The 224,512-nt window shown below is 73.6% G+C and carries 218 protein-coding genes, 3 tRNA genes and 1 pseudogene (2 of these 222 cut by a window edge); 117 read left to right on the top strand and 105 right to left on the bottom strand.

Translation table 11 applies throughout. From position 1 onward, the window contains the following. Positions 1-29: the 5' portion of a GNAT family N-acetyltransferase gene (locus HL663_RS03290; RefSeq protein ID WP_173027052.1), read on the bottom strand. The gene continues 502 nt to the left of window position 1, outside the view; 29 of the gene's 531 nt are visible here — the first part of the coding sequence; it begins with the start codon at positions 27-29; the stop codon falls past the left edge of the window. A gap of 178 nt (positions 30-207) precedes the next feature. Between HL663_RS03290 and HL663_RS03285 the strand changes: the two genes are divergently transcribed. Further along, a complete protein-coding gene (locus HL663_RS03285) occupies positions 208-837 on the top strand; it encodes a peroxiredoxin (protein WP_173027051.1) in 630 nt (209 codons plus the stop codon). A gap of 107 nt (positions 838-944) precedes the next feature. On the opposite strand, the gene HL663_RS03280 is transcribed toward HL663_RS03285, so the two are convergent. The 8 genes from HL663_RS03280 to HL663_RS03245 all read right to left on the bottom strand — a co-directional run bounded on the left by HL663_RS03280 (position 945) and on the right by HL663_RS03245 (position 10,637). Further along, positions 945-1,427 (bottom strand): metallophosphoesterase family protein, encoded by a 483-nt coding sequence (locus HL663_RS03280; protein WP_173029964.1) that lies wholly within the window; start codon positions 1,425-1,427, stop codon positions 945-947. 29 nt (positions 1,428-1,456) lie between these two features. Continuing rightward, positions 1,457-1,603 (bottom strand): DUF2256 domain-containing protein, encoded by a 147-nt coding sequence (locus HL663_RS03275; RefSeq protein ID WP_286175893.1) that lies wholly within the window; start codon positions 1,601-1,603, stop codon positions 1,457-1,459. 42 nt (positions 1,604-1,645) lie between these two features. Then, entirely contained in the window at positions 1,646-3,271 is a 1,626-nt protein-coding gene (locus tag HL663_RS03270; protein WP_173027049.1) for an ABC-F family ATP-binding cassette domain-containing protein, read from the bottom strand. A gap of 249 nt (positions 3,272-3,520) precedes the next feature. Further along, complete coding sequence (locus HL663_RS03265) at positions 3,521-6,274, bottom strand: sugar-binding protein (protein WP_286175892.1); 2,754 nt, start codon at positions 6,272-6,274, stop codon at positions 3,521-3,523. Positions 6,275-6,356: 82 nt separating this feature from the next. After that, a complete protein-coding gene (locus HL663_RS03260) occupies positions 6,357-7,184 on the bottom strand; it encodes a carbohydrate ABC transporter permease (RefSeq protein ID WP_173027047.1) in 828 nt (275 codons plus the stop codon). Then, positions 7,184-8,125 carry a carbohydrate ABC transporter permease gene (locus HL663_RS03255; protein ID WP_173027046.1) on the bottom strand — a complete coding sequence of 314 codons (942 nt, stop codon included), beginning with the start codon at positions 8,123-8,125 and terminating at the stop codon, positions 7,184-7,186. Before HL663_RS03255 ends, HL663_RS03260 begins: the two co-directional genes overlap by 1 nt. Beyond that, positions 8,122-9,486, bottom strand: coding sequence for an extracellular solute-binding protein (locus HL663_RS03250; RefSeq protein WP_173027045.1), 1,365 nt, complete (start codon positions 9,484-9,486; stop codon positions 8,122-8,124). Before HL663_RS03250 ends, HL663_RS03255 begins: the two co-directional genes overlap by 4 nt. After that, positions 9,483-10,637: a PfkB family carbohydrate kinase gene (locus HL663_RS03245; protein WP_173027044.1), complete on the bottom strand. Its 1,155-nt coding sequence runs from the start codon at positions 10,635-10,637 to the stop codon at positions 9,483-9,485. Before HL663_RS03245 ends, HL663_RS03250 begins: the two co-directional genes overlap by 4 nt. 135 nt (positions 10,638-10,772) lie before the next feature. Here HL663_RS03245 and HL663_RS03240 point away from each other — a divergent pair, with 135 nt between their 5' ends. The 3 genes from HL663_RS03240 to HL663_RS03230 are packed head-to-tail and all read left to right on the top strand — an operon-like array spanning position 10,773 to position 13,712. Next, the gene (locus HL663_RS03240; RefSeq protein ID WP_173027043.1) at positions 10,773-11,534 is read left to right on the top strand and encodes a DeoR/GlpR family DNA-binding transcription regulator; all 762 of its coding nucleotides are present in this window, start codon (positions 10,773-10,775) and stop codon (positions 11,532-11,534) included. Continuing rightward, positions 11,531-12,877: a 6-phospho-beta-glucosidase gene (locus HL663_RS03235; RefSeq protein WP_173027042.1), complete on the top strand. Its 1,347-nt coding sequence runs from the start codon at positions 11,531-11,533 to the stop codon at positions 12,875-12,877. Before HL663_RS03240 ends, HL663_RS03235 begins: the two co-directional genes overlap by 4 nt. A gap of 52 nt (positions 12,878-12,929) precedes the next feature. Then, complete coding sequence (locus tag HL663_RS03230) at positions 12,930-13,712, top strand: lipase family alpha/beta hydrolase (RefSeq protein WP_216842662.1); 783 nt, start codon at positions 12,930-12,932, stop codon at positions 13,710-13,712. Positions 13,713-13,718: 6 nt separating this feature from the next. On the opposite strand, the gene HL663_RS03225 is transcribed toward HL663_RS03230, so the two are convergent. From HL663_RS03225 to HL663_RS03210, 4 genes are all read right to left on the bottom strand, one after another. After that, positions 13,719-14,531, bottom strand: a complete 813-nt coding sequence (locus HL663_RS03225; RefSeq protein ID WP_173027041.1) for an ABC transporter permease — start codon at positions 14,529-14,531, stop codon at positions 13,719-13,721. Then, the gene (locus tag HL663_RS03220; protein WP_173027040.1) at positions 14,528-15,481 is read right to left on the bottom strand and encodes an ABC transporter ATP-binding protein; all 954 of its coding nucleotides are present in this window, start codon (positions 15,479-15,481) and stop codon (positions 14,528-14,530) included. The genes HL663_RS03225 and HL663_RS03220 overlap by 4 nt, the downstream gene beginning before the upstream one ends. After that, entirely contained in the window at positions 15,478-16,620 is a 1,143-nt protein-coding gene (locus HL663_RS03215; protein ID WP_173027039.1) for a LolA-like protein, read from the bottom strand. Before HL663_RS03215 ends, HL663_RS03220 begins: the two co-directional genes overlap by 4 nt. A 222-nt stretch (positions 16,621-16,842) precedes the next feature. After that, positions 16,843-17,133, bottom strand: coding sequence for a GNAT family N-acetyltransferase (locus HL663_RS03210; protein ID WP_173027038.1), 291 nt, complete (start codon positions 17,131-17,133; stop codon positions 16,843-16,845). Positions 17,134-17,248: 115 nt separating this feature from the next. Between HL663_RS03210 and HL663_RS03205 the strand changes: the two genes are divergently transcribed. The 5 genes from HL663_RS03205 to HL663_RS03185 all read left to right on the top strand — a co-directional run bounded on the left by HL663_RS03205 (position 17,249) and on the right by HL663_RS03185 (position 21,962). Continuing rightward, positions 17,249-18,478 (top strand): GAF domain-containing protein, encoded by a 1,230-nt coding sequence (locus tag HL663_RS03205; RefSeq protein ID WP_173027037.1) that lies wholly within the window; start codon positions 17,249-17,251, stop codon positions 18,476-18,478. A 234-nt stretch (positions 18,479-18,712) separates the two neighbouring features. After that, the gene (gene adh, locus HL663_RS03200; protein WP_173027036.1) at positions 18,713-20,236 is read left to right on the top strand and encodes an aldehyde dehydrogenase; all 1,524 of its coding nucleotides are present in this window, start codon (positions 18,713-18,715) and stop codon (positions 20,234-20,236) included. A gap of 4 nt (positions 20,237-20,240) precedes the next feature. Further along, positions 20,241-20,630 (top strand): DUF779 domain-containing protein, encoded by a 390-nt coding sequence (locus HL663_RS03195; RefSeq protein WP_173027035.1) that lies wholly within the window; start codon positions 20,241-20,243, stop codon positions 20,628-20,630. A gap of 68 nt (positions 20,631-20,698) precedes the next feature. Beyond that, entirely contained in the window at positions 20,699-21,202 is a 504-nt protein-coding gene (locus HL663_RS03190) for an OsmC family protein (protein WP_173027034.1), read from the top strand. Between the two features lie 46 nt (positions 21,203-21,248). Then, positions 21,249-21,962 carry a DUF2510 domain-containing protein gene (locus tag HL663_RS03185; RefSeq protein ID WP_173027033.1) on the top strand — a complete coding sequence of 238 codons (714 nt, stop codon included), beginning with the start codon at positions 21,249-21,251 and terminating at the stop codon, positions 21,960-21,962. Between the two features lie 24 nt (positions 21,963-21,986). Here the strand turns inward: HL663_RS03185 and HL663_RS03180 are convergent, their stop codons facing one another. The 3 genes from HL663_RS03180 to HL663_RS03170 form a co-directional block, all read right to left on the bottom strand. Beyond that, entirely contained in the window at positions 21,987-23,336 is a 1,350-nt protein-coding gene (locus HL663_RS03180) for a serine hydrolase domain-containing protein (RefSeq protein WP_173027032.1), read from the bottom strand. A 67-nt stretch (positions 23,337-23,403) separates the two neighbouring features. Continuing rightward, positions 23,404-24,207: a sigma-70 family RNA polymerase sigma factor gene (locus HL663_RS03175; RefSeq protein WP_173027031.1), complete on the bottom strand. Its 804-nt coding sequence runs from the start codon at positions 24,205-24,207 to the stop codon at positions 23,404-23,406. Between the two features lie 250 nt (positions 24,208-24,457). Beyond that, entirely contained in the window at positions 24,458-25,387 is a 930-nt protein-coding gene (locus tag HL663_RS03170) for an NADP-dependent oxidoreductase (protein ID WP_173027030.1), read from the bottom strand. 170 nt (positions 25,388-25,557) lie between these two features. Between HL663_RS03170 and HL663_RS03165 the strand changes: the two genes are divergently transcribed. Together HL663_RS03165 and HL663_RS03160 are read left to right on the top strand one after the other, a co-directional pair. Continuing rightward, positions 25,558-25,827, top strand: coding sequence for a hypothetical protein (locus HL663_RS03165; protein WP_173027029.1), 270 nt, complete (start codon positions 25,558-25,560; stop codon positions 25,825-25,827). A gap of 116 nt (positions 25,828-25,943) precedes the next feature. Continuing rightward, on the top strand, positions 25,944-26,909 hold the full coding sequence (locus HL663_RS03160) for a DUF808 domain-containing protein (protein ID WP_173027028.1): 966 nt from the start codon (positions 25,944-25,946) through the stop codon (positions 26,907-26,909). A 14-nt stretch (positions 26,910-26,923) separates the two neighbouring features. Here HL663_RS03160 and HL663_RS03155 read toward each other — a convergent pair whose 3' ends face one another. Beyond that, a complete protein-coding gene (locus HL663_RS03155) occupies positions 26,924-27,751 on the bottom strand; it encodes a methyltransferase domain-containing protein (RefSeq protein WP_173027027.1) in 828 nt (275 codons plus the stop codon). A gap of 177 nt (positions 27,752-27,928) precedes the next feature. On the opposite strand from HL663_RS03155, the gene HL663_RS03150 reads away from it, so the two are divergent. Beyond that, positions 27,929-28,606 (top strand): winged helix-turn-helix transcriptional regulator, encoded by a 678-nt coding sequence (locus tag HL663_RS03150; RefSeq protein WP_173027026.1) that lies wholly within the window; start codon positions 27,929-27,931, stop codon positions 28,604-28,606. A gap of 42 nt (positions 28,607-28,648) precedes the next feature. On the opposite strand, the gene HL663_RS03145 is transcribed toward HL663_RS03150, so the two are convergent. Next, positions 28,649-29,638, bottom strand: a complete 990-nt coding sequence (locus HL663_RS03145; RefSeq protein WP_216842661.1) for an LLM class F420-dependent oxidoreductase — start codon at positions 29,636-29,638, stop codon at positions 28,649-28,651. A gap of 189 nt (positions 29,639-29,827) precedes the next feature. Here HL663_RS03145 and HL663_RS03140 point away from each other — a divergent pair, with 189 nt between their 5' ends. Then, positions 29,828-30,316, top strand: a complete 489-nt coding sequence (locus tag HL663_RS03140) for a cupin domain-containing protein (protein ID WP_173027025.1) — start codon at positions 29,828-29,830, stop codon at positions 30,314-30,316. Positions 30,317-30,413: 97 nt separating this feature from the next. Here the strand turns inward: HL663_RS03140 and HL663_RS03135 are convergent, their stop codons facing one another. Beyond that, entirely contained in the window at positions 30,414-31,058 is a 645-nt protein-coding gene (locus tag HL663_RS03135; protein WP_173027024.1) for a TVP38/TMEM64 family protein, read from the bottom strand. Between the two features lie 30 nt (positions 31,059-31,088). After that, positions 31,089-32,522, bottom strand: coding sequence for an MFS transporter (locus HL663_RS03130; protein WP_286175891.1), 1,434 nt, complete (start codon positions 32,520-32,522; stop codon positions 31,089-31,091). A 149-nt stretch (positions 32,523-32,671) separates the two neighbouring features. On the opposite strand from HL663_RS03130, the gene HL663_RS03125 reads away from it, so the two are divergent. Together HL663_RS03125 and HL663_RS03120 are read left to right on the top strand one after the other, a co-directional pair. Next, positions 32,672-33,148 (top strand): tetratricopeptide repeat protein, encoded by a 477-nt coding sequence (locus tag HL663_RS03125; protein ID WP_173027023.1) that lies wholly within the window; start codon positions 32,672-32,674, stop codon positions 33,146-33,148. Beyond that, positions 33,145-34,743 (top strand): LLM class flavin-dependent oxidoreductase, encoded by a 1,599-nt coding sequence (locus HL663_RS03120; RefSeq protein WP_173027022.1) that lies wholly within the window; start codon positions 33,145-33,147, stop codon positions 34,741-34,743. The genes HL663_RS03125 and HL663_RS03120 overlap by 4 nt, the downstream gene beginning before the upstream one ends. A 105-nt stretch (positions 34,744-34,848) precedes the next feature. Here HL663_RS03120 and HL663_RS03115 read toward each other — a convergent pair whose 3' ends face one another. Beyond that, positions 34,849-35,424 (bottom strand): methylated-DNA--[protein]-cysteine S-methyltransferase, encoded by a 576-nt coding sequence (locus HL663_RS03115; protein ID WP_173027021.1) that lies wholly within the window; start codon positions 35,422-35,424, stop codon positions 34,849-34,851. Next, the gene (locus tag HL663_RS03110) at positions 35,421-35,909 is read right to left on the bottom strand and encodes an RNA polymerase sigma factor (protein WP_173027020.1); all 489 of its coding nucleotides are present in this window, start codon (positions 35,907-35,909) and stop codon (positions 35,421-35,423) included. Before HL663_RS03110 ends, HL663_RS03115 begins: the two co-directional genes overlap by 4 nt. A gap of 137 nt (positions 35,910-36,046) precedes the next feature. Between HL663_RS03110 and HL663_RS03105 the strand changes: the two genes are divergently transcribed. From HL663_RS03105 to HL663_RS03085, 5 genes are read left to right on the top strand one after another with little or no spacing between them, the layout of a single operon-like run. Further along, the gene (locus HL663_RS03105) at positions 36,047-36,865 is read left to right on the top strand and encodes a glycerophosphodiester phosphodiesterase (RefSeq protein ID WP_173027019.1); all 819 of its coding nucleotides are present in this window, start codon (positions 36,047-36,049) and stop codon (positions 36,863-36,865) included. A 9-nt stretch (positions 36,866-36,874) separates the two neighbouring features. Further along, on the top strand, positions 36,875-37,366 hold the full coding sequence (locus tag HL663_RS03100; protein ID WP_502709039.1) for an ATP-binding protein: 492 nt from the start codon (positions 36,875-36,877) through the stop codon (positions 37,364-37,366). A gap of 23 nt (positions 37,367-37,389) precedes the next feature. Then, positions 37,390-38,280, top strand: a complete 891-nt coding sequence (locus tag HL663_RS03095; RefSeq protein WP_173027018.1) for a DUF5926 family protein — start codon at positions 37,390-37,392, stop codon at positions 38,278-38,280. After that, the gene (locus tag HL663_RS03090; RefSeq protein WP_173027017.1) at positions 38,280-38,993 is read left to right on the top strand and encodes a glycosyltransferase; all 714 of its coding nucleotides are present in this window, start codon (positions 38,280-38,282) and stop codon (positions 38,991-38,993) included. Before HL663_RS03095 ends, HL663_RS03090 begins: the two co-directional genes overlap by 1 nt. Continuing rightward, positions 38,978-40,552 (top strand): MptA/MptB family glycosyltransferase, encoded by a 1,575-nt coding sequence (locus HL663_RS03085; RefSeq protein WP_173027016.1) that lies wholly within the window; start codon positions 38,978-38,980, stop codon positions 40,550-40,552. The genes HL663_RS03090 and HL663_RS03085 overlap by 16 nt, the downstream gene beginning before the upstream one ends. Here HL663_RS03085 and HL663_RS03080 read toward each other — a convergent pair. Further along, the gene (locus tag HL663_RS03080) at positions 40,470-42,638 is read right to left on the bottom strand and encodes an alkaline phosphatase family protein (RefSeq protein WP_173027015.1); all 2,169 of its coding nucleotides are present in this window, start codon (positions 42,636-42,638) and stop codon (positions 40,470-40,472) included. The genes HL663_RS03085 and HL663_RS03080 overlap by 83 nt on opposite strands. Before the next feature lie 38 nt (positions 42,639-42,676). Between HL663_RS03080 and HL663_RS03075 the strand changes: the two genes are divergently transcribed. From HL663_RS03075 to HL663_RS03065, 3 genes are read left to right on the top strand one after another with little or no spacing between them, the layout of a single operon-like run. Next, on the top strand, positions 42,677-43,939 hold the full coding sequence (locus HL663_RS03075) for a glycosyltransferase 87 family protein (protein WP_173027014.1): 1,263 nt from the start codon (positions 42,677-42,679) through the stop codon (positions 43,937-43,939). A gap of 4 nt (positions 43,940-43,943) precedes the next feature. Then, on the top strand, positions 43,944-44,372 hold the full coding sequence (locus HL663_RS03070; RefSeq protein ID WP_173027013.1) for a DUF4446 family protein: 429 nt from the start codon (positions 43,944-43,946) through the stop codon (positions 44,370-44,372). Beyond that, a complete protein-coding gene (locus tag HL663_RS03065; protein ID WP_173027012.1) occupies positions 44,369-45,361 on the top strand; it encodes a prephenate dehydratase in 993 nt (330 codons plus the stop codon). The genes HL663_RS03070 and HL663_RS03065 overlap by 4 nt, the downstream gene beginning before the upstream one ends. A gap of 283 nt (positions 45,362-45,644) precedes the next feature. Here the strand turns inward: HL663_RS03065 and HL663_RS03060 are convergent, their stop codons facing one another. The 3 genes from HL663_RS03060 to HL663_RS03050 are packed head-to-tail and all read right to left on the bottom strand — an operon-like array spanning position 45,645 to position 48,080. Then, positions 45,645-46,130: an META domain-containing protein gene (locus HL663_RS03060; RefSeq protein WP_173027011.1), complete on the bottom strand. Its 486-nt coding sequence runs from the start codon at positions 46,128-46,130 to the stop codon at positions 45,645-45,647. A gap of 16 nt (positions 46,131-46,146) precedes the next feature. Continuing rightward, on the bottom strand, positions 46,147-47,199 hold the full coding sequence (locus tag HL663_RS03055; RefSeq protein ID WP_173027010.1) for a 1-acyl-sn-glycerol-3-phosphate acyltransferase: 1,053 nt from the start codon (positions 47,197-47,199) through the stop codon (positions 46,147-46,149). 53 nt (positions 47,200-47,252) lie between these two features. Further along, positions 47,253-48,080, bottom strand: coding sequence for a patatin-like phospholipase family protein (locus HL663_RS03050; RefSeq protein WP_173027009.1), 828 nt, complete (start codon positions 48,078-48,080; stop codon positions 47,253-47,255). Between the two features lie 33 nt (positions 48,081-48,113). On the opposite strand from HL663_RS03050, the gene HL663_RS03045 reads away from it, so the two are divergent. The 3 genes from HL663_RS03045 to zwf all read left to right on the top strand — a co-directional run bounded on the left by HL663_RS03045 (position 48,114) and on the right by zwf (position 52,130). After that, on the top strand, positions 48,114-49,493 hold the full coding sequence (locus HL663_RS03045; RefSeq protein ID WP_173027008.1) for an HAD-IB family hydrolase: 1,380 nt from the start codon (positions 48,114-48,116) through the stop codon (positions 49,491-49,493). 156 nt (positions 49,494-49,649) lie between these two features. Continuing rightward, positions 49,650-50,504: an iron uptake transporter permease EfeU gene (gene efeU / locus HL663_RS03040; RefSeq protein WP_173027007.1), complete on the top strand. Its 855-nt coding sequence runs from the start codon at positions 49,650-49,652 to the stop codon at positions 50,502-50,504. A gap of 192 nt (positions 50,505-50,696) precedes the next feature. Continuing rightward, on the top strand, positions 50,697-52,130 hold the full coding sequence (zwf, locus tag HL663_RS03035) for a glucose-6-phosphate dehydrogenase (protein ID WP_173027006.1): 1,434 nt from the start codon (positions 50,697-50,699) through the stop codon (positions 52,128-52,130). Positions 52,131-52,166: 36 nt separating this feature from the next. Here the strand turns inward: zwf and HL663_RS03030 are convergent, their stop codons facing one another. Beyond that, entirely contained in the window at positions 52,167-53,258 is a 1,092-nt protein-coding gene (locus tag HL663_RS03030) for a diacylglycerol/lipid kinase family protein (RefSeq protein WP_286175890.1), read from the bottom strand. Positions 53,259-53,340: 82 nt separating this feature from the next. On the opposite strand from HL663_RS03030, the gene HL663_RS03025 reads away from it, so the two are divergent. Genes HL663_RS03025 through HL663_RS03010 form a run of 4 tightly spaced genes read left to right on the top strand, consistent with a single transcriptional unit; the run spans position 53,341 to position 56,643 of the window. Beyond that, positions 53,341-53,886, top strand: a complete 546-nt coding sequence (locus tag HL663_RS03025) for a DinB family protein (RefSeq protein WP_173027005.1) — start codon at positions 53,341-53,343, stop codon at positions 53,884-53,886. Then, positions 53,883-55,235, top strand: a complete 1,353-nt coding sequence (locus tag HL663_RS03020) for a cation:proton antiporter (RefSeq protein WP_173027004.1) — start codon at positions 53,883-53,885, stop codon at positions 55,233-55,235. Before HL663_RS03025 ends, HL663_RS03020 begins: the two co-directional genes overlap by 4 nt. Next, the gene (locus tag HL663_RS03015; RefSeq protein ID WP_173027003.1) at positions 55,225-55,953 is read left to right on the top strand and encodes a type 1 glutamine amidotransferase; all 729 of its coding nucleotides are present in this window, start codon (positions 55,225-55,227) and stop codon (positions 55,951-55,953) included. The genes HL663_RS03020 and HL663_RS03015 overlap by 11 nt, the downstream gene beginning before the upstream one ends. A 54-nt stretch (positions 55,954-56,007) precedes the next feature. After that, the gene (locus HL663_RS03010) at positions 56,008-56,643 is read left to right on the top strand and encodes a LysE family translocator (protein WP_173027002.1); all 636 of its coding nucleotides are present in this window, start codon (positions 56,008-56,010) and stop codon (positions 56,641-56,643) included. A 16-nt stretch (positions 56,644-56,659) separates the two neighbouring features. Here the strand turns inward: HL663_RS03010 and HL663_RS03005 are convergent, their stop codons facing one another. Continuing rightward, positions 56,660-57,619, bottom strand: coding sequence for a DUF4328 domain-containing protein (locus tag HL663_RS03005; protein ID WP_173027001.1), 960 nt, complete (start codon positions 57,617-57,619; stop codon positions 56,660-56,662). 147 nt (positions 57,620-57,766) lie between these two features. Here HL663_RS03005 and serS point away from each other — a divergent pair, with 147 nt between their 5' ends. Next, positions 57,767-59,035 (top strand): serine--tRNA ligase, encoded by a 1,269-nt coding sequence (gene serS / locus HL663_RS03000; protein ID WP_173027000.1) that lies wholly within the window; start codon positions 57,767-57,769, stop codon positions 59,033-59,035. A gap of 28 nt (positions 59,036-59,063) precedes the next feature. Here serS and HL663_RS02995 read toward each other — a convergent pair whose 3' ends face one another. Further along, entirely contained in the window at positions 59,064-59,426 is a 363-nt protein-coding gene (locus HL663_RS02995; protein WP_173026999.1) for a YciI family protein, read from the bottom strand. A 210-nt stretch (positions 59,427-59,636) separates the two neighbouring features. Here HL663_RS02995 and HL663_RS02990 point away from each other — a divergent pair, with 210 nt between their 5' ends. From HL663_RS02990 to HL663_RS02940, 11 genes are all read left to right on the top strand, one after another. Then, positions 59,637-61,058 (top strand): sensor histidine kinase, encoded by a 1,422-nt coding sequence (locus HL663_RS02990; protein WP_173026998.1) that lies wholly within the window; start codon positions 59,637-59,639, stop codon positions 61,056-61,058. Between the two features lie 56 nt (positions 61,059-61,114). After that, a complete protein-coding gene (locus tag HL663_RS02985; RefSeq protein WP_216842729.1) occupies positions 61,115-61,741 on the top strand; it encodes a response regulator in 627 nt (208 codons plus the stop codon). A 52-nt stretch (positions 61,742-61,793) separates the two neighbouring features. Beyond that, on the top strand, positions 61,794-62,675 hold the full coding sequence (locus HL663_RS02980) for an ABC transporter ATP-binding protein (RefSeq protein ID WP_173026996.1): 882 nt from the start codon (positions 61,794-61,796) through the stop codon (positions 62,673-62,675). Next, positions 62,675-63,901 (top strand): ABC transporter permease, encoded by a 1,227-nt coding sequence (locus HL663_RS02975; protein ID WP_173026995.1) that lies wholly within the window; start codon positions 62,675-62,677, stop codon positions 63,899-63,901. The genes HL663_RS02980 and HL663_RS02975 overlap by 1 nt, the downstream gene beginning before the upstream one ends. Positions 63,902-64,100: 199 nt before the next feature. Further along, positions 64,101-65,156 (top strand): iron-siderophore ABC transporter substrate-binding protein, encoded by a 1,056-nt coding sequence (locus tag HL663_RS02970; protein WP_173026994.1) that lies wholly within the window; start codon positions 64,101-64,103, stop codon positions 65,154-65,156. Then, on the top strand, positions 65,153-66,205 hold the full coding sequence (locus tag HL663_RS02965) for a FecCD family ABC transporter permease (RefSeq protein ID WP_173026993.1): 1,053 nt from the start codon (positions 65,153-65,155) through the stop codon (positions 66,203-66,205). The genes HL663_RS02970 and HL663_RS02965 overlap by 4 nt, the downstream gene beginning before the upstream one ends. Further along, complete coding sequence (locus HL663_RS02960; protein ID WP_173026992.1) at positions 66,205-67,281, top strand: FecCD family ABC transporter permease; 1,077 nt, start codon at positions 66,205-66,207, stop codon at positions 67,279-67,281. Before HL663_RS02965 ends, HL663_RS02960 begins: the two co-directional genes overlap by 1 nt. After that, positions 67,278-68,120 (top strand): ABC transporter ATP-binding protein, encoded by an 843-nt coding sequence (locus HL663_RS02955; protein ID WP_173026991.1) that lies wholly within the window; start codon positions 67,278-67,280, stop codon positions 68,118-68,120. Before HL663_RS02960 ends, HL663_RS02955 begins: the two co-directional genes overlap by 4 nt. Further along, positions 68,117-68,944 carry a siderophore-interacting protein gene (locus HL663_RS02950; protein WP_173026990.1) on the top strand — a complete coding sequence of 276 codons (828 nt, stop codon included), beginning with the start codon at positions 68,117-68,119 and terminating at the stop codon, positions 68,942-68,944. Before HL663_RS02955 ends, HL663_RS02950 begins: the two co-directional genes overlap by 4 nt. Positions 68,945-69,231: 287 nt before the next feature. Beyond that, a complete protein-coding gene (locus tag HL663_RS02945; protein ID WP_173026989.1) occupies positions 69,232-70,026 on the top strand; it encodes an HAD family hydrolase in 795 nt (264 codons plus the stop codon). Positions 70,027-70,094: 68 nt separating this feature from the next. Next, positions 70,095-70,892 (top strand): DUF1206 domain-containing protein, encoded by a 798-nt coding sequence (locus HL663_RS02940; protein WP_173026988.1) that lies wholly within the window; start codon positions 70,095-70,097, stop codon positions 70,890-70,892. Here the strand turns inward: HL663_RS02940 and HL663_RS02935 are convergent. Both HL663_RS02935 and HL663_RS02930 read right to left on the bottom strand, forming a co-directional pair. Further along, the gene (locus tag HL663_RS02935; RefSeq protein WP_173026987.1) at positions 70,877-71,602 is read right to left on the bottom strand and encodes a phosphatase PAP2 family protein; all 726 of its coding nucleotides are present in this window, start codon (positions 71,600-71,602) and stop codon (positions 70,877-70,879) included. The two genes, HL663_RS02940 and HL663_RS02935, sit on opposite strands and share 16 nt — an antisense overlap. After that, the gene (locus tag HL663_RS02930) at positions 71,602-72,369 is read right to left on the bottom strand and encodes a phosphatase PAP2 family protein (RefSeq protein ID WP_173026986.1); all 768 of its coding nucleotides are present in this window, start codon (positions 72,367-72,369) and stop codon (positions 71,602-71,604) included. Before HL663_RS02930 ends, HL663_RS02935 begins: the two co-directional genes overlap by 1 nt. A gap of 75 nt (positions 72,370-72,444) precedes the next feature. Between HL663_RS02930 and HL663_RS02925 the strand changes: the two genes are divergently transcribed. The 3 genes from HL663_RS02925 to HL663_RS02915 all read left to right on the top strand — a co-directional run bounded on the left by HL663_RS02925 (position 72,445) and on the right by HL663_RS02915 (position 74,696). Further along, positions 72,445-73,251: a TrmH family RNA methyltransferase gene (locus HL663_RS02925; protein WP_173026985.1), complete on the top strand. Its 807-nt coding sequence runs from the start codon at positions 72,445-72,447 to the stop codon at positions 73,249-73,251. A 122-nt stretch (positions 73,252-73,373) separates the two neighbouring features. Continuing rightward, on the top strand, positions 73,374-73,931 hold the full coding sequence (locus tag HL663_RS02920; RefSeq protein WP_173026984.1) for a DUF4240 domain-containing protein: 558 nt from the start codon (positions 73,374-73,376) through the stop codon (positions 73,929-73,931). 129 nt (positions 73,932-74,060) lie between these two features. After that, on the top strand, positions 74,061-74,696 hold the full coding sequence (locus tag HL663_RS02915; protein WP_173026983.1) for a VOC family protein: 636 nt from the start codon (positions 74,061-74,063) through the stop codon (positions 74,694-74,696). 213 nt (positions 74,697-74,909) lie between these two features. Here HL663_RS02915 and HL663_RS02910 read toward each other — a convergent pair whose 3' ends face one another. The 8 genes from HL663_RS02910 to HL663_RS02875 all read right to left on the bottom strand — a co-directional run bounded on the left by HL663_RS02910 (position 74,910) and on the right by HL663_RS02875 (position 82,556). Continuing rightward, the gene (locus HL663_RS02910) at positions 74,910-77,252 is read right to left on the bottom strand and encodes a heavy metal translocating P-type ATPase (RefSeq protein ID WP_173026982.1); all 2,343 of its coding nucleotides are present in this window, start codon (positions 77,250-77,252) and stop codon (positions 74,910-74,912) included. 1 nt (position 77,253) lies between these two features. Next, positions 77,254-77,565, bottom strand: coding sequence for a metal-sensitive transcriptional regulator (locus tag HL663_RS02905; RefSeq protein ID WP_173026981.1), 312 nt, complete (start codon positions 77,563-77,565; stop codon positions 77,254-77,256). Positions 77,566-77,621: 56 nt separating this feature from the next. Continuing rightward, positions 77,622-78,026, bottom strand: coding sequence for an MmcQ/YjbR family DNA-binding protein (locus tag HL663_RS02900; RefSeq protein WP_286175886.1), 405 nt, complete (start codon positions 78,024-78,026; stop codon positions 77,622-77,624). 126 nt (positions 78,027-78,152) lie between these two features. After that, positions 78,153-78,608, bottom strand: a complete 456-nt coding sequence (locus HL663_RS02895) for a GNAT family N-acetyltransferase (RefSeq protein ID WP_216842660.1) — start codon at positions 78,606-78,608, stop codon at positions 78,153-78,155. A gap of 11 nt (positions 78,609-78,619) precedes the next feature. Next, a complete protein-coding gene (gene purB / locus HL663_RS02890; protein WP_216842659.1) occupies positions 78,620-80,068 on the bottom strand; it encodes an adenylosuccinate lyase in 1,449 nt (482 codons plus the stop codon). 82 nt (positions 80,069-80,150) lie between these two features. Then, on the bottom strand, positions 80,151-80,666 hold the full coding sequence (locus tag HL663_RS02885; RefSeq protein ID WP_173026979.1) for a low molecular weight protein-tyrosine-phosphatase: 516 nt from the start codon (positions 80,664-80,666) through the stop codon (positions 80,151-80,153). Between the two features lie 55 nt (positions 80,667-80,721). Beyond that, the gene (gene bioD / locus HL663_RS02880) at positions 80,722-81,429 is read right to left on the bottom strand and encodes a dethiobiotin synthase (RefSeq protein ID WP_173026978.1); all 708 of its coding nucleotides are present in this window, start codon (positions 81,427-81,429) and stop codon (positions 80,722-80,724) included. After that, positions 81,426-82,556 (bottom strand): 8-amino-7-oxononanoate synthase, encoded by a 1,131-nt coding sequence (locus HL663_RS02875; RefSeq protein WP_173026977.1) that lies wholly within the window; start codon positions 82,554-82,556, stop codon positions 81,426-81,428. The genes bioD and HL663_RS02875 overlap by 4 nt, the downstream gene beginning before the upstream one ends. Positions 82,557-82,670: 114 nt before the next feature. Here HL663_RS02875 and HL663_RS02870 point away from each other — a divergent pair, with 114 nt between their 5' ends. Next, entirely contained in the window at positions 82,671-83,618 is a 948-nt protein-coding gene (locus HL663_RS02870; RefSeq protein ID WP_173026976.1) for a hypothetical protein, read from the top strand. Next, the gene (locus HL663_RS02865) at positions 83,615-83,989 is read left to right on the top strand and encodes a GntR family transcriptional regulator (protein WP_173026975.1); all 375 of its coding nucleotides are present in this window, start codon (positions 83,615-83,617) and stop codon (positions 83,987-83,989) included. Before HL663_RS02870 ends, HL663_RS02865 begins: the two co-directional genes overlap by 4 nt. A gap of 149 nt (positions 83,990-84,138) precedes the next feature. On the opposite strand, the gene HL663_RS02860 is transcribed toward HL663_RS02865, so the two are convergent. From HL663_RS02860 to HL663_RS02830, 7 genes are all read right to left on the bottom strand, one after another. Further along, on the bottom strand, positions 84,139-85,458 hold the full coding sequence (locus HL663_RS02860) for a S53 family peptidase (RefSeq protein ID WP_173026974.1): 1,320 nt from the start codon (positions 85,456-85,458) through the stop codon (positions 84,139-84,141). Positions 85,459-85,474: 16 nt separating this feature from the next. Beyond that, a complete protein-coding gene (locus tag HL663_RS02855) occupies positions 85,475-87,622 on the bottom strand; it encodes a hypothetical protein (RefSeq protein WP_173026973.1) in 2,148 nt (715 codons plus the stop codon). A 123-nt stretch (positions 87,623-87,745) separates the two neighbouring features. After that, on the bottom strand, positions 87,746-89,062 hold the full coding sequence (locus tag HL663_RS02850; RefSeq protein WP_173026972.1) for an adenosylmethionine--8-amino-7-oxononanoate transaminase: 1,317 nt from the start codon (positions 89,060-89,062) through the stop codon (positions 87,746-87,748). Positions 89,063-89,168: 106 nt separating this feature from the next. Continuing rightward, entirely contained in the window at positions 89,169-89,723 is a 555-nt protein-coding gene (locus tag HL663_RS02845) for an NADPH-dependent FMN reductase (protein ID WP_173026971.1), read from the bottom strand. A 192-nt stretch (positions 89,724-89,915) separates the two neighbouring features. Further along, the gene (gene bsaP, locus HL663_RS02840; RefSeq protein ID WP_173026970.1) at positions 89,916-90,161 is read right to left on the bottom strand and encodes a biotin synthase auxiliary protein BsaP; all 246 of its coding nucleotides are present in this window, start codon (positions 90,159-90,161) and stop codon (positions 89,916-89,918) included. A 7-nt stretch (positions 90,162-90,168) separates the two neighbouring features. Beyond that, positions 90,169-91,182, bottom strand: a complete 1,014-nt coding sequence (gene bioB, locus HL663_RS02835) for a biotin synthase BioB (protein WP_173026969.1) — start codon at positions 91,180-91,182, stop codon at positions 90,169-90,171. A gap of 123 nt (positions 91,183-91,305) precedes the next feature. Next, positions 91,306-92,031: an AIM24 family protein gene (locus tag HL663_RS02830; protein WP_173026968.1), complete on the bottom strand. Its 726-nt coding sequence runs from the start codon at positions 92,029-92,031 to the stop codon at positions 91,306-91,308. Positions 92,032-92,149: 118 nt separating this feature from the next. Between HL663_RS02830 and HL663_RS02825 the strand changes: the two genes are divergently transcribed. Next, positions 92,150-92,677: a hypothetical protein gene (locus HL663_RS02825; protein WP_173026967.1), complete on the top strand. Its 528-nt coding sequence runs from the start codon at positions 92,150-92,152 to the stop codon at positions 92,675-92,677. Between the two features lie 375 nt (positions 92,678-93,052). Here HL663_RS02825 and HL663_RS02820 read toward each other — a convergent pair whose 3' ends face one another. The 10 genes from HL663_RS02820 to HL663_RS02775 form a co-directional block, all read right to left on the bottom strand. Beyond that, positions 93,053-93,373, bottom strand: a complete 321-nt coding sequence (locus HL663_RS02820) for a GatB/YqeY domain-containing protein (RefSeq protein ID WP_173026966.1) — start codon at positions 93,371-93,373, stop codon at positions 93,053-93,055. Between the two features lie 68 nt (positions 93,374-93,441). Continuing rightward, a complete protein-coding gene (locus HL663_RS02815; protein ID WP_173026965.1) occupies positions 93,442-94,284 on the bottom strand; it encodes a M56 family metallopeptidase in 843 nt (280 codons plus the stop codon). Between the two features lie 188 nt (positions 94,285-94,472). Then, positions 94,473-94,913, bottom strand: coding sequence for a BlaI/MecI/CopY family transcriptional regulator (locus HL663_RS02810; protein ID WP_173026964.1), 441 nt, complete (start codon positions 94,911-94,913; stop codon positions 94,473-94,475). Positions 94,914-94,915: 2 nt separating this feature from the next. Beyond that, positions 94,916-96,556 (bottom strand): thiol reductant ABC exporter subunit CydC, encoded by a 1,641-nt coding sequence (gene cydC / locus HL663_RS02805; RefSeq protein ID WP_286175882.1) that lies wholly within the window; start codon positions 96,554-96,556, stop codon positions 94,916-94,918. Further along, complete coding sequence (cydD, locus tag HL663_RS02800; protein WP_173026963.1) at positions 96,553-98,151, bottom strand: thiol reductant ABC exporter subunit CydD; 1,599 nt, start codon at positions 98,149-98,151, stop codon at positions 96,553-96,555. The genes cydC and cydD overlap by 4 nt, the downstream gene beginning before the upstream one ends. A gap of 16 nt (positions 98,152-98,167) precedes the next feature. Further along, on the bottom strand, positions 98,168-99,199 hold the full coding sequence (cydB, locus tag HL663_RS02795) for a cytochrome d ubiquinol oxidase subunit II (RefSeq protein ID WP_173026962.1): 1,032 nt from the start codon (positions 99,197-99,199) through the stop codon (positions 98,168-98,170). A 17-nt stretch (positions 99,200-99,216) separates the two neighbouring features. Further along, complete coding sequence (locus tag HL663_RS02790; protein ID WP_173026961.1) at positions 99,217-100,674, bottom strand: cytochrome ubiquinol oxidase subunit I; 1,458 nt, start codon at positions 100,672-100,674, stop codon at positions 99,217-99,219. 231 nt (positions 100,675-100,905) lie between these two features. Then, the gene (gene galE, locus HL663_RS02785; protein ID WP_173026960.1) at positions 100,906-101,925 is read right to left on the bottom strand and encodes a UDP-glucose 4-epimerase GalE; all 1,020 of its coding nucleotides are present in this window, start codon (positions 101,923-101,925) and stop codon (positions 100,906-100,908) included. Between the two features lie 40 nt (positions 101,926-101,965). Next, the gene (locus HL663_RS02780; RefSeq protein WP_173026959.1) at positions 101,966-102,352 is read right to left on the bottom strand and encodes a phage holin family protein; all 387 of its coding nucleotides are present in this window, start codon (positions 102,350-102,352) and stop codon (positions 101,966-101,968) included. A 58-nt stretch (positions 102,353-102,410) separates the two neighbouring features. Beyond that, a complete protein-coding gene (locus HL663_RS02775; protein WP_173026958.1) occupies positions 102,411-103,253 on the bottom strand; it encodes an aldo/keto reductase in 843 nt (280 codons plus the stop codon). A 162-nt stretch (positions 103,254-103,415) separates the two neighbouring features. Here HL663_RS02775 and hisC point away from each other — a divergent pair, with 162 nt between their 5' ends. Both hisC and HL663_RS02765 read left to right on the top strand, forming a co-directional pair. Beyond that, a complete protein-coding gene (gene hisC, locus HL663_RS02770; RefSeq protein WP_173026957.1) occupies positions 103,416-104,534 on the top strand; it encodes a histidinol-phosphate transaminase in 1,119 nt (372 codons plus the stop codon). Between the two features lie 191 nt (positions 104,535-104,725). Continuing rightward, positions 104,726-105,787, top strand: coding sequence for an NAD-dependent epimerase/dehydratase family protein (locus HL663_RS02765; RefSeq protein WP_216842658.1), 1,062 nt, complete (start codon positions 104,726-104,728; stop codon positions 105,785-105,787). Between the two features lie 179 nt (positions 105,788-105,966). Here the strand turns inward: HL663_RS02765 and HL663_RS02760 are convergent, their stop codons facing one another. Beyond that, positions 105,967-107,373, bottom strand: a complete 1,407-nt coding sequence (locus HL663_RS02760) for a hypothetical protein (RefSeq protein ID WP_216842657.1) — start codon at positions 107,371-107,373, stop codon at positions 105,967-105,969. A gap of 127 nt (positions 107,374-107,500) precedes the next feature. Here HL663_RS02760 and HL663_RS02755 point away from each other — a divergent pair, with 127 nt between their 5' ends. Genes HL663_RS02755 through HL663_RS02740 form a run of 4 tightly spaced genes read left to right on the top strand, consistent with a single transcriptional unit; the run spans position 107,501 to position 110,464 of the window. Then, positions 107,501-108,172, top strand: a complete 672-nt coding sequence (locus tag HL663_RS02755) for a glycosyltransferase family 2 protein (RefSeq protein WP_286175881.1) — start codon at positions 107,501-107,503, stop codon at positions 108,170-108,172. After that, positions 108,169-108,870: a TIGR04282 family arsenosugar biosynthesis glycosyltransferase gene (locus HL663_RS02750; protein ID WP_173026954.1), complete on the top strand. Its 702-nt coding sequence runs from the start codon at positions 108,169-108,171 to the stop codon at positions 108,868-108,870. Before HL663_RS02755 ends, HL663_RS02750 begins: the two co-directional genes overlap by 4 nt. Next, positions 108,867-110,042, top strand: coding sequence for a molybdopterin-dependent oxidoreductase (locus tag HL663_RS02745; protein ID WP_173026953.1), 1,176 nt, complete (start codon positions 108,867-108,869; stop codon positions 110,040-110,042). Before HL663_RS02750 ends, HL663_RS02745 begins: the two co-directional genes overlap by 4 nt. After that, positions 110,039-110,464 (top strand): hypothetical protein, encoded by a 426-nt coding sequence (locus HL663_RS02740; protein WP_173026952.1) that lies wholly within the window; start codon positions 110,039-110,041, stop codon positions 110,462-110,464. The genes HL663_RS02745 and HL663_RS02740 overlap by 4 nt, the downstream gene beginning before the upstream one ends. Here the strand turns inward: HL663_RS02740 and HL663_RS02735 are convergent. Further along, on the bottom strand, positions 110,431-112,224 hold the full coding sequence (locus HL663_RS02735; protein WP_173026951.1) for an alpha/beta hydrolase: 1,794 nt from the start codon (positions 112,222-112,224) through the stop codon (positions 110,431-110,433). The genes HL663_RS02740 and HL663_RS02735 overlap by 34 nt on opposite strands. Positions 112,225-112,287: 63 nt before the next feature. Further along, positions 112,288-112,686 (bottom strand): hypothetical protein, encoded by a 399-nt coding sequence (locus HL663_RS02730; RefSeq protein ID WP_173026950.1) that lies wholly within the window; start codon positions 112,684-112,686, stop codon positions 112,288-112,290. A gap of 145 nt (positions 112,687-112,831) precedes the next feature. On the opposite strand from HL663_RS02730, the gene pdhA reads away from it, so the two are divergent. The 4 genes from pdhA to HL663_RS02710 are packed head-to-tail and all read left to right on the top strand — an operon-like array spanning position 112,832 to position 117,978. After that, positions 112,832-114,031: a pyruvate dehydrogenase (acetyl-transferring) E1 component subunit alpha gene (gene pdhA, locus HL663_RS02725; protein ID WP_286175880.1), complete on the top strand. Its 1,200-nt coding sequence runs from the start codon at positions 112,832-112,834 to the stop codon at positions 114,029-114,031. Then, complete coding sequence (locus HL663_RS02720; RefSeq protein ID WP_173026949.1) at positions 114,028-114,999, top strand: alpha-ketoacid dehydrogenase subunit beta; 972 nt, start codon at positions 114,028-114,030, stop codon at positions 114,997-114,999. Before pdhA ends, HL663_RS02720 begins: the two co-directional genes overlap by 4 nt. Before the next feature lie 15 nt (positions 115,000-115,014). Next, the gene (locus HL663_RS02715) at positions 115,015-116,526 is read left to right on the top strand and encodes a dihydrolipoamide acetyltransferase family protein (RefSeq protein ID WP_173026948.1); all 1,512 of its coding nucleotides are present in this window, start codon (positions 115,015-115,017) and stop codon (positions 116,524-116,526) included. A gap of 3 nt (positions 116,527-116,529) precedes the next feature. Then, positions 116,530-117,978: a hypothetical protein gene (locus HL663_RS02710; protein WP_173026947.1), complete on the top strand. Its 1,449-nt coding sequence runs from the start codon at positions 116,530-116,532 to the stop codon at positions 117,976-117,978. Positions 117,979-118,058: 80 nt separating this feature from the next. Here HL663_RS02710 and HL663_RS02705 read toward each other — a convergent pair whose 3' ends face one another. The 3 genes from HL663_RS02705 to HL663_RS02695 all read right to left on the bottom strand — a co-directional run bounded on the left by HL663_RS02705 (position 118,059) and on the right by HL663_RS02695 (position 120,701). Continuing rightward, complete coding sequence (locus tag HL663_RS02705) at positions 118,059-119,216, bottom strand: RNA polymerase sigma factor (RefSeq protein WP_173026946.1); 1,158 nt, start codon at positions 119,214-119,216, stop codon at positions 118,059-118,061. After that, a complete protein-coding gene (locus HL663_RS02700; RefSeq protein WP_173026945.1) occupies positions 119,213-119,620 on the bottom strand; it encodes a YciI family protein in 408 nt (135 codons plus the stop codon). The genes HL663_RS02705 and HL663_RS02700 overlap by 4 nt, the downstream gene beginning before the upstream one ends. Before the next feature lie 136 nt (positions 119,621-119,756). Next, positions 119,757-120,701: an EamA family transporter gene (locus tag HL663_RS02695; protein WP_173026944.1), complete on the bottom strand. Its 945-nt coding sequence runs from the start codon at positions 120,699-120,701 to the stop codon at positions 119,757-119,759. Positions 120,702-120,787: 86 nt separating this feature from the next. Here HL663_RS02695 and HL663_RS02690 point away from each other — a divergent pair, with 86 nt between their 5' ends. Together HL663_RS02690 and HL663_RS02685 are read left to right on the top strand one after the other, a co-directional pair. Further along, positions 120,788-121,990 carry an acyl-CoA dehydrogenase family protein gene (locus tag HL663_RS02690; protein WP_173026943.1) on the top strand — a complete coding sequence of 401 codons (1,203 nt, stop codon included), beginning with the start codon at positions 120,788-120,790 and terminating at the stop codon, positions 121,988-121,990. Between the two features lie 295 nt (positions 121,991-122,285). Beyond that, positions 122,286-123,497 carry an MFS transporter gene (locus HL663_RS02685; protein WP_173026942.1) on the top strand — a complete coding sequence of 404 codons (1,212 nt, stop codon included), beginning with the start codon at positions 122,286-122,288 and terminating at the stop codon, positions 123,495-123,497. Here the strand turns inward: HL663_RS02685 and HL663_RS02680 are convergent. From HL663_RS02680 to HL663_RS02665, 4 genes are all read right to left on the bottom strand, one after another. Next, positions 123,478-125,307, bottom strand: coding sequence for an MDR family MFS transporter (locus HL663_RS02680; RefSeq protein ID WP_173026941.1), 1,830 nt, complete (start codon positions 125,305-125,307; stop codon positions 123,478-123,480). The two genes, HL663_RS02685 and HL663_RS02680, sit on opposite strands and share 20 nt — an antisense overlap. Then, a complete protein-coding gene (locus HL663_RS02675; protein ID WP_286175878.1) occupies positions 125,304-125,780 on the bottom strand; it encodes a MarR family winged helix-turn-helix transcriptional regulator in 477 nt (158 codons plus the stop codon). Before HL663_RS02675 ends, HL663_RS02680 begins: the two co-directional genes overlap by 4 nt. 141 nt (positions 125,781-125,921) lie before the next feature. After that, complete coding sequence (locus HL663_RS02670) at positions 125,922-126,398, bottom strand: SRPBCC family protein (protein ID WP_173026939.1); 477 nt, start codon at positions 126,396-126,398, stop codon at positions 125,922-125,924. Next, positions 126,398-127,246, bottom strand: coding sequence for a maleylpyruvate isomerase family mycothiol-dependent enzyme (locus tag HL663_RS02665; protein WP_173026938.1), 849 nt, complete (start codon positions 127,244-127,246; stop codon positions 126,398-126,400). Before HL663_RS02665 ends, HL663_RS02670 begins: the two co-directional genes overlap by 1 nt. Before the next feature lie 28 nt (positions 127,247-127,274). On the opposite strand from HL663_RS02665, the gene HL663_RS02660 reads away from it, so the two are divergent. The 5 genes from HL663_RS02660 to HL663_RS02640 all read left to right on the top strand — a co-directional run bounded on the left by HL663_RS02660 (position 127,275) and on the right by HL663_RS02640 (position 132,555). Then, positions 127,275-129,296: a bifunctional copper resistance protein CopD/cytochrome c oxidase assembly protein gene (locus HL663_RS02660; RefSeq protein WP_286175877.1), complete on the top strand. Its 2,022-nt coding sequence runs from the start codon at positions 127,275-127,277 to the stop codon at positions 129,294-129,296. 302 nt (positions 129,297-129,598) lie between these two features. Further along, positions 129,599-130,405: a nitrilase-related carbon-nitrogen hydrolase gene (locus HL663_RS02655; RefSeq protein ID WP_173026936.1), complete on the top strand. Its 807-nt coding sequence runs from the start codon at positions 129,599-129,601 to the stop codon at positions 130,403-130,405. A gap of 145 nt (positions 130,406-130,550) precedes the next feature. Then, a complete protein-coding gene (locus tag HL663_RS02650; RefSeq protein WP_173026935.1) occupies positions 130,551-131,930 on the top strand; it encodes an FAD-binding oxidoreductase in 1,380 nt (459 codons plus the stop codon). An 85-nt stretch (positions 131,931-132,015) separates the two neighbouring features. Further along, entirely contained in the window at positions 132,016-132,195 is a 180-nt protein-coding gene (locus HL663_RS02645) for a hypothetical protein (protein ID WP_173026934.1), read from the top strand. A gap of 105 nt (positions 132,196-132,300) precedes the next feature. After that, positions 132,301-132,555: a DUF6458 family protein gene (locus HL663_RS02640; protein ID WP_173026933.1), complete on the top strand. Its 255-nt coding sequence runs from the start codon at positions 132,301-132,303 to the stop codon at positions 132,553-132,555. Between the two features lie 141 nt (positions 132,556-132,696). On the opposite strand, the gene HL663_RS02635 is transcribed toward HL663_RS02640, so the two are convergent. Next, a complete protein-coding gene (locus HL663_RS02635; RefSeq protein WP_173026932.1) occupies positions 132,697-134,568 on the bottom strand; it encodes an acyl-CoA dehydrogenase in 1,872 nt (623 codons plus the stop codon). Between the two features lie 208 nt (positions 134,569-134,776). Between HL663_RS02635 and HL663_RS02630 the strand changes: the two genes are divergently transcribed. Continuing rightward, on the top strand, positions 134,777-135,310 hold the full coding sequence (locus HL663_RS02630) for a hypothetical protein (RefSeq protein WP_173026931.1): 534 nt from the start codon (positions 134,777-134,779) through the stop codon (positions 135,308-135,310). Positions 135,311-135,329: 19 nt separating this feature from the next. Here the strand turns inward: HL663_RS02630 and HL663_RS02625 are convergent, their stop codons facing one another. Both HL663_RS02625 and HL663_RS02620 read right to left on the bottom strand, forming a co-directional pair. Continuing rightward, on the bottom strand, positions 135,330-136,640 hold the full coding sequence (locus tag HL663_RS02625) for a D-alanyl-D-alanine carboxypeptidase/D-alanyl-D-alanine-endopeptidase (protein WP_173026930.1): 1,311 nt from the start codon (positions 136,638-136,640) through the stop codon (positions 135,330-135,332). Positions 136,641-137,263: 623 nt separating this feature from the next. Further along, positions 137,264-137,692, bottom strand: coding sequence for a hypothetical protein (locus HL663_RS02620; RefSeq protein WP_173026929.1), 429 nt, complete (start codon positions 137,690-137,692; stop codon positions 137,264-137,266). A 380-nt stretch (positions 137,693-138,072) separates the two neighbouring features. Here HL663_RS02620 and HL663_RS02615 point away from each other — a divergent pair, with 380 nt between their 5' ends. Then, entirely contained in the window at positions 138,073-139,482 is a 1,410-nt protein-coding gene (locus HL663_RS02615) for an ATP-binding protein (RefSeq protein WP_173026928.1), read from the top strand. 170 nt (positions 139,483-139,652) lie between these two features. Here the strand turns inward: HL663_RS02615 and HL663_RS02610 are convergent, their stop codons facing one another. The 3 genes from HL663_RS02610 to HL663_RS02600 all read right to left on the bottom strand — a co-directional run bounded on the left by HL663_RS02610 (position 139,653) and on the right by HL663_RS02600 (position 142,622). Continuing rightward, entirely contained in the window at positions 139,653-141,431 is a 1,779-nt protein-coding gene (locus HL663_RS02610) for a hypothetical protein (RefSeq protein ID WP_173026927.1), read from the bottom strand. A 259-nt stretch (positions 141,432-141,690) separates the two neighbouring features. After that, positions 141,691-142,020 carry a divalent-cation tolerance protein CutA gene (cutA, locus tag HL663_RS02605; RefSeq protein WP_216842656.1) on the bottom strand — a complete coding sequence of 110 codons (330 nt, stop codon included), beginning with the start codon at positions 142,018-142,020 and terminating at the stop codon, positions 141,691-141,693. Beyond that, the gene (locus HL663_RS02600) at positions 142,017-142,622 is read right to left on the bottom strand and encodes a helix-turn-helix transcriptional regulator (RefSeq protein ID WP_173026926.1); all 606 of its coding nucleotides are present in this window, start codon (positions 142,620-142,622) and stop codon (positions 142,017-142,019) included. Before HL663_RS02600 ends, cutA begins: the two co-directional genes overlap by 4 nt. A 167-nt stretch (positions 142,623-142,789) precedes the next feature. Between HL663_RS02600 and HL663_RS02595 the strand changes: the two genes are divergently transcribed. The 8 genes and pseudogenes from HL663_RS02595 (at position 142,790) to HL663_RS02565 (ending at position 148,263) form a co-directional block, all read left to right on the top strand. Next, entirely contained in the window at positions 142,790-143,200 is a 411-nt protein-coding gene (locus HL663_RS02595) for a plasmid replication, integration and excision activator (RefSeq protein ID WP_173026925.1), read from the top strand. Continuing rightward, positions 143,197-143,457 carry a hypothetical protein gene (locus HL663_RS02590; protein ID WP_173026924.1) on the top strand — a complete coding sequence of 87 codons (261 nt, stop codon included), beginning with the start codon at positions 143,197-143,199 and terminating at the stop codon, positions 143,455-143,457. Before HL663_RS02595 ends, HL663_RS02590 begins: the two co-directional genes overlap by 4 nt. A gap of 386 nt (positions 143,458-143,843) precedes the next feature. After that, positions 143,844-144,992 carry an FtsK/SpoIIIE domain-containing protein gene (locus HL663_RS02585; protein ID WP_216842655.1) on the top strand — a complete coding sequence of 383 codons (1,149 nt, stop codon included), beginning with the start codon at positions 143,844-143,846 and terminating at the stop codon, positions 144,990-144,992. A gap of 62 nt (positions 144,993-145,054) precedes the next feature. Further along, positions 145,055-145,369 carry a WhiB family transcriptional regulator gene (locus HL663_RS02580; RefSeq protein WP_216842654.1) on the top strand — a complete coding sequence of 105 codons (315 nt, stop codon included), beginning with the start codon at positions 145,055-145,057 and terminating at the stop codon, positions 145,367-145,369. Further along, positions 145,311-146,939: a replication initiator gene (locus HL663_RS02575; RefSeq protein WP_173026921.1), complete on the top strand. Its 1,629-nt coding sequence runs from the start codon at positions 145,311-145,313 to the stop codon at positions 146,937-146,939. Before HL663_RS02580 ends, HL663_RS02575 begins: the two co-directional genes overlap by 59 nt. Positions 146,940-146,944: 5 nt before the next feature. Next, on the top strand, positions 146,945-147,160 hold the full coding sequence (locus tag HL663_RS02570) for an excisionase family DNA-binding protein (RefSeq protein WP_173029952.1): 216 nt from the start codon (positions 146,945-146,947) through the stop codon (positions 147,158-147,160). Then, positions 147,160-147,255, top strand: a pseudogene (locus HL663_RS19505) (hypothetical protein); the annotation flags it as partial. The gene HL663_RS02570 and the pseudogene HL663_RS19505, both read left to right, overlap by 1 nt. A 96-nt stretch (positions 147,256-147,351) precedes the next feature. Continuing rightward, complete coding sequence (locus HL663_RS02565) at positions 147,352-148,263, top strand: tyrosine-type recombinase/integrase (protein WP_216842653.1); 912 nt, start codon at positions 147,352-147,354, stop codon at positions 148,261-148,263. Positions 148,264-148,354: 91 nt separating this feature from the next. Here HL663_RS02565 and HL663_RS02560 read toward each other — a convergent pair. After that, positions 148,355-148,428, bottom strand: a tRNA-Gly gene (locus tag HL663_RS02560). Between the two features lie 96 nt (positions 148,429-148,524). Here HL663_RS02560 and dcd point away from each other — a divergent pair. Then, a complete protein-coding gene (gene dcd, locus HL663_RS02555; protein ID WP_173026919.1) occupies positions 148,525-149,100 on the top strand; it encodes a dCTP deaminase in 576 nt (191 codons plus the stop codon). A gap of 179 nt (positions 149,101-149,279) precedes the next feature. Beyond that, positions 149,280-150,020 (top strand): alpha/beta hydrolase, encoded by a 741-nt coding sequence (locus HL663_RS02550; protein ID WP_173026918.1) that lies wholly within the window; start codon positions 149,280-149,282, stop codon positions 150,018-150,020. Here the strand turns inward: HL663_RS02550 and HL663_RS02545 are convergent. After that, positions 149,983-151,389 carry an MFS transporter gene (locus HL663_RS02545; RefSeq protein WP_173026917.1) on the bottom strand — a complete coding sequence of 469 codons (1,407 nt, stop codon included), beginning with the start codon at positions 151,387-151,389 and terminating at the stop codon, positions 149,983-149,985. The genes HL663_RS02550 and HL663_RS02545 overlap by 38 nt on opposite strands. Positions 151,390-151,494: 105 nt before the next feature. On the opposite strand from HL663_RS02545, the gene HL663_RS02540 reads away from it, so the two are divergent. The 4 genes from HL663_RS02540 (at position 151,495) to HL663_RS02525 (ending at position 155,104) form a co-directional block, all read left to right on the top strand. Further along, a complete protein-coding gene (locus HL663_RS02540) occupies positions 151,495-152,637 on the top strand; it encodes an ABC transporter ATP-binding protein (RefSeq protein ID WP_173026916.1) in 1,143 nt (380 codons plus the stop codon). A gap of 1 nt (position 152,638) precedes the next feature. Continuing rightward, the gene (locus tag HL663_RS02535; protein WP_173026915.1) at positions 152,639-153,286 is read left to right on the top strand and encodes an ABC transporter permease; all 648 of its coding nucleotides are present in this window, start codon (positions 152,639-152,641) and stop codon (positions 153,284-153,286) included. Further along, positions 153,283-154,053 carry an ABC transporter permease gene (locus HL663_RS02530; protein ID WP_173026914.1) on the top strand — a complete coding sequence of 257 codons (771 nt, stop codon included), beginning with the start codon at positions 153,283-153,285 and terminating at the stop codon, positions 154,051-154,053. Before HL663_RS02535 ends, HL663_RS02530 begins: the two co-directional genes overlap by 4 nt. A gap of 130 nt (positions 154,054-154,183) precedes the next feature. Next, the gene (locus HL663_RS02525; RefSeq protein ID WP_173026913.1) at positions 154,184-155,104 is read left to right on the top strand and encodes an ABC transporter substrate-binding protein; all 921 of its coding nucleotides are present in this window, start codon (positions 154,184-154,186) and stop codon (positions 155,102-155,104) included. Positions 155,105-155,439: 335 nt separating this feature from the next. Here HL663_RS02525 and HL663_RS19440 read toward each other — a convergent pair whose 3' ends face one another. Then, on the bottom strand, positions 155,440-159,747 hold the full coding sequence (locus tag HL663_RS19440) for a heterodisulfide reductase-related iron-sulfur binding cluster (RefSeq protein WP_173026912.1): 4,308 nt from the start codon (positions 159,745-159,747) through the stop codon (positions 155,440-155,442). Positions 159,748-159,955: 208 nt separating this feature from the next. Here HL663_RS19440 and cysK point away from each other — a divergent pair, with 208 nt between their 5' ends. Both cysK and cysE read left to right on the top strand, forming a co-directional pair. Next, positions 159,956-160,885, top strand: coding sequence for a cysteine synthase A (gene cysK, locus HL663_RS02515; protein ID WP_173026911.1), 930 nt, complete (start codon positions 159,956-159,958; stop codon positions 160,883-160,885). A 1-nt stretch (position 160,886) separates the two neighbouring features. Further along, the gene (gene cysE / locus HL663_RS02510) at positions 160,887-161,483 is read left to right on the top strand and encodes a serine O-acetyltransferase (RefSeq protein WP_173026910.1); all 597 of its coding nucleotides are present in this window, start codon (positions 160,887-160,889) and stop codon (positions 161,481-161,483) included. Positions 161,484-161,517: 34 nt separating this feature from the next. Here the strand turns inward: cysE and HL663_RS02505 are convergent, their stop codons facing one another. The 5 genes from HL663_RS02505 to HL663_RS02485 form a co-directional block, all read right to left on the bottom strand. Next, complete coding sequence (locus tag HL663_RS02505; RefSeq protein ID WP_173026909.1) at positions 161,518-164,115, bottom strand: CHAT domain-containing protein; 2,598 nt, start codon at positions 164,113-164,115, stop codon at positions 161,518-161,520. Then, entirely contained in the window at positions 164,066-164,569 is a 504-nt protein-coding gene (locus tag HL663_RS02500) for a carboxypeptidase regulatory-like domain-containing protein (RefSeq protein ID WP_173026908.1), read from the bottom strand. Before HL663_RS02500 ends, HL663_RS02505 begins: the two co-directional genes overlap by 50 nt. Continuing rightward, positions 164,566-165,156, bottom strand: a complete 591-nt coding sequence (locus HL663_RS02495) for an RNA polymerase sigma factor (RefSeq protein WP_173026907.1) — start codon at positions 165,154-165,156, stop codon at positions 164,566-164,568. The genes HL663_RS02500 and HL663_RS02495 overlap by 4 nt, the downstream gene beginning before the upstream one ends. Continuing rightward, positions 165,156-166,757: a S8 family serine peptidase gene (locus HL663_RS02490; protein ID WP_173026906.1), complete on the bottom strand. Its 1,602-nt coding sequence runs from the start codon at positions 166,755-166,757 to the stop codon at positions 165,156-165,158. The genes HL663_RS02495 and HL663_RS02490 overlap by 1 nt, the downstream gene beginning before the upstream one ends. 502 nt (positions 166,758-167,259) lie before the next feature. Then, on the bottom strand, positions 167,260-167,625 hold the full coding sequence (locus tag HL663_RS02485; protein ID WP_286175876.1) for a protoporphyrinogen oxidase: 366 nt from the start codon (positions 167,623-167,625) through the stop codon (positions 167,260-167,262). Positions 167,626-167,782: 157 nt separating this feature from the next. Here HL663_RS02485 and HL663_RS02480 point away from each other — a divergent pair. The 4 genes from HL663_RS02480 (at position 167,783) to HL663_RS02465 (ending at position 170,129) form a co-directional block, all read left to right on the top strand. Further along, positions 167,783-167,869 (top strand) — tRNA-Ser (locus HL663_RS02480). Positions 167,870-168,326: 457 nt separating this feature from the next. Further along, the gene (locus HL663_RS02475; RefSeq protein ID WP_286175875.1) at positions 168,327-168,719 is read left to right on the top strand and encodes a cupin domain-containing protein; all 393 of its coding nucleotides are present in this window, start codon (positions 168,327-168,329) and stop codon (positions 168,717-168,719) included. After that, on the top strand, positions 168,716-169,681 hold the full coding sequence (locus tag HL663_RS02470; protein ID WP_173026905.1) for a DUF1206 domain-containing protein: 966 nt from the start codon (positions 168,716-168,718) through the stop codon (positions 169,679-169,681). Before HL663_RS02475 ends, HL663_RS02470 begins: the two co-directional genes overlap by 4 nt. A 31-nt stretch (positions 169,682-169,712) precedes the next feature. Next, a complete protein-coding gene (locus tag HL663_RS02465) occupies positions 169,713-170,129 on the top strand; it encodes a GNAT family N-acetyltransferase (protein WP_173026904.1) in 417 nt (138 codons plus the stop codon). A 30-nt stretch (positions 170,130-170,159) separates the two neighbouring features. Here HL663_RS02465 and HL663_RS02460 read toward each other — a convergent pair whose 3' ends face one another. Continuing rightward, positions 170,160-171,158 carry a LacI family DNA-binding transcriptional regulator gene (locus HL663_RS02460; RefSeq protein WP_286175874.1) on the bottom strand — a complete coding sequence of 333 codons (999 nt, stop codon included), beginning with the start codon at positions 171,156-171,158 and terminating at the stop codon, positions 170,160-170,162. Between the two features lie 167 nt (positions 171,159-171,325). Here HL663_RS02460 and HL663_RS02455 point away from each other — a divergent pair, with 167 nt between their 5' ends. The 5 genes from HL663_RS02455 (at position 171,326) to HL663_RS02435 (ending at position 175,301) form a co-directional block, all read left to right on the top strand. After that, positions 171,326-172,432 (top strand): substrate-binding domain-containing protein, encoded by a 1,107-nt coding sequence (locus tag HL663_RS02455; protein ID WP_173026902.1) that lies wholly within the window; start codon positions 171,326-171,328, stop codon positions 172,430-172,432. A 2-nt stretch (positions 172,433-172,434) separates the two neighbouring features. Further along, positions 172,435-173,457, top strand: coding sequence for an ABC transporter permease (locus tag HL663_RS02450; protein ID WP_173026901.1), 1,023 nt, complete (start codon positions 172,435-172,437; stop codon positions 173,455-173,457). Continuing rightward, entirely contained in the window at positions 173,454-174,287 is an 834-nt protein-coding gene (locus HL663_RS02445; protein ID WP_173026900.1) for an ATP-binding cassette domain-containing protein, read from the top strand. The genes HL663_RS02450 and HL663_RS02445 overlap by 4 nt, the downstream gene beginning before the upstream one ends. A 213-nt stretch (positions 174,288-174,500) precedes the next feature. Beyond that, a complete protein-coding gene (locus tag HL663_RS02440; protein WP_173026899.1) occupies positions 174,501-174,893 on the top strand; it encodes a universal stress protein in 393 nt (130 codons plus the stop codon). Between the two features lie 204 nt (positions 174,894-175,097). Further along, entirely contained in the window at positions 175,098-175,301 is a 204-nt protein-coding gene (locus HL663_RS02435) for a cold-shock protein (protein WP_173026898.1), read from the top strand. 95 nt (positions 175,302-175,396) lie between these two features. Here HL663_RS02435 and HL663_RS02430 read toward each other — a convergent pair whose 3' ends face one another. Further along, the gene (locus tag HL663_RS02430) at positions 175,397-177,274 is read right to left on the bottom strand and encodes a penicillin-binding transpeptidase domain-containing protein (RefSeq protein WP_173026897.1); all 1,878 of its coding nucleotides are present in this window, start codon (positions 177,272-177,274) and stop codon (positions 175,397-175,399) included. Positions 177,275-177,435: 161 nt separating this feature from the next. On the opposite strand from HL663_RS02430, the gene HL663_RS02425 reads away from it, so the two are divergent. After that, the gene (locus tag HL663_RS02425) at positions 177,436-178,887 is read left to right on the top strand and encodes an LCP family protein (protein ID WP_173026896.1); all 1,452 of its coding nucleotides are present in this window, start codon (positions 177,436-177,438) and stop codon (positions 178,885-178,887) included. 186 nt (positions 178,888-179,073) lie between these two features. Beyond that, positions 179,074-180,540 carry a mannitol dehydrogenase family protein gene (locus HL663_RS02420; protein ID WP_286175873.1) on the top strand — a complete coding sequence of 489 codons (1,467 nt, stop codon included), beginning with the start codon at positions 179,074-179,076 and terminating at the stop codon, positions 180,538-180,540. A gap of 16 nt (positions 180,541-180,556) precedes the next feature. On the opposite strand, the gene HL663_RS02415 is transcribed toward HL663_RS02420, so the two are convergent. After that, complete coding sequence (locus HL663_RS02415; RefSeq protein ID WP_286175872.1) at positions 180,557-181,588, bottom strand: AraC family transcriptional regulator; 1,032 nt, start codon at positions 181,586-181,588, stop codon at positions 180,557-180,559. A 262-nt stretch (positions 181,589-181,850) separates the two neighbouring features. Here HL663_RS02415 and HL663_RS02410 point away from each other — a divergent pair, with 262 nt between their 5' ends. The 4 genes from HL663_RS02410 (at position 181,851) to HL663_RS02395 (ending at position 185,881) form a co-directional block, all read left to right on the top strand. Next, positions 181,851-183,218, top strand: coding sequence for an ABC transporter substrate-binding protein (locus tag HL663_RS02410; protein ID WP_173026894.1), 1,368 nt, complete (start codon positions 181,851-181,853; stop codon positions 183,216-183,218). A 134-nt stretch (positions 183,219-183,352) separates the two neighbouring features. Next, complete coding sequence (locus HL663_RS02405) at positions 183,353-184,285, top strand: carbohydrate ABC transporter permease (RefSeq protein ID WP_173026893.1); 933 nt, start codon at positions 183,353-183,355, stop codon at positions 184,283-184,285. Beyond that, positions 184,282-185,097, top strand: a complete 816-nt coding sequence (locus tag HL663_RS02400; RefSeq protein WP_173026892.1) for a carbohydrate ABC transporter permease — start codon at positions 184,282-184,284, stop codon at positions 185,095-185,097. The genes HL663_RS02405 and HL663_RS02400 overlap by 4 nt, the downstream gene beginning before the upstream one ends. Before the next feature lie 40 nt (positions 185,098-185,137). Beyond that, the gene (locus HL663_RS02395; RefSeq protein WP_173026891.1) at positions 185,138-185,881 is read left to right on the top strand and encodes an SDR family oxidoreductase; all 744 of its coding nucleotides are present in this window, start codon (positions 185,138-185,140) and stop codon (positions 185,879-185,881) included. Positions 185,882-186,168: 287 nt separating this feature from the next. Here the strand turns inward: HL663_RS02395 and HL663_RS02390 are convergent. Next, a tRNA-Ser gene (locus HL663_RS02390) sits at positions 186,169-186,258 on the bottom strand. Positions 186,259-186,407: 149 nt separating this feature from the next. On the opposite strand from HL663_RS02390, the gene HL663_RS02385 reads away from it, so the two are divergent. Beyond that, complete coding sequence (locus HL663_RS02385; RefSeq protein ID WP_173026890.1) at positions 186,408-186,872, top strand: hypothetical protein; 465 nt, start codon at positions 186,408-186,410, stop codon at positions 186,870-186,872. On the opposite strand, the gene HL663_RS02380 is transcribed toward HL663_RS02385, so the two are convergent. Then, a complete protein-coding gene (locus tag HL663_RS02380) occupies positions 186,830-187,318 on the bottom strand; it encodes a GtrA family protein (RefSeq protein ID WP_286175871.1) in 489 nt (162 codons plus the stop codon). The genes HL663_RS02385 and HL663_RS02380 overlap by 43 nt on opposite strands. Continuing rightward, entirely contained in the window at positions 187,315-189,414 is a 2,100-nt protein-coding gene (locus tag HL663_RS02375; protein ID WP_173026888.1) for an ArnT family glycosyltransferase, read from the bottom strand. Before HL663_RS02375 ends, HL663_RS02380 begins: the two co-directional genes overlap by 4 nt. 82 nt (positions 189,415-189,496) lie before the next feature. On the opposite strand from HL663_RS02375, the gene HL663_RS02370 reads away from it, so the two are divergent. Further along, a complete protein-coding gene (locus tag HL663_RS02370; RefSeq protein ID WP_173026887.1) occupies positions 189,497-189,985 on the top strand; it encodes a GNAT family N-acetyltransferase in 489 nt (162 codons plus the stop codon). 9 nt (positions 189,986-189,994) lie between these two features. Here HL663_RS02370 and HL663_RS02365 read toward each other — a convergent pair whose 3' ends face one another. Further along, entirely contained in the window at positions 189,995-191,479 is a 1,485-nt protein-coding gene (locus HL663_RS02365) for a sensor histidine kinase (RefSeq protein WP_173026886.1), read from the bottom strand. A gap of 22 nt (positions 191,480-191,501) precedes the next feature. Continuing rightward, entirely contained in the window at positions 191,502-192,242 is a 741-nt protein-coding gene (locus tag HL663_RS02360; RefSeq protein ID WP_286175870.1) for a response regulator transcription factor, read from the bottom strand. A 165-nt stretch (positions 192,243-192,407) separates the two neighbouring features. Here HL663_RS02360 and HL663_RS02355 point away from each other — a divergent pair, with 165 nt between their 5' ends. Further along, the gene (locus HL663_RS02355; RefSeq protein ID WP_173026885.1) at positions 192,408-193,073 is read left to right on the top strand and encodes a hypothetical protein; all 666 of its coding nucleotides are present in this window, start codon (positions 192,408-192,410) and stop codon (positions 193,071-193,073) included. Between the two features lie 76 nt (positions 193,074-193,149). Here HL663_RS02355 and HL663_RS02350 read toward each other — a convergent pair whose 3' ends face one another. The 5 genes from HL663_RS02350 to HL663_RS02330 form a co-directional block, all read right to left on the bottom strand. After that, positions 193,150-194,976: a phosphoenolpyruvate carboxykinase (GTP) gene (locus tag HL663_RS02350; protein WP_173026884.1), complete on the bottom strand. Its 1,827-nt coding sequence runs from the start codon at positions 194,974-194,976 to the stop codon at positions 193,150-193,152. 209 nt (positions 194,977-195,185) lie between these two features. After that, entirely contained in the window at positions 195,186-195,959 is a 774-nt protein-coding gene (locus HL663_RS02345) for an SDR family NAD(P)-dependent oxidoreductase (protein ID WP_173026883.1), read from the bottom strand. 19 nt (positions 195,960-195,978) lie between these two features. Further along, positions 195,979-196,968: a transketolase family protein gene (locus tag HL663_RS02340; RefSeq protein WP_173026882.1), complete on the bottom strand. Its 990-nt coding sequence runs from the start codon at positions 196,966-196,968 to the stop codon at positions 195,979-195,981. Beyond that, on the bottom strand, positions 196,965-197,852 hold the full coding sequence (locus HL663_RS02335; RefSeq protein WP_173026881.1) for a transketolase: 888 nt from the start codon (positions 197,850-197,852) through the stop codon (positions 196,965-196,967). Before HL663_RS02335 ends, HL663_RS02340 begins: the two co-directional genes overlap by 4 nt. Then, a complete protein-coding gene (locus HL663_RS02330) occupies positions 197,849-199,237 on the bottom strand; it encodes an MFS transporter (RefSeq protein WP_173026880.1) in 1,389 nt (462 codons plus the stop codon). The genes HL663_RS02335 and HL663_RS02330 overlap by 4 nt, the downstream gene beginning before the upstream one ends. A 139-nt stretch (positions 199,238-199,376) precedes the next feature. Here HL663_RS02330 and HL663_RS02325 point away from each other — a divergent pair, with 139 nt between their 5' ends. Next, positions 199,377-200,042, top strand: coding sequence for a GntR family transcriptional regulator (locus tag HL663_RS02325; protein WP_173026879.1), 666 nt, complete (start codon positions 199,377-199,379; stop codon positions 200,040-200,042). Between the two features lie 4 nt (positions 200,043-200,046). On the opposite strand, the gene HL663_RS02320 is transcribed toward HL663_RS02325, so the two are convergent. Beyond that, on the bottom strand, positions 200,047-200,625 hold the full coding sequence (locus HL663_RS02320; protein WP_173026878.1) for an NADPH-dependent FMN reductase: 579 nt from the start codon (positions 200,623-200,625) through the stop codon (positions 200,047-200,049). 41 nt (positions 200,626-200,666) lie between these two features. Continuing rightward, a complete protein-coding gene (locus HL663_RS02315; protein WP_173026877.1) occupies positions 200,667-201,413 on the bottom strand; it encodes a pirin family protein in 747 nt (248 codons plus the stop codon). A gap of 55 nt (positions 201,414-201,468) precedes the next feature. On the opposite strand from HL663_RS02315, the gene HL663_RS02310 reads away from it, so the two are divergent. Beyond that, complete coding sequence (locus HL663_RS02310; RefSeq protein ID WP_173026876.1) at positions 201,469-201,957, top strand: MarR family winged helix-turn-helix transcriptional regulator; 489 nt, start codon at positions 201,469-201,471, stop codon at positions 201,955-201,957. A gap of 33 nt (positions 201,958-201,990) precedes the next feature. Here the strand turns inward: HL663_RS02310 and HL663_RS02305 are convergent, their stop codons facing one another. Beyond that, positions 201,991-202,542 carry a TetR/AcrR family transcriptional regulator gene (locus HL663_RS02305; RefSeq protein ID WP_173026875.1) on the bottom strand — a complete coding sequence of 184 codons (552 nt, stop codon included), beginning with the start codon at positions 202,540-202,542 and terminating at the stop codon, positions 201,991-201,993. Between the two features lie 183 nt (positions 202,543-202,725). On the opposite strand from HL663_RS02305, the gene HL663_RS02300 reads away from it, so the two are divergent. From HL663_RS02300 to HL663_RS02290, 3 genes are all read left to right on the top strand, one after another. After that, positions 202,726-203,412, top strand: a complete 687-nt coding sequence (locus HL663_RS02300) for an NAD(P)-dependent oxidoreductase (protein WP_173026874.1) — start codon at positions 202,726-202,728, stop codon at positions 203,410-203,412. Between the two features lie 779 nt (positions 203,413-204,191). After that, the gene (locus tag HL663_RS02295) at positions 204,192-204,338 is read left to right on the top strand and encodes a hypothetical protein (protein WP_173026873.1); all 147 of its coding nucleotides are present in this window, start codon (positions 204,192-204,194) and stop codon (positions 204,336-204,338) included. Continuing rightward, positions 204,335-206,044 (top strand): site-specific integrase, encoded by a 1,710-nt coding sequence (locus tag HL663_RS02290; protein ID WP_173026872.1) that lies wholly within the window; start codon positions 204,335-204,337, stop codon positions 206,042-206,044. The genes HL663_RS02295 and HL663_RS02290 overlap by 4 nt, the downstream gene beginning before the upstream one ends. A gap of 109 nt (positions 206,045-206,153) precedes the next feature. Here HL663_RS02290 and HL663_RS02285 read toward each other — a convergent pair whose 3' ends face one another. Then, positions 206,154-206,660 (bottom strand): hypothetical protein, encoded by a 507-nt coding sequence (locus HL663_RS02285; protein ID WP_173026871.1) that lies wholly within the window; start codon positions 206,658-206,660, stop codon positions 206,154-206,156. After that, positions 206,657-206,971 carry a hypothetical protein gene (locus HL663_RS02280; RefSeq protein ID WP_173026870.1) on the bottom strand — a complete coding sequence of 105 codons (315 nt, stop codon included), beginning with the start codon at positions 206,969-206,971 and terminating at the stop codon, positions 206,657-206,659. The genes HL663_RS02285 and HL663_RS02280 overlap by 4 nt, the downstream gene beginning before the upstream one ends. A gap of 271 nt (positions 206,972-207,242) precedes the next feature. Here HL663_RS02280 and HL663_RS02275 point away from each other — a divergent pair, with 271 nt between their 5' ends. The 3 genes from HL663_RS02275 to HL663_RS02265 all read left to right on the top strand — a co-directional run bounded on the left by HL663_RS02275 (position 207,243) and on the right by HL663_RS02265 (position 210,190). Further along, positions 207,243-208,325, top strand: coding sequence for a hypothetical protein (locus tag HL663_RS02275; RefSeq protein ID WP_173026869.1), 1,083 nt, complete (start codon positions 207,243-207,245; stop codon positions 208,323-208,325). Between the two features lie 327 nt (positions 208,326-208,652). Then, complete coding sequence (locus tag HL663_RS02270; protein ID WP_173026868.1) at positions 208,653-208,892, top strand: hypothetical protein; 240 nt, start codon at positions 208,653-208,655, stop codon at positions 208,890-208,892. Next, positions 208,889-210,190, top strand: a complete 1,302-nt coding sequence (locus tag HL663_RS02265) for a hypothetical protein (RefSeq protein ID WP_173026867.1) — start codon at positions 208,889-208,891, stop codon at positions 210,188-210,190. Before HL663_RS02270 ends, HL663_RS02265 begins: the two co-directional genes overlap by 4 nt. A 124-nt stretch (positions 210,191-210,314) precedes the next feature. Here the strand turns inward: HL663_RS02265 and HL663_RS02260 are convergent, their stop codons facing one another. Further along, a complete protein-coding gene (locus HL663_RS02260) occupies positions 210,315-210,935 on the bottom strand; it encodes a hypothetical protein (protein ID WP_173026866.1) in 621 nt (206 codons plus the stop codon). Positions 210,936-211,261: 326 nt separating this feature from the next. Here HL663_RS02260 and HL663_RS02255 point away from each other — a divergent pair, with 326 nt between their 5' ends. Next, positions 211,262-211,723 carry an immunity protein RhsI2 family protein gene (locus tag HL663_RS02255; protein WP_173026865.1) on the top strand — a complete coding sequence of 154 codons (462 nt, stop codon included), beginning with the start codon at positions 211,262-211,264 and terminating at the stop codon, positions 211,721-211,723. Between the two features lie 52 nt (positions 211,724-211,775). Here the strand turns inward: HL663_RS02255 and HL663_RS02250 are convergent, their stop codons facing one another. Beyond that, complete coding sequence (locus HL663_RS02250; RefSeq protein WP_173026864.1) at positions 211,776-212,057, bottom strand: hypothetical protein; 282 nt, start codon at positions 212,055-212,057, stop codon at positions 211,776-211,778. Positions 212,058-212,311: 254 nt separating this feature from the next. Here HL663_RS02250 and HL663_RS02245 point away from each other — a divergent pair, with 254 nt between their 5' ends. The 4 genes from HL663_RS02245 (at position 212,312) to HL663_RS02230 (ending at position 216,207) form a co-directional block, all read left to right on the top strand. Next, complete coding sequence (locus tag HL663_RS02245; protein WP_173026863.1) at positions 212,312-212,974, top strand: DUF4304 domain-containing protein; 663 nt, start codon at positions 212,312-212,314, stop codon at positions 212,972-212,974. A gap of 142 nt (positions 212,975-213,116) precedes the next feature. Beyond that, positions 213,117-213,374: a hypothetical protein gene (locus HL663_RS02240; RefSeq protein WP_173026862.1), complete on the top strand. Its 258-nt coding sequence runs from the start codon at positions 213,117-213,119 to the stop codon at positions 213,372-213,374. Continuing rightward, on the top strand, positions 213,371-214,903 hold the full coding sequence (locus HL663_RS02235) for a hypothetical protein (RefSeq protein WP_173026861.1): 1,533 nt from the start codon (positions 213,371-213,373) through the stop codon (positions 214,901-214,903). The genes HL663_RS02240 and HL663_RS02235 overlap by 4 nt, the downstream gene beginning before the upstream one ends. Before the next feature lie 29 nt (positions 214,904-214,932). Continuing rightward, a complete protein-coding gene (locus tag HL663_RS02230; RefSeq protein WP_173026860.1) occupies positions 214,933-216,207 on the top strand; it encodes a site-specific integrase in 1,275 nt (424 codons plus the stop codon). 68 nt (positions 216,208-216,275) lie between these two features. Here the strand turns inward: HL663_RS02230 and HL663_RS02225 are convergent, their stop codons facing one another. After that, positions 216,276-217,961 (bottom strand): tyrosine-type recombinase/integrase, encoded by a 1,686-nt coding sequence (locus HL663_RS02225; protein WP_173026859.1) that lies wholly within the window; start codon positions 217,959-217,961, stop codon positions 216,276-216,278. A gap of 658 nt (positions 217,962-218,619) precedes the next feature. On the opposite strand from HL663_RS02225, the gene HL663_RS02220 reads away from it, so the two are divergent. Then, the gene (locus HL663_RS02220) at positions 218,620-219,036 is read left to right on the top strand and encodes a hypothetical protein (protein WP_173026858.1); all 417 of its coding nucleotides are present in this window, start codon (positions 218,620-218,622) and stop codon (positions 219,034-219,036) included. 180 nt (positions 219,037-219,216) lie between these two features. Here the strand turns inward: HL663_RS02220 and HL663_RS02215 are convergent, their stop codons facing one another. Continuing rightward, a complete protein-coding gene (locus tag HL663_RS02215; protein ID WP_173026857.1) occupies positions 219,217-220,749 on the bottom strand; it encodes a P-loop ATPase, Sll1717 family in 1,533 nt (510 codons plus the stop codon). Between the two features lie 337 nt (positions 220,750-221,086). Here HL663_RS02215 and HL663_RS02210 point away from each other — a divergent pair, with 337 nt between their 5' ends. Further along, positions 221,087-221,335, top strand: coding sequence for a hypothetical protein (locus tag HL663_RS02210; protein WP_173026856.1), 249 nt, complete (start codon positions 221,087-221,089; stop codon positions 221,333-221,335). 60 nt (positions 221,336-221,395) lie between these two features. Then, complete coding sequence (locus HL663_RS02205) at positions 221,396-222,184, top strand: hypothetical protein (RefSeq protein ID WP_173026452.1); 789 nt, start codon at positions 221,396-221,398, stop codon at positions 222,182-222,184. A gap of 207 nt (positions 222,185-222,391) precedes the next feature. On the opposite strand, the gene HL663_RS02200 is transcribed toward HL663_RS02205, so the two are convergent. The 3 genes in view from HL663_RS02200 to HL663_RS02190 are tightly spaced (each overlapping or abutting the next) and all read right to left on the bottom strand, a layout consistent with a single transcriptional unit that may run on beyond the window. Continuing rightward, positions 222,392-222,859, bottom strand: a complete 468-nt coding sequence (locus tag HL663_RS02200) for a hypothetical protein (RefSeq protein WP_173026855.1) — start codon at positions 222,857-222,859, stop codon at positions 222,392-222,394. After that, the gene (locus HL663_RS02195) at positions 222,856-224,232 is read right to left on the bottom strand and encodes an endonuclease toxin domain-containing protein (protein WP_173026854.1); all 1,377 of its coding nucleotides are present in this window, start codon (positions 224,230-224,232) and stop codon (positions 222,856-222,858) included. The genes HL663_RS02200 and HL663_RS02195 overlap by 4 nt, the downstream gene beginning before the upstream one ends. Beyond that, positions 224,229-224,512, bottom strand: partial view of a hypothetical protein gene (locus HL663_RS02190; RefSeq protein WP_173026853.1) — the 3' portion only. The gene runs 10 nt beyond the window's last position; the window shows 284 of its 294 coding nt (coding positions 11-294); its start codon lies beyond the right edge, outside the window; the stop codon is at positions 224,229-224,231. Before HL663_RS02190 ends, HL663_RS02195 begins: the two co-directional genes overlap by 4 nt.

The raw sequence follows: 224,512 nt of genomic DNA, 5'->3' as shown, positions 1-224,512 counted from the left end.
ACGAGCCGCTCCGAGGTGAGGGTGCGCACGGCGCGACCCTACCGACGCCGCGGTTGCTGCCGGGCGGCCGCGCAGCTGCGTGCGCATCCGGCAAGGACCCCGGCGACCCGGCGCGCGACCGGACACGTCCGCACTGCGGTCACCGTGAGACACCGGCCGGCGTGACGGATAACGTGGAGCCAGACCAACCCCAACGAGGAGTTATCGATGTCCCTCCGCCTCGGCGACACCGCCCCCGACTTCACCGCCGACTCCACGGCCGGCCCGATCAGCTTCCACGAGTGGAAGGACGGCGCCTGGGCCGTGCTCTTCAGCCACCCGGCCGACTTCACGCCCGTCTGCACGACCGAGCTCGGCCGCACCGCGGCGCTCTCGTCGGAGTTCGCGGCGCGCAACGCCAAGCCGATCGCCGTGTCCGTCGACTCGGTCGAGGACCACCAGCGCTGGGTGCCGGACATCGCCGAGGTCGGCGGGGTCGAGGTCGACTTCCCGATCATCGCCGACCAGGACCGCGCCGTCGCGCAGGCCTACGACATGATCCACCCCGGCGAGGGCGACACCTCGACCGTGCGCTCGGTCTTCCTCGTCGACCCCCAGGACAAGGTGCGGCTGACCATCACGTACCCGAAGTCGGTGGGCCGCAACTTCACCGAGATCCTCCGGGCCCTCGACGCGCTCCAGCAGACGGATGCCGCCCCGGTCTCGACGCCGGCCGAGTGGACGCCGGGCGACCGTGTCATCGTCGCCCCGACGGTCTCGACCGACGACGCGCGCGAGCGCTTCGAGAACGTCGACGAGGTCAAGCCCTACCTGCGCTTCGCCGACGCCCCGGCCTGAGCCGGCGGCCGTCCGGCCGAGACACCGCTCCGTCCACGAGACCCCGGCTCCGAGCCGGGGTCTCGTGGACTTCTCGGGGTCACCCCGGCCAGGGGAGGTGCGTGGGGTCAGGCAGGCCGGAGGCGGTGGAGCTCCACGTCGTGGACGCCGCCGTCGGCCAGGCGCAGCGTCATCCACGTGAAGTCCGGCTGACGCCGGCGGTCGGTCGGGGAGCCGGGGTTGAGCAGCCGCAGCCCCTCGTGCTCGGTGTCCCAGGGGATGTGGCTGTGCCCGAAGACGAGCAGGTCGACGTCGGGGTAGGTGGCGCGCATCCGCTCCTCGCGGCGATCCTTCTGACCGGTCTCGTGGACGACGGCGACGCGCACCCCCTCGATGCTCGCGCGCGCGACCTCGGGCAGGCGCGCACGTAGGTCGGGTCCGTCGTTGTTGCCCCAGCACGCGAGCAGGCGGGCGCTGCGGGCCTCGAGCGCGTCGAGCGTCGCCTCGTCGACCCAGTCGCCGGCGTGCACGACGAGGTCGGCCTCCTCGACCGCGGCCCACAGCGGCGCCGGCAGGTCCTTGGCCCGCTTCGGCAGGTGGGTGTCGGTCATGAGCAGGACGCGGGTCCCGCGCGCCGGGCTCACGCGTCGTCCTTGGGGCGGCTGCGGCGGCAGGCCTCCGAGCAGTAGCGGACCTCGTCCCAGTCGCGCGCCCACTTCTTGCGCCAGGCGAACGGTCGGCCGCAGGTGGCGCAGACCTTCGTCGGGAGGTCGGCCTTGCGCGTCATCCGCGCCATCGGGCGCCCCGGTCGTCCTGGCGGCTCATCGCCTCACCGTACGTCGTCCCGCGGGGGCAGCGGCAGCTCGCGTCCGGTCCACCGCCGCCGGGCCCAGCGGTCGTGCGAGGCGATGACGACGGTCGCGGGCGAGGCGTCGACCGCCTCCTCGAGCTCGTCGACGAGGCTGAGCGAGAGGTGGTTCGTCGGCTCGTCGAGGAGGAGGACGTCGGGGCGGGCCAGCACGACGAGGGCGAGGGCGAGCCGCCGCTGCTGCCCGAGGCTGAGGTCCCCGACCGGGCGGGCGGCGTCACGCGGGTGGACGAGCCCGAGTGGCAGCAGGAGGGCCCGCGCCTCGTCCTCCGGGATGCCCTCCTGCGCCGCGACGAGCTGCTGCGGGCTGCGTCGCGGATCGTCGACGAGGGTGTCCTGCGCGAGGAGCGCCACCCGGCCGCCGACGTCGACGCCGCGGTGCCGGGGGGCGTCGGCGAGGGCGTGCAGGAGGGTCGACTTGCCGCAGCCGTTGGGCCCGGTGACCAGCAGGTGCTCCCCGGCCGCGACGTCGAGCCGCGCGAGCCGCAGGCGACCGGGCACGTCGAGGCCCCTGACCCGGATGCCCGAGGACGGGGCGCCCTCGCGGCCGAGGTCGACGTCGAGCCGCAGCCGCGCAGGGGGTCGGGGCACGGCGTCGGCGACGATGCGCTCGAGCCGGCGCTCGGCATCCTTGGCCCGGCGGCGGGCGGCGGTCTGCACGCGCGAGCCCTTGAAGGCGTGGACGAACTTGTCGTTGTCGGTCGGCCCGCGGCCGTGGGCCACGCCGCCCTCGCGGGTCACGGCGCGCTCGCGCAGGTCGGCGACGAGCTCGCGCTCCTCCAGCCACTGCTCCTCCCAGCGCCGGCGGGCGGCCGCCTTCGCCGCGCGGTGGTCGGCGAAGGAACCGGTCCACGACGCGCCGCCGACCCCGTCTGTCCCGCGGTGGCGGGGGTCGAGGTCGACGACCCCGGTGCACGCTCGTTCCAGGAGCACCCGGTCGTGGCTCGCCACGAGAACGGCGCCCGGCATCGCCAGGAGCTCGGACTCGAGGAACTCCAGCGCGGCGTCGTCCAGGTGGTTGGTCGGCTCGTCGAGGAGCAGGGCGTCCGGCCGGCGCACGAGGAGGGCCGCGAGGGCGAGGCGGGTGCGCTCGCCACCGCTCGTGGCGCCGACCGGTCGGTCGTGCGGGATGCGCTCCAGCCCGAGTGCGCGGGCCGCGACCTCGGCCCGGCGGTCGGCGTCCCAGGCGTCGCGGGCCACGGCCCGGGCGAGGGCGTCGTCGTACGCGGCCGACGTCGCGGTGTCGTCCGGCCGGTCGGCGAGCGCGGCGGCGAGGCGCTCGACGTTCGCGGCCAGCCGGTGCAGCGGGGCCAGCGCGTCGCGCAGGACGGCGCCGACCGTGGCGGCCGGGTCGAGCCCGGAGTCCTGGGGCAGGTAGCCGAGGTCGTCCGGGACGCTCGCGGAGCCGGAGGCCGGGGCGAGCCGGCCGGCGAGGCAGGCGAGCAGCGTCGACTTGCCGGAGCCGTTCTCGCCGACGAGGCCGATGCGGTGGCCGGGGGGCACGGTGAGCGAGACGCCGTCGAGGACGGGGCGCCCGTCGAAGGAGAGGGAGAGGTCGCGGACGACGAGGGGGGAGGCTGACGGCATGGGGGACTCCACGCGGTGGTGCTGGACGTGCTCGCCGGGCGGGGCCTCGGGCGCGAGCAGGGCGTGGGTCAGTGCTTCATGGTCCGGCCACGCTACCCCGGCGCACCGGGGCGGGCGCAACCGCTTTCGGCGCCACCCCCCCCACAGCAGGTGCGGGCTACACCGCAGTACGTGCTGCTGTGGCGGCACTTACTGCGGTGTAGCCCGCGATGGGTGGTGCGGTGGTGCGGCGGTGCGGTGGTCAGGACCTCAGCGGGCGCGTCCCACCGACGCCAGGGTGCCGCCGGCCTTGTCGAGCCAGCCGACGTAGACCCGGGTGTTGCTGCCGCCGCGCCGGTCGAGGTCGACCGTGATGCTGCGGTGCCCGGCGCCGCCGATCGCGACGGTGCGGGACCCGATGGTGCCCTTGCCGTCGACGACGTACACGTGCGCGGTGCCGGCGGCGTTCGCGTGCAGCCGGACCCACGCGGTGTCCGACGACGTCGTCACGCGCTCGACCCATCCGGCACGGGCCGGGGTGCTCGCCGGGCCGCCCGCGAGGGGCACGTCGTTGCGCACCGCCTGCTCGAGCGACGGCGGGCTGTCGAGCGAGGACAGGCCCGTGCGCGGGACGACGGGCTCCGGCGCCTCGGTGGGCCGGTCGGCCGGCGGGGTGTAGCCCGGCAGCGTCGCGACGCCCCAGCGGTACGGGTCGCCCTGCACGCCGCCCCAGGTCGACCAGCCGATGCGGGTCTGGCCGGTCTTGTCCTGGGTGTCGGAGTCGTAGACGAACAGGTTGAGCCCCAGGTGCTCGGGGTCGACCGCGCCGGGGAGCTCGGACATCGGGATGGACACCTCGACGGTGTACCCGTCGTAGGGCTCATCGACCGTCGAGGCCACCTTCATGCCCGGAGCGGTCTCGGCCGCCGGGCCCTGGTGGTTGTCGGCGTCGCGCAGCCCGCACGCCGGGCCCTCCGCGGTCACCGGCAGGACGGCCGCCTTGAACGTCGTCGAGGTGTTCTCGCTGTCACCACGCGGGTCGACGGCGATCTCGACGGAGTCCGTGCGCCAGTGCCGCTTGCAGTCCGCGGCGTCGAGCCGGGTGCCGAGCACGTCGTCGGTCACGTGGACGAGGACGTTGAGCGTGTCCTCGTGCCAGGCGACCTTCGCGGTGGCCGAGCAGTCGGCGGCCGACGAGCAGGCCGTCCCCTCCCACAGGCGGGAGATGTCGACGGACTCGCCGGGGTACTCGCCCGGCGACTCCTTGCCGTCGACCACCGGTGCGGCGGAGGCCTCCTCGATCGTCGTCGTGGGGACGATCTCGAGGGCGCCGTTGCTCGTGGCCGACCCGGCCCGGGTCGTGGTGACGATGCGGTAGGCGTAGTCACCGGCCGCCGCGCCGGGGGTGCCGCCCTGGTTGGACGTCGGGAGCGAGGCGTCGGTGTTGGTCACCGTGAACGTCACACTGCCGTCGGCGCCCGCGGCGAGCGGCCCGTAGTCGGCGCTCGCCGGCTCGGCCGTGAAGCCGTCGGGGAGCTCGAGGGCCACGGTTCCGGCGTCCGCGCGGTTCCCGTTGTTGTGCAGGTCGACCCGGACCTCACGGCTCTTGCCGGAGGCGATCGGGAGGACCGGCGTGACGGTGCCGCTCAGCTGGGGCTCGGCCGCCGTGGCCGGGGCCCACCGCTCGAAGTCCGCGACCTGCGGGAGCAGCTGCTGGCGGGCCGAGACCGACGGGGCGACCTCGACGACGCGGTCGGAGTAGCCGGACCCGGTCCTCGTCGTGAGGCGGGCGGCGACCCGCTGCCGCTCACCCGCGTTCGCGTCCGCGGCCGGCGTGACCGCGAAGGTGCGGGTCACCGTGCGGCCGGGCTGGACCGTGCCGACCCAGCGGTTCCCGGTCACGGCCCATCCCTCGGGCAGGTCGAGGGCGACCGAGGCGCCGGTCAGGGCGCGACCCGGCGCGGTGACGGACACCGTGGCCTTGAACGACCGGCCGGGCAGCACCCCGAAGCGGTCGGTGTCGACGCGCAGGCCGGTGCCGAGCGGGACCGTGCCGGGGACGTGCACGGTCGACCCCGCCAGGGCGGACCAGGAGCGCTGCGCGGCAGCGGTGCCCGGCTCGGCGAACGGCACCCGCGAGTCGACCTGGCGGAAGACGTCGCAGCCGATCTTCGTCGGGTCGGTCGGCACGTCGGGGAAGCCGGCCCAGCCCTGGGAGGCGTACTGGCGCTGCGCGTCGCGCTCGACGGCGGCCCACGTGCGGCCGTCCGGCGAGGCGGCCCCGGCCCAGACGCCGTAGACGGTCTGGGTCGGGTCCTTCGGGGCGAGCTGCGCCATGCACTGCTCGCCGGTCGGGGCGGTGGCCGAGCCGCGCATCATCAGCTTGTCGGGCGAGAAGGGCCGCAGCCCCTCCGTCCGGATCTGCTCGGGGTAGCGCGTCGGGTCACCGGCCGCGGCGAAGGCCTCGGTCGCGAGGCGCGCGGCCTCCTGGTGGTTGCCGTGGTTGCCCGGAGACGGCGCGGGGTCCATCGTGAAGAGGATCTCGGGGCGGGTCTCGCGGATGACCCGCACGACCTTGCCGAGCACCTCGTCGTGGTCCCAGACCTCCTGGGTCAGCGGGTCGCTGACCGTGTAGTAGAAGTCGACCTCGTCGAGGTTGAAGATGTCGGTGATGCCCGCCCGGCCGACGGCCGAGCGCTCCTCCTTCTCGCGGAGCAGGCCGAGCGGCGGGCCCTCCTCGGGGCCGACGGCGTTGCCGCCACCCTCGCCGCGCGTCACGGTGACGACGCCGGTGCGCAGGTGGTTGTCGTGCCCCCACTGCCCGTAGGCCGACAGCGAGCCGGCCTCGTCGTCGGGGTGGGCGCCGATGAACAGCGCCCCGAGGTCGACCGGGTGGCCGGCCGAGGTCGTCGCGCTCGGCGGGCGCGAGGCGTCCCCGCTCCCGTGCTGGTCACCGGACGTGGTCGCCGCGGCGGCCCCCGCCCCGGTGAGCGCGAGCGCGACGGTGGTGGCGAGCGTCGCCACCCTCCGCGCGGACGCGCGTGGTCTGCTGACGTGCGTGGTCATCGTTGACCCCAATCCCTGTCGGTGTGCGAAATCCCCTGCTCTACTCCCGGACTGCTCCTTCGAGCATCCCGGCGATGAAGTGGCGCTGCAGGAACAGGTAGAGCACGACCACCGGGGTCGCGACGATGCAGGCACCGGCCGCGAGGAGGGTGAAGCCCTGCGTGTACTGCCCCTGGAAGAACGCCAGCCCGAGCGGCGCGGTGCGCAGCGACTCGGAGACGACCATGACGAGGGGGACGAGGAACTCGTTCCAGGTCCACATGAAGGTGAGCACGGTGAGCGTGACGACCGCCGGGCGGGCGAGCGGCACGAGCACCTGCCAGAGGATGCGCCAGGTCGACGCGCCGTCGAGCCGCGCGGCCTCGATGACCGAGCGGTTCGCCGAGCGGAACCAGGCGCGCATCCAGAAGGTGCCGAACGCGACGGACTGCGCGACCTGCGGCAGGAGGAGCGCCCAGATCGTGTCCGTCAGCCCGAGCGCGCGCAGGTCGTAGTACAGCGGCACGAGCACGGCCTCGCTCGGCATCATGATGCCGACGAGGAAGACGTAGAAGAGCACCGTCGCCCCGCGGAAGCGCATGGTCCCGAGCGCGTAGCCGGCGAGCAGCGAGAAGAGCACGCTGACGACGACGACCGTGCTCGAGACGAACAGGCTGGTGCGCAGGTAGCTGCCGAACCGGCCCTCGTTCCAAGCGGTCACGAAGTTCTCGGGGTGCAGGCCGAGGACGCCCGCGCCGACGGTCCCGCCGGCGGCGTCGTCCGGGCCCAGCGCCGCGACGACGACGCCGAGGATGGGCCACAGGGCGAAGACCGCGAAGGCGACGAGGATGACGTAGTTGGTGGCGCGCTCACCACGGGAGACCCGCATCAGCGCTCCCGCTCCGCGATCCGGGTGATGCCGAACGAGATCGCGAAGATGATGACCGTCAGCACGACGGCGATCGCCGCGGCCGAGCCGACCCGTCCCTGCTGGAAGGCGCGGTTGTAGACCTCGTACGACGGCACCGAGGTGCTCGTGCCGGGGCCGCCGCGGGTCGTCACGTAGACGAGGTCGAAGGTGCGCAGGGCGGCGATGACGGTGAGCGTCAGGGCGACCGCGATCTCGCCGCGCAGCGCCGGCAGCGTGACGGCGAAGAACTCGCGCACCGCGCCGGCGCCGTCGAGCCGGGCGGCCTCGTAGAGCTCGGTGGGGATCTTGCCCATCCCGGCGAGGAGCAGCACGGTGACGAGGCCGATCTCGAACCAGGTGCCGATGAGACCGACCGCCGGCAGCGCGGCGGTGTAGTCGCCGAGCCAGCCGCGGGTCAGGGCGTCGAGCCCGATGGCCGACAGGAGGTCGTTGATGCTGCCGTCGGGCGCGTACATCCGGCGCCACGCCACGGCGATGACGACCATCGCGACGACCTGGGGCAGGAAGACGACGGTGCGGAAGAAGCCGAGGCCCCGCACCTTGGCGCGCCCGAGGATCGCCGCGAGGACGAGGCCGACGACGAGCGGCAGGAGGGCGTAGAAGGCGATGAGGACGAGCGCGTGCCCGAACGAGGCGCGCAGGGCGGGGTCGCCGACGACCTCGACGTAGTTGTCGAGGCCGGCCCACGTCGCGAGGGTGTTGCCGTTCCAGTCGTAGAGCGAGATCTGGACCGCCCGCAGGAGCGGGTAGAGGAGGAAGGCCGCGTAGACGAGGAGCGCCGGCAGCACGTAGAGCCAGCCGACGGCCCGCGGCTCCCCGGGGGGGCCGCCGCGGCGTCGGCGGCGGGTCCCCTCGGGGGTGCGGGGGCGGCTGGGCGCCGCGGTCGCGGTGTCGCTCATCCGTTCTGCGCGACGAAGTCGCCGTAGTCCTTCTGCACGGTCTCGAGGAACTGCTCGGGCGTGGCCTTCTTCGCGAGGAGGTCCTGCAGGGCCGCGCCGAGGGTGTCGGACATCGTCGGGGTGGCGTAGTCGAGGTACGGGACGAGCGAGTCGTCCTCGACGGCGGTGCCGAACGCGGTGAAGACGTCCTGGCCGATGGTGCTCGGCGCCTTCTGCTCGGCGGTGTCGGCGACCGGCAGGTTCTCGGTCTTGGCGAGGACGCCCATCGCGTCCTTGCTCGTGATGAAGTCGACGTACGCGGCGGCGGCGTCGGGGCTCTCGGTCTTGCTCGAGACCGCCCACGGGATGCCGGTGCCGCCGGTCGCGACCGGCGCCTGCTGGGCCTTGGGCGGCAGGACGAAGGTGACGTCGTCGCCCATCGCCTTGCCGAGGTCCGCCTGCAGCCAGGTGCCGGCGATGAGGTACGCGCCGGTGCCCTTGCTGAACTGCTGCCACGCGGGGTCGTAGCCGAGGCCGTTGACGTCCTGGGAGAAGTAGCCCTTGTCGACCCAGTCGACGAGCGTCTGCGCGGCCTTCGTGTTCTCGGGGGTGGTCCAGCTGCCGCCGGACTGCCCGAAGCCGAGGGTGCGGATCTGGTCGGCCGGCGTCGTCTGCGCCTGGACGGTGCCGAAGACGTGGATGGCCGGCCACTTGTCGAGGTTGCCGAGGACGAGCGGCTGCTGGCCGGCGTCCTTGACCTTCTGGAGGCTGGACTCGAAACCGGCCCAGTCCGTCGGGACCTCGGGGACACCGGCCTTCGCGAGCACGGCCTTGTTCGCGTAGACGCCGACGACCTCGCCGACCTGCGGCAGCCCGTAGAGGTTGCCGGTGCCGAAGGTCTTGCCGTCCGGCGAGTAGCTCGAGTACTTGCGGACCGACTCGGGGTAGCGGTCCTTCCAGCCGTACGCGTCGGCGTAGCGGTCGAGCGGCAGGAGCTGGCCGGCCTGGACGAACTTGCCCATGTCGGGGCGGCCGTTGTTGGCCTGGAAGACGTCCGGGGCGTCGTTGCCCGAGAGGGCGAGGCCGAGGGTCGTCTTGAGGTCGTCGAACGAGCGCGAGACCCGCTTGAGCGTGATGTTCGGGTACTTCGCCTGGAACTCCTTGTTGAGCTCCTCGATCTGCGCGGCCTGGCCGCCGCGGACCTCCTGGTCCCAGACGGTCAGCGTCACCTGGCCCAGCGAGGCGGGGTCGGTGTTGACGGTGCCGGTCGGTGCGGCGCTGGACCCCGTACCGTCACTGCCGGACCCGGGGGTGCAGGCGGTGAGGGCCAGGGCGCCCAGGGCACCGACGGCGATCAGGCGGGTGGTGGGTCGGCTCCTCATGCGGGTGCTCCTCGGTGGATGACGGTGCCGCGGGGGTATCCCTCGACGTCGACGTGGCGGGCGATGGTGGCGGTGGCGCGGCGTCCGGCGCCGACGGGGACGTCCGGGACGAGGTCGTCGAGGAACGCGTACCGGCGGCGGACCGAGCGGTGGTAGCTGTCGGTGGCGGCGCCGTCGCGCAGATGGTGCCACCAGTCGGCGATGTCGCCCCAGCCGGGAGCGGCCAGGGACCCGCCGAAGTGCTGCACGGCGAGCGCGGAGCAGAGCGCGGCGAACGAGATGCGCTGCTGCAGCGGCCACTCCGCGAGGGTGCCGAGCACGACGGCGGCGCCGAACACGTCGCCGGCCCCCGTGGGGTCGAGGGCGTCGACGCGCAGCGCGGGGACGACGGCCTCCTCGCCGGTGCGCGAGTCGATGGCCAGCGCGCCCTCCTCGCCGTTGGTCACGACGGCGAGCGGCACGAGGTCGGCGAGGGCGTAGAGGGCCTCGCTCGGCGTGCGGGTGCGGGTGTAGGCCATGGCCTCGACCGCGTTGGGCAGGAAGGCGTCGCAGGTGCCGAGCTGGTCGAGCACGGCGCGGGGCCACGTGCCGCTGGGGTCCCAGCCCACGTCGGCGAAGACGAGCGCGCCCTGGGCCCGGGCCTTCTCGACCCACGTCGGCTCCTCGCCCCCGACGAGCAGCCGGTCGGGCGCGAGCTCGGCCATGACGGCGCGGCTGCGGGGCGGCTCGCCGATGAGCGCGGTCGCGTCGAGGGGCGGCGGGTGGCCGTGGCTGACCATCCCGCGGTCGCGGGCGACGGCCATCGAGACGGTGACGGGCGAGTGCCAGCCCTCGAAGCGGCGCGAGCGCGAGAGGTCGACGCCCTCCTCGTCGGCGAGGGTCTCCCAGCAGAAGTCGCCGTACGCGTCGTCGCCGAACGCGGCGGCGAGCGAGGTGTTGAGGCCGAGCCGGCGGGCGGCGACGGCGAGGTTGGCGATGCCGCCGGGGCACGAGCCCATCCCCGTCGCCCAGACCTCCTGGCCGCCGTCGGGCAGCGCCTCGAGGCCGGTCATGATGATGTCGAGGAACACCGTGCCCCAGACGAGGACGTCGATCTGCGGCGCGGCGTCGGCACGCTGCGCGGCGAGCGGGTCGAAGGCCGGGGACGGCACGGCGGGCTCCTCGAGTCATCGGGGCGGGCGAAGGGCCCAGCATGCACCCGTCGGCGGGGTCGGACAAGCAGTTGATGCACACAAATCTTCATCCGTGATCATGACGTGACGAAATCTGATCGCTACAGTGGCGGGATGCGAGCGGCCCGGCAGCGATCCATCGTCGGTCGCCTCCGCGCGCGCGGGGTCGCCTCGACCGAGGAGCTCGCCGAGCTGTGCGGGGTGTCGGTCGCCACCGTCCGCCGCGACCTCATCGAGCTCGAGCGCCTCGGCTCGCTGCGCCGGGTCCACGGCGGCGCCGTGCCGACGAACGTCGCCGACGCCGACGCCCTGCGCGGCTTCGCCGAGGTCGCGGCCACCGACGCCGCCGACAAGTCCGCGCTCGCCCGCCGCGCCGCCGCGATGGTCGCCGACGGCGACTCGGTCGTCCTCGACATCGGGACGACGACGATGCTGCTGGCCCGCGAGCTGCGCGGCCGGCACGTCACCGTCGTCACCGCGAGCCTGGCCGTCCTGGACGTCCTGCGCGACGACGACGCCGTCGAGCTCATCCTCCTCGGCGGCATCGTCCGCCGGACCTACCACTCGCTCGTCGGGTCGCTGACCGAGGACGCGCTGCGCCAGGTCCAGGGCTCGCACGTGTTCCTCGGCGCCAGCGGCGTCCGGGCCGACGGCACCGTGCTCGACACGACCGCCGTCGAGGTCCCGGTCAAGCGGGCGCTGCTGCAGGCCGGCGACACCTCGGTGCTGCTCGTCGACCGGCACAAGATGCCCGGCACCGGCTCGCTGCGCGTCTGCGACGCCGGCGCGGTCGACGTCGTCCTGACCAACGAGGGGGCCGACCCCGCGACCCTGGCGGCCTGTCGGGCCGCCGGCACGGAGGTGGTGCTCGCATGAAGCTCGCGATGCTCGGCGGTGGGGGCTTCCGCACCCCGCTCGTCTACGGCGCCCTGCTGCGCGACCGGCACGAGCGCCGGGTCGACGAGGTGTGGCTGCACGACGTCGACGAGGCGCGCCTGGCCGCCATCGGGCAGGTGCTCGCCGAGATGTCCGCGGGCGACCCCGACGCGCCGCGCGTGCACACGAGCACCGACCTGGACACCGCGCTCGAGGGCAGCGACTTCGTCTTCTCGGCCATCCGCGTCGGCGGGCTCGAGGGGCGCACGGCCGACGAGCGGGTGGCCCTCGACCTCGGGCTGCTCGGCCAGGAGACCACCGGCCCCGGCGGCCTCGCCTACGGGCTGCGCACCGTCCCCGTCGCGCTGCACGTCGCCGAGCGGGTGGCCGCGGTGGCGCCCGACGCGTGGGTCATCAACTTCACCAACCCCGCCGGGATGATCACCGAGGCGATGCAGTCGGTGCTGCACGACCGCGTCGTCGGCATCTGCGACAGCCCGATCGGGTTGGCGCGCCGGGCCGCCGTGACGTTGGGCATCGACCCGGCCCGCACGACGATCGACTACGTCGGGCTCAACCACCTCGGCTGGCTGCGCGGCCTGCACCACGAGGGCCGCGACGTCCTGCCCGACCTCCTCGCCGACGACGCCGCGCTGGGCTCGATGGAGGAGGGGCAGCTCTTCGGGCTGGACTGGGTGCGCACGCTCGGGGTCGTCCCCAACGAGTACCTCTACTACTATTACTTCACCCGCGACGCGGTGCGCTCCATCACCGCGGCGCCGCAGACCCGCGGCGAGTACCTGCTCGAGCAGCAGCAGGGCTTCTACGCGTCCCTGGGCTCCGGCCGCACCGGCGCGCTCGCCGAGTGGGACCGCGTCCGGATGGAGCGCAACGCCACGTACATGCAGGAGGCGCGCGGCGAGGACGAGGAGCGCGACGAGGCCGACGTCCAGGGCGGCGGCTACGAGGGGGTCGCGCTCGCGATCATGGCGGCCATCTCGCGGGGCGAGCCGGCCGAGCTCATCCTCAACGTGCGCGGCCGGGGCACCGTCCCGGGGCTGCCCGACGACGCCGTCGTCGAGGTCCCGTGCACCGTCGACGCCTCCGGGCCGCGACCGCACCCGCTGCCGCCCCTGACCGGGCACCCGCTCGGGCTCGTCGAGCAGGTCAAGGCGGTCGAGCGCCTCGTCATCGCCGCGGCGCGCACCGGGTCGCCGGAGCAGGCGGTCGAGGCGTTCGCGCTGCACCCGCTCGTCGACTCCGTCACCGTCGCCCGCGAGCTGCTCGCCGGGTACCGCGCGCGGATCCCCGCCGTCGACGCGGTGTTCACGCGCGGTCGCTGAGCCCGGCGCACGGGCCGGCGCCTCGTAGCATCGGCCGGGTGGGAGACCGACGATGAGCCCGCGCCGCCGGGCGTTCCTGGTGGGGATGCTCGCCGTCGTCGTCCTCGGCGTCCTCGCGGCGGTGCTCGTGCCCCGGCTGCGGCCCGACCCCGCCTCGGCGGCGGCCGGGCCCGTGCTCCTCGTCCCGGGGTACGGCGGCAGCACCGAGTCGCTCGCCCCGCTCGTCACCGCGCTGCGCACGGCCGGGCGCGACCCCCGCGTCGTCCCCGTCGGCGACGGCACCGGCGACCTCGCGGCGCAGGCCGCGGCGGTCGGTCGGGCCGCCGACCAGGCGCTCGCCGAGGGGGCCGGCTCCGTCGACCTCGTCGGCTACTCGGCCGGGGGCGTCGTCGCGCGGGTGTGGGTGGCGGGCGACGGCGCCGGGGTGGCGCGGCGGGTCGTGACGCTCGGCTCGCCCCACCACGGCACGACGGTCGCCGACCTCGGGGTGCTGCTCGGCGGGGCGTGCCCCACCGCCTGCCGCCAGCTCGCCGAGGGCAGCGACCTCCTCGCGGGGCTGCCCGAGACCCCCGGCGACGCGCGCTGGACGAGCATCTGGACGCGGGACGACGAGACCGTCACCCCGCCCGAGTCGGCGGTGCTCGCCGGGGCCGACGACGTCGAGCTGCAGGCCGTCTGCGCGGACGCGCGGGTGACCCACGGCGGTCTGCCCCGCGACCCGCTGGCCGTCGGGGTGGTCCTGCGCTCGCTCGGCCGGACCGCCCCCGACGCCCCGCCGACGAGCGCCGACTGCGCGGCCCTGCGGGCGGCCGGGACCGGTGCGCTCGGGGGCTGACGCCGCTCAGCTCGTGACGTCGCGGGTCGTGAAGTTGGCCCACGCCGCCCCGAGGAACACGAGCACGTAGCCCGCCTGGACGAGCGCTCCGGCCTGGAGGTCGTGCCACGGGATGGGGTCGCGGAAGAGGTCGACCCACGCCAGCCAGTAGCGCGTCGGCAGGTAGTCGCGCACCGACCCCGCGGCGTCGAGCGTCACGAGGACGGTGCTGCTCACGAGCGCGGCGAGGCCGCCGAGCGCCGCACCGAGCGAGGAGTCGGTGAGCGTCGAGAGGAAGAGGGAGATGGCGGCGAGGCCGACCATCGACCAGCCGATCGAGAGCACCATGACCCCCGTCCGCCACGCGAGGTCGGTCGGGGTGAGCGCGGTGCCCGAGAGCGTCGTCGTCGTCAGCTGCCCCGAGCTGCCGAGGAGCGTGATGCCCGTGACGTAGCCGACGACCGCCACCGCGACGACCGCCAGCAGCGTGTACGCGACGACCGACACGAGCTTGGCCGCGAGCAGCCGGGTGCGTCCGACCGGCCGGACGAGCAGGTAGCGCAGCGTCCCGGTCGACGCCTCGCCGGCGACGGCCTCGCCCGCCTGCACCGCCACGGCGATCGGCAGGAAGAACGGCAGGACGATGCCGAGCGCCGCCGCCGGGTAGAGCGCGCCGTTGCCGAGGACGGCCGCGAGCAGGGTCGGGCCCTGGCCGGGTCGTGGCGCGATCCCGGTGACCGACAGGAAGACCGCGACGACGACCGGCAGCAGGCAGAGCAGGGCGATGCTCACCCAGGTCCGGGGTCGCGACACGAGCTTGCGCAGCTCGACCCGGATCACGAGGTCAGCTCCAGCACCGACTCCTCGAGCGTCCGTCGCTCGGGGGCCGCCTCGAGGACGCCGACGTCGGCCCTCACGAGCCGCGCCGTGGCCTCGCTGACGCTCGAGCCCTCGAGGACGAGCCGGCCGCCGGGCTCCCCGGTGCGCCGGCGGTCCGGTGGGGGGACGCCGAGCGCGCGGGCGGCGGCCTCCACGTCGTCGACGTCGACGACGGTGCGGCCGGTGGGGCCGCGCAGGGCGTCGAGGGAGTCCTGGGCGACCAGCCGGCCCCGGTGCAGCACACCGACCCTCGTGCAGAACAGCTCGACCTCGGCGAGCAGGTGGCTGGAGAGGAACACGGTCGTCCCGTTGTCGTTGAGGCGCAGCAGCAGGTCGCGCACCTCGGCGATGCCCCGCGGGTCGAGGCCGTTCGTCGGCTCGTCGAGCACGAGCAGCCGCGGGCCGCGCAGGAGGGCGGACGCGAGCCCGAGCCGCTGACGCATCCCGAGGGAGTAGGCCCGCACCGGCTTGCGGCCGACGTCGGCGAGGCCGACCTCCTCGAGGACCGACTCGATGCGCGTGCGCCGGCTGCGGCGCGAGCCGACCTCCGCGGCCAGGGGGTCACCGACGCCCCGGGGGCCGGCGGCGTCGAGCAGCCGGAGGTTGGCCCGGGCCGAGAGGTGCGGGTAGGCCGCGGGCCCCTCGACGAGCGCTCCCACCCTGGCCAGGGCGGCGGCGGCCTGCCGCGGCACGGGGTGGCCGAGCACCTCGGCCTCGCCGCTCGTCGCGTGCACGAGGCCGAGGAGCATCCGGACCGTCGTCGTCTTGCCCGAGCCGTTGGGCCCGAGGAACCCGTAGCGGTCGCCCGGGCGGACGAGCAGGTCCAGGTGGTCGACGGCGGTGACCCGCCCGAACCGCTTGGTCAGCCCCCGCGTGACGACGGCGGGGGTGTCGGGGGTGGGGTCGGTCACTGGTCCTCCCGGAACGGGGGTGGAGAGGCGAGCAGGGCGGTGGCGACCTCGTCGAGCAGCGCGGGCTCGACGAGCCCGGTGACGACGTAGGCGTGGAAGCGGTCCTCGCCGCGCACGAGCGCGACGTTGAGCAGGCTCGAGCCGATGCGCACGACCGACCCGCCGGGCAGCTCCTCCTCGACCGAGCCGGCGCGGGTCGCGTTGCCGACGACCTCGCGCGCGACCCGTCCGGGCAGGGGCAGGACGACGACCCGGGTCAGTCCGGTGCCGTACGTGCTCGCGCCGTCGAGGACCTCGGTGGAGGCCCGCAGGCCGGCGAGCTCGTCCGGCAGGTCCCAGGGCGAGCGCTGCGCGACGCGGGCGACGAGGTCGGGGGCGGTGTCGAGCGAGCGCCGGGCGGTGGGCGGCGCGGGCGGGGTGAGGACGTCGGCCGCGGGGCGCCCGGTGCGTAGGCCGCTCACCTCGCTGACGAGCGCGTCGGCCCCGCCGCGGCCGGTCACGACGACGCGCAGCGGCAGCCCGGTCTCGCGGTCGACCCACACGTCGGCGCGGGCCAGGGTGCTGCGGGGCGAGCCGGGCACGACGCGCAGGCCGTCGGCCGTGCGGCCGTCGACGCGCTGCGCGGGAAGGGCGGAGAGGCGGTCGTCGGGCCCGACGGCGGCGAGCAGGCGGCGCCCGGCGTTCGGCGCGACGAGGTCGTCGGCCCGGGGGAGACGGATCGGGGGGTCGCCGGTGACGGTGGCGAGCCGCCGGTTGCCGTAGTCCCACGTGGTCGTCGAGGTGGCCAGGCCGTAGGTGTCGCGCTCACCGGTCGCGTCGACCGTGTCGACCCGCCAGCTGCGCGGCCCGTCCCACCAGATGCGGGTGCGCGTCGTGCCGCCGAGCAGCGTCGCGAGGTCGCCGAAGCCGCCGACGTCGGGCAGGGCCAACCCGCCGCGGCTCTCGCCCACGGCGGTGTACGCGACCGAGGCCGAGGCGAGGGCGCGCGCCCGGACCTCGGCGGGGGCGGTCGTCGTCGCCCCGACGGCCACGCTCGAGCGCAGCACGGGCACGGCGGCGAGCATCCCGACGAGCAGGCCGGTCGCCGCGACGACGGCTGCCCACCGCCGCCGCGCGTCGGTGCTGACGACGGTGCCCATACGGCATCCTCACCCGGGAGCCGGCCGGGGACAACGTGTCCGATCGTCCGTCCACCGGTGCCGTCCAACCGTGCGCGCCGCGGAGAGGGCCCTTCCGTGGGCCCGCGGCGGCGCCCATCCGGCTCGCGACCCCTCGCAGCGTCTTCTACACGCGACCTGCGCTGCTCCGGGTGCGGTCGCACGCGCACCCGCGCAGGTCGCCCGGAGAAGGGCGCCGCCGGGTCAGGGGCGGGTGACGACCTCGACCGGGTGGTCCGGGTGGCGGCGCAGCCACTCCGCGGCGAACGGGCAGTCCGGACGGACGGCGCGCCCGGCCTCCGCGAGCTCGTCGACCGCCGTGCGCACGAGCGCGCCCCCGACGCCCCGGCCCTCGAAGGCCGGCTCGACCCCCGTGTGCACGAGCACGACCGCCGAGCCGTCGCGGCTCTCGCGCCACACGAGCTCGCCGGCGACCTGCCCGTCGACGCGCGCCACCCATGCGTGCGCTTCCCTGCTCACCTCGACGTCGGCCACGACGCACCACCTCCGGTGCCCATGCTGCACCCCGCGGGCCGGGTGGTGCGTCCGTGACGGCCCACTGTCCGAACGGCCCGTTGCCCGCACGGCGGCGCGGGGGTGTACTGCGAGGGTGTCGAGCAGCACGGTCCGACGCGACGCGGGCGGCCCCGACGGGGTCCGGTCCGTCGTCGCGGAGTCGTGGCTGCGTTCGTCCGCCGCGGGGGTCGACCCGGAGGGGCACCTCGCGCCGGTCGTCCTCGACGGCGGCGACCTCGCCGACTACCGCACCGCCCACGCCCTCTCGCACGTCTTCCCGCTGCTCTACGACGTGCTCGGGCGCGCGGCGGTCGACTGCGACGCGCTGATGGCCGTCGGCGACGCGAGCGGCCACCTGCTGTGGGTCGCCGGCGCCCGGCACGTGCTGCGGCGCGCCGAGGACATCAACTTCGTCGAGGGCTCGGCCTGGAACGAGCACTCGGCCGGGACCAACGCACCGGGGATGGCGCTGCACCTCGACGGGCCGGCGGTCGTGCGTGCCGGCGAGCACTTCAACCGGCTCGTCCACCCGTGGTCGTGCGCGGCGGCCCCCATCCACGACCCGACGACGAGCGCGGTGCTCGGCGTCGTCGACATCACCGGCGGCCCCGACGTCGCGTCCCCGCAGAGCCTGGCGATGATCCGGGCCGCGGCGCGGATGGCGGAGTCCGAGCTCGGCCGGCTGGCGCTGACCGGGACGCTCCTCGGCGGCGAGGACCGGCCGGGCGCCGGGCTCGGGCCGGGCGAGGTGCGGGTGCGCGGGCTCGGGCTGCCCGAGGCCGTCGTCGAGGTCGGCGGGCGCGCGCACCGGCTGAGCCGCCGGCACAGCGAGATCGTCGTGGCGCTGACCGAGAACCCGCGCGGGCTGTCGGCCGACCAGCTCGAGAACGAGGTGTACCCGGGGCGGATGACCTCCTCCACGCTGCGGGCCGAGATGACCCGGCTGCGGACGCTCCTCGGGCCCGAGGTGCTGCTCTCGCGGCCCTACCGGTTCGGGGCCGAGACGGGGACCGACTGGTCCGGGGTGCTCGCGCACCTCGCGGCCGGGCGGGTCCGCGACGCGCTGCGGGCGTACAAGGGGCCGCTGCTGCCGGGGTCCGAGGCGCCGGCCGTCGTCGAGCTGCGCGACGTGCTCGAGACCCGGGTGCGCGCGGCCGTGCTGGCGTCCGGCGAGGCCGACCTCATGGTGGGCTGGACGCGCTCGCGCTGGGGCGCCGGCGACCTCGAGATGTGGGAGCGCCAGCTCGAGTCGCTGCCCGCCGGCTCGCCCCTGCGTCCCGTCGCCGAGGCCGAGGTCGCGCGCCTCCTCCACGCCGACGCCTGACCCGCCCCCTCCCCACCCCGCCGCCGGGACCTCCACTTCTCGGGGTCACCCCGAGACGTCCACGGGACGAGGCGTCGGAGCCGGGGTCTCGCGGACGAACCGGGGTCTCGGGGCGGGGTCGGGTCGGCACGGCGGGGTGCGGGCGACGGGCGCTGCAGCGTGGTTGCAACGTCACCGGCCCTACGGTCCGTCCATCCCGCACCGGGCACCCCACGATCGAAGGAGATCGAGTCAATGACGACGTACACCCCGCCGGGCCGCGACGGCAGCAGCATCGAGGTCAAAGACCGCTACGACAACTACATCGGGGGCCAGTGGGTGCCGCCGGTGCGGGGGAACTACTTCGAGAACATCACCCCGGTCACGGGCCAGGCGTTCACCGAGATCGCCCGCGGCACCGCCGAGGACGTCGAGCTCGCCCTCGACGCCGCGCACGGGGCGGCCGGCGCCTGGGGCCGCACGAGCGCCGCCGAGCGCTCCAACATCCTGCTCAAGATCGCCGACCGGATGGAGGCCCACCTCGAGGACCTCGCCGTCGTCGAGACCTGGGACAACGGCAAGCCGGTCCGCGAGACCCTGGCCGCCGACATCCCCCTCGCGATCGACCACTTCCGCTACTTCGCGGGTGCCGTTCGCGCACAGGAGGGTTCGATCGGCGAGATCGACGAGTACACCGTGGCGTACCACATCCACGAGCCGCTCGGCGTGGTCGCGCAGATCATCCCCTGGAACTTCCCGATCCTCATGGCGGTGTGGAAGCTCGCCCCCGCGCTCGCGGCCGGCAACTGCGTCGTCCTCAAGCCGGCCGAGCAGACCCCGTGGTCGATCCTCAAGCTGATGGAGCTCGTCGGCGACCTCCTGCCCGACGGCGTCCTCAACGTCGTCAACGGCTTCGGCGTCGAGGCCGGCAAGCCGCTCGCATCGAGCCCGCGCATCGCCAAGGTGGCCTTCACCGGCGAGACGACGACCGGCCGGCTGATCATGCAGTACGCCAGCCAGAACCTCATCCCGGTCACGCTCGAGCTCGGCGGCAAGAGCCCGAACATCTTCTTCGAGAACGTCTCCGCGCAGCGGGACTCGTTCTACGACAAGGCCCTCGAGGGTTTCGCGCTCTTCGCGCTCAACCAGGGCGAGGTCTGTACCTGCCCGAGCCGCGCGCTCATCCAGTCCTCGATCTACGACGAGTTCCTCCAGGACGCCGTCGACCGCGTCGGGAAGATCGTCCAGGGCAACCCGCTCGACACCGACACGATGATCGGCGCGCAGGCGAGCAACGACCAGCTCGAGAAGATCCTGTCCTACATCGACATCGGCAAGCAGGAGGGCGCGAAGGTCCTCATCGGGGGCGCCCGCGCCGACCTCGGTGGCGAGCTCTCCGGTGGCTACTACGTGCAGCCGACGGTCTTCGAGGGCGAGAACTCGATGCGCATCTTCCAGGAGGAGATCTTCGGGCCGGTCGTGTCCGTCACCCGCTTCGAGGACGAGGCCGACGCGCTGAAGCTCGCCAACGACACCCTCTACGGCCTCGGAGCCGGTGTGTGGAGCCGCGACGGCTCGCAGGCCTACCGGGCCGGCCGCGAGATCCAGGCCGGTCGCGTGTGGACGAACAACTACCACGCCTACCCGGCGCACGCGGCGTTCGGCGGGTACAAGCAGTCCGGCATCGGGCGCGAGACGCACAAGATGATGCTCGACCACTACCAGCAGACGAAGAACCTCCTCGTCAGCTACAGCCCCGACGCCCTCGGCTTCTTCTGAGCCGATGAGCCTCCCGGCGACCGCGAGCCGGGTCGACGTCACGGGTGGGGCGGCGGACCTCCTCCGCCGCCTCACCGCGACCCACGGCCCGCTGATGTTCCACCAGTCCGGCGGGTGCTGCGACGGGTCCGCGCCCATGTGCTACCCCGACGGGGAGCTGATCGTCGGGGACGCCGACGTCCACCTCGGCACGCTCGACGTCGGCCTGGACCGCCCTGTGCCGGTGTGGATCTCGCGGGCGCAGTTCGAGTACTGGCGCTACACCCACCTGACGATCGACGTCGTCCCGGGCCGGGGCGCCGGCTTCTCGCTCGAGGCGCCGGAGGGCGTCCGCTTCGTCATCCGCTCCAGGATGCTCACCGCCGACGAGCTGCACGACCTCGACGACGACTGACCGGCAGGGCCGCGGGACCGTCCGGCCGGGCGGTCCCGTGGCCGGTCGTCACGTGCTTGGCTGGGGCGATGGACCGCGCCACCCTCCGCCAGCTGCAGACCCCCCTCCGCGAGCGCTACGCCGCCGACCCCGCCGCGGCGCACACCCCGCTCCACGCGACCGCCGACTTCCGGGACGAGGGGGTCACCTGCACCGTCGACGGGTTCGCCGGGCCGGTGCGCGCCGGCCTGCACCGGGCCACGGGGGGCGACGGCTCCGACGCGTGCAGCGGCGACATGCTCCTCGAGGCGCTCCTGGCCTGCGCCGGGGTGACGCTGCGCAGCGTCGCGACCGCGATGGGCCTGGCGCTCGGCGAGGTGCAGGGCGTCGCGGAGAGCTCCTTCGACGCCCGCGGCACGCTCGGCATCGACCGCGAGGTGCCCGTCGGCATCGGGCCGGTCACGCTGACCTTCACCGTCGCGACGGACGCCGACGACGCCGCGCTCGAGCGCCTGGCCTCCTCGACGGAGCGCTACTGCGTCGTCGGCGCGAGCCTGCGGGACGCGCCGACGGTGCGCGTGCGCCGGGCATAGCCTGTCCCCAGCACGGCGACCCCCGCCGCACGAGGAGGACAGCAGGATGAGCGCACCCCCCGGATGGCACCCGCAGCCCGACGGCCGCGACCGCTGGTGGGACGGCCAGCAGTGGTCCGACCACTTCCGGGACCCGGTGGCGCCCACCGCTCCTGCCCCGACCCCCGCCTACGGGACGGTGCCGCCGTACACCGGCGACCCCGGGGCCACCGGCTCGTACACGACCCCCGCCCCCTACGGCACCCCCGGCGCGCCCGAGGGCCAGTGGCCGCCGCCGAAGAAGGGCATGAGCGGCGGGGCGAAGGGCTGCCTCATCGCGGCCGTCGTCGTGGTCCTCCTCGTCGTCGCCGCGCTCGTCGCCGGCGGGATCTTCTTCGCCCGCACCGCCGACCGCGTCGTCGAGGACCTCCGCACCTCGATCCCCAGCTCGAGCGCCTTCCCCTCCGGCCTCCCCGGCAGCGGGGAGCCGTCCGAGGTGTCCGTCGGCGAGGGCTTCGAGCTCGGGACGGCCACGGTCGAGCCCGGCTGGACCCTCGGCAGCCTCGGGGGCATCGGGGCGAACGTCGAGGGCATGACCGTCACCTTCGCCGGCGACAACGCCATCCCGGTGGTCTTCTCGATGGACTTCGACAGCGGCGCGTCCACGACGTGCACGGCGAGCCCCGCCGACGGCTCCGACACCGGTGAGGTCGCCTGCGTCCCGATGGTCGACAACGCGCCCAGCGAGGGCGCCCGGGTCACGGTCACGCCGCGGTTCTGACGACGACGGGTCACCGCCGCCGGGTCACGACCCGGCGGCGGTGACGACGTCGCGGACGAGCTCGTCGACCCGCAGGTCGGCGGGGTCGACCTCCGGCGAGAACCCCATCCGCACGACGACGAGGCGCTGCGACGGCACGACGTAGACGCGCTGCCCGTCGTGGCCGCTCATCCAGTAGGCGTCGGCCGGCAGCAGCGGCGTGACGAGCGAGCCGTCGGCCTGCCGGTTGACCCACCAGCCGGCGGCGTAGCCCTTCTCCTCGCTCCGGTCGACGGGCTCGGCGGTCGTCGAGCGCTTCATCCACCCCTCGGGCAGCAGGCGCTCGTCCTCCCAGACGCCGTCCTGGAGCGCGAGCTGGCCGAGCACGGCCCAGTCCCGCGGCGTCGCCCAGAGGTAGGAGCTGCAGACCGGGGTCCCGGCGGCGTCGGTCTCCCACACCGCCGACGACAGCCCGAGCGGCGCGAAGAGCTCGGTCCGCGGGAAGTCGCGGTCCGGCACGTCGGCGAGCGAGGACAGCCACGAGCAGACGAGGTTGGTCGAGCCGCTCGAGTACTGCTGGTAGGTGCCGGGCGCGTGCGCGAGGGGCTGGCTCGCGACGTACCGCGCCATGTCCGGTGCGTCGTAGAGCATCTCGGTGATGGGGGTGCCGAGCGAGTAGGTCTCGTCCCACCGCAGGCCGCTCGTCATCCGCATCAGCTGGTCGACCGTGATGGAGGCCCGGCCGTCGGTCCACTCGGGCCGCAGGTGGTCCTCGTCGAGGTCCAGCTTGCGTTCCAGGACGTAGCGGCCGACGAGGAGGTTGGTCGCGCTCTTGGCCATCGACCAGCCGAGCTGCGGTGTCTGGGGGGTGAACCCGTCGGCGTAGCGCTCGGCGACGATGTCGCCGTCCTTGACGACGACGATGGCCCGGGTGCCGAGGCGCCGCTTGGTGCCCTGCGTCAGGTCGTCACCGAACGCGCGCGCCATCGCCCGGCTCAGCGCCTTGTCGGCCCGCGGCACCTCGGCCCCCTCGAAGGGGTTGCCCTCGGGCTCGACCTTCGTCGCGCGACGCTCGTCCCCCGGTCGCTCGGCCGCCACCGTGCAGCCGAACCCCGGCGTGTACCAGGCCTTCTGCTTGGCGAGCAGCCAGCCGACCGCGGACGTCGCGGAGCCGCCGGCCTCGTCGACGTACCCCGTGAGGTAGGGCACGAGCGGGTTGGGCGGCAGGTCGGTCGCCGGGTCGGTGCGCCCGGCGACGAGCTCGACGGCGCAGGCGTTGTGCGCGGCGTAGCCGGTCCCGGTGCGCAGCAGCGGGCGGTACTCGCGGTAGCCGAGCACGGCGCCGACGACGACGAGCACCAGCAGGACGGCGAGGATCCGGCGCAGCACACGCATGCGGGGACGGTACCTCCCGGCGGCTCGGGCCGCAGGGACCTCGGCGCGACCGGCCCGGGGCGCGCGGTCAGGCCGCGGGCTGCGCCTCGAGGCTGACCCGGAAGCGGTCGAGCAGCTGGCCGAGCAGGCGCGAGACCTGCATCTGGCTGACGCCGATCGTGTCGCCGATCTCGCGCTGCGTGCGCTCCTCGACGAACCGCATCCGGATGATGGTCTGCTCGCGCGGCGTGCACCGGCCGACCTCCGCGCGCAGGGTCGCCGACAGGGCGAGGTCGTCGGCCCAGTCGCCGGTCCCGGTCAGCAGGTCGCCCACCCGGCCGCCGCCGGGCAGCGGGGCGTCGAGGGAGTCGGGCGTGAACGCCGAGCCGGTGGCGCGCGCGTCGCGCACGTCGACCTCGGAGCGACCGATGGCCCGGGCGACCTCGCCGGCGGTCGACTCGCGGCCGAGCCGGTGGCGCAGCGCCTCCTCGGCGGCGACGAGCTCGGAGCGCAGCTCCTGCAGCGCGCGCGGGGGGCGCACGGCCCAGCCGGCGTCGCGGAAGTGCCGCTTGAGCTCGCCGCGCACCGAGGGGACGGCGTAGGCGACGAAGCCGCGCCCGGCGCCGGGGCGGTAGCGGCGGACGGCCGCGACGAGGGCGGCGCGGGCGACCTGGACCAGGTCGTCGGTCTCGATGCCGCGGCCGGTGTAGCGCAGCGCGAGGGAGTCCGCGAGGGGCAGCGTCTCGGTGACGACGTCGGCGAGGGCCCGGTCGTGCTCCGGGCCGTTGCCGGTTCGGTGCAGCACGGCGAGGAGCGACTCGAGCCGCTCGTCGTGCTCCCGGCGCTGTGCGTCTCGGGGCGACTCCTGCTGGACAGCGACGATCTGGGACATGGGTGTACCTCCGGTCCACGACGAGACCGGTGGCACTTGGCTCGACCACCGCAGACCCCGATGGGGCCTGGTGATGACCCTAGACGAACCTTCGACGCGTGGGGTGCCCGCGTGCAGGGCTCTTCACCGGACGCGTGTCGCACCATCGGCGGAAGCGGGCGGCATCGACCGGGTCCGGCTGCGGCACACCGCGAACGCCCCCTCCCGCACGCGGCGGCGGGAGGGGGCGAAGGTTCGACAGGGGGTGGGGTCAGTCGTCGGAGACGTGGATGACGAGCTTGCCGCGGACGTGGCCCTCCTGGCTGCGGGCGAAGGCGTCGCGCACCTCGTCGAGGCCGTAGCGGCCCGCGACGTCGACGGTCAGACCGCCGCGCGCGGCGAGGTCGGCCAGCCACTGCAGCTCCTCGCCGTCCGGGCGCACCCAGACCCAGGTGCCGCCGTGCTCGAGGACCGACGGGTCGGCGACCGAGGCGTGCCGGCCGCCCTCGCGCAGCACCCCGAGGGTGTCGTCGAGGACGCCGCCGACGAAGTCCGCCACGGCGTCGACGCCCTCGGGCGCCAGGGCGCGGACCCGCTCGACGAGGCCGTCGCCGTAGGCCACGGGCTCGACGCCGAGCTCGCGCAGGCGGTCGTGGTTGCCCTCGGAGGCGGTGCCGATGACGCGGGCGCCGAGCTCGCGGGCGACCTGGACGGCGAGGAGGCCCACGCCGCCGGCGGCCGCGTGGACGAGGACGGTGTCACCCTCGCCCACCTCGAGGCGCTTGAGCGTGCGGTAGGCGGTCTGCCCGGCGAGCGGGAGCGCACCGGCGCTGTCCCAGTCGAGGCCGGCCGGCTTCTTCGCGACGGCCCGCACGGGCACGGAGGCCAGCTCGGCGAACGTGCCGGCCTGCACCCAGTCCTTGCGCGCGTAGGCCAGCACCTCGTCGCCGACGGCCAGCTCGGGGGTGTCGGGGCCGACGGCGCGGACGACGCCCGCGACGTCCCAGCCCGGGACGATCGGGAAGACGCCGTTCATCATCCCGTCGAGGCCGCCGGACACGATCTTCCAGTCGACGGGGTTCACCGAGGCGCGGCGCACCTCGACGAGGGCCTCGCCGGGTCCGACCTTGGGGTCGGGGACGTCGTCACGGACCTCGAGGACGTCGAGGTCGCCGTAGTGGTCGTAGGTCACAGCTCGCATGGGGGAGTCAGCGCCGGGCACCCCGGGCGGCATTCCCGGGGGCCGCCGAACCCTCGACCGGGGCGCGCCGCGGCGGACATCCACGATCGGTGTTTGCGCCGGTCACGTCGGGGGTACGGTCGGGTGGCCCCGCCACCGCGGGGACGTCGACGGACGAGGAGGTCCGGGGGATGACGACCGTTCACGTCGCCGAGGAGCACGCCGGGAGCCCGGGTGAGGACCCGCAGCTCGCCGCCCAGCTCGAGGTGCTGCGCGCTGCGCTCGCGGACCACCCGTTCCCGACCCACCAGGACGACCTCATCGCGTCCTGCCTGGCGCTCGGGGTCCCGTCGCGGGCCTGCTGCCGCCTCGCACTGCTCGACCGCACCCTCGAGTACGCCTCCCTCGACGAGGTGACGGGGGCCATCGTCCGGGCGCTCGTGCCGATGCCCGGCGCCTGAGCGACCGCACCCCGCCCGCACGGCGCCGAGCGGGCCGACCGGCACCCGCGACCCACTAGCGTGGCCCTCCACGGGACCCCGGACGGCCGGGGCCACGACCGAGAGGAACCACCCCGATGGCCGGTGGGCTCGTCGCACTGCTCGACGACATCGCCGCGATCGCGAAGGTCGCGGCCGCGTCGATCGACGACGTGGGGGCCGCGGCCGGACGGGCCAGCGCCAAGGCCGCCGGCGTCGTCGTCGACGACACCGCGGTCACGCCGCGCTACGTCACGGGGGTGACGCCCGAGCGCGAGCTGCCGATCATCAAGAAGATCGCCATCGGCTCGATCCGCAACAAGCTGCTCATCATCCTCCCGGTGGCCCTGCTGCTCAGCCAGTTCCTCCCGTGGCTGCTCACGCCGATCCTCATGCTCGGCGGCACCTACCTCGCGTACGAGGGCGCCGAGAAGATCTGGGAGAAGCTCGCCCACCACGAGGCGCACGCCGAGCCGGTCACCGAGGTCGGGCCCGAGCAGGAGCAGCAGATGGTCTCCGGCGCCATCCGCACCGACCTCATCCTCTCGGCCGAGATCATGGTCATCGCCCTCGACGACGTCGCGTCCGAGTCGTTCCTCACCCGGGCCGCGGTGCTCGTCGTCGTCGCGGTCCTCATCACGGTGCTCGTCTACGGCGTCGTCGGGCTCATCGTCAAGATGGACGACATCGGGCTGCACCTGGCGAAGCGCGAGTCCAGCGGGGCGCGCCGCATCGGCGAGGGGCTGGTCCGGGGGATGCCGAAGGTCCTCTCGTTCCTCTCGACGCTCGGCATCGTCGCGATGCTCTGGGTCGGCGGGCACATCCTCCTCGTCGGCGCCGACGAGCTCGGCTGGCACGGCCCGTACGCGCTGGTCCACCACGCCGAGGAGGCCGTCCACGACGCCACCGGCGCGCTCGGCGGGCTCCTCGGCTGGCTGACCAACACGCTGGGCTCGGCCGTCGCCGGCGCCCTGGTCGGGGCGCTGGTCGTCGCGGTCGTGCTCGCCGTCAAGCGGGCGCGCGGCGGCGACCACGACACGCAGGACGCCGCCGCGGCCCACTGACGCGGGCCTGCTGCTCAGGCGCGGGTCGCGGTGAGCAGCAGGTACTCCCAGCGCATCCGGCCGTCGGCGTCGATGGCCTCCCGGGCCACGTCGTCGATGGCGGCCTCGAGCGCGGCCCGCTGGCCGGGGTCGTCCGCGACGGACCGGTGAACGGCCACCGTCGGCCCGTAGCGCTCGACGAAGAACGCCCGGAACTCCTCGGGGGAGGCGAAGGCGTCGACGACGAGCTCGCGCCGCTGAGCCCGCAGGTCGCGCACGCCGTCGCCGAGGAGGGCGGCGACGTGCTCCTCGCGGCCCCACAGCGGCGGGGGCTGCGCGCCGGGCGGCGGGGATGGTGCCCACGGCCGGATGGCGGCGAGCAGCCGGCCGATGAACCCCTCGGGCGTCCAGGACAGCAGGGCGAGGCGCCCGCCGGGCCGGCAGACCCGCAGCAGCTCGCCGGCCGAGGCCTCGTGCACCGGCGCGAACATCACGCCGACGCAGGACAGGACGACGTCGTAGGTGGCGTCCGGGTAGGGCAGCTCCTCGGCGTCGGCGACGTCCCAGAGCACCTCGAGGCCGGCCTCCCGGGACCGGGCCCGCCCGACCTCGACGAGCTCGGGCGTCAGGTCCGACGCGGTGACGTCGGCGCCGGCGCGGGCGGCCGGCAGCGAGGCGTTGCCGGCGCCGGCCGCGACGTCGAGGACGCGCTCGCCCGGGGTCACGGCGGCGGCCTCGACGAGGACCTCGCCGAGGTGCGGGATGACCCGGTCGGCGACGCTCGGGTAGTCGCCGAGGGCCCAGAGGGCGGCGTGGCGGGCCTTGACCTCGGGCGGGGCCGGCGGGGCGTGGTGGACGGTCATGGTGGTCTCCTCTCGTCGGACGACCAGCCTCCCGCCGGGCCGCGGCGGCCATCCAGTGCCGGATGTGGACCGCGGCCGGTCCACGATCTGTACTGGCGCACCGGGCCCGGGCAGCGGTTCACTGGACGCACCGGCACCGGCGGCGACCACCCGTCCGCCGCCCGGGGGAGGTGTGCGATGGCCTCGACCTACGGCCAGTTCTGCCCGGTCGCCAAGGCGATGGAGGTGCTCGACGAGCGGTGGACGCTGCTCATCGTGCGTGAGCTGCTCTGCGGCAGCACGCACTTCAACGACCTGCGGCGTGGGGTGCCGAGGATGTCGCCGACCCTGCTCTCGAAGCGGCTGCGGCGGCTCGAGCGGGCCGGGGTGGTGGAGCGGCGGGTCGTCGGCGGCCGGACGTCGTACCACCTGACACCGAGCGGGGAGGAGCTGCGCGGTGTCGTCGAGGCCCTGGGTGCGTGGGGCGTGCGCTGGGTCGGCGGCCTCGGCGAGGAGGACCTCGACCCGCACCTGCTCATGTGGGACCTCAAGCGGACCCTGCCGCTCGACCGGTGGCCGCGCGAGCGCACCGTCGTCGCCTTCACCTACACCGACGTCGAGCCCCGGGCCCGGCGCTGGTGGGTCGTCGTCGACGGCGCGACGGTCGACGTGTGCGACGCCGACCCGGGGTTCGACGTGGCGGCCGCGCTGACGACCACGCTGCGGACGATGACCGAGATCTGGCGCGGCGACCGGGCCTGGGAGGACGCGGTCCGGGGTCGGCTCGTCGCCATCGAGGCGCCGGCCGACGTCGTCCGGTCGGTGCCCGGCTGGGTCGGGGTCTCGACCCTCGGGGCCGTCCCGCGCCCGGCCTGACGGGGCCGGGCGGCGGGTGGCGCTCGTCGTGGGTGCTGCGGCTCAGGAGGAGGGGGCGGCGGCGCGCAGCTTCTCGAGCAGCTCGGGGGCGACCTCGTCGAGGAACGGCGTCTGGTGCTCGCCGCCGACCTGGACCAGCGCGATGTCGGTGAAGCCGGCCTCCCAGTAGGGCGCGACGGCCTCGACGACCTTGTCGAGGTCGGGGCCGCACGGGATGGACGCGGCGACGTCATCCTCGCGGACGAACTGGGTGGCGCCGCTGAAGCCCATGGGGGTCGGCAGGTCGGCGTTGACCTTCCAGCCGCCGGCGAACCACCGGAACTGCTCGTGGGCGCGGGTGACGGCGGCGGCCTCGTCGGGGTCCCAGCAGATGGGGATCTGGCCGATGGCGCGAGCGCCCGAGCCGATGGTCGAGCCGGCGAGCTCGTCCCACTGCTGCACGAGCTCGGCCTCGGGCTGCACGGCGATGAGGTGCTCGGCGAGCGGCCCGAACCGCTCGATGCCGGCGCGGCCGCTCACGGCGACGCCGATCGGGACGCCCTGCTCGGGCAGGTCCCACAGGCGCGCGGAGTCGACGTCGAAGTACTCGCCGCGGTAGGTCGTCAGCTCGCCGGTGAACAGCTCGCGGATGATCTCCATCGCCTCGGCGAGCATGTCCTGGCGCTGCGCGACCGGCGGCCAGCCCTGCCCGATGACGTGCTCGTTGAGGTTCTCGCCCGAGCCCAGGCCGAGCGTGAAGCGGCCGTCGGCGAGGATCTGCAGGGTCGCGGCCTGCTGCGCGACGACCGTCGGGTGGTAGCGCATCGTCGGGCAGGTCACGTAGGTGGCGAGGTCGATCGTGCTCGTCGCGTGGGCGACGGCGCCGAGCATCGTCCAGGCGTGCGGGGCGTGGCCCTGCTCGGTGAGCCACGGCGAGTAGTGGTCGCTCGAGACGAGGAGGTCGAAGCCGGCCGCCTCGGCGCGCACGGCGGCGTCGACGAGCTCCTTCGGGCCGCTCTGCTCGGTCATGAGGGTGAAGCCGAATCGGGTCACGCGGGGCGCTCCTCGGGGATGGCGCCGGCCGGTCCGGCGCGTCGGCGGTGCTCCTACCCCGTCGCCGCCCCCACCGAACCCCGCCCTCCTTCTTCCGCGAACGTGTGTGAACCCGCCGGTGATCCCCGGCGAGTTCACACACGTTCGCGGGGGGTCGACCGGGCGGGCGGGCGTCACTACGGTCGGGGGATGGGGTACCCACCGCGGCTGTACGACGGGGACGACGGCGAGGTCTCGGCCTGGTCGGACACCGCCGACCGGCCGCCGGACCTGACCTACCCGAACGGCAACCGGGTGCACTACCTCGCCTCGGCGGCCTCGACCGGGGGCCTCTTCGGCCTCTACTGCTGGACCTTCGCCGGCCCGCCGAGCGGCCCGGGCCCGCACTTCCACCGGACGCTCAGCGAGTCGTTCCACGTCCTCGAGGGCGTCGTGCGCATCTTCGACGGCCGCGACTGGCTGCGCGCCGGCGCCGGGGACTTCGTCCACGTGCCGCCGGGCGGCGTCCACGGGTTCCGCAACGAGGACGGGCCCGCCCGGATGCTGCTGCACTTCGCCCCGGGCGCCCCGCGTGAGGGCTACTTCGAGGGGCTCGCGGCCGGCACCGACGGCTGGAACCGCGAGCGGTACGACGCGTTCATGGCCGAGCACGACAACATCTGGGTCGACGGCTCCTGACATCGCCCGCTCCACCGCGAACGTGTGTGAACTCGCCGGTGATCCCCGGCGAGTTCACACACGTTCGCGGGAGGGAGGGGTGCGGTGGGGGCGCGGGTCAGGGGTGGCGCGGGCCGAGGCGGCGGGCGAGGAGGCCGGCCGCGAGGAGCAGGACCACGCCGGCGCCCCCGGCGAGGACGATGGTGCTCGCGTCCTGGCCGGCCGACGCCCCGACGGCGACGTAGGCGACCGTCCCCGGGACGACGCCCAGCGCCGTGCCGAGGACGAAGTCGCGGCGCGCGACCCGGCTGACGCCCGCGCCCCAGTTGACGAGCGTGAAGGGCACGAGCGGCGTGAGCCGGGCGATGACGACCGCCAGCAGCCCGCGGTCGCGCAGCGCGGCGCGGACCCGCTCGACCCGCGCACCGGTGATCCCGTCGACCGCCCCGGCCCCGAGGCGGCCGGCGAGCTCGAAGGTCACCCAGGCGCTCGCGACCGCGCCGAGCCACGACAGCGCGCTGCCGGCGCCGAGGCCGAACAGCGCCCCGGCGATGCCCGCGAGGAGGTTCTTCGGCACCGGGACGAGGGTCAGCACGACGTGGAGGACGACGTAGACGACCGGCCCCCACGCCCCGCTGTCGGCGACCACGCGGCGCACCGTCCCGAGGTCGTCGCCGAGCAGGAGCACGGCCAGACCCCCGGCGAGCAGCACGCCGACGACAAGCCCGGCGAGGCGGACGCGGGCGGCGGTCGAGGAGGACATCCCGGCCAGCCTAGGCGTGACCGGGCGGGGTCAGGCGAGCCCGGAGGCGCGGTCGCCGGTGGAGCGCGAGCGCACGGCGACGACCCCGGCGGCGAGCACGACCGCGGTGATGACGCCGAACCCGAGGCGCGGCTCGAGGGGCACGAGGATGCCGATCGTCCCGCCGACCACCCAGAACGCCTGGAGGATCGTCTCGGACCACGAGAACACCCGGGCCCGGACGACCTCGGCGACGTCACGCTGGATGAGGGCGTCGAGGCAGAGCTTCGCGAGCTGCCCGAAGACGCCGCCCGCGAGCCCGACGAGCGCCAGCACCCACACCGAGTAGAAGAGCGCCGTCGCGAGGGCCGCGGCGAGTGCGACGACGGCGATGGCGCTGGCCATCACCTCGGGCGCGGGGGTCTCCTTGCGGTTGCCGATGAGCGACCCGAGGCCGTTGCCGACCCCGGCCGCCCCGGCGACGACGGCGAGCACGAGCGGTCCGCTCCACCCGGGGATCGGGTGCTCGCGCATGAGGAAGGTGAGGAAGAGGGTGAGGAAGCCGGTGAGCAGGCGCGCCCCCGTCGTCAGCCACAGCACGTAGCGGACGGGCACCGGCAGTGCCCGCAGCCGCCGCGCGCCGCGCTCGGGCGAGCCGATCGGCTCCTCGCCGACGGGCGTGCCGTCGACGTCGAGCTCGCCGAGGCTCGAGTCGATGCGCGCCGGCAGCCGGATGGCCATGACCGTCGCGACGACGAAGACGACGAACGCGACCCGCAGCGACCAGTCCGGCCCGATGCGGGAGGCCGCGCCGGCCAGCCCGCCGCCGATGACCATCCCGACGATCCCGGCGATGTTGAGGCGCGAGTTGGCGCTCACGAGACCGATGCCGGCGGGCAGCAGCCTCGGGACGGCCGCCGCCCGCGCCACGGCGTAGGACCGGGACGCGACGAGGCACCCGAGCGCGGCGGGGAAGAGCCACGGGCTGTCCTCGAGCACGGCCGAGGCCAGCACCCACGCGAGGAAGCCGCGCATCGCGAGGGTCGCGCCGAGCGCCCAGCGCCGGCCGTGCCGGAAGCGGTCGAGCAGCGGCCCGATGAGCGGCGCCAGCAGGAGGAAGGGCGCCATCGTCAGGAGGAGGAAGAGGGCGACGCGGCCGCGGGCCTCGTCGGTGGGCATCGCGAAGACGGTGCCGGCGAGGCTGACCGTGACCGCGGCGTCGCCCGCGACGTTGACGGCGTGCAGCTCGGTGAGCCGGGCGAGGCCGGTGTCGGCGGCGCCGTCGGCCCCCGCGAAGCGACGGAAGCGCTCGCCGGCGGCCCGGCCCCCGCGGCCGACGACCCGGGCCGAGGCAGCGCCCCCGCGGCCGACCGCGCGCAGGCTCCGACCGCCCCCGCGGCCGACGGCGCGGGCGCCGTCGGTGAACCGGCGCGGGCGCGCGGTGCGCGGCTCCTGCTCCGGTGGGGTGGAGGGCGGGACGGTCACGCCCCGATCCTGCCTCGTGCGGCCCGGGTCGTGGGGAACCGGTCCGGGGTCGTGTCCTCCTCGGGTGTGCTCGCGGCGGGCCGGCCGCACCCGGTCGCGGCGCCGCCGACCCACGGAACAGCCGCCGACGACGCGGCGTTGAGCGACGCATGACCACCTCCGAGACCGGCATGGCCGAGCGCTACCAGAGGGCCCGGGGGCTCTTCGAGCACGGCGAGTTCCAGGCCGCCGCGGAGGAGCTCTCGCAGCTCGTCGACACCAGCGCCTTCGAGCCGCCGCTGCACGGCACGACCGAGCTGCGGCTGCTCCTCGCGCGCTCGTACTTCCACTCGGCGCAGCTGCGGCGCGCCGAGACCGTGACCCGCGCGATCCTCGTCGACGACCCCGACGAGGCCTACGCCAACCTGCTCCTCGGGCGCACCCTCGAGCGCCAGGGGCGCGCGGCCGAGGCGAAGCCGCACCTCGTGATGGCCGAGCTGCTCGGTGGCTACGGCGACGAGGGCCGGCTGCCCCCGGCCGTCCGGGACGAGGGCGTCGGCGGGGTCGTCGACGTCGAGCCGCCGGACGGTGGCGGCGCCGACGGCGAGCGACCCGGCGACGACGAGCCGCACGCGGACCGCCCGTGACCGACCACGGGCACGCGCTCGAGTTCGGGATCTTCCCGACGCCCGAGGCCTCCTCGGCCGACCGTGTGCTCGAGCTCGCCCAGCTCGCGGACGTCCTCGGGCTCGACCTCGTCACCGTCCAGGACCACCCCTACCAGGCGCGCCACCTCGACGCGTGGACGCTCCTCTCGGTCATCGGCGCCCGGACGACCGCCGTCCGGGTCGCGCCGAACGTCGTCAACCTGCCGCTGCGTCCGCCGGCGGTGCTGGCGCAGTCCGTCGCGACCCTCGACGTCCTCACCGGCGGTCGGGTCGAGCTCGGCCTGGGCGCCGGCGCCTTCTGGGACGCGATCGAGGCGGCCGGCGGCACGCGCCTCTCGCCCGGCGAGGCCGTCGACGCGCTCGAGGAGGCCGTCGCGGTGCTGCGCGCGATGTGGTCGGGCGAGGGCACGGTCCGGGTCGACGGCCGCCACCACCGCGTCCACGGCCTCCACGCGGGCCCGGCGCCGGCGCACCCGGTCGGCATCTGGCTCGGGGCCTACAAGCCGCGGATGCTCCGCCTCACCGGGCGCCTGGCCGACGGCTGGCTGCCGAGCATGGGCTACGCCGACCCCGACGCCCTCGGCGCGATGAACGCCGTCGTCGACGAGGCCGCGCTCGAGGCCGGCCGCGCCCCCGAGGACGTCCGCCGGCTCTACAACGTCTTCCCGTCCCGCGGTGGCGGCAGCGGGCTGCGCGGCCGGGTGGGCGACTGGCCCGAGCAGCTGGCCGCGCTGACGCTCGAGCACGGGATGGCCACCTTCGTCCTCGGCGCCGACGACCCCGACCTCGTGCGGGCGTGGGCGCTGGAGGTCGCGCCGGCGACGCGCGAGCTCGTCGAGGCCGAGCGGGCCCGGGTCGCGGCCGAGCCCCTCGATGCCCCTGGGGCACCGGCCGAGGATGCCGTCGCGGACGACGCCGCGGTCGAGCGGACACCGGCTCCGGGCATCCCGGCTGCTGCTCGACCGGCCGCTGCCGCACCGCCGTTCGCGCCGACCCCCGACGACGGCCGGCGGCTGACCGGTGCGCTGCCGTGGGACGAGGCCTCGCGTCCCCGCTACCCCGACATCGCCGACTCCTCGGGCTACACGGAGGCGCAGCTGGCCGTGCCGCGCCACCTCGTCGACGTCCACGACCACCTGCGCTCCGAGCTCGCGCAGGTCCGCGACGTCGTCGACCAGGTGGCCCGCGGGATGCTCTCGGTCGGCTCGGCGCGCTCGGCCGTCAACGCGATGACGATGCGCCAGAACCAGTGGACGCTCGGCGCCTACTGCGAGTCGTACTGCCGGATCGTCACGGGGCACCACTCCCTCGAGGACGCCTCGATCTTCCCGCACCTGCGCTGGACCGACCCCGCCGCGGCCCCGGTCATCGCCCGGCTCGAGGAGGAGCACGAGGTCATCCACGACGTGCTCGACGACGTGGACCGGGCGCTCGTGGCCCTCGTCGCCGACGAGCCCGGGGCGATGGACCGGCTGCGGCACGTCGTCGACGTGCTGACCGACACCCTCCTGTCGCACCTGGCGTACGAGGAGCGCGAGCTGATGCACCCCCTCGCCCGCCACGGCTTCCACTGACCCCGTTTCCCGACTGATTGCGAGTTCCGCCGCTCGACACGCCTGCGGACGGCGCGTCGGGCGGCGGAACTCGCAATCAGTGCCGGAAGAAGGGGGAGTGGGGGGTCAGGGGTGGGCGGCCTCGAGGGCGAGGAGGTGCTCCTTGGCCTGCGGGCCGCCGGCGTACCCGCCGACCCCGCCGGCCGCCGGGAGCACCCGGTGGCAGGGCAGCGTGACGCACAGCGGGTTGCCGCCGAGCGCGGTGCCGACGGCCCGGGCGGCCCCGGGGTGGTCGACCGCGGCGGCCAGCGCGGCGTAGGTCGTCCGCTCGCCGTACCCGACCCGCGCCGCGAGCCCGGTCAGCACCTCGCGCTGGAACGCCGTCGCGAGCGCGAGGTCGGCCTCGACCTCGACCCGCCGGGTGCGGCCCGCGAGGTAGTCGGCCAGCGCCCGCCGGGCGAGGTCGGTGGGGGCCGGATGGCGCAGCACCCGCGGGCTGACGGACGCCGCGAGGCGCGCCAGCCAGCGCTCCTCGGCGGCGTCGTCCGGCGCGAACGCGGTCGCCAGGACCCGCCCGTCGTCCCGGACGGCGACGAGCATCCGGCCGACGTCGGTGTCGTCGAGGACGTACGAGACGTCGGTCGGGGCCAGGCGGGGCGGGCCGGCGAGCGGCGGGGCGAAGGCGGTGAAGGGGTCGGTCATCGGAGGTCCTCCGGGTCGGTGAGGGTCAGGCGCAGGGCCACCAGGGCGTCGCTGACGAGCCGCCGGCTCATCCCCGGCGTCGTGCCGAGGGCGGCGGCGACGGCGCGGTGGTCGAGGTCGCCGACGAAGCGCAGGACGACGGCGTCCCGCTGCCGGGGCGGCAGGGCGGCCACGCGGGCCCAGAGCGCCCCGTCCGGGTCGGCCGGAGCCGGGACGAGCGGTGCCTCGGCGAGCGCCGCCGGGTCCTCGTGGGGGGTGGTGCGCCGGGCCGCGCGGTGGTGGTCCATCGCGCAGCGGTGGGTGACGGTGAGGAGCCACGAGCGCAGGTTGCGGGCGTGGGTGAGCCGCGGGTAGGCGGCCAGGGCCTGGGTCCACGCCTGCTGCGCGACGTCGTCGGCGTGCACGGGGCCGACGAGCCCGTGGGCGAGACGGGCGACGTCGCGCCAGTGCTCGTCGACGAGGTGCTGGAAGGGCGGGAGGCTCACGATGGTCCAACGGTAGGGCGGCGCGGAGTGTGAGCGCCCGCTCCCGGTGCCGGCGCACCCGCACGGCACCGGCCGAACGGCGTGTCCCGACCCCCCGGGATGACGCGGAGCCCCCTGACCGGGAATGATGGTCTCCCGTGACCGTCGAGCAGCAGACGACCACCCGCCCCCTCGTCGTGGCGCACCGCGGCGCCAGCGCGGAGGAGGCCGAGCACACGCTCCGGGCCTACCGCAAGGCGTTCGACCACGGCGCCGACGGCGTCGAGTGCGACGTGCGCCTGACCGCCGACCACCACCTGGTCTGCGTCCACGACCGGCGGGTCGAGCGGACCTCCAACGGCAGCGGCGCCGTCTCGACCCTCGAGCTCGCCCGGCTCGAGCAGCTGGACTGGGCGTCGTGGAAGAGCGGCCCGGGCGAGTCCGAGCAGCCGGAGTCCGACCCCGAGCGCGGCCACCTGCTGACCCTGCGGCGCCTCCTCGACACCCTCGTCGACACCGGGGACGAGGTGCTCACCCTCATCGAGACCAAGCATCCGACCCGGCACGGCGACGACGTCGAGAAGACGCTCGTCCAGGTGCTGCGCTTCTTCGACCTCGACCGGGGCGACCGGCCGGGCCGCCCGCACGTGCGGGTGATGTCCTTCTCGGCGCGGGCCCTCCTGCGGGTCCACCGCCTCTCGCCCGAGATCCCGCTGGTCCACCTCATCTCGGCCCGCGGCCGCACCCTGCCGCTCGACGGCGAGCTGCCGAAGGGCATCGGCACGGTCGGTCTCGACGTCGCGTTCCTGCGCCGCAAGCCCTCGGTCGTCGAGAAGTACCGCCGCCACGGGCACCAGGTCTTCGTCTGGACGGTCGACGACGAGGCCGACATGGACCTGTGCCGCGACCTCGGCGTCGACGTCGTCATCACCAACCGCCCCAAGACGGCCATCGACCGGCTCGGGGGCACGTTGTAGCGTGACGCCGTGACCTCGGAGAACACACCCCTGACCCCCGTCGTCGAGGACGAGGCGCCCGGCGTCGTCGAGTCGTCCGGGCCCGGTGTCGACAGCATCATCTGCACCGTCCGCGTGCCCTCGGACGCCTCGTCGGTCGGGCGCGTCCGCCGCGCCATCGTCGTCGACCTCACGGCCCGTGACGTCGACGAGGAGCTCGTCGGCGAGGCCGAGATCGTCACCTCGGAGCTGCTGACCAACGCCGTGCGCCACGCGCGCCCGCTCTCGGACGGCACGATCCGGGTGCGCTGGAAGATCCGCGGCGACGTCGTCGAGGTCGAGGTGACTGACGGCGGTGGCGCGACCGTCCCGAAGCCGGCGCCGCGCACGGTGTGGCTCTCCTCCGGCCGCGGCCTGCGCATCGTGCGCGCGCTGGCCCACGAGTGGGGCGTGACCGAGGACCGCACGGGCAACGTCGTGTGGGCCACCCTCGGCGGGCCCAGCCGCCGCCGCGCCACCTGAGCGACGTCCCTTAGGGTGCTCGCATGGGCAAGGCATCGCGACGTCAGCGCGGCTCCGACCGCACCCCGAAGGCCGCGCGCCCCGCGCCGGCCCCGTTCGAGGCGCGGCCGTTCGCCGGCCTGCCCGGTGAGACCGACTGGGTCGCGATGCGCGAGATCCTCCCGGCCGCGACCGCGGTCGTCCGGGTCCGCCCCGAGCACCTGCCGGACGGCGCGCCGTCCGAGGTGACCGTCGCGACGGTCCTGCCGATGGCGTGGCCCGCGCTGCACCGCACCGACGGGACCGTGCTCATCGGCACGCAGTCGGGCAACGCGAGCGGTGACGCCTCGCGCGACCTCGCCGCCCAGCTGCTCGCCGGCCTCGCCGCCGCGCAGGGCACGCCGGTCACGGCCACCCCGCAGGTCACCGCCGACAGCCCCCGCCTCCAGGACCTCCTCGCCGACGACACGACCTTCGAGGTCACCGTCCACGAGGGCTTCGACTTCTGGGTCGAGGGCCAGGAGCTCGAGGGCGAGGCGCAGGAGTCGCTCGAGCGCGCCAACTCCTCGGTCGTCCCGACCGTCGCGATGACGTCCCTGCCGTCGGCCTACTGGGTCCGCATCGGCGAGCGCGCGCACGTGCGGCTCGTCCTGCCCGAGGACGAGGACGTCGCGACCGACGCCCTCGCCCGCCTGCACGCCGCCGGTGACGACGGCCTCGGTGAGGGCACCCGCCTCCTCGGCGCCTTCCGGGCCGGCGGCCTGCTCGTCCCCGTCTGGGACCTCGACCCCGAGCTCGAGGCCGGTGACCACGAGTCCGAGCTCGCCGCGTTCGGTGAGCGCTACCGCGCCGCGCTGGCGGTCGACGCGCCCCTGACCCCCGACGAGCGCCGCGCCCGCTCGGGGCTGCTCAGCCGCCAGGTCACGCTCCGCTGATGGTCGGGGTCGCGGCGGTCGTCCCCTGCAAGGACGAGGCCGACCGCATCGGGGCCACCGTCGCGGCGGTCGCCGCGCTCGACGTCGTGACCCGGGTCGTCGTCGTCGACGACGGCAGCTCCGACGGCACGACCGCGGCCGCCGAGGCAGCGGGCGCGGACGTCGTGCGCCACACCGTCAACCGCGGCAAGGCGGCGGCCCTGCAGACCGGGGTGGCCCGCGTCCGCGAGCTCGAGGCCGCGGCCGGCGAGGCCCCGGCCGCCCTGCTCTTCGTCGACGGCGACCTCCAGGAGACCGCGTCCGCGCTCGGGGTCCTCACGGATGCCGTGCTCGACGGCACCGCGGACATGACGATCGCGACGCTGCCCGCGCAGATCACCTCGGGGGGCGGGCGCGGGCTCGTCGTCGGGCTCGCGCGGCAGGGCATCGAGCACCTCACGGGTTTCCGTGCGGTGCAGCCGCTCTCGGGGATGCGCTGCATCTCGCCGGCGGCCTACGAGGCCGCGTCGCCGCTCGCGCGTGGCTGGGGGGTCGAGACGGCGCTGACGGTGGACGTGCTGCGGGCGGGGCTGCGCGTCCTCGAGGTGCCGTGCGAGCTCCAGCACCGGGTGAGCGGCAGCGACTGGCGCGGCCAGCTGCACCGGGCCGGCCAGTACCGCGACGTGTGGCTGGCCCTGGTCCGGCGCGGTTGGCGACCGTGGCAGCGGGGCTGAGCGCCGCCCGGCCCCACCCACCGACCGTCGCGTCGGACGGTCCGTCACGCACCGACACGGTGCGCCGGGTGCTCCTCGGCGCCTCCGTGGCGCTCCTGCTCGTGGTCGGGCTCGCCCGGCCGAACGCCGCCCAGCCCGACCTCGCCCCGCGCGGCTGGGCGCCCGGCACGCTCGTCCCGCTCGACCTCTCGCCGGCCGTCGTCACCGGGGTGCTGTGGGCCGCCTACCTCGTCGGTGCCGCAGCGGTCGTCCTCGGGCTGCGGTCGGGCACACCGGCCCTGCGGGGATGGCGGGTGCCGGGTGCGCTGGCCGTCGCGGCCCTGCTGACCGCCCCCTTCGGCTCCGCCGACCACGTCAGCTACGTCGCCTACGGGCGCATCCTCGCCACCGGCGGCAACCCGTGGGTCGAGTCGCCGGCCGCCTGGATGGGGGGCGCCGACCCCGTCACGAGCCGGGTCGAGGCGCCGTGGACCGAGGAGCCGAGCGTCTACGGGCCCTTCGCCACGCTGCTGCACGGATTGTCGGCGATCGTCGGCGGCCCGCAGCTGCGCCAGGAGGTCTGGGTCTGGCAGGTGGTCGTCGTCCTCTCCTGGCTCGCGGCGCGGTGGGCCCTGCGGACCTCGCTGCCCGCGCGCCTGCACGGCCGGGTCGACGCCGCGTGGACGCTCAACCCGCTCGTGCTCGGGGCCGGGGTGCTCGGGGCGCACGTCGACGTCGTCGCCGCGGCGCTCCTCGTCGTGGCGGTCGCCCTCCTCGTCCGCGTGCCCGGCCCGGTCGGGCTCGTCGGCGCCGGTGGGGTGCTGGCGCTCGCGGCCTCGACCAAGGTGACGTACGGGGTCGGCCTGCTGGCCGTCGCGGCGGCCCTCTGGCTGGTCCGCGAGCGGTCGGCGCCGGCGGTTGCCACGGTGCGTCGTGTGGCGCTGCTCGTCGGGGGGTTCGTGCTCGTCGCCGGCCTGCTCCAGCTCTGGGGCGGGTCGCACGTCTACGACCAGCTGCTGCGCTCGCGGCAGGCGGTCTCGCTCGCGACGCCGTGGCGCCCGCTGCTCGAGGCGCTGCGCCCGTCCCTCGGCAACGCCGACGCCCGGACGCTGGTCAGCCCCGGGGCCGCCCTCCTCGCGGTCGTGCTGGCGGTGCTGCTGGGGCGGGCCTCCCGGGGCGTCGTCCGGGCCGACGACCCCGCCCCGCACCGCCTCGCCGCCACCGCCCTGCGCTGGACGGCCGTCCTCTCGCTGGCGTACTCGCTCGCCGCCCCCTACTCGCTGCCCTGGTACGACGTCCTCGTCTGGGCCGCGCTGCCGGCGCTCGCCGCCGGCTGGGTCGACCGGCTCGCCCTCGCCCGGCTGCTCGTCATGTGCCTCGCGTACGTCCCCGGTCGCGTGCTCGGGATGACGCCGGGCGTGGAGTCGGTGACCCTGGGCTTACGGCGCGAGGTCGCGCCGTGGCTCTCGCTCGGGGTCTGGCTGGCGGCCGTCGGGGTCAGCGTCGCCGTCGGCCGGCGCGGGTCGGCGCGCTCGTCCGCGTCTCCTCCAGCAGGTACCCCACCGACACGGACACGATGAGCGGTACGGCGAGCGTCGCCCCCACGGCGGGGATGGCCACGCCGGAGTCGTTGACCGCGAACCCGATCGCCAGCACGAGGAACAGGGCGACGAGGCCCGGGCGGAAGGTCGGCGCGGCGTCGAACGAGCGCTGCAGCGAGCGCGAGCCCCACGAGGTCGGCCGCGCGAGGACGTAGGCGACGAAGAGCAGGGCCGCCGGCACGAGGAGCGTCAGCGGTGCGTTCTCGCGGAGGATCTGGAGGTTCTGCTCGGCCTTGCGCACGACGATGTCGTCGGCCGTCCCGTCGATGATCGCCTGGACGAAGCGGCCGAGGTGCGTGCGGCTGCCGGGCGCCCGCAGCCAGTCGGCGCCCGCGGCGGCGAAGAACACGACGACGACGGAGACGACGATGAGCCCCCAGCGCTGCCACGTCAGCCGGATGCCGAGGATGGCCATCACGAGGTAGACGACCGCCGGCAGGAGCGCGGGCGGGCCGCCGAGGTCCGCGCCCCAGAACGGCGCGGCGTCGACGAGGAGCGCGACGAACCCGATGACGCCGACGGCGACGGCCGCCGCGACCCGCGCCCCGCGCAGGACGAGCACCGACGAGACCGCCGTCACGAGGAGGATCGCCGCCGTCCCGAAGAGCGCGAACGTCGGGTTGCCCATCCCGTAGAAGCGCCCGGCGACGACCGGCTGCAGGCCCATGAGCGACGACAGCTGCAGGCGCGACCCGGTCATGACGTCGACGGCGAGGACGACCGCGGTGACCGCCGAGACGAAGGCCATCGGGCCGAGCGGCCGCCGGCCCCACGGGCCCCGGAGGGCGACACCGGCGATCACGGCGACGAAGGCGAGGACGATGGCGACGACGGCGAGCATCTCGACCGGGAAGCGCCACCACGGCACGAGGTTGGCGAGGAAGGTCGAGACCGGCACCGCGGCGGCGGCGACCGAGAGCACCCGCACGCGGGTCAGGACGGTGGCCCGGGTCGCCTCGGAGCCCAGGCGCCCCTTCCAGACGAGCAGGACGAGGAGGTAGACGACGAGCTGGCCGTAGGCGAAGACCTGGAAGAACGGCTCGACGAGGCCGTGGACGTCGTGGCTCGCCTCGTCGAGGTCGCGCAGGTGGGTCAGCCGCTCGAGCGCCCGGCGCTCGGAGCCGTCCGGCGCGGGGTCGGTCGTCAGCGGCGAGCCGGCGACCGAGTCGGGGACGGGGAGGCCGACCGCGGCGAGGACGGTCGCGGTGAGGTCGGGCGCCTGCGCGAGGCCGTCCTGGCGGGTCGAGCCCGAGACGAGGGTGCCGGGGCCGAAGTGCGGGCCGCGGGCGAGGACCATCCGCAGCCGTTCGGACAGGCCCGCGTCCGAGAGGCTCGCGACGACGAAGTCGGCGCCGTTGGGGCCGGCCTCGACGACCTCGCCGATGCGCTGGTCGACGGCGCGCACCTGCTCGACGCGCGAGCCGGTGGCCTGCTCGCCGGGCGCGAGGTCGTCGGGGTCGCGGACCGACCCGACGTCGACGAGCGTCACGGGGCAGGTGTTGAGGTCGACGAGCAGGTCGGCCGGGACGAGGTCCGCGTGCTGCGCGACGCGCCCGTCCGGCAGGGCCCCGCCGAGCGCGGCGTACGGGCCGACCGTCGCGACGCACATCTTCGCCGCGTCGACCTGCTGCGCGAGGAGCCCCAGCCGGGTGTCGAACTTCTCGGCGGCGGCGGCCGCCTCGTACTGCGGCCACTCGGTGACCCGGCCGTCCTGCACGGTCGGCGGGCCGGGGCACGGGCGGTCGGCGGGGTTCGCCGCCGCCCCGGTGCGCGGGACCGCGGCGCGCGAGCCGGCCGACAGGCCGAGCCAGCCGTCGCCGGGGCAGGTGTTCGACGACACCGAGCGCACCGACAGGGTGGCGCCGGAGCCGCCCCGGAGCATCGTCCAGAGGTTCGGGGTGTCCCGCGCGTTGACGTCGGACCAGGAGAGGCCGCCGGTGCCGACGAGGACGACGGCGCCCGTGGGCTCGCGTGCGGGGGTGGCCGCGGAACCCGGGACGGCGAGGAGGAGCCCGCCGACGACGGCCACCAGGGCCACGGCGACGGCGAGGGCTCTGCGGGTCACGCGGCCCAAGGGTAACGACCCGTGGTGAGAATGGTGTCGTGACCTCCCCACCCGCCCGACGCCCCGCCGTGCCCCGGCACCGCTGGATCCTCGCGGTGGTCCTGGTCGCGCTCGCCGCCTCGCCGGTGGCCCTGCGCTACCTCGTCTTCTGGCCGCTGGACCAGTGGCAGGTCGACGTCGACGTCTACCGGCAGGCGGGTGTCTCCATCCTGACCGGGCGGCCCGTCTACTCGGCGATGACCGAGGCGCCGCAGCTGCTGCCGTTCACGTACCCGCCGTTCGCGGCGTTCCTCGGGATCCCGTTGGCGCTCATCCCGTTCGGTGTCGTCGGCTGGCTGTGGACGGCGTTGCAGGTCATCGCGACCACCGCGATCGTCTGGTACGCCGGGCGGGCGCTGCTGGCCCGGTCGGGCTCGTGGCTGCCGCTGGCGCTCGCCGCCCTCACCGCCCCGATGCTGTGGCTGCACCCGGTCGGCGACGGCATCCGGTTCGGGCAGGTCAACGCCTTCATCGTGCTGGCCTGCGTCATGGACCTCGTCGAGCCCCGGCCGCGCCTGGCCCGCTGGCTGCCCAAGGGCGCGCTCATCGGGCTCGCGATGGCCGTCAAGCTGACGCCGGGGGTCTTCGTCGTGCACTTCCTCCTGACCCGGCGCTGGAAGGAGGCCGCGACCGCCGTGGCGTCCGCCGCGGTCGCGACGCTGCTCGCGGCCGCCGTCCTGCCCGGGACGTCGTGGACGTACTGGACCTCCGCCCTGCGCGACCCCACGCGGCTCGGGCCGAACGCCGGCACCGCGAACCAGTCGGTGCGCGGCTTCCTGCTGCGCCTCGGGCCGGAGGGGCTGCCGGGCACGGTCCTCTGGCTCGTCGTCGTCGCCGCGATCGCGTGGGTCGGCTTCCGCCTCGCGGCCCGGATGTACCGGGCGGGCGACCCCGTCGGCGAGCTCGCGGTCGTCGGCATCGTCGCGTGCCTCGTCTCGCCGGTGTCGTGGGTGCACCACTACCACTGGGTCGTCGTCGTGGTCCTGGCGCTGCTCGGGGCGCGGCCGTGGGAGGAGCGGCGCCGGCTGTGGGCCGCCGCCGCCGTCACGGTGTTCTTCACGCTGCGCCTGCCGTGGTGGGGCATCGACTGGCTCGCGCAGCGCGACTGGCCGCAGTGGCCGGGGCGGGTGCTGCAGAACGCCGACGTCGCCGGCGGCCTCGCGTGCCTGGCCCTGCTGTGGTGGGTCGCCCGCGAGCGGGAGCGCGCCGCCGGGGCGGACCCGGACGTCGGGGCGCCGTCCTCGTCCCCGGCCCTAGCCTGAGGCCATGCTCGACATCACCCCGGCGGAGGCGCTGCTGCTCGCGGTCCCCGCGCTGCTGCTGCTCGGGGCGGTCGGGCTCGTCGTCGTGCTGCTCGCCCGGACCGCCGGGCTGCGCCGCCGGGTCGAGGCCCTCGAGGCGCACCGCCCGGCCGGCGACACCGACGTCAGCGCGCTGCGGGCCGAGGTGGCGCAGGCCCTGCGGCACGTCGCGGTCGTCCGGTACGACGCGTTCGGCGACATGGGCGGCCGGCTGAGCTTCAGCGCGGCCGTCGTCGACGACCGGGGCGACGGCCTCGTCATCAGCTCGATCCACGCGCGCGGCGAGTCGCGCACCTACGCGAAGGGGGTCGTCGGCGGAGCGTCCGAGGCGACGCTCTCGCCCGAGGAGCAGCAGGCCCTCGCCGCCGCCCGCACCGGCAAGGAGCACCCATGACCACCCGCTTCGGCTACCTCGGGCCCGAGGGCACCTTCACCTCGATGGCCCTCGACGCCTGGCCGGCCGCGGGGCCGGGGTCCGAGCGCGTCGCGTTCGGGTCGGTGGGCGCGGCGCTCGCGGCCCTGCGCGCCGGGGACGTCGACGGCGCGATGGTGCCGATCGAGAACTCCGTCGAGGGCGGGGTGTCGGCGACGCTCGACGCGCTGGCCAGCGGCGACCCGCTCGTCGTGACCGGCGAGGTGCTCGTGCCGGTGCGCTTCGTCCTCGCGGCACGCGGCGGGGTGTCGCTCGCCGACGTCCGCGCGGTCGGGACCCACTCGCACGCCTGGGCCCAGGTCCGCGGCTGGATGGCCACCCACCTGCCCGAGGCGGTCTACGTGCCGACGCTGTCGACCGCGTCCGCGGCGGAGACGCTGGGGGCGGTGCACGAGGGCCGGGTGGACGCCGCCGGGGGTGGTGCGGCAGGTTCGCCGGGTTCGTCGGGCTCGCCGGGGTTCGAGGCGGCGGTGTGCGCGCCGGCGGCGGCCTCGCTGCACGGGCTGTCGGTGCTCGCCGAGGGCATCGGCGACATGCAGTCGGCCGTCACCCGCTTCGTGCTCGTCGCACGGCCCGGGGCGATGCCGGCGCCGACCGGGGCGGACAAGACGACGGTCGTGCTCTACCAGCGCGAGGACCACGCCGGTGGGCTGCTGGAGCTGCTCGAGCAGTTCGCGGCGCGCGGCATCAACATGACGCGGCTGGAGTCGCGGCCGACCAAGGAGTCGATGGGCGCCTACTGCTTCTCGGTCGACATCGAGGGGCACGTCCTCGACGAGCGGCTCGGCGAGGCGCTCATGGGCCTGAAGCGGATCTGCGCCGAGGTGCGCTTCCTCGGCTCCTACCCCCGGGCCGACCGGCAGCCGGCGACCATCGGGGCGCGCGCGAGCGACGCCGACTTCGCGTCGGCCCGCGCCTGGATCGAGGGACTGCGCGCGGGAGGGGCCTGACCCGCCGCCCGGCCGGCGACAGTGTCACCTCCCAGCCTCCACGCCCCGTGGGAGGTTTACCTGCCACCCGGCAACCATCTGCCTGCGCCGCGGGAGGTTTCGCTCCCACCCGGCCACCACTGCCTGCGAACCGCCAAGTTTCCCTCCCGGGGTGCGGGCACATGGTTGCGGAGCGGGAGGTTTACCTCCCGGCGCGGGAGGTAAACCTCCCGGAGGGCGTGGAGGCTGGGAGAGCACACCGTGGCCGGGGGGTGCGGGCGGGCGCGGGGACGGGTGTCCCGGGTCAGGTGCTCGCGGGCTGCTGCTCGAGGCCGATCCACCAGCGGTCGTCGGGGCCCCAGTGGAGGAAGAGGTAGGGGCCCGAGCGCTCCAGCCGCGGCCGCGCGGCGAGCATCTCGAGCGCCCACTGCTCCTGGGCCATCCGGTCTGCGTCGAGGCAGGCCATCTCGGTCACGGCCAGCCCGTCCGGGACGACGAGCCGCGAGCCGTCCACCGCCACGCGCCCGCCGCCGGAGTTGCACCCCGGCTGCACGGCGAGCCGGTCGCCGTCGACCGAGAACGACAGGGTCCCGGGCACGACGGGCGCCGGCGCGCCGACGGTGTTGACCGCCACCCAGCGCCCCGCGAGGTCCTCGACCGAGCCCACGGCCCGCGACCCGTTGGCCGAGCCGTCGCCGTCCGCCACCTGCAGGCGCAGCGCCGCCGCCCCGGCGACGACGAGGAGCACGACGGCGAGGGCGGCGAACACACGACCGGACAGGTGCTGCATCCCGGTGCGACGCCGGTCAGGCCGCCCCGGTTCCGCCGTCGGTGCCGGCCCACCGCTCCGGGATGCCACCGGCGTCCGTGTGCGCTGTCACCCACGCGTCGACCTCGCCCCAGCGGGCGTCGAGCCACGCCCCGAACGCGACCGGGTCGGACGGCACGTCCTCGCTGCGCCAGGTCCACGTCCGCACGAGGAAGGGCCGGTCCCGGAAGGGCATCGCGTCCCAGATGAGGCGCGGGCCCGACAGCTGCCCGTACCCCGCGTGGGCCACGACCATGACGTCGGCCTCGGGCCGGGCCTCGCGCGCGGCCCACGCCCCGCGGGTCTTCGGCGGCAGCACGTGGACGAGCTGCTCCGCCCGGTCGGCCCGCCGGTGCTCACCGCGCCGGCGCAGCTTCTCGATGAGGTGTGCCCGGCGCGAGGGCGTCCAGTTCTGGCCCTCGGGGAAGATGAGGAGGACGTCGTCGTCGCCGAGGCCGCGGGCCATCCCACGCACCCCCGCGAGCCGGTCCTCGCCGGCCGCCGGCACGAAGAACGAGTCGAGCCGGGTGAGGATCGTGTCGACGCCCGGGTCCCACCGCAGCGCCTCGGCGAGGACGATCCGCGGCAGCCGGCCGGCCGTGCGGGCCAGCAGCCACGCGACGGCGAGTGAGTCGAACGGGCCGGCGTGCCGGGCGAGCGCGATGAGCGGCCGCCCGCGCGTCCCGAAGTGCATCCGGTCGGTCAGCCGGACCTCGAGCCCCAGCCAGCGCCGCGTGTAGAACATCAGCGAGTCGAGCGCGTCCGACAGCAGCCGCTCGTTCGACTCGCGCCACGCCGGCGCCCCCTCGTCGTGCGGCTCGGCACCGATCACCCAGCAGCGCACCAGCATCCGGATGTCGACCCACATGAGGAGCACCGCGAGGCACGCCGAGCGGAACAGGCGCGCCCGCCGGTCGACGAGCGAGTGCAGCGCCCCCACGACGACGACGGGCACCATGAGGCCGGTCACGACGAGGCCGACGAGCGGCCACACCGGCGCCAGCACCCGACGGACCGCGCGCGGCGGTGGGGGGATGCCTCGTGCGCCCATGCCCCGGAGCCTAGGGCCGCGGTCCCCGTCGGGGACAGGGGCGCCGCCGCCCGTCAGAGGCCCGCGAGGTACTCCGCCGACGCCTCGTACGCCTGCCGCTCGCGCTCGCGCATCCGGGACGAGCGGGCCTCGCGCAGCGACACGTTCGGGGTCGACGCGGCGCCGCTCGGCAGCACGTGCGTCTCGACCTCCGGGGGGACCGACGCCATCTCGTGGACGTAGCGGTGCCGGCGGGCGATCTCGAACGCCACCGTGCCGACCTCCCACGGCCGTCGCGGCGGGGCCAGCGGCTGCTCGACCCGCCCGACCTGGAGGACGAACACCCGCGTCGCCCCGAGCGCCAGCGCCCGACCGACGGGGATGGAGTGGACGAGCCCGCCGTCGAGGTGCGACCACCCGTCGATGACGACCGGCGGGAAGAGCCCGGGCACCGAGCACGACGCGACGACCGGCCACGTCAGCCCGCCGGTGTCGAACCACGCCGCGCTGGAGTCCTCGATGCGCGCCGCGACGCACTGGAAGGGCACCGCCAGCTCCTCGAACGTCGACACCGGCAGGTAGGCGTCGATGACGTGCCGCAGCGGCGCGTTCGACAGCAGGTGGGTGCGCGAGCGGGCCGCGCGCGCCGCCTGGCGCACCGGGTTCTCGACGAACACCCCCTCGCGGACGACCGCCTCCCAGACCTCGGCCAGCCGGGCCGCTCCGGCCGGGGTGGGGTCGGCCGCGACGAACGCGCCGTTGAGCGCGCCGATGCTCGTCCCGAGGACGAGGTCGGGGACGACACCGGCCTCGGCCAGCGCGCGGACCATCCCGACCTGGGTGGCGCCGAGCACCCCGCCGCCCCCGAGGACGAACGCCGTGAGCCCTCCGTCGTCCGCCATCCCCCCATGATGCCGCCCGGGTAGCCTGCGACCATGGCTGGCGCGGCGATCTTCGACCTCGACCGCACCCTCCTGCAGGGAGGGACCGGCCCCCTGCTCTCGCGGGCGATGTACGACCTCGGCGTCGTGACCCGCCGGCTGCCCGGCGAGGGGCTGCTCTTCAAGGCCTTCGACCTCATCGGCGAGACGCTGCCGAGCATCGCGCTGGCCCGGCAGGCGACCCTCGTGGCCCGCGGCCGCGCCGGCGACGCCTTCGACGAGGCCGCCACCGCGGCCGCGGAGACCATCTCGGCCGTCGTCCACCCCTTCGCGCTGGCGCTCATCGAGCAGCACCGGGCGGCCGGGCGGCCGGTGGTCCTCGCGACGACGACCCCCGAGCACCTGGTCCGCCCGCTCGCCGAGCGCCTCGGCGTCGACCACGTCGTCGCCACCCGGTACGCCCTGACCGAGGACGGGCGCTTCAGCGGCGACCTCGAGGGCCCGTTCGTCTGGTCGCGCGGCAAGCTCGACGCCGTGCGGGCGTGGGCGGCGCGCGAGGACATCGACCTCGCCGAGTCCTTCGCCTACTCCGACTCCATCTACGACCTGCCGCTGCTGTCGGCGGTCGGCACCCCGGCCGCGGTCAACCCCGACCCGCGGCTCACCGTCTACGCGCTCGCCCGGGGGTGGCCCATCGTGCACTTCGACGTCTCGCCCGGAGTGGTCAAGATCCCGGTCGTCGGGGTCGAGCTCCAGCGGCTGCTGTTCCTCGCCAGCCCCCCGCTGCTCACGCCCTACGCGCGCTTCGACGTGGCCGGCACCGAGAACGTCCCCCGGACCGGGCCGGCCATCCTCGTCGGCAACCACCGCAGCTACTTCGACGTCCCGGCGATGATCCAGATGATGCGCCGCACCGGGCGCACCGGACGGGTCCTCGCGAAGAAGGAGCTCTTCGACGTCCCGGTCGTCGGGGCGCTCGCGACCGCGCTCGGGGGCATCGCCGTCGACCGCGGCGGCGCCGGCCAGGAGTCCTTCGAGACCGCGGCCGTCGCCCTCGAGGCCGGCGAGCTCGTCTGCCTGCTGCCGCAGGGCACCATCCCGCGCGGCGAGCGCTTCTACGACCCGGTCCTCAAGGGCCGCACCGGCGCCGCGCGCCTCGCGGCCGCGACCGGCGCCCCGGTCATCCCCTTCGGCATCTGGGGCAGCGAGAAGGTGTGGCCGCGCAGCTCGCCGGCCCCGCGGATGCTCGCCCTCACCGACCCGCCGACCGTGCGGGTGCGGGTGGGGGAGCCGGTCGAGGGGCTCGGGGGCACGCCCGCGGCCGACACGGAGCGGATCATGGCGGCGATCGTCGACTGCCTGCCACCCGAGGCCCGCGAGCGCCGGACCCCGACCGCCGAGGAGGTCGCCCTCGCGACGCCCCGGGGCCGCTGAGCCCCAGGGCGCGTCGAGGTCGCCGAGGCCGCCGACGCCCCCTCCGGTACCGCTCCACCCCCGGTCGGTGGCCCGCCGCGGAACGCCCTTTGACCGCCCGCCCGCCGGCGCGGTTGTCTGCGCGGGTCGGTGTCGGCACGTCGCACGGGAGCAGCCATGGTCGTCAGCACCGCCCTCATCGGGCTCCGCGAGGGACTCGAGGCCGCGCTGGTCGTCGTCGTCCTCCTCGCCTTCCTCGTCCGCACCGACCGCCGGTGGGCCCTGCCGTGGGTGTGGGCCGGGGTCGCGGCGGCGGTCGTCGTGTCCGCCGCGCTCGGGGCGCTGCTCACCCTCGGGACCCGCGAGCTGCCCGAGGCGACCGGCGAGGCGGTGGGCGGCGCGGCGAGCATCGCCGCCGTCGGGCTCGTCACGGCCATGGTCTTCTGGATGCGCTCCGCGGCGCGCGGGATGGCCGGCGAGCTCCGCGGGCGCCTGGACCGGGCCCTGTCCCTCGGGCCGCTCGCGGTCGCGCTCGTCGGCTTCCTCGGCGTGGGGCGCGAGGGCCTCGAGACCGCGGTCTTCGCCTACGCCACCGTGCAGGGCGCGGGCGACGGCGACACGGCGCCCCTGCTCGGCTGGGCGCTCGGCCTGCTCGGCGCCGCGCTCCTCGGGGTGCTCGTCTACCGCGGCGCGCTGCGCATCGACCTCGCACGGTTCTTCCGCTGGACCGGGGTCGCGCTCGTGCTCGTCGCGGCGGGCATCCTCGCCTACGGCCTGCACGAGCTGCAGGAGGCCGGCGTCCTGCCGGGCGAGGACCTGCCGGCCTTCGACGTCTCCGGCGCGGTCGACCCCGGCGCCTGGTACGCCGTGCTCCTGCGCGGCGTCCTCAACGTGACGCCGGCGATGACCGTGCTCCAGGTCGCCGCCTGGGTCGGGTACGTCGGGGTCGTGCTGCCCCTGTTCCTGCGGCCGGCGCGCCCGGCAGCCGGCGGGTCGAGGCTCGGCGCGGAGCGCACGGCGGTGCGGGCCTGACCCAGGGGGGCGAGGCCACGCGGGCCCCTGCGCCGACGCGGACCCGCCCCCGGGTCAGGACGCCCCCGACGGCCTCCGTCGGCGGCTGGAGGGGACAACTCCCCTGGTGACGAAATATATTCCGCACCAATGGAAATCCGCAAACGGGCTGGGGGACTGGCGTCCACGCCCCGTGGGGGACAGGGTGGGGCCATGACCGCGCCCACCACCGTCATCCTGTTCGGCGCCACCGGCGACCTCGCGCAGCGCAAGCTGATCCCCGGCCTGCTCCACCTCTTCCAGTCGCGCCTCCTCGACGACCTGCGCGTCGTCGGGACCTCGCTCGACGAGAAGAGCCCCGACGAGTTCCGCGACTTCGCGCACACCGCCATCCGCGAGCACAGCACGCGTGAGGTCGACGAGGCCGACTGGAAGGCCTTCGTCGACCGCATCGACTACGTGCCGCTGTCCGCCGGCCCGCAGGCGCTCGCCGACGCGGTCGCCCGCGCCGAGAAGCAGCTGCCCGGCGAGGTCGAGCTGCGCCTGCACTACCTCGCGGTGCCGCCGAAGGCCGCGCTCGCGGCCGTGCAGACGATCGCCGACGCGCGCCTCGTCGAGCGCAGCCGCGTCGTCATGGAGAAGCCCTTCGGCCACGACCACGCCAGCGCCGTCGCGCTCAACGCGCAGCTGCACGAGGTCTTCGACGAGGAGCAGATCTTCCGGATCGACCACTTCCTCGGCAAGGAGCCGGCGCAGAACATCCTCGCGTTCCGCTTCGCCAACGGGCTGTTCGAGCCGATCTGGCACCGCAACAACATCTCGCACGTCCAGATCGACGTCCCCGAGACCCTCGGCCTCAGCCAGCGCGCCGACTTCTACGAGGCGACCGGCGCCTACCGCGACATGGTCGTCACGCACCTGTTCCAGATCCTCGCCTTCACGGCGATGGAGCCCCCGACCGCGCTCGAGCCGGCCGCCATCAGCCGCGAGAAGAACAAGGTCTTCCGCTCGATGCAGCCGATCATGCCGACCGACGTCGTGCGCGGGCAGTACACCGGCTACCACCAGGAGCCCGGGGTGGCCCCGGAGTCCGACACCGAGACCTTCGTCGCCCTCAAGTGCTTCGTCGACAACTGGCGCTGGGCCGGGGTGCCGTTCTACCTGCGGACCGGCAAGCGGATGGCCGAGGGCGCCCGGATCATCTCCATCGCCTTCAAGGAGCCCCCGCAGTCGATGTTCCCCAAGGGCTCGGGCGTCGGGGACCAGGGTCCGGACCACCTGACCTTCGACCTCGCCGACAAGTCGCGGATGTCGCTCTCGTTCTACGGCAAGCGCCCCGGCCCCGGCTTCCGCCTCGACAAGCTCTCGATGCAGTTCGCGATGCAGGAGACGAGCTGGGCGGGCGCGGTGCTCGAGGCCTACGAGCGGCTCATCTACGACGCGGCCCGCGGCGACCGGACCCTCTTCACGTCGGCCACGGGCATCGAGCGGCTCTGGGAGATCAGCCAGCCGATCCTCGACAACCCGCCGCCGGTGCACCCCTACGCGCAGGGCACGTGGGGCCCGAACCAGATCCACCAGCTCATCGCGCCGTTCACGTGGCGGCTGCCGTTCGAGCGCACCTGGCGGGAGCACACGAAGGGCTGAGCGACGTCCGGCCGGGCCGGCGTCGGTGACCTCGGGTCAGGCGCCGGTCGGTCGCCCGTTCTCGGTGCGGACGACGAGCGCGCGGGGCTGCACCTCGACCGAGAGGCGGCTGGCCTCACCGATGATGTCGCCGTCGACCTGGACCCGCTGCGGCTCGTCGACGTTGACGGTGGCGGTCTGGCACTTGTGCCGCTCGAGCGTGGAGTTGGTCCGGTCGCTGCGGGTGATGAGCCGCGCGGCCACCGACGCCCACGCCGCGACGCCCCGCGGGGCGAGGACGATGACGTCGAGCATCCCGTCGTCGGGCTCCGCGTCCGGGAGGAGGTCGATGCCGCCGGTGATCTTGCCGCAGTTGCCGATGACGACCATCCTGGCCCGCTGGGTCTCGGGCGGGCCGCCGTCGACGGTGAGCGTGACCTTGAAGCGCTCGGTCAGCATGTGCCGCAGGCCGGCCGGGACGTAGGCGCCCCAGCCGATGCGCGACTTCAGCTCCTCGGACGTCGAGTCCATGATCGCGGCGTCCAGGCCCATCCCGGCCATGACGAAGAACGCGTGCCGCTGCGCGCCGGCGCTCGAGCCCTCGCCGGCGCCCTCCTCGAGCTCGAGGTCCTCGGGGTCGAGGGTCAGCCAGCCGGCGTCGACGTGCCGGTTGCGGCCGGTGAGGGCCACGACCATCGCGCGCTCGATGTCGTCGACGGGCATCTCGAGGTTGCGGGCCAGGAGGTTGCCGGTGCCGCCCGGCAGCAGGCCGAGCGGGACGCCGGAGCCGACCATCTCCTGGGCGACGGCGCGGACGGTCCCGTCGCCGCCGAGGGCGCAGACGAGGTCGACGCCGTCCTCGAGGGCCTGGCGGGTCTGGCCGAAGCCGACGTCGTGGACCGTCGTCTCGTGCAGCTCCGGCGGGGCCCAGTCGTTGGCCTCGCACACCCGGGCGAGCGTGGCGCGCACGGCGTCGAGGTCGTCGAACTTCGTCGGGTTGACGACGACGGCCACCCGCTTGCGCGGCGGCGGGGCGTCGTCACCCGCGCGGAAGCTGTCGCGCGAGGGGCGCTGGGCCGCGACGTGGCGGCCCGGCTCGCGGGCGGACACGACGAGGTAGACCCCGACGACGGCGAAGAGCACCGCCACCGCGACGCCAACCCAGGTCCACGCTTCGCCCGACACAACACCGGAAGGTACAGCAGGCCCGGAGCCCCCGTAGTCTGCGGGGATGACCGAGAACGCCGACGCCGCCCTGGTGCCCGACACCAAGGACTGGACGTGGGTGCTCGAGCGGGCCTGCCCCGACTGCGGCTTCGACCCGCAGGCCGTCGGCTCCGACGACGTCGCGCGCCTCGTGGCCGCGACGACCGACCCGTGGCCCGCCGTGCTGGCGCGGCCCGACGCGGCCGTGCGGCCGGACGCGGCGACGCGGTCGCCGCTGGAGTACGCCTGCCACGTGCGCGACGTCTGCCGCCTCTTCGAGCAGCGGCTGGCCCTCCTCCTCACCGCGGACGACCCGACCTTCGACAACTGGGACCAGGACGCCACGGCCGTCGCGGACCGGTACGGCGAGCAGGACCCCGCCACGGTCGCCGCCGAGCTGCGGGAGGCCGCCGCCGGCCTCGCCGACCGCTTCTCCGGGGTCGAGGACGTCGCCTGGTCGCGCACCGCGACCCGCTCCGACGGCGCCCGGTTCACGACGCTGTCCTTCGGCCGCTACGGCCTGCACGACCTCGCGCACCACCTCACGGACGTCGGGGTCGCCCTCCCGTGAGCCCCCAGCTCGTCTACGTCCTGCTCGGCGGGGCGCTCCTCCTCGCGGCGGTCCTGCCGCAGGCCCTGCACCGCTGGGCGCTGTCGGCGCCGATCGTCCTCGTCTGCGTCGGCCTGCTCGTCGGGACGACCGCCATCTCCGGTGACGTCGTCATCGACCCGGTCGCGCTGCGGCCGTGGATCGAGCACCTCGCGGAGTTCACCGTGCTCGTGGCGCTCATGGGGGTCGGGCTCGCGCTCGACCGCCCGCTGCGCCCGCGGCTGCGCGCGTCGTGGGCCGCGTGGGCCCCGACCTGGCGGCTGCTCGGCATCGCGATGCCGCTGACCATCGCGGCGGTCGCGCTGCTCGCCGTCGGCCCGCTCGGGGTCGCCTTTCCCGCGGCGCTGCTGCTCGGCGCCGCGCTCGCGCCGACCGACCCCGTCCTCGCCTCGGACGTCCAGGTCGAGGGGCCGACGCTCGAGGGCGACGGGGACGACGACCTCGACGAGGACGACGAGGTGCGCTTCGCGCTGACGAGCGAGGCCGGGCTCAACGACGGACTGGCCTTCCCCTTCGTCTGGGCGGCCGTCTTCCTCGCCGGGACCGCACCCGCCGGCGGCGTGCTGCGGTGGGTCGGCTGGGAGCTCGTGGGCAAGGTGCTCGTCGGGCTCGCGGTCGGGTGCCTCGTCGGGTGGGTCCTCGCCCGGCTGGCCTTCCGGGCCTCCCGTCGCTCGCTGCGCCTGGCCGAGGTCGGCGAGCCGCTGCTCGCCCTCTCCGCGCTCCTGCTCGCCTACGGCCTGTCGGAGTTCGCGCACGGGTACGGCTTCCTCGCCGTCTTCGCCTGCGCGATGACCATCCGCTCCTTCGAGCGCCACGACGAGTACCACCGGCACATGCACGACGTCGTCGAGCGCCTCGAGACGCTGCTGACCCTCGTCATGCTCCTCGGGCTCGGCTTCGCCATCACGACCGGGCTGCTGTCCAACCTCGACTGGCGTGGCGTGCTCGTCGGCCTGCTCCTGGTCTTCGTCATCCGGCCGGCCGCTGGCTACCTCGCCTTCCTCGGGCACCGGCAGGGCACGCGCACGGCGTGCCTCAGCCGGCCCGAGCGGCTCGTCATCGGCTTCTTCGGGGTCCGCGGCATCGGGTCGCTGTACTACCTGGCCTTCGCGCTCGGCCACGCCCGCTTCGCCGAGGAGCGCTGGCTCTGGTCGACGGTCGGGTTCACCGTCGCGCTGTCCGTCGTCGTCCACGGCGTCCTCGCGACCCCGGTCATGCGCTGGCTGGAGCGCCGCCGCGACGAGGCCGCGGCCGCCGCCGATCGCCCCGCCGGGCCGGGGGGTCCGGACGGGATGGCCCGTGCCGCCTGAGCCCGGCCACGGCCCGGTCGTCCTCGTCGTCCGCAACGACCCCGACAGCGGCCCCGGGCGCTTCGCCGGCTGGCTGACCGCGGCGGGGGTGCGGGTGCGCCTCGTCGACGGGGCGTCGGCGCCGACCTCGACCGAGGGCCTGGACGGCGTGCTGCTCCTCGGCGGGGGCTTCATGCCGGACGCCGACGAGCGCGCGCCCTGGCTGCCGGCCGAGCGACGGCTGGCCGCGGCCTGCCTCGAGGACGGCACGCCGCTGCTCGGCATCTGCCTCGGCGCGCAGCTGCTCGCCCTCGTCGCCGGCGGCGCCGTCACCGCCGACTCGGGGCGCACCGAGCGGGGGTCGGTGACCGTCCGGCGGACCCCCGAGGCGGTGCACGACCCGCTGCTCGGCGGGCTGCCGGACGCCTTCCCGGCCATCCAGAACCACCGCGACGAGGTGACGACGCTGCCCGCCGGGGCCGTGCACCTCGCGACCTCCGCCACGTGCCCGCACCAGGCCTTCCGGGTCGGTGCGGCCGCGTGGGGGGTCCAGTTCCACCCCGAGGCCTCGGCCGACCGGCTCGAGCGCTGGGACCCCGAGCGCGTCGCCGCCGACGGCTTCGACCTCGCCGCCCTGCGGTCCGCGGCCGGGAAGGCCGAGCCCGCGTCGGAGGCCGCCGCCCGGGCCCTCCTCGAGGCCTTCGTCGCGGTGGTCGCCTCCCACCGCTCCCGGGCCTGACGCCCGCGCGGAACACGGGTGCGCCCGGGGCCCCGGCGGCGCCAGACTGGGCGCGTGCCGTCCGCCGCCACCGTCCTCGCCTTCGCCCTCGCCTCGGTCGTCATCGTCGCGATCCCGGGGCCGTCGGTGCTCTTCACGATCGGCCGCGCGCTGTCGGCCGGCCGCCGGGCCGCGCTGCTCACCGTGCTCGGCAACGCGGGCGGCATCCTCACCCAGATCGTCGCGATCGCCGTCGGCCTCGGCCCGCTCGTGGCCTCGAGCGCGGCGGTCTACACGGGGCTCAAGCTCGTGGGGGCCGGCTACCTCGTCCACCTCGGCGTGCAGTCGGTCCGCCACCGCCGTGACCTCGCGGCCGCGTGGTCGGCGGGGATGCCCGCGGCGCCCGCCTCGCACGCGGTGCGCGCCGGGTACGTCGTCGGCGTGACCAACCCCAAGTCGCTCGTGTTCTTCATGGCGCTGCTGCCGCAGTTCGTCGACCGGTCCGGCCCGGTCGCGCTCCAGCTCCTCGTCCTCGGGGCGGTGTTCGCCGTCGTCGCCCTCGCCGGTGACGGCGCCGTCGCGCTCGCCGCGTCGCGCTTCCGCGAGTGGTTCGCGTCCTCGCCGCGGCGGATGGAGCGGGTGGGCGGCGTCGGCGGGCTGATGATGGTCGGTCTCGGCACCGGCCTGCTCGTCACCGGCCGCCCCGACTGACGTCCCGGCCGCCGGCTCAGGCCGCCGTCGGGGCCTCGGGCAGCGGCACGTCGTGCTCCCCGGCCCCGAGGGCCGCGGTCACCCTGAGGACGAGCACCGTCGCGAGCACCGCACCCACGACCGTGACCACCCCGTTGACGGCATCCACCCACACCCAGTCACGCACCAGCTCGAGGGCCTCGATCGGCTCCCGCGTGTCCGCAGCGTTCCCGACGGCCCGGGACGCCGAGTCGGCGACGAGCATGACGAGGAAGGACGCCCACCACGCCGGCACCAGCCAGCGCGGCAGCCCCCGGAGCCGCTCGCCGAGGCCGCGGCAGAGGTCGGCGACGATCCCGTAGGGCCGCACGAGGTTGAGGAAGGGCACGAACCAGGCGCCCACCGTCCACCCCTGCGCGAACCGGAGGCGGGCGGGGTCCACGCGGTCCGAGGAGCAGGCCTTCCACAGCCACGCGAGGAAGAGCACCCCCGTCCCGAGGTAGACGAGCGCGCTGACGCCGCCGAGGACGAGGTAGATCCGGTCGTAGCGCTCCGCCTCCGCGGGATCGACGGAGCCGAGGTCGGTCAACCAGCGGTCGACGACCGCCCGGCTCCACAGGGCCACTACGACCGCGGCGACGGCGATGAGCGCGTTGAGCGCGAGAAGGCCCGCCAGGAACCGGCCCAGGGCGCCGAACCCGGACCCGAGCCGCGACCGCTCGAGGAAGAGCGGACCGTCGACGACGCGGGTCGTCCAGGCGTGGCCGTCCCACCAGCGGTGGCGCGTCGGGTCGGCGGGGTCGCGGTGCCAGCCCGGCAGCGGGGCACGGTGGCCCACCGCCGGCCGCAGCGTCGGCAGGCCGGCCGTGCCCGACCCGCGGGCCATCCACGCGTCGGTCCACGCGACGCCGTCCCACCTGCGCAGCCGCGTCGCGTCCTGCGGGTCGTCGTACCAGCCCGCCGGTGCCCCCGCCATCGTCCGTTCCCCCGTGGTCATGGGCCGAGTGTGGCCTCACCGGGCCCGTCGCGCACCCCCTTCCGGCGAGGATGTGGACAACTCCGGCGGTGCGGCCGCGGCCGGGATCGGCCGCCCTGTGGAAAACCGTGGGGAGACACCCCCGGAGGCGTCGTTAGACTCGCCGACGTGATCGACATCAGGCTGCTCCGGGAGGACCCCGACACGGTGCGCGCGAGCCAGCGCGCCCGCGGTGAGGACGACGGCGTCGTCGACGCCGTGCTCGCCGCCGACGAGCGCCGACGCTCCTCGCTCACCGCGTTCGAGCGGCTGCGGGCCGAGCAGAAGTCGATGGGCAAGGACGTCGCGAAGGCCCAGGGCGACGAGAAGCAGGCGCTCCTCGCCCGCACCAAGGAGCTCGCGGCCGAGGTCAAGGCGCTCTCGGCCACGGCCGACGAGGCGCAGGTCGAGCTCGACCGGCTCGTGCGGACGATGGGCAACGTCGTCGAGCCCGAGGTCCCCGCGGGCGGCGAGGACGACTACGTCGTGCTCGAGGAGGTCGGGACCCCGCGCGACTTCGCGGCCGAGGGCTTCGAGCCGAAGGACCACCTCGCCCTCGCCGAGGGCCTCGACGCGCTCGACATGGAGCGCGGCGCGAAGGTCGCCGGCTCGCGCTTCTACTTCCTCAAGGGCGTCGGCGCGCGGCTCGAGATGGCGCTGCTCCACGTCGCGATGCAGAAGGCGATCGGTCTCGGCTTCGTCCCCCTCATCACCCCGACCCTCGTCAAGCCGGAGGTCATGGCCGGCGCCGGGTTCCTCGACCACCACGCCGACGAGGTCTACCGCCTCGAGGCCGACGACCTCTACCTCACCGGCACCTCGGAGGTCGCGCTCGCCGGCTTCCACGCCGACGAGGTCGTCGACCTCTCGGCCGGCCCGGTCCGCTACGCCGGCCAGTCGACCTGCTACCGCCGCGAGGCCGGCTCGTACGGCAAGGACACCCGCGGCATCATCCGGGTGCACCAGTTCAACAAGATCGAGATGTTCGTCTACTGCCGCCCCGAGGACGCCGCCGCCGAGCACGAGCGCCTGCTCGCCCTCGAGCAGGAGATGCTCGCGCTCGTCGAGGTGCCCTACCGGGTCATCGACACCGCCGCGGGCGACCTCGGCGGGCCGGCCGCGCGCAAGTTCGACTGCGAGGGCTGGGTGCCGACGCAGGGCCGCTACCGCGAGCTGACCTCGACCTCGAACTGCACGACCTTCCAGGCGCGCCGCCTCAACACCCGCTTCAAGGGCGAGGCGGGCAACGAGGTCGCGGCCACGCTCAACGGCACGCTCGCCACGACGCGCTGGCTCGTCGCCATCCTCGAGAACCACCAGCAGGCCGACGGGTCGGTCGTGGTCCCGCAGGCGCTGCGCCCGGTGCTCGGCCTCGACGTCCTGACGCCCGTCCGCTGAGGTCGGGCGCCCGACGCCGCCGACCGGGTCAGGCCGGGAGGTCGGGGTGCCGGCCGAAGCGGCGGACCTCGTGCGGCCACCCGCAGGCCGCCGAGATGCGCGCGCCCCACTCCTTCGCGGCCGCGTCGTCGGGCACGTCGACGACCGCGAACCCGCCGAGGACCTCCTGGGTCTCGACGAAGGGGCCGTCGGTCACGAGCACCTCGTCGCCGACCGTCGGGTCGAGCGAGTAGACCGGCGCGGTCTCCTCCAGGCCGCCCGCGAAGACGTACACGCCGGCGGCGCGCATCTCCTCGACGACGGCCAGCGCGAGCGGGGCCCGCGACGCGAACCACTCCGGCGGGTGCTCGCCGACCCACTGCTGGTTGAAGTACAGGAGGTACTCGGCCATCACACGTCCCTCTCGTCCCGGGCCGCCTCCCACGGGCCGCCCCACACCCCGGTGACGACCGGGGGCCGCCCGGATCGACAGCCCCGACCCGGGGATCTCGGACCGAGTCTGGCACCGGTGCCGCCCCCGGGGGCGTCCTCCCTGCGGTGGGGGCGACCTCCTCCCGGCGGGGGAGGGCGGGCGCCGACGCCCCGACCTAGGCTGGGCGCCATGTCCACCACCGCGCGCCCGGCGCCGCCCGCGCGCCCCGCCCTCGCCCGCGTGGCCGGGTGGTTCGGCGCCGACGAGACCTGGCAGCGCCCGCGCCCACCGGTCGGCCGCGCCGACGTCGGGTGGGCCGTGGGGCTGGCCGTGTTCGGCCTCGTCGCGCTCGAGCTCGTGCGCAGCGTCGGCGTGCTGCGCCAGACGGATGCCCCGTGGTGGGTCCAGTGGGTCGCGGTGCTCACCGGCTCGGCGCTCCTCGTCGGGCGGCGCCGGTGGCCGGTCACCGTGGCCGTGCTCGCCGCGCTGCACATGATCGTCGTCGGCGTGACGATGCCGATGATCATGGGCCAGTTCACGATGCAGGTCCTCTACTTCGTGGCGCTGATGTCCGGGGTGGCCTGGGCGCGCGACCGCCGCTGGATGCTCGTCGTCGTCGGGGTCATCGTCGTCGTGATGTTCACCTGGATCGCGCTGCAGTTCGCCATCGGCAACGCCGCCCAGGACTACGTCGACGGGACGACCGCGGGCGAGCGGTACGGGGTCATGGGGCAGATCCCCGCCGCGGTCCTGCTCACCCTCGTCATCAACGTCGTGTACTTCGGCGGCGCCGTCGTCATCGGCCAGCTGCAGTGGCGCTCCGCCCGCGACCGGGCCGTGCTCGAGCGCCAGGCGGCGACCATCACGAGCCAGACCGAGGCGCTGCGCCAGCGCGCGGTCACCGAGGAGCGGCTGCGCATCGCCCGCGAGCTGCACGACGTCGTCGCGCACCACGTGTCGGTCATCGGCATCCAGGCCGCGGCCGCCCGGCGCGTCATGGACCGCGACCCCGACGCCACCCGGTCGGCGCTCGCCGGCATCGAGGGCTCCTCGCGCGAGGCGGTCACCTCGATGCGGGGGCTGCTCGGGACGCTGCGGGAGGTCGAGCGGCCGAGCGCGACACCGGAGGACGCCGGCGCCGAGCGGGCCCCCCAGCCGGGGCTCGCCCAGCTGCCCGACCTCGTCGCCGCCTGCACGACCCCGGGCCGCCGGGTCGCGCTCGACGTCGTCGAGGCCCGGCCCGGCGCGGCCACCCGGCTCGGCGCGGCGCTGGCCCACTCCATCCACCGCACCGTGCAGGAGGCGCTGACCAACGTCGAGAAGCACTCGACCGCCACGCGCGTCTCGGTCGTGGTCCGGCTCGACGACGTCGCGGGGTTCGCCGAGGTCGAGGTCGTCGACGACGGCCGCCCACGCGCCGGCAGCTCCGGCAGCGGCCTCGGGCAGCTCGGCATCCGCGAGCGGACGGCGTCACACCGCGGCACCGTCGAGATCGGGCCGCGGCCCACCGGTGGCTACCGCGTCCGGGCCCGCTACCCGTGGCGCGACGCGGCGCCCGGCGTCCCGGACAGCCCGGACGGGCTGTCCGACACCGCGGCGGTGGAGCGGTGAGCGCGGCCTCCGACCCGGCCGCACCCCTGCGCGTCCTGCTCGTCGACGACCACGCGATGGTCCGCTCCGGCTTCACGATGATGCTCTCCGTCGAGGACGACCTCGAGGTCGTCGGCCAGGCCGCGAACGGTGCCGAGGCCGTCGTCGTCGCGCGCGAGACCCGGCCCGACGTCGTCCTCATGGACGTGCAGATGCCCGTGCTCGACGGCATCGAGGCGACCCGGCGCATCGTCGCCGAGGACCTCGGCCGGGTCGTCGTGCTCACGACGTTCGACCGCGACGACTACCTCTTCGACGCCCTCGACGCCGGGGCCAGCGGCTTCCTCCTCAAGAACGCCGAGCCCGAGCAGCTCGTCGAGGCCGTCCGGGTCGTCGGTTCCGGCTCCGGCATCCTCGCGCCGGAGGTGACCCGGCGGGTCATCGAGCGGATGACGAGCGAGCGCCCGGCCCCGCGGCGCCCCGACCCGCCCGGCCTCGCGCGGCTGACCGACCGCGAGCGGGAGGTGCTCGTCCTCGTCGGGCGCGGCCTCTCGAACGGCGAGATCGCCCGCACCCTCTTCCTCGGCGAGGCGACGGTCAAGACGCACGTGTCGAACTGCCTCGCCAAGCTGCAGCTGCGCGACCGGGTGCAGGCCGTCGTCCTCGCGCACGAGGCCGGCCTCATCACCGCGGCGGAGGACTGAACCCACCCGCGGGGGGATCCGCCGACGGCCGCGGGCGCCTAGCGTCGGAGGCATGTTGGAGATCAAGGACCTCACCCGGCGCTTCGGTGACACGACCGCCGTCGACGGCGTCAGCTTCGACGTCCGCGACGGCATCCTCACCGGGTTCGTCGGCGGCAACGGCGCGGGCAAGACGACGACCATGCGGATGGTCATGGGCGTCCTCGGGATCGACGGCGGCGAGGTGCTGTGGCGCGGCCGGCCGGTCACCGCGCAGGACCAGCGGCGCTTCGGCTACATGCCGGAGGAGCGCGGCCTCTACCCGAAGCAGCGCGTCCTCGACCAGCTCGTCTACCTCGCGCAGCTCAAGGGGATGGAGGCCGGCGCGGCGCGGCGCGCGGCGCAGGAGCACCTCGAGCGCTTCGGCCTCGCCGGGCGGGCGGGCGACCGGCTGCAGGAGCTGAGCCTGGGCAACCAGCAGCGGGTGCAGGTCGTCGCCGCGCTGCTGCACCGTCCGACGGCGCTCGTCCTCGACGAGCCGTTCTCCGGCCTCGACCCGACGGCCGTCGACTCGATGGCCGACATGCTGCGCGAGCACGCGAGCACCGGTGTGCCCGTGCTCTTCTCCAGCCACCAGCTCGACCTCGTCGAGCGGCTCTGCGACCGCCTCGTCATCCTCTCGCGCGGGCGCGTCGTCGCCGCCGGGGGAGCCGACGAGCTGCGCTCGCGCGGGCCCGTCCGCTACCACCTCGGCCTCGAGGGCGACGCCGGGTGGGTGCGCGAGCAGCGCGGCATCCACGTCGTCGACGTCGACGGCCGCACCGCGCTCATCGAGGTCGTCGAGGAGGGCGCCGAGCAGGCGGTCCTGCGCGAGGCCACGAGCCGCGGTGCCGTCCGCGAGTTCGCCCCCGTCCGACCGGCCCTGGCCGACATCTACCGAGAGGTGGCCGCCTGATGACCACGCTGCTGACGCCCCCGCAGACCCCCGAGGCCCCCGGCGCCGACGAGCCGGTGGCCGGCCGTGCGGCCTGGACGCTCGTCGCCCGCCGCGAGGTCGTCGTCAAGCTGACCGACCGCGCCTTCGTCATCGGCACGGTCGTGACCCTCGTCCTCATCGCCGCGTTCATGGGCTGGCAGGCCTGGAGCGCCGAACGCACGAGCACCTACACGGTCGCGGCGACGAGCGCCGACCGGGCGATGGCCGACCGGCTCGCGTCCTCGGCGACCGGCATCGACGACGGGGTGGAGGTGAGCGTCGACCCCGCGGCCGACGACGCCGCCGCCCGCGAGCTCGTGAGGTCCGGCGACGCCGACGCGTGGCTGCACCGCGTCGACGGCGGCTGGGTGCTGACCTCGGACACCGAGGAGCAGGACTCCCTGACCCGCGTCACGCAGGAGGTCGTCCGGCAGGCGACCCTCGCGCAGCAGGCCGACGAGCTCGGTACCACCGTCGAGCGGCTCGAGGCCGGCAGCCGGGTCACGACGACGCTGCTGACCGGCGACGCGGAGCGGTCGGGGCTCGCGCAGGGGGTCGCGTTCGCCTTCGCGTTCCTCTTCTACATCGCGACGCTGACCTTCGGCATCACCCTGGCCAACAGCGTCGTCGAGGAGAAGCAGTCGCGCATCGTCGAGATCATCGCGACGTCGATCCCGGTGCGGCAGCTGCTCATCGGCAAGATCATCGGCAACAGCGTGCTCGCCATCGCCCAGATGCTGCTCTACGCCGGGGTCGGACTCGTGGGGCTGTCGCTGACGCCGTACTCGTCCCTCGTTACCGCGGTCAGCGGCCCGGTCGTGTGGTTCCTCGTGTTCTTCGTCGCCGGGTTCGTGGCGCTCGCCGCGCTCTGGGCGGTCGCCGGCGCGCTCGCCTCGCGCACCGAGGAGGTCCAGAGCACCGCGACGCCGATGACCATGCTCGTCATGGCGGTCTTCTTCGGGTCGCTGTTCCTCGACGGGACGGCCAAGGTCGTCGCCTCGTACGTCCCGCCGTTCTCGGCCGTCCTCATGCCGACGCGGGTCCTCGAGGGCACCGCGCACTGGTGGGAGGCGGTCATCGCGCTCGGCCTCCTCGTCGCGACGGCCCTGCTCGTCATCCGGGTGGCCGAGCGGCTCTACCGCCGGGCGCTGCTCCAGACGAGCGGCAAGCTGTCGATGAAGCAGGCCTGGGTCGCCCCCGAGTAGACCCTTCACCCGTCGAGCGAACAGAACACGCCGTCTGCGGTCCGCCGCACACGGCGTGTTCTGCTCACTCGACGGGGTCATCGGCGGGGAGAGAGGGGGTGCCGGGTCGAGGGTTGAGGGAGGTTGACGAGAGGCCAGCGGGTGAGGATAAGGTGAGGCTCACCTAAGTAAGTCAAGCCTTACCCGACTGGAGTCCATCGTGCCCTCGCGTCGCCGGCTGCTCGCCGCCGCCCCCCTCGCCGCAGCCGCCCTCGTCCTCGCCGCCTGCTCGACCGGCCCGACCGGCGGCGCCGCCTCGACCGCGGCCGCCGGCGCCACCGCGGACGCGGCGGCCTTCCCCGTGACGATCGAGCACGCCTACGGCTCGACGACCGTCACCAAGGCCCCGACCCGCATCGCGACCGTCGGCTGGGCCGACGCCGACACCCTCGCCGCCCTCGGCATCGTGCCGGTCGGCGCCCCCAAGATCACCTGGGGCGGCAACGACGCCGGCTCGACCGACTGGTTCGACGAGCAGGTGCAGGAGATCGGCGCCGACGCCTCCGGGATGACCCGCTACGACGACTCGGCCGGCATCCCCTTCGACGACATCGCCGCGACGACCCCGGACCTCATCCTCGGTCTCAGCTCCGGTGTGACGCAGGAGGACTACGACAAGCTCTCCAAGATCGCCCCGACCGTGCCGTGGACCGACAAGGCCTGGGGCACCCCGTGGCAGGACCAGGTGGCCGCCATCGGGAAGGCCGTCGGCAAGCCGACCGAGGCCGCCGCCCTCACCGCGAGCACCGAGAAGACCATCGCCGACGCCGTCGCCGCCCACCCCGAGATCAAGGGCAAGACCGCCGCCTGGGCCTGGTTCACACCGACCGACCTCAGCACGATCGGCCTCTACACGACCTCCGACCTGCGCCCGCAGATGCTGCGCGAGTTCGGGTTCGCCGACTCCCCGACGGTCGCCGAGCTGAGCGCCAAGGACCCGTCGGCCTTCACCGCCAACCTCTCCGCCGAGAAGGCGTCCAGCCTGCAGGCCGACGTCGTCGTGTTCTACGCCGAGCAGGGCGCCGGCGCCGACGAGCTGCGGGAGAACGCGCTCATCGGGCGCATCCCCGCGCTCGAGGACGGCCACTACGTCGCGAGCGCCGACAACGAGGTGGCCCTGTCGATGTCGCTGCCGAGCCCGCTGTCGGTGCGCACGGCCGTCGAGGACTTCCTGCCCAAGCTCGCCTCCGCCGTCAAGGGCGAGCCCGCGGCGTGAGCACCACGGTCGCCCCGCCGACCCGGCCCGCCCCCACCACGGGGTCGCGGGCCGGGGCGGCGCGCGTCGCCCTCCCGTGGGTGCTCGGGGGGTCGGCCCTCGTCGTCCTCGCGGCCGTCACGGCCTCCCTCCTCCTCGGGGTGCAGCACCTGGCCCCCGGCGCCGTCCTCGACGCACTGACCGGCGGCGGGGCCGACCCCGAGACGGCCGCGATCGTCGCCTCGCGCGTCGACCGCACCGTCATCGGCCTCGTCGTCGGGGCGGCGGTCGCGCTCTCCGGGGTCGTCCTCCAGGGCCTGAGCCGCAACCCGGTCGCGGAGCCCGGCATCCTCGGGCTCAACTCCGGCGCCGCGCTGGCGGTCGTGCTCGGCATCCGCTTCCTCGGCCTGGACTCGGTCGGCGGCTACGTGGTCGCCGCGATCGTCGGCACCCTCCTCGTCGCGGTCCTCGTGCAGTCGCTCACCCTCATGGCCCCGCGCGCCAGCGCGCCGGTCTCGATGGCCCTCGCCGGCGCCGCCGTGATGGCCCTCGCGCAGAGCCTCATCGGCGCCGTGCTCGTCACCGACCGCGGCTCGCTCGACAGCTTCCGCTTCTGGCAGGTGGGCTCGGTCGCCGGCCGGGACGCCGGCCAGGTCCTCGACGTCCTGCCCTTCCTCCTCGTCGGTGCCGCCCTCGCCCTCACCTCCGGCCCGACGCTCGACGCGGTCGCGCTCGGCGACGACCTCGCGCGCGGGCTCGGCCAGAACGTCGTGCTGCACCGCGGGCTCGCCGCGGCCGGCGCCGTCCTGCTCGCCGCCACCGCCACCGCGCTCGCCGGCCCCATCGCCTTCGTCGGGCTGGTCGTCCCCCACCTCGTGCGGGTCCTCGTCGGCGTGGGGCACCGCCGCGTGCTCCTCGTGTCGGCGCTGCTCGGGCCCGCCTTCGTCGTCCTCGCCGACGTCGTCGGCCGCCTCGTGGCGCCGCCGTCCGAGGTGCAGGTCGGCATCGTCTGCGCGGTGCTCGGCGCCCCGGTGCTCGTCCTCGTCGTCCGCCGGGTCAAGGGGATCTGATGTCGACGACCCTGCGCGAGAACGACGTCCGCGACCCCGCAGCGACCTCGAGCACCGCCGACGCCCTGGCCCGGGCCCGTCGCGGCCCGCGTCTGCGCCGCCGCGTCGTCGTCGGTGTCCTCCTGCTGCTCGTCGTCGCCCTCGTGGTCGTCCGCGCGCTCCTCGGCGACTACCGCGTCTCGTTCGTCGACGCCGTGCGCATCATCGGCGGCGAGCCCGTGCCCGGCGCCTCGTTCGTCCTCCTCGAGTCCACGCTGCCGCGCGCCCTCATGGCGGTCCTCGCGGGCGCTGCCTTCGGGGCCGCCGGCGCCGCGTTCCAGACGATGCTGCGCAACCCGCTGGCCAGCCCGGACGTCCTCGGCATCACGCTCGGCGCCAGCGCCGGCGCGGTGCTCGTCGTCGTCGCGTTCGGGGTCCGCGGCACCCCCGTCACCCTCGCCGCGCTGGCCGGGTCGGTCCTCGCGGCGCTGCTCATCCTCAGCCAGGCCGGAGGTCGCGGCGGGGCGACCGGCCGGATGGTCCTCGTCGGGGTGGCGCTGGCGGCCGGCCTCTCGGCGCTCGTCCACTGGCTGCTCGTCCGGGCGAGCATCTACCAGGCCCAGGACGCCCTCGTCTGGCTCAGCGGCAGCCTCAACACCGTGACGTGGGCCGACATCCTGCGGCTGCTCGCCGTCGACGCCGTCCTCCTGCCCCTCCTCCTCGTCGCCACCGGGCGGCTGCCGGTGCTCGGCCTCGGCGACGACCTCGCGGCCGCGCTCGGCGTGCGCGTCGCCCGGGTGCGGGTCGGGGTCACCGTCCTCGTCGTCGGCCTCGTCGCGGCGGCCACCGCCGTCGTCGGGCCGGTCGCCTTCGTCGGGTTCCTCAGCGGCCCGATCGCCCGCCGCCTGGTCCCCGGCCGCCCGTCCGTCGGCGTCGCCGCGCTCGTCGGCGCGGTCGTCGTCGTCGCGGCCGACTACGCCGCCGCGTACGCCGTCCCCGGCACCGCGCTGCCGGTCGGTCTCGTGACCGGCCTGCTCGGCGCCCCCGTCCTGCTCTGGATGCTCCGCTCCCGTCCCACGTCCCAGGAGGGCCGATGACCGTGACCGAGACCGCACCCCGTGTGCCCCAGCACCCGGCGGACACCCCGGCCGGGTCCCGCCTCGCGGCGCGCGACCTGCGGCTGGCCTACGACGACCGGGTCGTCGTCGACGGCGTGTCGCTCGCCGTGCCGACCGGCCGGACGACGGCGGTCGTCGGCCCCAACGGCTGTGGCAAGTCGACGCTGCTGCGCGGCCTCGGGCGCCTGCTGAAGCCCCGCGGCGGCCAGGTGCTGCTCGACGGTGACGAGATCGGGGCGCTCCCGACGCGGGAGGTCGCGCGCCGGCTCGGGCTCCTGCCGCAGCAGCCGATCGTCCCCGAGGGCGTCAGCGTCCTCGAGCTCGTCGAGCGCGGTCGGCATCCGCACCACGGGCTGTTCCGCACGTGGGGCCGAGACGACGAGGTCGCCGTCGCCGACGCGCTCGAGCGCACCGACCTCGTGCACCTCGCCGGGGTGGCCGTCGACAGCTTGTCCGGCGGTCAGCGGCAACGGGTCTGGCTCGCCATGGTCCTCGCGCAGCGCACGCCCGTCCTCCTCCTCGACGAGCCGACGTCCTTCCTCGACATCGCCCACCAGCTCGACGTCCTCGACCTCGTGCGCCGGCTCTGCGACGACGACGGCACGACCGTCGTCATGGTGCTGCACGACCTTGCGATGGCCGCCCGCTACGCCGACCACCTCGTCGCGATGCGCGACGGCCGGGTGGTCGCCGAGGGGACGCCGCACGAGGTCGTGACCCCCGAGGTCGTCGAGGCCGTGTTCGGCGTCGCCGCCCGGGTCATCGAGGACCCCGAGACCGGGACCCCCGTCGTCCTGCCGCGCCGGAGGGTGTCGTGAGCGCCGTGGCCCGCGAGCGCCGCACCGACGCCTCGACCGGCATCGTGCGCGCGGACTTCCCCCAGCTCGCCGCCACCGTCGCCGAGGTGCACGACCTCGGGGCCGGGATGCGCCGGCTCGTCTGCGAGGCACCGGGGCTGCGCGACTTCGTGCCGTGCGGCCCCGACGAGTACGTCGGCCTGCTCATGCCGCCGCCGGGTGCCCCGCTCGTCCTGCCCGACCCCGAGCCGGTCAACGTCCGCGCGACCGTCGCCGCCCTGCCGCCGGCCTGGCGGCCCGCCCTGCGCTGGTACACGATCCGCGAGCACGACCCCGTCCGCGGCCGGGTCGACATCGACGTCGTGACGCACGGCGACAGCGGCCCGGGCTCGTCGTGGGTCTCGCGCGCGCGGCCCGGCGACGCGGTCGGCATCCGGGCGAGCGGCGCGCTCTACCGCGGGTTCGAGGCCGGGGGGCGGCAGGTGCTCGTCGCCGACGAGACCGCGGTGCCGTCGGTCGCGGCGATCCTCGACGCGTGGGGCGGCGCCGACGACGCCCGCGACCACGGCGTCGAGGTGCACGTCGAGGTCGCGGACCCGCGGATGCTCGCCGCCTACGACCTCGGCGACGCCCGCGTCCACGTGCGCCGCGGCCGGCCCGGGAGCGCGGTGCTGCCCGCCCTCGACGCCGAGCTCGCCCGCCGTCCCGGCCCGGTCGCCTACGGCTGGGCGTGCGGAGAGGCCTCGCTCGCGGCCGGGGCCCGGCGCGTCCTCGTCGCCCACGGCGCCGACCGGCGCGACGTGTTCTTCTGCGCCTACTGGAAGCTCGGCCGCCCCCGCCCCTGACGGAAGACCCCGCACGTGCGGGGTCGTCGCGGTCCGGAGGGGCGAGCCATCGCGGAAACCCCGCACGTGCGGGGTCGTCGCGGTCCGGAGGGGCGAGCCATCGCGGAAAGCCCGCACGTGCGGGGTTGTCGCGGTCGGGCCGGGTCGGCGGGCTCGGAAAGCCCGCACGTGCGGGGTTGTCGCTGTCCTGATGGGCGGGTGGGCTCGGAAAGCCCGCACGTGCGGGGTCGTCGCGGTCCGGGGCGCGTCCACCCGGCGTTCACCCGGCCTCGGTAGCGTGGGTGGCGATGAGAACTCCACACCTCGTGTGCCTCGACATCGACGGCACGACGGTCGACCACGACGGCCACCTCCACGACCCCGTGCGCGCCGCCGTCCGCGCGGTCCTCGACGCCGGGCACCACGTGACGATGGCCACCGGCCGCGGCGTCATCGGCACCCTGCCGGTCCTCGAGCAGCTCGGCCTCGTCGAGGGCTACGCGGTCTGCGCCAACGGCGCCATCACGCTGCGCCTCGACCCCGCCCTGCCGGACGGCTACGAGGTCCTCGAGGCCGTCACCTTCGACCCCGCCCCGGCGCTGCGCGTCCTGCGCGAGGAGTTCCCGAGCGCCCTCGTCGCGGTCGAGGAGCTCGGCGTCGGCTTCAAGGTCTCGGCGCCCTTCCCGGACGGCGAGCTCGACGGCACCCCGCAGGTCGTGCCCTTCGAGGAGCTGATGGCCCACCCGGTGACGCGGCTGACCATCCGCGACCCCGAGAGCTCGAGCGAGGAGTTCCTCGCGGGAACCGAGCGCATCGGCCTGCACGGCGTCGAGTACGCCGTCGGCTGGAGCGCGTGGCTCGACATCACCCCCGAGGGCGTCTCGAAGGCCGCCGCCCTCGAGGTCGTCCGGCGCCGGCTCGGGGTCGAGCCCGGTGCCACCGTGGCCGTCGGCGACCAGCGCAACGACCTCGAGATGCTGCGCTGGGCCGCCCGGGGCGTCGCGATGGACAACGCCCCCGACGAGGTCAAGCACGCGGCCGACGAGGTGACCGGTCACGTCGACGAGCACGGCCTCGTCGCGGTGCTCGACTCGCTGCGCTGACCGCTGACCGACAACTGCTCCGCAGCAGTCTCGACGCCGCCTCGCCGGGGGTGGCAGGGTGGCTCCCCATGAGCAGCGCCGACGTCTCCCGCGTCACCCGTGAGGCCAACGAGAGTCCTGTCGTCGAGTGGGGCGCACGGGTCGGGTTCGCCGTCCTCGGCGTGCTCCACCTCGTCATCGCCTACCTGGCGCTCAAGATCGCCTGGGGCATCGGCAGCTCCGGCTCGCAGAGCGCCGACCAGTCCGGGGCGCTCTCGACCGTCCAGGGCTCGAGTACCGGGCCGTTGCTGCTGTGGATCGCCGTCGGCGGCTTCGCCCTCCTCGGCGTCTGGAACCTCACCGAGGGCGCCATCAGCCACGGCGAGGTGACCGACCGGCTCAAGCTGGCGGCCAAGGGCGTCATGTACCTCTTCTTCGCCTGGACGGCCTTCAAGGTCGTCGCGCTCGGCTCCGAGGGCTCGAGCGAGCAGGACACCGAGGACGTGACCCAGGCGCTCATGGGCAGCCCCGCGGGCCAGGTCATCGTCGGTGCCCTCGGCGTCGTCGTCCTCGGCATCGCCGGCTACCACGTCTACAAGGGCTGGAAGAAGAAGTTCCTCGGCGACCTCACCGAGCACCCGGGGGACTGGGCGGTCCACGCCGGCCGCGCGGGCTACATCGCCAAGGGCGTCGCGCTCGTCGTCGTCGGCGTGTTCTTCCTCGTCGCCGCCGTGCAGCACGACGCCGACGAGGCCCAGGGCCTCGACGGCGCGCTCAAGGCGCTCAAGGACATGAGCGGCGGCTCGGTGGTCCTCACCGTCGTCGCGCTGGGCATCGCGGCGTACGGCGTCTACTCCTTCGCCCGGGCGCGCTACGCCCGGCTCTGAGCCGACCCGTCGGTGACCCGGGCGGACGACGAGCCGTCGCGCCGCAGGTAGCCCCACGCCAGCGCGGCGCACACGAGGCCGTTGGCCAGGCCGACGACGATGTCGGTGACGTGGTGCGCGCCCCGGTAGAGCCGCGCGAACGACACGGCGAGCGGCACGAGCACGCACACCGCGATGACCGCCCGGCGCACCGCGGGGTTCGGGATGCGGGTCGCCATGAGGACGAACGAGACGTACAGCGCGGTCGAGGCGCCGACGTGCCCGCTCGGGTAGCTCGACGTCGGCGGCGTCGGGTCGAGGCGCTCGACCGTGGGGCGCGGGCGGCCGACGACGGCCGTGGCGATGACGAAGATCGTGGCCTGCAGCGAGATCGCGAGCAGCGGCACGACGGCGAACCACCACTGCCGGGTGCGCCAGAGCACGACGAGCGCGACGAGCACGGCGACGGCGATGACGTACTCGGTGTTGCCGATCATCGACATCACCTTCGTGATGCTCTCGCCGAGCGGCGTGCGCCGGTCCTGGAACCAGCGGCTCACCCCGTTCTCGACCTCGAAGCCGCGCAGCGGACCCATGATGACCAGGCCGATGGCGACGATGACGGCGAAGACGCCGACGCCGGGCAGCACGGCGCGGACGGCCGCGTCGCGCAGGGCCGAGGTGAACGAGGGGCGCGACGGGTCGTCGTCCCAGCGGGTGAGGAAGGACATCAGGGCTCCTGGCGGGACGGGGTGCGGTCGGAGGCGACGTCGGTGTCGGCCGGGTGCTGCGTGGTGTCGGGGTCGCGCGCCTCGTCGGGGTCGCCGGGGTTCCAGCCGGTGTACCCGGCGTAGGAGGCGAGGACGAGGCCGGCGCCGGTGAGGATGCCGACCGTCACGTCGCTCGGGTAGTGCACGCCGAGGAACATCCGGTCCAGCGCCGTGACGACGACGACGACCGCGCCGAGCGCGACGGCGACCGTGCGGGAGGCCCGGGTCTTGAGGAGCGGCCACAGCAGGATGAGCAGCACCACCACCCACGCCGCCGAGTTGACCGCGTGCCCCGACGGGAAGGAGTAGCCCGGCGCCTCGGACACGGGGTCCTCGACGACGGGGCGGGCGCGCTGGAAGACGTACTTCGCGACGAGGCCGACGAACCACGACAGCATGAGCGTCGCGAACGCCCACCAGGCCCGCGTGCGCATCCCCTTGCGCAGCCAGACCCAGAGGCAGACGAGCGTGCCGACGACGTGCAGGTTGATCGGCTGGGTGACCGCCTGCCAGACGACGAACGCCTCGCGCAGGCCGGGGTGGTCGCGGGTGACGTCGGTGAGGCGGGTGATGACGTCGTCGTCGAGGCTGATCAGCGGGTCCCATTTGCTGCGCACGAGGAACCCGACCCCGAAGAGGACCAGCCCGGTGACGAGCGCGTAGAGGGCGGCCCGCCCGAGGCGGCGGCTGCGCGTGCGGGACGGGCTCGCCTCGTCGGTGCTGGTCATCCGGCATGTCTACCGCACCCGGGGTGGGCGGCGGTGGGCGCGCACCCCCTCGCCCCGTGGGATGCTGGGCGCGCCATGGCCGAGCTCCACGTCACCTCCGCGACCAACCCGCGCCTCAAGGCCGTCGCCGCGCTCCGGCGCCGCCGGGCCCGCGAGGCCGAGGGGCTGACCGTCGTCGACGGGTACGAGGAGCTCCTGCTCGCCGTCGAGGCGGGCGTGCGGCCCCGCACCCTCCTGTACTGCCCCGAGCTGATGCTCGACGCCGACGCGCAGCTGGACCTCGTCGAGCGGGTCCGCGGGCTCGGGGCGAGCACGATCCGCTGCGGGCGGGCGGCCTTCGAGAAGGTCGCCTACCGCGAGGGGCCGGACGGCTTCATCGCCGTGGTCCCCGTCGCCGGCACGCCGCTGCGGGCGCTCGACCTGCCGCCGGACCCGCTCGTCGTCGTCCTCGAGGGGCTCGAGAAGCCGGGCAACCTCGGCTCGGTGCTGCGCAGCGCGGACGCCGCCGGGGTCGCGGCGGTCGTCGCGGCCGACCCGGTGACCGACTGGGGCAACCCCAATGTCGTGCGGGCCAGCAAGGGCACGGTGTTCTCGGTGCCGGTGGCCTCCGCGCCGCTGCCCGAGGTCCTCGCCTGGCTCGCCGAGCGCGGCATCCGGCTCGTCGCGACCACCCCCGACACCGAGATGCTGCACACCGACTGCGACCTGACCGGCGGCGTCGCCGTGGCGGTCGGCACCGAGAAGAGCGGCCTGACCGACGCGGCGCTCGCGGCCGCCGACGCCCGGGTGCGCATCCCGATGGCGGGCACCGTCAACTCGCTCAACGCCGGCGTCTCGGCCGCGGTCGTGCTCTACGAGGCAGTGCGTCAGCGCCAGGCCTGACCCACCGTTCGGCCGACCGCACCGGGGGGCGGAACGGCCCTTCGTCGGCCTCGGGTCGTGACCGGCGCCCGGGCCCGCTCCTAGGGTCGGGAGCGCGGGGAGCCCAGGGAAGGCGGAGCGGCATGGACCGGGACCGGATGTTCGAGATCGTCGACGGCGTGCGGGCGCGGGCGGGTGGTGACGTCGACCGGATGGCGGTCGAGCTCTTCGACACCCTCTGCGCGCTGGACCCCTCCGAGGTCGTCGGGTTCCACCGCGAGTGCGGTCGCCAGCACCGCCGGATGTTCGTCCACCCGCTGTGGTGCGCCGGCGACTTCGCGATGGGCCCGCTGAGCGACGACGCGTTCGCCGACCTGCGCACCCACCTGCTCTTCCAGGGGCTGGAGGCCGTCGACGAGGTGCTCGCGCAGCCCGACGCCCTCGCGGCCCACCTGCCGGCCGACCTCGACCAGGTGCGCGTCGCCCACGAGCTCGCGGCCGCGGCGCCCGACGCCTACCAGTACCTCACCGGCGTCGACCTCTACGAGGCCCACCCCCGGCTCGCGACGACCGACCTTCCCGACGGTCACCCCCTCGGCGCGGTCCTCGCGCCGGAGCGCCGCGAGGACGCGCTGCCGCGCCTGGCCCGCTGGCGCCGCGAGCGGACGCCGTCGCGCTCCCGGCTGCACCGTGGCCGCTGACGTGCCGCCCCCCGTGGGGAGGTGGCGCGGGTGCGACGTGCTGAGGCACCCGGGACCGGTGGGGCGCCTGAGCCGTCGCCCTCCGACCCCGGTCAAGAGCACCCCCGAGCGTGTGCGACCATGAACGGCATGCGAGTTGACCACGTCGTCTACGCGGCCGAGCACGATGGCGTGCACGCGACGGCCGAGCGTCTCGCGAAGCTGATCGGCGTCGAGCCGGTCGACGGGGGAGTCCACCCGCGCTTCGGGACGCGCAACGTCATCCTGCCGCTCGCCCACGAGCGGTACGTCGAGGTCGTCGAGGTCCTCGACCACCCCGCCAGCGACAAGGCGCCCTTCGGGCAGGTCGTGCGGGCCCGCTCCCAGGCCGGCGGTGGCTGGCTCGGCTGGGTCGTCCGTGTCGACGACATCGCCGAGCAGGAGCAGCGCCTCGGCCGCGAGGCCGTCAACGGCAACCGGCACCGCCCCGACGGGGTCGAGCTGCGCTGGCGCCAGCTCGGGGTCAAGGGCCTGCAGGCCGACCCCCAGCTGCCCTTCTTCATCGCCTGGGACCAGGGCACGCCGCACCCCTCCGAGGACGCCGACACCCAGGTGACCATCGAGTCGCTGACGATCGCCGGTGACCCCGAGCGCGTCCGTGACTGGCTGGGCCTGCCCGCCGACTACACCTCGTCGGTCATCGACTTCGCCTGGGTCGCGCCGCACGGCACCCCCGGCCTCATGGCCGTCACGTTCGACACCCCGCAGGGCGAGGTCACCGTCTGACGACGCGCCGCCCGCACGACGAGGCCCCCGCCGGAGCATCCGGCGGGGGCCTCGTCGTCTCCCCCGTGCGTGGTCCCGCCCGTCCGCGGACCGTCGCGCGCCCGCCCCGTCCGCGTCCTTCCCCACTGATTGCGAGTTTCGCCGCTCGACCCGCCGTCCGGCGGCGCGTCGAGCGGCGAAACTCGCAACCAGTCGGGTGGGAGGGGTGCTCGGTCAGCCGCGGGGGGACCAGCGGCGCAGGCGCAGGCTGTTGGTCACGACGAGGACGCTCGAGGCGGCCATCGCCGCGCCGGCGACCATCGGGCTGAGCACCCCGGCGACGGCGAGCGGGATGGCGGCGACGTTGTAGCCGAACGCCCACCCGAGGTTCTGCCGGATGGTGCGCAGCGTCGCGCGCGAGAGGTCCATCGCGTCGACGACGGCCGGCAGCTCCGAGCGCAGGAGGACGATGTCGGCGGCGTCGGCGGCGACGTCGGTGCCGCTGCCCATCGCGATGCCGAGGTCGGCCTGCGCGAGCGCGGCCGCGTCGTTGACGCCGTCCCCGACCATCGCGACGACCCGCCCACGGCGCTGGAGGTCGGCGACCATCGCGTGCTTGTCCTCGGGCCGCACGTCGGCGACCACCCGGCCGACGGGGATGCCCACGTCGCGCGCGACGGTGAGCGCCGCGCGGTCGTGGTCGCCGGTCAGGAGGTAGCAGACCAGCCCCGACTCGTCGAGGGCGCGGATGGCCCGCCCGGAGCTGCGGCGCACGGTGTCGGCGACGGTCAGCGACGCGCGGGCGCGCCCGTCCCAGCCGACCCAGACCGTGGTGCCCTCCGCGCTCGGGGAGGCGATCTCGCGGGGGACGACGTCGAAGAGGTCGGCGCGGCCGACGACGACCTCGCTCCCGCGGATGCGCGCCCGCGCCCCGGAGCCCGGCAGGGCCTCGAAGTCGGTGACGTCGGGGACGTCGAGGGCCCGCGAGCGGGCCGCGGCGACGACGGCCCGGGCCACGGGGTGCTCGCTGCCCGCCTCGACGGCCGCGGCCGCCCGTAGGGCCTGGTCCTTCGGGAGCCGGCCGGCGGTCGCGACGTCGACGAGGGTCATCTCGCCGGAGGTGACGGTGCCGGTCTTGTCGAGGACGACGGTGTCGATGCGGCGGGTGTCCTCGAGGACATCGGCGCCCTTGATGAGGATGCCCATCCGCGCCCCTCGGCCGGTGCCGACGAGCAGCGCGGTCGGGGTCGCGAGGCCGAGCGCGCACGGGCAGGCGATGACGAGCACGGAGATCGCGACCTCGAGGGCGCGGCCGGCGTCGCCGCTGCCGACCCACCAGCCGACGAAGGTGAGCGCGGCGACGGCGAGGACGACCGGCACGAAGACCGCGGAGACGCGGTCGGCCAGCCGCTGCACCGGCGCCTTGCTCGTCTGCGCGCGCTCGACCATCCGGGTGATGCCGGCCAGCGTCGTCTCGGCGCCGACGCGGGTGGCCTCGACGACGAGCCGACCGGTCGTGTTGACCGTGCCGCCGGTGACCTCGCTGCCGGGGGTGACGTCGACCGGCTGGGACTCGCCCGTCACGAGCGAGGCGTCGACGGCGCTGCGGCCGTCGCGGACGAGGCCGTCGGTGGCGACCTTCTCGCCGGGGCGGACGACGAAGCGGTCGCCGACGCCGAGGCGGTCGACGGGGATGCGCTCCTCGACCGTGGCGCCCGAGGCGGTGTCGGTGCGCAGGACCGCGACGTCCTTGGCGCCGAGGTCGAGCAGGCCGCGCAGCGCGTCGCGGGTGCGGTCGGTGGCGCGGGCCTCCATCCAGCGCCCGACGAGGAGGAAGGTCGTGACGACCGTGGCGGTCTCGAACCACAGGTGCGAGCCCCCGCCGTCCATCCCGCCCATGCCGCTCCCGGCCCGGCCGGTGACGGTGACGACGAGCGAGGACAGGTAGGCGGCGAGCACGCCGAGCGAGACGAGGGTGTCCATCGTCGAGGCGCCGTGGCGGGCGTTGGTCGCGGCCGCCCGGTGGAAGGGCCAGCCGGCCCACGCGACGACGGGGGTCGCGAGGACGAGCTGCACCCACGGCGAGGCGGCGAAGTCCAGCCCGGGCACCATCGCGAGGACGACGACCGGCACCGTGAGCACCGCGGCGACCCGCGCGCGGCGGCGCAGGTCGTCCTGGCGCGAGACCTGGTGGCGGGTCGAGGGGGCGACGGCGCGCTCGAGGGCCGCACCCGCGTCGGTGGGGGCGAGGGCCCCGGAGGAGGACGCGCCGGTCGTCGACGCCGGTGCGGTCGGTGCCGTGGGGGCGGGGGTGTCGACGGTCGCGGACGGGGCGCCGCCGACGACCTCCGCGCCGTAGCCGGTCCGCTCGACGGTGGCGACGAGGTCGGCCACGGTCAGCGGCCCCGTCCAGCGCACGGTCGCCTTCTCGGTGGCGAGGTTGACGACGGCGTCGACGCCCTCGAGGCGGCCGAGCTTCTTCTCGATGCGGGCCGAGCAGGAGGCGCAGGTCATCCCCGAGATCGCGAGGTCGACCTCGTGGACCTCGTCGGCGGGACGGTCGGTGGTCTGGGTCATCTCAGCTCCTCACCAGGCGCGTCACGGCGGCGATGACCTCGTCGACCTTCTCGGTCGCGGCCGCGTCGGACTCGCGCGCGGCGTCGACGACGCAGTGGGCGACGTGCTCCTCGAGCAGGCCGAGGCTCACCGCCTGCAGCGCCCGGGTCACGGCGCTCACCTGGGTGAGGACGTCGATGCAGTAGGTGTCGTTCTCGACCATCCGCGCGATGCCCCGGACCTGGCCCTCGATGCGCTTGAGCCGGCGCAGGTGGGCGTCCTTGGTGTCGGAGTAGCCCGGCACGGCCGGGGTGTCCGCAGCAGAGGTGGTCATGCCCCAATGATACCCCCATGGGGTATGAGTCGGCCCGCCGGGGGTCGGCGGCGCGGTCAGCCCAGGTGCTGCTTGACGAGCTTCTTCGGCGCCTTCGTGGCCCAGGCGTCGGTGATGATCTCGGCGAGCTCGAGGTAGTCCAGCCGCCCGAGGTCGCGCTCGCGCACGAGGACGGCCGGGTAGCCGTCGAAGTGCGGTGTGGTGAACCAGGGTTCGCCGAGCTGGAGGATGGACTGCTTGTCGTCCTCGCCGGGGACGGTGACGCAGATGACGTCGTCCATCCGCTCGCCGGTGTCGGGGTCGACCGCGTCCTTGCGGGGCTCGCGCCAGTGGACGAAGCTCTTGCCGTTGACGTCGTAGGAGGGGCGCTCGGCGGTGCCGCCGCGCGTCACCTCGGGCAGGGCCATCGCGATGCCGTCGACGTCGTCGCGGTCGACGGGGCGCGGGTCGCTCGTGCTCACGCCTCCACCCTCCCACGCCCGCCGCCCGACCGCGCCCGCCACCATCCGCGAACGTGTGTGAACACGCCGGAGAACACCGGCGTGTTCACACACGTTCGCGGGAAGGGGCGCGGGGGAGGGGCGGGGTCAGAGGGGGAGGGTGAGGAAGGTGCTGTGCCGGTCGGGGCGGTAGTCGCCGAAGGGGTCGCAGTCGACGAAGCCGTGGGCGCGGTAGAGGCCGCGGGCCGGGGCGAACACCTCGCCCGACCCGGTCTCGAGGCTGACCCGCGTCGCGCCGGACGCCCGGGCCTGCGCCAGCGCGTGCTCGAGCAGCCGGCGCCCGAGGCCGGACCCGCGCAGCGACGGCGAGACCCGCATCGTCTTGAGCTCGACGTGACCGCCACCGAGGTCCTTGAGCGCGACCGACCCCACGAGACCGCCGGCCGCCTCCGCGACCCAGAGCCGCACCGCGGGGTCGCGGAACTGCTCGAGCGAGAGCGCGTGGCGGCTGCACGCCGGCGTGGTCGGCTCCATCTCGGCCAGGTGCTCGGCGACGAGCGCCGCCAGCCGCGGGTCGTCGAGCCGCGCCGGGACGAGCGTCACCGCCGGCGTGCTCACGGCAGGTGGCGCACCAGGCGCGGGGCGAGGCCGACGTACGTCGCCGGGGTCATCGCCGCGAGGCGCTCCTCGACGTCGGCCGGCAGCCCGAGGCCGCGGACGAACGCGACGAGGTCGTCCTGGCCGATCCGCCGGCCGCGGGTCAGCTCCTTGAGCCGCTCGTACGGCTCCTCCATCCCCGGGACGCCGCGGGCGCCGAGGGCGCGCATCGCGGACTGCACCGGCTCGCCGAGGACCTCCCAGTTGGCGTCGAGGTCGGCGGCCATCGCGGACGGCACGGCGTCGAGGCCGTCCAGGCCCCGGTGGGCGTTGTCGATGGCGAGGAGGCTGTGCCCGAACGCGGTCCCGATGTTGCGCTGCATCGAGGAGTCGGTGAGGTCGCGCTGGAGGCGGCTCTGGACGAGGGTCGAGGCGAGGACGTCGAAGAGGGCGTTCGAGACCTCGAGGTTGGCCTCGGCGTTCTCGAAGCGGATCGGGTTGACCTTGTGCGGCATCGTGCTCGACCCGACCGTGCCCTGGCCGCGCACCTGGGCGAAGTAGCCCATCGAGATGTAGGTCCACACGTCGGTGCACATGTTGTGCAGCACGCGGTTGAAGCGGGCGACGTCGGCGTAGAGCTCGGCCTGCCAGTCGTGGCTCTCGATCTGCGTGGTCAGCGGGTTCCACGTGAGGCCGAGGTGCTCGACGAAGGTGCGGCTGACCTCCTCCCAGTCGGCCTCCGGCACGGCCGCGAGGTGGGCGCCGTAGGTGCCGGTGGCGCCGTTGAGCTTGCCGAGGAACTCCGCACCCTCGATCCGGCGCAGCTGGCGGCGCAGGCGCCACGCGAGGACGGCGAGCTCCTTGCCCATCGTCGTCGGGGTGGCCGGCTGGCCGTGGGTGTGCGCGAGCAGCGGCACGTCGGCGAGCTCGGTGGCCATCGTCGTCAGCTGCTCGACGAGCGCGGTCGCGCGGGGCAGCCAGACCGACCGCACGGCGCCCTGGACCATGACGCTGTACGAGAGGTTGTTGATGTCCTCGCTCGTGCAGCAGAAGTGGATGAGCTCGGCGAGGCCGGCGTCCTCCGGGGCGGGGGCGATGTCGCGCAGCCGCGCCTTGAGGAAGTACTCGACCGCCTTGACGTCGTGCTGCGTCACCCGCTCGGTGGCCGACATCTCCCCGATCTCGTCCGCGCCGAAGGTCGTGACGACCTCCCGCAGGCGGGCCTTCTCGTCGTCGGTCAGGCGGCGCACGCCCGGCACGACCTCGCGGTCGGTGAGGTGCAGCAGCCACTCGACCTCGACGTGGACGCGGGCGCGGTTGAGCGCGGGCTCCGAGAGGTGGTCGACGAGCCCGGCCACGACGCCGCGGTAGCGCCCGTCGAGCGCCCCGAGGGCGATCGGCGGGGCGACGTCGACGAGGGACTGGGCGGCGTGGAGGCCGGCCGCGGCCGGGGGCGTGCTCGACATGCCGCCCATCCTCCCAGAGCGCGCGCGGCCCTCGTCCCCGGCGTCCGGGCGTCGCCGGTGGCCGGAGCCTGGCGCGGGCCGGTCAGGCGTCGAGGGCGCGGCGGACGTGCTCGACGACGCCCGGCACGGCGGCGCGGATCTCGTCGTAGGTCTGCTCGTACTCGGCGTCCCCGCCGTACCAGGGGTCGTCCATCCCGAGCTCGCCGGCGGCGACGGCCGCGGGGTCGAAGGAGCGCACGAGGTGCACCTTCGCGGCGTCGTCCTCGTCGCGCGCCAGCCGCCCGAGGCGCTCTGCGTGCGGGTGGTCGGCGGCGAGGACGAGGTCGGTGTCGTCGAACCAGTCGGCGCGGAACTGCCGGGCGCGGTGCGCGGCCCAACCGACGTCGGGGTGGCCGTGCCGGCGCAGCACGGCGATGGTGCGCGGGTGGGCCGGGTTGCCGAGCTCCTCGGCGGAGGTGCCGGCGGAGTCGACCTCGACGCGGTCGCCGAGGCCGGCGTCGTCGAAGGCCTCGCGCAGGAGCATCTCGGCCATCGGCGAGCGGCAGATGTTGCCGTGGCAGACGACGGTGACGCGGTAGGGACGGTCGCTCGCGCTCATGCCCCCATCATCGCCGGGGCCGCCCGGGGCGCCTCGACCGCCCCGGCGCCCGGGGTCAGGAGATGTCGAACCAGCCCGGCGCGGCCGCGGAGAAGGCGGCGGCGTCCATCGACCCCACGCCGTCGGGGATGCACCCCCACAGCGGTGCCCCGGTGACGCGCGGGAGGTCGACGAGGTTCTCGGTCTCGGCGAGCCCGGGGTCGGTGGGCCACGCGCCGACGACGACGCCGATGAGGGGGAGCGAGCGGGCGGCCAGCGCCTCGGCGGTCAGCGCGGCGGTGCTCAGCACCCCGAGGCCCGGCGACGCGACGAGCACGACCCCGCACGAGACGCCCTTGTAGCGCAGGGCGGCCCCGAGGTCGGCCAGCGTGCCGCCGCGCGAGTCGAGCCGCACGAGCAGGCCCCCGGCTCCCTCGACGAGGGTGACGTGCGACTGGGTCGCGAGCTCACCGATCCGCCTGGCGTGCACGGCGACCGGCGGCAGAGTCACACCCTCGCGCCGCGCCGCGGCCTCGGGCGACAGGGGGTCGCGCAGCCGGAGCAGCTCGTGCGTCACGAGGTCGTCACCGACGAGACGCCGGACCTCGTCGACGTCGCCGGGGTCGCCCGGCCCGACGCCGGTCTGCGTCGGCTTGACGACCTGTACCTCGGAGCCACGGCCCCGCACGAGCGCGGCGAGGGCTGCGGTGGCGACGGTCTTGCCCACCCCGGTGCCGGTGCCCGTGACCACGACGACGGAGGGCAGCGCACGCGGGTCGCTCATGCCGCGCGCCCCGGGACGAGCTCGGTGAGGACGTCGGCTGCCCGGTCGAGGTCGTGGGCCGTGTGGTGCGCGTGGGCCGTGATGCGCAGCCGCGAGGAGCCGTCGGGGGTCGACGGCGGACGGAACGCGCCGACGCGCACGCCGAGGGCCAGGGCGGCCTCGACGGCCTCGACCGTCTCGTGGGGGCCGGGCATCGGGACGGACATGACGGCCCCGGTCGGCGCCTCGATGCCGAGCGCCGCGGCGAGGCGGGCGGCGTTGGCGTGCAGCCGGGCCGGGAGCTCGGGGTGGTCGCGCAGGACCTCGAGGGCGGCCAGCGCGGCGCCGGCGGCCGCGGGGGCGAGGCCCGTGTCGTAGACGAAGGGCCGGGCGGTGTTGACGAGGTGCTCGCGGACCTCGGGCGCGGCGAGGACGGCGCCGCCCTGCGAGGCCAGCGACTTCGAGAGCGTGGTCGTCACGACGACGTGCTCGGCGCCCATCGACCCGGAGGCCGCGACGAGGCCGGCCCCGCCCGGGCCGACGACCCCGAGCGCGTGCGCCTCGTCGATGACGAGCAGGGCCCCGGCCTCGGCGGTCAGCGCGACGAGGTCCTCGACGGGTGCGGCGTCGCCGAGGACCGAGTAGACCGACTCGGCGACGACGACGGCGCGCGGGGTGTCGCGGCGGGCGAGGAGCTCGGCGACGTGCTCGAGGTCGTTGTGCCGCGAGACGGTGACGGCCGCGCGGGCGAGCCGGCACCCGTCGATGAGCGAGGCGTGCGCGTGCTCGTCGCTGACGACGAGGGTGCCGGCGTCGGCGAGGGTCGTGAGGACCGACAGGTTGGCGGTGTAGCCGCTGGAGAGCACGAGCGCCGAGGGGGCGCCGGTCGTCGCGGTGAGGGCGGCCTCGAGCTCCTCGTGGACGTCGAGGGTGCCGGTGACGAGGCGGGACGCGCCGGCCCCCGTGCCGTAGGTCTCGACGGCGGCGACGGCGCCGGCGACGACGGCCGGGTGGTGCCGCAGGCCGAGGTAGTCGTTGCCCGCGAGGTCGAGGACGTCACGCGCCTTGGTCGTCACGAGGCGGCGGGTCAGCCCCACCGCGGCGCGAGCGTCGGCGGCGTCCCTGATCCAGTCCAGCGGGCTGCTCATCCCTCGATCCTGCCATGACCGGCCGGGAGCACTTGTGACAAGTGCTTGACACAAGTGCGTGCCGGCGGCATCCTGCTTGTGTCAGACATCCGGTACAAGCAAGGAGGAGGAGCCGTGGTCGTCACCGTCCTCGCACTGCCGCTCGCGCTCGTCGCGTTCGTCGTCGCCCTGGCGCGTCGCCAGGTCATCACGGTCGGCGTCAACGAGCACGCGGACGTCGCCCGCATCGCCGCCCGCACGCGGGGATGGCGGCTCGTCGGCCTCGCGCTCGGCCTCGTGGCCGGCGGCCTGCTGCTCGCCCTCGGCCAGCGCGTCGACGCCCTCGGCCGGCTGACCGCGCTCGCGCCGGCCGCCGTCGGCGCCGGGGTCCTCCTCGGCACCGTCGTCGGCGAGCTGACCTCCCGGCCGTCGGTCGGGGTGCGGCGCAGCGCCGTCGTCGAGACGCGGACCGTCCGCTCGGTGCTGCCGCGCGGGCGGGCGCTCCTGCTCGCAGCGTCCGGCCTCGCCCTCGGCGGTGTCCTCGGGGCGGGAGCGGCGTGGGGCTCGCCCGACGACCTCGGCCGTGCCGGGCGCTCCCTGTCCGAGCGGTGCACCGTCCTCGTCGACGGCGTCGCGACCGAGATGGCGGGCTCGCGCGGGCCGTGGCCCGGGTCGTTCTACGCGGTCCCGCTCGCCGCCGCCTTCGCCCTGCTCGCCGTGCTGACGGCGCTCGCCCTGCGCGCGGTCGTGCGCCGGCCCCGCCCCGACCCGCACGGCCTCGGCCTGGACTCGATGCTGCGCCGCTGGTCGGCCGGCACCGTCCTCACCGCCGCGCTCTTCGCGGTGCTCGGCACGCTCGGGCCCGTCGCCGCGCTCATGGTCTCGCCGTTGGCCGGCCTCGACTGCGGGCCGTCGCCGGCCCAGGCCGTCGGGCGCTGGGTCGTCACCGTCCTCGCCCCGGTGGCGCTCGTCGGGGCGGCCGCGGCGCTCGGGGCGCTGCTCGTCACCCCGCGCATCCGGGTCGACGACCTGCCGCGCCCGCTGCCCGGGGACGCCGCGCCGGTCGGGACCCCGGTGCGATGACGCTGCAGTCCGTCACGGTCGACGTCCTCGACCCCACGCCGCCCTACGAGCAGCTGCGCCGCCAGCTGGCCGACCTCGTCGGCTCCGGGGTGCTCGCGCCCGGCGACCGGCTGCCCCCGGTCCGCCAGCTCGCCGCCGACCTCGGGCTCTCGCCGGGCACGGTCGCCCGGACCTACCGCGAGCTCGAGCAGTCCGGGCACGTCCGCTCGCGCCGGGGCGGGGGGACGCGGGTGGCGCCGCGCCCACCGGCGACCTCCACGCCCGAGCAGGCGCTCGAGGAGGCCGCCCGGGCCTACCTCGAACGCGCCCGCGTCCTCGGCCTCGGCCCGGCCGAGGCGGCCGCGGCCCTCGAGCGCGCCATCCTCCGCTGACCACCCGGTCCTCCACTTCTCGGGGTGACCCCGAAAAGATCCACGAGGCCCCGGCTCGGAGCCGGGGTCTCGTGGACAGACCCCTGTGTCGGGGTCGCCGCCCCTGCCGGCGCGCGACCGCCGTCGCCGACCTCAGCCGGTGAAGACCCTCAGCCCGTGAAGACCCTCAGGCCGCGCGGGGTGCCGATGCCGCTCGGGGCGTCGTACCCGACGACCCCCTTGCAGAGGTAGTCGCCGCCGCAGAAGCCGTTCGTGCCGCCGACGACGTCGTTGACGAACGCCGTCCGGCCGTAGAGCGCGTTGGTCCGCAGCGTCCGGCCGGCGCGCGCCGCCCCGACCATCCCGGCGACGAGGGGAGCCGAGGCGCTCGTGCCGCCGAGGACGACCCAGTCGGGGCCGAACGGGTTCTCCCAGGTGTCGTAGACGGCGACGCCGGTCTGCGGGTCGGCGACGGCCGAGATGTCCGAGACGGTGCGCATCGCGCAGTTGCGGTCCTTCTGGGCCGCCGGCTTCGCGAACCACGCCGAGCAGGCGCTGCCCGCGAAGTCCCAGACCCGCTCGTTCCAGCCGCGGGCCGAGGTGCTGCGGCGCAGCGACGTCCCCCCGACCGCGATGACGTTCGGCAGCGCCGCGGGGAAGCTCGCGGTCGTGAACCCGAAGTCGCCCGAGGAGACGACGCTGATCATCCGCTCGCTGCGGTAGGCGCTCCGGACCGGCAGGACGAAGGCGGACTCGTCGGCGCCGTAGCTGTGCGAGGCGACGCTCGCGCCGAGCCGCCGGGCCGTCTCGGTCGCCGCCGCGAGGTTCTCGAGCGACGGGTCGTCGGCGGTGACGAGGAGGATGCGGCAGGTCGGGCAGGCGGCCGAGACCATCTGGACGTCCATCGACCCCTCCAGCGCCCACCCGGGGTCGCCGGGGGGCAGGGGCTTGGCGCGTCCCTGCTGGTTGACCTTGCGGAAGCAGCCCGTCGACGAGCGGCAGGGCGGCAGCTTGTACGTGGCGCGGTAGACGGCCAGGTCGGCCTCGGCGTGCGGCACGTCGCCGGCGATGAGGACCGCCACCGTCGCCGTGCTCCCGGTCGCGGGCAGCCTGTACGCCGCGCGCAGCTGGTCGGCGCCGTAGCCGGGGGGCCGGGTGGCCGCCGTCGCGAGCGGCGAGGTCCGTGCGGCGGCCCCGAGCCGGTCGGTGGAGGCCGTGGCGCTCCAGCCCGCCTGGCGGGCGATGCGGTCGACGCGGCCCTTGGCGAGGCACCGCACCTGCCCGGGCCGTGCCGTGGCGCAGGCGTTCTCGACGACGGCGGGGGCCGTGAGCGTCGGGTCGGAGCCGCTGGGTGAGGAGGTGACCGGGGCCGCGCTCGTGGGCGCCGCGACGAGGGTGGCCCCGACGACCGCGGCCGCGACGAGGGTGCCGGTGGTCCGCAGCAGCCGGCGGGCGGCGCGGTGGGGGGAACGGGTGCGCTGAAGGGTCATCGTGGTCTCCGTGGTCTCAGGGCGCGATGGTCCAGGCGCGGGTGATGGTCTGGCTGACGGTGCTGCTCGCCGAGTCGTTGGCGCGCACCCGCAGCGATGCGGGGCCGCCGGAGCGCGGGACCGTGAGGTCGAGCGTGAAGGTGGTCGGGCCGGTCCGGTGCCACGGCACGGTCGTCCACGGGCCGGAGCCGTAGCGCACGTCGACCGCGAGGCTCGTGACGGAGGTGTCGGAGAGGTAGGGGGCCAGCGTGAGCGTGCCGGTGTGGCGGCCGGCGGTCATCCCGCCCGAGGTGCCGATCGGCAGCCGGTAGAGCGGCTCGAGCATCCCGAGCGACCGGCAGGGGCCGACGCCGTCGAGGCACCGCTCGCCGGTGATCCGGCCGCCGGCGGTGCGCGGCACCTCCCAGCTCGTCGTCGTCGTGGAGTCCGCGAAGCCGAGGCGCTTCATCGTCTCGCGGTGCTGGATGACGACGGGCGCCGTGCCTCGGGGCAGCTCGAGGAAGTCGACGAGGGGGCCGGTCGAGGAGCGCATGACCTTGCCGCCGCTCGAGACCGTCCAGGCGACGCGCGCCGGGTCGTCGACGAGGCCCCAGTGGTTCGGGTCGTTGTCGGAGAAGGACGGGAGCACGAGCGAGAGGTAGCCGTCCTGGAGGCAGGCGCCGCACACCGGGAAGGGCCCGACGGACCGCAGGATGCTCGGGTGCGAGGGGCGCCGGTTCCACTCCTCCGTCCGGGAGCTGCCCGGCACGACCGGTCGCTCGGCGGAGGTCAGGTACTCGGAGCCGACGTTGGTCTCCCAGTCGTAGGAGGCGGTGTACGACGCCGACGCCGTGACGCCCTCGCTGCCCCCGCTGAAGACGGTGAGCCGGCTGGGGACCGTCCGCTGGAAGCCGACGCCGATGCCGTTGCCCGACGGGAGGCTGATGCCGTTCTCCACGAGCGCCGGCAGGTGGCTGCGGTTGGTGCTGCCGAGGTAGGAGTGGGTGACCTCCATCAGGTCCGACGGGGCCGGGCTGAGGTCGATGCGGGAGGGGAGGGACCCGGGGAAGGCGGCGCCGAGGTCGTACTGGTACGAGGGCGTCGCGGGCTCGCCGCGCTCGGTGCCGATGTGGGCGTAGCCGCTGTCGAGGGTGCCGTGGACGACCTCGTCGGCCGCGACCGGCGAGTACAGGAGGGGCTGGTCGCCGAAGGAGAGCATCCCGAGGGAGAGGCTGCCGTAGCCCTTCGCGTCCACCCGGTTGACGTCGAGCGAGGCGAACGAGGTGTCGGTCGGCTGCGGCGTCGTGACGCTCGGCCGGGCCGTGGCGGCGCGGGTGTCGATCCGCAGGGTGGTGGGCCCGGTGACCGTGGTCTCGGGTCGGACGACGAGGCCGCTCGAGGTCTCGTCGCCGAACATCGCCGCCGCCTGGTAGTGGCCGGTCGGGATGCTGACCCGTGCCTCGCCGCCGATGGCGACGCCGAAGGTGACGGCCTTGCGCATGTCGTCGACGTTGGCGAGGATCACCAGCCCCTCGACGGGGGCCCCGCCGGCGCCGACCAGCCGGACCTTGACGGTGTGCATCGGGAAGGTCGGGCGCACCGTCGGTGCGGCGGCGGTGATGCCGCTCACCCCGCGGAAGACCGAGGCGGCGCTGCGGGTGCGCAGGGCCTTGGCCAGGGCCGCGGACGACGCGGCCGTGACGACCCCGGTGGCGGTGCGGCCGGAGCGCTTCGTGATGCTCACGCCCGGCACGGCGGTGGGCGTCGAGGTCGAGTCGTACGTCACGGTGACCGGCGTGGCGGCTGGTCGCTTCGCGAGGGCCCGTGCGTCGAAGAGCGAGAGGTCGAGCCGCCCGACGAGCGACCGGACCGAGCTCGGCACGACGTAGGTGTGGTCGCTCGTGCGCACGACCGAGAAGCCGGAGCGCGAGCCCGGGCTGCGGGTGACCGACATCGGCCGCCCGGCCGACGGGAGCGTCACGACGTCGCCGGTGATGAGCCGCACCCGCTGGGGCGCCGAGAAGGCCGCGGCGTCCACCGGCCGCGCGACCACGGCGGCGGCCGGTGGTGCGGCCGTCGGGGGTGGCGCGGCGGTCGCGGGGAGCGCCAGACCGGCGGCGGCCAGGGCTGCGACGGTCGTGACGGCGGCGGCGCGAACCGCCTCGGAGGTCAGGCGTCGACGCATGCTGTTCTCACCTTCAGGAGTCCCCGGAACCGCGTGGTGAGGCAGGTCTACTCGGTATGCGCGGTGCTCCACAAGGGTTCTGCGAGAACTCGCAGATCTCTCGGTCGCGGAGGGTCCGGGCGCTCAGCCGTGGACGTCGGCGACCGCGCCGACGAGGCCTGCCGTCAGTGTCCGCAGGTCCTCGTCGGACGTGACGTACGGCGGCATCGTGTAGACGAGGTCGCGGAACGGCCGCACCCAGACGCCGCGGTCGAGCGCTGCGGCGGTGACCTCGGCGACGCGCACCGGTTCACTGAGCTGAACGACCCCGACCGCGCCGAGGACGCGGACGTCGGTGACCGCGTGCAGCCCTGTGGCGCAGGCGAGCCCGTCTCTGAGGCCGGCTTCGAGGCGCACGACCTCGGCCGGGGTGTCGCGGCGGGCGAGGAGGTCGAGGTTGGCGACGGCGACCGCGCAGGCGAGCGGGTTGGCCATGAACGTCGGCCCGTGCATGAGGCCCCCGGCGGCGCCCCGGCTGACACCCTCGGCGACCTCGCGCGTGCAGAGCATCGCCGCGAGCGTGAGGTACCCGCCGGTCAGCGCCTTGCCGACGCAGAGGATGTCCGGCGTGGTGCCGACGCGGTCGCCGGCCCACCGGGGACCGGTGCGGTGGAAGCCGGTCGCGATCTCGTCGTGGATGACGAGCGCGCCGTGCTCACGGGCCAGGGCGTGCAGCACCTCGAGGACGCGGGGCGGGTAGACGTGCATCCCGCCGGCTCCCTGGAGCACCGGCTCGATGATGACCGCCGCGACTTCGGATGCGTTCTGCGCGAACAGGATCCGCGTCGTCTCCGCCCACGCCAGGAGCGAGGGGTCGTCGGCGTCGAGGTCGAGGCCGGCGGGCGGCCGCGGGGCGAAGACGTGCTCCGGCAGGATGCCGCGGAAGAGCGCGTGCATCCCGCCCTCGGGGTCGGTGACGGACATCGGCGAGAAGGTGTCGCCGTGGTAGCCGCCCCGGACGGTGAGGAAGCGGGTGCGGCGCCGGCCGGCGGCGAGGTGGTACTGGAGGGCGGCCTTCATCGCCACCTCGACCGACACCGACCCCGAGTCGGCGAGGAAGACGTGCTCGAGGCCGTCCGGGGCGAGGTCGAGCAGGCGCCGGGACAGCTCGACGGCGGGCTCGTGGGTCAGGCCGCCGAACATCACGTGGGCCATCCGGCCGAGCTGGGCGGTGACGGCGGCGTCGAGCTCGGGCACGCGGTAGCCGTGGACCGCGCACCACCACGAGCTCATCGCGTCGATGACCTCGTGGCTGCGACCCTCGCCGTCACGCAGGCGCAGCCGCACGCCCTCGGCGGACTCGACGAGGGAGGGGTCGGACGGGGCCAGGGCCGAGGAGTAGGGGTGCCACACGTGGGCGCGGTCGAAGGCGCGCAGGGCGGCGAGGGCGGTGGCATCCATCGCGGCCCATCATGCCGGGTGCGTCCGGCGGCCCCTCACGGCGAACGTGTGTGAACACGCCGGGGGACACCGGCGTGTTCACACACGTTCGCGACGGGGTGGAGCCTCAGGCGGCGTCGCGGGCGCGCTCGACCTTGGCGGCGAGCGAGCGGACGAGGTCGCGCAGGGCGCCGTCGAGCTCGGCGTCGGTCAGCCGGCCCTCCGCGAAGGCCTGGAAGGCGGAGCCCACGCCGACGGTGTCGTCGAGGACGTCGGCGCCGGCGACCTTGAGGACCTTGACGCCGTCCTCGCGGGCCCACTGGGCGCCGCGGGGCGAGCCGCTCGCGCCGAGCACGGCGGCGGGCTTGCCGGCGACGGACGAGGCGCCGCGGGGGCGCGAGACCCAGTCGACGGCGTTCTTCAGTGCGCTCGGGAGCGAGCCGTTGTACTCGGGGGTGACGAGCAGGAGGGCGTCGTGGTCGGCGACGGCGTCACGCAGGTCGCGGGCGACCTCGGGCAGCGCGTCGTCGTGGTCGAGCTCCTCGGAGTAGTGCGGGAGGTCGGCGAGCCGCTCGAAGACGGTCGTCCCGACGCCGGAGGGCAGGTGGGCGACGGCGGCGTCGGCGAGCTGGCGGTTCGTGGAGCCGGCGCGCAGGCTGCCGACGAGGACGAGGACGTTCACGATGGGGTCTCCTGGTCGTGGCGGGGTGAAGGGCGGATCGGACAGGACGATCGACGCTGATCGGGTGGTTGAACGCGCAACGACCTCGGGCTATTCCGCTGGATGCCACCTCGAAAGTGGGTGAAGAGGGTCGACACGCCGACGTTCTTCACACACGTTCGCGGAGAAAGGGCGCGCTGGGGTCAGCCGGAGTCAGGCCCAGGTGGAGCGCTCGACGGTGCCGTGGGCGACGCACGTCGCGGTCCACGCGGCCGGGGTGACCTGGACCTTCATCCGGCGGCGGCAGTGGACGCAGAAGCGCGGCGGGTCGAGCGCGCCCCGGCGCTCGCAGGCCGCGTGGTCGCCCTCGGCCACGGCGAGACCGCACTGGCCGCACCACGTGCCGGGGGCCTCCCCGCGGGCGACCGGCTCGTGCGCCCCGGCGTCGGCGAACACCATCGAGCCCTCAGAAGGTCTCGTTGAGGGCCTTGATGGGCATCTCGAGCTCGTCGAGGAGGGCGAGGTCCTCGCGCGGGTCGCGCCCGAGCGTCGTCAGGTAGTTGCCGACGATGACCGCGTTGATGCCGCCGAGCAGTCCCTCGCGCGTGCCGAGGTCGCCGAGGGTCAGCTCGCGGCCGCCGGCGTAGCGCAGGATCGTCCGCGGCAGCGCGAGCCGGAAGGCGGCGATGGTGCGCAGGGCGTCGCCGGTCTCCATCGGCTCGAGGTCGCCGAACGGGGTGCCGGGGCGCGGGTTGAGGAAGTTCAGCGGGACCTCGTGCGGCTCGAGCTCACCGAGCTGCGCCGCGAGCTCGGCGCGCTGCTCGAGCGTCTCGCCCATCCCGACGAGCCCGCCGCAGCAGAGCTCCATCCCGGACTCCTTGACCATCCGGCAGGTGTCGAGCCGCTCGTCGAAGCTGTGCGTCGTCACGACCCGGGGGAAGTACGAGCGCCCCGCCTCGAGGTTGTGGTTGTAGCGGTGCACGCCCATGTCGACGAGCTCGTCGACCTGCTCCTGCGTGAGCATCCCGAGCGACGCGGCGACCTGGATGTCGACGGCGGCCCGGATGGCGGCGACGCCCTCGCGCATCTGCTCCATGAGCTTCGCGTCGGGGCCGCGGACGGCGGCGACGATGCAGAACTCGGTGGCCCCGGTGGCAGCCGTCTGCTTGGCCGCACGCACGAGCTCGGGGATGTTGAGCCACACCGAGCGCACGGGGCTCGTGAACTGGCCGCTCTGGGAGCAGAAGTGGCAGTCCTCGGGGCAGCCGCCGGTCTTGAGGGACACGATGCCCTCGACCTCCACCGCGGGGCCCTGGTACTTCATCCGCACCTCGTGGGCGAGGGCGAGGAGGTCCTGGAGGCGGTCGTCGCCGGTGCGCAGGACCTCGAGCACCTGCTCCTGCGTCAGCGGGACGCCGCGCTCGAGCACCTGCTCGCGGGCGACGTCGAGGATGTCGGTGCCGGTGGCCTGTGCCGTCATGCGGGCGATTGTTGCAGCCGGCGCCGGGTGGGGCGCGCTCCCGACCCACGGACGGACCCCCGGCCGGCGCGGGGTGCGCCGTCCGGGGGTCCGAGGGGTCCGGTGGGGTCGTTCGGCGCGGGGTCAGCTGAGGAACTGGCCGAGCATCCCGCCCTGCTGGCCGCCGCCGCCCTGGTGGCCGCCGTCGACGACGTTCTCGCAGGGCTGGACGAGGACGTAGCCCTGGCCGCCGAAGGCCATCTGGAGCAGCTCGCCGGTGCCGCCGCGGATCATCGAGCCGAGGCCGCCGGTGTCGACGCGGACGTCCATCGAGACGCCGGAGGTCCACAGGACGACGGCCTGGGCGTCGGCGAAGGTCGGGGAGGAGGCGACGTCGAGGGCGACGGGGTCGCCCTTGGTCGTCACCGCGACGTAGCCGGTGCCGCGCAGCGAGACGTTGTAGAGGCCGCCGGTCATCGCCGCGCCGCGGGCCTGGATGCGGTGGATGTCCCACTGGATCGAGCTGGAGAACGCGAGGACGTTGGCGCCGTTGACCGAGATCATGTCGTTCTCGAGGTACATGACCTGGATCTCGGCGGCCTCGTCGGCGACGAACAGCTCGCCCTGGCCGGAGCACTCCATCATCTTGACGCCCTCGCCGGTCATCGCGGCCTTGAACATCTTGCCCATGCCGCCCGAGCCCTTGTTCGCGAAGCGCACGTCGCCCTGGTAGGCGACCATCGAGCCGGTCTTGGCCTGGACGGGCCCGTAGCGCATGTCGATGCGCAGGAGCTTCTTGTTCTGGAGGGAGAACGGGTCCTGGGTCTCCTTCTCGCGGAAGTCCTGGAACAAGGAGCCGTGGATCGTCATGCTGCCGCCTTCTCGGTCGTCGGGGACGGCGTCCCCGCTGTCGTCAACGCTAGAAGAGACGAGGGGGTCGGCACTATGGTTCCGAGCAGTCCCGAGGGTCAGGTCAGGGAGGTCCCGGATGAGCTTCTTCGAACGGGCGAAGGCGGCGGCGAGCGATCTCGCCGCGAAGGCCGACGTCGCGATGTCCAACGCCGGTGTCAACGTCCCGGGGATGGGGGGCGACCGGGCGCTGAGGGACCTCGGCGTGCTCGCCTGGCTCGACGCCACCGGCCGGCCGGTCGACGCCGCCGACCGCGAGCGGGTGATGGCGACGCTGCGCGAGCTGGAGTCCTCCGGGCGGCTCGGGCCGCTGACGGTGACGCCCGCCCAGCCGTACGGCACCCCGCCGCCCCCGCCGGGTGCGGCCGGTGCCGGTGCAGCCACGACGCCCCCGCCCCCGCCCGGGGCGAGCGCTCCGCAGCCTCCTCCGCCCACCCCGGGGGCCGGCTCTCCGCCGCCGCCCGGCGGGGTGTCGCCCGCGGGTGACGCGCCGGCCGGCCCGCCGCCCGGCGCCGCACCGGACGCGCGTCCGCCGCTGCCCGACACCGACGAGCAGCCGCCGTCCTCGACGCCGCCGCCCCCTCCGCCCCCGCCCAGCTGGGCCTGACCGGGCCGCCGGGCTCGTCCCGGTGTGCCCGCGTCCCGGCCGGTCCGACCCGCCTCCCGGTCCGGACCGCGCAGCGACGTGAGCCCTGAGTGACCAGGCGCCGAGAGCGCCGGTCCGGAGTGTGTCCTCCCAGCCTCCACGCGCCGCGGGAGGTTTCCCTCCCGCTCCGCAACCATCTGCCGATTTCCCGGGAGGTTTTCCTCCCGCGGTGGGACGGATCCTTCCCGCCCGGAGAGGTGTTCCTCCCGCGGTGGGAGGGATTGCGCCCGGGGTGGGAGGTAAACCTCCCGTCCAGCGAGGTAATCCTCCCGCGGTGGGTGGAGTCCGGGAGAGGACACCTTCGGCCGGGTCTCGCGACGTGCGTCCGGCGGCCGGTCAGGGGTGGTGGGGCGTGCTCTCGAGGAGGGTGCGCAGCACGTCCGCCTCGGCCTCCGGCCGCTCGGCCGCCTCGGGCCGTCCGGCCGCGCGCAGGTGGGCCGCCGCCTCCACCCGCTCGGCCACCTCCTGCTCGACCACAGCCCGGACGTCGTCCTCGCTCAGCCCGCGCCGCGCCGTGTCCGCGGCGCCCACCCCGAGGGCGGCCTGCTCCACGGCCCCGGCACGCGGGCGCTCCGCCACCGGCACGGCCTCCGCGTTGCCCAGCGCGGCGAGGGCCGAGCGCAGCGCCGACACGCGCACCGCGTCGCGGGCACGCATCGCGGGCACGAGACCGGCCGACAGCGCACCCCGGAGCCCGTCCGCCGCGGGGTCACCGGCCGCGGCCGTCACGACCACGCCGCCACGAGGAGGGCGAGCGGGGTCAGCACCGCGGCCGCGGCGAGGGCGTACGCCCCGGCCGCGAGGGAGGGCTGGGGCCCGAGGGCGAGCAGCTGCATCCGCAGGGGCGCCGACGTGCCCGCGCCCATCGCCTCGTCCGGGTAGCGGCTCTGCGCGATCGCGACGAGCGCCCGCGCGGTCGCCACCTCCCCGCTGCGCCGCACCGCGGCCCGGTCCGCGAGCGCCTCGACGAGCAGCCGCACCTCCGTGAGCGCCCGGTGCGAGCGCAGCGGCGACGGGACCGACTCGTGGAGCACGGTGAAGAACTCCAGCAGCAGGTCGTGCCGAGCCCGCAGGTGTGCCTTCTCGTGGGCCACGACGGCGGCGAGCTGGTCCTCGGGCAGCGTGTCGAGCACGCCCTGCGAGAGCACGACCCGCGACGAGCGCCCCGGGATGCAGTACGCCGTGGCCGTGGGGTGCTGGAGCACGCGCAGGCCGTCGCGGTCGTGCTCCGCGACGATGTCGACGATCTCTCGGTGCCGCGCCCGGGCGGCGCGGATGCGGGTGCCGACGCGGTGCCCCGACACGAGCAGCCGGACGATGAGCGCCGCGCTCACGCAGCCCGCGACCGCCACGAGCACCGGGTGACGGCCCAGGTCGTCCTCGCCCGCGAAGAGCGGCAGCGCGGCCGGCGCGACGAACAGCGCCGCGAGCACCCCGCCGAGCGACACGGCCTGCCAGGCCACGAGTGCGGCCCGCGGCGCACGCCGGAGGCGCGGCCGGCGGGCCAGGACCCCGGGCGCCACCCAGACGAGGGCGACGGCCAGCCCGGCGAGGACGAGCGGGAGCACGCCCCCATGGTGGCAGGTGCGTGGCGGGCCGTCAGCCGGCCGCGGGCCACGTCACCTCGCCGGGGCCCGGGCGGACGTCGGGCACGCACCGGGGCATCCGCGGGGAACCAGCGGGGGAGGGCTGCGGCGGACGCGCCCGGGGCACCCCGGGGACCCGGGGCGGAGGGACGAGGGCGGTCGGCGCGTCGTCAGCGGCGCAGCCGACCCCGTAGGCCCCGCGGGGCGTTCGCCCCCTGCTCGGCCTTGGCCTCGACCTCGGCGAGGACGGCCTTGATGTCGGCGATCTCCTCGGTGCTCGCGCCGTCGAAGAAGTGCAGGAGCGCCGTCCGCCGGTCGGTGACGTCCATGTCGTCGAGCGTGCGGCGCATCGTCTGCGCGGTGAGGGCCTCGCGGGAGTCCGCCGGGAAGTAGCGCCAGGCCCGCCCCTCCCGCACCCGGGTCACGAGCTCCTTCTTCGCGAGCCGGTCGAGCACGGTCATGACGGTCGTGTAGGCGATCTCGCGGTCGCGCTCGAGGATCTCGAACACCTCGCGGACGGTGGCGCCCTCGTCGTGGCCGGTCTCCCAGAGGCGCTCCATGACCACCCGCTCGAGGTCGCCGAGACGGGGCGCTGAGGTCGAGTGGGGCATGGCTACTCCTTCGGGCCGGGGTGGGCGGTGAGGGTCAGGACGGCGTCGAGGCGGTCGTGCGCCTCGGGCCGGTGGCTCACGAGGACGACAGCGCGGTCGCGCGTGGCGTCGAGGACATCATCGAGCACGGCCGTGGCCGTCGGGTGGTCGAGGTGCGCGGCGGGTTCGTCGAGGAGGACGACGGGGCGGTCCGCGAGCACCGCCCGGGCGACGCCGAGCCGTGTCCGTTCGCCCCCGGACAGCCCCCGGCCCCCGGTGCCGAGGCGGGTGCCGAGGCCGTCGGGCAGGCCGTCGACCCAGGCGCCCAGGCCCGCCAGGTCGAGGGCACGGCGCACGTCGGCGTCGTCGCACCCCGGCCGGGCCAGGCGCAGGTTCTCGGCGAGGGTCGTCGCGAACACGTGCGGCTCGTCGTCGACCACGGCGACGTCGCCGCGGGCGTCGGCGAGCGCCAGGTCGCGCACGTCGGCGCCCCCGACGGTGTGCCGGCCGCCGCGGACGTCGAGGCTGCGGGCCAGCACGGCGAGCAGCGTGCTCTTGCCGGAGCCGTTCGGGCCGACGACCCCGACGTGGCGCCCGGGGACGAGCTCGAGGTCGGTCGGGGCGAGGTCCTCGCGGGTCCCGGTCCACGACGCGCTCGCGGACTCCAGCCGGACGATGGCGCCGCCCGGGCCCTCGGACGTGGGCCGGGTCGCCGGGTGCTCGGGCTCGTGCACGGCGGGCTCCTGGTCGAGCAGGACCGCGAGGCGCGCGCGGCTGCCCTGGGCGCGGGCGAGGGCGCGCATCGTGTCGACGAGCGGTGCGAGCGCCTCGCCGACCGCGACGGGCACGAGCACGAGCAGGGCGGCGACGGGGCCGCCGGTGGCCGCCGGGTCGACGAGGGTCGCAGCGGCGACGGTGGCCATCGCGGTGCCGAGCAGGAGGAGGGCGGCGACGAGGGCGCGGCCCCGGCTCTGGCGGCGGACGGCCGCGCGGAGGGTCGCGTGGGCCGCGTCGAGCCAGCCGAGCGCCGCGTCCTGGGCCCCGATCGCCCGCAGCTCGCCGGCCTGCCGGGCCACGAGGTCGCCGACGCGCGCCGTCTCGGCGCGGGCGGCGAGCAGGGCGTCGCGAGAACGGGACTCGAACCACCACGCGAGCGCGCACCCGAGCGCGACGACGACGAGCAGCCCCACGACGACGAGCCCGACGGCCGGGGCGAAGGCCGCCGTGAGCGCGGTCGCGAGCAGCCCGGCGACCGCGCTGGAGACGAGCGGCACCGTGACGCGCACCTGCGCCTCGACGACGTCGGTGAGGTCGTCGACGACGCCGGTCAGCACCGCCGAGCGCGAGCGGCGCCCGAGCCGCGCCGGGGTCAGGGGGACCAGCGCCGCGTAGACCGCCTGCCGCCGGTCGGCGAGGTCGGCGAGGGCGGCGTCGTGGGAGACGAGGCGCTCGAGGTAGCGGAAGAAGGGGCGGGCCATCCCGAACGCCCGGACGGCGACGATGGCCGCCAGCAGGGTGAGGATGACCGGCCGCTCGCTCGCGCGCACGATCAGCCAGCCGGAGGTCGCCGTGAGGGCGATGCCGGCGGAGGTCGCGGCGCCGCCGAGGAGCCCGCCGAGGACGGTGGCCCGGGTCGGCCGCAGGACGGTCGTGGGGTCGCTCACCGGTGCACCTCCGTCCCGGCCGCGGTGACGACCACGTGCTGGTCGGCGAGGTGGACGAGCTCGGGCCGGTGCGTGACGACGAGCACCGTCCGCCGTTCGGCGAGCTGCTGGAGCAGGGCGTGCACCTGCGCGCTCGCGGACTCGTCGAGGTGCGCGGTGGGCTCGTCGACGAGCAGCACCGGCGCGCTCGACAGGGTGGCCCGGGCGATGGCGACCCGCGCGCGCTGGCCGGCCGAGAGGCCGACCCCGTCGTCGCCGAGCGGCGTGGCGAGGGCGTGCGGCAGGCCGGCGACGTACCCCTCGAGGCCGACCCGGCGCAGCGCCTCCCAGAGCGCGTCGTCGGTGGCGTCCGTGCCCAGGCGCAGGGCGTCCCGCAGCGTCCCGTCGGGGAGGAAGGGCCGCTGGGTCACGAGGTGGCAGCGGCCGGCGGCGACCGACCCGGAGGCGGGGGTGCGCAGCCCGGCGACGAGCTCGAGGAGCGTCGACTTGCCGACGCCCGAGGGGCCGGTGACGACGGTGAGGCCGGGGCCGGCGGTCAGGGTGACGCCGCGGACGACCGGCTCGGGGCTGCCGGGGTAGGCGTAGGTGACGTCGACGAGCCCGACGCCCAGGCGGTCGGTGGTCGTGGTGCCCGCCGTGCCGGGCGCCGCGACGGAGGTGTCGGTGGTGAGGTCGTCGAGGACGGCCGCCACCGCCTCGGCGCCGTCGGCCGCGTTGTGGAACTCGGCGCCGACCCGGCGGATCGGCCAGTACGCCTCCGGGGCCAGCAGGATGGCGAGGAGGCCGGTCTGCAGCGTGACGGTGCCGTGGGTGAGGCGCAGCCCGACGGTGACGGCGACGATCGCCACCGAGATCGACGCGAGCAGCTCGAGGGCGGCGGAGCTCATGAACGCGAGGCGCAGGGTGCGCATCGTCGCGCTGCGGTGCCGGCGGCTGACCTCGCCGACGACCTCGACCTGGCGCTCGGCGCGGCCGTAGCCGACGAGCGTCGGCAGGCCGCGCATGACGTCGACGAAGTGGCCGGAGAGCTGCGAGAGCGCCTGCCAGCGGCGGTCGGTCTCGTCGCGGGTGGCCGCGCCGATGAGGGCCGCGAAGAGCGGGAGCAGGGGGAGGGTGAGCACGACGACGAGGGCGCTGACCCAGTCGACCCGCACGAGGGCGGCGAGCGCCAGGACGGGGACGACCGCCCCCGCGACGAGGGCGGGGAGGAAGCGGGCGGCGTAGGGCTCGACGGCCGCCACGCCCTGCGCCGCGAGGGTCGCGGCACGGTCGGGGTCGGGCCGCGCCTCCGCCGGCGCGGTGAGCCACCGACGCAGCAGTGCGGTGCGCAGGGCGGCGGTCACCTCGACCCCGGCGTGGGCGGCGACGCGCTCGGAGGACCAGCCGAGGGCGGCGCGCACCGTCAGCAGCCCGGCCAGCCAGGCCGCCGGCCCGACGAGCCCCGCGCCGTCGACGACCGCCACGACGAGCGCCGCGAGGGCGAACGCCGTGCCGATGGTGGCGGCGCCCTGCAGCACGCCGACGACCGCCAGGAGGAGGACGGGTCGACGTGCGGCAGGGGCGACCGTGAGGACGTGGGGGTCGAAGGGCCTCATCGGGGGTCTCGCGACCTCACCTGACCGAGACCGGGGCCGGGATGTGGTGGGTCCCGATCCGCTTGCGGAACGTGTAGTAGGTGTACGCGGTGTAGAGGAGCACGATCGGCGTGAAGACGAGCGCCGCGCCGGTCATGATCTTCAGGGTGAGCGGGCTGCTCGAGGCGTTCTCGATGGTCAGCGACCGACCGCCGGCGAGGCTCGTCGGCATGACGTCCGGGTAGAGCGCCAGGAAGTACGTCGCCACCGTGGTCGCGGCGGTGACGGCCGTCCCGACGAACGCCCAGCCCTCGCGGCCCCTCGTGTTGGCGTAGATCGCCGCGAGGAGCGCGACCGCCGCGACGACGGTGGTCGCCCACGACCACACCGAGCCGGTCGAGACGCCCAGCCACAGCAGCGTGACGACGGCGAGGCCGGCGGTCACGAGCCCGAGGACGGTGCCCATCCGGCGGGCGTCCTCGCGGATCGAGCCGCTGGTCTTCAGGGCGAGGAAGAACGCGCCGTGGGTCAGCGAGAGCGCCAGCACCGTCAGGCCGCCGAGGAGGCTCAGCGGGTTGAGCAGGGTGAGGAGGTTGCCCGCGTACTCGGAGTCACCGTCGAGCGGGACGCCGCGCACGACGTTGGTCAGCGCGACCCCGACGAGCAGGGGCGCGGCGACCGAGCCGCCGATGATGGCGATGTCCCACCGCTTGCGCCACGTCGCGTCGTCACGCTTGCCGCGGTACTCGAAGCCCATGTTGCGCACGATGAGCGCGACGAGGACGAGCAGGAGCGGCAGGTAGAACGCGGAGAACATCGTGGCGTACCACTCGGGGAAGGCGGCGAAGGTCGCGCCGCCGGCCGTGAGGAGCCAGACCTCGTTGCCGTCCCAGTGGGGGCCGATGGTCGTGAGCATGACGCGGCGGCGCTTCTCGGTGTCCTCGGCGTCGCGGCCGGCGCCGAGCGAGGGGAGCAGGGCGCCGACACCGAAGTCGAAGCCCTCGAGGACGAGGTACCCCGCCCAGAGGAGGCCGATGAGGCCGAACCAGAGCAGCTGCAGAGTGTCCATGGTGTGAGTCCCGGTGGTCAGTAGGCGAACTGGAGGGGGGCGTCCTCGGGGACGTCCGTGTGGTCGGCCGGGTCCTCGAAGGGCTCGGCGCCGCGGCGGACGTAGGTGAGGAAGAGCTTGACCTCGACGACGGCCAGGGCCGCGTAGAGGAGCGTGTAGACGACCATCGACACCCAGACCTCGCCGACGCTCACCGAGGGCGAGACGCCGGTGGCGGTCGTCATCAGGCCGTAGACGAGCCAGGGCTGGCGGCCCATCTCGGTGAAGATCCAGCCGAAGCTGTTGGCGAAGATCGGCAGCAGCGGGGCGAGGACGGCGACCCAGACCCACCACCTCGACTGCGGCGCACCGTTCTTGCGCGTGACCCAGAGCGCCGCGGCGCAGAAGAGCATCGTGAGGAAGCCGGCGCCCATCATCAGGCGGAAGGTCCAGTAGGCGACCGGGACGATCGGCGTGTAGTCGTCGGCGGTGACGAGCGCGGCGACCTCGGGGCCGTACTGCTGCCCGACCCGTTCGGCCATCGCGCGCTCGGAGACCTTGAGGTCGTTGATGCCCTCGACCGTGCCGTCGAAGCTGCCGGTGCCGAGGAAGGAGAGCAGGCCGGGCACCTGGATGACGCGGGTCGCGGTGCTGCCGTCGAGCGGGCCGATGGACAGGACCGAGAACGGCGCGTTGCTCGTGGTGTCGTAGAGCGCCTCTGCCGCAGCCATCTTCATCGGCTGGACCTCGGTCATGATCTTGCCCTGGACGTCACCGGAGACGATGACGCCGAGCGAGGCGACGAGGGAGACGACGGCGCCGACGCGGACGGCCTTGCGGTACACCGGGGCGTCGTCGGTGGCGCGGTCCCGGCGCAGGAGCCAGAGCGCCACGCCCATGATCACGGCGCCGCCGACCATGTAGGCCGACATCACGACGTGGGGGAAGGTGACGAGCTGCACCTTGTTGGTGAGCACCGCGATGAAGTCGGACATCTCGGCGCGGCCGGTCTCGGGGTTGAACCGGAAGCCGACCGGGTGCTGCATGAACGAGTTCGCCGCGAGGATGAAGTACGCGGACAGGACCGTGCCGACGTGCACGAGCCACATCGAGCTCGCGTGGAGCCTCTCGGGGATGCGGCCCCAGCCGAAGACCCAGACGCCGAGGAAGGTCGACTCGAGGAAGAACGCGAGCAGCGCCTCGAAGGCGAGCGGTGCGCCGAAGATGTCGCCGACGAAGCGGGAGTAGTCCGACCAGTTCATCCCGAACTGGAACTCCTGGACGATGCCGGTGACGAGACCCAGCGCGAAGTTGATGAGGAAGAGCTTCCCGAAGAACTTCGTGAGGCGGTAGTACTCGGGGCGGTGCGTGCGGACCCACTGCGTGTGGAAGTACGCGACGACCCCGGACATCCCGATGGTCACCGGGACGAAGAGGAAGTGGTAGACCGTCGTGATGGCGAACTGCCACCGGGCGACGTCGAGCGAAGATCCCATGCCTTGCTCCTGGAGCGCGTGTAGTACGACGTGACGTAGTACAAACTACACAACGTCGTAGATCACGCCCAGCCGGAGCCGTGTGAGGCGGGCCACGCAGGGTCACCTCACCGGCCGGCCGCCACGACACGGGGGTTCGTCGACGAGACCCCGGCACCGAGGTCGCGTCTCGTCGACATCTCGGGGTTGACCCCGAAATGTCGATGCTTCGCGCGCTGGTGGGATCGCCGCTCAGGCGTCGGGGTAGCCGTGCGGGTTGCGCGACTGCCAGCGCCAGGTGTCGGCGCACATGTCGTCGACGGTGCGCGTCGCCTGCCAGCCCAGCTCGGCCTCGGCGCGCGAGGGGTCGGCGTAGGAGGCGGCGATGTCGCCCGGCCGGCGCTCGACGACCTCGTGCGGCAGCTCGTGGCCGCAGGCCCGCTCGAACGCGTGGAGCAGCTCGAGGACCGAGGTGCCGTGACCGGTCCCGAGGTTCCACGTCGACACGGCGTCGTCCGTGGTGCCCAGCCGGGTCAGCGCCGCGACGTGCCCGGCCGCGAGGTCCTCGACGTGGATGTAGTCGCGCACGCCCGTGCCGTCGGGGGTCGGGTAGTCGCCGCCGAAGACGAGCAGCTTCTCGCGCCGCCCGACCGCGACCTGCGCGATGTACGGCATGAGGTTGTTCGGGACGTCGGACGGGTCCTCGCCGATCGTTCCCGAGGCGTGCGCGCCGACCGGGTTGAAGTAGCGCAGCAGCGCCACGCGCCACGTGGGGTCGGCGGCCGCGACGTCGCGCAGCACCTGCTCCTGCATCACCTTGGTCCAGCCGTACGGGTTGGTGGCCGAGGTCGGCAGGTCCTCGTGCATCGGCACGGGGGCGTCGGCGCCGTAGACCGTCGCGGAGGAGGAGAACACGAGCCGGCGCACGCCGTGGCGGCGCATGGCGCGCACGAGCGAGAACGTCGAGCCGAGGTTGTTCTCGTAGTACTCCAGCGGCTTCTCGACGCTCTCGCCGACGGCCTTGAACCCCGCGAAGTGGATGACCGCGTCGAACGCCTCGTGCGCGAAGAGGTGCTCGGTCTTGTCGTGGTCGGTCAGGTCGAACGAGCGCACGTCGAGCGGCTGCCCGGTGATCGCCTCGATGCGCCCGACGACCGTGGGCTTGGCGTTGGCGAAGGAGTCGACGACGACGACGTCGTGGCCGGCCTCCACGAGCTGGACGACCGTGTGGGACCCGATGTAGCCGGCACCGCCGGAGACGAGGACGCGCATGGCGTCGACCCTAGCGCCGGGAGCGCCGGGAGCGGTGGGGTCAGCGGTCCTCGGGGAGGACGACGCTCAGCACCCACGAGACGAGGGTGATGACGACGGCCGCGAGCACGGCGTCCCAGAAGAAGTCGTCGATGGTGAACGACAGCCCGAGCCCGTTGCTGATCCACTCGGTGATCTGGAGCATCAGCGCGTTGACGACGAACGTGAACAGCCCGAGCGTCAGGATGATGAACGGGAACGAGAAGAACGTCGCGATCGGCTTGATGACCGCGTTGACGAGCCCGAAGACGAGCGCGACGAGGACGACCGTGAGGATCTTGCGGCCCGTGGAGACCTGGTCCTCGGCGAGGTTGACCCCCTGGACGACGAGGGCGGCGACCCAGAGGGCGACGGCGTTGATCCCGACCCGGATGAGGAAGTTCGTCACCGCTCGATCATGACAGGTCAGGAGCCCCGGGTGCTGGACCTGCGGTGGCGCATCCGGCCTACATCTCCTCGTGCGTGTCGGGGTCGCCGTCGAAGAGGCGCCCGTCGGCGCGGCGGAGGCCGGTGATGGCGGCCATCTCGTCGTCGGTCAGCGCGAAGCCGGTGACGTCGAGGTTCTCGCGCTGGCGGGCCGGGGTCGCGGACTTCGGCAGCGGCATCGAGCCGAGCTGCACGTGCCAGCGCAGGATGACCTGCCCGGGCGAGACGTCGTGGGTCGCGGCGGCCGCGGCGACCGGGTCGGCCCCGAACGGCGCCTGCCGCTTGCCGAGCGGGCTCCAGGCCTGGGTGAGGATGCCGAGCCGCGCGTGGACGGCGCGCATCTGCTCCTGCGGGAAGAGCGGGTGCAGCTCGACCTGGTTGAGCGCCGGCGTCACGCCCGTCTCGTCGATGACGCGGGTCAGGTGCGCCTCGGTGAAGTTGCTGACGCCGATGGTGCGCACGAGCCCCTCGCGCTGCGCCTCGACGAGGGCCTGCCAGGCCTGCGGGTAGAGGTCGCGGCTCGGGTTCGGCCAGTGGATGAGCGCGACGTCGATCTGCTCCAGGCCCAGGGTGCGGGCGGAGTCGCGCAGCGAGGTGAGCGCGAGCTCGCGCTCGTGGAAGCGGCCGGGGACCTTCGTCGCGACGCGCACCTCCTCGCGGGGGACGCCGCTGCGGCGCAGGGCCTCGCCGACCTCGGCCTCGTTCTCGTAGTTGACCGCCGTGTCGAGGTAGCGGTAGCCGGCCTCGAGCGCGGAGACCATCGCCGCGATGCCCTCCTCGCCCTTCAGGGGATAGGTGCCGAAGCCGACGAGGGGCGCGGTCGTGCCGTCGGAGAGCCGGTGCGGGGTGGGGTCGGAGGCCATGCGCCCACGCTAGCCGCGGCACGTCCCCGGTCCGGTCCCACCCGTCGAGCGAACAGGACGCGCCGTCCGGGCCCACGGGCGCGCGGCGCGTCCTGCTCGATCGATCGGGTGCACGGCCGGAGGGCGGCGGCGGCCGGTGGGTGCGGTCCTACAGTGGGGGCCATGACCGACGACCTCACCGCCGAGGCCGCGGCGCGCCCCACCCCGGTGCGCCTGCGCGACGCCCTCGGGTCCCTGCCCGCGTACGCCCCCGGCAAGCCGGCCACCGTCCGCGAGGGCCTCGTCACGTACAAGGCGAGCAGCAACGAGAACCCGTTCCCGCCGCTGCCGTCCGTGCTCGACGTCGTGCGCGACGCGGCGGGCGGCATCAACCGCTACCCCGACATGGCGGTCGGCGCCCTCACCGAGGCGATCGCCGCCCGGCTCGGGGTGCCCGCGGCGCGCATCTCGACGGGGCCGGGCTCGGTCGGCGTCCTCGACCAGCTGGTGCGCGCCACGTGCGACGACGGCGACGAGGTCCTCTTCGCGTGGCGCTCCTTCGAGGCCTACCCGATCCTCACGACGCTCGCCGGCGCGACGCCCGTCATGGTGCCGCTGGCGCCGGGCGAGCGCCACGACCTCGACGCGATGGCCGACGCGGTCACCGAGCGGACGCGGCTCGTCCTCGTCTGCACGCCGAACAACCCGACGGGCACGACGGTCGGCGCCGACGAGCTCGAGGCCTTCCTCGCCCGGGTGCCGCGTGACGTCGTCGTCGTCATCGACGAGGCGTACCTCGAGTTCGTCGACGCCCCCGACGCGCCCGACGCCCTCGCGGTGCACGAGGCCCACCCGAACGTCGTCGTCCTGCGGACCTTCTCGAAGGCCTACGGCTTGGCCGGCCTGCGGGTCGGGTACGCCGTCGCGCACGAGCCGGTCGCCCAGGCGCTGCGGAAGTCGGCGCTGCCGTTCGGCGTCAACTCGTTGGCGCAGGTCGCGGCCCTCGCCTCGCTGGAGGCCACCGACGAGCTCGACGTGCGCGTCAAGGAGCTCGTCGCCGAGCGCGAGCGGGTCGTCGCGGCGCTGCGCGAGCAGGGCTGGGACGTGCCGCAGCAGCAGGCGAACTTCGTCTGGTTCCCGCTCGGGGACGACACCCCGGCCTTCGCGGCGGCCTGCGACGAGGCCGGCCTCACCGTCCGGCCGTACGGCACCGACGGGGTGCGCGTCACCGTCGCCGAGACCGAGGCCAACGACCGCCTCCTCGAGGTCGCCGGCGCCTGGCGCGCCACCCACCCCGCCTGACGCCCCGCGCCCCTCTCCGCGAACGTGTGTGAACACGCCGGTGATCCCCGGCGTGTTCACACACGTTCGTCCGCACCCCCTCCCTGGCGCGAGCGGTGGCGCGGGAACTGGGGTGATCGCCCCATCTCCCGCGCCACGAGCGACGCCACCGACGCAGCCACCGGCGTCGCGCGGGTCGGGGGCAGGGCAGGATGGCGCGCGTGCGCATCCTCCTGACCGGCGCGGCCGGGTTCATCGGCACGGCGACCTGGCGCGAGCTCGTGGCCGAGGGCCACGACGTCGTCGCCGTCGACCTGCTCCTGCCCGAGGCCCACGCGGCCACCACGCGCGACGACCCGCCGGCCGGCGTCCACGTCCTCGACGTCCGCGAGGCCGGGGGATGGGCCGACCTCCTCCAGGGCTGCGACGCCGTCGTCCACCTCGCCGCGATGGTGGGTGCCGGGGCCACCGCCGCCGACCTGCCGCTCTACGCCGGCCACAACGACCTCGGCACGGCGGCGCTGCTCGCCGCGATGCACGCCGAGGGGGTCGGCCGGTTCGTCCAGGCGTCCTCGATGGTCGTCTACGGCGAGGGGCGCTACTCCTGCCCGCAGCACGGCCCGCAGGCGCCCGGCCCCCGCACCCGCGAGGCACTCGACGGCGGCGAGTTCGACAACCCGTGCCCGGTCTGCGACGGCCCGCTCGACTGGGAGCTCGTCCCCGAGGACGCCCCGTTCGACGCCCGCAGCAGCTACGCCGTGAGCAAGGTCGCCCAGGAGGGGTACGCCGCCGCCTGGGCCCGCCAGGCCCCCGGCGCCGCCGTCTCGCTGAGGTACCACAACGTCTACGGCCCCGGGATGCCCCGCGACACCCCCTACTCCGGGGTCGCGGCGATGTTCCGCTCCTCGCTCGAGCGCGACGAGCCGCCGACCGTCTACGAGGACGGCCGCCAGATGCGCGACTTCGTCCACGTCGCCGACGTCGCGCGGGCCAACCTCGCGGCGGTCCGCGGGGTGCTCGCGGCCCCGGTCGCCAGCCACCGCGCCTACAACGTCTGCTCGGGCACGCCGATCGCCATCGCCGACGTCGCCCGCCACGTGGCGGCCGGCTCCGGGCGCGACCTCGAGCCGCGGGTCACCGGCCAGTACCGGATCGGGGACGTGCGCCACGTCGTCGCCTCGCCCGAGCGGGCCCGCGAGGAGCTGGGGTTCTCGGCGTCGGTCACGCCCGAGGAGGGCCTCGGCGCCTTCGCGACGGCTCCGCTGCGCGCCTGACCCGCCCGCGGGTGACCGGCCGGCGCGGCTCAGTTGCGTGCTACGCCGCAGTAAGTGCTGCCAGAGCAACGGTTACTGCGGTGTAGCCGGCGACGGGGTCGCCACGGGCTCCGGTGCCGGCTACGCCGCAGTCAGTGCTGCTCCAGCGACGGTTACTGCGGTGTAGCCGGGACCGCTGGTCACCAGACGGTGCGGACGAGGTGCTGGACGAGCAGGGCCAGCACCCCCTGGCCGACGAGGGCCGGCCGGCGCCAGCGCTCGGGCAGCCACAGCGTGCCGAGGAGCATCCACGGCACGAACGGCAGCCAGATGCGCTCGACCTCCGCCTTGCTCATGAGCGAGAGGTCGGCGACGGCGACCATCCCGACCCCGGCGGCGAGCAGCGGACCGACGGCGCGCTCCCACGCGGCCGACGACGCGCGCCCGGCCGCGGTGACCAGCCGCACCACAGACCGCGAGGCCGCCGCGACCCCCGCGGGCAGCGCGAACCCGGCGCAGAGGACGAGCGCGCCGAGGTTGCCGACGACCCAGTACCAGGCCGGCCGGCGGCTCGCGACGTCGCCGGGCGCCCAGTAGCGGTCGTGGAGGACGGGGAAGGCCTCCCACCAGGCGAACCCGAGCGCGGCGAAGACGAGGACGACCCCGAGCGCGACGAGCGCAGCCACCCCGGCGACCCGCACCCGCACCACCCACGACACCCGGGCCGCGAGCAGGACCCCCACGGCCAGCAGGCCGGCGAGCACGAGCCCGTAGGACTCCATCACGCACCAGCCGAGCAGCAGCCCGGCGACGACGGCGAGCACCCAGCGACGGCCGCCCCCGGCACGCAGGGCGGCGGCCAGCGCGGCCATCCCCCAGGCGACCGTGGCCGCGAACACGGCGTCGGCCGAGACCGCCGCGATGACGGCCGAGGGCCCGACGACGAGGAACGGCAGCGCGCGGCGGGCGGCGTCGCGGGCGCCGAGGCGGTCGAGGGTCACGGCGACGGCGACGGGCGTCGTGGCGGCGACGGCGACGACGAGCGGCCCGGCGACCTGCCAGGCGCCGAGCCCGATCCGGTCGAGGCCGATGAACATGAGGACCGCGCCCGGCGGGTGGCCGGCCAGGTGCACCGCCCAGTGCCCGGGGGCGTCGAGCGGGATGCGCGAGACGTAGACACGCAGCATCTCGCCGACGTCGTCGATCTTGCGGGCGCTCTCGAGGTACTCCGTGCCGTGGTCCAGGACCCGGCCGAGCCCGGCGTACCCGTCGACGAGCGCGAGCGACACCATCCAGACGGCACCGACCAGCCACGACGCGAGCAGCAGGCGCCCCCAGGGCATCCGCGCGACGACGTCGGGCAGGCGCGGGTGGGCGAGCGCCGCGACGACGAGGACGGCGACCACGCTCGACGGCCCGTACCGCAGGACCCAGTCGCCGATGAGCGGCGCCGCGCCCCCGGCGACGACGTCGACCCCCGTGACGACCGGCACGAGCACGGCGAAGCCGACGAGGAGCGCCCCCGCGAGGAGCCCCCAGCCGGCGCGCCGACCGGCGCGGTCGACCTCCGGCGCGGGCGGTCGGGTCGTCACCGGCGCGGAGGTCATGCCCCCAGCATGCCCTGCGGAACGGGCCCTCCCGCCCGGGTGGGACCACCACCCACCTCCGACGTCGCACCCGGCCGTCTGCTCGCTCGGCGCGTCCGCACCCCCGCGACCACCTACGCTCCTCTCCGTGACCACCTGCGACCTCGTGCTGCCGTGCCGTGACGAGGCGGCCGCCCTCCCGGGCGTGATGGCCCGCGTGCCCGAGGGCTTCGCCGTCATCGTCGTCGACAACGGCTCGCGTGACGGCACCGCCGAGGTCGCCCGCGGCCTCGGCGCCACCGTCGTCGAGGAGTCCCGGCCCGGCTACGGCGCCGCGGTGCACGCCGGTGTCGAGGCGGCGAGCGCCGAGTACGTCGCGGTCCTCGACGGCGATGGCTCGATGGACCCCGCCGAGCTCGTGCCGCTCCTCGCCGAGGTCCGCGACGGCACCGCCACGATGGCCGTCGGCCGCCGTCGCCCCGGAGCGCGCGGCGTCTGGCCGTGGCACGCCCGCACCGGCAACGCCGTCGTCCTCGCCTGGCTGCGCCGGCGCACCGGCCTCGCCGTGCGCGACATCGCGCCGGCCCGCGTCTGCCGCCGCACGGACCTGCTCGACCTCGGGGTCGAGGACCGTCGCTTCGGCTACCCCGTCGAGCTGCTCGTCCGCGCGCAGCGGGCCGGCTGGACGATCACCGAGCACGACATCACCTACATGCCGCGCGCGGCCGGCACCCGCTCCAAGGTGTCCGGCTCGGTCCGCGGGACGCTGCGGGCGGGCCGCGACTTCGCCCGCGTCCTCGCGACGGAGGCCGGCCGATGAGGGGCAGCATCCTCGTCATGGCCAAGGCCCCCGTGCCCGGTCAGGCCAAGACCCGCCTCGCCGCCCGCGTCGGCGACGAGGCCGCCGCCGACCTCGCCGCCGCCGCCCTCCTCGACACCCTCGACGCCGCCGCGCAGGTCTGGCCGCGCGGCCGTCGCGTCCTCGCGCTCGCCGGCGACCTCTCGCAGGCCCTGCGCGAGAAGTCGATCCGGCGGATGGCCGCCGACTGGCACGTCGTCCCCCAGGGCGGTGGCATCTTCGCCGAGCGCCTCGTCGACGGCCACCGGCAGGCCCACCGCCTCGCCGGCGGGCCGGTCGTCCAGGTCGGGATGGACACGCCGCAGGCCCACCCCGACCAGCTGCGCGCCGTCTCGGACGCCGCCCACGAGCACGACCGGCCGGTGCTGGGCCCCGCGCTCGACGGCGGCTGGTGGGTGCTCGTGACCACCCACCCGCACCAGGCCCGGGTCCTCGCCGGGGTGCCGATGAGCCGCGCCGACACCGGCCGCCTCACGGCCGCGGCGCTCGCCGACGCCGGCCACGCCCCCGTCGAGGGTCCGGCGCTGCGTGACGTCGACGAGGTCGAGGACGCCGAGGCCGTCGCCCTCGAGGCGCCGGGCACCCGCTTCGCCGAGCGGTGGCGCTCGCTCGTGCTCCTCCCGGACGCCGAGCGCGGCAGCACGGGCGCGACCCGATGAGCGAGCGGGCGCTCCGCGGCGTGGCCGCGCGCCTCGACGCCCGCATCCCCCGCCCGGAGGACTTCGACGACACCCTGCGCGGGCCCCGCACGGCGGCCCGCATCGGTGTCTGGCTCGGGCCGGCGTTCGTCGTGTGCTTCCTCACCGGCGTGTTCAGCCACGCCCTCCAGCACCCCGGGTCCTTCCCGCTCCCCACCGGCCCGACGCGCCTCTACCAGGTGACGCAGGGCCTGCACGTGGCCGCCGGGACGGCCGCCGTGCCGCTCCTGCTCGTCAAGCTGTGGTCGGTGTTCCCGCGCTTCTTCGAGCGCCCGCCGCTCGCCCCGAAGCGCCTCGTCCTGCACCTGCTCGAGCGCGTCTCGGTCTTCCTGCTCGTCGGGTCGGCGATCTTCCAGCTCGCGACCGGGCTGGCCAACTCCGCGCAGTGGTACCCGTGGCGCTTCGACTTCATCCGGTCGCACTACGCGATCGGATGGGTCGCCGTCGGCTCGGTCGTGCTCCACGTCGCCGTCAAGCTGCCCCAGGTGCGGGCCGCGTTCGGCGCCCCGCCCGAGACCCGGCCGGCCCGTGCCGGCACGCCGTCACGCCGCTCGCTGCTGCGCACGACGTGGCTGGCCTCCGCCGTGGCGGTCGTCGCGACCTCGGCCGTCGAGCTGCCGGGGCTGCGCCGGGTCGCGCTGCTCGCGGTCCGCTCCGGCGACGGGCCGCAGGGCATACCGGTCAACCGCAGCGCGGTCGGGGCGCTCGTGGCCGACCTCGCGGTCGACCCGGCATGGCGGCTCAAGGTCACCGGGCCCACCGGCACGGTCGAGCTCTCGCGGGACGAGCTCCTCGCGATGCCCCAGCGCTCGGTCGTCCTCCCCATCGCCTGCGTCGAGGGCTGGAGCGCCAGCGGCACGTGGGGCGGCGTCGCCGTCCGCGACGTCGTGGCGCTCGTCGGCGGCACGACGTCCGACGACGTCCTCGTCCGCTCGCTCCAGCCGCGCGGCGCCTACCGCGAGAGCACGCTGCCCTCGGCCTGGGTCGCGCGCACCGACTCGCTGCTCGCGCTCTCGCTGGCCGGCGAGCCGCTGGACCCCGACCACGGCTACCCCTGTCGGCTCATCACCTCGGCCAGGCCCGGTGTGCTGCAGACCAAGTGGCTCGGCGAGGTCGAGGTGGTCCGGGCATGAGGGCCGCGCGGGCCCTGCTGGGCGTCGTCGGGCTGGCCGCCCTCGCCTGGGGGCTGCTGCTCGTCTCCGACCTCGGGCCGCAGGTGGTCGACGTCCTCGTGTGGGTCGTCGGCGGCATCCTCGCCCACGACGCCGTGCTCGCCCCGGTCGTCGTCGGTCTCGGGGCACTGCTCGGCCTCGCCGCCCCGGCGTGGATGCGCCCGCCGCTCGTCCGCCTGCTCGTCGTCCTCGGGCCGCTCACCCTCGTCGCCGTCCCGGTGCTCGGCCGCTACGGCGCACGCCCGGACAACCCGACGCTGCTCGACCGCCCGTACCGCACCGGGTGGCTGGTCATCGCGGCGGTCGCGGTGCTGCTCACCGTCGTCGGCGCCGTGCGCGCCCGTCGCGCTCAGCCCGTCGACGAGATCGAGCCGCGCCCGTAGGGGTGCGGGCGCTGCGCCACGACGTCCGACAGCCGGGCCAGGCTCGCGGCGTCCCAGCCCTCCGGGCGGGTGATGGCCACCCACGCCCGCAGGTTGGCCGGCGCGGAGTAGAGGTGGCCGTAGCCCATCGGGACGCTACCCGCGCCGGGCAGGTCGAGGAGCACCTGCACCATCGTCACGAGCGGGAACCAGCCCATCCGCGGTGAGACGTCGGGCCCGCGCTGGTCGGCCCGCAGCCAGGCCGGCGGGGTGGAGGCGAGGTCGGTGCTGAAGAACACGACCGGGTCGGAGGCGTGCTGGAGGTAGACGACCCGCGTCGGCCCCCACTGCCCGGGCGTGCGGTCGACGTCCCGGGTCTCCGACGCGAAGCGCACGGTGCGCCCGCCGCCGTACACCGGCAGGGACGCGGGGCTGCCGGCGTCCCGCTCGGCCACGAGCTGCTCGTGCACGGGGCTGACGAACGGCGGGCCGACGAGCAGCGCCCCGTCGATCGGCTCGTTGATGAGGTTGAAGGAGCCGAGGATGCTCTCGACCCCGTAGGCGCCGAGCGAGAGGCCGTAGAGGTAGAGACGCGGGCGGCTCTCCTCGGGCAGCGTCGACCAGTAGCGGTGCACGGCCGAGAACACCGCCTGCGAGGTCTCGCGGGCCGAGTCCTGGTCGGCGAGCAGCGAGATCCAGCTCGGCAGGTACGAGTACTGCACGCCGGCGATGGCCGTGTCGCCGTTCCAGAGGTACTCGAGCGGGTCGGTGCCGTTGCGGTCGAGGTAGCCGGTGCCGGTGGTCGTCGCGAGGACGAGCACCTTGCGCTCGAAGCCCCCGGTGCGCTGGAGCTCGCGCAGGACGAGCTGCGCCCGCTCGTCGGCCGTCTCGGCGCTGCGCAGCCCGACGTAGACGCGCACCGGCAGGCGGGCCCCGCCGCCGGTCACCGCGTTGATGGCGTCGACGGTCGGGCCGCCGGACACGAACCCGCGGCCCTCGGCGCCGAGGTCGGCGAAGTCGACGAGCGACCCGGGGCCGCCCGAGCGCACCGGCGCCGTCGGGGCGCGTGAGCCGGCCGAGACGACCTGGTCGGACGGGGCGAACAGCGCGTTGGCGCCGGCGAAGAAGGCGTTGACGAGCACCCCGGTGAACGCGGCCCAGAGCCCGACGACGACGAGCGTCCCGCCGAGCAGCGCTGAGACGCGGCGGGGCATCCGGCGGTTGAGGCGGCGCCGCACGCCGAGGAAGGCCGCGACCACCGTGCGGGTGACGAGCAGGAGCCCGACCGCCGTCAGCACCGTGACCGCCGCGACGAGGGGCCAGCCGTCGGGGCCGATCGGCGGCATCCCGTAGAGCAGGCGGATGTCGTTCTGCCAGCCGACCTGCTTCCAGGCGGCGAGGACGAGCGCCGCGACCGCCACCGCGGCGGCCGCGCCGACGACGCCCTCGTGCACCCGCCCGCGCAGCCGGGGGATGCCGAGGTAGGCGCGCAGGGCGGACAGGGCGGTCCCGGCCGCGTAGCCGAGGAAGAGGCTGACCCCCGAGATGGCGCCCTGGACCACCGAGGGGCGCGGCAGGAGCGAGGGGGCCAGCGACGCGGCCAAGAAGACCGCCCCCAGGAGCAGCCCCGGCCCGGAGAACCTGGCCTCGGTGATCCGCGAGGGGGCGCCGAGCGGGGGCTCGAACCGTTGCAGGCGGGCGCCGGTCGCGGCGAGGCGGGCGACGAGCGGGACCGCACGACCGCGCGCGCCGCCCGGTCGTGCGCGCGTCTGCAGTGTCATCGTCCCTCGGGTGTCGTCGTCCCTCGGCCGCCTCGTCCCGGTGCGCGGCGGCGGCCGCACGGGTCAGCGTACGGCGGGCGTCACGGCCGTCACGAGGAACGGACGGCCGTCGGGGCAGGCGTCGTACGCCGTGTCGTCGGGCGCCCCGGTGACGGCGAGGCGCTGACCTGCGGAGACCTCGGGGACGGTGCCCCGCAGGGCCCAGCGCTCCCCGGCGTCGGTGGTCACGTACGTGCAGCCGCCGCCGGTCGAGGCGACCTCGACGGTCGCCTCGGTGAAGCGGCCGCGCGCGCCCTGCGACGGATCGGGCGTGGAGGTCGCGCCGGGGTCGGCCGGCGCCTCCGTCAGCGGCGCGGAGGCGGGGGGTGCGGCGCCCCCGGGGCCATCCGACGAGCCGCAGCCGGTGAGGGCGAGGACGGTCCCGGTGACGAGGACGGCCAGCGGCCGGGCGGCGGAGGTCATCCGGCCACTCTGCCCGTTCCCGGGATGGGCCGCGCGCCGGGTACGGTGGCCCCGACACCGGCCGTGACCCCTGCCACACCCCGCAGCGACGTCGCGACGCCCCCGAGAACGGCCCCCCACACCGGGGCCCGAGAAGGAGTGCCCAGTGAGCGACAACGAGGTCGCCCCCCTCGAGACCGCCTTCGGCGTCGACCACCACGTGACCACCGCGGAGGCTCCCGAGCGCCCGGCCCACGAGGGTGGTCCCGAGATGGTCCAGCTGCTCAGCCCCGAGGGTGAGCGCGTCCCCCACGCCGAGCTCGACGCGCTCGTCGACGAGCTGTCCGACGAGGCCCTGCGCGGCCTCTACCGCGACCTCGTCCTCGTGCGCCGCTTCGACGCCGAGGCCACCGCGCTCCAGCGCCAGGGCGAGCTCGGCCTGTGGGCCAGCCTGCTCGGCCAGGAGGCGGCCCAAGTCGGCTCCGGCCGCGCGATGCGCCGCCAGGACTACGCCTTCCCGACCTACCGCGAGCACGGTGTCGCCTGGACCCGCGGCGTCGACCCGGTCAACCTCCTCGGGATGTTCCGCGGCGTCAACCACGGCGGCTGGGACCCCAACGAGAAGAACTTCCACCTCTACACGATCATCATCGGCGCCCAGACGCTCCACGCGACGGGCTACGCGATGGGCGTGCAGCGCGACGGCGACGTCGGCACCGGCGACGGGGCCCGCGACACCGCCGTCATCGCCTACTTCGGCGACGGCGCGACCTCGCAGGGCGACGTCTCGGAGGCGCTCGTCTTCGCCGGCGTCAACAACAGCCCGGTCGTCTTCTTCTGCCAGAACAACCAGTGGGCCATCTCCGAGCCCAACGAGAAGCAGACCCGGGCGCCCCTGTGGCACCGGGCCCGCGGCTTCGGCTTCCCCGGCATCCGCGTCGACGGCAACGACGTCCTCGCCGTCTGGGCGGTCACCAAGCAGGCGCTCGACGCCGCCCGCTCCGGCCAGGGCCCGACCTTCGTCGAGGCCTTCACCTACCGGATGGGCGCCCACACGACGTCCGACGACCCGACGAAGTACCGCGTCTCGGCCGAGGTCGAGGTCTGGAAGCACCGCGACCCGATCGAGCGCTACAAGCGCTGGCTGACGACCACCGGCACGGGTGACGCCGAGTTCTTCGACGCCGTCGACGCCGAGGCCGACGAGCTCGGCGCCTCGGTCCGCGAGCGCTGCCTGTCGATGCCCGACCCGCAGCCGTCCGAGATGTTCGACCACGTCTACGCGAGCGAGCACCCGGTCACCGCGCGCGAGAAGGAGTGGTTCGCCGGCTACCACGCGTCGTTCGAGGAGGAGGGGGCCCGATGAGCACCACGACGATCGCCAAGGGCATCACCTCGGGCCTGCGGGCCGCCATGGAGAAGGACCCCAAGGTCGTCCTCATGGGCGAGGACATCGGCAAGCTCGGCGGCGTCTTCCGCGTCACCGAGGGCCTCCAGAAGGACTTCGGCGAGGACCGCGTCATCGACACCCCGCTGGCCGAGGCCGGCATCATGGGCACCGCGATCGGGATGGCCCTGCGCGGCTACCGCCCGGTGGTGGAGATCCAGTTCGACGGCTTCGTCTACCCGGCGTTCGACCACATCGTCAGCCAGGTCGCCAAGCTGCACGCCCGCTCGCTCGGCTTCGTGAAGATGCCGATCGTCATCCGCATCCCCTTCGGCGGCGGCATCGGCGCGGTCGAGCACCACAGCGAGTCGAACGAGACCTACTTCGCGCACACCGCCGGCCTGCGGGTCGTCGCGTGCAGCAACCCGCACGACGCGCACTGGATGATCCAGCAGGCGATCGAGTCCGACGACCCGGTCGTCTTCTACGAGCCCAAGCGGCGCTACTGGGACAAGGGCGAGGTCGGCGACGGCCCCGACGGCGCGCTCGGCTCGGCCCGCGTCCTGCGCGAGGGCACCGACCTCACGCTGCTGGCCTACGGCCCGATGGTCAAGACCTGCCTCCAGGCCGCGCAGGCGGCGCAGGAGGAGGGGCGCTCGATCGAGGTCGTCGACCTGCGCTCGCTCTCGCCGCTCGACGAGGGGGCCATCCTCGCGTCGGCGCGCAAGACCGGCCGCGTCGTCGTCGTCCACGAGGCCTCGACCTTCCTCGGCATCGGCGCGGAGATCTCGGCGATGCTCACCGAGCGCGCGTTCTACGAGCTCGAGGCGCCCGTGCTGCGTGTTGGCGGCTACAACGTCCCCTACCCGCCGAGCCGTCTGGAGGAGGAGTTCCTCCCCGACCTCGATCGGGTCCTCGACGCCGTCGACCGTTCGCTCGCGTACTGAAAGGCGCTGCCGCAGATGGCTCTTCGTGAGTTCAAGCTCCCCGACCCGGGCGAGGGTCTGACCGAGGCCGACATCGTCACCTGGCACGTCGCCGTCGGCGACACCGTCAAGGTCAACGACGTCGTCGTCGAGATCGAGACGGCCAAGTCGCTCGTCGAGCTGCCGGTGCCGTTCGCCGGCACCGTGTCGGCGCTGCACGTCGCCGAGGGCGACACCGTCGAGGTCGGCACGGCGATCATCACCGTCGACGACGGTGTGGGTGGCCCGGCCGCTCCCGCCGCGCCGGCGCCCGCCGCGGCGCAGGAGCCGGCGGCTCCCGCGGCCTCCGCGGCCTCCGGGTCCGACGGCGAGGAGATCGGCGAGGGGCTCATCGGGGGCACGACCTCGACCGGGCGCACCGCCGTCCTCGTCGGCTACGGCGTCAAGCAGACCGAGGCCGTCCGCCGCCCCCGCAAGGGCGCCGCGGCCCCGGCGGCAGCGCCCGCCCCGGCCGCATCCCCGTCCCCCGCAGCCGCCCCCACCGCAGCGCCGGCCCCCGCCCCCGTGCAGAAATCGACGAATGTGTCGATTTCTGCACAGCCGGAGGGCGCGACCGGCGCCCGCGCGCTGGCCAAGCCGCCGGTGCGCAAGCTGGCCAAGGACCTCGGGGTCGACCTCGGGTCCGTGACGCCGACCGGCGACGGCGGCGTCGTCACCCGCGCCGACGTCGAGGCCGCGGCTGCGGGGGCCGGTGCGGACGGCGAGTGGTCCCACGCCTACGCCGACGGTGACCCCGACGACATCACGACCCGGTCGGGCGCCGACCGGATGGGCGTCCGCGAGGTGCGCACCCCCATCAAGGGCGTGCGCAAGCACACGGCCCAGGCGATGGTCGCGTCGGCGTTCACCGCCCCGCACGTCACCGAGTGGGTCACCGTCGACGTCACCGCGACGATGGACCTCGTCGAGAACCTCAAGCGCGACAGGGAGTTCCGTGACGTCAAGGTCACGCCGCTCCTCGTCCTCGCCAAGGCGATGTGCGTCGCGGTGCGCCGCAACCCCGGCATCAACGCCGCCTGGGACGAGGCCGCCCAGGAGATCGTGCTCAAGCACTACGTCAACCTCGGCATCGCGGCCGCGACGCCGCGCGGCCTCGTCGTCCCGAACATCAAGGACGCCGACCGGATGACGATGCGCGAGCTCGCCGACGCGATCGCGGCACTCACCGCGACCGCTCGCGAGGGCCGCACGCCCCCGGCCGACATGTCCGGCGGCACGCTGACGATCACCAACGTCGGGGTCTTCGGGGTCGACGCCGGCACGCCGATCCTCAACCCCGGCGAGTCGGCCATCCTCGCGTTCGGCTCGGTCACCCGGAGGCCGTGGGTCGTGGGCACCGGTGCCGACGAGCGCATCGAGCCGCGGTGGGTCACGACCCTCGCGCTCTCGTTCGACCACCGCCTCGTCGACGGCGAGCTCGGCTCGCGCTTCCTCGCCGACGTCGCCGCCCTGCTCGCCGACCCCGCCCGCGGGCTGGTCTGGGGCTGACCGGTGGCGACGGGGGAGCACGGGGTCGTCTTCCCGACGGTCGGTGAGCGACGCTCGACGTCGGCCACCGGCCGCGGGGTCGTCGCGGACGCGCTGCGCCCGGTCGACCCCGTCGGGGCGGGCGCCGCCGAGCGCGAGACCAACTGGCGCAGCGGCTACCTCACGCACTTCCGGCGCCTCGTCGAGGCCGGGCTTCCGAGCTACGCCGACGCGCGATCGGTCGCCGAGGCCGGGCTCGCGTCCGTCCACGACCGGATGCGGTGGAGCCCCGAGGGCGCCGAGGAGCAGCCGCTGTCGGCGGCCGTGACCGATGGCTCCGCGCCCGGGGTCGAGGTCCGCGCCGGCGAGGGTCGCGCCGACACGGCCCTGACCATCCCCTACCGCGGGCGCCGGCTCGCCGGTGACGACCTGCGCCGCCAGCTCGACGCGTGGGTCGACGCCGACGTCGTCGAGCCGAGCCTGCGCGACGCCGTCACCGCCGTCCTCGAGAACCCCGAGTGGCTGCGGCTCGACGGGCGCACCGTCGTCGTCCTCGGCGCGGCGGCCGAGATGGGTCCGCTGCGCTCGCTCCTGCGCTGGGGCGCGACCGTCGCCGCGCTCGACCTGCCGCGCCCGGAGCTGTGGACGCGCCTGCTCGACGACACCCGCGGCCTCGCCGGCACGCTCCTCGTGCCCGCACGCGCGGGTGGCGGCGACCTCGCGCACCGGGCCGGGGTCGACCTGCTGCACGACCTGCCCGACGCCACCGCCTGGGTCGGCGGCCTCGAGGGGCGCCTCGTCCTCGGGAACTACGTCTACGCCGACGGCGCGACCAACGTCCGGGTCAGCACCGCCGTCGACGCCCTGACGCACGCCGTGCTCGCGCGGCGCTCCGACACGGCCCTGTCCTTCCTCGCGACGCCGACCGACGTCTTCGCGGTGCCCGGCGAGGCGGTCGCGGCATCCGTCGAGGCCTACGCCACCCGGCGGACCTCGAAGGTCCTGCGGGTGCCGCTGCGCACGCTCTCGGGCGGGCGCCTGCTGCGGCGCAGCTACGTCCCGGGGACGGAGCCGGGCATCAACGACTCGGTCGTGCTCCAGCAGGGGCCGAACTACCTGCTGGCCAAGCGGATCCAGCGCTGGCGGGCCACCGCGGCGCGCTCCGCCGGCACGACGGTCTCGTTCAAGGTCGCGCCGCCGACGCGCACCCGCTCGGTCGTCAAGAACCGTGCGCTGGCGGCGGCGTACTCGGGTGCGCACCGCTTCGGCGTCGAGGTCTTCGAGCCCGGCACCGCGAACACGCTCATGGCGGCGCTGCTCGTCCACGACCTCGTGCAGGGCTCGCCGGCGCACGACCACCCGTGGCAGGACGAGGCGTACGCGGCGGTGCACGGCGGTCTCTGGCGCACGGCGTACGACCCCCGCAGCGCGCTCGGCCTCGCCGCGCTCCTCGGTGCCGCCTCCGCCCGCTGACCTCCCGCGAACGTGTGTGAACACGCCGGGCTTTCCCGGCGCGTTCACACACGTTCGCGATGAGGGAGGGTGAGCCGGGGTCAGGGGTCGCGGCGATGGGGCGCGAGGCGAGCGGCCTGCCGGGTCAGGTGGTCGCGCTCGTCGGTGCGCGTCGCGGCGGCGGCGGCCTCGGCGTAGAGGCGCGCGGCGTCTGCGAGGTCGCCGGCCCGCTCGTGGAGGTGGGCGGCCACGGCGGCGTACCGGGGCAGCGCCGGGTCGAGCTCGCGCAGGGCCCGCAGCCCGGCCGCACCACCGTCGGCCTCGCCGACCGCGACCGCCCGGTTGAGCCGGTGCACCGGGCTGCCGGTCAGCACGACGAGCTCGTCGTACCACTCGACGACCTGCACCCAGTCGGTCTCCTCGGCCCGCAGCGCGTCGGCGTGCAGCGCCGCGACCGCCGCCTGCGCCTGGTACTCGCCGAGGCGGTCGCGCGCCAGCGCCCCCTGCAGCAGGTCGATGCCCTCCGCGGCCATCTCGCGGTCCCACCGTGAGCGGTCCTGCTCGGGCAGCGGCACGAGCCGGCCGTCGGCATCCCGCCGCGCCGGCCGGCGGGAGTGGTGGAGCAGGAAGAGCGCGAGCAGGCCGCGCACCTCGGGCTCGTCGGTCAGCGCCACGAGCCACCGCGCCAGCCGGATGGCCTCCGCCGCGAGGTCGACCTCGCCGGCGTACCCCTCGCTGAAGACGAGGTAGAGCACCCGCAGCACGGTGGACAGGTCGCCGGGGACCTCCAGCGGCACGTCGGCCACCGTGCGCTTGGCCCGGCTGATGCGCTGGGCCATCGTCGCCTCGGGCACGAGGTGCGCCTCGGCGATCTGCCGCGTGCTCAGCCCGCCGAGCGCCCGCAGCGTCAGAGCGGTTGCGGCGGAGGGGGACAGCGACGGGTGGGCGCAGAGGAAGTACAGCCACAGGGTGTCCTCCGACGTCGCGGCCGGCCCGGGCGCCGGCTCACGCTCGACCCGCTCCTCGCGCGCCCGGCGCGAGGCGTCCGACCGGACGAGGTCGACGTGCCGCCGCCACGCGACCGTGACCAGCCAGGCCCTCGGGTCGCGCGGCGGCTCGTCGGCCCACTGCTCGTGCGCGGCGAGCAGCGCCTCCTGGACGGCGTCCTCGGCCGACGCGAAGTCGGCGCCGCGGCGGACGAGGACGCCGATGACCTGCGGCGCGAGCTCGCGGACGAGCGAGGGGTCGAGCGCGCTCACTCGACGGCGTTGGGCCGGTCGTCGAGGAAGGGCCGCAGCTCGAGCCACTCGCCGATCGGGATGCCGCCCGCGCCCGGCGCCGACGACAGCACGGACGCGACCTCGAGGGCGCGCTCCTCGGACTCGACGTCGATGGCCATCCACCCGGCGATGAGGTCCTTGGTCTCGGCGAACGGGCCGTCGACGACTGGCGGCTTCCCCTCGCCGTCGAACCGGACCCACATGCCGCCGGGCGAGAGCGCCTGCGCGTCGACGAACTCGCCGCTGGCGCGCAGGTCGTCGGCGAGGTCGTCCATGAAGCGCACGTGCGCGTCGACCTCCTCGGGCGTCCACCGGTCCATCGGCACGTCGTGCACGGCGCCCTTGGGGCCGCGGTAGTGCTTGAGCATCAGGTACTTCGCCATCGGTGTCTCCTCGGTGTGGTGCGGCCCATTCTGGCCGCGCTCACCCCTGGGTCGGAGCCGCCGACGCGTTCTCGACATCCCCGCACCCCCGATCTGGCGCGAACGTGTGTGAACTCGCCGGTGTTCTCCGGCGAGTTCACACACATTCGCGGGAAGTGGCGGCGCGGCGGCGGCCGGCGACCCCGGTGGCGATACCGACGCCGACCACCGCGACGACGATGCCGAGCACCTCGCGCAGCGTCAGGGTGTCGCCGAACGCCGCCCACGCCATGAGGGCGGTGACCGGCGGGCAGACGAAGAAGAGGCTGGAGGACGCCCCGGCGCCGCCCCGGCGCACCAGCAGCCCGAGCAGCAGCAGCCCGGCGACGGAGTTGACGAGCGCCAGCCAGCCCACCGAGACGGACGCCGCCACGGGGTCGGTGACCGACGGCACGCCCTCGAGCAGCGGCGCGAGCAGCGCCAGCGGCGGCACGCAGACCGCGAACTGCACGGTGGCGGACCACAGCGGGTCGGGCGGGTCGCCGTCGTCGAGGTGGAACCAGCGCTGCCCCAGCGTCCCGACGCTCAGCCCGACGAGGCTGAGCAGCCCGAGCCCCACCCCGAGCACGCCACCGGCCTCGTCGACGTCCGGCCCGAGCACGACGAGCACCCCGACGACGCCGAGGACGAACCCCAGCACCTGCAGCCGCCCGAGCCGCTCGCCGAGCACGACCCGGGCGAGCACGACGGTCAGCACCGGGCTCAGCGCGTGCAGCAGCGACGCCAGCGTGGCGCCCATCCCGGCGTCGAAGGCGAGGTACATCAGCGCGAAGACGACGCCGTTCATCATCAGCCCGACGAGGGCGATGCGGCCGAGCACGGCGCGGCGGATCCGCAACGGCCCGCGCAGCCGCCACGCGAGCGCCGCCGTCACCGCGGCCGCCACGACGAAGCGCAGCAGCAGCGCCCAGAACGGCGAGACAGCCTGCACGGCCGCCGGCCCGGCGACGTAGCCGGAGCACCACACGACGACGAACGCGGCGGCCGGCAGCAGGGGCAGCGCCCCGGCGCGCGCGGGGGCGGCGGTCGTCGTCGAGGGCATGCCCGGCCCAACCGAGCCCTCGCGGCGGTTGTTCCGAGGCGGAGGTCACACCGGCGACCCCGCCCCCGCCCCGGCATGATGGCCCCATGAGCTCGTCGACGATGCCGAAGCGCCCCTCCGACCCCCTCGACGTGGTCGACGTCGACTCGATGCTCACCGACGAGGAGAAGGCCATCCGGGCCACGGTCCGGCAGGTCTGCGACGACCTCGTCGAGCCGCACGTCATGGGCTGGTACGAGTCCGGCGATCTGCCGGTGGCGCGTGAGCTGGCCCGCGAGTTCGGCAAGGTCGGCCTGCTCGGGATGCACCTCGAGGGCTACGGCTGCGCCGGGATGTCGTCGGTCGACTACGGCCTGGCCTGCCTCGAGCTCGAGGCGAGCGACTCGGGCATCCGCTCGCTCGTGTCGGTCCAGGGCAGCCTCGCGATGTACGCCATCCACGCGTTCGGCTCCGAGGAGCACAAGCAGGAGTGGCTGCCGCGGATGGCGGCCGGCGAGGCGATCGGCTGCTTCGGCCTCACCGAGCCCGACCACGGCTCGGACCCCGCCTCGATGCGCACCCGCGCCCGCCGCGACGGCGACGACTGGGTGCTCGACGGCTCGAAGATGTGGATCACGAACGGCACGCTCGCCGACGTCGCGGTCGTCTGGGCCAACGCCGGCGAGGAGCACGGCGGCATCCGGGGCTTCGTCGTCCCGACGGACACGCCGGGGTTCGAGGCGCACGTCATCAAGAACAAGATGTCGCTGCGGGCGTCGGTGACCGCCGAGCTGACCTTCAGCGGGCTGCGCCTGCCGGCCGACGCCGTGCTGCCCGACGTCACCGGCCTCAAGGGGCCGCTGTCGTGCCTGTCCGAGGCGCGCTACGGCATCGTCTGGGGATGCCTCGGCGCCGCGCGCTCGGCCCTCGACTCCGCCCGCCGCTACTCGATGGAGCGCACCCAGTTCGACCGGCCGATCGCCGGCTTCCAGCTGACCCAGGCCAAGCTCGCGCACATGTCGACCGAGCTCCAGCTCGGGCGCCTCCTCGCCCTGCACCTCGGTCGGCGCAAGGACTCGGTCGGGCTGCGGCCGGAGCAGGTCTCCGTCGGCAAGTACAACAACGTGACCAAGGCGATCGAGATCTGCCGCACGGCGCGGACCATCCTCGGCGGCAACGGCATCAGCGGCGAGTACCCCGTGATGCGGCACGCCAACAACCTCGAGTCGGTGCTGACCTACGAGGGCACCGTCGAGATGCACACGCTCGTCATCGGGCAGGCGCTGACCGGCGAGGCCGCCTTCCGCTGACGCCCCTCGGTCCCGGCTACACCGCAGTAACTGCTGCTGTGGCGACACTTACTGCGGTGTAGCCCGCACCGGCGTCGGGCCGGGGGACCGGAGCGGCGGCTGGGCGTCGTCCTGGCGGCCGTCGTGGCGCCGGACGGGGGTGACCACCCCCGCTCCGACGCCATCGAGCGCGCCACGGGCCACGCCGGAACCGGTTTGTCCGCGCTCACGCCCCGGGAGCACACTGGTGGGGACCTGATCCCCCACGCTCGACCCGGCCGGGTGCCCCGGCGGTCGCCCGACCGACGAGGCCCCCGTGCTCGCGCCCTACCGCCCCCTGTTCGCCGTCCCCGGTGCCCTGCGCTTCATCGCCGGGACCGCCCTCTCCCGCACCGGTGGGGCGATGTTCGGCGTCGCCGTCATCGTCATGGTCAGCGAGCGGCAGGGCTCGTACGGTCTCGCCGGCGCGGTGAGCGCCGTCGGCCTCGCGGTGCTCGCGGTGGCGGGGCCCGTCCTCGGGCGGCTCATCGACCAGCACGGCCAGCGCCGCGTGGCCCGGCCGTTCATGGTCCTCTCGGCCGTCGCCGGCCTGGGCACCGCGCTCGCCTCCGGGTTCGGCGCCCCGGTCTGGACCCTCTTCGTCCTCTACGGCGTCAGCGCCTTCCTGCCCGAGCCGGGGCCGATGTCGCGCGCCCGCTGGGCGTACATCTTCCGCGACGACCCCGACCGCCTGCACACGGCGATGTCCTTCGAGCAGGTGGCCGACGAGGCCTCGTTCGTCATCGGCCCGGTCATCGCCGTCCTCGTCTCGACCCTGTGGTTCCCCGAGGCCGGGCTCGTCCTCGCCGAGGTCCTCTTCACCGTCGGCGTCCTCACCTTCCTCGCCGCCCGCGAGACCGAGCCGCCGGTCGTGGCGCGCGCCGACCGCCCGAGCGGCCTCGCCGTGCGCCGCCCCGGGCTGCTCATCGTCGCGACCGCCCTGGTGATGACCGGGGTGATCTTCGGCGCCAACGAGGTCGTCGCCGTCGCCTTCGCCGAGGCCGACGGCAACGCCAGCCTCTCGAGCGTCGTCCTCGGCGGGTTCGCGGTCGGGTCGACCCTCGCCGGGCTGTGGTTCGGGGCGCGCACCTTCCGCTCGACGCTGACCCGGCGGCTGCTCGTTGCGGCCACCGCGATGCTCGTGCTCGAGGTGCCGGCCCTCTTCGTCGCGAACACCTGGCAGCTGACCGTCGTCATGGTCGTCGCCGGGTCGGCCACCGCGCCGATGCTCATCACGAGCCTGTCGCTCGCGCAGCGCCTCGTCCCGGCCGCCCTCGTCACCGAGGGGATGGCGGTGGCCGTCACCGGCATCCTCATCGGCATCTCGGCCGGGTCGGCGGTCGGCGGCTGGGCCGTCGAGGTGCTCGGGCCGCAGCGCGCCTACGCCGTCCCGGTCACCGCCGGCCTCGTGGCCGTGGCGATCATCGCGGTGCGTCGCCGGCACCTCGAGGGTGCCGAGCTCGCGCGCCTCAGCTCGCCGGTGCCGTGACCGCCGCGTCGTCGGCGCGGGTCGCCCCGGGGCGCGCGTCGTCGGCGGCCGGCCCGTCCTCGGAGCTCGCGCGCTCGGTGTAGGCCGAGCCCTTGCGCAGCTCGACCTGCGGGAGGAAGGCGAGCACGACGACGGCAAGGACCATGACGACCGCGCCGACGAGGAACACGACGTCCATCGCCTCGGAGAAGCCCATGAGGAACGGCTTGGCGAGCGCCGGGTCGAGCCCGTTGAGGAACGAGCTGTCCTGGAGCACACCGCTGGCCGCGGCGGTCCCCCCGCCGGCCTGGCTCTGCTGCAGCTGCTGCGCGAAGGCCGCGTTGGCCGGGTCGCGCAGCGCGCCCTGGAACTCGGCGGTGGGGGCCACCGTGCGGAACGCGGAGGCGATCTTGTCGGGCACGAGCGAGAACAGGACGGTGAGGAAGACCGCCGTGCCGATGGTGCCGCCGATCTGCCGGGTGAAGGTGGCGGTCGAGGTGGCGACGCCGATCTGCTGCGGCGGGACGGCGTTCTGCACGGCGAGGGTCAGCGGCTGGAAGTTGAAGCCGAGACCCAGGCCGAAGAAGACCATGATGACCATCGTCTGCCAGAGCGGGGTGTCGAACGCGGTGTAGTGCAACGCGAACAGAGACCCGGTGAGGAGCACGGCGCCGGTGACGGGGAAGAGCCGGTACTGGCCGGTGCGGGAGATGATCTGGCCCGAGGTGATCGAGCCCGACATGATGCCGAGCGTCAGCGGCAGCAGGAGCAGGCCGGCCTCGGTGGGGGAGGCCCCCTTGACGATCTGCAGGTAGAGGGGCAGCGCGGCGAGGCCGCCGAACATCCCCATGCCGATGATGATCGAGGCGGCCGAGGAGACCCCGACGGTGCGGTTGCGGAAGATCTTCAGCGGCAGGATCGCCTCGTCGCCCATCCGGCTCTCCTGGAGGAGGAAGAGCAGGGCGGCGACGCCACCGACGACGTAGGCGGCGATCGAGCGGCCCGAGCCCCAGCCCCACTCACGGCCCTGCTCGGCGACGAGCAGCAGCGGCACGAGCGAGACGGACAGGAGCGCGGCGCCGAGCCAGTCGATGCGGTGGTCGAGGCGCTGGTGGCGCAGGTGCAGCGTCTTGGTGACGAGCGCGAGGGCGATGACGCCGATCGGCACGTTGACGAGGAAGACCCAGCGCCAGCCGGTGACCCCGAGGATCGAGTCGGTGCCGGCGAAGAAGCCGCCGATGACCGGGCCGAGCACGGACGAGGTGCCGAAGACGGCGAGGAAGTAGCCCTGGTACTTGGCGCGCTCGCGGGCCGGGACGATGTCGCCGATGATCGCGAGGGCGAGCGAGAACAGGCCGCCGGCGCCGAGGCCCTGGACGGCCCGGAAGAACGCCAGGCCCGTCATCGAGGTCGAGAGGGTGCACAGCACCGAGCCCACGACGAAGATCGAGATGGCCAGGACGAACAGCTTCTTGCGGCCGTAGATGTCGCCGAGCTTGCCGTACAGGGGCGTGACGATCGTCGAGGTGATGAGGTACGCCGTCGTCGCCCAGGCCTGGTGGTCCAGCCCCTTGAGGTCGTCGGCGATCGTGCGGATGGCGGTGGCGACGATCGTCTGGTCGAGCGCCGCGAGGAACATCCCGGCCATGAGGGCGATGAGGATGGTGACGATCTGGCGGTGGCTGAGCGCTCCGTCCGGTCCGTCCCCGGCGGGGGCGCCGGCGGTCGCGGGCCGGGCGGCGGGCGTGGCCCCGGCGACGTGACGGCCGGGGGCGTGCGCGCTCGCGTGGCGCTTGGGCTGGTCGGGGTCCGCGTGGCGGGGTGAGCTCATCGGGTGCTCCTGGCGGTCGGGTCGGAGAAGGAGGCCTCGAGGTCCGCGGCGAGGCGGGCCAGGTGGCGGGTCAGGGTGCGGACGTCGTCGTCGCTCCAGTCCGCGAGCAGGCCCTGGAGCCAGCGGTCGCGGCCCTCGCGGATGGCGACGAGGAGGGCGGTGCCCTCGTCGGTCACGGCGAGGACGTGGGCGCGGCCGTCGTCGGGGTCGGGCTCGCGGACGACGAGGCCGTGCTCGACGAGGGTGCTCACCTGGCGGCTCACGGTCGAGACGTCGGAGTGCACCGCCTCGGCGAGGGCCGAGACGCGCAGCGGGGTGCGGACGAGGTTGAACAGGAGCGGGTAGGCCATCGGGTCGACCTGCTCGTGCATGCGGGGGGCCCGGCCCTTGGCGACGTGCATGAGCTTGAGCACGCGGACGAGCTCGTCGCCGAGGACGGCGGTCGGTGTCGACGAGGCGGCGCTGAAGGGCATCGGACCTCCTCGGGGTGGGTGTGGACGCGGGCGTCCGGGGCGGGCAGTTGTTTGCAGCATACAACTACATCGGGAGGGGTCGGTGCCGTTCCGGGCCGACCTTCGACAGGCGCGGCGACGTCGGGCGCCGCGGGCCGGGCGTCAGAGCGAGCGGGCGCCGAGGTGGGTGAGGAGGTTCTGGGCGAAGCGCTGGCCCATGAGCGTCACGACGCCCTTCATCGCGGTGTTGACCGCCGGCTTCGTGAGGGCGGGGAACGGGAGGTCGACCGAGATCGTCATCGACGTCTCGAGATGCGTTCCGCCGGAACGCGGTTGCAGCGCGTACCAGCCCTCGACCCCGGCGGACTCCTCGGCGAGGCCGGCCGCCGGGTCGTGCGCGAAGTCGATGCGGTGCGGCTCGTCGAACGTCATCCGCTCGGTGAACGAGAACGAGAAGCTCTTGCCGAGCACCGGCACGCGGGTCATCTCCCAGACCCAGTGCTCGCCGCGCTCGGTGACGCGGTGGAGGAAGGGCGTCAGCCGGGCGATCTCGTCGGGGTCGGTCAGCGTCGCCCAGACCTCCGCCGGCTCGGCACTGATCGTTGCGGCCGACCGGGTCGACGTCGAGAAGCGCGCCATCAGGGGGTGATGGCCAGGGCCGTGAGCACGCGGCGCCCGACGGCCTCGTCGCCCTGGATCGTGACCGGCAGGTCCTCCGGCGCACGACGACCGCCGGCGAGCCGCATCGCCACCCGCGTCGACATCGAGATCGAGGTCGTCACGACGTCGGGGTGGTCGGCGTCCTCGCCGCTGAACAGGGGGATGCCGACCGCGCGGCCGTCCTCCTCCTCGACCCGGGCGCCGGCGCGGCCGACGGTCGGGCCGGTGAGGTCGAGGACGACGGCGTGGCCGGGGCCGACCTGCGCGTCGCGCGCGACGACCCGCGGCAGGACGGCGAAGAGCCGGCTGACGCTCAGGGCCGCTGCGGGGGTGTCGAGGCCACCGGGCCGGTCGAGGGCCTCGCGCAGGTCCTGCTCGTGCATCCACACGTCGAAGGTGCGGATGCCGACGAGGTCGGCCAGCGTCGTGCGGCCGAACGGCCCGCGGACCTCCTCCTCGCCGGTGACGCCCTCGGCGCGGTAGACCGCGAGGCGCTCCTCGAGGCGCCAGTCGAGCTCGTCGACGAGGTCCTCCGGCGAGCGCCCGCGCCGGGCCTCGACGAACTTCTCGTGCCGCACCCCGAAGTCGTGGCGCAGGTAGTCGTAGCCGCTGACGTCGACCTCGGGGTCGGGGTCGCCGGCCACCATCGACTCGCCGCCGAGGACGTGGGCGAGCTGGTCGGCCACCGTCCAGCCGGGGCAGTCGGTGGGGCGCTCGGCGTCACCGGGGCGCAGCGCGCGGCCGAGGTCGGTGACCGAGCGGACGGTGTGCGCCCACGCGTCGACGACCTCGGCGAAGCCGGTCGGGGCAGGTGGGTGCAGGGACATGTCGACCACAGTACCTACGCTGGGGGGTGTGACCTCCCTGCCGAGCAGCCGCCCCGCGGGCGACCGGACCGGCGACGACGGCGACGTCGCGCGCTGGCTGCGGCCGCTCCTGCTGACCCTCGCGGCCGCGCTCGTGGCGCTCGTGCCGGCCGCGGCGCTCACCGGCGCGGCCGACCCGCTGGCGCTCGCCGATCCCGGCCCCGCGGTGCGCTGGGGCGTCCCGGTGGTCGCGACCGTGGGCAACATCGCCTCCTCCACGACCCTCGGCCTGCTGCTCCTCGCCGTCTTCCTCGCGCCCGAGCGCGCGCGCACCGACCGCCGCGGCACCGCCCGGCGCCTCGCCGGCGCCACGGGTGCGCTGTGGGCGGTCGCGGCGGTGCTCGAGGTCGTCCTCACCTTCGCCGACCTCTCCGGCACGCCGCTCACCTCGCCCGACCTGCTGCCCCAGCTGCTGTCCTTCGCCTGGGCGCTCGAGACCACCCGGGTCCTCGTCATCGCCGCCGGCGTCGCGCTCGTCGTGGCCGTCACCGTCGGGCTGGCGCGCAGCCGGGCGTCGATGGCCTGGCTCGCGGCGCTCAGCCTCGTCGCGATCGTCGTCCACGCGCTCAACGGCCACTCGGCCGGCTCGGCCAGCCACGAGGACGCCGTCAACGGCCTGGCCGTGCACCTGCTCGGCGTCAGCGTCTGGGTCGGCGGGCTCCTCGCGCTCGTCATGATGCGCCGCGCGCTGGGCCGCGACCTCGGCGCGTCCGTCGCGCGCTTCTCGGTGCTCGCGACCTGGGCCATCGCCGCCGTCGGCCTCTCCGGGCTCGTCCAGGCGTGGATCCGCATCGGCTCGCTCGACGGCCTGACCACCACCTACGGGGTCGTGCTGCTCGGCAAGGTCGTCGCCATCGCGGCGCTCGCCGTGCTCGGGGCGCAGCAGCGGCGCACGATCGCCGGGCGGCTGGCCGAGGACCCGTCGGACGGACGGGCCTTCGCGCGCCTGGCCGTCACCGAGCTCGCCGTCATGGGCGTCGCGGTCGGGCTCGCGTCGGTGCTCGCGCGCAGCATCCCGCCGGTGCCCGACGCCCTCCCCGACCCCGGCATCGTCCTCGAGCTGACCGGCTACCCCGACCCCGGGCCGTACACCGGCGCCGACTGGCTGCTCGCGTGGCGCATCGACTGGCTCTTCGTCGGCATCGCGGTGCTGGCCGTGGGCCTCTACGTCGCCGGCTACGTGCGGCTGCGGCGCCGGGGAGACGCCTGGCCGGTGCTGCGCGTCGTCGCGTGGACGCTCGGCTGGGCGCTGTTCGTCTGGGCCACGTGCGGGGCGCCCGGCATCTGGGGCCGGGTGCTGTTCAGCGCCCACATGGTCATGCACATGGTCGTCGCGATGATCGTGCCGCTGCTGCTCGTGCCCGCGGCCCCCGTGACGATGGCTCTGCGCACGCTGAGCGCCCGGCGCGACAAGACGTGGGGCCCGCGCGAGCTGCTGCTCCAGGTCGTGCACTCGCGGGCGATGCGGGTGCTCGCCAACCCGGTCGTCGCCGCGGCCGTGTTCTTCTTCAGCCTCGCCGCGTTCTACTACACCGGCCTCTTCGAGCTGGCCCTGACGACCCACACGGGCCACCTGCTGATGATGGCCCACTTCCTCCTCACCGGGTACCTGTTCGTCTGGGTGATGATCGGCATCGACCCCGGGGTGCCGCGGTGGTCGCCGCTCATGCTGCTCGTCATCCTCTTCGCGACGGTGTCGTTCCACGCGTTCTTCGGGGTGGCGCTCACCGGCAGCTCGTCGGTGCTCGCGCCGGACTTCTTCACCGCCATCAACCTGCCGTGGGGTCCCGACGCGCTCGCGGACCAGCACACCGCCGGCGAGATCGCGTGGGGCATCGGCGAGGCCCCGACCCTGACGCTGGCCGTCATCGTCGCCGTCCAGTGGTTCCGCAGCGAGACCCGCGAGACCGCCCGCCTCGACCGCCAGGCCGACCGCGACGGCGACGCCGACCTCACCGCCTACAACGCGCGCCTCGCCCGGCTGCGCGAGGAGGCCGAGCAGCTCGACTGACCCCGCGTCCCCCGGCCCCGGCCGGCGCGCGACCGTGCAGCAACTGACGAAAGTGTCGATTTCTGCACGCCCGGCGACCCCGCGACCGTGCAGGAACTGACGAAAGTGTCGATTCCTGCACGCCGGCGGCCTGGGACCGTGCAGGAACTGACGAAAGGGTCGATTGCTGCACGCCGGCGGCCTGGGACCGTGCAGGAACTGACGAAAGTGTCGATTTCTGCACACCCGACGACCCCCCGACCGTGCAGCAACTGACGAAAGTGTCGATTCGTGCACACCGGCCGGTGCGCGAGGATGGGACCATGCGCATCGCTCTGGTCCAGCTGGCCTACGGGGACGACGAGCCCACGGCGGCCCGCATCGAGCGGGCGGCGGAGCTCGTCGCGCAGCAGCGCGGCCACGACCTCGTCGTGCTGCCCGAGCTGTGGGCGCCCACCGGCTTCGACTACGGCCGCTGGGACGGCGAGGCCGAGCCGCTGGACGGCCCCCTCGCCGCGGCGATGGCGGATGCCGCCCGCGCCGCCGGCGCCACCCTGCACGCCGGGTCCTTCGTCGAGCGGCTGCCCGAGCCGGGTGCCGACGGCAACACCCTGTCCAACACCTCGCTCGTCCTCTCGGCCGACGGCGAGCGGGTCGCGCTGTACCGCAAGGTCCACCGCTTCGGGTTCGGCGCCGGCGAGCCGAGGCTCATGGAGGCCGGCGAGGACGTCGTCGTCGTCGACCTCCCGGACGGCGCCGGCGGCACGGTGCGCACCGGCCTGAGCACCTGCTACGACCTGCGCTTCCCCGAGCTCTACCGCCGCCAGCAGGAGGCGGGGGCATCCCTGCTGGTCGTGCCGGCCGCGTGGCCCCTCGCCCGGGTCGCGCACTGGACGCTGCTCGGCCGGGCGCGCGCCGTCGAGGACCAGTGCGTCATGGTCCAGGTCAACACCGGCGGCACGCACGCCCGCACGCCGATGGGCGGTCACAGCCAGGTCGTCGCGGCGACCGGCGAGGTGCTCGGCGAGCTCGCCCACACCGACGAGGCCGTGCTCTCGGTCGAGGTCGACCTGGCCGCGACGGCCGCCTACCGCGAGGCGTTCCCCGTCCTCGCCGACCGCCGGCTCTGACCCTTCCCACCCCGACCCGCCGACCCGCACGCACGACCGCCCGCGGTTACCGGAACCTCCCCGGCGCCTCGGGAGGTCGCGGGAGAGCCGCCGGCGGGGGAGGCGCCGGGGGCGCGCCGGGCGCGCTCGTGCGAAGGTAAGGGACATGGACGCCGCCGTCACCGCAGCCGCCGTCGCCGAGCTCGCGCAGGCCCTCCCGCCGGGGGTCGTGACCACCGACCCCGCCGCGCTCGAGAAGTACCGCCACGACTGGACCCACGACGCGAGCGCCGGCACCCCGCTGGCCGCCGTCCGCGCCGAGGACGCCGCGCAGGTGCAGCAGACCCTGCGCTGGGCGACCGCACACGGCATCGGCGTCGTGCCCCGCGGCGCCGGCACGAGCCTGTCCGGGGGCTCGATGGGCGTCGACGGCACGATCGTCCTCAGCCTCGAGCGGATGCGCGCCGTCGAGATCGACACCGCCGCGCGCGTCGCCGTCGTCGAGCCCGGCGCGCTCAACGTCGAGGTGAAGAACGCCGCCGTCGCCGAGGGCCTCTGGTACCCGCCGGACCCCAGCTCCTTCGAGATCTGCTCGATCGGCGGCAACATCGCGACCAACGCCGGCGGCCTGTGCTGCGTCAAGTACGGCGTCACCACCGACTACGTCCTCGGCCTGGACGTCGTCCTCGCCGACGGCACCCTCGTGACGCTCGGCGGCAAGCGCGTCAAGGACGTCGCCGGCCTCTCGCTGCTCAAGCTCTTCGTCGGCTCCGAGGGCACACTCGGCATCGTCACGCGCGCGGTCCTGCGGCTCGTGCCCGCGCAAGCGCCGCGCTCGACCGTCGTCGCGCTCTTCCCGACCGTCGCCGACGCCGCCGCCGCCGTCATCGAGCTCGGCCGCACCGTGCGCGCCTCGATGGTCGAGCTGATGGACCGCGCCTCGATCAACGCCGTCGAGGACTACCAGCCGATGGGGCTCGACCGCGACGCCGGCGCCCTCCTCCTCATCCAGTCGGATGCCCCGGGCGCCTCGCGCGCCGAGGAGGTCGAGGCCATCGTTGCGGCCTGCGAGGTCACCGGCGCCAAGGAGGTCGTCGCCACCGACGACCCCGAGGAGTCCGAGATGTTCGTCCAGGCCCGGCGTGTGCACTTCACCGCGCTCGAGCCGCGCGGCGCCGTCCTGCCCGAGGACGTCGGCGTGCCGGTGCCCCAGCTGCCCGCGCTGCTCGCCGAGATCGAGGCGATCGGCCAGCGCCACGGCGTCGAGATCCCCGTCGTCGCGCACGCCGGCGACGGCAACACGCACCCGGCGATCGTCTACGACGCGACCGACGCCGACTCCGAGCGCCGCGCCCGGCTCGCGTTCGACGACATCATGGCGGCCGCCATCGGCCTCGGCGGCACGATCACCGGCGAGCACGGCGTCGGCCGGCTCAAGAAGGGCTCGCTCGAGGCGCAGCTCGGTCCCGACGTCATGGACCTCAACCGCCGCGTCAAGGCCGCGCTCGACCCGCAGGGCATCCTCAACCCCGGCTCCTTCGTCTGACCGGAGCTCCTGTACAGCAGGGCGGCGCTGTGCGACCCTGACCGGACGGCAGCCCGGAGGCACCGGGCGCCCGAGGGAGTGCGCCATGTGGTGGATCATCGGGCTGCTGGCCGTGATCGTCGTGCTCGGGGTGGTCCTCGACCGCCGGCGCCGCGCCACGGGGACCCACTCGGAGTTCACCGGTGACGCCCCCTACGGCGCCGAGGCGGCGGCCTCGCGGATGGCCCACGGCGGCCCGGGCCTCGGCGGCGGCGGCAGCCAGTAGCCGGAGCGGGCCGGTCCGACGAAGTTTGCACAAACCTTCGACGGCGCAGGTCGCGGGCGGTACCGTCGGGTGTCAGCCCGCCGACCCCCTGCCCCAGGAGACCCCATGTACATCGGACTCGGCATCTTCCTGCTCGTCCTCGGCGCCATCCTCACGTTCGCCGTCGGCGACCAGAGCGTGGCCGGCCTCGACCTCGAGATGATCGGCTACATCCTCATGGCTGGCGGCGTCCTCGCCATCGTCCTGTCCTTCGTCATGCAGGCCGGCAGCCGCCGCGGCCGCGTGACGACGACCCGCGAGAGCCACGTCGACCCCGCCACCGGCACCCGCGTCGACCGCACGGAGATCGACCCGCGCTGACGCCCCGCCCCCGCACAGCACGCACGACGGGCCCGTTCCTCACCGAGAGGAACGGGCCCGTCGTCACGTGGGTCCGGGCGCGGCGCGTGCTCCGGGCAGGCGCGCCGCGACCGGGGTCGGGGGACCCGGGGCGTCAACCGGTCAGAAGGCGGACTCGGGCACGTCCATGAGGTCGTTGTCGGTCGCCTCGGCCATCGCGCGCTCGGCCGAGAGGCGGGGCAGGACCTGGCGGGCGTAGAAGCGCGCGGCGGCGACCTTGCCCTCGTAGAAGTCCTTGTCCTTGCCCTCGGCGCCGGCCTCGAGCGCCTCGAGCGCGACGGCGGCCTGGCGCAGCAGCAGCCAGCCGACGACGAGGTCGCCGGCGCCGAGCAGCAGGCGCGAGGTGTTCTGGCCGACCTTGTAGAGGTTCGGCAGCTCGCCGCCCTGGCGCGGGTCGGACTTCATGAGCTCGCCGACCATGTAGCCGAGGATGCCCTGGACGTCCTCGACGCCCTGGCCGAGCAGCTCGCGCTCGCGGTCCAGGCGCCCGCCGCCCACGCCGAGGTCCTTGGCGAACTCCTGCATCTGCGTCGCGAGGTGGGTCAGGGCCTGGCCCTTGTCGCGGACGATCTTGCGGAAGAAGAAGTCCATGCCCTGGATGGCCGTGGTGCCCTCGTAGAGGGTGTCGATCTTCGCGTCGCGGACGTACTGCTCGACCGGGTAGTCCTGGAGGAAGCCGGAACCGCCGAAGGTCTGCAGCGACTCGGTGCCGAGCAGCACCCACGCCCGCTCCGAGCCCAGGCCCTTGACGAGCGGCAGCAGCAGGTCGTTGACGCGGTTGGCGACGTCGGCCGCCGAGCCCTTCTCGAAGGTCTGCTCGCCGGTCGTCAGCACGTGCTGGTCGACCACGTCCTGCTGGCTCGCCGTGTAGAGCACGAGCGCGCGCAGGCCCTCGGAGTACGCCTTCTGCAGCATGAGCGAGCGGCGCACGTCGGGGTGGTGCGTGATGGTGACGCGCGGGGCCGACTTGTCGGTCATCTGCGTGAGGTCGGCGCCCTGGACGCGCTGCTTGGCGTACTCGAGCGCGTTGAGGTAGCCGGTCGAGAGGGTGGCGATCGCCTTGGTGCCGACCATCATCCGCGCGTTCTCGATGACGTGGAACATCTGCGCGATTCCGTCGTGGGCGTCGCCGAAGAGGGTGCCGACGGCAGGCTTCTCGCCGCCGAAGGTCAGCTCGCAGGTCGTTGAGACCTTGAGGCCCATCTTCTTCTCGACGTTGGTGACGTAGACGCCGTTGCGCTCGCCGAGCTCACCGGTCTCGAGGTCGACGGCGTACTTCGTGAGGATGAACAGGCTCAGGCCCTTGGTGCCGACGCCGGCGCCCTCGGGGCGGGCGAGGACGAAGTGGACGACGTTGTCGACCATGTCGGACTCGGCGCTCGTGATGAAGCGCTTGACGCCGCTGATGCTCCAGGTGCCGTCCTCGTTCGGCGTCGCCTTGGTGCGGCCGGCGCCGACGTCCGAGCCGGCGTCGGGCTCGGTCAGCACCATCGTGCAGTGCCAGCCCTTCTCGACGATCCAGCGCGCGAGCTTCTTCTGGTCGTCGTTGCCGATGAGGTACAGCAGCTTGGCGAAGGAGTAGGACGCGGCGAACATGGCGAGGGCGGGGTTGGAGCCGAGGAGCATCTCGTTGGCGGCCCAGCGCAGACTCGGCGGCGCGACGGTGCCGTCGAGCTCGGCCGGCAGGTCGATGGCCCAGAAGCCGCTCTCGCGGTAGGCCTCGACGGACTTCTTGAACGACTCCGGCATCGTGACGGCCTGCGTCTGCGGGTCGTAGACCGGCGGGTGGCGGTCGGCGTCGGCGAAGGACTCGGCGAGCTCGTGCTCCGAGAGGCGCGCGATCTCCTTGAGCATCTCGCGGGCGGTGTCGGCGTCGAGGTCGGCGTACGGGCCGCTGCCCAGGACCTCGCCGCGGCCGAGCACCTCGAAGAGGGTGAACTCGATGTCGCGGAGGTTGCTCTTGTAGTGGCCCATGGTGGTCCTCCCGGAGAGATCGCAAAGTGAGCGCTTGCTCACCAGTGTGCTACCAGCGGGTAACCGGCGCAACCACCGGGGCCCGCGGCAGCCGTTCGGCCCCCTGCCCGGCGCGGTCGGCCGGGCGCGCCGCGACACCTCGTCCCACCTGCCGGGCTCCGCGCGCGGCGGCCCCGGCGCCGGCCCCCGGCGGGGCATACTCGGGAGCGTGAGCACCACGGACGTCCTCGCCGAGGCCCGCCGGCTCGTCGACGACGGCCGCGCGTGGAAGGCCCGTGACCTGCTGCTCGAGCACGCCGAGTCCGACGCCGACCCCGAGGTCCTGCGCGTCCTCGGTCACGTCCTGCACGGGATGGGCGACCTGCCCCGCGCCGGGGCCATCTGGTTCGCCGCCGGGGTCAAGGGCCCCGAGGCCGACGACGCGGTCGCCGCGTGGCGCGAGCAGTCCGGCGACGACTTCGTCACGATGTGGCGCGCCCTGCCCGAGCCGGTGCGCGAGGAGCCGCGCGCGCCCCGCATCGAGGCGCTGCGCACCAAGGCCCTCGTCGCCGACCCGAAGCTCGACGCGCCGCCCGAGCCGCTCGTGCGCCCCGGCGAGCTGACCGCCCCCGCCGACGACGCGGCGGACGAGGCCGGCGGCGTCGACGGCGCCCAGGTCATCGGCTGGATCCTCGCGGCGCTGTTCGTCGTGTGCGCCGTCATCGGCATCGTCACCGTGCTGGGCTGGGTCGTCCCCAGCTGACCGGCCGCGGCGGGCGGCGTCAGTAGCAGCCGTTGACCGTCGCGGCGAGCATGTCGAGGCTCTGCTTGAGGGTGGTCGTCGACTGGCGGCCGTTGACGACGAACGCGAAGACCTTCATCCGGCCGTCGGTGCCGTAGGTGTAGCCGGCCATCGACGCGACGTCGCCCAGGGTGCCGGTCTTGGCCCAGACCTTGCCGACCGCGCAGCGCGAGCGGCTCGTGACGAAGCGGTCGTACTTCGTCGCGAGGGTGCCGGTGCGGCCGGCGGTCGGGAGGCTGCTCGTGCTGCGCATCGGCTCCAGCGCTGCGTACGACCGGTCGACGCCGCGGTCCATGATCGTCGCCAGCTGCAGGGAGCTGATGCGGTCCGAGCGCGAGAGGCCCGAGCCGTCGTACAGGGCCCCGACCGACAGGCCGGCCCGCGAGAGGGTCCGCGCCTGCGCCGTGCGGGCGCCGGTCCAGGTCGTCGGCTCGCCGACGCCGCGAGCGACCTGCCGGTGCAGCATCTCGGCGATGTCGTTGTCGCTGTCGAGGAGCATCCGGCCGACGATCGCCGAGAGGTACCAGCCGTCGCTCGTGGCGAGGGTCGGCGAGCCCCCGCGGACGTTCTCGCGACCCCAGTACCGCACGCTCGAGATGCCGCGGGCCTTGAGGCGCGAGGCGAAGTAGGTGCCGGCGTCGGCGCTCGTGTCGGACACGTCGCGCTGGTCGCGCACGAGCGCCCGGATCGGCGTCACCGAGTCGGGGACGTAGCTCGACTTCCACCCGGTGGCGAGCGAGGGCTTGGGGAAGATGTCGTCGTCGACGTACACCTTGACCGTCCTCGTGCCGCGGGCCTTGAGGGTGCTCGCCGTCGTGGCCGCCATCCGGTCGAGCGCGCTGCTGGTGAGCATCGGGTCGCCCCCGGACTGGATGACGACGCGGTCCGAGGCCGTGCCCTGGCGCACGCTCGTCCGGAAGCGCCACCGCGGCCCGAGGACGGTCAGCGCGTTGTGCGCCGTCACGAGCTTGGTCGTCGAGGCGGGCAGCTTCTCGGACGTCGCGTTCTTCGACCAGACCCGGACGTTCGAGGAGGCGTCGATGACCGTGCCGGAGAACGAGGTGCCGAACGCGGAGGTCGTCACGCGGTTGGCCAGGGCCCGCTGGATGCGCAGGTCGGCGTCGGTCCAGGCGTAGGCGCTCGCGAGGGACGGGGCCGAGGCGGCGGTCTGGGCTCCGGCGCCGGCGCCGGGGAGGGGCGCCGCGACGGTGGGCGCGACGGGCGCAGCGACGAGGGCCAGGCCGAGGGTCGTGGCGGCGATCAGCCGGGTGGGGCGGGGGACGGTGCGCATCGCGCTCTCCATCGGACGTGGGTCAGGGGCGGCCGCGAGCCCCTGCGCCGCGGTCCGGAGGAGGCTAACCCGCCGGGTCGGGATGTGTCCTGTCGACCCGGCGGGCGGCGCGTCGCGCGAACCCCCGCACGTGCGGGGTTATCGCGGTCAGGCGCTGACCACGCCGACGAAAAGCCCGCACGTGCGGGGTTACCGCTGTCGGGCGCTGACCCCGCCGACGGAAAGCCCGCACGTGCGGGGTTGTCGCGGTCAAACGCAGGAACCCCGACGAAAAGCGTGTCGGGGGGTTCCTGCGTTCTGAGCCGATGACGGGAATCGAACCCGCGTGTCCAGCTTGGGAAGCGCGCCGAGGGGTCTTTCCGGGCTGCGATCACGCACGGCTGCAGCGGCTTTGGTGGTGCCTGTTTGGTGCGTTCTGGAGGCTGATTGGGCACGATTGGGCACGCGGGCAGGGAGAGCCACCGATCCGTAGCGGAGCAGGGGAGCCGGCCGGAGAGGACGGGTCAAGGGTGGCCGTAGGTCATCGCGCAGCGACGCGTAGCGCCCTTGATGCGGCCCGGAGGCCGGCGGAGAGTGAAGCGGAGGATCGGCGGCGGGAGTGGTGCGCCGACGTCGGTCTGGGATCAGAGCCGGGCGTAGACGTGGGTGTGAACGGTGGGCTCGTGTTCGAGCAGGAAGTCGACGACCTGCCAGAAGTCGTTGATGCGGTCGTGCTGCAGTGCCTGGTCCCGGCTGAGCTTGCGTCCCCAGATCGGTCGGTCGCTGTAAGGGGCGGCGGCTTGGACGGCCGTGGCCGCGGGCTCGGGCGAGCTGTCAAGCGGCCCGACTCGGCAGCCGAAGGTGACATGGTCGTCGAAGTCGTCCCCGAAGCTGCCCAGGATCGCGTCGATCCATGCTTCGTGCTGTCCGTCGTGGTGGTGCAGAGCCGAGAAGGCGACGGCGTGCGCTCCATCCTCGTCGTTGATGAGGGACTTCACGAGTGTGTAACCGGCGCCGCACTGGTCACACTCCTTCTCGGTGACGTCGGAGGGTTCGTCGAAGGTCAGGGCCACGGGCGGATCATGGCACGCGGGGACCCGGCGGGGGAGTGGGTCGCCGGTCCATGACGCTTAGGGGGGCTTGTCTCCACCTGGTGACTAGTTCGCGCGGCGAGGGGGTGGGGTGCGACGGGGGTGCGCGGAGGGCGCGAAGCGCCCGCAGCGCGGGGGTCCCTGGCGCGGGGCCCCGCCGCCGAGCTGTGCCGCGGCGCGGAGCGCCGCCTTGAGTCAGTAGAGAAAGTCCTCACGATGCGCAACTGCGCGGAAGCAGCGCAAGGGACGCGCTGTCTTGGGCCAGCGCGGAGGCGGTGGCGTTGGAGGCATTCGGTGCATGGCCAGACTATGGTGGCGACACCACCGCAATGCAGATTCGCTCATGATTGGAGTTGTTACACATGATCCGGGATTTGGGCGTCGTCGATGTAGATGCGGACGCCGTTGCTAGGGTCCTCGCCCTTCAAGAATCGCATTTCCTTGATCTGAAGGCGATCGAGATCACTCCAGTGAAGCTCGGGGTGCACGTGACTGCATTTGGAAACGCTGCTGGAGGCGAGTTGTATGTCGGCGTCGACGAGATCGATGCGGGACAGCGCAAGTGGCGTGGCTTTTCAAGCGTAGAGGACGCCAATGGTCATGTGCAGGTCCTGCACGACTTATTCCAGGGGGATGACACACTGGGTATCCAGTTCTTGCGGGGCCCTGGCGTACCTGGATTTGTGATGCACCTTGTTGTGGAGAAGTCGCGTCAGATCCTAACAACAACTGACGGGTCCATATACATCCGAGTCAGCGCCCAGCGGTTGCCAGTTAAGGTGAATTCACACGAAGAAGTCGAGCGTCTCCGTCTGGACAAGGGCTTGGCAACTTACGAGGACATGCCCATAAAGGACCTCCCAATCGAGACTGTTTCCGATTCGCTTACGGTTACAACGTTTGTTGTTGAGGCTGTCCCCGTGTCAGAGGCGGAACCTTGGTTAAGGAGCCAGCGACTAATCATCGATGGATCCCCTACTGTCGCGGCGGTACTGCTGTTCGCTGATGAACCTCAGGTCGTGCTTCCAAAACGATCGGCAATTAAGATCCTGCGCTACAAGTCAGCGAAGGCCGAGGGGCATCGTGATCAGATGGACGGTGACCCGATCACCATCGAGGGATCACTCACCGACCTAATCAGAAAAGCGGTTGCGAAGGTCATAGAAATTGTTGAAGGTCACACAGTGCAAACCCCCTCAGGCCTGCAGCCTGTGGCATATCCGCCAGAGACGTTGCACGAAATCGTCACCAACGCGGTACTTCACCGCGACTACTCAATTGCCACTGACATCCAGATCCGGATCTTTGACAACCGGATTGAGGTTGACAGCCCAGGCAAGTTTCCGGGCCACGTGACCGAAAGCAACTTCCTTGACGAGCAGTTTGCGCGAAATGGAAAAGTTGTGCGGCTTATTAATAAGTTTCCAGATCCACCGAACAAGGATGTTGGAGAAGGCTTGAATACTGCCTTTCAGAAGATGCGAGAGATCGGACTCAAGCCGCCGCAGCTCGTGGAAGAGGGCAATAAGATCGTCGCCTACATTAGGCACGAGCGGTTGGCCTCCTATGAAGAGCAGATTATTGAGTACCTTCAGAACAACGACGAAATCAACAACTCAAAGGCGCGGGAACTCACGGGCGAAGGATCCGAAAATAAGATGAAGAGGACTTTCGAGAAGATGATGGAGGCCCAGCAGATCCACCGGGATCCCAGCCGAAAAGGAAGTGCGACGACCTACCTTCTGGGTCCGCCCGCCAAGACGGACAGCTAGTGGTGGCCAGCTGTCGCACAACAGGGGGCCGACAATAGGCGATACAGTCCGACTCATTCATAGGAAGGCCAAAAGCACCTCGCGATTAATCCACCCCGAGAATGGGCTGTCGTCCGTTGGGGGACGGGGCATGCAGCGCGGACCCCTCAGCCTCGCCGCACAGATCCTGGCTAACTTCCGCGTCGAGAGCTGCGGCGACGTGTAGGCGCTGGTGCCGTTCTAGGCATTAGAGGCCAAGGTTGCTCAGCATCGGTGCCGTCCACCATCACGCCCAGCAGGTGATTAAGGTGATACGCCTCAACCCAGGGTCCGACGTGCAGTACATCGCCATCAGTGCGGTCGTGGCCCACGATTGCTGGAGGCTCAAGCGGCGTATCTGGGCCCAGGTCCTCAGCTGCGAGAAGAGAGTCGGACGTCGGCACTCGCGTGGCGTCGACCTCAACCTCGGCAGCGAGTGCCGACGCCCGATCCACTAAGAACCAACTCTGGGGTCCGCTGCTGGGGGTGTTCCATGTAGAGAACAGTTCGGCAGCAGCCGGATCCGGAGTTCGCTTATCCGTTGCGTCGTGCATCAGGCGGTAGTGCGTATCCAGCCACCTTCCCGATGTGATCATCCAAGGAACTTCGGTCGGGTCCCCTTGCAGTGCTACGAGCCAGGGCAGCTTTACCAGCCTAGGAGCGAGACGGCTTCCAAACAGCATCGTTGAGACCCTGGGGTACTTTCGTAGTCGTTGGCCCGATGTAAGGCGCGCACCTATGTCCGAGATAAGATTGTCAAGGGCTGCGATGGCCTCTATACATTCTTCGAAGGTGGGCTCATGGCCGGCGTGCGCCACTCGATTTCGAACGCCATATGTTGATTTGTGCCATCTGGCGAAGGCAGCCTCCCCCGAATTTGACCAATTGCCGCCCAGCTTTGGAGGCAACTCCGTGCGCAACCGGACGGCAAAGGAGTCGTTCCAGCTTGCCACGCATTGCTCGGGGGTTTGCCCCTCCTCCCAGCGAAGCAGGAGCATTAGAATGTTCAGAAACACTTCAGAGGCGGCGCCGATCATGATGACGCATTCCCGAGTGTTTCCTTCTACGTGTAGGGCGACGCTAGCTTGATTATAGAGATCCGTGTACGCTCGAACTCGGGCTGGATGGTCTCGTGTTTGCATTATCGCTAACTGCTGACTCTCCGTGAGAGTTGCCGTCACGCCGAGTTGGTCTACGCGACCATTCGCCAGCATGAACTCGAGTTTTCCACCTTCCGGTGGACTTTGAGTTGCAGAGCGCAAACCGTAGGGAATGAGAAGGGGAAGTTGCGCTCTTGACAGCATCTTGACCGGCTGCCTCAGCGCGGCGACGTGAGCCGACTGTAGCGTTCGCACAGCGTCAATAGCCGCGTCCATTGCGTCACTGATCAACTCCTGGGGCGGGTCTGCAAGATCGGGCATCGAGGGAGGTGCGGTCCCTGCATTAAAATGTCTAAGGAGGAAGGTTGCCCCGAGTGGAACAATAACTTCGACGATGCTCGCTTTGCCGAGCTTGTCATCGTCGCCGCCACCCAGTGCAGAATCGGCGACCTCAGAAAGCTCTTCCTTCTTCACGGGGAATCCAATGTCTACTGCGCGCAGTATCGATGCTAGTGACGACGATTCAACGACGTCCTCTTCTACCTCATGGAACAAGAGAGATGAACTGAATAGATGCGGAGTTGGGTACTCAACGTCTGATTCGAGGGCAGCCTTGGCGAAATCTCGGAACTGCCATGAAACTAGTTCGGTTAGCCGTATGGGTTTGTTGGTCGGCCAGCCAAGCGGTGTTGGCATCTTGAAGAAGAATGTGACGAGGTGCTCGTTCGGCAAAACAATGAATGAATCTTCGAGTGGGTCGGGTTCATCGATGGAAGACGTCAGCGTCGAGTCATCGTTTGACATCGCAGTTCTCGGCTCAGGCGAGATCACCGAATGCGCTCCTTCATTGACATGACCATTCTCCAGCGTTGAGCAGGCGGTCGTGTGCGTTCAGAGATGTATTGCCTGCCCACCAGAACGCTGCGCGCGCGAGTCTGCAGGGTGCTCGCTAGCCAGATGCGCCACCTTGCCAGACAGCTCGGACGAATCGCTGGTGTTAGGTCTCTGGGCGCGCAGGAAAACTCGACGCATTCCGGCGTCGAGGGCTCCCTGTTGAAAGTGCGGAGCGTGATCGCTGCCGGGAGGAGGCTCACGGCCGAGTTGGTGCGGGTCTCGTCTCCTCGTCCACCCAGTTGAGGTAGTCGCAGTCCCCACGTGGAACGGGAAGCACGAGGATGCATGGGACGTCGTAGGTGTGGAGCCCCCGCACGCGCTGGCGAAGTGCTTCGACGCGCCCTTTAGTGGTGTGCATGGCGGCGCGAACCTCGGAGGCGTGTTCAATCGCGCCTTGCCAGCGATAGGTGGACTCGATGGGAGTGAGATGTCCGCACGCGATGAGGCGTTCGTCGAGAAGCGTTTCGACGAGCCCGGGCATGAAGTCTGGAGGGCCAGTCACGATGACCTCGACGACGTCGCTCAACTGGCTGCGCTCCCTTCGAGTAGTTCGCGAAGCTGCGAGGTGGCGGCGTCCTCGGACTTGGCGATGGATGCGGCCCCTGTCAAGAGCGGGCCGTCGTGGGACTGGCCCACCCACCGTCCGGCCATGTGCTGGCCGTGCATGTGCACGCGGAAGAACAGCGTGCCGAGCGAACGGACGCCTTCGTCCTCAGCGGCGTACCAACCCATCAGAACCTCGTTGTCCCAGAGCCGGAGTTCACCGCGCCAGAGGTAGCCGCCCTCCGCCACGGTGACGTTGCCGCGGTTCTCGGCCTGGATCTGGATGAGGTCGCCTCGCTGGCGCAGCGTCACCGGCTGGGCGGTGAACACGGGTTGCCCGTCCTTCCAGGTCTCCCACGCCGCGAACCAGGCTCCCGAGAGGCCGACGCGTCGTGAGTGCGCGCCCGCCAGCTCGTCAAGGGTGATCCCAAGGGCCTGGGCGATCTGGCGGCCGGCGGACAGGGTCGGCTGGGCGTCGCCCGCTTCGTACCGCCGGATCTGCCGCTTGTCGAGGCCCACCTGGGCGGCGAGGTCGGCCTGGCTCAGCCCGAGCGCCGCTCGCCGGGCCTTGATCACCTCTGGCATCTCCACTCCTTCATTGTGCAGGACTCCGGGGTCCGGTCAGTCCCTCGGGGACTTTTCCGCCCTTTAGGGGCGCATGAGTCCTTGCAAGGGACGAATGAGTCCCCTATGGTGACGGATACGGCCGGTGAGGCAGTAAGAGTCCCACCGCTTCGAGAGTGGAGATGGTCATGGCGATGCAGCGGCGGATCAAGGTGGCGCACCACGAGGTCTTCCCCGCGGGGGCGTTCCTCAAGGGGTCGGTGGAGCCGGTGGCGGACTTCAACGCCTCACCGCGTGAGGACGGGACGCGGCCCCAGCAGGTCGACAAGGACACCGGGCTCCCCCTGTGGCAGGCGACGGTGCTGGACGCGGATGAGGAGGCGTCGCGGAAGGACACGGCGGTGTCGGTGAAGTTCGCGGCGAAGCAGCAGCCGGTGCCGCCGGAGAACAAGTCGGGGATGCCGTGGACGCCGGTGGAGTTCGTCGGGCTGACGGCGCTGGGGTGGATCGACGACAGCGGCCCTCGCCCGCGGCTGTCCTGGTCGTTCCGGGCGGAGGGGATGGTCGCGCCGGGGGCCACGCTCAAGGCAGCGTCGTGACCGCTGTGGACCTCGACGCGTTGGCCCGTTCGTTCGGGGTCGGCACGGACGAGGCGCTGGCGGAAGAGCTGCTGGGTATCTACGCGCGGACCGAGGACGCGGCCGAGCACATCCTGCGGCTGGGGCACTCGGGGGAGGACGTGCCGGGGTTCGCGGAGGCGATGGCGAGCGTTGCCGGGTGGCTGGACGTGGCCGCGTCGTGCGTGGACCGGGCGCTGGCTGCGTGTGAGGAGCATGAGCGGGGCGGGCCGCGATGAGCACCGTGAGCCGTCTGGGCTGGCTGGGCCGGTGGCTGTGGGTCTGGCTGGCCGGTCACCGCCGGTTGGTCGCGGCGTGGCTGGTGGTCTCGGTGCTCGCCGCGTGGGCTCGCGGGGAGCCGCTGGCAGCGTGGCTGGGTGCGGGGCTCGCGGTGCCGCTGGCCCTCGCGGGGTGGGCGTGGTGGTTCCCGGCCGGGTATGAGCGTGTGGTCGCGGGCCCGTCGCGGCGTCGTCGGTGGCGGCGGTACGTGCGGCGCAACTGGTCGGGGTTGGCGGAGGCGTGTGGCTGGACCCGCCTCCTGCGTGAGGGGCGAGGGGTTGGACCGGGGAAGCCTTCGGGGCAGGCGGTCCCGCGATTGCGGTCGGTCCGCGCGAAGGGTTCGACGGTGACGCTCGTCGTGCGGGCTCGGGCGGGCCAGACGCTCGACCAGCTCGAAGCGGGCGTGCCAGGTCTCGCTGCCACGCTGGACGCCCTGTCCTGGCGGTGCTCTGCGCTGGGCGGCTCGACCTCGACCCTGCTCGTCGAGCTCGTCATGCACGACGCCCTCCGGGAGCCGCGCGACGGGACCGTTCCGCTGGGACCCACGTCCAACAACCCGGGCCACCTGCTGCCGCTCGGTCGGCGGGACGTGGGCGGGACCTGGGGGCTGACGGTCGCGGGGAGGCACACGCTGGTGGCCGGCTGCTCGGGGGCAGGGAAGGGTTCGGTGCTGTGGGGCCTGGTCGCCGGCCTCGCCGCGCTGGTGCCGTCCGACACGGTCCGGCTGTGGGGGATTGACCTCAAGCACGGGGTGGAGCTGCGGATGGGTCGCGCCCTGTTCGCCGCGGTGGCCGATACCGGCCCCGAGGCCCTCGCCGTGCTGACGGCGCTCCTCGACGTCGCGGAGCAGCGGGGGCAGGCGATGGCCGGTCAGGTCCGTGCCCACACGCCGCGGCCGGGTGACCCGCTCCACGTCCTGGTCATCGACGAGCTGGCGGACCTCGTCGCGTACGCCGACCGGGAGACCCGCATGGAGGCCGCCCGGCTGCTGGCCCGCCTGCTGACCAAGGGCCGCGCGCTCGGGGTGGTGGTGGCCGCGTTCGTGCAGGACCCGCGCAAGGACGTCGTCACGATGCGGAACCTGTTCACCCAGCGGGTCGCGCTCCGGCTGCTCTCGGACCAGGAGACCGCGATGGTGCTCGGGGACGGGGCCGCTCGGACGGCTCCCGCGCACCGGATCTCCCCGACCGCTCCTGGCTCCGCGTGGGTGGTCGACGACGAGGGCAACAGCGACCGGGTCCGCGCCGACTACTGGCCCGACCCCGTGATCCGCGACCTCGCAGCCCGCTATCCGTGCCGTGCTCCGGTGTTGCCCACCTCGCCCGAGCCGACGCGCGAGGCTGCCGCAGATGAGATGTCCGGTGAGGACGGGCCCCGGCTGCACTCGGTGCCCACCGACGAGCCCACACATCGGCCTCGGCGGCCGCGTTCGCCGCGCGCACCAAGAGCCGGTGCCGTTGCCGGTGCGACGTCTGTCAAGAGGCGTGAGGCGTGATGACGGGCCCGCAGGCTCCGGACCGGGTTGCGCTGCGCCCGTGGGGTGTCCCGCTGCCGTACGTGACCGCCAGCGCCGGGGTCCTCGACGAGCTCGACGGCATCCGCTGGCGTGAACGTGGCTCCTGCGCCGCCGACCCGGACGGCGGGTGGTTCGAGGACCTGCGCGCCCCGGCAGCCCGTCGCGCCCGCTCGATCTGCGCGGGGTGCCCGGTGCGGCGGAAGTGTTTGGCCGCCGCGCTGCTGTACGGCGAGGAGTTCGGCATCTGGGGTGGGCTCGACTCCGACCAGCGCCACCCCCTGGACGAGGCGCTGCGCCATGGCGAACCCCTGGGCAGGGTCGTCGACTGCGCGCTTCGCGCCGACCGGGCCGCCTGACCGGGCCGTCGTCATGTCACCCACTTCGTCGTCGACCGGCACCGCCGCCCTGCGGTTCGAGGGCTTCGGCGAGGGCGCACCCCTCGACGTGCCCGCCCTCAATGGGCCGTCCGGGGCGGGGCTGCTGGCTCGGTTCGCGGACGGGTCGATGGACGCCTTCGTCGACACTCTTGCGGCGGTGCACAACTGTGCGCGGCCGGTCCGGCTGGCGGGTTCCTCGACGACAGTCGACGCTCGGACCGGGGAGGTGCTGTCGACGTTTCGCTCGGTGGATGCGCCGCTGGGGGTGCTGTACCGGCCGTGCGGCAACCGCCGCGCCCACGTCTGCCCGGCGTGCTCGCGCACCTACGCTCGGGACACGTTCGCGCTCATCAGTGCCGGGGTCGCTGGCGGCAAGACCGTGCCGGAGCAGGTGGCGGACAACCCGTTGCTGTTCGCGACGTTCACAGCGCCCTCGTTCGGGCTGGTGCACGGCCACCGTGGCGGGAAGCCGTGCCGCCCAAGACGGCGGGACGACCGGACCCGCTGTGCGCACGGACGGCCTCTGTGGTGCATCGCGATTCACGAGCCCGGGGACGCTCGCTCGGGTGCCCCTCTGTGCTCGGACTGCTACGACACCGCGTCGGCGGTGCTGTGGCAGTGGCACGCCCCCGAGCTGTGGCGGCGCACGACCATCGCCCTGCGCCGAGCCGTCGCCGGGCACCTCGGGGTGACGGAGTCCGGGTTGGCCGAGCACGCGTCGATCCAGTACGCTAAGGTCGCGGAGTACCAGGACCGCGGTCTGGTCCACTTCCACGCTCTGATCCGCCTCGACGGCCCCGCCGCGGCGGGGATCGGTGCGCCCGCCCCGGCCGCCCTCGACGGTCTGACTCTGGCGGCCCTGGTCCGGGACGCCGCCCCGGGCGTGACCGTGTTGGCCGAGCCGGTCGACGCAGACGACAGTCCGCGAGTCCTGGCCTGGGGTGCGCAGCTCGACGTGCGCGTGGTCACTGCAGGTCACCGCGTCGACGACCCCGCCGCGGCCCTGACGCCCGGGCAGGTGGCGGGCTACCTCGCGAAGTACGCCACCAAGGACGTCTCCGGCCTGCACGGCGAGGGACAGCAGCGCCCCCACATCGCCGCCTTCCGCGCCGCCTGCGCCGACCTGGCCGACCGCGCCGCCCGACACCACCCCGAGGACCACGACTACCAGCGGATGAGCCGGTGGGTGCACATGCTCGGCTTCCGCGGCCACTTCGGCACCAAGTCCCGCCGCTACTCGGTCACCCTCGGAGCCCTGCGCCGCGCCCGCGCCCGCTGGCAGGCGATGGCCGCCGAGTCGCGCCGGACGGGGGAGCCGGTCGACACCCGGGACCTCGAGCGCCGACTCCTGGCCGACGACGAGGACGAGGCGACCGTCGTCATCGGGTCGTGGACCTACCTCGGCACCGGCTGGCGGGACGCCGCCGAGGAAGCCCTTGCCCTGGCGGCTGCCGCCCGCGCACGGGAGTACGACCAGTGGCGAGCGGAGCGACGGGACGGACGCGGCAAGGGGACACACCACGACGGAGGAACGACGAGCAAGGGGTGAGCGAGATGGACGAGACGACGGAGTTGCAGCGGCTGTTGACGGTGCACGAGGTGGCGGAGGTGTTGGGGACGGCGGACGGGTTCGTCCGGCAGCTCGTGGCGGCGCGACGCATCCGGTTCTTGCGGGTGGGCAAGCACCTGCGGTTCCCGGTGTCGGCGGTGCCGGAGTACCTGGCCGCGGTGACGGTGGAGCCCCTGCCGTCGCGCGGGTGGAGTGCGTGATGGGCAAGCGGGTGCGTGGGTCGATCCGCCGGCTGCCGTCCGGGCGGTGGCAGGTCCGGTACACGGGTCTGGACGGCTTGCGCCGGACGTTGGAGCAGACGCACCGGACGAAGGCGGAGGCCGAGGCGGCGTACGCGATCGTGGCGGCGGACATGGCGACCGGTCGGTGGGTGGATCCGTCGCTGGCCGGGGTGACGTTCGGGACGTACGCGGCTCGGTGGGTGGCGGAGCGGGCGACGATCACGGGTCGGACCCGTGAGCTGTACGGGACGCTGCTGCGGTTGCACCTCGCGCCGTACCTGGGGGAGGTCCAGCTGCGGTACCTCTCGCCCGCGCTGGTGCGGCGGTGGCGGCAGGGTCGTCAGGACGCGGGTGTCGGGGCGTCGACCATCGCCAAGGCGTACCGGCTGCTGCGCTCGATCATGGCGACGGCGGTCGATGACGAGGTGATCCTGCGGAACCCGTGCCGGATCCGGGGCGCGGGGAGCGAGGTCGCCTCGGAGCGGCCGATCCTCACCCCGGCCGAGGTGGCGCGGCTGGCCGAGGTGATCGAGCCGCGGTACCGGCTGGTGGTGCTGCTGGCGGTGTACGGCTCGCTCCGGTGGGGTGAGCTGATGGGGTTGCAGCGGGGCGACCTCGACCTGGAGCTGATGACGCTCACGGTGCGGCGCTCGGTCTCCGAGGTCGGCGGCCGGCTGGTGGTCAAGGGGCCGAAGTCGCGGGCTGGGCTGCGGACCATCGCGCTCCCGCTCGGCCTGCGCGAGGACATCGAGCAGCACCTCGACGCCTTCGCGGAGGACGGTCCCGAGGGCCGGCTGTTCGTGGGCTGGCGGGGCAACACCTTGCACCGGTCGAACTGGTCCACGGTGTGGGTCGCGGCCCGGTCGGCGGCCGACCTCGACCCGCGGGTGCACCTGCACGACCTGCGCCACACGGGCAACCATTTCGCGGCCGCATCGGGGGCGAGCACCCGTGAGCTGATGCACCGGATGGGCCACGCGAGCATGCGCGCGGCGCTCATCTACCAGCACGCGACGGCGGAGCGGGATGCCCGGATAGCGGCGACGCTGGACCAGGTCCTGAGCGGGGGTGCGGGGCGGTGATTGGGCACGCGTTGGGCACGCGAGGCACCTGTGCCGTGGAGCCAGCGAGGGGGTCGGTCGGCCTCGCAAGGGCTGACCTGCGGTGATGCGGTGGAGCCGATGACGGGAATCGAACCCGCGTGTCCAGCTTGGGAAGCTGGCGCTCTACCATTGAGCTACATCGGCGTGCCGGGTCGAGTGACCTCCCCGGCGCCCGGGAAGTCTAGCCCACCACCGCAGCCGCCTCGCACCCGGTCCGACCCCTGCCGGTAGCCTGACCGCGTGCTCCTCTCCGACCGTGACATCCGCGCCGAGGTCGATGCCGGTCGCGTGGCCCTCGACCCCTGGGACCCGGCGATGATCCAGCCGAGCAGCGTCGACGTCCGCCTCGACAAGTTCTTCCGGCTCTTCGACAACCACAAGTACCAGGTGATCGACCCCGCGCAGGACCAGGCCGACCTCACCCGGCTCGTCGAGGTCGACGCCGACGAGGGCTTCGTCCTGCACCCCGGCGAGTTCGTCCTCGGCTCCACCCTCGAGACCGTGAGCCTGCCTGACGACCTCGCGGCCCGCGTCGAGGGCAAGTCGAGCCTCGGCCGCCTCGGGCTGCTGACCCACGCGACGGCCGGCTTCGTCGACCCCGGCTTCACCGGCCACGTCACCCTCGAGCTGAGCAACGTGGCGACGCTGCCGATCATGCTGTGGCCGGGGATGAAGATCGGGCAGCTGGCGTTCTTCCGGCTGAGCAGCCCGTCCGAGAACCCGTACGGCTCCGAGGCCTACGGCTCGCACTACCAGGGCCAGCGCGGCCCGACGGCCAGCCGCAGCTTCCAGAACTTCCACCGCGCCGACGTCTGAGCGACCCCGCCGCGGTGGCCATCCGGTGAGACGGGGCGCGCCGAACCTCCTGCGACACGCCGCAGATCCGGCCGTCCTCCACGGAACGACGGCCGGCACGAGGTACGCATCGTGGATGCGGGCCTCCGTCCCGTCCCTGCCCCGGCTCGGACCCGCCTGATCACGAGGGGAACCGAGCGATGCACGAACGCACCGTCCGCGGTCGGTCCCACCCGGCCGCCCGGCGCCGCCGCAAGGTGGTCCGCCGCCCGCGGCGCCCCACCGTCGAGACGCTCCTGCTCGCCCCCGACGGGGGAGGTGGCGCACGCCTGCACGGCCGCGTCCCCGAGCACCCGCGGGCGGTCGTCGTCGTCCTCCACGGCGGCCGCGAGCGCAGCCGTGAGCGGGTGGGCCGCTACCAGCTCGCCGTCCTGCGGATGCTGCCCTTCGTCGGCTCGCTGCGCCGCACCCTCGGCGAGCAGGTCGCCGTCGTCCGGCTGACCTACCGCGTGCGCGGCTGGAACGGCCACGCCGCCGACCCGCTCGTCGACACCCGCTGGGCGCTCGAGCGCATCCGCCGCGTCCTGCCGGGCGTGCCCGTGGCCCTCGTCGGGCACTCGATGGGTGGCCGCGTCGCGCTGACGCTGGCCGCCGACTCCGGGGTGGCTGCCGTCGCGGCCCTCGCCCCGTGGGTCGAGGGCGACCTGCGGGCCCCGCGCGACGGGCGGCCCGTCCTCCTCATGCACGGCACCGCCGACCGCACGACCGACCCCCGCCGCACGGCCTTCGTCGCGCAGCGCTGGGAGGAGCTCGGCGTCCGCGTCACGTGGGTGCGGGTGCCGGGGGAGCGCCACGCGATGCTCCGCCGCGCCCGCCGCTGGCACGAGACGGTGGCCGAGTTCGTCAGCGGCGCACTGCCGCTCGCAGACCGACCCAGCTGACGACAGCGCCGGCCACGAGCAGGCCGGCGCACCAGAGCATCGCGGCGCGGTAGCCGGCCGTCATCGCGACGGGGTCGAGGTAGTCCTCGCCCGCGAGGCCGACCAGACCGGGCAGCGCGGCGACGGCGAGCAGCGACCCGGCCCGGGCGACCGCGTTGTTGACGCCGCTGGCGACCCCGGCGTGCCGGTCCGGCGCCGAGCCGAGGACCGCGGCGGTCAGCGGCGAGACGAGCCCGGCGAGCCCGAGGGCGAAGACGACCATCCCGGGCAGCACGTCGAGCCAGCCGGCGGAGGCGTCGACGCGCAGCAGCAGGAGGCTGCCCGCCGCGCAGAGGAGCGGCCCGACGGTCATCGGCAGCCTCGGGCCGATGCGGTCGGCCAGCGCCGCCGAGCGCGACGACAGCAGCATCATGGCGACGGTGAGGGGCAGGGCGGACATCCCGGCGGTGAGCGCGCTCCATCCGGCGACCTGGAGCTCCAGCACCACGAACAACGTCACCGCCCCCAGCGCCCCGTAGACGAGCAGCGTCATCCCGTTGGCCGCCGCGAACACCCGAGAACCGAACAGCGACAACGGGACCAGCGGATGCCGGGAGCGGCGCTCGACGACGACGAAGCCGACGGCCGCGCCCACCGCCACGGCCCAGCACCCCACGAGCGCGGCGGTCGCCAGCGTGCCGGCGGCGGTCAGCGCGTAGGTCGCGGCGCCGAGCGCGACGACGGTGAGCCCCGCCCCGGCGACGTCGAACGGGCGCCCGGCGGCCCCGGGGTCGCGGCTCTCCGGCGCGCGCCGCCCGGTCAGCGCGACGACGGCGAGACAGAGCGGGATGTTGATGCCGAACACCCAGCGCCACGAGGCGTGGTCGACGAGCCAGCCCCCGACGAACGGCCCGAGCGCGGCGGCGACCCCCGAGAAGCCGGCCCACGTCCCGATGGCCGTGGCCCGGTCGGCGGGGCGGAACGTCGTCTGGATGATCGCGAGCGCGCCGGGGGTCAGCAGCGCCGCCCCGACCCCCTGGAGCACGCGCAGGGCGACGAGCTGGGCCGGTGTCTGGGCGGCCGCGCAGAGGGCCGAGGCCACCGCGAACCACACGACCCCGACCTCGTAGACCCGGCGGCGCCCCCACCGGTCGCCGAGCCCGCCGCCGACGAGCACGAGCGATGCGAGCGCCAGCAGGTACCCGTTGACCACCCACTGCAGCTGCGCCAGCGAGGCGTCGAGGTCCGCGCCGATCGTGCGCAGCGCGACGTTGACGACGCTGCCGTCGAGGATGGCGACGCCGGTGCCGAGCACCAGCCCGGCCAGCACCAGCCGACCCTGCGGCGAGCGCCGGTCGAGGTGCTCGTCGCGGGGGACGGTCTCGGTCACGGAGCCACGCTAGGGCCCGGCGGCGGGTCTCGATCCGGTCTCGGTCCGTCGAACGTCCGTCACGGGGGGCCTCCCACCTGCGGTTGCGCGCACTAGGGTCGACGGATGATCCGCTTCGACGGCGTGACCAAGCAGTTCCCCGACGGCACGGTCGCCGTCGACGACCTGAGCCTCACGGCCCCGACGGGCAAGATCACCGTGCTCGTCGGTCCATCGGGGTGCGGCAAGACGACCAGCCTGCGGATGGTCAACCGGATGATCGAGCCGACGCGGGGCTCCATCTCCCTCGACGGCCAGGACACCGGCCGGATGAAGCAGTCCGAGCTGCGTCGTGGCATCGGCTACGTCATCCAGCACGCGGGCCTCTTCCCGCACCGGACCGTCCTCGACAACATCGCCACCGTGCCGCGGCTGCTCGGCTGGGACCGCGCCCGCACCCGCGACCGCGCCCACGAGCTGCTCGAGCGGGTCGGGCTCGATCCCGTTCTCGGCGACCGCTATCCCGCGCAGCTCTCGGGCGGTCAGCAGCAGCGCGTCGGGGTCGCCCGGGCGCTCGCGGCCGACCCGCCCGTCATGCTCATGGACGAGCCGTTCTCCGCCGTCGACCCGATCGTCCGCGACCAGCTGCAGGACGAGTTCCTGAGGCTGCAGGAGGAGCTGGGCAAGACGATCATCTTCGTCACGCACGACATCGACGAGGCCATCAAGCTCGGCGACCAGGTCGCGGTCCTGCGGGTCGGTGGCCGGCTGGCGCAGGTCGCGGAGCCGTCGTACCTGTTGGCCCACCCGGCCGACGACTTCGTCGCGGACTTCGTCGGGCGCGACCGCGGCTACCGCGCCCTGCAGTTCCAGCGGACCCCGCGCCTGCCCCTGCGCTCCGAGCGGACCATCGTCCTCGGCGAGCAGCCCGCGGCGGGCAGCGCGGCCTGGCTGCTCGTCGTCGACGAGCAGCGCAAGCCGCTCGGATGGGTCGAGCCGGCGCGCATCGGTGCGCGCGGGGTCGAGGACGCCGACCTGCACCGCGGCGGCACCGTCGCCCGCGCCGCCGGGACGCTGCGCGGCGCCCTCGACGCGGCGCTGTCGTCCCCGGCGCGACGCGGCGTGGTCGTCGACGACAGCGGCGTGCTCGTCGGCACGGTGCTCGCCCACGAGGTGCTCAGCGCCATCGAGGACACCGACCGGCCCGAGCGCGACGAGGAGGACCCCGTGCACGGCGGGGCCGTCGCCCTCGCGGAGGACGGGGCCTGAGGTGGACTGGCTCGCCTCGAACTGGCGCACCGTCATCGACCTCGCGGGGCAGCACCTCTACCTCGCCGGGGTGCCGCTCGTGCTCGGGCTGGTGCTCTCGCTGCCGCTCGGCTGGGCGGCCAAGCGCTGGCGCGGGGCGTACCCGGCCGTGGTCACGACGAGCGGGCTGCTCTACACGATCCCCTCGCTGGCTCTCTTCATCATCATGCCGATCGTCCTCGGGACGAAGATCCTCGACCCGGTCAACGTCGTCGTCGCGATGACGATCTACACCGTCGCGCTCCTGGCCCGCACGGTCGCCGACGGCCTGATGTCGGTGCCCGACCACGTCGAGCAGGCCGCGACCGCGATGGGCTACCGGGGGCTGCGCCGGCTGGTCGGCGTCGAGCTGCCGCTGGCCGTCCCGGTCATCGCCGCCGGCCTGCGGGTCGCGGCCGTCAGCAACGTGAGCATCGTCAGCGTCGCCTCGCTCGTCGGCGTCCCGCAGCTCGGCTCGCTGCTCGTCGACGGGTGGCGCCGCATCATCTGGGGCGAGCTCGTCACCGGCATCGTCGCCTGCCTCGTGCTCGCGCTCCTGCTCGACGGGCTCATCCTGCTCCTCGCCAAGGCCTTGACGCCCTGGCGCCGCGTGGCCGGAGGGACCGCATGATCGGCTCGCTGCTCTCGTGGCTCACCGACCCCGCGAACTGGTCCGGGTCCGACGGCATCCCCACCCGGCTGCTCGAGCACCTCATGTACGCGGTGCTGACGATGGTCATCGCGGCGGTGATCGCACTGCCGCTCGGCCTGTGGATCGGCCACAGCGGCCGGATGCGCTGGCTCGTCACCGCGACGAACGCAGCGCGCGCCATCCCCACGCTCGGGCTGCTCTTCGCGGCGTCGCTGCTCGTCGGCCCGGTGCTCAAGGGGGATGCCGCCTACCTCGCGCCGAGCATCGCCGTCCTCGTCCTGCTCGCCGTCCCGCCGCTGCTCGCCGGCACCTACGCCGGCGTCGAGGCCGTCGACCCGGCCGCGCGCGACGCCGCCCGCGGGGTCGGGATGACCGGCTGGCAGGTGCTGCGGCAGGTCGAGCTGCCGTGCGCGCTGCCGCTGGTCATGTCGGGTCTGCGCACCGCGGTGCTCCAGGTCGTCGCGACCGCCACGATCGCGGCGTACATCGGCCTCGGCGGGCTCGGGCGCTACCTCGTCGACGGCATCGCCCTCGGGGACTACCCGCGGGCCGCCGGCGGCGCGCTGCTCGTGGCGCTGCTCGCCATCGCCCTCGAGGGCCTGCTCGCGCTGCTGCAGCGGCGCCTCGTCTCGCCCGGACTGACCGGCCGGGGGCGTCGCGCCGGGTCACGAAACGATGACGATCAGCCGGGGGTGGAAGCCCACGCCGGTGCGCCTGTTGTGCAGGGTGGGCCAGGCTCCACCTGAGCGCCGCCCTCCGAGCTCCGGGGCGCTGCGTCGCTCCCTCCCTCATCCCCCTCTCGCCCGCCCCCCACGACCCACCGACCTGCATCCGGCCCCGCCGCCCGGCCCGGCCACCACGAAAGGGACCGACCCGATGAACCGCAGAACCGTCCTCACCTCCGTCGCCCTCGCCGCCGCCCTCGGGCTCTCGGCCTGCGGCGGCGGCAGCGACCCGCTGGCCAGCGAGAGCCCGGCAGCCGGCTCCTCCGGCGGCGCGTCCTCCGGCTCGATCGTCGTCGGCGGCGCCGACTTCTCCGAGTCCACCGTCCTCGCCGAGGTCTACGCCGGCGCGCTGCGCGCCAAGGGCATCGACGCGACGACCAAGACGAACATCGGCGCGCGAGAGATCTACCTGCGCGCGCTCGAGGACAACTCCGTCCAGGTCTTCCCCGAGTACACCGGCGCGCTCGCCGTGTACTACGACAAGGAGTACGCCGGCACCGACGCCGACGAGGTGTACGCGAAGGCCAAGGAGGTCGTCCCGGACACGCTGACCGTCCTCGACAAGTCCGCCGCCGAGGACGTCGACTCCCTCGCCGTCACCAAGGAGACCGCCGACTCCAAGGGCCTCAAGACCATCGAGGACCTCAAGGCGGTCGCCGGCGACCTGACGCTCGCCGCGCAGCCGGAGTTCAAGGAGCGCCCGCAGGGCGTCGTCGGCCTCGAGAAGGTCTACGGCGTGACCTTCGGCTCCTTCCGCCCGCTGACCGGCCAGGCAGTCCTCCAGGCGCTCGTCAACGGTCAGGCCGACGTCGCCAACATCTTCTCGACCGACCCCGGCATCGCGGCGAACAACCTCGTCGTGCTCGAGGACACCAAGCGCGTGTTCGGCTCGCAGAACATCGTCCCGCTCGTGCGCGCCGACAAGGCCGACCAGGTCAAGGACGCGCTCAACGCCGTCTCGGCCAAGCTGACGACCGACGCCGTGACGCAGATGCTCAAGCAGACCGACATCGACAAGAAGGACCCGAAGACGGTCGCGGCCGACTTCCTCAAGGCCAACGGCCTCGGCTGACGCCGGAGCCACGGGCTGACGAACTCTTGCGTCGGGGCTGGGACCCCGCGCCTGGGAGCCGACGTCCACTCACGGCGGCCGGACCGCCGCAGCTGAACGACCGGGCCCCCGGTGACCGACGAGGTCACCGGGGGCCCGCTTCGTCTCGCCTCATTCCCGACTGATTGCGAGTTGTGCCGCTCGACGCGCGGTTGGGAGGCGTGTCGGGCGGTGGAAGTCGCAATCAGTGGGGTGGGTTGGGGGCGACTTCTTGCGCATCCGCCACCTCGGAGCGCCCGTGGGGGCGGTCCTGAGGTGGTGGATGGGCAATCAGTCGGGATGGTCCCCGCGGTGGGTCAGTCCCAGGGGTCGGGCTCGTCGAGGAGCGCAGCGTCGCCGCCGAACGACCCCGCGGCCGGCTTGTTCGCCGGCGGTTCCGCCTCGGCGGCGGGCTGCTCGGCGCTCGGCTCCGGCTCGACCGCCTGCTCCGGCTCCGCCTCGGGCTCGGCCTCCGGCTTCGTCACAGGTGCCGCGTCGGTGGTCATCTCGTCGGTGGGTGCGGTCGCCGCGGCCGGCTCGTCGGCGGCAGAGGGCTCCTCCGATGCCTCGACGGCGTCGGGGGTCTGCTCGTCCGCGTCCACCTCGGACCGGTCCTCGACCACTGCGGGGGCCGGTGCCTGCTCGGCGGGCTCGTCCCAGGGGTCGGGCTCGTCGAGCAGCGACGCGTCGCCACCGAACGACGCGCTCGTCGAGCTCGCGCTCGGCTGGGCCTCGGCAGGGGAGGGGTCCGCCTCGGCGACGACCTCCTGGACGGGCTGCTCCGGCTCGGGGGTCGGCTCCGGCGCGGGCTCGGACGCCGTGCTCGGGGCCGATTCCTCCGTGAGCTGCGAGTCCGTCGTTTCGGTCGGAGTGCTCGCCGCGGTGTCGGCGGGCTCGTCCCAGGGATCGACGTCGTCCGCATCCGTGGCAGCGGGAGCTGCGGGTGCGGTGTCGGTGGTTGCCTCGGTCGTGGGCTCCGGGGTGGTGGTGGCTGCCGGGGTTGTGGCGGGCTCGTCCCAGGGGTCGAGGTCGTCGTCCGATGCTGCCGGGGCGGGGGCTGCGGTCTCGGTGGTCGGTTCCGGGGTGGTGGTGGCTGCCGGGGTCGTGGCCGGCTCGTCCCAGGGGTCGACGTCGTCCACATCCGCAGCAACGGGCGCTGCGTCACCGGTGCTCGACTCGGTGGTCGGTTCCGGGGTGGTGGTGGCTGCCTGAGTGGCGGCGGGCTCGTCCCAGGGGTCGACGTCGTCATCCACGGCCGCGGGGGCCGCGGTGTCGGTGGTCGGTTCCGGTGCGCTGGTGGCTGCCGGAGTGGTGGCAGGCTCGTCCCACGGGTCGACGTCGTCCACATCCGCAGCAACGGGCGCTGCGTCACCGGTGCTCGACTCGGTGGTCGGTTCCGGGGTGGTGGTGGCTGCCTGAGTGGCGGCGGGCTCGTCCCGGGGGTCGACGTCGTCATCCACGGCCGCGGGGGCCGCGGTGTCGGTGGTCGGTTCCGGTGCGCTGGTGGCTGCCGGAGTGGTGGCAGGCTCGTCCCACGGGTCGACCTCGTCGGTGGAGGCGGCGGCGTCGGCCTTGGCCTTCTCCTCGGACGGCTCACCCTGCGAGCGGCCGGGCGCCGGGTCGGCGATGGCAGCGGGCTCGTCCCACGGGTCGGGCTCGGTCCCGTCGACGACCGCTTCGGCGGTCTCGGCGTCGACGGCGACCTCCGGCTCGACGGCACGCTCCGACGTGGCGGGCGCGGCCGCGGGCTGGTCGTCCCAGGGGTCGCTCTCGTCCTGGTCGGAAGTCGACACATTCGTCGTTTTCTGCACGGGCTGAGCGGCGACGGGCTGGTCGTCCCACGGGTCGCTCTCGTCGTGGTCATCAATCGACACATTCGTCGATTTCTGCACGGGCTGAGCAGCGGCGCTGGGGGCAGCGGGCTGGTCGTCCCACGGGTCGCTCTCGTCGTGGTCATCAATCGACACATTCGTCGATTTCTGCACGGGCTGAGCAGCGGCGCTGGGGGCAGCGGGCTGGTCGTCCCACGGGTCGCTCTCGTCGTGGTCATCAATCGACACATTCGTCGATTTCTGCACGCTCGCCGGCGGCTGCTCGGCCGTCGGGGCGGCCGCAGGGGCCGTCGCAGCTCCGGCAGCGGTGGCCGTGGCAGCAGCGGTCGCGGCCGCGGCGGGCGCCGTCACCTCGGGCGCGGCCTCCCGCGCGGACGGCTCGACGGGCGCAACGGGCGCCTCCTGACCACGGCGCACGGCGGCGAGCAGCATCTGCGCGACGTCGACGACCTCGACCTCCTCGCCGACGCCCTCCGCCTGCTTGGCGGTCAGGCCGTCCGAGATCATCACGCGGCAGAACGGGCAGCCGATGGCGATGCGCTCCGCACCGGTCGCGAGGGCCTCGTCGGTGCGGTTGGTGTTGATGCGGGTGCCGAGCTTCTCCTCCATCCACATGCGGGCACCGCCGGCGCCGCAGCAGAAGGACTTCTCGCCGTGGCGCGGCATCTCGCGCAGCTCGACACCGGGCAGGGCGCCGATGAGCTCGCGCGGCGGCGCGTAGACGTCGTTGTGCCGGCCGAGGTAGCAGGGGTCGTGGTAGGTGACGGACGGCGCGGTCGAGGCGGCGTTCTTCGCGGACGACATGCCGGGCGCCTCGTCGGGGCGCGCGACCGGGACGAGCTTCTTCTCGCGGACGAGCCGGTTGAGCAGCTGCGTGTGGTGGACGACCTCGTAGCTGCCGCCGAGCTGCGGGTACTCGTTCTTGATGGTGTTGAAGCAGTGCGCGCAGGTGACGACGACCTTGGTCACGCCGAACTCGCCGAAGGTCTCGACGTTCTGCGCGGCCAGCGTCTGGAAGAGCAGCTCGTTGCCGGCGCGGCGGGCGGAGTCGCCGGTGCACGTCTCGCCGTCACCGAGGACGGCGAACGAGACGCCGGCGGTGTCGAGCAGCTCGGCGACGGCGCGGGTGGTCTTCTTCGCGCGGTCCTCGTAGGCGCCGGCGCAGCCGACCCAGAAGAGCCACTCGACGTCGGAGGCCTTCTCGACGTCCTGGCCGAGGATCTTGACGTCGAAGGGCAGGTCCTTGGCCCAGTCCAGGCGCGCCCGGGCGCCCATGCCCCACGGGTTGCCCTTGCCCTCGAGGTTCTTGAAGAGGCCGCCGAGCTCCTGCGGGAACGCCGACTCGATGAGCGTCGCGTACCGGCGCATGTCGATGATGTGGTCGACGTGCTCGATGTCGACGGGGCACTGCTCGACGCAGGCGCCACAGGTGGTGCACGACCAGAGGACGTCCTGGTCGATGACGGCGTCGGGGCCGTGCGGGTTGTACGCGGTCAGGGGCGCCGAGGGGTCGTACCCGGTGTCGCCGACGAGCGCCATCGAGGTCCAGTCGACGACGTCGAGGGAGCCGGCCGGCTCGACCCCGTCGGTCGGGACGGTCGCGGCGGCGGTGGCGACCGAGGCCATCGCCTTCTCCTGGTCACCGTCCGCGGCCGAGAGCGCGCGCAGGTACGGGGCCTTGGCGTCGGCGTGGTCGCGCAGCGTCATCATGAGCAGCTTGGGCGACAGCGGCTTCTCGGTGTTCCAGGCCGGGCACTGCGACTGGCAGCGGCCGCACTCGGTGCAGGTCGAGAAGTCGAGCAGGCCCTTCCACGTGAAGTCCTCGACCTTGCCGACGCCGAGGACGTCGCCGTCCTCCATCTCCTCCATCGCCTCGAGGTCGAACGGCTTGCCGCCGACCGTCATCGGCTTGGCCGGACCCAGCGCGGTGCGCCCGGAGGACTCGCGCTTGAACCAGATGTTGGGGAAGGCCAGGAAGCGGTGCCAGGCGACGCCCATCGTCGGCTGCAGCGCGATGGTGATCATCCAGGCGAACGAGATGAGGATCTTGACCGTCGCGACGACCTGCACCCAGGCGGCGAGCCCGGCGGGGGAGGTGCCCGACCACCAGCCGGCCATCCAGCCGGTCAGGGGGAAGTGGGCGACGAGCGAGGTGTCGGGCTCGAAGCGCTGCACCATCGCCGCCTCGAGGCCGCGCAGCAGGAGGATGCAGAAGGTGACGAAGAGGATGGTCAGCTCGACGTAGTAGGCCTGCCAGAAGGTCGAGCCGTAGAACCGCGAGAAGCGCCCGCCCTCGCCGCGGGCCCGCCGCGGGTGGTTCTTCTGGCGGATGGCCATGAGCACGACGATGCCGACGAGCCCGCCCCACGCGAAGACCTCGACGAGCCACTCGAACGGCGCGAAGTGGCCGAGGACCGGCAGCCTGTAGTCGGGCTGCACGAGCTGGAAGAAGGCGTTGACGAGCGTCGTGAAGAGGATGAGGAACGCGAGCGCGGTGAACCAGTGCGCCGCCGCGACGACCTTGAGCCGCGACATCCGGGTGTGCCCGAGGAACTCCTTCGCGAGGGTCCAGGTGCGGGCCGCGGGGGCGTCGGTGCGCGTGCGGTCGGGCTGCCCGAACCGGTAGAGCGTGACGAACCGCCCGACCTGCCGGAAGAGCAGCGCCCACCCGATCGTCGGGACGACGAGGCAGACGACGATGGCGACGACCTGCAGGGCGGTGACCCCGCCGAACCGGTCGTCGAACGACGGGATGACGTCGCTGGCCAGGGCGGGCGCGAGGGCAGCAGGCATGCGGGTCAGCGTACCGGGGGGTAAGCAAGCGCTCACCGGTCTGTGACGACCGTCAACAGGGTCCGTCCGGGCCCGAGATCCCGTTGTCCGCGCGGATAACGGCGTGTTGGAATACGCATAAGCGCTCCGGGGTTGGCCCGGACAGCAGGCTGATGCGTCGCGCCCCCGACCCCGGGCGGCCGGCGTCCACCGACAGAGAGGCGACCCGATGCCCATCCTCGACGACGTGACCCAGGCGGTCGGCAACACCCCGCTCGTCCGCCTCAACCGGATCATCGACGGGGACGCGACCGTCGCGGCGAAGCTGGAGTTCTACAACCCGGCGAGCTCGGTCAAGGACCGCATCGGGGTCGCGATCATCGACGCCGCGGAGGCGTCCGGCCAGCTGAAGCCCGGCGGCACCATCGTCGAGGCCACCTCGGGCAACACCGGCATCGCCCTCGCGATGGTCGGTGCCGCGCGCGGCTACCGGGTCGTCCTCGCGATGCCGGAGTCGATGAGCAAGGAGCGCCGCGCGCTGCTGCGCGCCTACGGCGCCGAGCTCATCCTCACCGACCCCTCGACCGGCATGAAGGGCGCGGTCGCCAAGGCCGACGAGATCGTCGCCGAGCGCGACGGCGCCGTCCTGGCCCGCCAGTTCGCCAACGCCGCGAACCCTGAGGTGCACCGCCGCACGACCGCCGAGGAGATCTGGAAGGACACCGACGGCGCGGTCGACATCGTCGTGGCCGGCATCGGCACCGGTGGCACGATCACCGGCGTCGGCGAGGTCCTCAAGGCGCGCAAGCCCGGCGTCCAGATCATCGCGGTCGAGCCGGAGGAGTCCCCGATCCTCAACGGCGGACAGCCCGGCCCGCACAAGATCCAGGGCATCGGCGCGAACTTCGTCCCCGAGATCCTCAACACCGAGGTCTACGACGAGGTCATCGACGTCAACGCGCAGACCTCCGTCGACTGGGCGCGCAAGGCCGCGACCCAGGAGGGGCTGCTCGTCGGGCTCTCCTCCGGCGCAGCCCTCGCCGCGGCCAACCAGGTCGCGAGCCGCCCCGAGAACGCGGGCAAGACGATCGTCGTCATCATCCCCAGCTTCGGCGAGCGCTACCTCTCGACGATCCTGTTCGAGGGTCTCGTCGACTGACATGACCTTTCTGAAGCAGGCGCGCGCGACGGTCCGGGAGGACCTGGATGCCGCGATGCGGCGCGACCCCGCCGCCGAGTCGCGGGCCGACGTCGCGCTGAACTCCCCCGGGCTGCACGCGATCTGGTCCTACCGGGTCGCGCACCGGGTGTGGGAGAAAGGCCCCCAGTGGCGGCCCGCCGCGCGCCTGCTCTCGACGGTCACCCGGGCGGTCACCGGGGTGGAGATCCACCCCGGTGCCCGGATCGGGCGCCGCTTCTTCATCGACCACGGCATGGGCGTCGTCATCGGCGCGACCGCCGTCGTCGGTGACGACGTGATGCTCTACCACGGGGTGACCCTCGGCGGTCGGTCGCTGGCGCGCGGCACGAAGCGCCACCCGACGCTCGGCGACCGCGTCGTGGTCGGCACCGGCGCGCGCATCCTCGGTGACCTGCTCATCGGGGACGACGCACAGATCGGGGCCAACTCCGTCGTCGTCAAGGACGTCCCGGCCGGCGCCGTCGCCACCGGCATCCCGGCGCGCGTGCGGATGCCGCAGCTGCCCGGCGAGGACCCCTACGACGCGCTGTTCGCCGAGCCGGCCATCTTCATCTGACCTGCGGTACGACGGCTCCCGCGCGCGGGAGCGGTCACGGCGTCGCGCTCCACTCCGAGCCGTAGAGGCAGAACACCCCGGCGGCGGGGTGCTCGACGACGACCTCGGCCCACGCCTGCGAGGCGTCCGTCCCCGTCGCGATGCGCCGGTGGTGGGCGACCATCGCGTCGTGGGCGACGACGTCGGCGACCGGCGCCACGGCGGCCAGCACGCTCGTGGCGCCGAGGGAGAGCAGGGCGATGGCCAGCCCGAGCGGCTCGTCCCCCGGCCGGGTCGAGAACTGCCCGACGTCGCAGGCCGACAGGGCGACGTGCTCGGCGGCGACCGGCCGCGGGAACTCGTGCGCGAAGACCGGCCCGTCGGCCATCCGCACCGACGAGAAGAGCGGGCTCTGCCCCTGGTGCAGGCCGTGCGCCGCGAGGTGGACCACCCGCGCCGACCCGAGGGCGTCGAGGACGTCGGCGCTCGTGGCCGTGCGCGGGTCGGGTGCCGGAGCGACGCCCCACGCGCGCTCGACCGCCCGGATCTCCGGCAGGGTGCGGGTCAGGCCCGGGCCGTAGAGCGCCGCGACGGCCGTGGTCGGGCGCAGGCCCGACGCCCGGGCCGGGCCGCGCACCCACCGGGTGAGCGAGGGGGCGACGGTGACCGGCCGGCCGCGCAGGCTCGGCATGAGGCTCCACGGCATCCCGGCGAGGGTGCGTGACGGCACGACGACGACCCGGTCCTCGTCCGCGCCACCGGGGTTGAGGAGCGCGTCGGCCGCCGCGAGGGAGGACGTGGTCGCCCGCTCCAGCACCGCCGCCATCGGCGACCCGGGGGCGATGGTGGCGCGGGCCCGCAGGTCGCGCCGCAGCCGCGTCACCGCCTCGACGACCGCGGGGACCGGCCCGACGTGCACCACCTCGGCGCCGGTGGTGCGCAGGACCACCTGGTGCAGCTCGCCCCCGGACTCGAAGAACTCGACGACGGTCGTCGCGCCGTCGAGCGCCGCCGTGGCCTCGTCGGCGTCCACGGGATGCACCGCGCCGGCGGCTTGCCCGTCGACCGCGAGGCTCCACTCCCGCTGGGCGACGAGGGACTCGAGCCGCTCGACGCGAGGCGCGAGCGCCGCGGCCTGGTCGCGGTCGCTGTCGGCGAGGAGCTGGCGCAGGCGGCGCAGCTCGCGGGTGGCGTCGGCGAGGTCGGGGTCCGCGGGGGCGGTCACCGGGTTGATGCGGTGCGAGATGGCGCGCCAGCGCTCGACCGTCGCGAGGACCTGCTCGGCGCGGTCGCCGGCGAGCGAGCGCTCGGTGTCGAGCGCCGCGAGCCGACGGCCGTGCAGGGCCAGGGCGGCCCGCACGTCGAGGCTCGCGGACTGGAACTGGTGCGCCGCGAGCACCCGGTTGCCCTCCTCGAGCCGCTCGCTGGCCCGGGCCCCCCGGTCGCGGGCGAGGTCGAGGCGCGCACGCACGAGCACCTCGTGGAGCGTCGCGGCCAGCGAGGGCTCGCCGGCCGTGCCGAGGTCGGCGAGACGGCGTTCGGCGCCGTCGGCATCTCCGAGGAGGAGGCGGGCCTCGGCCTCGAGCCGGACCGCCTCGCGCCCCGAGGACCCCAGCGCCGGTGCGCCGGGCTCGCCCGCGGCGTGCTCGGTGTGCCGCACGAGCCGCTCGACGACGGCGGGCAGGTCACGGCCCTCGGCGACGTCGACCCCGGCGCGCAGCAGCTCGGCCTCGCGGACCAGCTCGTGCGCCTGCCGGGTGCGGTAGGCCGCCGTGGCGTCCCGGACCCGGTCGCGCGCCCGGTCGAGGTCGCCGACGAGGAGGTCGCAGCGTGCGAGGCGCAGGCTGATCTCGCCCTCCTCGAGGCGGTGCCCGGAGGAGTGGGCCGTGGACAGGGCCGCCTCGAGCTCGGCGCGGGCGCCGTCGACGAGACCCGCCGCCAGGAGCACCTCGGCGTGGTCGAGCCGGGCCCGGTCGCGCGCCACCGCGACGTCCATCGCGTCGGCCTCGCGCATGAGCGTCAGCGCCCGCGGCAGGTCACCGTCGACGAACGCCACGACGGCCCGGTTGTGGCGCGCCTTGAACTCCAGCTCGCGGAAGCCGCCCTCGACGGCGATGTCGCGCGCCGCGTCGAAGTTCGCGGCGGCGTCGGCGGAGCGGCCGACGCCGAGCCAGGCCTGCCCGAGGTTGAGGTGGTAGGCCCAGCGCTGCGCCGGGTCCAGCCCGGACCCCTCGACGTCGACGGCCAGCAGCGCCTCGACGCACGAGGGCCAGGCCCCGACGCGTCCGTGGAGGGTCCCCTCCTGGATGTGGGTCAGCGCCACGAGGAGCGGGTCGTCGAGCTCGAGCGCCTCGGTTCGTGCGGCGTGCAGCGTCCGCAGCGCGGGCTGGATGCCGTCCGCCTCGAGCTCGGACCAGGCCCGCGTGATGCGGACCCGGACCCGGAGCCAGCGGGCGTCGCGGTCGTCACGCCCGGCCAGCAGGCCCAGGGCCCGGTCGAGCCGTGCTGCGGCGGAGGCGAAGTCGCCGATCTCGTTGTCGGCGCGCGCGGCATCGAGCAGCCCTCCCGCAGACTGCAGCGGGTCGCGCTCGATGGCTCCTCCTCTAGAGGTCGATGGCCGGCGTGATGACCGGCGGCGCGTCCGGCCGCCCACGTCGCCGCAGGACGAAGTTCACCAGACCGCGCTCGACCCCCGCAAAGGTGAACCGCCCGTCGGGATCGGTGGCGGCGCTGCGCGTCCGGCTGCGCTCGCGCAGCTCGACGTCGACGTCGCCCTCGCTGGCCCAGCCGACGACGTCGACCCGGCCCGGGCCGGCCGGTTCGAGGCTGACCATGACGCTCAGGCCGTCGCTCGCGAAGGTCACGGTGTCGGCGCGGTCGTAGTCGGCGCCGCGCACGGTCGTCAGCGCGTCGGCGTCGGACACGATGCGCGCGACCTCGGCCTCGAGCGAGGCGACGCTCATCGCGAAGGTGATGCGGTCGACGAGGCCGGCGGGCACCGGGTCGAGCTCGTCGTGCGCGGCGCGGACGGCGGCGAGGACGCGCACGTCGGCGGCGTCCAGCGGCTCCTCGGCGAGGTGGTTCTCGTGGTCGGGGGCAGGGCTCATGAGGTCATCTCCCAACGGGGATCGGAGGTGAGGGCGGCGCGCAGCTTCGCGAGGCACCGGCCCCGGGTCGGGCCGATCGACCCGACCGGCATCCCGAGGGCGTCGGCCACCCCCGCGTAGTCGGGTCGGTCGGCGTACGCGATGGCGCGCAACAGCGTCTGGCAGCGGTCGGACAGGAGGTGGAAGTGCTCCCAGACGACGCGCTGCTCGTCGTGGGCGAGGACGGCGGCCTCGGGGGAGGGCGCCGCGTGGTCGGTCTCGAGCTCGCGGACGTCGTCGTGGGCGTCGGGCTCCTCGCGGTGCCCGCGCGAGCGCAGCCGCCAGGAGTCGCGCCGCGTCGTCGTCAGCAGCCACTTGAGGACCGAGCGGGGGTCGTCGATGGACCCTGCGTGCTGCACGAGCTTGAGCCACGTGTTCTGGACGACGTCCTCGGCGGCCTGGTGGTCGAGGCCGGACTGGCGCGCCACCGCCCAGAGCAACGGCGTGACCTCGCCGACGAGCAGGGTCATCCCGGAGCCGTCACCGTCCCGGAAGGTCTCGAAGGCGAGGGCGGCCCGGACGGCCAGGCCGTCGGCGTCGGTGTGCATCACGGTGCTCCTCCCAGGGCCTTGGCGACCGCCTCGGCCACCGACCCGCAGGCCTTGGTCGCGAGCAGCTGCGAGATGCCGCCGGCGCAGCACGGGGCGGCGAACGACGTGCCGCTCCAGACGCCGAAACCGGTGGCGTAGCAGTCGGGGTCGGGGGTCTCGCGCGCCGGCGAGCCGGGGCCGGCCGGGACGGCGAGGTCGCCGCGCAGCGAGCCCTCGAGCGTCGTCGGCATCGTGCTGACGACGGCCACGCCGGGGTGCCAGTGGGTGACCCACCCGCCGGTGTTCGAGAAGGTCGCCGCGGCCTTGCCGGTCGGGTTGAGGGCGCCGACGGCGGCCACCGGGATCGCGCGGTTCGGGTTCTGCGAGAGGGCTGCCGGCCAGAAGTGCTCGGTGGTGGCCCCGTTGCCGGCGGCGGCCACGACGGCGATGCCGTCCTCGGCCAGCATCGCGATGACGCGGAACAGGGCGTCCTCGTCGGAGACCGTGTCCGGACGCTCGTGGTAGTAGCCCATCGACAGGTTGACGACGCTCAGCGGCTCGTGGTCGGCGCGGCCCTCCTGGGCGGCCCAGTGGTAGAGCGCCAGCAGCCCGAGGGCCTCGACGACGTCCTGCTCGTCGGCCGCGCCGTCGCCGTACATGACGGGGACGACGACGAGCCGCGCGTCGGGGCACTGCTGCCGGATGACGCCCGCGACGAAGGTGCCGTGGCCCGCGAGGGCATCGAGGGTGCCGTTGACCGTGTCGATCGTGACGCCGCGGCCCTCGGGGTCGCGGTGCGGTGCGAAGCGCAGGCCGATGGTCTGGCCGCCGACGGTCGGGTCGCGGTCGACGAGCGGCGAGCCGTCGAACCAGGGGTGCGCGCCGAGGCCGGTGTCGAGGACCGCCACGACGGGGGACGGGCCGCCGGTCGGCTGGGGCGGCTCGACGTGCAGCGAGACGGGTCCGCGGCCGGCGGCCGTGCCCGGGGCGCCGACGCCCCCCATGTAGCCGACCCCACCCATGTAGCCCACGCCCCCCATGTAGCCCACGCCACCCATGTAGCCCACGCCACCCATGTAGCCCACGCCACCCATGTACCCGACCCCGCCCATGTAGCCGACGCCCTCGAGGCCGGCGGACATCATCACGTGGTTGAGGCTGAACCCGGCCGCCGCCTTGCGGTCGACGCCGCGGGCACGCTGGACGACGTCCCACGCGGTGAGCGGCGTGCCGACGCGGCCGGGGTTCGGGCGCAGCTCGACGAGGCGGTGCGTCGAGCGACCGAGGCGCTCGGCGTAGCCCAGCTCCTGGGCGGCCGCGAGGACGCGGCTCGGCAGCACGTCGACCGAGAAGTCCATCTCCTCGCCGATCCGGCGCAGCAGCTGGAGCGGGCCCTCCTCGAGCTGCTCGTCGGTGAGCCCGGGGACGAAGAGGCGGTGCGGCACGTACGCGACGGCGCGCGGCGCGGGCTCGTCACCGACCCGCGTGGCGGTGCGGGGGTCGAGGACGGTCGCCCCGAAGCGGCGCAGCGCCGTCTCGGGCACCGCGAAGACCGGGGGGACCGGCGTCCGCGGCGGGCGGCCGTCGTCGGTCGTGCGGTCGGGGTCCTTGCCGTCCATGGTTGCTCCTGGGGGAACCGGGCCGGATGGGGTGTCCGCGCCGGTCCAGCGTAGTGACGAACGTCAACGCTGAGAAGGAGCCGTCGAGGGCCCGGGTGATACCCGCCACGGCGTGACGCGGGTCACATCCGGGGCGACGTATCAGGTCGTCGGCCGGCGGCTCCTGACGTGCGTGAGCCCCACCGGGCCACGGTGACCGGGTCCCGACGGGGAGCTGCCCCGGTCGTCGCGACCCGGGGTCGGGCCGTCGCGAGGGCGGCGGACCGGCCGTCCCCGGGGCTGACCGGACGGACGGTCCACGTGGCCGGCCGACCGAGCGGGGCCGTCGGCCCCGGTGCGTCGCCGCCCGGACCCGTGGCGTCGCACCGGCCGCGGACGCCGCGCACCGGGGGACCGGTCACACCGCACGGCGCTCGCAGGGGAGCGCCACCGGGTGCTTCCAGAGGGCGCCCGGACGGTGTGGCCGGTTCTCCACCCGATGGTCCGGGCCGCGGAGGGGCGGTCAGTCGGGGGTGCCGGGGGACCGGGTCGCGGCCGCCCAGGCGTCCGCGTGCTCGGCCTGCTCGGAACGCGTCGGGGTGGTGACGTGGGGGGTCGTGCCGGCCGGCGCGATCGTCTCCGAGGGGACGGTGCGGCCCTGGCGCAGCCGCTCGCCGGTGGCGCGCGCGGCGTCCGCGACGAGGTCGGCGACGACCGGGGCCGCCTTCGTGCGCGCGGCCTCCTTGGCCTGGGCCACCTGGTTCTGCACCGGCCCGGAGTGCCACACCTTGCTCGAGGTGCGGCGGATCTGCTCGTAGCGCTGTTTCCCTGCCTTGGCCCCGAGGACGTAGCCCGCGGCCAGCCCGGCCATGAAGGTCAGCTTGCCCATGGGGGCTCCTTTCGTCGGCCTCCGACCTTACCCATGGCACCGCGGGGCGGCGCGGGCGCGCATCCGCCGGATGCCCGGCGCCGCCCGGCGCGGTGGTCCGGCCGGGCGGGGTCCTACGCTGGGCGGGCGGTCCGGGCGCGTGACGTCCGGCGCCGTTGGAGGGCTCGCATAGTGGCCTAGTGCGGCGGTCTTGAAAACCGCTATGGCGGCAACGTCATCGTGGGTTCGAATCCCACGCCCTCCGCCGATCCCGGGCGGGAGCCCGCGACCGCCGGGAGCGGCGCAGGGCGGGAGATGACGGGGAGGCACGCGCCGAGGGACGAGGCGCGAGCCGGAGTCCCACGCCCTCCGCCGATCCCGGGCGGGAGCCCGTGCTTCCCCACTGATTGCGAGTTGAGCCGGTCGACGCGCTGTGCGGGGGCGTGTCGGGCGGCGGAACTCGCAACAAGTGGGCTGGGTCGGCGGCGGGGAGCATCCGACCGATTGCCCATCCGCCACCTCGAGGGGCCCTGCGGAGGGGCTGGGAGGTGGTGGATGCGCAAGAAGTCGGGTGACCGGGGACGCGTGCTGCCCCACTGATTGCGAGTTGAGCCGGTCGACGCGCTGTGCGGGGGCGTGTCGGGCGGCGGAACTCGCAATAAGTCGGGTGGGATGCGCGAGGAGTGGGGGGCGGGGGGAGCTGGGGTGGCTACCGTGGGCGGGTGGACCACCAGCCGGTGCGCGTCGTAACCGACGCCGAGCTCGTCGACGCCGACCCGACCTCGGGGATGCTGCGCCGGCGGGCCTTCGAGATGCCGGGGCTGTGGGCCGGCCAGGTCGTCACCGAGCCGGGCGCGGTCTCGGGCTGGCACCACCACGACAGCAACAGCAGCGTCCTCTACGTCGTGCGCGGGGTCCTGCGCCTGGAGTGCCAGGGCGTCGAGGGATGGGTCGACGCCGTGCCCGGCAGCTACGTGCAGGTGCCGGCGTTCACCGTGCACCGCGAGTCCAACCCCGGCCGCGAGCCGTCGCTCGCCGTCATCGCGCGCGCCGGCACGGGCATCCCGACGGTCAACGTCGACGAGGCGCCCCCGCCGCACCGGGCCCGAGGGTGAGCACCACCCCACCCCCGAGCGCCGCCACCCCCGTGCCCGACGACGCAGGGCCGCTCGATCAGGTCCGCGAGGCGGCGGCCGACCTCGCGGCGCCCGTGGTCGACGCGGCCCAGGGGGCGATGGACGCCGCGCACGACGCCACCGAGGCGGTCGCGGAGACGGCGCACCAGGTGGCCGAGGCGACCGCGCAGGCGGCCGAGGTCGCCGAGACGCACGCCGCGGTGAGCACCGGTGCGCGGCTGGGCTTCTTCCTCGACGGGCTCCTCCACGCCGCGATGGGCTGGGCCGGCCTGCAGATCGTCTGGCTCGGGCACAGCCGCAGCACCGCCGACGAGTCGGGCGCGCTCACCTCGATCGCGACCTCGCTCGGCGGGCGGGCCGTCCTCTGGGTCGGGTTCGTCGGCTTCGCGGTCGTCACCGTCTGGAACCTCGCCCGGGCCATCACCGGCCGCCACTGCCACACGCGCCTCAAGCGGCTCGAGCACGCGGCCGACGGCATCGCCTACGCGACGGTGGCGTGGGCGGCCGCCGCCTTCGCGATCGGCGCCGGCCAGACGAGCCGGGACTCGACGGTCGGCATCACGCGCACCCTGCTCGCCCTGCCCGGCGGCGTCCTGCTCGTCGTCGGCGCCGGGATCGCCGTCGCCGGCGTGGGGGTCTTCAGCATCTGGTCGGGCCTGACGCGCGACTTCCTCGTCGACCTCGCCCGCCGCCCCGGCCGGGCGCTCGTGCTCGTCGGCATCGTCGGGTTCGTCGCGCGCGGGGTCGCGTTCGGCATCGTCGGGCTGCTGTTCGTCATCGCCGCGTGGACGCACGACGTCAGCGCCTCGACCGGCATCGACGGGGCGCTGCGCTTCCTCCAGGACGTCCCCGCGGGCCGGTACGCGCTCGCGGTCGTGTCGCTGGGGCTCGTCGCGTTCGGCGTCTACCTGATGACGCGCGCCCGCCACCTGCTGCGCTGACTGCGGCCCGGGCATCGGCGAGGATGGTCGGATGCGCCTGACGACCGGGACGTCCGACACCGAGCTCGACCAGCGGCTCTCCGACGAGCTCGACCGCGTGAACGCGTCCGCGACACCGGGGCTGGCTCCGGCGGAGGAGCTGACCGTGCGGGCCACGGACGACGACGGCGAGCTGGTGGCCGGGGTGTCCGGGTGGACCTGGGGCGTCGCGGCGGGCATCGGGATGACGTGGGTGCGCGAGGACCAGCGCGCCACGGGCGTCGGCCGGCGCCTGCTCGAGGCCTTCGAGGACGAGGCGCGCCGGCGCGGCTGCGCGCACGTGTTCGTCACGTCGTTCACGTTCCAGGCGCCCGCCTTCTACGAGCGTGCCGGCTATCGCGAGCTCTTCCGGTGGGAGGACGTGCCGACGCGCGGCGTCGCGGACGTCCATCTGCGCAAGGAGCTGTGACTCCCGAGTGCTGCTGTGCCGGAACGGACCTCAGGCGCGCGGAAGGATCTCGCCCGACCCGCGCCGGACGAGCGTCGGGTCGACGACGAGGTGCTGCGGCGCCGAGGTGTCGCCCCCGATGCGGGCGAAGAGCCGCTCGGCGACGAGCCGGCCGATCTTCGTCACGTCCTGGCGGACGACGGTCAGCGGCGGGTCGAGGAGGTCGGCCAGCGGGAAGTCGTCGAAGCCGACGAGGGCGACCTCGTGGTGCACCCCCCGCTCGCGCAGCGCCCGCACGGCCCCGGAGGCGAGGATGTTGCGCCCGGCGAAGACGGCCGTCGGTGGGGAGTCGAGGTCGAGCAGCCGGTGGACGACCTCGCTCGCCTCGTCGGTGGAGGTGATGCCGTCGACGACGAGCCGCGGGTCGGGGCGCAGCCCGCGGTCGGTGTGCGCCGCCGTGAAGCCCTCGCGGCGCTGCTGGGCCGTCGTGAGCGTCGGCAGGTGGAAGAGCGCGGCGATGCGGCGGTGCCCCTGGTCGAGGAGGTGCTCGGCGGCCATCCGCCCGCCGAGGAGGTTGTCGACGACGACCGAGTCGACGTCGACGCCGCGCGGGGGCCGGTCGACGAAGACCGCCGGTGTGCCGGTGCGCAGCTCGGCGACGAGGTAGTCCTGCCGCTCGCTCGCCGGCATGAGGACGAGGCCGTCGACCCGTCGGGTCACGAGGTCGTGGACGAGCTCCTGCTCGCGCTGGGCCCCCTCGTCGAGGCTGGCCGCCAGCACGCCGGTGCGGTGGGCGCGGGCCGCGTCCTCGAGGGAGCGGAGCAGCCCGGCGGAGAACGAGTTCGAGACGTCCTGGACGAGCGCGCCGATGAGGCCGGAGCGGGCCCCGGTGCGGCGCAGGTTGCTCGCGGCGAGGTTGGGCCGGTAGTCGAGGCGCTGCACGGCGGCGGTCACGCGCTCGCGGACGTCGGCCGAGACGCCGGCCTCCTCGTTGACGACGCGGGAGACGGTCTTGAGGCTCACCCCCGCCAGGGCCGCGACGTCCCGCATGGTCGCCCTCGGGCGACTCTCTCCTGACAACGATGTCACGGCCATGTCACAAGGTGTAACCCATCTCTTGACCTGAGCGCAAGCAGACGGTACAACTATGCCCTGACAACGTTGTCACGAGGCAGCGTCGTTCGGTCCAGCCCAGTACTCAAAGGAGAGTCACGGACATGCAGCTCCGTCAGATCCCCACGACGCGCACCGCCCGTCGCGCCGTCGTCTCGGCCGCGATCGTCGGCCTCGCCCTCACCAGCACCGCGTGCAACCGCGGCAGCACCGCCGACACCGGCTCCGGTGGAGAGGCCGCCGTCGGCGTCACCCTCATCACCAAGGACTCCACCAACCCGTTCTTCGTCGCCATGCAGAAGGGCGCGCAGGCCGACGCCGGCAAGAACAACGTCAAGCTCACCGTCGCCTCCGGCAAGCAGGAGGGCGACGACCAGGGCCAGATCACGGCCATCGAGGACGCGATCGCCCGCGGCGACAAGGGCATCCTCATCACGCCGATGTCCACCGGCGTCAACGCGGCGATCAAGAAGGCCCGCGACGCCGGCCTCTACGTCATCGCCCTCGACACCCCGCCGGACCCGGCCGACACCGTCGACATCACCTTCGCCACCGACAACCGCTCGGCCGGCAAGCTCGACGGCGAGTGGGCCGCGGCCACGCTCGACGGCAAGCCCGCCGTCATCGCGCTGCTCGACCTCTTCGACGACAAGATCGTCTCGGTCGACTACAACCGCGACCAGGGCTTCCTCGAGGGCATGGGCATCGACGTCGCCGACGGCAAGAAGAACGGCGACGAGGCCGCCACCGGCACGTACACCGGTGGCAAGGGCGGCGACTACACGATCGTCTGCAACGAGGCCAGCAACGGCGCCGAGGACGGCGGCCGCACCGCGATGGAGAAGTGCCTCGCGAAGAACCCGGCCATCAACCTCGTCTACACGATCAACGAGCCCGCCGCCGTCGGCGCCAACGCCGCCCTCAAGGCGGCCGGCACCCAGGCGACGATCGTCTCCGTCGACGGTGGCTGCGCCGGCGTCAACTCCGTCAAGGAGGGCGTCATCGGCGCCACCGCCCAGCAGTACCCGCTGAAGATGGCGACCCTCGGCATGGAGGCGATCGCCAAGATCGCCCGCGGCGGCGAGAAGCCGAAGACCACCGAGGGCCTCGACTTCTTCGACACCGGCGTCGCGCTGGTCACCGACAAGCCCGTGGACGGCGTCGAGAGCATCGACTCCACCAAGGGCTCCGAGATCTGCTGGGGCAACTGAGCATGAGCTCCACCACCGGTTCTGCTGCCGCCGAGTTCGCTCGGCGGCAGCAGTCGCCCCTCCAGCGGGTGCAGAACCTCCTGCACAAGCGGCCCTGGCTCAGTCCGCTGTTCCTGCTGTTCGTGGCGTTCCTCGCCTTCTTCATCGCGACCCCGACGTTCTTCACGCCGAGCTCGATGGGGATCCTCCTGCAGCAGACCGCGGTCGTCGCCGCGCTGGCGGTCGGCCAGACCATCGTCATCCTCACCGCGGGCATCGACCTCTCGGTCGGCGCGATCATGGTGCTCTCGATGATGGTCATGGCCTCCCTCGCCCGTGACGGCGGGATGCCCGGCCTGCTCGCCCTGCTCATCGGGGTGGCCCTCGCCACGCTCGCCGGCCTGCTCAACGGCCTGCTCGTGACGCGGATCAACCTGCCGCCGTTCATCGTCACCCTCGGCACCCTGAGCATCTTCACGGCCATCGCGCTGCTCTACTCGGGAGGCGAGAGCATCCAGGCCGAGCACCTGCCGCGGATCCTCAACTTCCTCGGTGAGGGCTTCGGGATCGGGTCCTTCCGGCTCACCTGGGGGATCGTCGTCGTCGTCCTCATCTACGCGGTGATGGCCTTCGTGCTGTCGCAGACCGCCTGGGGGCGCTACGTCTACGCCGTCGGTGACGACGCCGAGTCCTCGCGGCTCTCCGGTGTCCCGAGCCGCCGCATCCTCCTCGGCGTCTACACCGTGGCCGGTCTCATCTACGGCCTCGCGGCGTGGATCCTCATCGGCCGGGCGGGCGCCGCCACCCCGAACGCGGTGCCGGACGCGAACCTCGCGTCGATCACCGCGGTCGTCATCGGCGGCACGAGCCTGTTCGGCGGGCGGGGCCGGCTCATCGGCACCCTCATCGGCGCGCTCATCGTCCAGGCGTTCTCGTTCGGGCTCTCGCAGCTCGGCGTCAACCAGCAGTGGCGCTACCTCGCGACCGGCGTCCTCGTCATCCTCGCGGTCGCCATCGACCAGTGGATCCGGAAGGTCAAGGCATGAGCACCATCGACAAGCTGCCCCTGACGGTCGACCACCTCCCCGAGGCCAAGCGGCACATCTACGAGGCGGACCCGATCCTCTCGGCGCGCGACCTCGTCATCACCTTCGGGCGCGTCGTCGGCCTCGACGGGGTGAGCCTCGACCTCTACCGGGGCGAGGTGCTCGCGGTCATCGGCGACAACGGCGCCGGCAAGTCGACGCTCATCAAGTGCCTCACCGGGGCGTACCTGCCGGACTCCGGCCAGCTGCGGCTCGACGGCAAGGAGGTCGCCTTCCGGCGGCCGCAGGACGCGCGGGACGCGGGCATCGAGACGGTGTACCAGCAGCTCGCCGTCATCCCCGCCCTCGACATCGCGAGCAACCTGTACCTGGGTCGCGAGGAGCGTCGCAAGGGCGTCCTCGGCTCGGTGTTCCGGATGCTCGACAAGGGCGGCATGGAGAAGCGGGCCGGCGAGTCCGTCCAGGGCCTCGGCATCCAGACGATCCAGAACATGAGCCAGGCGGTCGAGACGCTCTCCGGTGGGCAGCGTCAGGCAGTCGCCGTCGCCCGGGCCGCAGCGTTCGGGTCGAAGGTCGTCGTCCTCGACGAGCCCACGGCCGCGCTCGGCGTCAAGGAGTCGGGGATGGTCCTCGACATGGTGAAGCAGCTGCGCGACAACGGTCTCGCGGTCATCCTCATCAGCCACAACATGCCGCACGTGTGGGACGTCGCCGACCGCATCCACATCCAGCGGCTCGGGGGCTGCGCGGGCGTCATCACCCCGCAGTCGCACGACATGGGAGAGGGCGTCGCGATCATGACCGGCGCCAAGACGCTCACCCCGTCCTGATCCCGTGGCGCCGCACCTGCACCTGTCAACAGGTGCGGCGCCACGCCCCGGGGGCACCCGTTGCCCCTGACCCCGCAGTGCCCGCACGAGCCGGGTCGTCGTGGTGCCGGACACCACCCCGGCCGCGGCACGCCGGCACGGGCCGGGCCCCCACCTGCCGCCGGGCGCCGTCCGGCGTGCGTCCGGTCGCGCTCTCGCGGAGGTGAACCCACGATGACGATCGTCGTCGGGTACGTCCCCCGCAGCGATGGCCTCGCCGCCCTCGAGGTCGCGCTCGCCGAGGCCGAGCGGCACGCCGAGCCCCTCGTCGTCGTCAACGCCGGGGCGGACGCCGACCCGCGCGGGGTCGGTCGCGCGCAGCGGGGCGACATCGAGTCGATGTGCGCCGGGCTCGTCGCCCGGGGCGTGCCCGTGGAGGTGCGCCAGCCCTCCCGGGGCCTCGCGCCCGCGGACGAGCTGCTCGAGGCGGTCCGCAGCTGCGACGCGCGGCTGCTCGTCGTCGGGCTGCGCGACGGCACCCGGTCGCGCTCGGGCGGCGGGACGGCCGTCCGGCTGCTCGTCGAGGCCGACTGCGACGTCCTCGTCAGCCGCTTCCGGCGGGGCTGAGCGGGAGGCTCGCCCGCTCCGTGGACGCGGCCGTCGCGGACCCGGCGCGACGTGGCGGTCTCTGCTAGTTTCGTGGCCGGTTGCAGCAACAGCAGTACCTCGAAGGTCGAACTACCCTCGCGCCACAGGGGGCTGGAGTCGCATCCACGGCCGGTGCGCAGTGTGCCGGGCGAGTGACACACAGGAAAAGGACGTACCCCGCACATGGCACAGGGCACCGTGAAGTGGTTCAACGCCGAGAAGGGCTTTGGTTTCATCGCCCAGGACGGTGGCGGCCCCGACGTGTTCGTTCACTACTCCGCCATCGACAGCCAGGGCTACCGCAGCCTGGACGAGAACCAGAAGGTCGAGTACGAGGTCACCCAGGGCCCCAAGGGCCCGCAGGCCGAGCAGGTCCGACCGATCTGACGCCGGTCTCCTCCGACTGACGACGACCCCGCCCGGGTGCACCGGGCGGGGTCGTCGGCGTCAGGGGCCCGGTCGATGTCCGGGGCCGGCCGGCGTCAGCGGTCGGCGAGGGCGGTGAGGAAGCGCTTGGCGACCGGCGCCGCGGTCTGCCCGCCGCTCACGCCCTCCTCGACGAGGACGGCGAACGCGACCTGGCCCTGGTACCCGGTGAACCACGTGTACGGCTTCTCGTCGACGCCGTGGTCGGCGGTCCCGGTCTTGCCGCGGACGGTCCCGCCGGGCGTGCCGCGCAGGGTGGTCGCGGTGCCGCTCGAGACGACCTCGGCCATCATCGCCCGCAGCTGGGCGACGGCCTGCCCGTCGAGGGGGGTGGGCCGTGGCGTCGAGTCGCCCCGGACGAGGACCGGTGCGACGGAGGTGCCCCGGGCGATGCTGCCCGACATGACGGCGAGGGCGAGCGGCGAGACCTCGGTGCGGGCCTGGCCGATGACGGCCGCCGCCTGGTCGGTGCCCTTGCGCGTCTCGGGGATGCTGCCGTCGAACGCGCCGTCGACGCCGAGCGAGGAGGCCCAGCCGGACCCGATGCCGAGCGCCTTCGCCGCCTGCGTGAGGTCGGTCGTGCCGAGCTCCTGCGAGAGCGAGATGAACGCGGTGTTGCACGAGTGCGCGAAGTCCTGCGCGAAGGGCACCGCGCCGGGGATGGACTCGCCGGCGTAGTTGCGGAAGGAGCGGCCGTCGACGGTCACGGTCTTCGGGCAGGCGACGGTGCTCGTCGGGGTCGTGATGCCGCGGGTCAGGTAGGCGTAGGTCGAGGCGATCTTGAACGTCGAGCCCGGGGGGTACTTGCCCGTCAGCGCGCGGTCGAAGCCGTTGCTCGGCGAGCTCGCGGCGGCCAGCACCTCGCCGCTGCGGACGTCGACCGCGACGACGGCGCCGGGCACCGTGAGGCTCGACTCCTCGAGGGCCTGCTCGGCCGCCTCCTGGACGGACGGGTCGAGCGAGGTCGAGACGTCGGCCCCGTCGGTCGGCGCGACCTCGAGCACGCTCGTGTCACCGGCCCGGACGGTGAGCCCGGGGCGCCCGGCGAGCTCGCTGTCGTACTGGCGCTGCAGGCCGCTGATGCCCGAGCGGTCGCCGGCGACGTAGCGCCCGTCGCTCTGCTGCACGACCTCGGCCGTCACCTCGCCGACCGTGCCGAGGAGGGGCTGGCCGAAGGTGCGGGTGCGCCCGAGCGGCTGGGTCGCGCTCGGCGCGATGACCCCGGTGATGGCGTCGAGGCGCGCCTTGCGGGAGCGGTAGTCGGACTCGCGGTAGGTGATGACCGGGATGGGGGCCTGCGAGCCGCTCTTCGTGCGCTGCGCGAGCGCCTCGACCACCGAGCCGGCCCGCACGCCGGTGACCTCCTCGAGCGCCGCGGCGCCCGCGGCGTCGGCGCGGACCGGGTCGAGCTGCACCTGGTAGACGGTGCCCTGCGGCATGAGCGGCTCGCCGTCGCGGTCGAGCAGGTCACCGCGGCCGGGGGCCGTCCGCTCGAGGGAGAACCGGTCGCCGGCGGCGAGCTCCGGGTGCCAGGGCGAGCCCTCGGACGGGCCGGTGACGAGCCAGCGTCCGTCGCGCTCCTGGAGCCGGACGGGCGTCGAGTAGCGCCAGGGCACGTCGCCGGGCAGCGTCCAGGTGACGTCGAGCGAGGCGGTCGCGGCTGCGCCGTCGCGCCGCAGCGACCCCGGCCGCGCGCTGACCGTCGCGGACCCCAGCCCCTCGACGGCGGCGGTGAAGTCGGCGGGGGCGCCGCTGCCGGAGAACGGCACCGCGCTCAGGTCCTTGCCGGCCCAGGCGGCCGCGTACCGGGCGAGGGCCGCCCTCGCGGCGTCGTCCTGCGCGGTGCCGCGCGCGAGGACCCACCACGCGCCACCACCGGCGGCGAGGACCAGCGCCACCACCACTCCCAGCACCCACCCCGTGCGACGTGTCATGGGGCCATCCAACCCGATGGTCCCGACGGTCGCCGGTCCGACCGGGCGATGCTCCTCCCGTTTCCAGCCTCCGCACAGGTGCCGTCCGTACACTCGAACGGTCGTCCGTCCTCTTTCGCCCGGCCCACCGCCCGGACACGGCGACGCCGAAGGAGCAGATCGTGTCGGAGCCCACCCGGAGGGCCCGGGCCCAGCGCGTGCAGGCCACGCGACGCCCGCGACGCCGCCGCATCGTCACGGTGGCGGTGGTGTTCGTCGTCGTCGCGGCGCTCGTGGGTGGCGCCGCCTGGTGGCGGCTCGACGGCAACATCAGCCGCCTCGACATCAGCGGCGCGCTGTCGAGCGACCGCCCGACGCCGGTCGACGCGGACCCGACGAACATCCTCCTCATCGGCTCCGACACCCGTGCGGGGCAGGGCACCTCGGACGCCAACTCGGTGTCCGGGGCGCGCTCCGACACCACCCTCGTCGCCCACCTGTCCGGGGACCGCAAGCACGTCACCGTCGTGTCGATCCCGCGCGACTCGATGGTGCCGATGCCCCCTGGCTGCGACGCCAAGGTCCCGAAGCAGCAGTGGCCCCTCCAGCAGTTCAACGCCGCGTTCAGCCAGGGCGGGCCGGCCTGCCTCATCAACACGATCGAGGCGAACACCGGCATCTTCATCAACCACTTCGCGGTGGTCGACTTCAACGGCTTCAAGGGGATGGTCGACGCGCTCGGCGGCGTGCCGGTCTGCACCCCGGTCGCCATCGACGACCCCAAGGCGCACCTCAAGCTCGCGGCCGGCCGGCACACGCTCAACGGCACGCAGGCCCTGGGCTACGTCCGCGTCCGCTACACGGAGGGTGACGGCTCCGACCTCGGGCGCATCAAGCGGCAGCAGGCGTTCCTGTCCTCCATCGTCCAGGAGGCCACGCGCACCTCGTTGCTCCTGCGCCCCGACCGGCTCTACGGCTTCCTCGACGCGGCGACCAAGTCGCTGACGACCGACGAGGACCTCGGCCTCGGGACGATGCGCGACCTCGCGACCTCCGTGCAGAGCGTCGGGGTGAAGAACGTCGCCTTCGTCACCGTCCCGGTGGAGCCCTACGTGAACGACGCGAACCGGGTCCAGTGGACGTCGGCGGCCGAGTCGCTCTGGAAGACCATCCGCACCGACCAGCCGATCAACGAGCCCACGAAGCGCCCGACCCCGACGGCGAGCCAGGCCCCGCTGACGGTCAGCCCGGCCGACGTCGCCGGCGTCGTCGTCGTCAACGCGACGGGCGTCGACGGCCTGGCGAAGCAGGAGGCCGACGCGCTCCTCGTCCAGGGCTTCCCGCTCGTCACGACCGACTCCACGACCGACCGCACCGACGGCGTCCTCGTCCAGTACACGTCGGGGCAGGAGCAGGCGGCCCGCACCGTGGCCGCCGCCTTCCCCGGGGCGAAGACCGAGAAGGCGGACGGGCTCGGCACGACCATCCGGGTCGTCATCGGCCCCGGCTCGAAGACCGTCGTCGAGCTGCCGAACCGCCTCGGCACGGACCCGATCCCGACCCCGTCGGTCAGTCCGCCGTCGCCCCAGAAGGCGATCGAGGCGCGCACGGCCGACCAGGACATCTGCGCCTGACGGCTCGGCGACCCCGCTCCGTCAGGCCCCGCGCCGCGATCGATACGAAGTCGTCGGGTGCTGGTGCTTTCGTTCCCGTCCGGCCCCGGGGTCTCCCCCTGCGCCCCGAACCTTGGTTTCATGCGAGACGGACCCGCGACGCCGCGCGTGACAGCGGCCGCGGGCCGCGCGCGAAAGGACCCCCCCGTGACCGCACTCACGACGACCGCGCCCGACGCGGGCGTGCCGAGCCCCACGTACGACCGCACGACCGCCACGGTCGGCATCGTCCACTTCGGGTTCGGCAACTTCCACCGCTCCCACCAGGCGATGTACCTCGACCGGCTCATGGAGCGCGGGGAGGGCCTGGACTGGGGCATCTGCGGGGTGGGCGTGCTGCCGCAGGACGCCGCGATGCGTGACGCGATGCGCGCCCAGGACTGCCTCTACACGCTCGTCGTGCGCCACCCGGACGGCTCCCTCGAGCCGCGCGTCGTCGGCTCCGTGCTCGAGTACCTCTGGGGCCCCGAGGACGCCGACGCCGTCTACGCGCGGCTCTGCGACCCGGCCGTGCGCGTCGTCAGCCTCACCGTCACCGAGGGTGGCTACCTGAAGAACGCGGCGACGGGGGCCTTCGACGCCGACGACGAGGCGGTCGTCCACGACGTCGGGCACCTCGAGAACCCCCGGACGGCCTTCGCGTACGTCGTCGAGGGCCTGCGCCGCCGCCGCGAGGCCGGCCTGCCCCCCTTCACCGTCCTCTCGTGCGACAACCTCCAGGGCAACGGCGAGGTGTGCCGCCAGACGGTGGTCGGGTTCGCCCGGCTCGTCGACGCCGGGCTCGCCGACTGGATCGAGGCGACCGTCGCCTTCCCCAACTGCATGGTCGACCGGATCACGCCCGCGACGACCGACGCCGACCGCACCTCGTTGCTGCAGGACTTCGGCATCGAGGACCGCTGGCCCGTGCCGGCCGAGCCGTTCACGCAGTGGATCGTCCAGGACGAGTTCCCCCTCGGCCGACCGGCGCTCGAGGAGGTCGACGTGCAGTTCGTCGACGACGTCGAGCCCTACGAGCTGATGAAGCTGCGCCTGCTCAACGCGAGCCACCAGGCGCTGGCCTACCTCGGTGCGCCCGTGGGCTACACGCTCGTCGACGAGACGATGCGCGACGCGCGCATCCGCACCTACCTCGAGCGCTACATGGCCGACGAGGCCGCGCCGACGCTCGGCGAGCTGCCGGGCATCGACCTGCCGGCGTACATGGCGACGCTCCTCGAGCGGTTCGCCAACCCGGGCATCCGCGACACCCTCGTCCGCCTCGCCACCGACGGCGCGAACCGGATGGCGACCTTCACGCTGCCGGCGGTGCGCGCCAACCTCCGGGCCGGGCGGCCGGTCACCCTCGGGGCGCTGATGGTCGCTGCGTGGGCCGAGTACTGGGCGCTCATCGCCCGGGGTGGCCTGCCCGAGAGCGAGATCCCGCCGGAGGTGCACGCACGGGCGCTGCGCGAGGCGGCGGCCGACGAGGACCCCGGGGCGTTCATCCGCATCGAGGCGGTCTTCGGCGACCTCGCCGACGACGAGCGCTTCCGCGAGGAGTTCCTGCGGATGCGCAGCGCGCTCGCGGCCGAGGGCGTGCCGGCGACCCTCGACGAGGTCCTCGGCGGCTGACCGGGCCCCGGGGCGGTCAGGGCTCGGTCGGTGCGCGCAGCCCGAGGCTGAACACCTCCGGCGGCGGCTTCTGCGACGACTCCAGCTTCCGGTAGGACGTCGGGGTCGTGCCGACCTCGGCGAGGAACTGCCGGTTGAAGTTCGCCATGTTGTGGTACCCGCTCATCGCCGCGACCTGGGCGATGGGGTGCTCCGTCGTGTCGATCAGCCTGCGCGCGTGGGCGATCCGCAGCTTCTTGACCATGTTGCTGAAGGTCATCCCGGTCGCCGACTTGAAGTACTTCGAGAACGTCGGCGCGGACATGTAGGCCATCCGCGCGGCGGTCGAGAGCCGGATGTCGCCGGTGAGGTTCTCGAAGATGTACGCCAGCCCGGCCTCGACGGCGCCCAGCGAGCCGGCGTCGGTCGGCCGCCCGAGCCACTCGCTCGCGACGACGTCGCGCTCCTCGGCGGGGGCCGACGCGAAGAGCCCGAGCAGCCGGAAGAAGTGCGCCATCTGCTCGGACCCCTGGGTGCGGGTGACCTCGACGATCGTCTCGGCCGCCCGCCACGCCGTGGCCCCGGAGAACACGAGCCCCCGGGACGAGAGGCGCAGGACCTCGTCGACCTCCTGGAGCTCGGGGATCAGCTGCATGCACTGGCGGATCCAGTCGTCGGAGAACTGGATGACCGCGTCGCGGTCGACGGCCACCTGGCCGGGCTCTAGGTCGCTCACCCAGTCGTGGGGGAGGTTCGGGCCCATGATGCTCACGTGGCCGGGGGAGAAGGTCCCGACGTGGTCGCCGGCGATGAACGACCCGTGCGACTTGGTGATGAGGTGGATCTCGTACTCGGGGTGCGCCCCCCATCCGCAGATCTCGCTCGGGAAGTCGTGGGTCAGCACGCGCAGGGCGTGCTGCGGGTGCGGCGGGATGATCTCGCGGCGCGGGGCGTCCGGGTAGGGGCCGCGCACGAGCGGGGTGTCGGTCTCGCCGTCCTCGAGCGCGAGCGAGGGGAAGCCCGCGAGCCGGATCCGTGGCGTGCCGGTGGACTGATACGAAATCGTCACCACTCCTCGTTGACATCCTCGTCAGGACCCCGCTCACGGTGCCGCGTTCAGGGGTGCCGCTCACTCGCACGAGCACCCGCACGGGTGAGCACGGAAAAATAGTACCGAAACGACGCGGTCCTTGGTCCTTGTCGGCCGTCGGGCCCGGCTCTTACGTTGCCGGTGTTCCACCGCGGCAAGGCGACCCGGAACGCTCCCCGGGCTCGGGGGGCCACCCTCCTCCCGGGGTCGGGAGGGGTAAGACCTACCAAAGGAGTTAGGCATGCTCACCACGAAGCGCGCCCTGACCTTCGGCGCCGGTGCGCTGGCTTCGGCCCTCGCCCTGGCCGCCTGCTCGTCGGGGAACGTCTCCACGGACTCGGGCTCCGCCGGAGGCGGCGGGGGCGGGAACGTCACCCTCAACCTGGCCACCGTGAACAACGGCCAGATGAAGGACATGGAGAAGCTCAAGACCGAGTACGAGAAGGCCAACCCGGGCACGACCGTCAACTTCCAGGTCATGGAGGAGGGCGACCTGCGCGCCGCCGTGACCGCGGACGTCGCGAGCGGCGCCGGCCAGTACGACATCGTCACCATCGGCGCCTACGAGACGCCGCAGTGGGGGGCCAACGGCTGGCTCGTCGACCTCACCCCGGAGCTGCAGGCCGACTCGGCCTACGACGTCGACGACCTGCTGCCGCCGGTCCGCGACGTCAACACCTACGACGGCAAGCTGTTCGCGGTGCCGTTCTACGGCGAGTCCTCCATCCTCATGTACAACAAGGAGGTCCTCGACAAGGCCGGGGTCACCCTCTCCGAGAGCCCGACCTGGCAGCAGGTCGCGGACGCGGCGAAGAAGGTCAACTCCGCCGACATGTCCGGCATCTGCATGCGCGGCAAGCCCGGCTGGGGCGACCTGTTCGCGCCGCTCACGACGGTCGTGCAGACCTTCGGCGGCAACTGGTACGACGACCAGTGGAACGCGACGGTCGACACCCCGGAGTGGAAGCAGGCCGTCACCTTTTACAAGACGATGCTCGACGAGTCGGGCGAGAAGGACCCGGTGTCGTACAGCTTCAACGAGTGCCTCACCGCGCTCAAGGAGGGCAAGGCCGCGATGTGGGCCGACGCCTCCGTCGCCGCCTCGATGCTCGAGGCCGACGACTCGCCGGTGAAGGGCAAGATGGGCTACGCCCACATGCCGGTGGAGAAGACCCAGCAGTCCGGCTGGCTCTGGAGCTGGAACCTCGCGATCCCGTCCTCGACCAAGCAGAAGGACGCCGCGCTCAAGTTCGTCAAGTGGGCCACGAGCAAGGACTACATCAAGCTCGTCGGGCAGCAGATCGGCTGGAGCAACGTGCCCCCGGGCTCGCGCACCTCGACCTACGAGATCCCGGAGTACAAGGAGGCCGCGGCCGCCTACGCCCCGATCACCCTCGACGTCATGAGCTCGGTCAACCCGAAGCAGCCGGGCGTCAACCCGCAGAAGTGGGTCGGCATCCAGTACGTCTCGATCCCCGAGTTCCAGGACGTGGGCAACCAGTGCGCCCAGCTCGTCGCGGACTACCTCGCCGACCGCACCTCGGTCGACGACGCCCTCGCCAAGTGCCAGGAGCTCGCGCAGGCCGCGGGTGACAAGCACAAGGGCTGACGCCCCGCGCACACCCCGCATCCCGCGCACACCGCGCACCCCGTGAGCCACGGGTGCCGAGGCCGGTCCCTCCGGCCGGCCTCGGCACCCGTCGCCACACCCCCGCCCGACCGCTCGCACAAGGGAGTGCCCAGATGTCCGTGACCGAGCTCGACGCGGTGGAGGCCGAGGCCGCCACCGAACCCCGGCGGGTGAACAAGAAGGAGCTCCGGGCCGCACGCGGCCTGCTGCTCCCCGCCGTGATCTTCCTGGTCCTGCTGACGCAGGTCCCGTTCGTCGTGACCATCGTCTACTCGCTGCTGCGGTGGAACCTGCTGTACCCCAACGACCGTGGCTTCACGGGCATCTCGAACTACGTCTCGGCGCTGACCTCGGGGGACCTCTGGCCCTCGATCGTCGCGACCGTCCTCATCACCGCGTTCTCGGTCATCCTCTCGGTCGCCCTCGGGATGCTCTTCGCGATCCTGCTCGACCGGCCCTTCCGCGGCCGCGCCGTCGCCCGGACGCTGATGATCACGCCGTTCCTCGTCATGCCGGCGGCGGCCTCGCTCATCTGGAAGTACTCGATGTTCGACACGAACATCGGCATCCTCAACTGGCTCTCGCGGACGCTGGGCCTGCCCGTCGTGTCGTGGTCGACCGAGCACCCGATGCTCTCGGTCGTCATCGTCCTCACGTGGCAGTTCACCCCGTTCATGATGCTCATCCTCCTGGCCGGTCTGCAGGGCCAGGACAAGGGCATCCTCGAGGCGGCGCAGGTCGACGGCGCCGGCACCTGGCGCACCTTCACCTGGATCACGCTGCCCCACCTGCGGATGTACGTCGAGATCGGCGTCCTGCTGGGGTCGGTCATCATCCTCCAGGTCTTCGACCCCATCGCCATCCTCACCAAGGGCACCGGCGGCACGAAGACGCTGGCCTACCTGCTCTACGAACGGGCCTTCATCGGCCTCGACGTCGGGCAGGCCGCGGCCTACGGCGTGGTCACGGTGATCCTCACGATCATCGTCGCGACCGTGGCCCTGCGCACCCTCTTCAAGGTCTTCATGGCAGGAGGCAGCCGATGAACCGCTCGCTCCGGGGCTCCCTGGTCACCCTCGTCACCTGGGTGCTCGTCCTCGCGTTCTTCTTCCCCGTCTTCTGGATGATCCTCAACGGCTTCAAGCCCGAGTCGGTCGCCTCCTCGGTCAACCCGAAGCTGTTCTTCACGCCGTCGACCGAGGGCTACCAGCTCGCGATGGACCGCGGCATGAAGGGCTACCTGCTCAACTCGGTGACCGCCGCGGTGACGGCGACGGTCGTCGCGGTCGTCCTCGCCATCCCGGCGGCGTACGCCCTGTCGATCCGGCGGGTCAAGAACGTCGAGAACGCCCTGTCGTTCTTCATCTCGACGCGCTTCATGCCGCTGGCCGCGGTCGTGCTGCCGCTGTTCATGATCCTCAAGACGCTCGGGCTGCTCGACAACATCTACGTGCTCGCGATCGTCTACGGCGCGGTGAACCTGCCGGTCGCCGTGTGGATGATGCGCTCGTTCTTCCTCGAGGTGCCCTTCGAGATCATCGAGGCCGCCCGGGTCGACGGCGCCGGCCTGGGCCGCGAGATCTTCCGGGTCGCGCTGCCCCTGGTGCTGCCCGGCGTCGCCTCGGCCGCGCTCATCACGTTCATCTTCAGCTGGAACGAGTACTTCCTCGCGACGCTGCTCACCTCGTCGGCCGCCCGCACGACGCCGCCGTTCCTCGGCTCGTTCGTCGACGGCCGCGGGCAGTTCCTCGCGGTCCTCTCGGCGGCGGCGACCATCGCCGCGCTGCCGGTCATCGTCGCGGGCTGGGCGGCCCAGAAGCAGCTCGTCCGCGGCCTGTCGATGGGAGCCATCAAGTGATCCGTCCCTCCTCCCCGCTCCGGCGTCCGGTGGTGGCCTGATGCCCGCGCCGAGCCGTGACCTGACCGGCACCGTCGTCGCCGTCACCGGCGCGGGCGGTGGGATCGGCGGCGCGACCGTCCGGCTGGCCGTCGAGGCCGGGGCCCGGGTCGTCGCCGGCGACCTGCGCCCCGAGGGCCTGGACCGGCTCGTCGAGGAGCTGGGGTCGGACCACGTCGTCACCGTCGTCGGCGACGTCCGCCACGAGGAGACCGCCGACCGGCTCGTCGCCGCCGGTGTCGAGGCGTGGGGCCGGGTCGACTCGGTCGTCGCCAACGCGGCCGTCGGGTACTACGGCGGGGTGCTCGACCAGAGCGCGGACGAGGTCGAGCTCATGGTCGACGTCACGCTCAAGGGCACCATCTGGACGACGCGGGCCGCGGTGCGGCAGTTCCGTGCCCAGGGCGACGGCGGCGACTTCGTCGTCCTGGCCTCGGTCGCGGGCCTGCTCGTCGGCGGCGGCAAGGAGGCGGTCTACGCGGCGACGAAGGGCGCCCAGGTGAACCTCGGCTACGCGCTCGACCGCGAGCTGCGCGGCGAGGGCATCCGGACCACGGTCATCGCGCCCGCGGGGGTCAACACCGCGTTCGCGGCCGCCGACGGGCGCTTCGGGGACGGTGACCCCGCGCAGGGCCCGTTCATGGAGCCGGCCGACATCGGCGGGGCCGTCGTCCACGTCCTCCAGCAGCCGCGGCGGATGCGCACCGAGCTGTGGACGATGTGGAGCCTCGCCGAGCAGCACTGAGCATCCCCCGGACGACCTCCACGCGCCCGCCCCTGCCCCGCGCGTGGCGGTGAGGGCACGGGGCCCCCGGGAGTGACTGGGCCTCCCGGGGGCCTCGTCGTGCCCGCGACGCGCGCGCCTGCGCAAACCCGACCCGTCGAGTGAACAGAACACGCCGTCCGAGCCGGGGCGCCGACGGCGTGTCCTGCTCACTCGACGGGTGAGGGGCGTCGGGACCGTGGGTGGGTGGCCATCGGGACAGCGAAGTCCCCCGGGGGCGCAAGGCTCCCCGGGGGACTTCTCTCGTGCGGAGGCGGAGGGATTTGAACCCTCGATGGGCTTGAGACCCAAACCGCATTAGCAGTGCGGCGCCATAGACCGGACTAGGCGACGCCTCCAACGCTTGCACAGGGTATCCGGCAGGGGTGCTGCGGGCAAAAGCGCCCCCACCTCCGGGGATGTCCCGAAGCCCCGACGCCGCCGGTGCGGCCCTGCCACACTCCCGGTGGACGCCGACGAGGGCGTCGCATCCGAGGGGGACACGACCATGAGCACGCTCCAGCAGCCGCCGACCGCCCCGGCGCCCGCGCCGCGTCGGGACTCGACGCGGGTCATGGCGATCGTCGCGCTCGTCCTGTCCGTCGTGGCTCTCGTGGCGCCGGTGGGGTTCTTCGCGGCCCCGATGTTCCTCTACGCCTTCGCCGCCGGCGAGTCGGGCTACAGCGACCTGGAGCTCGGTCCCCCCGAGGACGTGGCGACCGGTGGCGTCACGACGGGGGCCTCCGACATCGTGCGCGGGCCTTTCGTGGCCGGCAGCGCCCTCGCGGAGCTGGTCGCCGGCGGGCCGATGGACGACGTCGACCTCACCTGCCCGGACACGACCGACGTGCGCCCCGGGACGACGATCCTCTGCTCGACCCCCGGCGGCTCGACCTACGTCGTCGTCCGCGTGACCGACCCGGACGGCGGCTACCGGGCCGACTGGTTCAGCCCGGACCCCTCCGCCGGCTGAGCCGCCGCCGGGGCGAAGACCCACCAGCGCATCGCGAGGTACTTGACCGCGGTCGCCACGAGCGTGGTCGCGGCGACGACGCCGGTCTCGAGCCACGTCGGGGCGCCGGGCGCGACGCGGGCCAGCAGCGCCAGCCCGCCGGAGGTCATCGCGAGGGTGAGGGCCAGCACGAGCAGCCCCTGCAGCTGGTGGCGCGCGGCCCCCGCGCGGCCGCGGACGCCGAAGGTCCAGCGCCGGTTCGCCCAGGTGTTGGCGACCGCGGCGACGAGCAGCGCGACCGCGTTCGCCGCCTGGGGCATCCCGAGGACCGAGCGGAGGACGACGAAGCCGCCGAGGTGCAGCACGGTGCTCGCGACGCCGATGACGGCGAAGACGAGCAGCTCGCGGGGCACCGACCCCCGCGAGCGCACCGGGGCGGCGCTCGCGGGGGTCCGCACGACGGTCACTGCCCCGAGCCCGTCGGCTGTGTCAGGTCGTAGAACGTCTGCCCGCCGATGGTCTGCGCGGTGAAGTGCTCCGAGACCCACGTCGCGATCTCGCTCGAGGCGCTCGAACCGCCCTGCTGGCCACCGAAGCCGCCGCCGGCGAGGAACCAGTGGATACGCCCGTCCGCCACGTCCTGCTGGAACTGCGCGAGGGTGGGCGAGGGGTCCGAGCCGTTGAACCCGCCGACGGCCATGACCGGCAGGCCGGTGGCCAGCTGGAGGCCGGCCGCGTTCTGCGAGCCCACCGCCGCGGCGACCCACGTGTAGCTCGTCGCGTCGGTGGTCAGGGCCTCGACGACCGCGCTGTCGGGGGTGGTGGCGTCGAGCAGGCCGCCCATCCCGCCGCCCCGGCTCGTCCCGCCGGTGGTGCCGCCACCGGCGGTCCCTCCCTGCGTGCTTCCGGTGCCGAACGGGGCGGTCCCTCCGTTGGGGTTCGTGGTCGTGCCGCCGGGGGCCTGGCCGGGCATCCCGCCCTGGCCGCCGGGCCCGCCCTGCGGCATCCCGCCGCCGCCGGGCCCACCGCGCGCGCCGGCCGGGCCGGCGGTGACGATCGAGCCGCTGTGACCGGTCGCGAGGGTCGAGGCCGAGTACGCGGCCGGGCCGGCCAGCCCGGCGACGACCGCGAGGGCGGCGACGGCCACCCCGCCCCGGCGGTGCATCCGCCCGACGACGAGGAACAGCAGGGTCGCGGCGAGGCCGAGCGCCAGGACCGCGAAGCGCAGCCACCCGCCGTACGACGTCGTGCGGGAGAGGAGGACGAAGCCCCACACCGAGGCCGCTGCCGTGCCCGCGGCGAGGGTCAGGGCGCCGACGGCGTCGTGCCGTCGCTCCCAGGCCTCGCCGGCGCCCATCCCGACGAGGGCGGCGATCGCGGGGGCCAGCGCCACGGTGTAGTACTCGTGGAAGATCCCCTGCATGAGCGAGAAGACGAGCGCGGTGACGACGAGCCACAGGCCCATCGCCAGGTAGGCGGCGCGGCGCCCGTCGGTCCGGGGCGCGCGCCCCCGCATCACGAGCCCGCCGAGGAGCAGCACGAGGGCGGCCGGCAGGAGCCACGAGATCTGGCCGCCGACGGCCGACCCGAACATCCGCAGGAGGCCGACCCCGTCCGAGAAGCCACCGGCGCCACCGCCACCGCCACCGACCCTGCCGACCTCGGACCCGTCGAGCCGCCCGAGGCCGTTGTAGCCGAAGGTCAGCTCGAGGAAGGAGTTGGTCTGGCTCCCACCGATGTACGGGCGCATCGACGCCGGGGTGAGCTCGACGACGGCCACCCACCAGCCCGCCGTGACGACGACGGCCGCGGTCGACAGCAGGCCGCCGACGACGCGCCGCCGCACGGGGGTGTCGGCGCAGACGAGCCAGACGACGGCGACGGCCGGCACGACGAGGAGCACCTGGAGGCTCTTCGTGAGGAAGCCGAGCCCCGTGAAGGCGCCGGCGAGCGCGATCCAGCGGTAGGAGCCGGCCTCGACCGCGCGCAGCGTCGCCCAGACCGCGAGGGCCATGAGCAGCGTCAGGAGGGCGTCCGGGTTGTTGAACCGGAACATGAGGACGGCCACGGGTGTCAGGGCGAGCGCGACCCCGGCCAGCAGCGCCGCGCCGTGGCCGAACCGCCGCCGCACGCTCGTGTGCGTCACCCAGACGGTGCCGACGCCCATGAGCACCTGCGGCAGGAGCATCGCGAACGACGACAGCCCGAGCAGGCGCACCGACAGGGCCATGACCCACAGCGAGGCGGGCGGCTTGTCGACGGTGATCGAGCTGCCCGCGTCGGAGCTGCCGAAGAGGAACGCCTTCCACGAGACGCTGCCCGCCTGGACCGCCGCCGAGTAGAAGCTGTTGGCCCAGCCGCTCGCGGTGAGGTTCCACAGGTAGGCGGCCGCGGTGACGACGAGGAGCGCCACGAGCGCGGGCCGGGCCCACGCGGGGTCCTCGGCCGGTCCGCGCAGGGTCCGGGCCAGGCGGCCCGACCGCGGGGTCGTCGTGGCGGCGGGGTGCGTCGCGAGGTCGGGGGTCCCGGAGCCGGAGGCCGTGCGCAGGGTGGCGGTGTCCATGCGTCCACGGTCGGGCCGGTCGCTGTGGCGCTCCTGTGGTCGCGCTGTCGCCCGTGGATGACCCGGGTGCGAGGATCGGCTCGTGCCCGTCGCCGTCCGCCCCGCCCGACCCGACGAGCTCGCCGAGGTCGGTGAGCTCACCCTCGCGGCGTACGCCGCCGACGGCGGGATGGACCGACAGAACCCCTACGCCGCAACGTTGCTGGATGCCGGCGCGCGGGCCCGCGACGCGGTGCTGCTCGTCGCCGAGGACGCGGGCCGGCTGCTCGGCACGGTCACGTACGTCCGGCCCGGCACGCCGTTCGCCGAGGTCGGCGGGGACGGCGAGGCCGAAGTGCGGATGCTCGCCGTCGACCCCGGGGCGCGGGGCGCCGGTGTGGGTCGCCTGCTGAGCGAGGACTGCGTCGAGCGGGCGCGCGCCGACGGCTGCCGGGCCGTCGTCCTGTCGAGCGGGTCGTGGATGCTCGCCGCGCACCGGCTCTACGGGCGCCTGGGCTTCCGGCGGTGGCCCGAGCGCGACTGGTCACCGCGGCCCGAGGTCAGCCTGCTGGCCTTCCGCCTCGACCTCTGACCCCGGCCGTCAGGTCGCGGGGAGGAGGACCGAGAACGTCGTCGCCCCCGGCTGCGAGGCCACCTCGACGCGCCCCCCGTGGGCCTGCCCGACGGCGGCGACGATCGACAGGCCGAGGCCGGTCGATCCCTGGGCGCGGCTGCGGGAGTCGTCGCCGCGGGTGAAGCGTTCGAAGACCGTCGGCTGGAGCTCGCCGGGGATGCCGGGACCGTTGTCCGACACCGACAGCCGCACCATGGCGCCCTCGGGCCGCAGCCGCGTGACGACCCGCGTCCCCGACGGCGTGTGGGTGCGGGCGTTGGCGAGCAGGTTGGCGAGGATCTGGTGCAGCCGGGCACCGTCGCCGGTGACCTCGACCGGCTCCTCCGGCAGGTCCAGCTCCCAGTGGTGGTCGGGGGAGGCCGCGTGGGCGTCGCTCACCGCGTTGACGGCCAGCAGCGACAGGTCCACCGGCTCGCGCTCGAGCGGCCGGCCGGAGTCGAGGCGGGCCAGCAGCAGGAGGTCCTCGACGAGCTCCTGCATCCGCAGGGCCTCGGACTCGACCCGGCCGAGGGCGTGGGTGACGGTGGGAGGCACCGGGTCCTGCTCGCGGCGGGTCAGCTCGGCGTACCCGCGGATGGACGCGAGCGGCGTCCGCAGCTCGTGCGAGGCGTCGGCGACGAACCGGCGCACCCGCATCTCGCTCTCCTGCCGGGACTGCAGCGCCTGCTCGACGTCGTCGAGCATCGTGTTGAGCGCCAGCCCGACCTGGCCGACCTCGGTCCGCGGGTCGGCGTCGCGGTCGGGCACCCGGACGGCGAGCGAGACGTCGCCGGAGTCGAGCTGGAGGGTCGAGACGCGGCGGGCCGTAGCGGCCACCCGGTCCAGCGGGGCGAGGCTGCGCCGCACGACGACCGCACCGCCCACCCCGACGAGGACGAGGCCGACGACCGTCCCGCCGATGACGAGGGCGAGCAGCTTGCCGAGCAGCTCGTCGACGGGGCGGGTCGAGACACCGACGACGAAGGTCCCGCCGTCGCCGAGGCTGCGCGAGGTCACGAGGTACTCGCCGAGGTCGTGCCCGAGGGAGACGCGCACCGGCTCGCCGCCCTCGACGGCCGCCGTGAGCTGCCGGATCTCGTCGGCGCTCAGCGTGCCGTCGGTGTTCGAGCGCGTGACGACCTGGTTGAGGGGGTAGCCGCGGGCGTCGGTGGCGACCGTGCCGGACGCCGTCAGCCCGAGGACGAGGGTGCGGTCGCTGCCGGGTGCGCCGGGCGGCTGGCCGTCGCCGGGGCCTCGCCCGTCGTTGTCGTCGTCGAAGACGCCACGGCGGTCGCCGGCACGGAACAGGGCGCTCTGGAGGTCCTGGCTCAGCTGCCCGTCGAGGTAGCGCTTGGTCTCGACGACGGTCAGGGCGCTCGTCACGAGCATGACGAGGGTGAAGAGGACCAGGACGGACGAGATCAGCTGCGTGCGCAGCGTCCAGCGCGAGGGCCGGGTCGCGGCTCCGGGCATCCGCAGGGACGGTGTCATCGGCTCACTCGGCCGGCTTGAGGACGTACCCGACGCCGCGCATCGTGTGGATCATCGGGGCGCGGCCGACGTCGATCTTCTTGCGCAGGTAGGAGATGTAGAGCTCGACGACGTTGGCCTGCCCGCCGAAGTCGTAGTTCCACACGCGGTCGAGGATCTGCGCCTTGGACAGCACCCGCTTCGGGTTGCGCATGAGATAGCGCAGCAGCTCGAACTCGGTGGCGGTCAGCTGCACCTCGACCCCGCCGCGCGTCACCTCGTGGCTGTCCTCGTCGAGGGTCAGGTCGCCGACGACGAGCACCGAGTCGCTGTCGACGGCGGCGATCGCGGTGCGCCGCATGAGGGCCCGCAGCCGGGCGACGACCTCCTCGAGGCTGAACGGCTTGGTCACGTAGTCGTCGCCGCCGGCGGTCAGGCCGGCGACGCGGTCCTCGACGGCGTCCTTCGCGGTGAGGAAGAGGACGGGGACGTTGGGGTCGACGGCGCGCATCCGCCGCAGGACCTCCATCCCGTCGAAGTCGGGGAGCATCATGTCGAGGACGACCGCGTCCGGGCCGAACTCCTTGGCCGCGCGCACCGCCTGGATGCCGCTCGCGGCGCTGCGGACCTCCCAGCCCTCGTAGCGCAGCGCCATCGACAGCAGCTCGGTGAGGTTCTGCTCGTCGTCGACGACGAGGACGCGCACGGCACTGCCGTCGAGGCGCGTCAGGGCGGGCGCGGGGGCAGGCTGCTGGCGGGTCGGCATGCGCCCAGTCTGTGCGGCACGGCTGGGTCGTCCCGATGCGTCACCTGTGCGGTTCCTGTGCGCCACGTCCCCACCCTGCCAGCCGGGTGCTGGCGGCGCCACAGGTTCGTGACAGCCGGTGGTGCCACCGTGCACGCAGCCACCCGTACGACGAAGGAGACCCCGATGAGCGAGCGCCGCGACGAGCACGACCCCGTGACGCCCGGTTCCCCTGCCGCCCGGCCGACCCCGGCCGACGAGACCGCGGCCCTGCCGACGGCCGCAGAGACGCACGAGATGCCCCCGGCCCCCGCCGCGCCGTCGCCGGCGTGGGCCACCTCGGAGGTTGACCCGGCCCGGCCGGTCCCGCCCGCTGCCGGGTGGGTGCCGGCCGCGACCGACGCGGCTCCTGCGGCGAGCGAGGCGGCTCCCGCGTCGTCGCCGGCCGCCGCCGACGGCTTCGCGTGGCGTCGTCCGTGGGCCGGCTGGGGCACCCCCTCCCGGTGGTCCGGCCCGCGCACGGTCGCCGCGCTCGTGGCGGCCCTCGTCATCGGCGCCCTCGGGGCGGCCGGGGCGACCGCCGCCATCGCGCAGTCCGACGCCGGCCGTGGCGGGTTCGGCCAGGGCCGCTTCCCGGGTGGTGGCCCCGGGGGCCAGCCGGGCCAGGGCTTCGGTGACCGCGACGGCGACCACCACGGCGACCGTGACGGCGGTCGGGGCTTCGGGGACCGCGACGGTGACGGCGACCGGGGCGGCGTCCCCGGTCAGCAGGGGCAGCAGGGACAGCCCGGTCAGCAGGGCGGGACCTCGAGCGACCCCGGCGACGCGAACGGCACCGCGCCCACCACCTGACGGCACGGCAGGGCCCCGCCGGAGCGCATGCCGGCGGGGCCCTGTCCTGCGCTGTGGCCCTGTCCTGCGCTGTGGCTCAGGCCTGCTCGACCCGCTCCTCGAGGGCGGCGAGCTCGTCGGTGAGCGCGGCCGGCAGCCGGTCGCCGATGGTGGCGAACCACTCCCTGATGAGCGGGAGCTCGGCCTTCCAGTCCTCCGGGTCGACGCGCAGGGCGCGGTCGACCTTGGCGGCGGCGGCCGGGTCCATCCCCGTCGTGTCGATCGCCCCGGGGGCCGGGACGAGGCCGACCGGTGTCGGCACGGCGTCGGCGGTGCCGTCGAGGCGCTCGACGACCCACTTGAGGACGCGGGCGTTGTCGCCGTAGCCCGGCCAGAGGAAGGAGCCGTCCTCCTCGTCGCGGCGGAACCAGTTGACCTGGAAGATCTTCGGGAGCTTCGCGGGGTCGGCCTGGGCGCCGATGTCGAGCCAGTGCTGCATGTAGTCGCCGACGTGGTAGCCGATGAAGGGGAGCATCGCCATCGGGTCGCGGCGCACGACGCCGACGGCGCCGGTGGCGGCGGCGGTCGTCTCGGACGACAGGGTCGCGCCGACGAAGACGCCGTGCGTCCAGTCGCGGGACTCGTAGACGAGGGGGACGGTCGTCTTCCGGCGGCCGCCGAAGAGGATCGCGTCGATCGGCACGCCGTCGGGGTTGTCGTACTCGGCAGCCATCATCGGGGTCTGCTGCGCGGGGGTCGTGAACCGGCTGTTGGCGTGGCTGCTCGGGACGCCGGACTCCGGCGTCCAGTCGTTGCCCTTCCAGTCGGTGAGGTGCGAGGGCGGGGCCTCGGTCAGGCCCTCCCACCAGACGTCGCCGTCGTCGGTCAGGGCGACGTTGGTGAAGATCGAGTGGCCCTTCTCGATGGTGCGCACGGCCTGCGGGTTGGTGTGCATGCCGGTGCCGGGGGCGACGCCGAAGAGCCCGAACTCGGGGTTGACGGCGTAGAGGCGGCCGTCGGGGCCGAAGCGCATCCACGCGATGTCGTCACCGACCATCTCGGCGGACCAGCCCGGCAGGGTCGGCTCGATCATCGCGAGGTTGGTCTTGCCGCACTGGCTGGGGAAGGCGCCGGCGACGTAGTGGACGCGGCCCTCCGGGGAGGTGAGCTTGAGGATGAGCATGTGCTCGGCCATCCAGCCCTCGTCGCGCGCCATCGCCGAGGCGATGCGCAGGGCGTAGCACTTCTTGCCCAGGAGGGCGTTGCCGCCGTAGCCGCTCCCGTAGGACCAGATCTCGCGGGTCTCGGGGAAGTGGGCGATGTACTTCGTCGTGCTGCACGGCCAGGGCACGTCCTCCTGGCCGGGCGCGAGCGGGGCGCCGACCGAGTGCAGGCCCTTGACGAACGATGCCCGCCGCTCCTCCATCGCCCGCAGCACCGGGGTGCCGATGCGCGCCATGATCCGCATGTTCGTCACGACGTACGCGGAGTCGGTGATCTCGACGCCGAACATCGGCACGGTCGCCTCGAGGTGGCCCATGACGAAGGGGATGACGTACATCGTCCGGCCGCGCATCGAGCCGCGGTAGAGCTCGGTCATCGTGGCCTTGAGCTCGGCCGGGGCGACCCAGTTGTTCGTCGGGCCGGCGTCCTCCTCGCGCTCGGAGGCGATGAAGGTGCGGTCCTCGACGCGGGCGACGTCGGTCGGGTCCGACTGGCAGAGGAAGGAGTCGGGCTTGCGGCGCTCGTCGAGGCGGACGAAGGTGCCGGCGTCGACGAGCCGCGTGGTCAGGCGGTCCCACTCCTCGCGCGAGCCGTCGCACCACACCACCTCGTCCGGCTGCGTGAGGGCGGCCACCTCGTCGACCCAGGACTGCAGGTCGGGATGGGTGGTCCGGGGGAGGGTGCTGGTCGTGGTGGTCATCGCGGGTCCTTCCGCCGCTACCGGGTGGGGTCGGTCACCGGGCGACGGGCTCTCGACGCTGTCGGGAAGGAACCTCGGCGGCCCATCGCTCAGGGCCTCACCTCCACCGTAGGACCGCCGTGCGCGGGGGTCGAGAGGCCACGACCGGGCCCCCTTGTGAAATCCTTCACAAGGGGGCCCGGTGGGGTGGCGACGGAGGCCGCGCCCGCTCAGGCGACGTAGGTGCCGCCGTTGATGCTCTGCGTCGTCCCGGTGATGTAGCCGGCGTCCTCGCTGGCGAGCCAGACGCAGAGGGCGGCCACCTCCTGCGGCCGGGCCTGCCGACGCAGCGGCACGGCGGCGGCGAGCGCGCGCTCGGTCTCCTCGTCGCTGCCGGTGCGGATGTCGGTGTCGACGACCCCCGGGGCGACCGCGTTGACGGTGATGCCGTGCTCCGCGAGCTCGCGGGCCATGCCACGGGTCAGGCCGAGCACCCCGGCCTTGGCGGCCGCGTAGGCGGTCTTGGAGAAGACCCCGCCGCCGTGCTGCGCGGTGACCGACGACATGTTGACGACCCGGCCGTAGCCCGCCTCGACCATCTGCGGGGCGAAGGCCTGGGAGAGGAGGAACGGGCCGGTGAGGTTGACCGCGAGCACCCGGTCCCACTCCTCGAGGCTCACCTCGAGGAAGGACGCGGGGCTGGGGATGCCGGCGATGTTGCACAGGGCGCCGACCGGGGGGAGCGGGCCGGAGGCGACGGCGTCGGCGACGGCCCGGACGGCGGACGGGTCGGTGACGTCGAGCGCGTGGGTCTCGACGCGCGCCGACGCGTCGGTCTCCCGCAGGGCCTCGGCGGCCCGGGCCAGGCCGGCCTCGTCGACGTCGAGCAGGACGACGGCCCAGCCCTCGCGGACGAAGCGGGCGGCGGTGTGGAAGCCGATGCCCCGCACGGAGGCGGCGCCGGTGACGACCGCGGTGCGCGCGGTCGGGTGGGTGGGGTTCATGGTCGGGACTCCCTCGGGCTCAGCGGAGCTCGTCGAGGACCCGCGCGACGACGGAGGTCGTCGACAGGCCGTAGCGGTCGTGGAGGGTGGGCAGCGCGCCGGCGTCGAGGAACGCGTCGGGCAGGCCGATCGGCCGGACCTTCGCCGCGGCGCCGCGGCGGACGAGCGCGCCGGCCGTCGCCTCGAAGAGGCCGCCGACGACGCTGTGGTTCTCGGCGGTGAAGGCCGGCCGGCCGGAGGTGACCTCGCGGACGACCGTCTCCTCGTCGAAGGGCTTGATCGTCGCGCAGTGGACGACCGACATCTCGATGCCGTGGCGGCTCGCGAGCTCCTCGGCCGCGAGGAGCGCCCGCATCGTCATCAGGCCCGAGGAGACCATGACGGCGTCGTCACCGGGACGCACCACCTTGGCCTTGCCGACCTCGAAGGTGTAGTCGTAGCGGTCGAGGATGCGCGGCACCTGGCCGCGCAGCAGCCGCGTGTAGGTCGGGCCCGGGAGCGCGACGGCGGCCGGGACCAGCGCCTCGACGTCGACCGCGTCGGCCGGGTCGAAGATCGTCAGGTCCGGCATCCCGCGGAGGATGGCGACGTCCTCGGTGGCCTGGTGCGAGGGGCCGTACCCGGTCGTCAGGCCGGGCAGCGCCGCGACGATGTTGACGTTGAGGCCGGGCTCCGCGGCGTCGAGGCAGAGGAAGTCGTAGGCCCGCCGGGTGGCGAAGACCGAGTAGGTGCTCGCGAAGGGCACGAGGCCGACGGCGGCCATCCCGGCGGCGGCGCCGACGAGGAGCTGCTCGGCCATCCCCATCTCGAAGTACCGGTCCGGGTGGGCCTGGGCGAAGACGTGCATGTCGGTGTACTTCGCGAGGTCGGCGGTCAGCCCGACGAGGCGCGGGTCCTCGTCCGCGAGCGCGGCGAGGGTGTGCCCGAAGGGGGCCGGGGTCGTCGGGACGCCGGGGTCGGCGATCGAGGCGATCATCGCCGCGGACCGCTGGACGGTGGTGGTGCTCATCGCTGCTCTCCCTCGTGTCGTGCGGTCAGCTGGTCCTTGGCGACGGGCCACTCCTCGGGGGCGACGCGCAGGAAGTGGAGCTTGTCCTTGGCCTCGAGCACGGGGACGCCGTGCGCGAGCCGGGTGTCGCAGAGGATGACGGTCGGCGTCCCCTCCGGCGCCGCGACGGCGGTGGCGGCGTCGAGGGCCCCGAGCACCTGGTGCAGGTCGTTGCCGTCGATGCGCAGGACCCGCCAGTCGAAGGAGGCCCAGCGGTCCTCCTGCGGCTCCAGCCGCAGGACGTCCTCGGTCCGACCGTCGGCCTGGAGGCCGTTGAGGTCGACGAGGGCGACGAGGTTGCCGAGCCGCCAGTGCGCGGCCGACATCGCGGCCTCCCACGTCGAGCCCTCGTTGAGCTCGCCGTCGGAGAGCAGGTTGACGACCCGCCGCTCGTGCTGCCCGCGCAGGCGCAGCCCGAGCGCCATGCCGACGGCCTGGCCGAGGCCGTGCCCGAGCGACCCGCCGGAGATCTCCATCCCCGGCGTGTAGGTCTTCATCCCGGACATCGGCAGCCGCGACCCGTCGGCCGCGTAGGTGAGCAGCTCCTCGCGCGGGATGACCCGGGCGGCGGCGAGCGCCGAGTAGAGCGCCAGCGCGTAGTGGCCGATGGAGAGGAGGAACAGGTCGCGCTCCTCCCACTCCGGGTCCTCCGGGCGCAGTCGCAGGGTGTCGCCGTAGAGGCCGGCGAGGACGTCGGCGATACCCAGGGCCTGGCCGACGTAGCCCTCGCCCTGCGCCTCGCCCTGCTCGAGCACCCCCATCCGGATGTCGTGGGCGACCTGGCGCACGTGCTCGAGGCGCTGTGCGTCGACGGCGCTCGCGGCGGTCGTGGTCGTGGTGGTCATCGGCCGCTCACCTCCGCGACGACGGCGGGGGCGACCGTGGCGCCGCCCGCCTCCCGGGGGGTGGCGGCGGTGACGCGGGCGGCCTCGGCGCGCTCGGCCGGACCCCACGTCTCGCGGGTCACGAGGGTCGCGGCCAGGCCGATCGCCGAGTAGGCGAGGAAGAGGAGGGCGGGTCCGACCCACCCGAACCGGATGTAGAGCAGCGTGGTGAGGAAGGGCGTGACCCCCGAGACCATCGCGGACACCTGGTAGGCGAGGGAGGCCCCCGAGGAGCGGGTGTTGGCCTTGAAGAGCTCGGGGAACCAGGCGCCCTGCGCCCCGGCGAGCGCGTTCTGGCTGATGCAGTAGCTGACGACGATCGTCACGACGACGACGGCGAAGAGGCCGGTGTTGACGAGCAGGAACATCGGGATCGCCCACGCGCAGTTGAAGACCGTCACCCACACGTAGAGCGGCCGGCGGCCGATGCGGTCGGTGAGCGCGGCCCAGCCGGCCGTGGCGCCGATGCCGATGGCGGAGGCGATGCACAGGGCGAGGATGGTCTCGCCGGAGGTCGCGAGCTCGGTGCTGTGCAGGTAGCTGATCATGTAGGTGATCGCGATGGCGTAGCCGGCGGTCTCGGCGACGCGCAGGCCGATGCCGCGCAGGATGTTGCGCCAGTCCTCGACGATGACCTGCTTGACGGGGTTGCGGACGAGGTCGCCGGACTCCTTGACCTCCTCGAAGACGGGGGACTCGGGCACCTTCGAGCGGATGATGAGCCCGACGATGACGAGGACCGCGCTGAGCAGGAAGGGAACTCGCCACTTCCAGTCGCCGGGGAGGTTGACCGACGCGAGGAAGGCGAGGTTGGCGAGCAGCAGGCCGACGGGGAAGCCGGACTGGACGAAGCCGGTGAACTTGCCGCGCTGGGTCCAGGGGGCGTGCTCGTAGGTCATGAGGATCGCGCCGCCCCACTCGGCCCCGTAGGCCAGGCCCTGGACGATGCGGATGGCGACGAGGAGGGCCGGCGCGAGCACGCCGACCTGGGCGTGCGTCGGCAGGCAGCCGATGAGCACGGTGGCCAGGCCCATGACGATGAGCGAGGCGACGAGCACCGGTTTGCGCCCGATGCGGTCGCCGAGGTGGCCACCGATGATGCCGCCGAGGGGGCGGGCGACGAACCCGACGCCGAGCGTCGCGAAGGAGGCAAGGGTGCCGAGCAGCGGGTCCTCGTTCGGGAAGAACACCGTCCCGAAGTAGAGGGCCGCAGCCGTGCCGAAGCCGATGAAGTCGTAGGCCTCGATGACCGCGCCGGCGGTGGACCCGAACGCCACCCTCCGTTCGCTGCCCGTGCCGTGGACCGGGCCGCGCAGGGCGAGCCGGGTGTCCGGAGTCGTGGTCATGGCGTCGTGCCTTCCGTCCGAGGCCGCACCCCAGTGTGCGACATCGGCCAGTGTTAACTGTTAACAGTTAACAGTCAAGACTCGACTGTCAGAATGTGCGCGTGCGCCCCTGGCCGGGGTCACCGACGGAGGAGGACCCATGGCGCTGACGATCGTCAACCGGACGCTGCGCGAGCAGGTGCTGGACCAGCTGCGCGCGGCGATCCTCGACGGCACCTTCGCGCCCGGCCACAAGCTCGCCGAGGTCGACCTGGCCGCCGAGTTCGGCGTGAGCCGGGGCACCGTGCGCGAGGCCCTGCGGGCGCTGCAGAACAGCGGCCTCGTCGAGGGTGCGGGGCGGCTGAGCCTGCGGGTGCGCCGGCTCGGGGCGCGAGAGATCGCCGAGCTCTACGAGGTGCGGGCCGCGCTCGAGGGGCAGGCGGTCGTCGCCGTCCTCGCCGCACCGGACGCCGCGGAGCTGGTCGCCGACCTCGAGCGCCGGCTCCCGGAGGCCGGCGCCGGGGCCTCGGCGGCGGAGCGCTTCGAGCTCGACCTCGGCTGGCACGAGGCCCTGTGCCGGGCCTCGGGCAACGCGACGCTGGTCGCGATGTGGTCGAGCATCAAGGACCTCATGCGGATCACCGTGCTCGCCGCCCCTGAGGAGGCGGCGGCGGGGCTCATGGCCCGCAGTCACCACCAGCCGATCGTCGACGCGCTCAAGGGAGGCGACCCCGACGTCGCCCGCCGCGTGCTCTCCGCCCACATGGCCGCGGCCGCCACCGGCCTGCGGGAGCAGGCCGACGACGGCGCGCGGCAAGAGGCCTGACCGGTCAGGCTGCAGCAGAGGCCTTCCCGCGCAGAGGGGCCAGCGCGGTGCTCCACGCGACCACCTGGTCGAGGAGCGTGCTGAGCGCCTGCTGGTTGTACTCGCCCGGCGTGAGGGTCGCGAAGTCGGCGCCGAACTCGGTCATGAGCGAGAGCGGGACCTGCTGGCGGACGTCGGCCATCTGGAGCTCGCCGGCGATGAGCCGCAGGTGCTCGGCCGCGCGGGCGCCCCCGACCCCGCCGTACGACACGATGCCGACGGCCTTGTCGTGCCACTCGGCCTGCAGGTGGTCGAGCGCGTTCTTGAGCACGCCCGAGGTGCTGTGGTTGTACTCGGGCGTCACGAGGACGAAGCCGTCGAAACCGGCGATGGTCGCGGACCAGCGCGAGCGCTGTTCGGCGTGCCGTGCCGCGTCCTCCGGGGCGGCGGGCTCCCCGAGGTGGGGGAGCGGGTGGTCGCGCAGGTCGACGACCTCGAAGGTGGCGTCGGTGCGGCGCGCGCCGACCTCGTGGACCCAGGCGGCGACCTGGTCGCCGCGGCGTCCTTCGCGGGTGCTGCCGAGGACGATCCCGATGCTGGTCATGGTGCGGTCTCCGGTCTGTCGGTGCGGGGGTGGGTGAGTGGTCACTGCGAGCGCAGGGGCGTGTATGGCGTGCTGGCGGGGAAGGAGACGACGAAGACGTCGGTCGCCTCGCGGCCCCCGACCGTGACGACCTCGTCCGTGCCGGTGTCGAGCACGTCGCCGCCGTGGACCTCGAGGTCGTTGACCGACCCGTGCCCGCCGAGCACGTACGCCACGCCCCGTCGGCCGGCGCCGAGCGCGATCTCGCCGCGACGGCCCCCGGGCACCGTGAGCCGCTGGACGGCGAGCCCGCCGGTGCGGGGGTCGACGGGGGCGCGCCCGCCGACGAGGTCGGCGATCGTGGGCGCCGGGTCCGCTCCGCCGGTCACGGCGGCGGCCCCGGCCGCGAGGGTGTAGCGCGGAGGTTCGGTCAGGGCGGTGGTGAGGTCGGGGTCGAACCAGATGGAGAAGACCCGCGTGCCGGCCGCGGCCTGCTCGACGTGCGAGATGCCCGAGCCGGTCGCCATGACCTCCAGGTCTCCGGTGGCCAGGCCCGCCCACTCCTGCGTGGCCGTGTCGTAGTGACGTGTCGTGCCCTCGAGGACGACCGACATGATCTCGAAGCCCTGGTGCGGGTGGAGCCCGAACTCGAAGTCCCGGGTGAAGTGGGTGTCCGACCAGTAGAAGAGCGGGCCGCTCGGCCGCCCGTCGGCCATCCGGCCTCCGCTCACGAGCTGGGTGCCCACCATCCCGGCGGGGGCTCCGGCCGACCGGGGGTGCGGGCCGACGAGTTCGGCGTTAGTTGACATGACAACGACGGTAGGGGCCGCTTGTTGATATGTCAACAAGCGGTAGCATCGGGGGATGGAGACGCGATGGCTCGACGAGCGGGAGGAGCGGGCCTGGCGCGGGTTCCATGCGCTGCGGTCCGGTCTCACGGCGCACCTCGGGCGTGAGCTGGCCCGGGCCTCGGACCTCACCGAGGCCGACTACGCCGTCCTCGTCGCGCTCTCGGAGGCGCCGGAGGGGGCGGTCCGGTTCCGCGACCTCGGGTGTGCGCTCGGGTGGGAGCGGAGCCGGCTCTCGCGCCAGGTGGCTCGGATGGAGGGGCGCGGGACGGTCGAGCGGCGGGCCTGCGCCGGGGACGCCCGCGGCTTCGACGTCCACCTGACGGCCGAGGGCGAGCGGGCCATCGAGGCCGCCGCGCCCGCTCACCTGGCTGCGGTGCGGCACTGCTTCGTCGACCTCCTCACCCCTGAGCAGCTCGACACCCTCGCCGAGGTGGCCGAGGTCGTCACCCGGCACCTCGCCGACGAGCACGGGCCGCGGTCCGGCGAGGCCGACGACGCCTGAGGGGCGGGAAGGTCGGCGTACAGGCGGGTGGCGTCAGCCGTGGGCGGCGTGGGCGGTGGCGAGCGCGTGCACGAGCCGCTCCCACCCGGGCGGGGTGCCGGCCCTCTGCGCCAGCGCGTTGGTGACGACGAGCGCCCGGAGCGTCTCGCGGTCGAGGAGCAGGCTCGGGTCCTCGGCGCGCGCCTCGTCGAGGAGGCCCTCCCCGAGTGTCAGGACGTCCTCGCAGGACGAGGCGGCCTCGGGCGGTAGTCGCTCGGGGTCGGCGAGCGCATCGGAGAGCAGTCGGTCGGAGGCCTGCACCGCCAGCACCTCGGTGAGGTAGCGCGCCAGCCGGTCGGTCGCCGTCCCCTCGCCGACCGCAGCCGCGATCCGGCGGAGCTGTTCGTCGGCGGCCGCCGGGAGGATCGCCGCGAGCAGCTGGTCGCGGCCCGGGAAGTGGTTGTAGAGCGTGCCGATGCTCAGCCCGGCGGCGGCCGCGACCTCCTCGAGCGGCGCGTTCGTGCCGGAGGCCCGGAAGACCCGGACCGCCGCCTCGCGCAGGCGCTCCGCGTTGCGCGCGGCGTCGCGGCGGGGGGCGCGGGGCATCGTTCTCCTAAGTTGAGGAACATCCTCAAGTTAGCGTGCGTTGGGTCGTCCGACACCGGCAGGCGGACGCGGTGTGCCGGGCATGCTACGGCGCCCACGTCCTCCTCCGCCCGGGCACCGACCACGCCGGTGCACGGCAGCAACCGAGCGCGGCACCGTGCTGCGCGCGACCCAGGAGAACAGATGACCACCACCATCACCGTCCTCGGCGGGACCGGCTTCGCCGGACGCCACATCGTCGACGAGGCCGCGTCCCGCGGCCACCGCGTCGTCGTCGTCAGCCGCAGCGCCACGGCCCCCGAGGGGGGTGGCCTCGACGGCGCCGAGTACCGCGCCGTCGACGTCGCCGATCCGGCAGCCCTCGAGGAGGTCCTCGCCGATGCCTCGGTCGTCGTGTCGGCGCTCTCGCCGAGGGGCGGTCTGGACGGGCAGCTCGGTGCGGTCGACCGCGCCGTCGCGGACCACGTCGCGCAGGCCGGTGGCGAGCTCTACGTCGTCGGCGGGTTCAGCTCCCTGCGGCGCACCGCCGGCGGTCCCCGCGTCATCGAGGAGGGCATGGGTCCGGTCGACGGCATCCCGCCGGAGCAGGTCGCTGCCCTCGTCCGCGAGGCCACGCAGATGAACGACGTGCTCCAGGACCTCCTGGCCCGCACCGACGACCTGCGCTGGTCCTTCCTCTCCCCGGGCATGGAGTTCGGCGCGCACGTGCCGGGCGAGCGCACCGGCAGCTACCGCGTCACCGACGACGGCTTCGTCCTCACCGACGAGGACGGGCGGACGGCGATCGGGGGCGCCGACTTCGCGGCCGCGCTCCTCGACGAGATCGAGGCCGACTCGCCCCGGCGCGGGCACCTCGCCGTCGCCTACTGAGTCGGGCGGGGCGGCCGGCCGCACACGTGGTCGGCACGCACCGCCCCGGGAGGGTGCACGGGGGGCGTCGAGGGGCCGATTTCTGGTGGACGGCGAGGGTCCGGTAGTCTCCTCTCTCGTTGCGCTTCGGCGTGACGGGCGCCCGTAGCTCAACGGATAGAGCATCTGACTACGGATCAGACGGCCCGAACCTCACTCCCACCGCTCCGCGTCCGACTTCTCGGACTGCGTCGATGCAGGTCAGGGCCGCTCTCGAGCCGGCGTCGGCCCGGTGCTGGCTGGCCCTCGGTGCGGATCAGCGGGGCCATGGACACGGATTGACCGGTGTCCGGACACAGGTCTGGACACACGGCGGCGCTGAGCGTGCCTGCTCTCTGAGCCGGTGGGCCTCGGCACACGCTGCCCGGAACCGGCGACTCGCGTCGGCGCGCCCGGCGCTCGGCCGGCGCCCCTCCGGGAGCGGCTCGCGTGGCGGCCGTGGCCGATTGCGCCCGGTTCCTTGGTCCGGACCAGTGCGGTCCATGACGACGACGAGCCGGTTGCCCTTCGCATGGCAGCCGATCACAAAGCCGAAGCCCGACTCCGGCTCCCTCTCCCAACCGCACCACCGCGTGCAGCCCGGTCGGGCGCCCAGCAGGGCCCTGAAGGTCAGCGCCCTGCCCCCGCTGACCCGGCCGGCAGCCCGGCCCGCGACCACCGTCGCTGACGGCACCGAGGGCCGGCTCTCGGCCGCCGCCGCCGCTCGGCACGGCGTGGTCGTGCACCGTCGCGAAGACCTCATGACCCTCCTGAGCCTCAGCGACACCGAGCTGGCCCACCTCATCTGCGACGGCGCCGTCGTCGAGGTCCCCATCGGGGCCCTGACCCGCTACGCCCTCGCCGACGGCATCCCCACCGACGTGCGCACGAGGGGAGCCGGGCTGTGAGCATCCGATGGAGCGGTCCCTACTGCAGCGCCACCACCGCCGATGGCGCCAAGGTGACCTGGGAGCCCCTCAGGGGGTGCGATGCGCCGTGCTCGGCCGTCAAGTTCGTCGTGCGGTGGCGGGTCAGCGTTCTCAACAACCCGCGCAAGCGCACCTTCTCCGACGAAGCCCTCGCACGCGGCTTCGCCCTGCAGGTCGAGACCGCGCGTGTGCTGCAGCAGCCCTGCGACGACAAGGGCTACCCCGTTCGCTCCGCGCCCTCGCGTGTCACCGACGATGCGTCCGCGGCGGTGGCGGAATCCCCCGCAAGCCGCACGACCCCGACCCCGACCCCGGTCCTCAGCCACGACACCGACACGACGCAGCCCGCCGCCAAGGGCAAGCTCGGGAGCACGGTCGCCCAGTACATCGAGCGGGTCATCCACCTCGAGAGCCCCGAGTGGAAGCAGCAGGGCTTCGAGGGCAAGAGCGACATCTGGTGGAAGGGGCAGCTCGGGTTCATCAAGGCGGTGATGCTCTACGGCGAGAACGACGATCGTCTCGCGAAGTACGGTCTCGAGGCCGGAGCGAGCATCCACCTGTCCCTGCTCAGGCACGAGGACTTCAACGACGCCCTCATGCTCCGCCGAACCGTGAACCTGCGCGCGGAGCACAACAACCGACAGAAGCAGGAGAAGTACGACCGCCTCGAGGCGGTCTACGCCCAGAAGCTGGCTCTGTGGAACACCGGCACGGGTCCGCGCGGCCGGAAGCCGGTGCCACCGCGCCCCCCCGTTCTCGAGGCGTCGGTCAGCCCAGACGGCTCACCAATCATCTCGGCCACCACCGAGAAGGCCTTTCGCACTGCGATGTCCTTCGTCTTCGACCGTGCCTTCGATGCCGGCCACTTTCCCCCCGGCCCGAACCCGTTCAGGACGTGGAACCCGCGTGGCAACGGCGGACGCCGCCGCGTCAAGCGCAGTCCGTTCCGCCGCGTGCGACCCGTGACGGCACAGGAGCGCGCCTACCACGGGCTCGGGTTCTGGGTCGACCTCGGTGACGCCCTCGCCGAGCGCGGTGCCCGCCTCGAGGGCGGCATCCGAGCGGGGGAGCGCTACCGCATCCTGCCGCTGACGATCGTGCAGCTCGCGACACGGCCCGGTGAGAGCCTGCGGCTGCGCGCCGACCACTGCGACGGGGCCGACGCCCGGATCGTGCCTCCGGCCGGGGGCCACCTCAAGATGCGACCAGATGGGGAGAGCAGGACGGCACCGCTCAGCGAAGTCGTCAGGACTCTGATCAAGAACCACGTCGAGGCTGGCCTGGCAGGCGCCGACGGCACCCTCTTCGTCTCTCCCCAGGGGTACGAGCTGGACTCCAGCAACTTCTGCGAGGACTACCTCCGCCCAGCCGTGGACAAGCTCGACGACCTCTGGCCGGCGCTCCCGTCACTGCGCAACGCCACGCTCTACGACTTCCGCAAGGCCGGCATCACCACATGGGTCACCTACGGCGCCGACACCCTCGTGGCCTCGCGGTGGTCAGGCCACGACGAGCACGAGCTCATGAAGAGCTATCGCGGCATCATCGAGGGAATCGGGTCACAAGCGAAGTGGGAGGGCATGGACGACATGGTCGAGAAGGCGCTCCTCGACAGCCCCCCGCGCGGCAACGGGCTCCTGGCCCGGCGGATCCGTGACTGGCTTGGCCTGCCGCCTGTCACCTGAGCGCATTGGCCGAAAGGGCATCGCAGCGGAGCGGCAGGCACGTCACTCGAGCATCCGGGGATCTTGGCCGGCGCCGGCCCAGTGGTCGTGGTGTCGGCGCGGGATGGATCTACTTTTCCACGTCCTCGTACGACTCGATGATCGTGCGCCAGGTCGCGATCTGCTCGTCGGTGTACTGCGGACCGGTCCAGTGACACGCCTCGAGCTCGATGGGCGGGTCGTAGCCGGCCACCACCGCCAGCGCCAATGCGGTCGCCAGCTGCGCCTGCGAGCCGTCGGCGACGTCCGCGCTCGCCCAGTCGAGCAGCACCACGTCGTCACCGCTGTCGACTAGGTCGAGGCCCACCACGGCCACGAGGACGGCACGGACGTGTTCCTGCACGCGAGAGGAGTCCTCCGTAGAGATCGCGATCGCGAGCTGGTAGTCGGCATCGTCCAGTTCACGCCACAGGCACACCCACGACGCGCCGGGCTCGTCGCCGAAGTACAGGACCGGCTCCTCACTCTCACGCAGCAGCTCCTCCAGCTCGAGCGCCAGTCGTTCCGCGTGCTGGAGCGCCTCGACGCCAAGCAGCTCCGCGGCTGCGCGAGCCGACAGCTTCCCGGGCTCTGTCACCGGCGCTGCGGGGCGGTCTGCTGCGAGATGGTCAACATGCCTCCGAGGACGAACAGCGCGCCAAGGCCCAACAGCCCGTATGTCGGCAGCTGACGTCGCTCCAGCGCACTCTCGCAGGCAGTGCTCATGTCGCGGTCGGTCTCGCCGAAAGCGAGCGCGTCGATGTGGTCCTCCGTCTTCGCCGCCTCGCCGTCAGGACGCAGAAAGCTGCCGCACGAGACGGGCTCATTCGCGTTCGGGCCGACCGAGACCCCAGCCAGGCCGAAGCCCAGTCCGAGCAGCGCGAGGCCGGCGGCGATGACGAAGAACAAGCGTGGTGATACCCCCATGGGGTGACCGTACCAATGATGCAGGCCGTCATCGCGCAGCCTCGGCGAGTCGGCCGGCATGGCGCGTCTAGGTCCCGGAGCCGCTGCGACAGTGGGCAACTCGCTTTGGTCCTCGTGCGGCTCGTCACACTATGGCCGATCCTCAGACCGGTTGTCGTAGCCACCGCGTAGGTTCTGCGCCTCGGCCCTTCATGAGCAGGGTCGCCTTCCCCCACCTACCGCAGGAGCATCCCCAGTGCGATCAGTCGCCGTCGTGTTCACTCTCGCAGCCATCACCCTTGCGGGATGCGGCAGCGGATCCGAGCCCAAGGAAGCGGCCACCGCGGCAGCCCCGGCCGCGTCGCAGGCGGCACCGAAAGATATCGGGACGATCACCGCTTCCGGGTTCGGGCAGGCCGACGAGTACGTCTGGGCAACAGCGGTCGTACACAACAACAGCGACAACATCGGACAGACCGTCACCGTGTCCTTCAACATCCTGGGTGACGCCGGCGAGATCCTCGGCAGCGAGTCCCAGGTCGAGTCCTTCTCCCAGCCCAGCGCCGACCACATCATCGGGACGCAGATCTCGCTCGAGCCCGGGCAGAAGGCCGCCAAGGTCGAGGCCACTCTGGATGTCGAGGCGTCCGGAACGTTCAGCGACCAGCCCTTCCCCGCGATCCCGGTTTCCGACCTCAAGATCACCGGCACCGGCGACCACCGCGACGTCAGCTTCGTCATCACCAACCCGCTCACGATCCCCATCAAGGACCCGCGCATCGCGCTCGCCTGCAAGGACAAGAGCGGCAAGCTCATCGGCGGCGACATCGCCTTCCCAGAACTGGTGCCGGCCGGAGGCAAGATCAAGGTCGACACCTCGCCCATCGTCTCTGGCGACCCTGCTGACTGTTCGGTCTACGTGGGTCCGCCCGTCGACTGGGAAGGCGCCCCCGAGGCAGTCGCGTCGGCGAGCCCTTCCGCGACGACGGCCGCCGAGCCAGCAGGGAGCGCAGAGAGTGCCTTCAGGACGTGGGTCACGCAGTTCGGCGAGCGCGACTGGAAGAGCCAGTACGAGACACTCGTCGGCCCCCAGCAGGAGTTGCTCACGCAGCGCGAGTTCATCGCCTGCCGCACCGCCGAGGCGCCGCCCAAGATCACCTGGAGCAAGGCTCTGGGCGCTACCGACGTCGGTGACTCGGCCATCCCCGGCACCAAGACCAAGCTGCCGGCCACCAAGGTCGACGCCCAGCTCAACGTCGACGGGCTCAAGGTGCCCATCGACGCGCACATGTTCATCGAGGACGGCGTCTGGAAGTGGTCGCTCGAGAAGGAAGCGCTCGCCAAGTGCACCAGCTGAGAGCCGCCGCCTGGGCTTCCCCGGCGCGCCAGACAGCCGGAGGCCCTCACTGCGACACCGAGGCTTAACGCTGTCCCCGCATCGGGTGACACCAGAGAGGTTGTCCCCAGCGAGGTGGCAGCAAGGAGTGTCAGTGGGTCGATGACCCCCGTGCGACAGCGGGGGCATCCTCCCTCGCGCCACGGTCGTCCTGTTGGAGGACCTGTGTCTGACATCCAACCGCTGTTCCCGCTGGGAACGGCCACTACTCCGAGACCGCCCCGCTCGCAGCACTCCGTCGCCCTTCTGGGGCTGTGGTGCCAGCTGGCCATCAAGGTGGCGGAGGCCATGGCTCACGACTCCTGCGATGCCAACCTCCTCTGGCACCAGCAGGTCCTCGTCGAAGAGGAGATCGCGACCTCGTTCCCGGAACTCGACGAGCGGATGATCGAGCTCCTCGTGTGGGAGTCCGAGCTGCTCCACGACGCGGCCGGCGAACCGGGCAACTGCCTGCAGTGCCGGCGCGCGCGCCTGAATCTGCCACCAGAGTGCCCTGTGCCGGCAACCCGTCAGGGGGTCCGCCTGTGAACGACAACGGGCTGATCGTCCACGCCGACCGCCTGCTCCTGCGGGACGTCACGATCGTCAACGCTGAGGCGGCGGCGCTCGTCGCCGCTGCCGTCTCCGCGTCGGGTCCTGCCGGTGCCCTCGACCTGGTCCGGCGGGCTCTGCCCATCGGTCTGGTCGCGCTCAAGCTCGGGTCGGCCTCGGTCGACACTGGCTCCCTCGAGCGGACCCTGGCCGGCTTCCGTCAGGCGGTCGACCAGTCCGCCGCCACGGCCAGTCGAGACCTCACCCAGACGATCGCCCAGCTGCGCTCGGGCGAGCAGACCGTCATCACGGCCGCCGAGCAGGTGCTCACGCACCTGCCGGCTCGGGTGGAAGCCGCGCTCGCTGGTGAGGCGCACACCATCCGCGACTCAGTGCGAGCTGTGACGGCGGAGGTACAAGAGACCGCTCTGCGTCAGGTCCGAGACGCGCTGAGCGCCCACGCCGCCAGTGTGCGCGACGCGGTCAGCCTCGATAGGGAGGGCCCTGTGCAGATGCTGCGCCGGGACGTCCTGACGCAGCTGGACGCGACGCGCTCCGAGCTGTCGGCGCAGTTGTCGGCCCTGACTGCTCAGGTCCAGGCGGAGTCCGCGGCCCAGGAAGCTGGGCGCAAGTCCAGCCGAGCCGTCGGCGACGACTGGGAGGCGTACTCCATGGCCGCCGCCCGCGCGGTCGTGACCGCCGCCGGCGACGTGTTCGCCGAGACCGGCTCCGAGGCGGCGGCAGGAACCACCCGCCGTACCGGCGACGGTGTCGCCACACTCGTAGTCGGGGCCAGCGAGCGGCCGGTGCGCGTGGTGTTCGAGGCCAAGAGCCGAACGCGTCCTCTGGGCCCGACGGCTCTGGCTCGCGAACTGCAGGCGGCCTCGGAGAATCGGGACGCTCAAGCGGCAATCGCCGTCGTGCGCACGACAAGCGAGGTGCCTGGCACCGTTCCACTGGCGCGTGTCGGCCCCTCCGCCTGGGTCGTGGCCCTCGACGGGGACCAGACCGCTCTCGAGCTCGTCTACCTCGTCGTGCGTGAGTTCCTCCGGGTCGGCGCCGCACGTGACGACAGTGACGAGCAGGGGGTCGACGTCCGCGCAGCGCAAGCACACCTGGTGAGGGCGGAGGAGACGCTTCGGGACTATGCCATCGTCCGCCGTCACGGCGAGAGCGCGCAGAAGTCCATCAGCGCCCTGTTGCTCCTGAGCAAGGACGCCTCCGCTCGAATCCACGACGAGCTCAGAGCAGCCACGGCTGCGCTCAACGCGACTCCCCGACGGGAGGTGGCGTAGCACCGACGACTGGGCCCCAGCGATGCGCTGGGGCCCAGTCTCTGTATTCGTCCTGTCCTCTGGCGGCCGTGACCGGCGACGGCGTGCCGGAAGCCGGCACGGTGGGCGCACCTCACTGGTGACGTCAGGAGTCGCTCTGGATGGCTTTGATGATGCGGAGAGCGTGATCGGTGGCCTGCTGGGCGTCCGCGTTCGGTCCGTGCGTGTCCCGGAAGATGTCCAGCGCCAGGGGCAGGAACGAGTCCGGGACGGTACGGCACATCTGCGCGAGGAAGGCGTCCTCGTCGTACCGCAGGGATGCGCGGCTGAGGAGCATGACCTCGCGGAGGAGAGCGGCCTGGTCTTCCACGGTGACGGGCAGTTCGTGCGCCGAGATCTGGGGCGGGCGGTGCCCGTTCGGAAAGGTGTGCTCGTAGGTGCAGGCCCGGGCGCGCAGCCCCCATGGCGTGCCCAGGAGGTCGCGCAGTTGGTCGTGATGCAGCGCGTACTGGAGCTCGCTCCGCAGGAGAACGCGCTGGAGGGGCGTGAGCTTCTCGCCCGGACCGATCCGGACGGGTCCGTGCCACGTGGTGGTCGTCGGGTCGATGTCGAGCTCGTGCGTGATCCTGCGCGGCGAGGGGGAGGAGATCTGCAGGCGCACCCGGACGTGGACCCCGGGCTTCTTCTTCAGCCGCAGCGTCAGTTCTGCAGGGCCGTGCGAGGTGTGAAGGGTGAGCGGGGGAGGCATGAGGTCGTTGCGTGTCATGCCCTCGAAGAGTGCTGGGCCGCTGACCCGTAGCAATCGGCCATGCCATCGGGCTCCCGGTGAAGGTGCTTGACGTCGACGGCGGTCCTCCGGCGACCAAGGAGGCGCTCGAAGCGTTTCAGGATGACTGCTAGAGACCGAGCGGGTCTTGAAGGTGCGGCCGCACTGGCATCGCAGGAAAGGTGCGGCCGCAGCAGGATCTATAGCAGCGCTCAGGCCGCCAACACACGACTCAGCGGATCTGCGAGTGACCGTCCTCGGCCCCCGCAACAGTCGCTCATGCCGATGAGCGGGCGGGGCAGCGAGGCAAGCGGCAGAGTGAGCGCGTGGAACTCCAGTACGACCTCCGTGCCGACAAAGCACATGTCCGCGCCATGCAGAAGGCCACGCGAAAGCGGCCGGACGTAGGACTAGCGCCGGTCCCAGCGTTGGTTGGTTCGTGGCGTTGGTGGCGTGCCATCGACTCTGGGCGCTATCCCTCCACCATCCTCGACGGGACCATCACCAGGGTGTTCTGGGGGAGCATGGGCGACTGGCCTATGTTCACGCTGCGCACGCTTGAAGGCGAGACCTCAGACTGGACGCGCCAGGGAGACCCCACCCGCTACGTCGAAGGCTTGGCGGTTCGGCTGCAATACGTAGTTCAGCGTTTCAAGGACTCAGTTCCCGACTGGTCCCTCGCCGGGACGAGGGAAACCAATCTGATTGTCCGCATCTGGCTCGAACCGAGCAGCCTGCGGTCCGAGGCCACCGGCCCCGGTCCCCTTGGGTCACTGCCCGGCGGCTAACGATTCTTGGAGTGCTCGCACATGCCGCGAAGGCTTCTTGCGCTGCGGAGCGCTACTCGACGTCGTCCGATGTGAGCACCCGCCACTTGATCGCCTCGCCCTCACTCCATCGCAAGAAGTCGGCCGCTCCGGCAAGTACGTAGTCCGGGTCGTACTCGCCGTCGGGCCTCTCAAGCCCGGCCCACATCGCGTTGAACGTCTCCCGCAACGACCAGCCCGGCCACGGCGAGCGAAGCAACCACAGACGTCCACCCAGTTGCGGCTCCTCACGCAGCCAGGACTCTCTCGTCTCGGGCACAAAGCGGCGATGCTCCTCCGGCCACATCTCGCCCACGAGCAACGCGCCGGTGTACTCCTCAAGCGGTTCGAACCCGAGTAAGCGCAGCTCGGCGACGCCAGGGACGACGTCTGGTCCTTTCGAAGCCCGCACTGGTCACGCTTGATGGTGGCACGACGACCATCGGCCCGACCGAATTCGAACTGATCGGCGGTGAGCGGCAGACGTGCGCTCATGGCGCGGTCAGGATGCTTCGCGGATCAAAGCCGCACTCCTGGTCGTACCGCCGCGGCGGTGCGACGATGCGTCGCATGACGGTGAAGGACGCTGTGCGGGTTGCGCTCCGTGCCTACATGGGCCCCTCGGCACGCGCGGCAGGCTTCAAAGGCTCTGCGCCGACCTGGCGGCGCATCAACGATGCCGGCGACGTCGCCCTCGCCAACGTCCAGATGTCCCCGTGGGGCGACCGCGACCAGACCAGCTGCTACATCAACCTCTCCGTCGCGCCGGCCCCGTGGCTGGAGTTCTCCAGCCGGCGTCGCCCCCTGCCCAAGTCGCTCTCTGAGTCGTACGGCCTGTATCGCGAGAGGCTGGACACCCGCTGGGACATCCGGTCCCCTGCATCGGCCGAGTCGGCAGTCCTGGACATGGTCGCGCGCCTTGATCGCGACGGCTGGCCGCGCCTGAACGCACTCCTGAACCGCCCGACATTCCTGAGCCAGCTACGCGACGACGGGCTGGGCGAGATCAAGCAGAAGGACGGCTTTGAGGCCTACTTCGCCAGGGCCGAGGCCATCCTGCTATCTGACGCGGGACCCAGCCCGGAACTCGATGCGCTTCTCGAACGCATGACGGCCGACCTCGACCCGAAGATCCGTGAGTCCTGGCAAGGGGCTGCAGATTGGATCCGAGAACGCGCCCTTTCGCGGTCCGAGCACGACGAGGCGACGCCAGCAGCGGCCCGTCACTGCTGAGACGTCCGCACATGCCGCGATCCGGGAGGTCGGCTGGCGGCGACAGGGGGCACGTGCCGAACCGCGCGCTCGCCTATGAGCGTGCGACGACGCCGCACGGTAAAGGGTTGCGCGCGCGGAGGTCCCCCGGACTGTCCCGGTCATGACCACACACCATGACCCCGGCACGGGCTGCGCACCGCACGATGTGCTGAACGACCTCCTCACGATCGGGAGCGACCGCGCGGCGGAGGAGCACGCTGGTGGCCCCGCCCTTGCGGCCTTCGCCGACTCCTGCTGGCACCTCGACATCCCGCTGGACAGCGACCACTTCCAGCTGTGGCTCGACTCCCTGGCTGACGCCGCCTACAGCTCGGCCGACCTCACCCTGGCACGGCGCGCGCTCAAGGGCCTGTCGTGACCAGCACCACCGCTTGGTCGGAAGCGGGGAAGCACTTGGACTCCCTCATCGATGAGGCCAAGGCCGTCCTGCCCAGCGCGGTGAACGAGGACACGGCAAAGAAGTACGAAGGCGCCTTTCGCCTGGTCTGGAAGCCGCTGTGCGAGGGGCGAGGCATGGACCCGCTGGGTGCGGGCCGGGCCGAGATCGTGGCGCTCTTCGACGGAGCCATGAGCGGAGAGATCCGCAGGTTCAGCAAGGGCAACACCAGGACCGGCGCGGTCTGCTTGGGGCAGGTGGAGATCTTGCTGTCTGCCGTGCGCTACTCCTACCGCGTCGCCGGCCGAGACTGTCCCCTCGAGTTGTTCAGCCTTGATGAGCTGAGCAACCTTCGCAGGAGCTGCGCAATGACTTATGCGGCGACCGCGAAGGCATCAGACCCGGCGCCCCTGATGCCGCCGAGCGACTTCAAGGCCCTCTGCGAGGCCGGTCCGAGGACCCGCGCCGACTCCGCCTGCGCAGTGGCAGCGATCCTGAGTCTGGACGCACGACTGACGTGCAAGGAGCTGGCGTCCTTGCGCGATCAGGACGTGGCGCTCCAGGGCGACGGCTCGGTGACCCTGATCCTTCCCGGACGAATGGTGCAGATCCCGTGTGCTCACCTCTTCTCCGAGCAGGTGTGGCTGGCCTGCGCTGCCTGCATGGTGCGCGATCATCTGCGGCTGCCCCGCGCCGGAGCTGGGACGGGGCTGCTCTCTGTGAAGGGCCGCCAGGTGGCGGGAGGACCGATTCTGTACAGGGCGATCCACACCTACCTGCTGTCCTGCGCGCGGCAGTCTCCCGCGCTGACCCTGCACCCCGGGGAGCCCCTCAGCTACCAGTCCGCTGTTGCACCCCGACTTCGCACGGGTGCCCGGCAGCTGGTCGCCCGAGCTGGCACGCGCTCGGCCAGGAGCGAGATGGTCACATTGACTGCGCTCAAGCTGACCGCCATGCGCGGGCTGACCCCTTCGGACATCTTCGCGCGCCTCACCCTCGACGACGTGCGAACAGCACTGTCCGACAGCGCGGCCGGCGGCCTCGAGGTGAGGTTGCCGCGAAGCATGAAGCAGCAGGGCCCGGGGACAGACTGGTTCGGGGTCAAGCCGATCCCCTACCCGACGCTCTGCGCGGTCGCGGCTGTGAGAGAGCTACTACTGGTGCGGGAGGCCGCGCGTGGGGATCGTCTTCCTGGGTCGGCGCCACTGCTGGTGGCACCGACAGGATGGAGCAACGACTCCTCGCACGCCATCACGGTCGGCGCCGCGCGCAGCGCGTTCATCCGCTTTCTGCGCGACGTGGGCCTGGGGGAGGCCGGCTACACGTGGGAGTCCGCGCGTCAGATGCACGCCTCGAATCTGGTGCTGCGGGGCGCGACTGAAGGACAGCTGCTTCGTGTGCTCCGTTTTCGCAAGCCGAACCAGATGCGTGAGTGGCTGCTTAGCTTCGCGCCCTTGACGGATGAGGTGTCACGCGCGGTCGTCGACGGCGCTGGGCAGGTGGACCAGTGAACGGGGACATCTCACCGACCGTCCTCCAGATGCTCGCCGACGAGCTCGCTTGGAGCGGCTATGCGGACACCGCGCTGGAGACCGACAGCATGAACTGGGCCGCATGGGAGGCCTTCTGCGACCGTCACGGCGCCAAGGCGTCGCGGCCCACGGGCGAGGTGGTGGTTGCCTTCCTCGCCGAGCGCCCTGGCATGCGTCACAGCTACGCCAGCCGACGCGTAGAGAGCCTGCGTGCGCGCATCCGCCAGTTGGGCGGCACCGGGGAGAAGTGGCCAGTCGTCGATGGCTACCTGGGCGCACTCAAGCGGATCGGTCCCGAACCGAGGGAGCGGATCAGCCCGTTGACAGACGCCGAGGTGCACCAAGTGGCTGCCCACGCCGCCACTCCTCGCCCTGAGATCACGGACTTGGCCCTGCGCCGGCTGGTGGCCCTGGCGCGAGTTGGCGCTGTGCCCACCTGGTCCGAGGTTGAGGGGCTGGATGTGGCAGCGGGGCCCAACGGCGATCTGACCTATCGGGGGCGCCGCCTCGAGATCGAAGCCGAGAGCGTGGAGTACGGCATCCTGACGCGCGACGGTGACATCCCTGCAGGCACGTGCTCGCTCCAGGCCGGCGCCTTGCGCGCCAGGGTGCGTGGCGCCGCTCGGCGCGCAGGCCTTCGGCTGTCCTCGCCCAGCGAGGTGCGCGCCCTCTCGGCGGAGGACTTTCATAGGCTCCTCGTGCACTGCGATCCCACGCGCGACCGACGGGTGCGCAACCTCGCATGGTTCGCGCTCGGCATCCATCACGCCCTGCGTCAGATCAGCCTCGCCAACCTGCTCATCGAAGACGTGCGGGTCACCCACGACGGGTACGAGGTGACCTACCGGGTCGCGAAGCTTCGTGCGGGGCAGGTCCAGGTCCGTTCCGTTCCGCACGTAGAACCAGACGTCGAGATGTGCGGGGCAGACCCGATGTGCCCGGCCTGTGGACTGGAAGACCAGCTCGAGGTCTGCCGGCGCCAGGGCCGAACCTCCGGGCCGGTCTTCGCGACGCACTACGCCGGGAAGTGGGGTGTCATGACCAGGCAGAACGCCCGCCACCTTATCCGGGAGCTGGTCCTGTCGGCGCTGCCCGACCTTGATCCCAGCCGCCTCATCGCCACCAGGACGCTGCGGGTGACCACATCCACCGCACTTGTCCGGTCCGGTGCCACGTTCGCCGAGACCGCAGCCATCACGATGCGCTACGACGAGGCTGAGCTGGCGCGATACGTCCGACTCGGCATCGAGGACGAGGTGCACCCCGTGTACGACTTCAACTGAACGCGCGTGCGAAGCGACAGCCCGGCCCCTCTGCGACGCGGAGGGGCCGGGCAGTTCGGTCCGACCCATCAAGACCCGGCGGCTCCGGCCACTACCGCCGCGATCGTCTTCTCCGATGAACGGTCGGTCGGGCGGTAGTAGACGCCGAGGCTGCGCACGTCCGCGTGGTGCGTGACCTTCGCGATTTCGATCAGCGGCAGGCCAGAGATGCACGCCTGTGTCACGAACCCGGCGCGCAAGCTGTGGCCACCCATCGAGCTCGCACCGGTCGCACCCGGCGCGGCGAGCCCGGCACGACCCGCGAGGTCTTGGATCAGCTCGTTGACGGCCTCTCCTCGGAGCCGCTGCAACCTCTCGCCACGGTGCTTGAGGTGGTCGTGCCGGTCCATCGCCGGGATTAACGCTTGGTCAGCGAGAACGTGACGGGGGTCGGCGCCGATCAGCTCCTCCACGCGCTCACGCCATGCGGTCAGCGCTGCGACCGGGCAGGCGGCGTCGCCGGATAGGGCTGGCAGCCAGTTCCACGCTCCCGCTCCCTGCTGGTCGGTCTTGGACCGTCGAAGGCGCACCCGGATCGAGCCGTCAGGAGTCCAGGTCAGGTCCGACCAGTTCAGTGCTGCCAGGTTCGACCGGCGCAGCGCCGCGAACCAACCCACCGTGAGCATCGCCGCATCCCGCAGCGCCTTGGTGCTCGCCCTCGGCGCGGCCACGCCGACACTGGCTGCCGTCCTCAGGCGCTTGTCGATGGCCTGCCGCGTCAGGCGCCTGCCGGCATCGTCGCCGAACACAGCCGTGCTGTCGGCCGTGGCGGCCTCATGCAGCGCGCGCAGCGCTTCGACAGGGCAGCGTTCGTGAGATGCGCTCGCGCGCAGTCGCACCCGCCGGCGGGAGCCCCCGCGCCTGTCCGGTGGCAGCGCCAGGTAGGCGTCGGCGCCGGAGAGGTCCACGTCGGTCCAGTCCAAGCGGGCGAGCTGGCCGGGGGTGGCCCCCAACTGCCGGGAGGCCTCGACCAGGACCAGGTCCCGTCGAGGGCGCAGCTGGGCCTGCCGCACGACCGCGAGCAGCAGCCGAAGGTCGGCGAGCAGCACCGGCTTCTTCGCGCGGGTCGTGGCGACCCCGAAGAGCCGCCGCACACCCTGCATCAGTGTCTTGACCTCGAGGTCGTGCCCGGGGCGCGCGCGCCCGTCAACCTCGAACCACTTATCGATGGCGGCCAGGCGGACCTGAAGGGTCGAGGTGGCGATGGCGGCGAGCAGCTGCCCGTCGGGGCCGCGCACGGCCTCGTCCTCGCCGCCGAGGAGGTAGGAGGTCAGGTGCAGGGCCACGTCATGCGGTGTCGCCGACCGCGGGTCGATGTCGCTCTGCTCGCACCACCGGACCCACGCGGCCTGGTGGCCTTCGTATCCCCGCCGCGTGCCGGTCGCCATCGAGTAGCTGACCAGCTCACGGTGGGCCTCCTCGAGGAACGCCGCACCGGCGATGCGCTCGGGCGGGACGGTGGTCGGAGGCTGGGCGACCTTCAGATGCCGGTGACGGGAGAACGCGCCACCTGCAGCGGCGGGCGCGGTCGCGGCGAGACCACTCACGGGGCGTCCGGCAAGCACCCGCTCCGCGACCGAGCGCGCTGGCCGTGGCGGCTGCTCGGCACCGGTGGCGGGCAGCAGTCGGTGCAGTCGGGTACGGCGCGCAGCGTCTGCGGCGGTGGGCAGGGGACGGGGTGAGGCCTCGGTGGGCCTGGTGATCGCATCGGTCACGAGCGCAGACAGTGCGCAGTCGCTCGCGCGTGGCAATGGGGGCTGACCTGCGAGGACGGCCGGACAGCGTCAACCTTGACCGCTCAAAAGGGGGGTTTCCAGCGGTCAGGGTTGGCGTAGTCCATCACCTGTGTGCCTGGGTACCAGCCTGCCTTGAGCGCACCGCCGACACGACCTCACCTGGCGCTGGTTCGACCATCCTCGGTGCCCCAGCGAACTAGGAGCGTCGGTGCCCAGCGGTGAAGTGCTGCCGGGCCTAGCCTGCCTGCTGCTCGCTGAGGTGCCAGCGCTCATAGGGCACCGACTGCCAGCCCTGAGCGCGAAGCCACGCACGCAGCGTCTTCGGCGGGATGCCGAGCGCTCGGGCGAGCTCGGACGGCGTGGTCCCCTCGGGCAAGGTCTGCAGCGCAGGGCGACACGGCCGGCGGAGGAAGCGCCTCCAGCGGTGATGAGCCATGGCCGGGCGCGGGTCGGGGACGGCGGCTACGGTCTGCGGGCATGCGCACCCCCGACACCGACGCCATGATGGCTGCCGACGATCGCCTCCTCGAGCTGGGCGGGATGGACCTCGTCGCCCCGCACTACATGAAGCTGATGGGCTCCGCCGCCGCCGACGCCGACCGCAGCGTCCTGCAGCGTCGCGCGCCGCAGCCGGGCCGTGACCGACGAGCAGGTGCGGCTGATGCTTGCGGGCGGCTGGCGCCCCCTGGTGATGGGCTGCTGGTACGCGATCGCCCGCCACGACGAGGCCCTCTGCGACCCGGTGCACGACGCGCTCGAGACGTGCCAAGGACACCTGACCTCACCCGCCCTCATTACGGCGACGCTGTTCTACCCGAGCGAGCGCACCCTGCCGCTGCTGGCCGACTACGCCGCTACCGACCGTCGGATGGGCTGGGACGCCGCGGACATCGCGGACGCCGCCGTGCTCCGGCTGACGGGGCGCCTGCCGGCGGACAGTTCAGCACCCGACGCAGACGCCGTTGCGCAACTGGAGGCGCTTATGGGCTTCGGCGAGCTGCTGCGTGAGTCTCGCGACCAACGCGGTTGGCGCGCTGCCGTTTCGAGGTCGTGACCTCGTAGATCCTCGATCGTGACCCGCAGGCTCGGCTGCTCGGGCAGGCTCTGTGCGTGGGCCGGGGGAGCAGGGAGCGGGCGACACGCTGGCCGGTAGCGCTCCGATGGCTCGGCTCACCGGTGACCGTCCTGGCCCTGGTGGTGCTCGTGCTGAACGACCACATCTGGAAGGACCAATCTAGTCGTCGTCGGAAGAGACAGTTCCAACCTCTTCCGCTGAGCCCTGAACCAAGGACAGCGCATGGCGGTACATGAACGGCACCCAGTAGTCCTCTCCGCGTGCTTCGAAGAAGCCAATCCGGACAAGGTCTTCGGAAACAGCCTGCGCTTGTTCCTCAGAAACGCTCCACAGTCGCGCCAAGCTAGCATGATTGTGTCGGGTCTTCTGGCCCTCCAGCAGCTCGAGATATGAGCGCAGGGCGGGGTGCTCGGCGTACAGCGTCTGCTTTAGCCGGACCTCGGAAACCTGAGGCAAGGCGTCCTTGAATGCCTGCCTATCGAATATGGCATGCCCCTCGGGGGTGGCTTGCCCGATCTCAAATCGAGAAAGCTGCTCGTTCTTAGTCTCAGATAAGAGATGTATTAGTTCGCGTGGCGCGTTCGTGCCTGTGCCGTCTTTGGTGCGAGTGAGGCACCAGTCGAACGTGGCAGGCTTCTTGCTTCCCTGGTCGATTTGAGCGGGATAGACGCTGTAAAAGAGGGCTTTTTGAGCCTGTGCACTCGCGAGCACCTGATCGCGATCCACGGAGTAATGCTGGGCTAAAGCATTGCTTTGGAGCAGGCGTTGCACTACAAGTTGCATTAGGGCGCTCTCGCTCCAAGTGATTCGTAGATCGCGCGTGATATGACTTGCTTCGCGAAAGCCCTGCCGCGTGATTGCGTCCCAGATGTCACTTCGAAGGAAGATCTTCAGTTTGAGGTGGTCAAGGGCCTGAATGTCACGGTAGACGCGGAAAAGAGCCCTTAGGGCGTTCGCCTCCAGCTCCGGTTCAGAGGCGAATGCAACGTCGAGTCTATCGAGCAGAATCCACACGTCTAGCGTCTCGGCCTCGAGAGCCTCGTCCGCCTTGAGTAGTAGGTCGTCGATAGCTACGAAGCCGTTCGATCTTTCCGCGGTTGTAGGCTCCGTGAACGTGATCTTCGGCTTCACTATCGGAATCCCCGTTAAAGGGTCCATGCGAAGCTCAGCCTCTACCGATTCGGCCGGTCGGAACCATGACTTAACATAGTCCATCACAAAATGAAGAATCTGCTTCTTCGGGGTACCGTCGGGCTTGACGAGCTCGGCGCCCTCCAAGAGCGCAATAAGCTCGTTAGCCTTCGGAGAGTTGATGTCGTAAGAGTTGAAGGTCTGTGCGATGAGTGCGAGGAAGTAGGTCTTCCAGAGGCCCACGAACTCGTCTTCGCTAGTTGGGGGGGCTTTTTCAACCTCAGCGAAAGCGGTCTGCCCGCTGGGATTCTCGGCGGTGGTCAGCAGAATGCCGCGATCGAATAGCGCACTTTCGCGAGACATGAGCATCGAATATATTGCGCTTTTCCCGCCACCCTTCGGGGCGAAGACAACATCAACTTCGCCCTCGAAAACTTTGCGCCAGTTCTCTGTCTCCACAAAGTATGCAGAAAGCGCCTGTCTCTCATCTTCTGCTACTCGCGATCCCATCGAAATGGAGCGCACAATATCCCGAACAGCATTCAAATCAAGGCCAGTCACAGGCCAAACCCCCTCAAGGTCGAACTCATCGCGATGATGACACGCGAGTTCAGCTTGACCCGCCAATCAAGCAGCATGTCGTGGCACTGTCCCTACCAGATTCTACGCGACCGTAAACCTGGATATCGCTCTCTACCGCTAGGCCCCCAGCGCTGGCTGACCGTACCGCCCTATCCGCGGCATGGGTAGGCGACGCGCGCCCGAGTCGCCTAGAGGGATACGTATACAGTCACCAAACCAACGGCCAGCGGGCCTGTCACTGAGTGAGCTGCACCCTCTCGGGCCAGCCCTCGCAAGGCTGATTGACGTCCCCGCGGCACACCGGACCGTGTCGAGCATGACCGACATCTTTGACGAGTACGACTTCCCCGAAGAGATTAACTGCCCGGAGTGCGGCCACAGCTCCACCATCGTTTTGGGGCGCGACACGCGGCGCGTCACGCGCTGCCTTGTGCGCGGCAGGCAGGGCAATGGCGAGCCCATCCTGGACAAGGAGTGGGTCACTGAGGAGGAGCACTGGGACCACGTCGAGTGCTGCCTTTGCGGGTGGCGGGATCACGACAGCGGATGGTTGGCTCGCCTGTAGCCGGGAAGAGCGCGCCATGCACCCTCGGCTGTTCCTCTGGGGCCGATCCCAGTCATCGGCATGAGCGAGCGTGTGAGCGTGCATCAGGTCACGCGGCCGCATCGCACCGGGCTGCAACCAGCGCGGGACATTAGATTCGTCACCGTGTCGGAGAGCCACCCTGAGCTCGAATGGCTCGCGCGACGCCGGGCCGGGGAATCCGTTGCGCTCATCGCGCGGCGAGCAGGGGTCTCCGAGCGGGCGGTCTTCAAGGCGACGGGCCGCTTCGGGCCGTTCCCGCCGCCCGATCAGCATGTGGGCCGCGCCTACTTGTCCCCGGTGCTTCTGGAGGAGCGTCGCGCCCGGTGGGTCAGTGACCGCAGGCGTGGAGTCCGGGTCAAGGAGATCGCCGCACGGGACGGGGTCTCTCATCAGAGCGTCACCCGGGCCACCCGCGACTGGGGCCCCTTGCCCTCGCGGGAATCGATCGAGGCCTGGGTCGAGGCCCGCCAGCAACGCCGCTCACTGGCCGCGATCGCCGATGAGTTCGGCGTCCTCGCCCATGTCGTCCAGCGCCTCACCCGCCCTCACGGGCCGTTCCCGCGGCCCGCCCCCACAGGCTTGGAAGGGGTGGAGACGATCGAGAGCATCTCCCGGCGTATCGGGCTCAGCGACTCCGTGGTGCGCACTAAGCGCCACCTCCTGCCCGAACCCGATTGGGTGACCGGCAAGGGCCGACCGGTGTGGCTCCCTCGCACCGTCGATCGGTGGCTCGCCGAGACCCCACCCGAAGCTTGCGAGACGTGCGGTGGCACACCGTCAGCCTGTCGTCACATCCCGCTGCGTCCCTCTAGTCGCTCGAAGGGCTGATCGTGCCGGCAGTTGGGCGATCGGCGCGAAGCGCCACCGTTGAGTCGGAGCGCGCCGGCTGGCCTCGATCCTGCGAGGAGGTCGCCCAAGGGAGCGTCCTTGGCCCAAGGCGAGTCTTGGATGGCCTCGGCCGCCGAATGTCATGGGATCCAGCTCAGTCGATCGGCGCGGCACTGGGGCAGCTACGGCGTCCGCGAATCGTGCCGCTCAGGGGCCGTCGGACCGAGGTGGCTCGACGCGGTGGGACTCCTCCAGTGCCTGACGCACGGCGCGACCGAGCGGGATGGCCTTCGCCTCTTCCAGCTGTTGGGTGAAGTCGCCTCGGCTGCGCGTCCACGCGCCCTTGGAGCCTTGGCTGTTCATGGTGTCGACGTGGACAGGTCCGCCCGCTCGTTGGGCGATCGTCGCCGACTGTCCACTGTTGAGGACCATGCCCTCACTCGGCACGCCGAGCCGGCCCGGGTAGAGGGCGTGGCCGGCCCGCACGGGCCGCTGGTCGCCGCTGGGGTACATCGCGGCGAGCACTGCCCGTCCGAGGTCCTCGTCGTCGACGTCCTCGGCGAGGAGCTCGTAGTAGTCGGTCTCGAGCCATCCCTCGCCCGGCTCGCGCGTGAGGTGAGTAATGAGGATCTGCGAGTCGAACCGGAAGACCTCCACCGTCGCGTCCCCGCTCACGGCCACTCCTTCAGTGTCATGGTGACGCCCACGCTGCGGGCGTACTCCTGCATCGACTCCACGATGGCATGGTGCGCCGGGGTGCTGGCCTGGGGTGGGATGACGACGAGCAGGTTGCGGGACGTGACGTCGAACCTGGTGATCCGCACCTCGCCTCGCCGGGCGCCCTCGAAGTCGGCCATCGAGTCGACGTAGCCCTTCAGGGTGGAGCGAACCGAGGCATCGCTGGAGTAGGTGGGCGCACGAAGGTCCATCGACTTCACGCTCGTGGCGCTGCCTGAGCGCTCGTCCCAGATGTCGATGGTTTTGAACCCACCGGGCAGGTTGCCGCCGTGGTGCGCCTCGACCATGATCCCGCGGCGCAAGGGACCGACCTTGTCCCAGATCTGGACGGGGTCGGTGATCCCGTAGCGCCGCTCGTACCGCTCCAGACGGCGCAGCAGCCGTTGAGCCGCTCGCTCGGTCGCGGTGGCGGCGCGCCCTTCGGGGCCAGAGATGGAGTTGACCAGCTCGCCCCCGACGAGGATCCCGCCGGACATGGCCAGACCGCCCGGGGCCATCTGGTGCTGCCACGCCCACTCGTTCGTCTGCGATTTCCACGCCTCAGACATCTCGGGGCCGGCGTTGTGGTTCATCGAGATCAGCGCGTCGCCGGCGCCGGCCGCCATGCCGGCACCGAACTCGCGCATCACCTGGGGGTCGTGGTTCATCAGGCCGGCGAAGTCGGTCCCCGCGGCGTGCCGGTCCTGCTCGCTCATCCGGGCCCACCAGGTGGCAGCGAAGATCGCGGGACTGCTCAGCTCGGCGAGGGACTGCGTCAATGACTTCCGCTCAGGCGCCAGCTCAGCGAGGCTCCGCAGCGTGCGCGCCGCCTGTAGCCCTGCCTCCTGCAGCCCTGCCCGGGCCTGCTCCAGGAGGCGGGCAGCCCTCTCCTTGTCGGCGTCGCCGGCACTCAGCACCGGCTCGACGAAGACGCGCTTCCCAGTGGCGCGCGCGGCCGAGCGCTGCTGGGCGAGGGACCGTTCCTGCGCCTGGGCGGCGGCAACACCCCTGTCCCAGAGGCGGCGAGCCTCGTGCGCGGTCTCCCGCGCCCCGAGCAGCGCACCGCGGTAGGCATCGAGCGCGTCGGCAGCCGTGCGGAACGCCGACTCCGCGACCCGCCACCTACGTCCCTCGGCCGTGGTGCGCCGCGTCCACTGCTCCCGGGCTCGCCCCTCCCACAGCGGTGCCGACGAGCTGTACCCGTCGATGACGTCCTGGATCACCGAGCTCCACGACTCCAGCTCGAGCGAGGCCAGCAACAAGCCGCTCTCATCGCCCCGGACCAGGTCACGCGGCGCGAGGCCGGCGGACAGGTCGCCCCAGGCGCTCATCGCTCCGGCTGCTGCGAGCGCAGCCGCTCGGCCGCAGCAGCGTCCAGGTCCAGGTACCGTCTGGCGGCCGCTCGCATCCCGTCCGTCAGGTCCGAGGCGTCCTCGAGCATCACCTGCAGCCCCTCCTGCCAAGCGTGAGTGAAGCTGCCGACCGCACGGTCGAGCTCCCCGACACCGGTGTGCCCCGTCCGGACCCCTTGGAGGCGTCCAGAAGCCACGCCCGAGACAACCGCGTCCAAGGACCTCGCCTCGTCGACCAACGTCGACGGGTCCACCTCGA

The organism is Arthrobacter sp. NEB 688, assembly GCF_013201035.1.
Taxonomy (GTDB): domain Bacteria; phylum Actinomycetota; class Actinomycetes; order Actinomycetales; family Dermatophilaceae; genus Phycicoccus.
This window is presented reverse-complemented; position numbering and strand designations above follow the sequence as displayed.

Coding starts and splice junctions, on each gene's coding strand:
- HL663_RS03285 (WP_173027051.1), top strand. CDS start 208: ATGTCCCTCCGCCTCGGCGACACCGCCCCCGACTTCACCGCCGACTCC.
- HL663_RS03280 (WP_173029964.1), bottom strand. CDS start 1,427: ATGACCGACACCCACCTGCCGAAGCGGGCCAAGGACCTGCCGGCGCCG.
- HL663_RS03275 (WP_286175893.1), bottom strand. CDS start 1,603: ATGACGCGCAAGGCCGACCTCCCGACGAAGGTCTGCGCCACCTGCGGC.
- HL663_RS03270 (WP_173027049.1), bottom strand. CDS start 3,271: ATGCCGTCAGCCTCCCCCCTCGTCGTCCGCGACCTCTCCCTCTCCTTC.
- HL663_RS03260 (WP_173027047.1), bottom strand. CDS start 7,184: ATGCGGGTCTCCCGTGGTGAGCGCGCCACCAACTACGTCATCCTCGTC.
- HL663_RS03255 (WP_173027046.1), bottom strand. CDS start 8,125: ATGAGCGACACCGCGACCGCGGCGCCCAGCCGCCCCCGCACCCCCGAG.
- HL663_RS03250 (WP_173027045.1), bottom strand. CDS start 9,486: ATGAGGAGCCGACCCACCACCCGCCTGATCGCCGTCGGTGCCCTGGGC.
- HL663_RS03240 (WP_173027043.1), top strand. CDS start 10,773: ATGCGAGCGGCCCGGCAGCGATCCATCGTCGGTCGCCTCCGCGCGCGC.
- HL663_RS03235 (WP_173027042.1), top strand. CDS start 11,531: ATGAAGCTCGCGATGCTCGGCGGTGGGGGCTTCCGCACCCCGCTCGTC.
- HL663_RS03230 (WP_216842662.1), top strand. CDS start 12,930: ATGAGCCCGCGCCGCCGGGCGTTCCTGGTGGGGATGCTCGCCGTCGTC.
- HL663_RS03215 (WP_173027039.1), bottom strand. CDS start 16,620: ATGGGCACCGTCGTCAGCACCGACGCGCGGCGGCGGTGGGCAGCCGTC.
- adh (WP_173027036.1), top strand. CDS start 18,713: ATGACGACGTACACCCCGCCGGGCCGCGACGGCAGCAGCATCGAGGTC.
- HL663_RS03195 (WP_173027035.1), top strand. CDS start 20,241: ATGAGCCTCCCGGCGACCGCGAGCCGGGTCGACGTCACGGGTGGGGCG.
- HL663_RS03190 (WP_173027034.1), top strand. CDS start 20,699: ATGGACCGCGCCACCCTCCGCCAGCTGCAGACCCCCCTCCGCGAGCGC.
- HL663_RS03185 (WP_173027033.1), top strand. CDS start 21,249: ATGAGCGCACCCCCCGGATGGCACCCGCAGCCCGACGGCCGCGACCGC.
- HL663_RS03180 (WP_173027032.1), bottom strand. CDS start 23,336: ATGCGTGTGCTGCGCCGGATCCTCGCCGTCCTGCTGGTGCTCGTCGTC.
- HL663_RS03175 (WP_173027031.1), bottom strand. CDS start 24,207: ATGTCCCAGATCGTCGCTGTCCAGCAGGAGTCGCCCCGAGACGCACAG.
- HL663_RS03170 (WP_173027030.1), bottom strand. CDS start 25,387: ATGCGAGCTGTGACCTACGACCACTACGGCGACCTCGACGTCCTCGAG.
- HL663_RS03165 (WP_173027029.1), top strand. CDS start 25,558: ATGACGACCGTTCACGTCGCCGAGGAGCACGCCGGGAGCCCGGGTGAG.
- HL663_RS03160 (WP_173027028.1), top strand. CDS start 25,944: ATGGCCGGTGGGCTCGTCGCACTGCTCGACGACATCGCCGCGATCGCG.
- HL663_RS03155 (WP_173027027.1), bottom strand. CDS start 27,751: ATGACCGTCCACCACGCCCCGCCGGCCCCGCCCGAGGTCAAGGCCCGC.
- HL663_RS03150 (WP_173027026.1), top strand. CDS start 27,929: ATGGCCTCGACCTACGGCCAGTTCTGCCCGGTCGCCAAGGCGATGGAG.
- HL663_RS03140 (WP_173027025.1), top strand. CDS start 29,828: ATGGGGTACCCACCGCGGCTGTACGACGGGGACGACGGCGAGGTCTCG.
- HL663_RS03135 (WP_173027024.1), bottom strand. CDS start 31,058: ATGTCCTCCTCGACCGCCGCCCGCGTCCGCCTCGCCGGGCTTGTCGTC.
- HL663_RS03125 (WP_173027023.1), top strand. CDS start 32,672: ATGACCACCTCCGAGACCGGCATGGCCGAGCGCTACCAGAGGGCCCGG.
- HL663_RS03115 (WP_173027021.1), bottom strand. CDS start 35,424: ATGACCGACCCCTTCACCGCCTTCGCCCCGCCGCTCGCCGGCCCGCCC.
- HL663_RS03095 (WP_173027018.1), top strand. CDS start 37,390: ATGGGCAAGGCATCGCGACGTCAGCGCGGCTCCGACCGCACCCCGAAG.
- HL663_RS03090 (WP_173027017.1), top strand. CDS start 38,280: ATGGTCGGGGTCGCGGCGGTCGTCCCCTGCAAGGACGAGGCCGACCGC.
- HL663_RS03070 (WP_173027013.1), top strand. CDS start 43,944: ATGCTCGACATCACCCCGGCGGAGGCGCTGCTGCTCGCGGTCCCCGCG.
- HL663_RS03065 (WP_173027012.1), top strand. CDS start 44,369: ATGACCACCCGCTTCGGCTACCTCGGGCCCGAGGGCACCTTCACCTCG.
- HL663_RS03060 (WP_173027011.1), bottom strand. CDS start 46,130: ATGCAGCACCTGTCCGGTCGTGTGTTCGCCGCCCTCGCCGTCGTGCTC.
- HL663_RS03055 (WP_173027010.1), bottom strand. CDS start 47,199: ATGGGCGCACGAGGCATCCCCCCACCGCCGCGCGCGGTCCGTCGGGTG.
- HL663_RS03050 (WP_173027009.1), bottom strand. CDS start 48,080: ATGGCGGACGACGGAGGGCTCACGGCGTTCGTCCTCGGGGGCGGCGGG.
- HL663_RS03045 (WP_173027008.1), top strand. CDS start 48,114: ATGGCTGGCGCGGCGATCTTCGACCTCGACCGCACCCTCCTGCAGGGA.
- efeU (WP_173027007.1), top strand. CDS start 49,650: ATGGTCGTCAGCACCGCCCTCATCGGGCTCCGCGAGGGACTCGAGGCC.
- zwf (WP_173027006.1), top strand. CDS start 50,697: ATGACCGCGCCCACCACCGTCATCCTGTTCGGCGCCACCGGCGACCTC.
- HL663_RS03025 (WP_173027005.1), top strand. CDS start 53,341: ATGACCGAGAACGCCGACGCCGCCCTGGTGCCCGACACCAAGGACTGG.
- HL663_RS03005 (WP_173027001.1), bottom strand. CDS start 57,619: ATGACCACGGGGGAACGGACGATGGCGGGGGCACCGGCGGGCTGGTAC.
- HL663_RS02995 (WP_173026999.1), bottom strand. CDS start 59,426: ATGGCCGAGTACCTCCTGTACTTCAACCAGCAGTGGGTCGGCGAGCAC.
- HL663_RS02990 (WP_173026998.1), top strand. CDS start 59,637: ATGTCCACCACCGCGCGCCCGGCGCCGCCCGCGCGCCCCGCCCTCGCC.
- HL663_RS02985 (WP_216842729.1), top strand. CDS start 61,115: ATGGTCCGCTCCGGCTTCACGATGATGCTCTCCGTCGAGGACGACCTC.
- HL663_RS02980 (WP_173026996.1), top strand. CDS start 61,794: ATGTTGGAGATCAAGGACCTCACCCGGCGCTTCGGTGACACGACCGCC.
- HL663_RS02975 (WP_173026995.1), top strand. CDS start 62,675: ATGACCACGCTGCTGACGCCCCCGCAGACCCCCGAGGCCCCCGGCGCC.
- HL663_RS02960 (WP_173026992.1), top strand. CDS start 66,205: ATGTCGACGACCCTGCGCGAGAACGACGTCCGCGACCCCGCAGCGACC.
- HL663_RS02955 (WP_173026991.1), top strand. CDS start 67,278: ATGACCGTGACCGAGACCGCACCCCGTGTGCCCCAGCACCCGGCGGAC.
- HL663_RS02945 (WP_173026989.1), top strand. CDS start 69,232: ATGAGAACTCCACACCTCGTGTGCCTCGACATCGACGGCACGACGGTC.
- HL663_RS02940 (WP_173026988.1), top strand. CDS start 70,095: ATGAGCAGCGCCGACGTCTCCCGCGTCACCCGTGAGGCCAACGAGAGT.
- HL663_RS02935 (WP_173026987.1), bottom strand. CDS start 71,602: ATGTCCTTCCTCACCCGCTGGGACGACGACCCGTCGCGCCCCTCGTTC.
- HL663_RS02930 (WP_173026986.1), bottom strand. CDS start 72,369: ATGACCAGCACCGACGAGGCGAGCCCGTCCCGCACGCGCAGCCGCCGC.
- HL663_RS02925 (WP_173026985.1), top strand. CDS start 72,445: ATGGCCGAGCTCCACGTCACCTCCGCGACCAACCCGCGCCTCAAGGCC.
- HL663_RS02920 (WP_173026984.1), top strand. CDS start 73,374: ATGGACCGGGACCGGATGTTCGAGATCGTCGACGGCGTGCGGGCGCGG.
- HL663_RS02915 (WP_173026983.1), top strand. CDS start 74,061: ATGCGAGTTGACCACGTCGTCTACGCGGCCGAGCACGATGGCGTGCAC.
- HL663_RS02910 (WP_173026982.1), bottom strand. CDS start 77,252: ATGACCCAGACCACCGACCGTCCCGCCGACGAGGTCCACGAGGTCGAC.
- HL663_RS02905 (WP_173026981.1), bottom strand. CDS start 77,565: ATGACCACCTCTGCTGCGGACACCCCGGCCGTGCCGGGCTACTCCGAC.
- purB (WP_216842659.1), bottom strand. CDS start 80,068: ATGTCGAGCACGCCCCCGGCCGCGGCCGGCCTCCACGCCGCCCAGTCC.
- HL663_RS02885 (WP_173026979.1), bottom strand. CDS start 80,666: ATGAGCGCGAGCGACCGTCCCTACCGCGTCACCGTCGTCTGCCACGGC.
- bioD (WP_173026978.1), bottom strand. CDS start 81,429: ATGAGCGACCCGCGTGCGCTGCCCTCCGTCGTCGTGGTCACGGGCACC.
- HL663_RS02875 (WP_173026977.1), bottom strand. CDS start 82,556: ATGAGCAGCCCGCTGGACTGGATCAGGGACGCCGCCGACGCTCGCGCC.
- HL663_RS02865 (WP_173026975.1), top strand. CDS start 83,615: ATGACGCTGCAGTCCGTCACGGTCGACGTCCTCGACCCCACGCCGCCC.
- HL663_RS02860 (WP_173026974.1), bottom strand. CDS start 85,458: ATGACCCTTCAGCGCACCCGTTCCCCCCACCGCGCCGCCCGCCGGCTG.
- HL663_RS02855 (WP_173026973.1), bottom strand. CDS start 87,622: ATGCGTCGACGCCTGACCTCCGAGGCGGTTCGCGCCGCCGCCGTCACG.
- HL663_RS02850 (WP_173026972.1), bottom strand. CDS start 89,062: ATGGATGCCACCGCCCTCGCCGCCCTGCGCGCCTTCGACCGCGCCCAC.
- bsaP (WP_173026970.1), bottom strand. CDS start 90,161: ATGGTGTTCGCCGACGCCGGGGCGCACGAGCCGGTCGCCCGCGGGGAG.
- bioB (WP_173026969.1), bottom strand. CDS start 91,182: ATGACGGCACAGGCCACCGGCACCGACATCCTCGACGTCGCCCGCGAG.
- HL663_RS02830 (WP_173026968.1), bottom strand. CDS start 92,031: ATGACGATCCACGGCTCCTTGTTCCAGGACTTCCGCGAGAAGGAGACC.
- HL663_RS02825 (WP_173026967.1), top strand. CDS start 92,150: ATGAGCTTCTTCGAACGGGCGAAGGCGGCGGCGAGCGATCTCGCCGCG.
- HL663_RS02820 (WP_173026966.1), bottom strand. CDS start 93,373: ATGCGTGCCCGCGACGCGGTGCGCGTGTCGGCGCTGCGCTCGGCCCTC.
- HL663_RS02810 (WP_173026964.1), bottom strand. CDS start 94,913: ATGCCCCACTCGACCTCAGCGCCCCGTCTCGGCGACCTCGAGCGGGTG.
- cydD (WP_173026963.1), bottom strand. CDS start 98,151: ATGAGGCCCTTCGACCCCCACGTCCTCACGGTCGCCCCTGCCGCACGT.
- cydB (WP_173026962.1), bottom strand. CDS start 99,199: ATGGACACTCTGCAGCTGCTCTGGTTCGGCCTCATCGGCCTCCTCTGG.
- HL663_RS02790 (WP_173026961.1), bottom strand. CDS start 100,674: ATGGGATCTTCGCTCGACGTCGCCCGGTGGCAGTTCGCCATCACGACG.
- galE (WP_173026960.1), bottom strand. CDS start 101,925: ATGCGCGTCCTCGTCTCCGGCGGTGCCGGCTACATCGGGTCCCACACG.
- HL663_RS02775 (WP_173026958.1), bottom strand. CDS start 103,253: ATGGCCTCCGACCCCACCCCGCACCGGCTCTCCGACGGCACGACCGCG.
- hisC (WP_173026957.1), top strand. CDS start 103,416: ATGACCGACGACCTCACCGCCGAGGCCGCGGCGCGCCCCACCCCGGTG.
- HL663_RS02765 (WP_216842658.1), top strand. CDS start 104,726: ATGGCGCGCGTGCGCATCCTCCTGACCGGCGCGGCCGGGTTCATCGGC.
- HL663_RS02760 (WP_216842657.1), bottom strand. CDS start 107,373: ATGACCTCCGCGCCGGTGACGACCCGACCGCCCGCGCCGGAGGTCGAC.
- HL663_RS02750 (WP_173026954.1), top strand. CDS start 108,169: ATGAGGGGCAGCATCCTCGTCATGGCCAAGGCCCCCGTGCCCGGTCAG.
- HL663_RS02745 (WP_173026953.1), top strand. CDS start 108,867: ATGAGCGAGCGGGCGCTCCGCGGCGTGGCCGCGCGCCTCGACGCCCGC.
- HL663_RS02740 (WP_173026952.1), top strand. CDS start 110,039: ATGAGGGCCGCGCGGGCCCTGCTGGGCGTCGTCGGGCTGGCCGCCCTC.
- HL663_RS02735 (WP_173026951.1), bottom strand. CDS start 112,224: ATGACACTGCAGACGCGCGCACGACCGGGCGGCGCGCGCGGTCGTGCG.
- HL663_RS02730 (WP_173026950.1), bottom strand. CDS start 112,686: ATGACCTCCGCCGCCCGGCCGCTGGCCGTCCTCGTCACCGGGACCGTC.
- HL663_RS02720 (WP_173026949.1), top strand. CDS start 114,028: ATGAGCACCACGACGATCGCCAAGGGCATCACCTCGGGCCTGCGGGCC.
- HL663_RS02715 (WP_173026948.1), top strand. CDS start 115,015: ATGGCTCTTCGTGAGTTCAAGCTCCCCGACCCGGGCGAGGGTCTGACC.
- HL663_RS02700 (WP_173026945.1), bottom strand. CDS start 119,620: ATGGCGAAGTACCTGATGCTCAAGCACTACCGCGGCCCCAAGGGCGCC.
- HL663_RS02695 (WP_173026944.1), bottom strand. CDS start 120,701: ATGCCCTCGACGACGACCGCCGCCCCCGCGCGCGCCGGGGCGCTGCCC.
- HL663_RS02690 (WP_173026943.1), top strand. CDS start 120,788: ATGAGCTCGTCGACGATGCCGAAGCGCCCCTCCGACCCCCTCGACGTG.
- HL663_RS02680 (WP_173026941.1), bottom strand. CDS start 125,307: ATGAGCTCACCCCGCCACGCGGACCCCGACCAGCCCAAGCGCCACGCG.
- HL663_RS02675 (WP_286175878.1), bottom strand. CDS start 125,780: ATGCCCTTCAGCGCCGCCTCGTCGACACCGACCGCCGTCCTCGGCGAC.
- HL663_RS02670 (WP_173026939.1), bottom strand. CDS start 126,398: ATGGCGCGCTTCTCGACGTCGACCCGGTCGGCCGCAACGATCAGTGCC.
- HL663_RS02665 (WP_173026938.1), bottom strand. CDS start 127,246: ATGTCCCTGCACCCACCTGCCCCGACCGGCTTCGCCGAGGTCGTCGAC.
- HL663_RS02655 (WP_173026936.1), top strand. CDS start 129,599: ATGCGCATCGCTCTGGTCCAGCTGGCCTACGGGGACGACGAGCCCACG.
- HL663_RS02650 (WP_173026935.1), top strand. CDS start 130,551: ATGGACGCCGCCGTCACCGCAGCCGCCGTCGCCGAGCTCGCGCAGGCC.
- HL663_RS02645 (WP_173026934.1), top strand. CDS start 132,016: ATGTGGTGGATCATCGGGCTGCTGGCCGTGATCGTCGTGCTCGGGGTG.
- HL663_RS02640 (WP_173026933.1), top strand. CDS start 132,301: ATGTACATCGGACTCGGCATCTTCCTGCTCGTCCTCGGCGCCATCCTC.
- HL663_RS02635 (WP_173026932.1), bottom strand. CDS start 134,568: ATGGGCCACTACAAGAGCAACCTCCGCGACATCGAGTTCACCCTCTTC.
- HL663_RS02625 (WP_173026930.1), bottom strand. CDS start 136,640: ATGCGCACCGTCCCCCGCCCCACCCGGCTGATCGCCGCCACGACCCTC.
- HL663_RS02615 (WP_173026928.1), top strand. CDS start 138,073: ATGATCCGGGATTTGGGCGTCGTCGATGTAGATGCGGACGCCGTTGCT.
- HL663_RS02600 (WP_173026926.1), bottom strand. CDS start 142,622: ATGCCAGAGGTGATCAAGGCCCGGCGAGCGGCGCTCGGGCTGAGCCAG.
- HL663_RS02595 (WP_173026925.1), top strand. CDS start 142,790: ATGGCGATGCAGCGGCGGATCAAGGTGGCGCACCACGAGGTCTTCCCC.
- HL663_RS02575 (WP_173026921.1), top strand. CDS start 145,311: ATGGCGAACCCCTGGGCAGGGTCGTCGACTGCGCGCTTCGCGCCGACC.
- HL663_RS02570 (WP_173029952.1), top strand. CDS start 146,945: ATGGACGAGACGACGGAGTTGCAGCGGCTGTTGACGGTGCACGAGGTG.
- HL663_RS02550 (WP_173026918.1), top strand. CDS start 149,280: ATGCACGAACGCACCGTCCGCGGTCGGTCCCACCCGGCCGCCCGGCGC.
- HL663_RS02540 (WP_173026916.1), top strand. CDS start 151,495: ATGATCCGCTTCGACGGCGTGACCAAGCAGTTCCCCGACGGCACGGTC.
- HL663_RS02530 (WP_173026914.1), top strand. CDS start 153,283: ATGATCGGCTCGCTGCTCTCGTGGCTCACCGACCCCGCGAACTGGTCC.
- HL663_RS02525 (WP_173026913.1), top strand. CDS start 154,184: ATGAACCGCAGAACCGTCCTCACCTCCGTCGCCCTCGCCGCCGCCCTC.
- HL663_RS19440 (WP_173026912.1), bottom strand. CDS start 159,747: ATGCCTGCTGCCCTCGCGCCCGCCCTGGCCAGCGACGTCATCCCGTCG.
- cysK (WP_173026911.1), top strand. CDS start 159,956: ATGCCCATCCTCGACGACGTGACCCAGGCGGTCGGCAACACCCCGCTC.
- cysE (WP_173026910.1), top strand. CDS start 160,887: ATGACCTTTCTGAAGCAGGCGCGCGCGACGGTCCGGGAGGACCTGGAT.
- HL663_RS02500 (WP_173026908.1), bottom strand. CDS start 164,569: ATGAGCCCTGCCCCCGACCACGAGAACCACCTCGCCGAGGAGCCGCTG.
- HL663_RS02495 (WP_173026907.1), bottom strand. CDS start 165,156: ATGCACACCGACGCCGACGGCCTGGCCGTCCGGGCCGCCCTCGCCTTC.
- HL663_RS02490 (WP_173026906.1), bottom strand. CDS start 166,757: ATGGACGGCAAGGACCCCGACCGCACGACCGACGACGGCCGCCCGCCG.
- HL663_RS02485 (WP_286175876.1), bottom strand. CDS start 167,625: ATGGGCAAGCTGACCTTCATGGCCGGGCTGGCCGCGGGCTACGTCCTC.
- HL663_RS02465 (WP_173026904.1), top strand. CDS start 169,713: ATGCGCCTGACGACCGGGACGTCCGACACCGAGCTCGACCAGCGGCTC.
- HL663_RS02460 (WP_286175874.1), bottom strand. CDS start 171,158: ATGCGGGACGTCGCGGCCCTGGCGGGGGTGAGCCTCAAGACCGTCTCC.
- HL663_RS02455 (WP_173026902.1), top strand. CDS start 171,326: ATGCAGCTCCGTCAGATCCCCACGACGCGCACCGCCCGTCGCGCCGTC.
- HL663_RS02450 (WP_173026901.1), top strand. CDS start 172,435: ATGAGCTCCACCACCGGTTCTGCTGCCGCCGAGTTCGCTCGGCGGCAG.
- HL663_RS02445 (WP_173026900.1), top strand. CDS start 173,454: ATGAGCACCATCGACAAGCTGCCCCTGACGGTCGACCACCTCCCCGAG.
- HL663_RS02440 (WP_173026899.1), top strand. CDS start 174,501: ATGACGATCGTCGTCGGGTACGTCCCCCGCAGCGATGGCCTCGCCGCC.
- HL663_RS02435 (WP_173026898.1), top strand. CDS start 175,098: ATGGCACAGGGCACCGTGAAGTGGTTCAACGCCGAGAAGGGCTTTGGT.
- HL663_RS02430 (WP_173026897.1), bottom strand. CDS start 177,274: ATGACACGTCGCACGGGGTGGGTGCTGGGAGTGGTGGTGGCGCTGGTC.
- HL663_RS02410 (WP_173026894.1), top strand. CDS start 181,851: ATGCTCACCACGAAGCGCGCCCTGACCTTCGGCGCCGGTGCGCTGGCT.
- HL663_RS02405 (WP_173026893.1), top strand. CDS start 183,353: ATGTCCGTGACCGAGCTCGACGCGGTGGAGGCCGAGGCCGCCACCGAA.
- HL663_RS02400 (WP_173026892.1), top strand. CDS start 184,282: ATGAACCGCTCGCTCCGGGGCTCCCTGGTCACCCTCGTCACCTGGGTG.
- HL663_RS02395 (WP_173026891.1), top strand. CDS start 185,138: ATGCCCGCGCCGAGCCGTGACCTGACCGGCACCGTCGTCGCCGTCACC.
- HL663_RS02385 (WP_173026890.1), top strand. CDS start 186,408: ATGAGCACGCTCCAGCAGCCGCCGACCGCCCCGGCGCCCGCGCCGCGT.
- HL663_RS02375 (WP_173026888.1), bottom strand. CDS start 189,414: ATGGACACCGCCACCCTGCGCACGGCCTCCGGCTCCGGGACCCCCGAC.
- HL663_RS02365 (WP_173026886.1), bottom strand. CDS start 191,479: ATGCCCGGAGCCGCGACCCGGCCCTCGCGCTGGACGCTGCGCACGCAG.
- HL663_RS02360 (WP_286175870.1), bottom strand. CDS start 192,242: ATGCCGACCCGCCAGCAGCCTGCCCCCGCGCCCGCCCTGACGCGCCTC.
- HL663_RS02355 (WP_173026885.1), top strand. CDS start 192,408: ATGAGCGAGCGCCGCGACGAGCACGACCCCGTGACGCCCGGTTCCCCT.
- HL663_RS02350 (WP_173026884.1), bottom strand. CDS start 194,976: ATGACCACCACGACCAGCACCCTCCCCCGGACCACCCATCCCGACCTG.
- HL663_RS02345 (WP_173026883.1), bottom strand. CDS start 195,959: ATGAACCCCACCCACCCGACCGCGCGCACCGCGGTCGTCACCGGCGCC.
- HL663_RS02340 (WP_173026882.1), bottom strand. CDS start 196,968: ATGAGCACCACCACCGTCCAGCGGTCCGCGGCGATGATCGCCTCGATC.
- HL663_RS02335 (WP_173026881.1), bottom strand. CDS start 197,852: ATGACCACCACGACCACGACCGCCGCGAGCGCCGTCGACGCACAGCGC.
- HL663_RS02330 (WP_173026880.1), bottom strand. CDS start 199,237: ATGACCACGACTCCGGACACCCGGCTCGCCCTGCGCGGCCCGGTCCAC.
- HL663_RS02325 (WP_173026879.1), top strand. CDS start 199,377: ATGGCGCTGACGATCGTCAACCGGACGCTGCGCGAGCAGGTGCTGGAC.
- HL663_RS02320 (WP_173026878.1), bottom strand. CDS start 200,625: ATGACCAGCATCGGGATCGTCCTCGGCAGCACCCGCGAAGGACGCCGC.
- HL663_RS02315 (WP_173026877.1), bottom strand. CDS start 201,413: ATGTCAACTAACGCCGAACTCGTCGGCCCGCACCCCCGGTCGGCCGGA.
- HL663_RS02310 (WP_173026876.1), top strand. CDS start 201,469: ATGGAGACGCGATGGCTCGACGAGCGGGAGGAGCGGGCCTGGCGCGGG.
- HL663_RS02305 (WP_173026875.1), bottom strand. CDS start 202,542: ATGCCCCGCGCCCCCCGCCGCGACGCCGCGCGCAACGCGGAGCGCCTG.
- HL663_RS02300 (WP_173026874.1), top strand. CDS start 202,726: ATGACCACCACCATCACCGTCCTCGGCGGGACCGGCTTCGCCGGACGC.
- HL663_RS02295 (WP_173026873.1), top strand. CDS start 204,192: ATGACCCTCCTGAGCCTCAGCGACACCGAGCTGGCCCACCTCATCTGC.
- HL663_RS02270 (WP_173026868.1), top strand. CDS start 208,653: ATGGCTCACGACTCCTGCGATGCCAACCTCCTCTGGCACCAGCAGGTC.
- HL663_RS02260 (WP_173026866.1), bottom strand. CDS start 210,935: ATGACACGCAACGACCTCATGCCTCCCCCGCTCACCCTTCACACCTCG.
- HL663_RS02245 (WP_173026863.1), top strand. CDS start 212,312: ATGACGGTGAAGGACGCTGTGCGGGTTGCGCTCCGTGCCTACATGGGC.
- HL663_RS02240 (WP_173026862.1), top strand. CDS start 213,117: ATGACCACACACCATGACCCCGGCACGGGCTGCGCACCGCACGATGTG.
- HL663_RS02230 (WP_173026860.1), top strand. CDS start 214,933: ATGCTCGCCGACGAGCTCGCTTGGAGCGGCTATGCGGACACCGCGCTG.
- HL663_RS02210 (WP_173026856.1), top strand. CDS start 221,087: ATGACCGACATCTTTGACGAGTACGACTTCCCCGAAGAGATTAACTGC.
- HL663_RS02205 (WP_173026452.1), top strand. CDS start 221,396: ATGAGCGAGCGTGTGAGCGTGCATCAGGTCACGCGGCCGCATCGCACC.
- HL663_RS02195 (WP_173026854.1), bottom strand. CDS start 224,232: ATGAGCGCCTGGGGCGACCTGTCCGCCGGCCTCGCGCCGCGTGACCTG.